This window comes from Candidatus Microbacterium phytovorans (assembly GCA_029202445.1).
In the GTDB taxonomy this organism is placed as follows: Bacteria; Actinomycetota; Actinomycetes; order Actinomycetales; family Microbacteriaceae; genus Microbacterium; species Microbacterium phytovorans.
Genome location: CP119321.1, coordinates 2,449,316 through 2,675,892, shown reverse-complemented (window position 1 = coordinate 2,675,892; position 226,577 = coordinate 2,449,316). Strand labels below are relative to the sequence as shown.

The following is a 226,577-nucleotide window of genomic DNA, read 5'->3' as shown; positions in this document are numbered from 1 at the left end:
GCCTCGCCCGGCTCGATGCGGATGTCGATGCCGTCGACGGCCACGACCCGACCGCGTCGCGACTCGTACGCGACGGCGAGGTCGCGGACGTCGAGGACCGCGCTCATCGTGCCGCCCCGATCGCCTGGCTGATGCGGTTCGTCGCGAGCACGACGAGAAGCAGCACGACACCCGGCAGGGCTGTCACCCACCACGCAGCGCCGAGGAGGTTGCGCCCCTGGGCGATGATCATGCCCCACTCGGGGTCGGGCGGCGTCACCCCGTACCCGAGGAACCCGAGAGTCGACAGGGCGAGGATCGCTCCTCCGAACTGCAGCGCCAGCAGCGCCAGCACCGGACGCAGCGAGTTGGGCAGGATGTGTCCGAACAGCACCGTGAGGAACGTGCCGCCACTGCCGTAGGCCGCCTCGACGTACTCGGTACCGCGCACCTGCACGACCTCCGACCTCGTCAGCCGCGCGAAGCCGGCGATCGACCCGACCCCGACGGCGAGCGCCGCGTTGGCGGTGCCCGTGCCCAGCAGCACGACGACCGTGAGGGCGAGCAGGAGACCCGGGATCGCGAGGAGCACGTCGACGACACGCATGACGACGGCATCCGCGGCCCCTCCGATGCTGGCGGCGACGGCGCCGAGCAGCACGCCGACGACGAGACCCACCGTGACGGCGAGCGCGGCGCCCAGCAGCGACTCCCGCGCACCGAAGACGACGCGGGAGAGCTGGTCGCGCCCGACCGCGTCGGTGCCGAACGGATGCGCGAGCGACGGTGCCTGCAGCGCCGCCGCCACCTGCGTGTACGGCGAGAACGGAGCGAACAGGGCCGGGGCCACCGCCCACGCGAGCACGACGGCGAGCACCGCCGCCGACACGACGAGCGTCGGCGAGAGGCGTCGGCGGCGCCGGATCGCGGCGCGCGGGGATGCCGCGGACGCCGGCGCGACCTCGTGGAGCACCGGCTCATCGAGGAGGGGCGGCGAGATGATCGCGGTCATGCGGCGGCTCCGATCGGCGAAGGGGCAGAGGGGGACTCGGCAGAGGACGATTCGGGCGGCGGCCCGGCCGGGGAGATGATCCACGACCGGCGGCGGCCCCCGGGACGGCGCAGGCGCGGATCGAGCACCGGGAAGAGGAGGTCGACGACGAGGTTGACGGTGACGAACACGAGGGCCGACAGCAGCACCACCGCCTGGATCACGGGGAGGTCCTGGCCCGCCACCGCCTCGTTCACGAGACGTCCGACGCCGTTGCGACCGAAGACGGTCTCGGTCACCACCGACCCGGCGATCAGCTCGCCGAAGACGAGCCCGCTGATCGTGAGCGTCGGCAGGAGCGCGTTCTTCGCCGTGTGCCGCAGGAGGATCCACGACCGGCTCGCGCCCTTCGCCGTCACCACCTGCACGAACGGACGCGCCGCGACCTCGTCGAGGCTCCGGCAGAACACCTGCGCGAGCGGCGCGGAGATCGGCACCGCCAGAGTGATCACCGGCAGGATCAGCGCCTCCACCGGCGACGCCCCGATCATCGGCACCCAGCCCAGCTGGAACGAGAACACCTGGATCAGCACGAGACCGAACCAGAACGCGGGGATCGAGATGAACAGCGACGGCACGGCATCCAGGGCCCGCCGCACCCACGTGAACGGCGCGAAGACGGATGCCGCGGCGATCGCCGCCGCGATCACCAGCGCGAGCACGAACGCCGCCGACGCGAGCTGCGCCGTCTGCGGCAGCGCCGCGGCGAGGCGGTCGGCCACGGGCACCGCGTTGCTGATCGAGTAGCCGAAGTCGCCCCGGACGGTGCCGAGGAGCGCGTGGACGTACTGCAGGAGCACCGGGTCGTCGACGCGGTAGTAGTCCCGGATGGCGGCGATCTGCTCGGCCGAGAGCCCCATCTCGGGGTTTTCGAACTTGATCATGATCCCGTCGCCCGGGAGCACCGAGAGCAGGAAGAAGGTCGCCGTGTACGCGGCCCACAGCACGAGTGCCGCCTGGCCGATACGTCCGATGAGGTAGCGCATGATGTCCTTTCCCTGCTCCCGGTGGTCCGCGACCTACTGCTGCAGCCAGGTGTCGTAGAGCACGACCCGGCCGACCGGCTCCCACGTGAGCCCGTGCGTCTTCGCCGACGTCGCATACGTCTGCGGCAGCTCGTACAGCGGGATCGTGTAGGCGTTGTCGATGAGGTACTCCTGCACCTCCGCCGCCTTCGCGTACCGCTCCTCGGTCGAGGAGAGCGTCGAGATCTCGTCGAGCAGCCCGTCGAGCACGTCGTCGTCCGACACCAGCGCGTTGCGGTTCGAGGCGCTGTGGAAGTTGCTCTTCAGCACATCCGGATCGACCCGGCCGACGTGGGTGATCGCCACCGGAAGCTGCAGCGGATCCTTCTGACCGGCCGTGGCGGTCGCGGCATCCGGGGTGTCGATGTTCAGCTTCACGCCCACCTTCTCCCACTGCTCCGCCACCAGCTCGTCGAGCTGCTGGTTGAGCGGGAACACCGCGGCCACCCAGGTCTCCAGCTCGAGTCGCTGGCCGTCCTTCTCGCGGATGCCGTCGGCGCCGGGCACCCAGCCCGCCTCGTCGAGCAGCGCCGCCGCCGCCTCGGGGTCGTAGCCGAGCTTGTCGGACAGGTCGACGTACCCCGTCGCGCCGCGGCTCAGCACCGACGTCGCCTGCGCGAACTTGCCCTGGTAGATCGTGTCGACGATCGCCGCCGTGTCGGTCGCCTTCTGCAGCGCCTGCCGCACGCGGAGGTCGGCCAGCAGCGGGTTCGTCCAGCGGAGCGCGAACTGGGGGTTCACGCCGTTCGTCGGCGCGTAGTGCACCGCATTGCCCGACGCCTCCAGCGCGTCGGCGTCGTACACCTGCACCGCGCGGATCGCGTCGGCCTGGCCGGCCGTCAGCGCGCCGGTGCGGACGTTGTCCTCCGGCGTGACGATGATCTCGATCGCATCGAGGTAGGCCCGGCCCTGATGCTCCGACACCTCGGGTGCCCAGTCGTAGTCCTCACGCACGGCGAGGGAGTACTGCTGCTCGGGCACCACGTCGCCCACGGTGAACGGGCCCGTCGCGACGAGGTTCTCCAGCTGGCACTGCTCCTCGTAGGGCAGCTCGGCCGTCGCCTTCGCGACGATCGCCGAGCCCACCACCGACGTGGCCTGCAGGAAGCCGGGGGTCGGGGCGGAGAAGGTGAACTTCACCGTGTGCTCGTCGACGACCTCGGAGGCCTCGTAGTTCGCGACGAACTCCTGGGCGGCGAGCCCCAGTTCCTCGTCGCCCAGACCGAAGTGGTCGAAGTTGAGAGCGACGGTCGCGGCATCCAACGGCGTGCCGTCGGAGAAGGTGACGTCGTCGCGCAGGTGAAAGACGTACTCGGTCGCGTCGGCGTTGATCTCCCAATCGGTCGCGAGCCACGGCGAGATCTCGCGGGTCTCGGGGTCCTGGTAGGTGAGCTTGTCGGCGACCTGGTTGAGGATCGTCGCGACCGGGTAGAACCCGCCGCCGCCGGCGTAGAAGCACGTCGGCGCCTGCGACTCGAGGAACGTGAGGGTGCCGCCGACGACCGGCTCGCCGGCGGCGACGGCATTCTGCGGGCTGCCGGACGGGCTGCTGCAGGCGGCGAGGGAGATCGCGGCGACGACGGCGACGAGGCCGAGGGTCGCGCGGCGGGCGGGCGAGGTCATGGATGCTGCTCCTTGGTGGGTGGAAGTCCCCCACGTTAGGAGCGGGCTGGCGCGGTGCCCGACGGCATCCGTTACGCGGCTTCATCCGCCGTCATCCGACGTCATCTGCGGCGGCGGGGCTTAGGTGGTTGCGTTTGCAGGGTCACGCGCTCGCCACCGCGGCCGTTCGCCCCGGCGTGGCCGGTCGACCATGTATCCGTGACGTCCACGAGGCCGCCGCAACCGCGTCACGTGTCGGCCGAGCCGGCCCGCGTACAGGCAGAACCGCGCCGCGCGGGCGGCCGGGGCGGCGCGGGGGTCGCTTCTGCCTGTAAGCGGGCGCCGAGAGCGTGACGCCAACAGGGTGAACTGCTCCGGGGAGGGCTCCTCGCCCCTGTATCCCTCGCGCCTACGCGCGGCCCCCGCCGCTGCGCGACGCTACGGGCGGCTGCTCCGGTTGTCGTCCGTGGCGCGCATCATGTCATGTGCGGCTCGAGCCGCTTCGACGACCGCCGGCCAGCGCGGGTCCGCGAGGTAGATGTCGTCGGCAACATCACCAAGCTCGTCGAGCATCGGCCCGAAAGCGTCGTCGAGTCGCCGGAAGGAGTCGACCTCGTCACTCGTCAGCAATGTCGGCACGCACGCCGCCGGGTCGGGAAGGACGACGCAGTCGTCGTACAGGGCGTGCACGGCGAGGTCGAGGTTCCCCACCCTGCGTCAGCCACGCCCCCGATGCTGACACCGCGCCAGCGCGCGTGCAAGGCCGCTGCGACAACGCCACCGCGGTCAGCGCTTCCCGGCGAGCTGGCGCCCGACGATCTCCCGCATGATCTCGTTCGTGCCGCCGTAGATGCGGTGCACGCGGGCGTCGAGGAACGCGCGCGCGATCGGGTACTCGGTGATGTAGCCGTAGCCGCCGTGCAGCTGCACGCACGTGTCGAGCACGTCCCACTCCCGCTCGGTGGCCCAGAACTTCACCTTCGCGGCCTCTTCCGCCGTGAGCTTGCCTTCGGCGTACGCCTTGAGGGCGCGGTCGATGTAGGCCCACAGGGCATCGACGGTCGTGGCGACGTCGGCCATCTGGAAGCGGCTGTTCTGGAAGTCGATGATCCGCTCACCGAACGCCTCGCGGTCCTTCGTGTACGCGAGCGTCCACTCCAGGGCAGCGGATGCCGCGGCCGCTCCGGCCACGCCGATCGACAGGCGCTCCAGCGGCAGGTTCATCATGAGCTGCACGAAGCCCTGGCCCTCGGTGCCGCTGATGAGGTTCTCCTCGGGAACGAACACGTCGCTGAACGAGAGCTCGGCGGTGTCGTGCCCCTGGAAGCCCATCTTGTGCAGCTTCTTGCCGTGGTCGAAGCCTTCCATGCCGTTCTCGATGATCAGCAGCGAGAACGCGTCGGGACGGTTGCCCTCGCCGGTCTTCACGAACGTCACGATCATGTCGGCGGTCTTGCCCGACGAGATGAACGTCTTCGCGCCGTTGACGAGGTAGCCGCCGTCGACCTTCTTCGCCGTCGTCTTGATGCCGCGGAGGTCGGAGCCGGCACCGGGTTCGGTCATCGCGAGGGCGCCGAGGATCTCGCCGGTCGCCATCCCGGGCAGCCACTTCTCCTTCTGTGCCTGCGTGCCCATGTGAACGAGGTACGGGATGGCGAGGTCGTCCTGGATGCCGAAGGCACCGGCGAGCGATCCGGCACCGGCGCGGATGACTTCTTCGTTTACGACCGCGCGGAAGCGGTAGTCCTGCAGCATCCCGGCGCCGCCGAACTCCTCCGGCACGCTGAGCCCGATGATCCCGGCGTCACCCGCGGCGCGCATCGTGGCCCGGTCGACTTCGCCGTCGGCATCCCACTTCTCGCGCGCCTCGTTGGTGACGTAGCGCTTGCAGAACTCCTTCACGACGTCGCGGAACGCCTCGTGGTCCTCGTCGTAGATGTCGCGCTCCATGGTGCGCCCGTCCTCTCATCCTCGAGTGTCGCAGGGGTGGGATCGCATCCCGGCATCCATGGTACTGGGTTTCAGGAGTCGTAGTCGGGCGCGGCGGGCAGCCCGAAGAAACCTTCCAGGGTGCGGTATCCCCCGTCGTGGTAGGCGACGGCGAGTTCCGGGCCGAGGTAGCGCAGGTGCCACGGCTCCCACGAGTATCCGGTGACGTCGGTCTGACCGTCTTCGTACCGCACCACGAACCCGTACCGCCACGCGTTGTCGACGAGCCATTGCGCGTGCGCGGTGCCCTTGAACCCGTCGTGCGAGCCGCAGCCGTTGTCGCACGCGACGACGTCGACGGCGAGCCCGGTCTGGTGCTCGCTGTGACCGGGGCGTGCGCTGCGCAGGTCGGCCGCGGCCTGTCCGCGGGAGGCGACGTAGCCGTTGTAGAGGTCGACCTGGAACGCGTACGGGCGGAACGCGCTGTCGACCCCGAGAGTGCCCACCCCGTCCGCGACGATCGCCGCCGCGAGCTCGTCCAGCGCGGCTGCCGCGTCGGCACGCAGCCACCCGCCGCCCGACACGACACGGATGCCGTCCGGCTGCGCCTGCGGCGTCGGCCAGTAGTCGATGGGGTCGAGCGCGTTGCGCTTGTTGACCACGACCCAGGTGCGCGTCGCGTCGGTCAGGTCGATGCAGGGGGCGGCGCCGGATGCCACGACCTCACGGAACGCGTCACCACCGCCGACGGCGGCGATGACGTCGGCATCCGATCCGTTGTCGAGGGCGTCGATGAGAGCGGGGTCGTCGCACACCGCCGGCTCTGCCGTGGGCGTCGGCGAGGGGGTCGCCGAGGGCTGCTCGGGCTCGGGGGTCGCCACGGGGCTGCTGGGTGCGGAGGGCGGATCTCCGGCGCCATCCGCCTCGGCAACGCCGGGCCGCGTGAGCAGGTACGCGGCAACCCCGACGACGACGAGCACCAGCACGATCGCGACGGCCCGACGGCGGGCCAGCCGCACCCGACGCGAGACGCGGTTCTCCCGACGCGAGGAGGAGTGAGCGGGGGGCACGACCCCATTCTCCCCCGGCTCGACGCCGACCCCCGGCATCCTCGTGTGTTCGACTGTCGCGATCCATGTCTTGACTCACTCTCGTAGATATGTTCCCCTGTATAGCCGGGGGTGACGACATGAGGTGGCAGGGGCAGGAGATCGGCGCCGTCGACGCGAACGCGCTCCCGGGGCTCGAATCGGTGGGCGGGCTCGTGCGCAGCGTGACCACGCCCGAGTTCGCCGGCATGACCTTCCACGAAGTGCTCGCCAAGTCCGCCCTCAACCACGTTCCGGGCCCGTCGGCGATGCCGTTCGACTGGACGGTGAACCCCTATCGCGGCTGCAGTCATGCCTGCGTCTACTGCTTCGCCCGCCGCACCCACGAGTACCTCGACTTCGATTCCGGGGCAGACTTCGACCGCGAGATCGTCGTGAAGACCAACGTCGTGGAGGTGCTGAGCCGCGAACTCGCGCGACCCGGGTGGGCCCGCGAGCACGTCGCCCTCGGCACCAACACCGACCCGTACCAGCGCGCCGAGGGCCGCTACCGACTGATGCCGGGCATCGTCGCCGCCCTCGCCGAGAGCGGCACGCCCTTCTCGGTGCTGACGAAGGGCACCCTCCTGCGCCGGGATCTCCCCGCCCTGGCCGAGGCGGCGACGGTCGTCGACGTGCACCTGTCGATGTCGATCGCGATCAGCCACGACGCGCTGCGCGAGTCGCTCGAGCCCGGGGCGCCGAGCTTCCGCGCCCGGGTCGAGACGGTGCGGGCGGCGAGCGACGCGGGCTTCCGGCCCACCGTGTTCCTCATGCCGCTGCTGCCGCATCTGACCGACGACGCCGCAACGATCGACGACGCGCTACGCCAGCTGAAGGATGCCGGTGCCCGTCGGGTCGTGTTCGGGGCGCTGCACCTCCGCCCCGGCGCGAAGGAGTGGTTCTGGGGGTGGCTGGAGCGGGAGCGCCCCGATCTGCTGCCGCGGTACCGGGGTCTCTACCCCGGCGCATCGGTGTCCGCCCCGGTCGGGTATCGGAAGCTGCTGTCGGCGCGGGTGCGGCCGCTTCTGCGGCGGCACGGGCTCACCGGAGGCGCGGAGGACGACGACACACCCCGACCATCACGGATGATGCCGGTGCGGGTGACGGCATCCGGATCGGGGGCTGCTCCGCCGGCGCCCGCGATGCTGTTCTGAACGCGGCGCCGTGTGCGCGGCCGTTCGCGCGGCTTAGCGGGCAGCCGCAGCAGGCGGCGTCGGAGGCAGGCCGCGTCAGGAGTTGGCGGCGCGGACGGCGTCGAGCGCCGATGCGGCGAACTCGCGACCGGTGTCGATCGTGAGCGTGCCCGTGACCGTGATCCACACGCGGCCCGTGAAGACGTAGACGACGCCGATCGTGCCGAACTCGCTCTCCTCCGAGTGCGTGAACGCCGTCGCGCCGTCGATGCGCGTCGCCCGGTACGACGACGAGCCGCGCAGCGACGCCAGCAGCGAGTCCCGCGACGCCGTCGAGAGTTCCGCCGCGACGACGCTGAACCCGCCGTCGGAGAACGGGATGCCCCACGAGCACACGACCGTCTGCCGCGCGCTCCGAGCCGCTTCGGCGGCCCGCGGTCCCGGCATCCGATCGGCGGCGGTGCCCCCGGCATCCAGCGGTTCGGCCGCGTCGCCGAAGAGGGCGTGCACGGTCGACAGGGGCAGCAGATTCGCGCAGGCGGGCAGCACCACGCGCGACGGCGTACCCGGATCGGTGGATGCCGTCGGCGTCGGCGTGGGAGTCGCGGGGGCGGTCGACGTCGCAGACGGGGATGCCGTCGGCATCGGCGACCCGGACGGCACCGAGCCCGTGGGCGACGCGGTTCCCGGTGACGAGGCGGTCGGCGCGGGGCTCGTCGGATCTGTCGTCGGAGGCTCCGGGACGCACGCCGTCAGCGCGAGCGCAAGAGAAGCCGCGAGCGCGGTGAGCGACACGAAGGACCGGGGGGCCATGCGCCGATCCTACGTCCGGTGCTGTCGAGTCAGCGGGAGGCGTTCCGCGCTCCGTCCGGAACGCTCGGTCAGCCCGCGGCGAGCGCCCCCGCCACCGCCTCCTCAGCGAACACCGAGAGCACGATCGGTGTCGCCGGCGCGATCAACACGATCCAAACATCGCCGACGAACGCGTACAACGTGTTCCGCGCGACCTCGCCGCGAGGCCCCGCGGCCGAGAACGCCGCGTCGGCACCTTCGATCTCGACGTCGGAGTAGCTCGCGGCACGTTCGAGGTCGCGAACGAGCGTCGCGCGCGTTCCGGCATCCAACTCGAAGGCGTACCCGAGCAGATAGTTCTCCGTCGCGCGTTCCGGCCACCACCGGCACGCCAACGCCTTGTCGGCCACGGCCGCGGCTTCCCGCGCGCTCGGTCCGGGGAGGGAGGAGGCCGCATCGACCGGTTGTGCGGAGTCGTACCAGGCCTCCCCCTCGGTCTCGCTTACGAATGCGACCGGCAGCAGCGCCTCGCAGGAAGCCGGCGTCGTCGCCGTGACCGGCGTGGGCGTGGGTGTCGGCGACATCGACGGCGACGGCGATGGCGACGACGACGGCGACGGGTCGACGACGGCCGGCGACGACGCCGTACTCGCGGGGGGTGCCGAACTCGCCGGATCGCTCACCGCGGTGCATCCCCCCAGAGCCGCAGTGGCCACGGCCAGCAGCGCGAGGCTGCGTGCGCGGAAGCCCATGCGCGCCAGCCTAGGGGGTCGCGGCGACTGCCGCACCCGCCGCCCACGCGGTTGCGACGCGCTCCCGCGCCCGGCGAGGTCGACCGGCTCAGGCGGCGACGCCTGCGATCGCTTCCTCCGCGAAGTTCACGAGCGTCTCCTCGAACAACGGACCGACCAGCGCGATCCAGACGTCCCCGACGAAGGCGTAGACCGTGCTGTGGCGCAGGTCGCCGCGCACCTCGGACGTGAAGAAGCCGGCGTCGGCGCCCACGATCGTGATCGCCTCGTACGTCGACGCGGACCCGAGAGCATCGATCAGGCCGTCCCGCGTCGAGTCGTCGAGCAGGAAGGCGTAACCGAGCAGATAGCCCTCGGTGGCCGACTCAGGCCACCAGCGGCAGGAGAGTGCCGTCGCCGCCTCCTCCGCCGCCGCGCGCGCCGAAGGGCCAGGGAGCTCCGTCGCGGGACCGACCGGCTCTCCGCTGTCGTACCACGTCTCGTCGAGAGCATCAGTGATCGATGCGGCGGGGAGGAATCCCTCACAAGTCTCTGGCACACCAGCCGCAGGAACGGCCGCGGACGGCGAAGGAGCCCCTGTCGAGGATGACGTAGGCATCGGTGCGGATTCCGCCGGAGCGGTCATCGTCGGCGGCGGCGGCGACGCACCGGGCTCCGGGGCAGAGCATCCGGCAAGGATGAGCGATAAAGCTCCGATCGATACCGGCACCCGTGCTCGACGACTAGCGACCATGACCCGAGTATAGGAATCGCGGTTGCGACGGACGGCAAAGGCCCCGGGGCGTGAGCTCCCGGGGCCTTCGCGTGCGCTGCGGATCAGGCGTCGACGTCGGCCAGCTGACGACCGGCCAGCTCCTCGAGCACGTCGTCGCCGGGGCGCACCTCGTCGAACGGCGCCTCGATCTCGGCGCGATCGAGCATTTCGGTCATCTTGCGACGACGCTGACGAGTGATGAGCGTCACGACCGTGCCGCTGCGGCCCGCGCGGCCGGTGCGGCCGGAGCGGTGCAGGTACGTCTTGTACTCGTCGGGCGCGTCGGCCTGCACGACCAGGTCGATGTCGTCGACGTGGATGCCGCGGGCGGCGACGTCGGTCGCGACGAGAACCTCGACGCGGCCAGAGGTCAGACGCTCCAGGTTGCGCGTGCGCTTGGCCTGGTTCAGGTCGCCGTGGAGGGCGACGGCACGGATGCCGGAGTCCTCGAACTGCTCGGCCAGCATCTCCGCGTAGGCGCGGGTGCGGGCGAAGACGAGCGTCTTGGCATCCCGGTCGACGAGCGACGTGAGGATCTCGGCCTTGTCGCGGTGGTCGATGACGAGCACGCGGTGATCGATCGTGCCCGAGTCCTGGTCCTCACCGGCGACCTCGTAGACCGCGGGGTTCACGAGGAACTCGTCGACGAGGGCTGCGACCTCGCGGTCGAGCGTCGCGGAGAAGAGGAGCTTCTGAGCACCCTCCTTCACGAGGCGGAGGATGCGCTGCATCGGCTCGAGGAAGCCGAGCTCGCTCATGTGGTCGGCCTCGTCGAGGACGACGACGCTGATCTCCGAGAGGTCGAGCTTGCCCTGCTCCTGCAGGTCCTCGATGCGGCCCGGGGTGCCGACGATGATGTCGACGCCCTTCTTGAGCGCGCCGACCTGACGCGCCTGGGGCACACCGCCGTAGATCTGCGTCGTGAAGAGGCCCACGCTGCGGGCGATCGGCTGGATCGTGCGGTCGATCTGGAGCGCCAGCTCGCGCGTCGGAGCGAGGACGAGCGCGCGCGGCTTGCGACCGAACTCGCGGCGTCCGCCTGCCTGGCTGCGGAGGATCGTCTCGACCAGCGGTGCGCCGAACGCGATGGTCTTTCCCGAGCCGGTGCGGCCGCGGGCGAGGACGTCGCGGCCCTCGAGGATCGGCGCGATGGTGGCCGCCTGGATCGGGAACGGTGTCGGGGCGCCGAGGTCGGCGAGAGCGCGGACGATGTTGTCGCCGAGGCCGAGGCTTCCGAAGGTCACATCGGCGACCTCTTCGGCCTGCACGGCCTCCGCCTGCAGCTTCTCGTGCACCACGTCGACGTGCTCCTCGAACGCCTTCGCCTTCTTGTCGGCATCCCAATCGGACCGGTTGGCCGCGAAGCCGCGGTCATCGCGACGCGGACGGTCGCCGAAGTCGCGACGCGGACGGTCGTCGAAAGAGCGGGCCGGACGGTCCGAGCGGTCGTAACTCCGGCGATCCGTGCGCTCACGGCCCGAATCGGCCCGATCCGACCGGTTCCGATCGAAATCTCCGGAGTTACGCGCGGGACGGTCACCGAAGTCGCGACGCGGACGGTCGTCGAACGAGCGCGCGGGGCGGTCGCCGAAGTCGCGACGGGGACGGTCGTCCCGGTACGACGGACGGGCGTCGCCGAAGGTGCGACGGTCGTCGCGGGGCTGACCCTCGCGGCGCGGACGGTCGTCGAACGAACGAGCCGGACGGTCGGAGCGGTCATAACTCCGGCGATCCGTGCGCTCGCGGCCCGAATCGGCCCGATCCGAGCGGTTCCGATCGAAATCTCCGGAGTTACGTGCGGGACGGTCGTCGAACGAACGCGCCGGACGGTCGCCGAAGTCGCGACGCGGACGGTCGTCGAACGAACGAGCCGGACGGTCGGACCGGTCATAACTCCGGCGATCCGTGCGCTCGCGGCCCGAATCGGCCCGATCCGAGCGGTTCCGATCGAAATCTCCGGAGTTACGTGCGGGACGGTCGTCGAACGAACGCGCCGGGCGGTCTGCGAAGTCGCGACGCGGACGGTCGTCGGAGTCGCGACGCGGACGGTCGTCGAACGAGCGGGTGGGACGGTCGCTGTGGTGCGTGCGGATGCCGCGGGCCTCGTCGCGGCCGGCGCGCTCCTGCGCGGTCCAGCGCTGCTTCTTGGCCGGAGCGTCTTCCTCGGCGGGACGGTAGCCGCGGTGGCCGACGATCTTGCTGCCGGGCTTGCCGGCGGACGACTGTCCGGGGCGACGCTTCGCGTCTTGGAACGAGGTCTTCTTGCCGTAGCGCGGCTCGAAGTTCTGGGCTCGGCCGCCGGCCGGCTTCTTGTTCTTGGGCATGGTGGTGTCCTTCTGGGTTGTCTCGCGCGAGAACAGCACTCCTCAGATGGCTTCCCGAGCGGGAAGGCGCAGCCGCACACGCGGCATGGAGTAACCCGGACATTCGTCGGCCGGGGGCCATTCACAGTGATGGTCGTCGGAGCGGATTCGCTCCCACCATCGGCCCCTTGGACTCACAAACCCATCCGCGCATCACGCGCGGTGTCCAGAGCCGACCGCTCTACTGTAGCGGACGACCCTGGGAGAGTGCCGACCCGGATGCCGCGACGGCTCTACGCTGTGGTGCATGACACCGGATGCCGGCTCCCGCTCGCCCGCCCACGCCACCGTCCGTACACCCGCACCACCGACCCTGCGGGCGGAGTCGGAGGCGCTTCTCGCCGCATTCATCGCGGGCGGTGCCGGCGCCGTCGTGGGTGTCATCCTTACCTTCGTGGCGCGCAGTCTCGCGCTGTGGTCGCCGTGGGGCCTCGGCTCGTGGGCGGCGATCTGCGGGGCGGTGGCGGCGGGGGTCAGCTCCGCGCTCGGGTTCTGGCGGTCGCGCACGACCGACGGGCAGGAGTGGCGGCAGGAGATCGCCGACTGGCGATACATCGTCTCGACGGTGTCGGTGATGATCGCGCACGTCGCGCTCACCGCGATCGGCATCCTGTCCTTGTTCGCACTGCTGGCGCGCGCCTTCATCGGGGTGGAGGCGAACGGCTTCTGGACGGTGACGCTGCTCGCCGTGCTGACGGGGCTGTCGGGGTATCTGTCGTACCTGTCGGCGTCGCGCATGACGACGCAGCGGTTGACGTCACTCCTCGTGTCGTTCATCGGGATCGGGTCGCTCGCGGCGATGGTGACGACGTCGGACGCGCAGTGGTGGGAGCTGCACTTCAGCCAGTTGGGCACGTTCGGCGACCTGTCGAGCTTCCTCTTCAACGGCACGCTCGTCGCGGGCGGCCTGCTCGTGACGACGTTCACCCTCTTCGTCGATCGCGACCTCCGGGCCGTGGGCGACGGCGGGTCGGTGCCGGCGCGACGGGTGGTGACCACGGCGCTCGTCGTGATGGGGGTCATGCTCGCGTGCGTGGGGATCTTCCCTGTCGACGTGAACCTGCTGCTCCACAACCTGTCCGCGTCGGGCATGGCGTTGATGTATCTCGTGCTGCTGGCGGGCGGCCCGTGGCTGCTGCGCGGGATGCCGCGCACGTACTTCCTCGCGTCGTGGGCGTTCCTGGCGGCGCTCGTGGCGTCGATCGTGCTGTTCGCGGTGGGCTACTTCGGGCTGACGGCGTTCGAGATCGTCGTGTTCGCGCTGATCTTCGGCTGGCTCGCGGTGTTCATCCGCTTCCTCAGCGCCGCACGCGTGGCCTAGCGCGCAGCGCCGCACGCGCGGCCCAGCGCGCCGGGCCGTGTCAGCCGCGGGAGCGCGCGCGCCGCGTCGTCGGGGCGGGGTCGGATGCCGGGGTGGCCGGCTCGGCTGCCCCGTCGCCGCGTCGCAGCGCCCGCCGCTCGCGCGCGCCCTCGACGAGGTTGTAGAGCGTCGGGAGCACGAGCAGTGTCAGCACCGTCGAGGAGACGAGCCCGCCGATCACGACGATCGCGAGCGGCTGCGAGATGAACCCGCCGTGGCCGGTGATGCCGAGCGCCATCGGGGTCAGCGCGAAGATCGTCGCGAGAGCCGTCATGAGGATCGGTCGCAGTCGTCGGGCCCCTCCGGCCACGGTCGCGTCGTGGGTCGTGAGTCCCTTTTCGCGGTACTGGTTCACGAGGTCGACGAGCACGATCGCGTTCGTCACGACGATGCCGATCAGCATGAGCACGCCGATGAGGGATGCCACACCCAGCGGCACGCCGGTCGCGATCTGCAGCAGGATCGCGCCCGTGGCCGCGAACGGCACCGACACGAGGAGCAGCAGCGGCTGACGGAGCGACTTGAACGTCGCCACCATCACGATGTAGACGATGAGGATCGCGGCGAGCATCGCGAGTCCGAGCTGCCCGAAGGCATCCTGCTGCTGGGACACGACACCGCCGACCTCGGCGTCGGCCGCCGCCGGCAGCTCCACGTCGAGGAGTGCGGTCCGCACGGTCGCCGACGCCGTGTTGAGGTCGTCGGTCGAGGGCGTGACCGTGACCGTCGCGGTGCGCTGACCGCGCTGGGTCGTGATCGACGTGGGGCCTTCGCTCTCCTTCACGGTGGCCACCTCGTCGAGCCGGACGAGGCCGGCGGCCGTCGCGATCTCGAGGCGCTTGAGCTGGGCGATCGTCTGCGGGATGTCCTCGGCCTGCAGGTACACCGTGAGGGCGGTGCCGTCGATCTCGACGCTGCCGATGCCGCGCGGCTGCATCGTGTTGGACACGAGGGCGCCGACGGCGACTTCGGACAGTCCGAGCGAGGCCGCTTCGTCGCGGTCGACGGCGACGGCGACGAACGGCAACGACGCGGAGAGGTTCGAGGTGACCTGGCCGATGCCGTCCTTGCCTTCGAGCGCGGCCACGACCGCGTCGGTCGCGTCGGACAGGGTGCCCGCGTCGGGCGCGGTGACGTCGACCTCGATGTCGCTCGAGCCGAACCCGCCCTGCCCGGCGGAGACCGTGACGGTGCCGACGTCGTCCAGGTCGGCGACGGCCGCCTGCACGTCTTCGCGCACCTTCACCTGGTCGGCGTCGGTGTCGGTGGTCACCGAGTAGGTGATGCCCGCGCTGCCCCCGGCGAACGCGTCGCGCACGGCGGAGCCGCTCGAGCCGATCGAGGTCTGTACGGTCTCGATGCCGTCGACACCGAGGATGGCCTTCTCGACGGTGGCGGCTGCGGCATCCTCGGCATCCAGGCTCGGAGCCTGCCCGAGCTCCTGCGTGACGGTGAACGTGTTCTGCCCCGAGTCGCCGAGGAAGTTGGTCTTCATGAGGGGCGCGGCGGCGGCGGTGCCGCCGAGCACGAGCACGGCCAGCAGCAGCGTGACCCACGAGTGCTTCAGCGTCCAGCGCAGCACGGGGAGGTAGGCCCGCTGCAGTCGCGACGGCGGCGCGGCGGGGTCCTCGGGGTCGATGACCTCGCCGTCGGCGCCTCGCAGCGCCTTACCCGGTCGCAGGAACCAGTAGGCGAGCACCGGGACGATCGTCAGGGCGACGAAGAGGGATGCCGTCATGGCGATCGTGACGGTCAGCGCGAACGGCCGGAACAGCTCGCCGGTCACGTCGCCCACGAAGGCGATCGGGAGGAAGACGGCGACGGTGGTGATGGTGGACGCGGTGATCGCGGCGGCCACCTCGCGCACCGCGAGCAGGATCGAGCGGAGCTTGTCGGCATCGCCGACGTAGTGCCGTTTGATGTTCTCGATCACGACGATGGAGTCGTCGACGACGCGGCCGATCGCGATCGTGAGGGCGCCGAGGGTGAGGATGTTGAGCGAGTAGCCGAACGCCTGGATGCCGACGAAGGTGATGAGCACGCTCGTCGGGATCGAGATCGCCGTGACGAGGGTGGAGCGCACCGACAGCAGGAAGATGAGGATCACGAGCACCGCGAAGACGAGACCGAGAAGACCTTCCTGCGCGAGCGCTTCGATCGACTGCTCGATGTAGGGCGCCTGGTCGAAGACGACGGTGAACTCGGCATCCGCGCCGATCGCGTCCTGCAGGTCGGGGATCACGGCCGCGACGCCGCGTGAGACGTCGACCGTGTTGGCGGCGGGGAGCTTCGTGATGGAGAGCGTGAGCGCGGGTTCGCCGTTGACGCGCGAGATGGAGGTCACCGGGTCGGTGTCGAGCGACACGTCGGCGACGTCGGCGATCGTGACGGCGCCCCCGGCGAGCTGTTCGGCGTCGCCGGGCACGAGCGGGAGGTCGGAGATCTCGTCGACGGATGCCAGTTTGGTGCCGGTCTGCACCGTGAGGGTCTGCTCGCCCTCGGTCACCGATCCGCCGGGGAAGAGCACGCCGTTCTGGTCGAGCGCGTCGGTGATGGCGGTCTGGGTGTAGCCGGCGGCGGCGAGCTTCGCCTGGTCGGGGACGATCGTGACCCGCTGGCCCTGCCCGCCGATGATGGCCACGGCGCTGACGCCGTCGACGTCTTCGAGGTCGGGGACGACACTCGCCTCCAGCTGCTCCTCGATGGTGCGCTCGTCGTCGAAGCCGGTGACGGCGAGGGCGATGACGGGCAGGTCGTCGATCGAGAAGGAGACGACGTTCGGCTCGACCGACTCGGGCAGGTCGCTCTTGATGCGGTTGATCGCCTGGAGGATCTTCTGCTCGGCGGTGGCCAGATCGGTGCCGTAGGTGAAGGATGCCTGGATGATCGACGCGTTCGTCGTGCTGGTCGCGGTCGTCGACTCCAGTCCCGGGACTCCCTGGATCGCGGTCTCGATGGGCGTCGACACGTCGTTGTTGACGACGTCGGGAGAGGCGCCCGGGTAGGTCGTCAGCACCGACAGCTGCGGGAACTCGATCGAGGGGATGAGCTCCTGCTTGAGGCTCGTCAGGGCGAGACCGCCGAAGACGGCGGCGACGATCGTGATGAGAGCGATGAGCGCACGGTTCTTGAGGCTCAGGACGGCGAGGTTCGACACGGGTGGCCTTTGCATGCAGGAGCGAGCCGATACAGAACTGTATCGATGTCATTCTCCCACGCGGCACCGCATCCGCCCTCCCCCCCAGGGAGGACGGCGGGCGGTACCGCGGTCGGATCTCACCCGGGGAGCAGGCCGTCGATCCAGCCGCCGATCAGCACGCCCAGCGCGGCGGCGACAACACTGAGGACGAGCGTGCCGAGCAGGTTGAGCCACGCCCAGTCGCGACGTCCGCGCTGCGCCAGGAGCACCGTCTCGACCGACACCGTGCTGAAGGTCGTGTACCCGCCGAGCACCCCCACGCCCGCGATCGCCAGCCACACCGGGCCCACCGCCCCCGCCAGTGCGGTGAGGAGCCCGAGGAGGAACGCGCCCGACACGTTCACGACCAGGATGCCGAGGGGGAACACGCCGCGGCGTCCCCGCATGACGACGCCGTCGACGAGGTAGCGCGCGCCCGCGCCGAGCCCGCCGCCGACGACCAGGGCGACGACATCGAGGGCGGTCATTCGGCATCCTCCGGGTCTTCCGACGCGTTCGGTGCCCCCGCGACCCGACGGCCCACGAGCAGCCCGGCCGTGGCACCCACGACGCCCACGATCACCGATACGGCGGCGAGCGCGAGCCCCACGACGGGCGCGTCGCGCGAGGTGGTGACCACTTGCACCGCGAACGCGCTGTAGGTCGTGAAGCCCCCCAGGGCGCCCGTGCCGAGGAACAGTCGGAGGAGCGGACGGCGGTCGTCGAGCGCCCCGACGACGGCGCCGAGCAGGAACGAGCCGAGGACGTTGACGGCGAGCGTCACGGCCGGGACGACGAGGGGATGGCCCCCTTCGAGCGGCAGCACGAGAGCCGCGCGCACGGCGACGCCGAGGGCGCCGCCGGCGATCACGAGTCCGAGGGCCGCCGGCGAGAACCAGTGCGAAGCCCGTGCAGAAGCCATGCCCTCACGGTAGGGCCGAGTCAGCCCAGGATGAGCGCACGGATCGCCGATTCGGGCGACACCGCAAGGTCGAGCACGCGTCCCTTCCCGTAGGCGGCGAAGACCCGCGGGTCGATGTACGAGCTGCGCGCGACAGCGGGGGTGTTGCCGAGCATCTCCGCCGTCGCGCGGACGGCGAGCACCTCGGCGCGCTTGCGTTCGGTCTTCGTGTCGACCAGGCCGATGCGCGCGAGGGCGTCGGCGGCGTGGATCGTGCCTCGCAGCGTGCGGAAGTCCTTTGCGGTGAACGCGCCGCCCGTCATCGCCCGCACGTACGCGTTCACCTCCTTCGGGGTGAGGGCCACCCTCCGCCTGCTGCGCTGATAGGCCAGCAGGGGGGATGCCGGGCGCCCGGCGGCCATGATCGCCACGACGAGGGCCAGGTCTTCGTCGTCGATCTGCAGGTTCTGCCGCTTGCCGCTCTTGCCGGGGAACCGGAGGCTCGTCACGGTGCCGTCGATGGCGGCATCCCGTCTCTTGAGCGTCGTGAGGCCGCGGCTGCCGTGGCGTTCGAGATAGCGTTCCGACCCGACGCGTGGCGCGGCCTGGTCGAGCAGCCGGAAGGCGGCGGCCAGCACGCGTTCCCGGTCGAGGTCGTCGCGGCGGAGCGAGGTCGTCACGCGAGCGCGGGCACGAGGCAGGGACTCCGCCAGCTGCAGGGCGCGCGCGAACTTCCCCTTGTCGCGCCCGGCGGTCCACTGCGGGTGGTACATGTACTGGAGCCGGCCGGCGTCGTCGATCCCGGTCGCCTGGATGTGACCGTGGGGCGACGCGCAGATCCACACCTCCTGCCACGCTGGCGGGATGACGAGGGCGGTCACCCGCTCGCGCTCCGCGGCGGGCAGGGCGGCACCGTCGGCGTCGACGTAGCGGAAGCCGCTCCCGGAGCGCAGGCGCCGGTAGCCGAGGTCTACTCCGGGGCGGACGCGGGCGAGTCTCGGCATGTCACCAATCTCTCACGCGCGCCGACACCACAGGGGTGCTCAATGCTCGCGCAGCAGCGAGATCAGCTCGCTCTTGCGCTTGCCCGAGTAGCCGGAGAGGCCGAGCTCCTTCGCGCGGGAGCGGAGGTCCGCCACCGTCCAGTCCTCGTAGTCGCCCGACGCCCCACCACGGCGACCCACGGCGGAGCGTCCGTCGCGGGCGGCGGCGTTGGAGATGCGCGCGGCCTTCTCCTTGGAGGCGCCGTCTTTGCGGAGCTCCTCGTAGAGCTCGGGGTCCTTCAGGCTGTTCGAGCCGCGTCCAGCGGGCATGGCATCCTCCTTCGACGACTCGACGCTAGGCCTCGCGCCTCGCTCGGGTGAGGGGCTTGACCGCGGCTCTTCGGCGGCGCTAGGCACCGTTCCGCGTGGCGCTGGGCACCGCGCCGCCGGTGCCCCTAGCACCGCCGCGCTCGCAGCGTCAAGGGTCTGTGGCGCGGCCGTCCTGTGGCCTACCGTCGAGGCGAACGCACCCCGCTCACCCGATCGGTCGCGGGCTGCAGAACGGAGCACAGTTATGAACATCGCACTTATCATCGTCATCGTCGTCGCCATCGTGCTGGCCATCGTGAGCGGGCTGAACGCCTCGCTGCAGTGGCTGCTGTGGGTCGCGCTGATCGTGGGCGTCATCGCCCTCATCGCCTTCCTGCTGCGGGTCGTGCGCGGCGGCAGCCGAACCTGACCTCTTGACCAGAAGGCCCCCGCGGATCACCGTGGGGGCCTTCTTCATGGGCTCCGACCGCCTCGCGGGTCAGAGCCGCGTGTGCGCGTAGTGGTGGAGCGCGTCACGCACGAACTCGGCGCCCGGCTCGCCGCCGTAGTTCTTCGCGAAGCGGGGGTCTGCCACATACATGTCGGCGAGTCCCGTCACGTACGCCTTCACATCGCCGCCGGGGTCGGCGGCGGGGGTGCCGGGGATGCCGGTGAGCCACGCGACGTGACGCTCCGCGAGCGCCTGCGCATCGTCGCCTGCGGGGTCGATCCCCCGGGAAGCGGCGTCTGCCCAGGCCTGCGCGAGCGCGCTCGTGCGTTCCTGCCACGAGCGCTTCTCCGCGGAGTCCATGCCGCGCCACCAGGCATCGCCCGCCGCGTAGGCGTCGGCGCCCCAGCGCTCTTCGACCTCGTCGCGATAGTGCGTGTGGTCGAACCCGTCGAACATCTTCTCTGCCATCAATCGTTCACCTCCTCTCATCGCGTGAATGGTCGATTCGACCGACGCGATCTGCCGTGTCAGACGGTCCTGCTCCTCGCGCAGCCACGCCAGGTGGCCCTCGAGGGCGCTCTCCTGGCTCGTGGGTCGCGCGAGGATCTCCCCGATCTGCGGGAGGCCGAGGCCGAGTTCCCGTAGGAGGAGGATGCGCTGCAGCCGCACGAGCGCCGCCTCGTCGTAGTACCGGTAGCCGTTGGCGCCGGTGCTCGACGGGAGGAGGAGCCCGAGCTCGCCGTAGTGCCGGAGGGTCCGGCTGGTGGTTCCGGCGAGCTTGGCGATCTGCTGGATCGACCATTCGTTCGTCATGTCTGCCACGGTAGAGGTTGACGCTGCGTCAAGGTCAAGCGCCGGCGCTGTCGCGGTGCTTCCTGAGCTGAACCATGTCCCGATTTTGGGTGGGGCATGTCCCACTTTGGGTGGGGCATGTCCCAGTTCCGGTGGGGCATGTCCCAGTTCCGGTGGGGCATGTCCCAGTTCCGGTCGAGTCCACCCGCCCAAAGCAACACAAAGTGGGACATGCGGCCAGCTGGCATCCGACCATGTCCCACTTTCGGTCGAATTCGCGCGCCCAAAGCGGCACAAGTTGGGACATGTAGCTGGCCCGGCATCCGACCATGTCCCACTTCCGGTCGAGTCCACCCGCCCAAAGCAACACAAAGTGGGACATGCAGCCAGGCGGCATCCGGCCATGTCCCACTTTCGGTCGAATCCGCCCGCCCAAAGCGGCACAAAGTGGGACATGCGGCCAGCTGGCATCCGACCATGTCCCACTTCCGGTCGAATTCGCGCGCCCAAAGCGGCACAAAGTGGGACATGCAGCCAGGCGGCATCCGACCATGTCCCACTTTCCGGTCGAATCCACCCGCCCCAAGCAGCACAAAGTGGGACATGCCCCGGCCCAGCCCCCAGCCCCAGCCCCGACCCAGCCCCCCGGCCATGCCCGCCCGCAACAGCCCCCAGCAGGAACCAACGAACCGGATGCCATTGACAAACTCGAGATATATCGTGTTACTCTCTCAACACGCGATATATCTCGATCCACGGAGGGTCGGTCGCGGACGGAGGACATCATGACCCTGGAGAAGTGGCTCATCCACCCGGGCGAGACCCGTGTCATCGACATCGAGGGCGTGCGCCGACTCAAGGTCGGCCTCGTCGGCGGGCAGGTCGACGTCGTCGCGCACGACGAACCCGGCATCCGCATCGAGGTGCACGGCGTCAGCGTGAAAGATCTGCGCATCGAGGCGACCGGCGACACGGTCGAGATCGACCACGCGCAGCTGCGCTGGGACAACTTCCTCGAAGTGTTCCGCAACTTCGGTAGCGGTGGACCGAAAGCCGAGATCAGCGTCGCCGTGCCCCGGGGCACCGACCTCAACCTCGGCGTCGTGAGCGCCAGCGCCCTCGTCTCGGGGCTCACGACCGACGCCCGCCTCAACACCGTCTCGGGCGACATCATCGTCGACGGTCACACCGGCGACGTCTCGGTCAACGCGGTCTCGGGCGACGTGCAGATCCGCGGTCTGGAGGGTGCGCTCAGCGCCAACTCCGTCTCGGGCGACGTCGCCGCCACCGGCCGGCTGCGGAAGGCATCCGTCGACACCGTCTCGGGAGACATGCTCATCGACACGACCGGCGAGATCCAGGCCGTGAACCTCAACACCGTGTCCGGTGATGCGAGCGTGCGGGTCGACGAGTCGCTCCCCGCCAACTACGTGCTCCGCAGCGTCAGCGGTCGGGTCACCGTCGACGGGATCAAGCGGTCGACCTCGTCGCCCACGAACTACACCGACTCCGTCGGCGAACTCAGCGGCACATTCGTCGACGTCCGCGCCAACTCGGTCTCCGGCGCCGTCACGGTGCTCCGCCGCAGCGTCGACCCCGTGGGCATCGACGAGGCCCCCACCCCCGAGGAGTGGTGAGCATGCCCCCCGTCTTCTCCCACGGCGACCTGCGCCTCTACCTGCTGCGTCTGCTCGACGAGGCCCCGCGTCACGGGTACGACCTCATGCAGGCACTGTCCGATCGCACGGGCGGCACCTACACCCCCAGCGCCGGCACCATCTATCCCCGCCTCGCGAAGCTCGAAGAGGAGGGCCTGGTCACCAAGACCGTCGACGGCCGCAAGACCGTCTACGAGATCACGGATGCCGGTCGCACCGAAGTCGCCGACCGCGCACATGACCTCGAGGGCATTGAGGCAGGTCTCGCCGACAGTGTGCGCCTCATCGCGGACGAGGTGCGCGGCAGTGTTCGCGAGGCGATGAAGAGCCTGCGCGCCGACCTCGCCGCAGCCGCACAGGCCGATCGAGCGGCACAGGCCGATCGACCCGCCACCGCCGGTGAGCGCAACGGTCCGCCGCGTCCCGCCGACGACGTGCGCACCGCGTCGCGGGAGCAGTTGCGTCGCGCGGATGCCGCCGTCACCGAGTTCCGCGCGACGGTGCGCGCCGACCTGCGCACCCACGTCGCTCGCGGCGGCGCGCTGCCGTCGACGGCCGTCGACGCGCTGGAGGAAGCGCTGACGCAGGCGCAACGCGCACTCACCGTCGCCCTGCGGGGCTGAGTCGGAGCGACGCGTTTCGTCTCGTCGCTGCGCTCCTCGCTCAACGACCGATGGGGGTCGCGGCCTCCCGGTCGTTGAGCGAGCGCAGCGAGACGAAACGCCCGCCCCTCGACCGAGCGGCAATCACCCCTCGGGCCAGAGCTCCTCGTCGTCGCGCGCGGGCTCCTCCAGCGGCACCACGAGGATCGGGCGGGCCTGACGGTGCGCGAGGCGCGCGGCGACCGATCCGGTGAAGAACTCGCGGACCGACTCGCCGAAGCCGCGTCGCCGCGTGCCCACGACGATCAGCCGCGCGTCGGACGTATCCGCCAAGTGCTTGAGGGCCAGCGCGGGATCGCCCACCAGCTGGCGGACGCTCCAGTCGACGTCGGTGCCCGTGAACACGGATGCCGCGGCATCCTTCACGACGGCCAGCTGCGTCTCACCCGCTGAGAGGTCGAGGTCGATCGGCGCGGAGTGCACGTACCCGTCGGGGTCTTCGTAGGTCACGAAGCGGGTGACGTCGACGTGCGCGACGATGAGCGGAGCCCCGAACAGCTTCGCGTAGCGGCCCGCCTCCTTGAGCACGCGGGTCGGCTGATCCGGGATGGCTCCGACGATGACCGCGCGATGCGGCACCGGGTCTTCTCGGCGTTCTCCACGGTGGGCGTCGGGAGCGACGCCGGCAGGATCTGGCTGGTCGGTCATGATTCAACCTCCGAACTCGTTGTCGAGCGTGTGTTCCCCTGCGAACCCGGAGCATCAGACGACGATGGCCTCAATGCACCGTGTTATCCTGAATGCTACTCTTACCGGCTCAACGCCGGACCATTCTGCGACGGGTATATTCACTCAAGCCCGTGACTCTGAAATGAGGGGGTCTCGCATGGGGCGTGGCCGTCAGAAGGCGAAGCACACCAAGATCGCTCGCGAACTCAAGTACGACACGTACAACGTGAACTACTCCGCTCTGGAAAAGGAGCTCGGGCACCACGAGGAAGACGCGTACGTCGACAAGTGGGCCGACCAGTACGCCGACGACGAGGACGAGCTCGAAAAAGCCTGACCCTGTCGTCCGTCACCACGGACGCGCGTTGCGCTGCTCCCACTCGTCCTCGACGGTGCCGGGCTTCGCCAGTCGCACCCCCGCCGGGATCGACGCGACGATGAACACCGCGAGCGCGACGAGCGGGATCGTCCACGCGCCCGTCAGATCGTGCACGACGCCGACGCCGAAAGGCAGCGCGGCGACGATCGCGTAGCCGATGCTCTGCACGAACCCGCTCAGCGCCACCGCCGTCTCGTGCGTGCGCGCGCGCAGCCCGATGAGCGCGAGCGCCAGCGGGAAGTAGAGCGGCGTGATGCCGAGCAGCACCACCCACAGCGCGGGCGCCGCCGTCGGCGCCCACAGCAGACCGCCGATCGACACGAGTCCCGCGACCACCGCGATCGCGAACAGCACAGGCAGGGCGCGGCGGCGCGAGGCGAGAGCGGGGACCGTGAGCGACGCGGGCAGTCCCATGAACGCGAACAGCGACAGCAGGGCGCCGGCTTCCGCCGGTGCGACCCCCGCCGTGTCGATGAGCAGCGGCGGGAGCCACGCGAAACTCGTGTAGGCGACGGCGCTCGACACGAGGAAGGTGACCGTGATCGCCCAGGCGAGCGGAAGTCGCCACAGGCGCCCGAACAACTGCGCGTTCGCCTCCTCGACGACGACGGCATCCCCGCCCCGCTCGCGGATGAGGAGCGCAGCCCACGGCAGGATCGCGAGCACGCTGAAGATCGCCCACATCGACAGCGACGCGCGCCAGTCCACCGCATCGGCCACGGGCACCGCGAACAGCGGAGGCAGGAACGTGGAGAACGCCATCGTCATCGAGTAGAGCGTCGTAACGAGACCGATCCGGTCGGGGAAGTACTTCTTCACGAGCGGCGGCAGGAGGACGTTGCCGACGCCGACACCCGCGAAGATGACGGCCGTCGAGACCGCCAGCATGACGGCATCCGTCGACAGTCCTCGCGCGATGAGCCCGGCGGACACGACGACGAGCGCCACCACCGTCAGCCGCTCGAGCCCCAGGCGCCGCACCAGCCGCGGGGTGAGCAGGCCGAAGAGGGCGAAGCAGACGGGCGGCGCCGTGCCGATCGCGCCGACGATCGCCGCGGGGACGTCGAAGTCGTCCTGGATGTGGTCGAGCACCGGCGACAGCGACGCCACCGCCGACCGCAGCGAGAACGCGAACAGGGCGATCCCCAGCAGCGCCAGCGTGCGTCCGCGCCACAGCGGGCGGGTGGGAGCGGACGTCACCGATCCAGCCTAGGGCGTCGGCGCGTGGCGGTGGCCGGGGCGGCCGAGGTCACGCGCTGACGTGCCGGCTCAGCTCTCCTGGTTGCCCTCGACCCAGGCCAGGTACTCCTCGGAGACCGTACCGGTGACGTAGCGGCCGTCGAAGCAGCTCATGTCGAGGTCCTCGACGTCGGGCGAGCCCTCCAGGATGGCCGCCTTGAGGTCCTCGACCTCCTGGTACACGAGGTAGTCGCAGCCGAGCTCCTCGGCGATCTCCGGGATCGTCCGGCCGTGCGCGACGAGCTCCTGACGCGAGGGCATGTTGATGCCGTAGACGTGCGGGAAACGCACCGGCGGCGCGGCCGACGCGAACGTCACCGACAGGGCACCGGCATCCCGAGCCATCTGGATGATCTCGCGGGACGTCGTGCCGCGGACGATCGAGTCGTCGATGAGCAGCACGTTCTTGCCCTTGAACTCGCTCGACATCGCGTTGAGCTTCTGACGCACGCTCTTCTTGCGCACCGCCTGCCCCGGCATGATGAACGTGCGGCCCACGTAGCGGTTCTTGTAGAAGCCCTCGCGGTACTCGAGCCCCAGCTTGCGTGCCACCTGCATGGCTGCCGGCCGCGACGAGTCGGGGATCGGCATGACCACGTCGATCGACCCGGACGGCGTGTACTTCGCGATCGTGTCGGCCAGCCGCTCGCCCATGCGCAGCCGCGCCTCGTACACCGAGATGCCGTTCATGATGCTGTCGGGACGAGCCAGGTACACGTACTCGAACGAGCACGGGACGAGTTGCGGGTCGGTCGCGCACTGGTGCGTGTGGAGGTGACCGTCGAGATCGATGAACACGGCCTCGCCGGGCTCGACGTCGCGCACGACCTCGAAACCCCCGTTCTCGAGCACGAGCGACTCGGATGCCACGGTCCACTCGTACTTGCCGTTCTCGGCCTTGCGGGTGCCGAGGATCAGCGGACGGATGCCGAACGGGTCGCGGAACGCGAGGAGCCCGTAGCCGGCGATGAGGGCGATGGCGGCGTAGGAGCCCTCGACCCGCTCGTGCACCCGGCCGACGGCCTGGAAGATCTGCGTCGGGTCGAGTTCGAGCCCCGAGATCGACTGCTGCAACTCGTTCGCGAGGACGTTGACGAGCAACTCGGTGTCCGACGACGTGTTGAGGTGCCGGCGGTCGTTGCGGAAGAGCTCCTCGGTGAGCTCACGCGTGTTCGTCAGGTTGCCGTTGTGGACGAGGACGATGCCGTACGGCGCGTTCACGTAGAACGGCTGCGCCTCCTCCTCGCTCGACGCGGTGCCCTTCGTCGCGTAGCGCACGTGACCCAGACCGATGTCGCCCAGGAGCGCCCGCATGTCGCGGGTGCGGAACGCCTCGCGCACCTGACCCTTCGCCTTGAAGATGTGGAAGACGCCGTTGGCTTCGGCGGTGGCGATTCCCGTGGAGTCCTGCCCGCGGTGCTGCAACAGCAGCAGCGAGTCGTAGACCTCCTGGTTGGCGGGCCCCTGACTGACGACCCCGACGATTCCGCACATCTGGTGTAGCTCAGTCCGTTTCTGCGTACGTGCCGACGAGCCGCACGGCGCCGCCGTCGACCCCCTTCGCACCCTGCTCGAAGTCTCCGGCCGGTCGCGTCCCGTCACCGACGACGCCGACCTGCCACGTGTGGATGCCCTCTGTCGCCAGCGCCGAGATCGCCGCGTCGGCCTGATCCGGCGCGACCACCGCGAGGAAGCCGATGCCGAGGTTCCACGTGCCCTCGGTGGCCGTCAGCTCGAGGTCGGCGAGGTCGGCGAGCACGCGGAACACCGGCGAGGGCGACCAGGTCGATCGGTCGACGTCGACCCAGGTGCCCTGCGGCAGCACGCGCGCCAGGTTCGCGGCGATGCCGCCGCCGGTGACATGGCTGAGCGAGTGGACGGCATCCGGGATCGTGTCGAGCAGGCGCAGGAGCGGCGACGTGTACAGACGCGTCGGCTCGAGGAGCGCTTCGCCCCACGTCGTGCCGAAGTCGGCCGCGTTGTCGCCGTAGCCGATACCGCGGCCGGCGACGATGTGGCGGACGAGGGAGTAGCCGTTGGAGTGGAGGCCGCTGGAAGCGAGGGCGAGCACCACGTCGCCCGCGCGGACGCGTTCGGCGCCGAGCACCTTCCCCGCCTCCACGACGCCCGTCGCCGCGCCGGCGACGTCGTAGTCGTTGATCCCGAGGAGGCCCGGGTGCTCGGCCGTCTCGCCGCCGACGAGGGCGGTGCCGGTCGCCGCACAGCCGTCGGCGATGCCGCGCACGATGTCGGCGATGCGCTCGGGGAAGACCTTGCCGCACGCGATGTAGTCGGTCATGAAGAGGGGCTTCGCGCCCACCACGACGATGTCGTCGACGACCATGCCGACGAGGTCCTGGCCGATGGTGTCGTGCTTGTCGATCGCCTGCGCGATCGCGACTTTCGTGCCGACTCCGTCGGTGGACGTCGCCAGCAGCGGCTTCTCGTAGGAGAGGAACGCCGATGCGTCGAAGAGGCCGGCGAAGCCGCCGACGCCGCCCCAGACCTCCGGCCCGTGGGTGCGCTTGACGGCCGACTTCATCAACTCGACGGCCAGGTCGCCTGCCGCGGTGTCGACGCCGGCTTGGGTATAGGGATTCGGTGGGGTCGAGGCCACCCCCACAGCCTACCGGCCCCCAGCCGGTGCCGGTGCCGCTGCCGGTCGGCCGGCGGGTGCCGGGCGCCGGGGCGGGACGGGGGTGGGCGCCGGGGCCGGGTGCGGGGGCCGGGGCGGGATCGGGGCAGGGTGGGGTGGCGGCTACCGGGCGCTCGCGTGCCGCATACAGGCAAAACCGGCGATCTGCGGCCCTCCAGCGCCCCGCGCGACCGATTCAGCCTGTACGCGGAACACCACGAGGGCGTCGGTCCCTAGGATGGCGGCATGAACGCCGCCGCCGGACCGGAGTGGGTCGTGCGCGAAGACGCCGGGATGCCGGTGCTCGTCGCGCTCTACCTGCGACAGGTGCTGGGACTGCGCTACCCCGAGGAACTGCCTCCGCTGCGCGGCGTGCCCGCGCCCGACGCGTCGGAGTTCGACCGCGACCCCGGACTCGAACGCCAGTGGCGCAGCTTCTGGGAGATGACGGTCGAGCCGCAGGCGCACCCGTCGCCGGTTCCGCTCGACCTCGTCGACGGGTTCGAGATGCTCATCGCCCTCCCCACCGAGGGGTTCGCCGAGTTGAGAGCGGCGATCGCACCGCACGGACCGGATGCCGTCGCTGTCGCGCGTCACGCCCACGAGCGCTATCGGGCGGCGCTCGGCAGCGGCTCCTCGTACCGGGCGTACGCGAGCGCGATCGCCCAGCACGAGCGACACGTGGGCCGGCGAGCGCACTCGTTCGAACTCAACGTGCAGGTGCTGCCGCTCACTCAGCGCGGCGTGTGGTGGATCGGGTCGCTCACGGTCGCCGTGACCGATGGTCTGCGCGGCGACGTCGCGGCGTTCGACTCGGCAATCGCGCCGGTCATCGCCGATCTCGCCTGAGCGTCAGGACGCGTCGGGACCCTCGACGACGGTCTCGCGGTCGATGCGCACTTCGCGGGTACGGCGGCCCACCACCCGGTCGAGGATCAGCGCGACCGCGCCGCCGAGGGCGACACCGATGGGCACGCAGATGAGCGCGACGAAGCCGAGCACCTGCGGCATCGAGTAGAGGACACCCGTGTTCTCGCTCTTGACCTGGGTGCCGTCGAAGGCGAGCGTGAGCACGAACGCCACGACGAGGCCGAGGACGCCGCCGGCCACCATGAGACGCCCGTAGCGGGGGCTGCGGCGCAGCTGCGCCGTCTCGATGTGGTGCTCGGCGTGGGACATGCCTCCATTGTCCCACTCCGGGCGCCTTCGCGGGCCCGCGTCGGTCAGGGGCGAACGGGCAGCACCGCAGTGAGGTCGGCGCGCGTGCCGGACGCGAGGATGCGGCCGGCGGCGACGGCATCCGCCCAGCTCTGGGTTCCCGTCGCGAGGGCGATCCAGGTGGTCGCGTCGGTCTCGACGACGTTCGGCGGGGTACCGCGGGTGTGCCGGGGACCCTCGATCACCTGGACGGCACCGAAGGGCGGCACCCGCACCTCGACGGAGTTGCCCGGGGCCTTCTCCGCGAGCAGCTGCAGCAGGTAGCGCACGGCGGTCGCGAGCTCCGCGCGCGCGGGGGCATCGACAGCCGCGACGGCGGCGAGCGCGGCGCGGCCCTCGTCGGTGCTGATCTTGCGCGGCATGTGGTCCAGGCTAGCCGTCGCTAACTCCTTCAATCCGGATGGGTACCACCCGGCCGCCCTCGGATTTCCGCGGCGCCGACGCGCGCACGCACACGGATTGCAGGAGTTACGAACACACGGGAGTCGAGAGCGGCCCCTCGGTAGGCTGGGCGGGTGCGCATCCTCGTCCTCGGTTCCGGTGCTCGTGAGCACGCCATCCTGCTCGCCCTGAAGGCCGAGGATGCCGGTCACGAACTCTTCGCGGCTCCCGGCAATGCGGGCATCGCCGCCGATGCGGCCCTGGTACCGGGGCTCGACGCGAACTCCCCCGCCGCCGTCACGGAGTACGCCAACACCGAGGCGATCGACCTCGTCATCATCGGGCCCGAAGCGCCTCTGGTGGCGGGCGTGGCCGACGCGCTGCGCGAGCGCGGCATCCCCGTGTTCGGTCCCGGCAAGGCGGCGGCGCAGCTGGAGGGCTCCAAGGCGTTCGCGAAGCGGGTGATGGATGCCGCGGGCGTTCCGACCGGTCGTGCCACGCGCGCGCATTCGCGCGACGAGGTGGCCGCCGCGATCGACGAGTACGGCGCCCCGTACGTCGTGAAGGCCGATGGGCTCGCGGCGGGCAAGGGCGTGATCGTGACGTCGGATCGCGACGCCGCGCTCGCCCACGCCGAGACGTATCTGCCGACCGGTCCGATCCTGGTCGAGGAGTTCCTGAGTGGGCCCGAGGTGTCGCTCTTCTTCGTGTCCGACGGCGACACCGTGCGGGCGCTCAGCCCGGCGCAGGACTTCAAGCGGGCTTACGACGGCGACGCCGGTCCGAACACCGGCGGCATGGGCGCGTACTCGCCGCTGCCGTGGCTGGCGGGGGCGTTCGGCGGCGAGGAGGAGTTCGTCGCCGAGGTCACCCGCACGGTCGCCGAACCCGTCGTCCGCCAGTTGGATGCCGAGGGCACCCCCTTCATCGGCCTGCTCTATGCCGGGCTCATCCTGACGGAGCAGGGCATCAAGGTCATCGAGTTCAACGCGCGCTTCGGCGACCCCGAGACCCAGGTGGTGCTCGCGCGTCTCGTGACTCCGCTGTCGAGCCTGCTGCTCGCGGCGGCGTCGGGCACGCTCGAGGACGAGCCGTCGCCGGCGTTCGCCGAGGCGGTCGCGGTGACGGTCGTGCTCGCGAGCGAGGGATACCCGGAGGCTCCCGTCACGGGGCGCGTTCTGACGGGACTGGATGCCGCGGCATCCGTCGACGGCGTGCACCTCGCGCATGCGGCCACGGCCGAGCGCGACGGCGGCCTCGTCGCGACCGGCGGCCGCGTGCTCAACGTCGTGGCGCTCGGCAACACGTTCTCGCAGGCGCGGGAGCGCGCCTATCGCGCGCTGGGCGAGATCTCGCTGGAGGGCTCGCACCACCGCACCGACATCGCCGCCCGCGTCGCCGACTGACGCGCCGCTCCCGCCCGCGCGTCAGCGGCGCGGGGCGGGCGCGGCGACGGATGCCGGTCGGCGCAGGAACAGTACGGCCACGACGCCGATGAGGATGACGCCCGCGGGAACGAGGATCGCCTCCGACATGGCCGCCGAGAAGCCGTCGACCACGAACGGGGGCAGGGCGCCCTCGCCGAAGCCGCTCGTGGCGTCGGAGGCACCGGGCAGGTGGGCGGAGAGCCGCGACTGCATGACGGCGGCGATCGCGGCCGATCCGATCACGGAGCCCACGGTGCGCGTGGTGTTGTAGATGCCCGCGCCGGCGCCGGCCTGGCGTGGCGGCAGGTCGCGCGTGGCGGTGGTGGCGAGCGGACCCCACATGCCCGCGTTGCCGATTCCCATGAGCGCCGACGGGAGCAGGAACATCCAGATCTCCGTGTCGACGTTCATGAGCGACGAGTACCAGAAGAGCGACGTCGCGACCAGCAGCAGTCCGGGCACGAGCAGGAGCCGCGGGTCGGACCGGTCGAGGAGCTTGCCCGCGAACGGCGCGAGCACCCCCGACAGCACCGCCATCGGGATGAGCAGCAGCGCCGACTCGGTGGGCGTGAGTCCCCGGGCGAGCTGCACGAAGAACATGAGCGGCAGCGACATGCTCGTGACGGTGAAGCCGACGGCCGCGATCGTGAGGTTCGAGATCGAGAAGTTGCGGTTCGCGAAGAGCTCGAGCGGCACGAGGGGCTCGCTGCGGGTGCGCGCCTGCGTCCAGATGAAGATGCCGAGCACGACGACGCCGGCTCCGATCATGAGCCAGATCCAGGTGGTCCAGGCGAACTTCTCGCCCTCCTGCAGCCCGAAGACGATGAGGAAGAGGGCCACGGCGCTGAGCACGACGCCCACGAAGTCGAAGCGGTGCGGGTGGGTCTCGAGCGACGGCACGAGGATCCACGCGAGCACGAAGCCGATGACGCCGACGGGGAGGTTGATGAAGAAGATCCACTGCCAGCCGAGCCCGTCGACGAGCAGGCCGCCAGCGAGCGGGCCGACGAGCGTCGCCATGCCGGCGGTCGCGCCCCACAGGCCCATCGCCGCGCCGCGGCGCGTCGCGGGGAAGGTGCGCGTGATGACGGCCATGGTCTGCGGGGTCATGAGGGCGGCGCCGAGGCCCTGCACGGCACGCGCCGCGATGAGCATCTCGAGCGTGCCGGAGAGTCCGCACCACAGCGACGCGAGCGTGAAGATCGCGAGCCCGATGAGGTAGATGTTCTTCGGGCCGAACCGGTCGCCGAGGCGCCCCGTGATCAGGAGCGGCACGGCGTAGGTCAGCAGGTAGGCCGACGTGACCCACACGACGTTGTCGAGGTTGTTCGTCGCGGGGTCGAGGGCCGCCTTGATGGCGGGGTTGGCGACCGAGACGATCGTCGTGTCGACGAGGATCATGAAGAACCCGATGACCAGCGCCCACAGGGCGGGCCAGGGGCTGCGGGCGGGCGTCTCCGGGGCGGGTGCCGCCTCCGGGCGGGGCGCCGAGTCGGGACGGGATGCCGTCGAAGGATCGGTCATGCGATCACACTCTCTCTGAAGGCCGCGAGTCGGGCCATGGTGGCGACGGGCACTTCGTGCACGCCCCAGGGGATGTCGGGGTCGGCCAGGCGGGTGAGGAACCCGTCGAGCCAGGCGAGGTCGGCCGCGAGGACGTGCTCTTCGCGATCGAGCTCGACGAGGAACTGCGCGGGCACCTGACGGCTCGCGGCGCCGGCGAGGCCCGCGCGGAGCTCGTCGCGATACGCGCTCAGCGCGGTGCGCCGTTCGGACAGGAGCGCCGCCACCTCGGCGCGCGGCAGGTCGTGCGCCTCACCGAGCGCGACGCGGAACTCGAGGATGCCGTCGATCCGCGGCAGCCGGGCGCGCACCCAGTCGTCGGCCGCGGCGCGACCGGCATCCGTCACGGCGTAGGTCGTGCGTTCGGGACGGTTTCCGTCGCGATCGACGCCGACCTCCTCGACCAGTCCGTGCCGTTCGAGCCGGGCGACGGTGTGGTACAGCGTGCCGCGCGAGCAGCCGACGAGCCGGTCGTCGCGGCGCTGCTGCATGAGCCGCAGCATCTGATACGGGTGCATGTCGCGCTCGCGGAGCAGACCCAGGACCACCACTCCCAGGGGCGTCAGGGTGAGGGTGCGCCGCGCCGAGGCGGTGCTCACGGCATCCGTCATGTCGCCTCCCCGAAGTGCTGTCGCGTCGTCCGCGCGCTTTTCTCCGGCGGAAGATCGTCCGTCGAATAGTCCACATGGACTATATACCGAAACTCCGACATCGGTATCAGCCGGCACCGACCGCGCTCCTCACTGTCGAGGCGATGGCCGCCTCCACTTCGCGAAACGGAGCCGCTCATGCGCACCGAACTGCACCGCGACCAGCCCGACGACCGCTCGACCACGTTCACGGTCACCGTCGATCGGGACGACCTCAGCCTCACGGAGACGCCGCTGGGCGTCGTCGTCCGACTGACGGACTTCGCCACCGGCGGAGCGCCCGGCCATCCCGCCCTGCCCGTCACGCGGGTGCGGATCGCCGCGCCCGACGGTCAGTGGCCGATCGGCCTGACGGTGGAGCGCGAGAAATGGACGCGCGCGACACGAGGGCTGACCTTCGTCGCTCCCGCGCAGCACGCCCGGCCCGCCGCCCGCATAACCCACGTGCACTGCGACGCCGACTGCAGCTGCCGCCGCGAAGACCGCGCACCCATCGACTCGGGTTTCCCGGCCCCGCCGATCGTGCCGCCCGACGTCGACGCCTACCTCGCCGCCGCCGAGGAGCCGCCGCCCGTCGTGCGATCGGCCGGGATCGAGACGGTCGGCGGCATCCGCATCGCCGTGATCGAGATCTCGCCCGTGCGGATGACCCGTAAAGCCGTGCTCGAGTTGTGCACCGCGGTCACCGTCACGGTGCAGTTCGGCCCCGAGCCCGCCATCGACGACCGGGAGGCGGCCGCCGCCGAGTTCCGCGAGCGGTTCGGCGACGCGTTCGACGAGCAGCGACTGCAGCTCCTGCCGGAGGCGCTCCCCGTGACCGAGACGGAGAGCGTGCGCTTACGCGACGTCGTCCGCGGTTCGGTGCTGAACCCTGAGGTCGTCGGGAAGATCGAGCTCGACTGGCCGCGGTTCGAGTTCCCCTCCGCGTACGTCATCGTCACCGACGACTACACGTGGAATCCGATGACGCTCACGCGCGGAGCGCCGCGACCCGGCGTCGTCGCGCAGTTCGAGCGGCTCGCTCAGGCCAAGCGCGCGCGGGGCATCACGGCCCGCGTGGTCACGATCACCGAGATCCTCGACGGGCGCTGGGGCGACTTCCGCACGGGCTCCCGCGACCTCGCCGAGGTCATCCGGAGGTTCCTCGTCGCGAAGCGGCAGGACTGGGGAATCTCGTGGCTGCTCGTGGGCGGCGACGTCTCGATCGTGCCCGCCCGGCAGGCTGCCGGCGGCATGCTCGGCACGGTTGCCGTCGGCACGAACGCGAAGCCCGACAACGGGCAGAGCTTCTGGACGGGCGCGCACCTCCGCATCCACGCGCAGGCGCTCGGCGACTGGTGGGGCAACAGCGTCGACAACCGGCTCACCCGCATCAGCGACGGCACCCTCATCCCGTACGACGCCGCCGGAACGTCGGGCAGCGCGTCGCCCGGCTGGTACTTCACCACCGGCGACGACTACGCGACCCGGAGCGCCACTCCCACCGAGTGGATCCGCGTCGAGGGACCGCAGAGCCTCGTCGCGACACCGCTGCAGTTCCTGTACGCGTGGAACACGATCCCCACCGACTTCTACTACGCGAGCCTGTCGAGCTTCCTCATCGGCACCAGGCGCATCGACATCGGGTTCTTCTCCTTCACGCTCCCCTGGGTGTACGTGCCGGAGCACGCGTGGGATGCCGCGGGCAACGGCCTCTACGGGCAGAACCACGCCGACGGCACCGACATCGACGGCGTCGTGCTGCGCACCGACCTGAGCGTCGGGCGTGCTCCCGTGGAGGATGCCGCCCAGGCGGCGGTGTTCGTCGACAAGACGCTCGCCTACGAACGAGCCGGGGGCGTGTGGGGGCTGCTGGCCGACCGCGACTGGCCGCGCCGTATGGTCCTCGTGTCGTCCGACTGGGGCGGACGCACCTTCCTGTGGCCGACCGCCGCCGCCACGCCCGGTGACAACCAGTTCGTCACCCAGGCGGGTCAGAACCGGGCGCTGTTGAAGCTCACCGCCGCGCCCGCGGACTACACGTGGGACCTCATCGCCCGGATCACCGAGACCGATCGGCGCGAACTGCCCTTCAAGACCGACCCGTCGGCATCCGTGCGCGGCTGGTATTACGCGATGTCGGCGACCGACGCGCGACCGAGCGCCATCCGCATCCCGCTGTTCTTCACGACGCTGACCTTCCCGGTGCCGAGCCCGTGGATCGTCGTGCACGGCGCCGCGGCCGAGCGGGCACCGCAGGCGTACGAGTTCAACCCGCAGGGGGCCGAAGGGTCGATGGCCGACCAGGAGCGGCTGCGGAAGCAGATCCGCAGCGAGGTGCCCGGCATCGACCGGTTCTCGCGGCACTACGAGGACGAGCGCGACCTGTCGTGGTTCGACCGCTGGTCGGCGCCCGTGCAGTACCTGACGGAGTCGGGCCTGCGCGGCGGGCTCGATGCCGCACCGCACCTCGTGTCGCTGTCGGGACACGGCAGCCAGTCGGGCGTCGCGCACCTCAGCACGGGCATGGCCGCCGCGCTCCGCAACGGCACCCCGGGCTTCATCGGCTACGCCGACTCGTGCCTCACGAACGGGTTCGACGCGAGTGACGCCATGGGAGAGGCGCTGCTGCTCAACGGCGCGGGCGGCGCCGTCGGCTACGTCGGCAACACGAGGTTCTCGTGGATCGGCGTGGGCGACGACTTCCAGCGGGCGTTCTTCCACCGCCTCGCCTCCACGCGGCACCTCGGACTCCTCAACGACAGCCGCGTGGGCGTCTTCGGGTCGACCGGCTACTGGTCGGGTTACGACCGGTGGCAGATCTTCAGCCTCAACCTGCTGGGAGACCCCGAACTGCGCGTCTACCGCGCCGCCTTCCCGCGGCTGGTCCTCGAGGCGGACCTGGGGCACGGACTCCTCCGGGTCACGATCGAGCGGGCCGAGCCGGTCCCCGGGCGGCCGGGAGACCCCGGACCGGTCGAAGGAGCGCTCGTCCACGTGCGAGCCGTCGACGGTCACGGCGAGGAGGTCGTGCTGGAGACGGATGCCGACGGCATCGCGAAGCTGCCGCGGAAACTGCGGGGACGCGCCGTGGAGGTCACGGCATCCCACGGCGACGCCGCCGTCTCGGTCCTGGAGCTGGCCGGACGGGACGGGTGACGCCATACTGACGGCATGACCTCGCCCGACGAGCTGTTCGACGCCCTCGCCGCCGCACACCTGCGACGCGAGGGCGTCGACATCGGTCCCATGTTCGGAAGCGAAGGACTCCGCATCCGCGGCAAGATCTTCGCCTTCCGCGTGAAGTCGGGGATCATCGCGAAGCTCCCCGAAGCGCGGGTCACCGAGCTGGATGCCACGGGCCGCGCCGAGCGCATGATCATGCGCGAGCGGGCGATGCGCGAGTGGGTGCTCGTGCCCGACGCCTCCGCCGACCTGTGGGAGGGCGTCGTCGACGAGGCCTTCGCGTTCGTCGACAGCATCACCCCGGGTCGTTGAGCGAGCGCACGGTCGTTAAGCGAGCGCAGCGAGACGAAACGCCGCTCCCCGTCCTCGCCCGCTCACCCTTCCGTTCGTTGAGCGAGCGCGACCCTCCGGTCGTTAAGCGAGCGCAGCGAGACGAAACGCCGCTCCCCGTCCTCGCCCGCGCAACCCCCCGGTCGTTGAGCGAGCGCGACCCTCCGGTCGTTGAGCGAGCGCAGCGAGACGAAACGCCGCTCCCCGTCCTCGCCCGCGCACCCCTGTGGATAACTCCCATCAACGCTCGAACATTTCTTCTAAATTCGACGCATGATCACCCCGCTCGATCGCATCGCCGAGGCGCTGGCCGCGCTCGCGGCAGCCGGTGGCGAGCGGGCGCCCGAGGCCCTGACCCCGGGCGAACTCGTGGCTGTCACGGCGGCGTTCGGCGCCCTCAAACGGCAGGTCGAGGCGGCGCTGGCCCCCGTCGCCGCCGAGGTGGCGCGGCAGTCGCGCACCGAGCTCGGCCGCGACTCGCTCGCCAAGCGCCAGGGGTTTCGCACACCCGTCGCGATGATCGCGACCGCTACCGGCACCACGGGCGGCGAGGCGGCGCGACTCGTTCAGGTGGGAGAGGCAACCGCGCCGCGGCGCTCGCTGACCGGCGAGGAGCTCCCGGCGGCGCACCCGCACGTCGGTGCGGCGGTGGCGTGCGGCGCACTGGGCACGTGGGCGGCCTCGCAGATCGTCGCCCTGCTCGACCGGGTATCGACGCGCTGCACTCCCCTCGCGCGGGATAATGCCGAGCGGCAACTGGTCGACCGCGCCCACGGGCTACGTCCCGACGAACTCCAACGGCTGCTCGCCCGCGCTGAGGCACATCTGGATCCCGACGGCGTCGAGCCGAGGGAGCAGGAGCGACGCGGCGAGCGCTCGCTCGTCATCCAGGAGCGCGAGGGAATGGTCGTGCTGACGGCGCGGCTCGACCCCGAGACGGCGGCACCGATCCGGGCGGCGATCGATGGGCTCGTCACCGACGCCCTGCGACGCAATGAGCACCTCGACGAAGCGGAGCGCGATCAGCGCAGCGTGAAGCAGCTGCAGGCCGACGCCCTTGCAGATCTCTGCCGCCACGGACTCGGGTGCGTCGCACTCCCCACCGGGCCGTCGGCGACGGTGATCGTCCGGGTCGACATCGACACCCTCCTCACGGGCCACGGCTCGGCCACCATCGACGGCACCGACGTACCCGTGAGCGCACAGGCCGCCCGCCGGCTGGCAGCTGACGCAGAACTCATCCCCTGCGTGCTCGGAGGCGAGTCCGAGATCCTCGATTGGGGTCGAGCGAAGCGGCTCTTCACCCGCGCGCAGAAGCTGGCGCTCGGTGAGCGCGACGGTGGCTGTGCAGGATGCGGCGCCCCGCTCACCTGGTGCCACGTGCATCACCTCCGATGGTGGGAGCGAGATCGCGGTCCGACAGATTTGTCGAACGGGGTGCTGCTCTGTTCGGGTTGCCACCATCGGGTGCACGACGATGGTTGGGACATCGATGTCGAAGGCGTCGGCACGTCCGCGACGGTGTGGCTCACGCCGCCCGCGTGGATAGACTCCGCACGCACCCGCCGTCGCGGCGGCCGCGCACGTTACGAACTGATCGCCTGACGGCGCAATCACGCGAAGAGCGAGCGCGATCACTGATGACCACACCCGACCGGGATAATGAACGGGTGACCGACGCGCGCGAACTCCCCAGCTGGACCCACGTGTACTCCGGGAAGGTGCGCGACCTGTACCGGCCCGCCTCCGAGAGCGGCACCGCCCCCGGCACGATGCTCGTCGTCGCGAGCGACCGCGTGAGCGCGTTCGACCACGTGCTGAGCCCCGGCATCCCGGACAAGGGCGCGCTGCTCACGAGCCTGAGCCTCTGGTGGTTCGATCAGCTCGCCGGCGCCGACGGCGGACGCCCCGTGCCGAACCACCTCGTCGCCGGCGCGACCCCGCCCGCCGAGGTCGCCGACCGGGCGATGGTCGTGCGCGCGCTCGACATGCAGCCGATCGAGTGCGTCGTGCGCGGCTACCTCACCGGCTCCGGGTGGGCCGAGTACCGGGCGAGCCAGACGGTGTGCGGCATCCCGCTCCCCGCCGGACTCGACAACGGCGACCGTCTGCCCGAGCCCCTCTTCACCCCCGCCTACAAGGCGCCGATGGGCGAGCACGACGAGAACATCACGTTCGCGCAGACCGTCGAGCTCGTCGGCGCCGACCGCGCCGCCGAACTCCGCGATGCCTCGCTCGAGATCTACACCCGCGCCGCCGCCATCGCCGAGGCGAAGGGGCTGATCCTCGCCGACACGAAGTTCGAGTTCGGGGTGGATGCCGACGGCATCCTCACCCTCGCCGACGAAGTCCTCACGAGCGACTCGTCGCGCTACTGGGATGCCGAGTCGTGGCGCACCGGCACGACACCGGCCGAACGGATGGCGAGCTTCGACAAGCAGATCGTCCGCGACTGGCTCGCCGCCCAGTGGGACCAGGAGGGCACGCCGCCCGAGCTTCCCACCGACATCGTCGCGCGCACGGCGGACAAGTACCGCGAGCTGCTGGGCCTGCTCACCGCCTGAGCGCGCGCGCCGTTCCGGCGCTCCCAGGGTTCTCCCAGATAACCTGACGTCGAGCATCACGCCCGACCTTCCCCCGAATCTGAGGAGCATCGCCATGCCCACCTGGAAACTCCACGGCGACGGCCGCCACGTCGAGCGCGGCGCCGTCGTGAAGCCCGACGAGCGTCTGAGCTGGGGCGGCACGATCGCCATCGGCGCGCAGCACGTCGTCGCGATGTTCGGCGCCACCTTCCTCGTGCCCGTCATCACCGGCTTCCCCGTCTCGACGACCCTGCTGTTCTCGGGCGTCGGCACGCTGCTCTTCCTGCTCCTCACCCGCAACCGCCTCCCCAGCTACCTCGGGTCGTCGTTCGCGTTCCTCGCGCCGATCCTCGCCCTCGGCCCCGGCGGCGGCAAGCCGCTGGAGACGCCGGAGCAGTACGGACAGGCACTTCTCGGCGTCTTCGTCGCGGGCCTCCTGCTCGCCGGCGTCGGCTTCCTCGTGCAGGCCACCGGCACCCGCTGGATCGAGAAGCTCATGCCGCCGGTCGTCTCCGGCGCCATCGTCGCCCTCATCGGCCTCAACCTCGCGCCGGTCGCGTGGCAGAACTTCCAGACCGACGCCCTGCTCGGCACGATCACCCTCGTCGCCTGCATCGTGTTCGCGGTGCTGTTCCGCGGGTTCCTCGGCCGCATCTCGATCTTCCTCGGCGTCGTCGTCGGGTACGTCGTGGCGATGATCCTCGGCCGCGTGGACTTCTCGGGCGTCGCCAGCGCCGCCTGGATCGGCCTGCCCGAGTTCCACTTCCCCGCCTTCGGCGACCCGGTCGCGTGGGGCGCCCTGCCGATGTTCCTCCCCGTCGTCCTCGTCCTGATCGCGGAGAACGTCGGCCACGTCCGCGGCGTCGCGACGATGACCGGTGACCCGTCGATCAACCGCCACACCGGCCGTGCGCTCGTCGCCGACGGCGTGGCGACGGTCGTCGCGGGCGGCCTCGGCGGCTCGGGCACCACCACGTACGGCGAGAACATCGGCGTCATGGCCGCCACCCGCGTCTACTCGACGGCCGCCTACTGGGTCGCCGGCATCGTGGCGATCCTCCTCGCCTTCTCCCCCAAGATCGGCGCGGTCATCTTCGCGATGCCGGGCGGCGTGCTCGGCGGTGTGACCACCGCGCTCTACGGCCTCATCGGCGTCATCGGCATCAAGATCTGGGTGGACAACCAGGTGGACTTCTCCCGCCCCGTCAACCAGTACACGGTCGCCGTCGCCTTCGTCATCGCGATCGCCGGCTTCACGATGAACCTCGGCACCCTGAGCTTCGGCGCGATCGTGCTCGGTACGCTGGCCGCGCTCGCGATCTACCACGGCGGCAACGCGATCGCCCGCTGGCGCAAGACCGGAGCCGACGACGGCGGACCCATCGTCCCGATCGGCCAGCTCGGCGGCGACCCGCAGTAGCGGGTCGTTCCGCAGGCCCGGGCGTTCACAACTCCGGACAGCTGCCTCGATCGCTCCCCCTGCGGCCCGCTTCGGGCCCGGGGGGAGCGTCGATTCCGGAGTTGTGAAACCTCAGACCGATGCAAGCCCCGACCACCGCGGGCTCGACCGGCTCGCGTCAGGCGGAGACGCGGACGATCAGGTCGGTCTCGAGGATCGTCACGTGCGGGGGCTTTCCGCCCGACAGGATCGACAGCAGGATGTCGGCCATGCGCTCGCCCTGCTGGAACGACGGCTGCCGCATGGTCGTCAGTTGCGGGCTCACCGTCTGCGCGACGGGCGAGTCGTCGAAGCCGATGATCGCGATGTCGTCGGGCACGCGGATGCCGACGCGCCCGAGCGAGGCGAGGGCACCGCGGGCCATGAGGTCGCTGGCGACGAACAGCGCGTCGAAGGCCACCTGGCGGTCGAGGATGCGCTGCATGGCGGCGGCGCCGCCGTCGGCGGTGAAGTTGCCGTCCTCCACCGCGACCTCTTCGAGTCCTGCGGCGGCGAGCGCTTCCCGGTACCCCGCGAGGCGGTCGACGCCGGCGGGCATCGTGAGCGGGCCGGTGATCGTCGCGATACGCCGCTTCCCGGTGCCGATGAGGTACTCGGTGGCGCGGCGGCCGCCGGCGACGTTGTCGACGTCGACGTAGTAGTCGCTGTCGCGTTCGCGCACGGGGCGCCCACCGAAGACGACGGGCACGGCGGCGGCGATGCGGTCGATGAAGGTGTCGCTCGTGTGGTGCGAGACGACGATCGCGCCGTCGACGGCGCCGCTGCGCAGGTAGGCGGTCGCCTTGTCCTGGGGGTCGTCGCTGGCGATGATCAGGTTCAGGACATAGTCGGAGCGGCTGAGGCGGGCGTTGATCCCCGACACGATCGCGGCGAAGAACGGGTCGCCGAAGAAGCGCGTGGTGTCTTCCGGCACCACGAGGGCGAGCGCCATCGTGGCGCGACTCGCGAGCGACCGCGCCGCGCGGTTGGGCACGTAGTTCAGCTCGGCGATCGCGTGGTGCACCGCTTCGAGGGCGGCGGGGCTCACGGCGGTGGAGCCGTTGACGACGCGTGAGACCGTCGAGCGCGACACACCGGCGACGGCAGCCACCTCTTCGATGGTCGCGGCGGAGCGCGTCGAATCGATGGTCACGGCGGGGCTACCTCTGCAGGAGCGGGTTCGGGATGTCGATCGCCCGAGAGGCGATGACCCGACGATACTCCAGCGCGCTGTCCTTCAACGCGCGCTCCTGCGTCTCGTAGTCGACGCGGACGATGCCGAACCGCTTCTCGTACCCCCACGCCCACTCGAAGTTGTCCAGCAGCGACCAGTAGAAGTAGCCGCGGACGTCGACTCCGGCGTCGGCGGCGTCGAGCACGGCACCGAGGTGCCCGCGCAGGAACTCGGTGCGGTCCGCGTCGTGCACCCGGGTCTCGCCGTCTTCGACCACGGCCACGTCGTCGTAGGCGGCGCCGTTCTCGGTCACGTAGAGGGCGGTACCGGCATCCTTCGCGTACTCCGTAGACACTCGCTCGAGCAGGGTCGTGAGCGCCTCGGGCTGCACTTCCCAGTGCATCGAGGTGCGCGGAAGACCGCGCTCGTGCCAGTGGATGCCGTCGTGCGACGGGAACGGCGAGGCCGTCTGCCGCGTGGTGGGCGCGTCGCCCGGGGTCGGCGGGTGAGGGTCGGGCTGGCCGCCCACGAACTCGCCGTGGTAGTAGTTCACGCCGAGCGCCTGGAGCGGGGTGGCGATGACCTCGAGGTCGCCGGGGTGCGTGGCGGCGTCGAGCGCGTCGATGGCGGCGGGGTCGACGGCACGGAAGTCCTCGACGATGTCGGCGGGGTAGCTGCCGCGGAAGATCGGGTCGAGGAACCAGCGGTTGAACTGGCCGTCGATGCGGCGCGCGGCGTCGAGGTCGGCGGCGTTGTCCGGGTCGGCGGGCTCGGCCACCGTGAGGTTCAGGGTGATCCCGAGGTCGAGTGACGCGTCGCGCGCCCGGAGCGCCTGCACCGTCTGCCCGTGGGCGAGCAGCAGGTGGTGCGCGGCGAGCACGCCCTCCGTGACGGAGAAGTGGCCGGGTGCGTGGATGCCGCCGGTGTAGCTCAGGAACGACGAGCACCACGGCTCGTTGAGGGTCGTCCAGTGCTGCACACGGTCGCCGAGGGCGTCGTGCACGGAGAGCGCGTATTCGGTGAACCGGTCGGCGCTCTCGCGGACGGTCCAGCCACCGCGGTCCTGCAGCGCCTGCGGCATGTCCCAGTGGTAGAGGGTGAGCCACGGGAGGATGTCGGCGTCGAGTAGCTCGTCGACGAGGCGCTTGTAGAAGTCGATGCCCTTCGGGTTGAGGGCACCGGCATCCGGGCGCACGCGCGACCACGAGACCGAGAAGCGGTACGTGTCCAGCCCGAGGCTCTTCATCAGCGCGACGTCGTCGCGGTAGCGGTGGTAGTGGTCGCACGCGACGTCGCCGTCGTCGCCGTTGATGACCGCTCCCGGCACGCGGCAGAAGGCGTCCCAGATGGATGCCGTCCGGCCGTCTTCGAAGGCCGCGCCCTCGATCTGGAAGGCGGCGGTAGCGGCTCCGAACAGGAAGCCGTCGGGGAAGGTGCGCGACATGGACGCAGTGTCCTCTCGGAAAGTGTGGCTCATGGAGGGTACCGCCGAATGGCGCTCGGGTCGTCGACGGGGCCGATTTCAGCCCTTGACCGCACCCGCCATGATGCCGCTCACGAGCTGCTTGCCGGCGAAGATGAACAGCAGCAGCAGGGGGATCGTGGCGAGGATGACCCCGGCGAGGACGATGGAGTAGTCGACGAAGTAGTTCGACTGCAGCAGCGACAGCGCCACGGGCAGGGTCGGGTTCTGCCGGTCGAGCACGATGAACGGCCAGAAGAAGTTGTTCCACGCCCCGACGAAGGTGAAGAGGAACAGCATGGCTGCGGCCGGTCGGGCGGCGGTGACGCCAACGGTCCAGAAGGTGCGGATCATCGACGCGCCGTCGACGCGGGCGGCCTCGATGAGTTCGTCGGGCACCGCCTGTCGAAGGTACTGGGTCATCCAGAAGACGCCGAACGCGCTCGTGAGGGCCGGGATGATGATCGCGCCGATCTGGCCCGTCCACCCGAGTTCGCTGAACAGGATGTACAGCGGCACGACTCCGAGCTGCTGCGGCACGGCCATCGTCGCGACGACGAAGACGAGCAGCGCCGGACCGCCGTGGAAGCGGAGCTTGGCGAACGCCCAGCCGGCGAGCGTCGAGGTGATGACGACGGCCGCGGCGATGAGGAAGGAGCTGTAGATCGAGTTCCACAACGCCGGCCAGAAGTTGACGGCGGGGTTGGTGATCACCGAGAGGGCGTTGTCGATGAAGTTTCCGCCGGGGACCCAGGGGAAGGGCTTGCGCAGCGTGGTCGAGTCGCCCGAACCGATGATGAACGACCAGTACAGCGGGAAGACCGCCGAGAGGAAGACGGTGCCGAGGATCGCGTAGGCCCAGAACCCGGGCCGACTGCCGCGGATGCGCGTGGTGCGTCCCGCCTTGCGACGCTCACGCGCCGTCGGGATGCCTTCTTCCACGGTCGCCAGGGATGCCGATGTTCCGACGCTCATCGCTGGTCCTCCTTCACGCTCTGCTTCGCCGTCTTGGCGAGCTTCCGCTCCTGCCGTCTGGTCAGTTCTCGGTGCAGACCTTCGTCTCTGACGAGCGATCTGGTGACGACCAGGTTCACGAGGCCGATCAACAGGATGATGATGAAGAGAATCCAGGCCATGGCGGCGGCACGGCCGAAGTTCCACTGACCCCAGCCGATGTCGTACAGGTAAAGGGTGATCGTCAGCCACTGCTGCGCGGCGCCGCCCCGTCCGAACTGGTCGAACACGCGCGGCTCGTCGAAGATCTGCAGGCCGCCGATGGTCGAGGTGATGATGACGAAGATGAGGGTGGGCTTCAGCGAGGGCATCGTGATCGCGAAGAACTGGCGCACCGGCCCCGCTCCGTCGACGGTGGCGGCTTCGTAGTAGTCGCGGTTCACGGCCTGCATGGCCGCGAGCAGGATGAGCGTGTTGTAGCCGGTCCAGCGGTAGTTGACCATCGTGGCGATGGCGACGTGGCTCCACAGCGGCTCGACGTGCCACGGCACGGCGGAGAGGCCGATCGCCTGCAGGATGCCGTTGATGAACCCGGACTGGTCGGCGAACATCGCGTTGAAGATGAGGCCGACGGCGATCGGCGCGACGACGTAGGGCACGAGCACGCTCATGCGCCAGAAGGTCTTCGCGCGGATGTGGCGGTCGAGCACGGCGGCGATGAAGATCGCGAGGATGAGCTGCGGGACGCTGGAGAGCAGGAAGATGCTGAAGGTGTTGCGCAGGGCCGTCCAGAAGTGGGGCTGCGACAGGATCCAGACGTACTGGTCGAACCCGACGAACTCCCCCGAGTTGCGGACGAGGTCCCAGTCCATGAAGGAGATGACCGCGGTGTAGCCGATGGGGAACAGCCCGACTACCGCGAACATCAGGAAGAACGGCGAGATGTACAGGTAGGGCGAGAACTTGATGTCCCACTTGCTGAGCTTCTGGGAGAACGAGATGACCCGGGGCGCCCGGGGGCCGTCGTCTGTGGTGCGCGGGCGCGTCGCCGGGCGCTGCTGTGTCGTGGTCACGGTCGTCCTTCGTCGTGGGGAGGGTATGCCCGGGGGGAGGTTTCAGAGATGACGGGGGCGCGGCGTTCGGGTCGCCGCGCCCCCGGTCATCCGAGTCCGGGTGGGATCAGAACGCGCTGACCTCGGTCACCCAGGTGTTCCAGCTCTTTTCCTTGTCCTCGAGGCCGTCGAAGACACGGGTCACGGCGTTCTGCAGCGCATCGTGGAACTGGAAGTACTTCTCGCCCTTGTAGGTGGCGACGGTGATCGCGTTGGCCCGGTTGATGCCGATCTCACCGGTCGGAGCGCCGTTGAAGTAGTCGTTCACGAAGCCGGTCAGGTCGGCGCTGGACTGCGCGTCGGGCTGGCTGGGGAACGTTCCCGCGTTGTTGAACGCCTTGATCTGCGTCTCGGGCGAGGTCAGCCAGTCGGCCAGCAGCTGCGATGCCTCGACGTTGGCGCCGTTGGCGGGCACGACGAGGTAGGAGCCGCCCCAGTTGCCGCCACCCTCGGGGAATGCGTCGGCGACGTCCCAGCCGGTCACGTCGGGAGCCTCACCGGCGATGATGCCGTGCATCCACGGCGGGCAGAGCATCGCGGCGAACTCGCCACCGGCCATCGAGGCGTACCAGTCGTCGCTCCACTGACCCGCGTACGAGGCGATCGGGATGGCCCGGTCCACGACCGTGTCGTAGGCAGCGCGGATGTCGGCGTTCTCGGTGGCGACGATGGTGCCGTCGGGCTGCTCGTAGGCGATCTCGAGCTGGTTGACGAGACCCTGGAGCACGGAGTTCGCGGAGTCGATGAAGGGCTTGCCCGTCTTGGCGACGTAGTCGTCGGCCACATCGAAGAACGCGTCCCAGGTCGGGAACAGCTTGGCCACCTCGGCGCGGTCGCTGGGAAGGCCGGCCGCTTCGAAGAGGTCACCGCGGTAGCAGATGGCCTGCGGGCCGATGTCGGTGCCGTACGCGACGAGGTTGCCGTTCGCGTCGGTGGCCGCCTGCTCCTTCCAGTCGAGCCAGCGACCCTTCAGGTCGTCGGGCACGGGGGCGACGAGGTCGGAGTACTTCATCATCTCGGTGAACCAGTCGACCTCGACGCCTTCGACGTCGGCGAGGCCGGACTTGCCGAGCTTCTGGAAGAAGTTGGCGCGCGCGTCGTTCGAGGTCGCGGCCTTGTTGTGCACGACCTTGATGCCGGTCTCCTCCGTGAACTCGGCGAGGAGCTCGTCGGTGTAGCCGAAGTCGTTGAACGTCGCGAGCGTCAGTTCGACGCCCTCGAAGTTCTTGTCTCCGTCACCGCTCGAGGTGGGGGTGGGCGTTCCGCCGCCGGTGCAGCCGGCAAGCACGATCGCGGTGGTGGTGGCGGCGCCGGCGATGAGCCCGATGCGGCGCAGTGCGCGTGATTTCACGTGTCACTCCTTTGTGGTGTGGGTCTAGCTGCGTGTTCGCTGTCGTCGGCGGTCCGTCTCACATCGGGTTCCGTGGGAGCGCTCTCACCAGACGAGTCGAACGTACGGGAGCGCTCCCACGAATGTCAAGGGAGCGCTCCCATGAGAAGGATCACGGTTCGGTCACGGCATCCGCCGGGTCGGCTTCGGGCTGCGGGGTCGGGGGATGGCGCGAGCGCGCCGCGGCATCCGCGACCGCTCCGTGGCATCCGCTGGGCTACCCGTAGACTGGGTGGACACCCTTCCCGCGACTTCCCGGAGCCTCCAGATGCCCACCATCGTCGTCGACGTCATGCCCAAGGCCGAGCTGCTGGACCCGCAGGGGAAGGCCGTCGCCGGCGCGCTGTCGCGCCTCGAGGTCGGCGGCATCTCGGGGGTGCGGATCGGGAAGCGGTTCGAGCTCACCGTCGACAGCGCCGACGAGGCGACGTTGGCCAGCGTGAAGAAGATCGCCGACGAGATCCTCTCCAACGCCGTCATCGAGGACGTCGTGGGCATCGAGGTCGTCGAGTGACCGCCCGCATCGGGGTCATCACCTTCCCCGGTTCGCTCGACGACGGCGACGCACAGCGCGCCGTGCGCCTCGCGGGTGCCGAGCCGGTCGCGCTGTGGCACGGCTCCCACGACCTCGAGGGCGTCGACGCCCTCGTGCTCCCGGGCGGCTTCAGCTACGGCGACTACCTCCGCGCGGGCGCGATCGCCGCGCTCTCGCCGATCATGGCGGAGGTGAAGGATGCCGCCGCCGCCGGCATGCCCATCCTCGGCATCTGCAACGGCTTCCAGATGCTCGTCGAGGCGCACCTGCTCCCCGGCGGCCTCATCCGCAACGCCCACCAGCAGTTCATCCGCCGCGACCAGCGGCTGCGCGTCGAGAACGCGTCGACCGCGTGGACGTCGCAGTTCGAGGCGGGCCAGGAGATCACGATCCCGCTGAAGAACGGCGACGGCGGCTACATCTGCTCCGCCGAGACCCTCGCGCGGATCGAGGGCGAAGGTCTCGTCGCGTTCCGCTACGTGGGCGTCAACCCCAACGGCTCGCTCGACGACATCGCGGGCCTCACGAACGAGCGCGGCAACGTCGTCGGCCTCATGCCGCACCCCGAGCACGCCGTCGAGCCGGGCTTCGGTCCCGACACCGCTGCCGCGATGCGGTCGGGCGTCGACGGTCTCTCGTTCTTCACGTCGGCCGTCGCCTCCCTGGCATCCGCCGCCGTCTGACGCTCGTCGGCCGCGCTGGCGGTGGCGCTGGGTCGGTGAGTGGGTGGGTGTGGTGGGCATGTCCCACATTCGGTCGGTTCCCGCCGCTGGGTGGGTGGGCATGTCCCACATTCGGTCGGTTCCCGCCGCTGGGTGGGTGGGCATGTCCCACATTCGGTCGGTTCTCACCCCTCAAACCGACACAAAGTGGGACACGGCCAGCACAAAGTGGGACATGGCCAGGACACAGAGTGGGACATGGCCGACTCTCGGCCGCATCTGTGACTCGTAGCGGCAGCCTGAGCGGGCATGTCCCACATTCGGTCGGTTCCCGCCGCTGGGTGGGTGGGCATGTCCCACATTCGGTCGGTTCTCACCCCTCAAACCGACACGAAGTGGGACATGGCCCGCACAAAGTGGGACATGGCCCGCACAAAGTGGGACATGGCCCGCACAAAGTGGGACATGGCCCGCACAAAGTGGGACATGCCTCGGATGCCGGTGCCCCACGGATGCCGGTGCCCTCGGATGCCGGTGCCCACGGCGTGCGCACCACCGGCCCTCACCCGGCGGGGTCAGACCGTGCCGGCGGGGGGCCAGACGCCGATGATGAGCGACATCACCACCACGAGCACGAGCTCGTGCGAGATGTTGAGCACCGTGAGCTGGGACGGCCGCCCGGCGAAGACGTCGTGGACGATGAAGCGTCCGGCCGTGAAGCCCGCCCACAGGGTGAGTCCCGTCACGAGCGCCGACGTGAGGTAGCCGCCCCCGTAGAAGTGCCACGCGATCGCGACCGAACCGGCGAGCACCCACGCGAGCAGGAACGACAGCGCGATCGACACGATGATCGGAAGCCACGCCTCGGTGGCCGTCTCGGGGTCGCGCACCTCGGCGAGGCGCTTCCAGCGGGCACCGAACACCTTCGGCACGTACCAGATCGACCCGACCACGATCGCGGCGACGGTGGCCACGAGCACGGCCCAATAGTTGATCTCGGGAATCATCGGTCCTCCTCGGTGAGGCCAGGTCGGGTCGGTGCGGCCTTCCCGGAACGTTACTCCCGGTAGCGTCGAAGAGTGAGCATCGTCGTCACCGTCCCCACCGCCCGCCTCGCCGAAGACCTCCGCGACGTGCCCGACGACGTCGAAGTGCTCCTCTGGGACATGTCCACCCCTGCACCGCGGCCACGCCTCGACATCGTCGTCCCGCCGTACATGACGCAGGGCAGCTTCCTCCCGAAGCTGGCCGAGATCGAGGTGGGGCTCGTGCAGGGGCAGTCGATCGGCTACGAGGGCGTGGAGAAGATCCTGCCTCCCGGCATCCGCTTCGCGAACGCCGCCACCGTGCACGAGACGTCCACCGCCGAGTTGGCCGTCGCCCTCACCCTCGCGGTGCAGCGTCACCTCGACCGGTTCGCGATCGACGGTCAGCACGGCCAGTGGAACGGCGTATTCGCCGAGAGCCTCGCCGACCGCCGTGTCATGCTGCTCGGCTACGGCGGCATCGGCAAGGCGGTCGCCGCCCGCCTGCGCCCCTTCGAGGTGGAGATCGTGCCGGTGGCCTCCCGCGCCCGCGAGGAGGACGGCATCCGGGTGCACGGCGTCGACGAACTGCACGACCTGCTGCCCACCGTCGACATCGTCGTGCTGTCGCTGCCCGGCGGCGACGCCACCCGCCACATCATCGGCGAGGCGGAACTGGCCGCGCTCCCCGACGGCGCGCTCGTCGTCAACGTCGGGCGCGGGCCCCTCATCGACACCGACGCGCTCGTGCGTCACGCGACGGCCGGTCGCATCCGCGCGGGGCTCGACGTGACCGACCCCGAACCCCTCCCGCAGGACCACCCGCTGTGGGGGGTGCCGGGCGTGCTGATCTCGCCGCACGTGGGCGGCGCGTCCACGGCGATGCAGCCTCGGATCGCCGCGCTCCTGCGCCGGCAGATCGCGCACCTGCGCAACGGCGAGACCCCCGAGAACATCGTCCTCGGGGGCTGAACGACTCCGGATGCCGTCAGGCCGCCGCCCTCGGCGAGCCCGTCAGCGTGCGCGGATGCTCAGCGTGCGCGGATGCCGCTGGCCGGCGGCTAGAGCCGGTCGGCGACCGTCGCGGCGACCGTGAGCCACGCGTCGCGCGACTCGGCCGACAGGGCGTCGAAGTCGATCGGTCCACCGTCGACGAGCGCCGGGTCGAAAGGCACGTGCACGACGGCCGAGGTGACCTGCGCGAAGTGGCGCTCCAGCCGCTCGGACAGTCGCTTGTCGGGGTGCGCCGACGGCGCCGCGAGGATCGTCACCGCCTGGTCGATCTTGTGGTCGAAGCCCTTCTCGCGCAGGCCGTCGAGCAGCCACGCCGCGCTGGCGGCGGTGTCCTCGCGGACGGTCGAGACGATCACGAGCTGGTCGGCGGCGGCGACGGCGGCGACCCAGTTCGATGCGCGCATGTTGTTGCCCGTGTCGATGATGAGCAGCCGGTAGTAGCGCGACAGCACGCTGTGCAGCCGGTCGAACGCGGCGGCGTCGATGGTCGAGGATGCCGCGGCATCCTCATCCGAGGCGAGCACGTCGAAGCGGGCGTCGACCTGCGTGCGGACGTACGTGTCGAGGCCGGCGAGGCTCGACTGGGTCGTCGAGGCGAACAGGTCGAGGTCGTCGAGGAGGTCGACGGCCGTGCGGTGGTGGGGGACGTTCTGCGCCCGCCAGCCCAGCGTGCCGCGGGTCTCGTTGTTGTCCCAGGCGAGCGTCGCCCCACCGCGCTGCGTGCCGAACGTGGCGGCGAGCAGGAGCGTGCTCGTGGTCTTGTGGGCGCCGCCCTTCGGGTTGAGCACGACGATCGTGCGGGGCGCGTCGAGACGGCGCTGCACCTTGCGCTGGCGCTCGATGCGCGAGCGCTCCGCCTTGCCGGGGCGCGGCGAGATGGCCCCGCCGGTGGCGCGACGGATGGCTCCCTGCCAGCCCTCGGTGGCGCGCGGGCGAGAACGGTCCAGACGCGAGTTCAGCAGGTCGTCGACCGTGGGCGCTGTGCGCGACGGCGACTGCGGGTCGCGGCGCTGCACGTCGGCGCGGAGGGGACCGGCGGCCGCGCGCGCCGGCTCGGCCGCGCGGGTCGGCTCGGGTGCGCGCACCGGCTCACGCGTCGGCTCGATCGGCGCGGACTCTGCCGCCGTCGCTGCCGCCACCGGGGCGACCGGGGCGGGCGCGAAGCTCGGGGCGGGCGCGAACGCGGGCGCCGCCGGCACCGTCTCGTGCACCGGCTCAGGAGCGGAGTCCGCCGGAACAGGGAGCTCCTCCGCGGGTGCCTCAGCGGGTGCGGCCGCCTCGGCATCCGGCTCCACCACCGGTTCCGACGCCGCCACCGGCTGCGGAACCGCGTCGAGCGGGGCGGCTCCCCCGTCGGAGGCCGACAGCGACGTCGCCTCCAGGAACGTGCCGTCGGGGTGGACGATCATCGGCCAGCGCGTGGCGCCGTCGACGACCATCGCGGTCACCGGCTCGCCGACGGATGCCGCGAGCTGACGGATCGCCTCGACGATCCGAGCGCGCAGGCCCTCCTCGGTCGACGCGAAGACCTCGTCGATCTCGCCGCCGACGTGGATCTGCGCCCCCGTGCTCGAGGTGATGTGCACGGTGGGTTCGTACGTGGTGGTGGCCACAGTGGTCCTTTCCTGAGGGCACATCGAGTATCCCACCCCGCGCGGTCCGCGCCGAGGGGGCGCTCGGCGCGCGTGCGGCGCACATCGTCACACAGTGGAAACACGAGCGGCCGTCACCGTACACACGGCGGCGCGATCATGGTGCCAACCTGCACCGCATCCATCCGCTCCACCTCCACACCCGAAGGACCTCGATGGCGATCCACAGCACCGCGCGCCCGCGCGCCCGCGTCCTCGTCACGGCAGCCGTTGCCGTGGCATCCGTTCTCGCACTCTCCGCGTGCGCCGGCGACACCTCGCCCGCGCCGGCCGGCTCCGGCGACGCCGCCGACTTCGGGGAGATCAGCGTCCAGTACTCCTGGATCAAGAACGAGGAGTTCGCGGGCGAGTTCTACGCCTACGAGAACGGCTACTACGAGGACGCCGGGTTCTCGAACGTCGTCGGCATCTCCGGCCCCGACACGGGCGTCGCGAAGCTGCTGTCCGGCACGGTCCAGGTGGCCCTGTCCGACGCCGCGTCGATCGGCGCCGCAATCGCCGAGCAGGACGCCCCGCTGAAGATCGTCGGCGCGACGTTCCAGAAGAACCCGTTCACGATCCTGTCGCTCGCCGACGGCGGCAACATCATGACGCCGCAGGACCTCGTCGGCAAGACCATCGGCGTGCAGGACTCCAACGCCTCGGTGTTCCAGGCGCTGCTGAACGCCAACGGGATCGACCCGGCCGACGTGACGGTCGTCCCGGTCGACTTCGACCCGACACCCCTCATGAACGGCGACGTCGACGGCTTCATGGCGTACCTGACGAACGAGGCCCTCACCGTCGAGCTCGCCGGCTACGACATCACGAACCTCGCGTACGCCGAGAACGGGGTGCCGTACGTCGCCGAGACGTTCTCGGTCACCGACCAGTACCTTGCCGAGAACAAGGACCTGCTGAAGGCGTTCCTCACCGCCGAGATCAAGGGCTGGACCGACGTCTTCCAGAACAGCACCGACGACACCGTCGCGCTCATCGAGAAGTACTACAACGCCGAGGCCGAGGAGTCCTCCGAGGGACTGGAAGCCGTCTTCGGGGCGCTCGACCCCACCAAGACCGGCATGGGCCTCGAGGCGGAGAAGCTCCTCATCTCCACCGAGGAGACCGAGGCCAACGGCCTGTTCACGATCTCCGACGAACTCAAGCAGCAGACGGTCGACTCGCTCGCCGCCGCCGGTTGGGACGTCACCGTCGACCAGCTCTTCGACACGACGATCATCGACGAGATCTACGCCGAGAACCCCGACCTCATCGACTACCTGCCCTGATCCGTTACCCGCGCTGATCCCATGACACAGAGCTCCACCACGACGGATGCCGGTGCCCCTCTCGCCGAGGGAGGCACCGGCATCCGGATCGACGGTCTCACCAAGACCTTCACGACGGGTCGCCGTAGCGTCACGGCGCTGCAGGACACCGACCTGCACACCGACCGGGGCTCGTTCCTGGCGCTCCTCGGCCCGTCGGGATGCGGCAAGTCGACGATCCTGCGGATCCTCGCCGACCTCGAGACCCCGACCACCGGCGAGGTGCGCGTCGACGGCAAGACACCGCACGAGCTGCGGGCGTCGGGAGAGCTGGGGATCGCGTTCCAGGACCACGCCCTCCTGCCGTGGCGGAGCGTGCGCAGCAACATCCGGCTGCCCTTCGAGGTGGCCGGTCGCCGCGTCGACGACGCCTACATCGACGAGCTCATCGCGCTCGTCGGGCTCCAGGGGTTCGAGAAGGCGCGGCCCGCGCAGCTGTCGGGGGGGATGCGGCAGCGCGTCTCCATCGCCCGCGCCCTCGCCCTGAAGCCCTCGGTCCTGCTCCTCGACGAGCCTTTCGGCGCTCTCGACGACATGACCCGCCAGAACCTGAACCTCGAACTGCTCCGCATCTGGAGCGAGAAGCCCGCGACCACCCTCCTCGTCACCCACGGCATCTCCGAGGCGATCTTCCTCTCCGACCGCGTCGCCGTCATGTCGCCGCGGCCCGGACGCGTGAAGGAGATCATCGAGGTCGACCTCCCGCGCCCGCGCACGCCGGAGATGCAGCGCACCCCCGAGTTCCACGCCCTCGTCGACCGCGCGTCCGAGCTGTTGTTCGGCGCCGACGGACGCGCCGCGGCCGAGTCGTGAGAGCGGCCTGACATGCGTGCGCGCACCCGGATGCCGGGATGGCTGGCGGCCGTCGTCGGCACCGTCGTCCTCATCGCGGCGTGGTGGCTGTTCTCCGCCACCGTCTTCACCCCCGCCGAGGGCACCGACTACACCCCGGTCCCCTCGCCGTGGGTCGTGCTGACGACGCTCGTGTCCGACGGTCCGGCGGCCTATTGGTCGGTGTTCGGCGTCACGGTGCGCGAAGCGGCGATCGGCTACGCGTGGGGCAACGGCATCGCGCTCCTCCTCGCGGCGAGCGTGCTGCTCCTGCCACGGCTGGAGCCGATCGTCATGCAGATCGCCGTGGTCAGCTACTGTCTGCCCGTCGTCGCGGTCGGCGGCATCGCCATCGTCACCCTGGGCGGCGCGAAGCAGCCCGGCGACGCGAGCTCGACCGCGATCTTCCTCGCCGCCCTCGCGGTCTTCTTCACCACCGTGGTCGGCGCCGTCCTGGGCTTCACGGCGGCCGACCGCGCCTCGCTCGACGTCGTCCGCGTCTACGGCGGCTCCCGCTTCACGCAGCTGCGGAAGGTGCGCCTCATCGCCGCCCTCCCCTCGATCCTCAACGCCCTGCAGATCGCCGTGCCCAGCGCCTTCCTCGGCGCGGTGCTCGGCGAGTACATGGGCGCGATCGACCGCGGCGTCGGGATCACCCTCATCCGCCTGCAGGGCAACCTGGACTCCACGCGGGTATGGGTGGTCTTCCTCCTGTGCGCCCTGATCGCCCTCGCCGGCTATGCCCTCGTCGGGCTCCTGTCGCGCCTCGTCGCACCCTGGGTGTCGGGACGCTCGACGGGAGGCCGGCGATGAACCGCGCGGTGTGGCGACCGGTCGGCCGCGCCGCCGCGAACGCGATCATCACCCTCGCGATCATCCTGCTGCTGTGGCAGGGGGTCGTGAGCCTCACCGGCATCTCCCCGTACGTGGCGAAGGGGCCCGCCGACGTGTGGGCCTTCCTCTTCCACGACGGCGACGAGCCCGGCAGCGCCGCCGCCAACCGGGAGGTGCTCGCACCGCTGCTCGCCCAGACGATGCAGGACGCCGCGCTCGGGTTCGCCGTCGGCATCCTCGCGGCCATCCTCCTCGCGATCCTGTTCTCGCTCTCGCGGGGGATCGAGGCGGGCGTCATGCCGCTCGCCCTGCTCCTGCGGAGCGTGCCGCTGGTCGCCCTCGCCCCCGTCATCATCCTCATCACGGGACGCGGATCGAGCGCGTCGGTGGCCGTCATCGGCAGCATCGTCGTGCTGTTCCCCGCCCTGGCATCCGTGCTGTTCGGACTGAGCCGGGCACACCCCGAGAGCCTCGACCTCGTCCACGTGTACGGCGGCACGCGGCTCACCGCGCTGCGCAAGGTCAACGTGCCGGGGGCGCTGCCGTCGCTGTTCGCCGCGGCGCGCGTGTCGGTGCCGGGCGCCGTGACGGGCGCGCTCCTGGCGGAGTGGCTCTCGACCGGCCAGGGGATCGGCGGGATGATCCAGAAGTTCAACGCCTCGGCGCGCTTCGAGGAGCTCTGGGCCTCCGTCGCGATCGTGACCCTCGTGACGCTGCTGCTCTACAACCTCGTGCAGATCGTCGAGACGGCGGTGCTCACCCGCATGGGGATGACCGGCACACTCACCTGAGGCACGACGGCGGGGCGGCGCCGGGGCGGGTGCCCGGCGGTGGCGCGTCAGACGGTGAAGACGCTGTGCACGGGACCGCACACGGCGCGACCGCCGAGGTCGGCGAGCTCCATCAGCACGGCGGTGCCTGCCACGGTGTACCCGAGCCGTTCGAGCAGGCGCTGGCCCGCGCGCAGGGTGCCGCCGGTCGCGAGCACGTCGTCGACGAGGAGCACCCGCGTCCCCGCGGGGAGATCGTCGGCCATCTCGATGGTCGCCTGGCCGTACTCGAGGTCGTACGACACCGCCGCCGCCGGACGCGGCAGCTTGCCGGCCTTGCGAATGGGGACCATCCCGACGCCCGCCGCCACCGCAGCAGCCCCCGCCAGCAGGAAGCCGCGCGCCTCGACGCCGGCGATCACGTCGTAGGCGCCATCGAACGGCGCGACGAGCGCCTCGACGACGGTGCGCATGGCCTCGGCATCCGCCAGGAGCGGCGAGATGTCGCGGAACAGGATGCCGGGCTCGGGGAAGTCGGGAATCCGGGCGATGAGGGATTCGGCGCGCGCGAGGTCTGCGGAGGTCACCGATCCAGGGTACGCGGGCGGCGGTGTCCGGCCCGCGCCGTCCGCAACTCCGGAAAAGTCTGCGGCGCTCGGCCCGCAACGATCGGATTCAGCTGCTTCCGCGCCGGATTGCAGGAGTTACGCACGCCCGCTCCCCCGCACTGCCCGGGCACCCCGCGCGGCGCCGCCGAGCTCTTGCCACCGCGCTCGACGTGCGCAAGCGCTTGCGCTACGGTGGATGCCATGACTTCGACGACGACTCCCGTCCTCGCGACCGCCACCGACGGCGCGCCCGCGGCCCCCGCCCCCGGATCCGAGTGGTGGCGCACCGCGGTGATCTACCAGATCTACCCCCGCTCGTTCGCCGACGCCTCGGGCGACGGCATCGGCGACCTGCCCGGCGTCACGGCGCGGCTCGACGACCTCGTCTCGCTCGGTGTCGACGCGGTGTGGCTCAGCCCGTTCTACCGCTCCCCGCAGAACGACGCCGGCTACGACGTCGCCGACTACTGCGACGTCGACCCCCTCTTCGGCACCCTCGCCGACTTCGACGAGATGCTCGCCCAGGCCCACGCCCGCGGCATCCGCGTGATCGTCGACCTCGTGCCGAACCACAGCTCCGACCGCCACGTCTGGTTCCAGGAGGCGCTGGCCGCCGCGCCCGGAAGCGCCGCGCGTGCGCGCTACATGTTCCGCGACGGCAAGGGCGAGAACGGCGAGCTGCCCCCGAACAACTGGGAGTCGGTCTTCGGCGGTCCGGCGTGGACGCGCGTCACGGAGCCCGACGGCACCGCAGGGCAGTGGTACCTCCACCTGTTCGACTCGACGCAGCCCGACTTCGACTGGTCGAACCCGGTCGTGCAGGAGGAGTTCCGTCGCATCCTGCGCTTCTGGCTCGACCGCGGGGTCGACGGCTTTCGCGTCGATGTGGCGCACGGTCTCGTGAAGTCCGACGGCCTGCCCGATCACCTGCCCGCCGTCGACGCGGACAGCATGGGCGGGGGCGACGACGACGTGCCCTACTGGGGTCAGGAGGGCGTGCACGAGATCTACCGCGACTGGAACCGCGTGCTCGCGGAGTACGACGGCGACCGCGCGCTGTGCGCCGAGGCGTGGCTGCCGACGGTCGACCAGACCGCGCTGTGGGTGCGTCCCGACGAGATGCACCAGGCGTTCAACTTCCCGTACCTCATGACCCAGTGGGATGCCGCGGCGATCCGCGAGGTCATCTCCGAGTCGCTGCGGGCGTTCCCCGCGGTGGGTGCCCCGGCGACGTGGGTGCTGTCGAACCACGACGTCGTCCGCCACGCGTCGCGCCTCGCGCTGACGGCGGAGAACCCGCAGGGCCACGGCATCGGACCGGACTCCCCCGGGCAGCCGATCCCCGAGGTGGGCCTGCGTCGCGCCCGCGCCGCGACGACGGTCATGCTGGGCCTGCCGGGTTCGGCGTACCTGTACCAGGGCGAGGAGCTGGGGCTCCCCGAGGTGATCGATCTGCCCGACGACGCCCGCCAGGACCCGACGTGGTTCCGCACGGATCACGAGCGGTACGGCCGTGACGGCTGCCGCGTGCCGATCCCGTGGGATGCCGAGGCGCCCGCGTACGGGTTCAGCCCGACCGGTGCGTCGTGGCTGCCCCAGCCGGCGGAGTGGGCGACGCTCGCCCGGTCGGTGCAGGAGCACGATGCGGGGTCGACGCTGTGGCTCTACCGGTCGCTGTTGGCGACGCGACGAAGCGAGGGACTCGGCGGGGGCTCGCTGGAGTGGCTCGACGGCTTCGGCGACGACGTGCTGGCGTACCGCGTGACGACGTCGAGCGGCGCCGTCACGGTGATCGCAAACGCCGGCACCGAACCGGTGGCGCTGCCGTCGGCGACGGTGCTCGTGGCCAGTGAGGCGTTCGAGGGCGGCGAGCTTCCGGCCGACACGGCCGTGTGGCTGACGACGGACTGACGTGACGAGCCTGGAGGAGGTCGCCCGTCTCGCCGAGGTGTCGACGGCGACCGCCTCGCGGGCCCTGAGCGGGCGGGGGCGGTTGGCGGATGCCACGCGGGTCCGTGTGCGCGAAGCGGCGGCCGCACTCGGCTACGTCGTGTCGGCGACGGCATCCGGGCTCGCGACGGGCCGGACGCGGTCGATCGGCGTGCTCGTGCCGTTGCTCGACCGCTGGTTCTTCGCGAACGTGCTCGACGGCATCGCGACGCGGCTGGCACCGCTCGGCTACGACATCACGCTCTACAACGTGACCGACGACGCGGGCCAGCGCTCGCACCTGTTCGAGACGTCGCTGCGGCGGGGCCGGGTGGATGCCGTCATCGCACTGTCGCTGGACTTCTCGGCGGCGGAGCTGGCGGTGCTCGACGGCCTCGGTCTGCCGCTCGTCGGGCTCGGCACCCCGAGCCGCCGGCTATCGACGCTGCGGGTCGACGACGAGGCGGTGGCCCGCGTCGCGACGACGCATCTCATCGAACTCGGCCACCGACGCATCGCCCACATCGGGCAGAGCCGCAGCGCCGCCGACGACCTGGACATCCCGACGCTGCGTCGTCGCGGGTTCGAGGGTGCGTTGCAGGATGCCGGGATCCGTCCGCACGGCTTCGTCGCGACCGACTTCACGATCGAAGACGGCCACCGCGCCGCCCGCGACCTGCTCGCCGGTGCGGACCGCCCGACCGCGATCTTCGCGGCATCCGACGAGCTCGCCTTCGGGGCGTTGTTCGCGGCCCGTGACGCCGGCCTCGACGTGCCCGGCGACGTCTCCATCGTCGGGGTCGACGGGCACGAGCTCAGCGGCTTCTTCGGGCTGACGACCGTCGAGCAGTTCCCGCACGCGCAGGGCGAGAGGGCCGCGGACGCCGCGCTCGCGGCGCTCGGCGAGGCCGTCGACGCCCCGGCGCCCGTGCTGCCGTTCGAGCTCGTGGCCCGCTCCAGCACCTCCGCCCCCGACGGGGGCGCCGCGTAGGCTGGAGGGCATGTCGATCGACCTCGAAGCCCTGTACATCGATCTCCACCGTCATCCGGAACTGTCCTTCCAGGAGACCCGCACCGCCGGCGTGATCACGCGCGAGCTGACGGCCCTCGGCCTCGAGTTCGTCGAGGGGCTCGGCAAGACGGGCGTCGCGACGTCGATCGTCAACGGCGACGGGCCCGTCGTGTGGCTCCGGGCCGATATGGACGGGCTTCCGGTCGCCGAGCTCACGGGACTCGACTACGCCTCGACCGCTCGCGGCACCGATCCCGCCGGCAACGACGTGCCCGTCATGCACGCGTGCGGTCACGACATGCACGTGACCGCGCTGCTCGGGGCCCTCGAGCGCCTCGTGGCGACGAAGGACGAGTGGTCGGGCACGGTCGTGGCCGTGTTCCAGCCGGCGGAGGAGTACGGCGCGGGCTCGCAGGCGATGATCGCCGACGGTGTACTCGACCGCTTCCCGAAACCCGACATCGTGCTCGGGCAGCACCTGACGCCCCTTCCGGCGGGCGTCATCGGCGTGCGCCCCGGCACCCAGATGGCCGCCAGCGACGGCCTCACCGTGAAGCTCCTCGGTCGCGGCGGCCACGGCTCCCGGCCGCACGCGACGATCGACCCCGTCGTCATGGCGGCCGCCACCGTCATGCGACTGCAGACCGTGGTCTCGCGCGAGATCGATCCGCGCGAGATGGCGGTCGTCACGGTGGGATCGATCCACGCAGGCTTGAAGAACAACATCATCCCGGCCGAGGCGACGCTCGAGCTGAGCCTCCGCTACCCCGACGACGACGCGCGCGCCGACGTCATGGCGCGCGTGGAGCGCATCGTCCGCGCGGAGGCCACGGCATCCGGCGCGGAGCAGCCGCCCGTGATCACGGTGGACCACTCCCTCCCGCCGACGATCAACGATGCGGCGGCGACGGCGCGCGTGACGGCCGCGTTCGACCGCGCGTTCGGCGAGGGCACGGTGATCGACCCGGGCATGTTCACCGGCAGCGAGGACGTCTCCTGGTTCGCGCGCGAAGCCGACGTCCCCCTCGTGTTCTGGTTCTGGGGCGGGCACGACCCGCAGGCGTGGGCCGAGGCATCCGCGCGCGGCAGCCTCAACGAAGACGTCCCCACCAACCACTCGCCGCACTTCGCACCGATCCTCCACCCGACGATCGAGCGGGGCGTCGACACGCTCGTCGTCGCCGCCCGTGAGTTCCTCGAGGGAGCGCAGCGATGACCGCACCCGGAACGTCCGAGCGACGCGATCGCACACCGTTCGTCCTCGGCATCGTCGCGGGCGTCCTCGCCGTCGCCGTCGTGATCGTGCTGGCGTTGTACTTCCTGCGGCCGAGCTCGACGGCATCCTCGGGCTCGTCGCCGACGCCCCCGGCGCCGGCCTCGACGCAGAGCGAGCCCGCGCCCGACGAGAGCGAGCCGTCGACGGCCGACGCGGGCGTCGAGGTCACCTCGACGGGGTTCACGATCACCGGCGACGGCGGCGAGACGTTCACTCACGCGTGGGCCGACGACCCGCAGCCGGCGATCGACGCGCTCACCGCGCTGTTCGGCACCGAGCCGACGGAGGACTTCCAGAACGGCGACGCCGAGAACTGGGCGTACAACGTCTACGCGTGGGAGGGCTTCCGCTTCTACGACGTCTTCCTCGACGGCAGCGACCGCGAGCGCTCCGAGGTGCCCGCGCCGACCTACGTGTCGTACGGCACGGGCGTGGCCGCCCAGGTGACCGACGACTTCGGCATCCGCATCGGCATGACCCTCGAGGAGCTCGACGCGCTGGGTCCCGACGACGCGATCGCCGACGGCGGCACCGCCGCGTACCTCTTCGGCAAGGACCGCGCGACGTTCTACAACGACGGCGCGCGCACGTTCGGGGCGATCGTCACGCAGGATGCCGAGTCGTTCTGGGTGACGTACACCTACGCCCCCAAGCTCTGACGGCGAGCGCCCGTTTCCCCGCCGAGAAGGTGGCGCAATCGGGTGCTTCCCGGGTGTGGAAGCCGCCGTTTGCGCCACCTTCGCTTCGCGCCTGCGGCTACCCGGCGCTTCCACGTTGCGCGTGAGGGCGCGCAGGCGTAGTGTCGCGCGTCGTGACTGACGACAGTCGCGATCCGTCCGACGAGACGACACCGATCGCGAAACGCATCCTCCTGGGTGATCCGCTGACGAGCGAGCAGCTCGACGACCAGGCCCTGCCGAAGAAGATGGCGCTGCCGATCTTCGCCTCCGACGCCCTCTCCTCGGTGGCCTACGCGCCGCAGGAGCTGGTCATGATCCTGCTCATCGGCGGCACCGCGTTCCTCGCGTTCACGCCGTGGGTGGCCGCCGCCGTCGTCGCGCTGCTGATCGTCGTCGTCCTCAGCTACCGCCAGCTCATCAAGGCGTATCCGTCGGGCGGCGGCGACTACGAGGTGGCGCGCACGAACATCGGCGAGAAGGCCGGTGTGGTCGTGGCATCCGCGCTGCTCGTGGACTACATCCTGACGGTGGCGGTCTCGATCGCCTCGGGCGTGGACAACATCATCTCCGCCGTGCCCGAGCTCGATCCGTGGCGCATCGAGCTGGCGGTCGGCTTCGTCATCCTCATCATCGTGGTGAATCTCCGGGGCGTGCGGGAGGCGTCGACGGCCTTCGCGATCCCGACGTACGTCTTCATCGGCTCGGTCACGATCATGATCGTGACGGGCCTCGTCCGCTGGGCTCTGGGGGATGCCCCCGTCGCGTCGTCGGCGGAGTTCGCCGTGCAGGCCGAAGACCTCAGCCAGGCCGCCGTGCTCCTGCTGATCCTCCGCGCGTTCTCCAGCGGATGCTCGGCGCTGACGGGCGTCGAGGCGGTCTCGAACGGTGTGCCCGCGTTCCGCAAGCCGAAGGTGCGCAACGCGCAGCTGACGCTCGTGACGATGGGCTCGATCGCGACCCTCCTGTTCGCGGGCCTCACCGCTCTCGCCCTCATCACGGGCGTCCGCTACGCCGAGAACCCCTGTCAGCTCATCGGCTTCGACTGCGCGGGCACCCCGCAGCCCTCGCTCATGGCGCAGGTCGCCGCCGCGACGTTCGGCGGCGGGTCGATCCCGTTCTACGTGATCCAAGCCGCCACAGCGTGCGTGCTGCTCCTCGCGGCCAACACCGCCTTCAACGGCTTCCCCCTTCTCGGTGCTGTGCTCGCCCGCGACGGCTACGCGCCGAAGTCGCTCAACACCCGCGGCGACCGTCTCGTCTTCTCCAACGGCATGCTGATCCTGGGGGCGGCGGCGATCGTCGTGCTGGTCGTGTTCCAGGCCCGGCTGACGACCCTGATCCAGCTGTACATCATCGGCGTCTTCGTCTCGTTCTCGCTCGGTCAGATCGGCATGGTCAAGCACTGGCGTCGCGAGCTCCGGCTCGTGCACCCGAAGCACGTCGCGGAACGTCGCGGCATCGTGACGGGCCTGATCATCAACTCGGTGGGCGCCGCCTTCACCGTGTTCGTGCTCGTGGTCGTGACGGTGACGAAGTTCACCCACGGCGCCTGGCTCGTGTTCCTCGCGATCCCGGTGCTGTCGGTGCTCATGGTGGGCGTGCACCGCTACTACCGTGACGTCGACCACGAGACGGCGATGGACGACGACGTGACGTTCGGCTCGTCGGGCGATGTCGCCATCGTGCTGGTCGGCAAGCTCCAGAAGCCGGTGGCGAAGGCGCTCGACTACGCGCTCGCGGCGCGGCACGACAAGACGATGGCCGTGCATGTGTCGGTGAGCCCCGAGGAGACCGCGGCTCTCCAGGCGGACTGGGAGGTGCACGGGATGCCGTTGCCGCTCGTCATCATCGAGTCGCCGTTCCGCCACTATGCGGCGCCGGTCGCGCAGTTCATCAAGGCCTACCGGGAGAAGCACGGTTCGACGATGGTGACCGTCTATCTCCCGCAGTACATCGTGGGGCACTGGTGGGAAGCGCTCCTGCACAACCGGCGTGCGCGGCGCATCGCGCAGCAGCTCATGCTCGTGCACGGGGTGTCGATCACGCTCGTGCCGTGGCTGCTCGACTCGTCGGAGCTCGTCTACGGGCGCCGGTCCCGGCCGCTCCCCGGCGACGACCGGGCGGGCCGCATCACGAGTTACGGCCTCGTGTCCCATACCGACGACCCCGGCGACTGACGGTCGCCGGCCGCGGGCTCAGACCGACGTGAGGATCGCCTCGCGCTTCGCGGCAACCGCCGCGTGCACGCCGGCGGCGTCGGCGGCGCGCTGGCCCAGGTACTGAGCGAGCTGTGCGAGCCGGTCGCCGAGGGCGAGCGCGCCGTCGCGCGCCTGGGAGATGCGCTCTCGCACCATCCAGTCGGCGAAGACGTTGTCGAACAGCACGTCGAACACCGCGAGCGTCTGCGAGATCTCCACGCCGCGAAGGGCGGGCGCGTCGATGTCGGCGAGTTCGACGGAGAGCCGCTCGAGCGCGCGGTTGACCTGCGTGAGGGATGCCGTCGCCTCGTCGATGCGGCTGTGCTTCATGAGGTCGGTGATCATCCCGCCCCCGAAGAACGTGTCGTACGTCGACCATCCGCCGGCACTGTCGAGCTTCTGGAGCGCGTCGGCGAGGGCCACCCGCGCCGCGTGGAGGGCCTGGGCGGCCTCGTCGATCTCGCGACTCTCGGCGGCGAGTTCGCCCAGCTGGCGTGACAGATGGGCCAGCTCGGCCGCCTGGGGAGCATCGGATGCCGTCAGCGCAGCTTCGTAACGGGCGAGGGCGGCGCGGTAGGCGACCTCTACATCGCCGAGTTCCTCGCGCTCGCGCCGCAAGCGGTCGGCGTCGTCGCGGGCGTGGGCCAGTCGCGCCTGTGCTGCGGCGAGCGCACGTGCCGCGGCGTCCGCTTCGGCCTGCTCGACCGCTCTCTGCTCCTCGGCGTTTCCGCGGAGCGTCGCCCACAGGCGGGTGGGGGAGATGCCGTCGAGGCGGCGCACGTCGGCGAGCTCCTTCCCCAGGTCGCGCTGCAGGTTCGCGGTCTCGGCCTCGCGCTCGGCGACCAGGCGCTCGGCGACGGCGAGCTGCGCGTCACGCTGTGCGTGCCGGGTGCGCGCGGTCACGGCGTCTTTGACGGCGTCGGCGAGGGCGGGGATCGATGACGGCTCGGACATGCCTTCCACACTGTCACACGCCCCGGAGCCGGGCGGGATGCCGGGGCGTAGCCTAGAGGGGTGAGTTCCGCGACCGATACGTCCCCGTCCGCGGCCCCGGCCTCCGCCGCCCCGGCCCTCGACGTCGCGCGGCTGCGCGCCGACTTCCCGATCCTCGGCGAACACGTGAACGGACGCCCGCTCGTCTACCTCGACTCGGCGGCGACGAGCCAGAAGCCCCGTCAGGTGCTGCAGGCCGAGTACGACTTCCTCACCCACGCGAACGCCGCCGTCCACCGCGGTGCCCACACGCTCGCGGCCCAGGCGACCGACCTGTTCGAAGACGCGCGCGAGGCGGTGGCATCCTTCGTCGGCGCCCGCGCCGAGGAGCTCGTGTGGACGAGCGGCGCGACCATGGGGCTCAACCTCTTGGCGTACGCGATCGGCAACGCCACGGCGGGGCGCGGTGCTCCTGCGTCGGCGCGCTTCGCGCTGCAGCCGGGCGACGAGATCGTGACGACCGCGATCGAGCATCACGCGAACCTCATCCCGTGGCAGGAGCTCGCCGCCCGCACCGGCGCGGTGCTGCGGCACATCCCCGCCCACGACGACGGCACGCTCGACCTGGAGGCCGCGGCATCCCTCATCGGCGCCCGCACGCGCGTCGTCGCTTTCACGCACGTGTCGAACGTGCTCGGCATTGTCAATCCGGTGGCCGAGCTCGTGGCGCTCGCGCGCGAGGTGGGCGCGCTCACCGTCCTGGATGCCTGCCAGTCCGCACCGCACCTGCCGCTCGACCTGCCCGGTCTCGGGGTGGACTTCGCCGTGTTCAGCGGCCACAAGATGCTCGGACCCTACGGCGTCGGCGGGCTGTACGGCCGCTCGGAGCTGCTCGACGCGCTCCCGCCGTTCCTCACCGGCGGCTCGATGATCACGACCGTCACCCTCGACCACGCGGAGTACCTGCCCGCGCCGCAACGGTTCGAAGCGGGCACGCAGCCCGTCGGCCCCGCGATCGGTCTCGCGGCGGCCGTGCGCTACCTCAACGAGGTGGGGCTCGACGCGATCCACGCGCACGAGAAGGTGCTCGCGGCGCGCATGCGCGACGGACTCGTCGGCATCCCCGGCATCCGCCTGCTCGGCGATGCCGAGGGCGTGGAGCGCGTGGGACTGTGGTCGTTCGACGTCGACGGCGTGCACGCGCACGACGCCGGCCAGTTCCTCGACGACCGCGGCATCGCCGTGCGCGTCGGTCACCACTGCGCGGCCCCGCTGCACCGCCGCTACGGCATGACCGCCTCGGTGCGCGCGTCGGCGTCGCTGTACAACACCGTCGACGAGGTCGACGCGTTCGTCGACGCGGTCCGCGGCATCCGCGGCTACTTCGGAGTGGAATCATGAGCGACCTCGACACCCTGTACCGCGAACTCATCCTCGATCACTCGAAGCACCCGCAGCACTTCGGCCTCGCGGAGGAAGACGGCGCGCACGCGACGTCGCACCAGAAGAACCCGGTGTGCGGCGACGAGATCACCCTCCGCGCGCGCGTCTCGACCGATGGCGAGACCATCCGCGACGTCACGTGGGAGGGCTCGGGCTGCTCGATCTCGCAGGCGTCGGCATCCATGCTGTCCGACCTGGTCGAAGGGATGCCGCGCGGCGAAGCCGCCCAGCTCATCGACGGCTTCCGCGAGGCGCTGCGCTCGCGGGGGCAGATCGAGCTCGATGAGGACGTCTACGGCGACGCCGCCGCGCTCACCGGGGTGTCGAAGTTCTCGGCGCGGGTGAAGTGCGCGATGCTCGCGTGGGTCGCCCTGGAAGACGCGCTCGCCCGCGCCTGATCCTCCATCCGTTTCGACTCGTCGCTGCGCTCCTCGCTCAACGACCGGAAGGTCGTACCCCCGGTCGTTGAGCGAGCGCAGCGACCGGAAGGTCGCACCCCCGGTCGTTGAGCGAGCGCAGCGAGACGAAACGGAAGCGCGCACCCCCGGTCGTTGAGCGAGCGCAGCGACCGGAAGGTCGTACCCCCGGTCGTTGAGCGAGCAACGACCGGAAGGTCGCACCCCCGGTCGTTGAGCGAGCGCAGCGACCGGAAGGTCGCACCCCCGGTCGTTGAGCGAGCGCAGCGACCGGAAGGTCGCACCCCCGGTCGTTGAGCGAGCGCAGCGACCGGAAGGTCGCACCCCCGGTCGTTGAGCGAGCGCAGCGAGACGAAACGGGAGAGCCTCAGCCGACGAGCGCCTCCTCGAGGCGGGCGTAGGAGGCTTCCATACCCTCGGTCATCCCGGTGGCCAGGATCATGTCCCGCGTCTCCTTGTCGGGGTACTCGATGAGAAGAGTGAGCAGCGTCGCGCCGTCCTCTTCGTAGAGCTGGAGGTCGTTGAGGGTCGACGGCCCCGGCATCCCGATCATCTTCTCGGTGGTCACGGCGCGCCACTGCGGCTGCGACAGCACGGTCTCCCCCTCGAATCCGAATCGCGTCGCCTCGTCGTCGCCCTGCTGCCAGACGTACCGGTAGGTGTCGCCGACCTCGCACTCGATCATCTGCCAGCCGTCGGGGCCGAGCAGCCACTTCCGCAGCAGCTCCGGCTCGTGGTGCGCGCGCCAGACGAGGTCGCGTGAGCCTTCGATGAGGCGGGTGATCCGCACGTGCTGGTCGTCCAGCAGCTCGGTCCGCGTGCCCTTGCCCTGCGCGTAGTCGCGAAGGTCCTGCAGCACGGCGTCGAGCTGGTCCATCGCGAGGCGCGAGCCCTCGACGGCGCCCATCGCGACGGTCTGCTCCAGCGCCTCCAGCGAGTCGAAGTACGTGACATTCGACAGCCGGGAACCGGCATCCGTGGGTTCGAAGGAGAACACCATGCGCATCGAGGGGAAACCGTCGAGCGGTGCGCCGTCGTCGCCGAGGAACGAGTCGAGGACCTCGAAGGATGCCGGGGCGTCGATCTTCAGGAACTCCCACCCGCCGCGCGAGGCCTCGCCGCGCGGGCTGGTCATGGCGTAGGAGGCCCGGCCGCCGACGGTGAAGTCGAAGGTCTCGAACGTCGCCGGCCACCCGGGCGGGCCCCAGAAGCGCTCGAGCTGACGGGGATCGGTGAACGCGCGCCACAGCCTGTCGACGGGGGCGGTGAACTCGGCCGTGAGGCTCATCGTGAGCTTCTCGGCATCGGTGGTGATGTCGGTGACGGGCATTCTTCAGTTCCTTCCGTGGGACGGCATGGGGGAAGTCAGTGCTCGGGTTCGGCGAGCAGGGCGTCGAGGCGGTCGATCCGCGAGCGCCAGAGGTCCTCGTAGCGCGATAGAAGCGCGCGGGCGCGGGCGATCATCGTCGGGTCGGCCCGGACGAGACGTTCGCGGCCTTCGGCGCGCTTGACGATGAGGTGGGCGGCCTCGAGCACGGCGACGTGCTTCTGCACGGCTGCGAACGACATGTCGTAGGCAGCGGCGAGCGCCGACACCGACTGCTCGGCCTCGATCGTGCGGCGCAGGATGTCGCGACGTGTCGCCGCCGCGAGGGCGTGGAACAGGCGGTCGGTCTCATCGTCGGTCAGCTCACCGGAGTCGTGGGGCATTCGTTGTACAACCATTTGGTTGTACGTTATGCCCACGGGGTCGTGGTGTCAAGGGGGTGTCGCGGGGTCGCCGTCGCTAACTCCTCTGAATCGGTGAGCCGACGAGCGCTCCACCGCGCGACGGCGGCATCTGCCGCAGGCGCGGCGCACCGTTCGAAGGAGTTGGCCACAGTCACCCGCGCGCACCACACGCGCCGCCACCTCCACCGGGTCACCGCCCCTCGCCGGCCCCTGCCCGACCGCTCAGCCGGCGGCCGCGGCGGCGCAGGCGACGCACATCGTCGCCATCGGACGGGCCTCGAGGCGCCCCGCCGGAATCGGCTCGCCGCAGCGCACGCATACGCCGTAGGTCCCGGCATCCCACCGCGCGAGCGCCGCGACCAGCTCGGCGCGGTCGGACTCCTGAGCGCGACGCAGCGCCTCGACGCGCTGCCACTCGCCCGACAGCGTGGAACCCTCGGGGTCGTGCTCGTCGTCGGCGGTCGCGTCGGCACGGTCGTGTCGCAGCGACGCGGCATCGGCATCCAGGCGCGCGAGCAGCGCATCGACCTCGGCCAGCCGGGCCTCCAGCACGTCGCGCTCCATCCGGCGAGGCTACCCCGCCGACCGCCTACCCCGCCGACCCCCTACGCCTGTCAACCCCCTACGCCTGTCAACCCCCGTCTCCTGTCAACCCCCTGGGCGCGGGGCCGCCTACGGCCGATGCTGTCCCCGAGGGAAGGAGCGATCATGAGCGATCCCCAGGAGAACCAGGCGACGAGCGACGAGTCCACCAGCGCCGAGTCCGCGTCCGCGACCGCCGAAGAGACGGCCGACGACGCCATCGACGACGCGCCCGCCGCCGACAGCGGAACGGATGCCGAGGTGCCGTCGACGACGGAGCTCGAGGAGCCGAGCACCGAGAAGCCCCCGGGCGAGGAGCCGAAGGCACCGTCGCGCGAGGAGCCCGAGCCCAGCCACCAGGCGGTGGGGATCGGCGTCATCGACGACGGCGAGTGACGCTCAGGCGCCGTACCCCCGCGCGGAGCCGGTCACGCGGACGCCCTCGGTGCCGATGATGCAGCTGATGAGGCGGTCGTCGTACTGCGTCCACCCGTCTTCGGTCGGCGAGAAGTAGAAGTACGACAGCTCGGACTCCTCGTAGGAGACGCCCACGAACTCTTCGAACGCGGGGTCGCAGTTCTCCGTGACCGCGTCCTCCATGTCGGTCTCGCTCGGGTAGTCGCCCTCGGGAAGCGTGAAGTCGTGGAAGACCTCGTACACGTGCTCCTCGTCACAGGGGATCGCATCGACCGACGAGGTGAGGCCGCCCTGGTTGAAGTCGTCGAAGCAGTCTCCGACGACCATCTCGTTGGCTCCGAGGTCGCCTCCTTCGCTGATCGACCCCTCTTCATCGCGGGACACTCCGCCGAACAGGCCGGTCAGCGACGCGCAGCCGCCGAGCAGGAGGGATGCCGCGGCGAGCGTGGCGGCGAGGGCAAGACGATGGCGCATGGCGACCTTTCGGATCCGGGGTTCGATCGCAGTATGGCATGCGGTCAGCGCGGCACCTCCGCGCGACGCAGCCCGCCGACGACGGTGACGGCGACGACGATGACGGCGACGATCACGTTGGCGGTCGAGGCTGTCAGCCACGGTGCTGCCAGGATGGTCAGTCCCACGAGCGCCGCTCCGACGAACAGGGATGCCGCGTCTCGCGGACGCTTGTTCGCCGCCACCTGCAGACCGCCGACGGTGGCGAGCGCGAGTGCCACGGGAAGCGACACGGCGACGACGGCATCCGTGCTGCTCGCCTCGCCGGCAAGGAGGTCGAGTTGGGCCTGCACCCCCGCGCCGACCGCCGCCAGGGCCGCATAGAGGAGGTAGTGGCCGTAGCCCCAGACGAACGCGGCGCGCCGATTCCTCGTCAGACCGTCGCGTCCCAGCGCGTCGAAGTAGATCCACCACAGCCCGAACGCGATCGCCAGCGCGGCGGCGACGATGACGACGACGGTCCCGAAGGGCGCATCGCCCTCGACGGCACCCTGGAGCCCGATGGTCACCGACAGCACGGTTTCACCCAGCACGATGAGCGCGAACAGACCGTACCGCTCCGCGATGTGGCCGGCATGGAACACCGGTCCGGGCGACCGGCGGACGGCGAGGATCGGCGTGCCGAGATCGACGGCGAGCGCGACGAGGAACACGAGGAACGTCAGCTGGCCGGGGACGATCGCGCCCAGGACCCACAGCGACTGGGCGACCGCCAGCCCCGCGGCATACGTGAGCGCGAAGGCGCGGTGCGCTCGGTCGGAGCTCGCGGCCCTCAGCCACTGGAGGATGAGCGGCACGCGCATACCGGTGTACGCGAGCGCCAGCGGAACCAGGTTGCCCTCGGCGGCCGTGTGGACGGTCGAGGCGACGGCCAGCACTCCGGCCATCTGCAACAGCGTGAGCACGCGATGGATCGCGTCGTCGGTGTCGAACGCGGTGGCGAACCAGGTGAACGACATCCACGCCCACCACACCGGGACGAAGAGGAAGGCGTAGGTCAGCGCGGCTTCCGCCGCGTGTCCGTCGGCGATGCCGTGGTGGAGGTCGCCGGCCAGGAGCGCGACGGCGACGACGAAGCACAGGTCGAAGAACAGTTCCAACGGTGTGGCGCTGCGTTCCTCCGCCGAATGGTCGCGCATCGACACGACGCGGACGGAGGGCAGCCGTCGCGCCATCATGCGACACCTGCGGTCGCTTCGGAGCCCCGAGGGTCTCGTCGCCGTCGATACGCGAGGGATGCCGTCAGCGTCGCGGTGATCGCCAGCGCCACCGCCACGGCGGCGAGAGCGGCGAGGGCGGGGAGGGCGAGCGCGATCGGGAGGATCGCGAGCGGCAGCGCCACGGCGGGAGTCGCCCAGACCACGACCGAGGACGGGTCGTCGCCGAGCCGCACCGCGATCAGCGCGTTCGTGAAGTGGTAGAGCGCGACACCGGCGCACAGCGAGACGGCCGAGACGCTGGGCAGGGGCTCTCCGGGATGATGGATCGCCACCGCGATGGCACCGGCGATCACGGTGACACCCGCCAGCAGGGGGTACGGGAGGAACCCGATGATGTCTCGGATCGCGCGCGAGTCCTCTCGTTCACGAAGGAGGTCGAGTCCGAATCGCAGCGCGTCGGCGCCGTAGAAGAAGAACGACCACGCGAGGAAGGACACGATCGCGAGAGCGAGCGCCGCGGCGGCGGCACTGTCGGGCGACCAGTGCGTGTTCACGGCGGCGACGGTCGTGAGCACCGACTCGCCCAGCACGATGATCACCAGGAGCCCGAAGCGTTCGGAGAGATGCTCGACGTCGATCCTCGCCATGGCGGCGCCGCCCCAGCTGCGGAACGTCCCCACCAGCATGACCACCTCCACGATCAGTGCCAGCGCCCACAGTGCGAAGCTCACCGGTGCGGGCAGCACCGCCGACACGATCCACAGCAGGGCGGTCAGGCCGTTGTAGATCAGGACACGCGAGCGTGCCGCTGCACCGTCGCCGCGAGTGCGTCGCAGCCAGAGGAAGAGGAGGAGGAGGCGCAGCGCGGCGTTGCCGGCCGCGAACAGCGGCGCCCGCTCCCCGATCGCTTCGGGTGCCGCCACCGCGATGGCGCCGACGGCGAACATCGCGATCATCATGACGACACCGAGACCGCGACGCGTGAGGTCGGGCGACGCATTCACCACGAACGTCAGGTTCACCCACGACCACCAGACCGAGGCGAACAGGGCAAGGAAGACGGCGAGCCCGACGACCGTCGGCTCTTCGTGCAGGCCGTGGGCGAGCTGACCGATGAGGGCGACGAAGATGAGGTCGAAGAACAACTCCATCCAGTGCACGCGCGACGGGTCACGATCGCGCAGCGCGGGCCCACCGGGTGCGGTGTCGAGTCGATTGCTCACTGAGGAAGTTCCCTTCACGCCGCCTGGGATGCCTCGGCACAGCCCCCGTTGCACGGTCGTCCCCTGAGAAGACAGACTTCGCGCGGTTTTCTGACGCGAACGCCGTCGGCCGCGCGAGCCGTGGCCGCGGCGCGGCGCAACTAGACTGGATGCCGATCCCCCGCCGGCATCCCGAGTCTTGGAGCCCAGCCGCGTGAGCACCCCTCTTGCAGACACCGTCGAGAACGCCGCCGCCACTCCGGAGCGCGAACAGCCCTACGCGGCGCTGGGGCTGAAGCCCGACGAGTACGACCGGATCCGCGAGATCCTCGGCCGCCGCCCCACCAGCGGTGAGCTGGCCATGTACTCGGTCATGTGGAGCGAGCACTGCTCCTACAAGTCGTCGAAGATCTACCTGCGCCGCTTCGGCCAGAAGGTGTCCGACGAGATGCGCGAACGTCTCATGGTCGGCATGGGGCAGAACGCGGGCGTCGTCGACGTGGGCGAGGGCTGGGCGGTCACCTTCAAGGTCGAATCGCACAACCACCCGAGCTACATCGAGCCGTTCCAGGGCGCCGCGACCGGTGTCGGCGGCATCGTCCGCGACATCATCTCGATGGGTGCCCGCCCGGTGGCGGTCATGGACCAGCTGCGCTTCGGAGCGATCGACAACCCCGACACGGCGCGTGTGGTCCACGGCGTCGTCAGCGGCATCTCGTTCTACGGCAACTGCCTGGGCCTCCCGAACATCGGCGGCGAGACGGTGTTCGACGCCGTCTACCAGGGAAACCCCCTCGTCAACGCGCTCGCGGTGGGCGTGCTCCGCCACGAAGACCTCAAGCTCGCCAATGCGAGCGGTGCCGGCAACAAGGTCGTGCTCTTCGGAGCGCGCACCGGCGGCGACGGCATCGGCGGCGCGTCGATCCTGGCATCCGACACGTTCGCCGACGGCGGTCCGACCAAGCGCCCCGCCGTGCAGGTGGGCGACCCGTTCGCCGAGAAGGTGCTCATCGAGTGCTGCCTGGAGCTGTACCAGGGCGAACTGGTCGAGGCGATCCAGGACCTCGGTGCCGCCGGCATCTCGTGCGCCACGAGCGAGCTCGCCGCCAACGGCGGCTCCGGCATGCGGGTCGACCTCGAGAACGTGCTGCTGCGCGACCCGTCGCTCACGCCCGAGGAAATCCTCATGAGCGAGAGCCAGGAGCGCATGATGGCGATCGTCGCGCCCGAGAAGCTCGACGCGTTCCTCGCCGTGGTGGACAAGTGGCAGGTCGAGACGAGCGTGCTCGGCGAGGTCACCGGTGACGGCCGGTTGCAGATCTTCTGGCACGGCGAGCAGATCGTCGACGTCGACCCCTCGACCGTCGCGGTCGACGGGCCCGTGTACGAGCGTCCGGTGGCGTACCCGACGTGGATCGACGCGCTCCGGGACGACTCGGCATCCGCCCTGCCCCGCACCGACGACCCGGAGACCCTGCGCAGCCAGTTCCTCCAGCTGCTGTCCAGCCCGAACCTCGCCGACACGTCGTGGATCACGAACCAGTACGACTACTACGTCATGGGCAACACGGCGCTGAGCTTCCCCGACGACGCCGGCATGATCCGCGTCGACGAGGAATCGGGGCTCGGCTTCGCGATCGCCACCGACTGCAACGGCCGTTTCTGCCAGCTCGACCCGTATGCGGGCGCGCAGCTCGCCCTCGCCGAGGCGTACCGCAACGTCGCCGTCTCGGGCGCCATCCCCACCGCCGTCACCGACTGCCTGAACTTCGGCAGCCCCGAGAACCCCGAGGTCATGTGGCAGTTCGGGCAGGCCGTCGACGGCCTCGCCGACGCGTGCCTCGAGCTGGGCGTGCCCGTCACGGGCGGCAACGTCAGCTTCTACAACCAGACGGGCGACCAGCCGATCTTCCCCACCCCGGTGGTCGGCGTGCTCGGCATCATCGACGACGTCGCCCGCCGCATCCCGTCGGGATGGCAGGATGCCGGCGAGAACATCTACCTCCTCGGTGTCACCGCGACCGAGCTCAGCGGATCGGCGTGGGCCGGGACGGTGCACGACCACCTCGGCGGTCGTCCGCCGGCCGTCGATCTCGCGCAGGAGAAGAAGCTCGCCGAGCTGATCCACGCGGCATCCCAGCAGGAGCTCGTCTCGTCGGCTCACGACCTCTCCGAGGGCGGGCTCGGCCAGGCCCTCGCGGAGAGCGTGATGCGCTTCGGCGTCGGTGCCCGCGTGTGGCTGCGGGAGATCATGGAGCGCGACGGCGTGGATGCCGCGACCGCCCTGTTCAGCGAGTCCACCGGTCGCGTGATCGTGTCGGTGCCCCGCGAGGAGGACGTGAAGTTCCGCGGACTGTGCGAGGGTCGCGGCTACCCGGTGCTGCGCATCGGCGTGACCGACCCGGCGGCGGAGGGCGAGGAGCCCGCGCTCGAAGTGCAGGACGTGTTCACGGTGCCGCTGTCGGAGCTGCGCGAGCAGTCGCGCGGCACGCTTCCCGCCGTCTTCGGCGACATCATCGAGGAGGTCGTCGCGTGACCCTGTCGAAGCCGACTCCCGAAGACGACGAGTACGCGGGCATGAACGCCGCGCGTGGACGTCGCACGCGCATCATCGCGTGGGTCGTGATCGTCTCCCTCATCCTCGTGGGCGGCGGCTCGACGGTGCTGGCGCTGCTCTTCGGCTGAGCCCGGCGGACCATGTCCCACTCTGTGCAGGGGCATGTCCCACCCTGTGCGGGGCATGTCCCACATTCGGTCGATCCCAAGGCCCTGAAACAGCCGAAAGTGGGACATGCAGCGGATGCCACGGTGATCGCGCCCGCCAGGGTCACATGTCCCACCTTGTGCGGGGCATGTCCCAGTTTGTGCAGGGCCATGTCCCACCTTGTGCAGGGGCATGTCCCACATTCGGTCCATCCCGCGGCCCTGAAGCAGCCGAAAGTGGGACATGGAACGGGATGCCCACAACGGATGCCTCAAGGGATGCCGCGGGCGGCGGACTCCCGGACGGGATTCAGGCATGCTGGCTAGCATGGCGTCATGGACCCGATCGGCTGGACGACGATCGCCGAGTTCTGGTGGATCGGACCGGCCGTGATCGGCGCCGGCGCGTTCGGATGGTTCGGTCTGCGGCACCAGCGCACCGAGCGCGCGCGTCGGCTGGCGTTCGACGCGGCCAAGCAGGAGCTGCGCGCCGCGCGACAGCGTTCGGCCACTGCGCGGGCCACGGCGAGGGTCGCCCGCGCCGAGCTGGCACGGGCGCAGGCGGAGCGCACGGCATCCCTGGCCACCTCGTCCGACGTGGCTGCCGCGCGCGCCGACGTACAGTCCGCGCAGCGGGAGACACGCGCCGCCGCTGCCACTCTTCGCGCCGCTCGCGCCCGCGTCACGGCCGCCCGGGCTGCGCTCCCGCGACCCGCGACGCCCGCCGACGAGTTCCCCCTGGCGCGCCTCACCGCACAGCACGACGCGGTGACCGCCCGCTGGATGGAGTACGAGACGGATGCCGCCCGCGTGCTCGCCTTTCCCGCGATGACCGATGCCCGCCATCCGCAGACCGCGGCGTTCCTCACGGCGCAGGCCGACGCTCAGCGGCTCCGCCCGACGGTCGCTCGCCGCACCCGTGCCCAGGTCACGGCGGCCGAGTTCACCGCGTATCGGGATGCCGTGCAGCGGCTCGAGCGCGCGTTCGACGCGGCCGAGCAGGAAGCTTGGCGGCTGGCCCGCGCCGCCGGCACCGCACCGGCGGGAGGTTCCGTCCCGCGGGGTCCCGCTCCGGAGTCGACCGGAGTGCCGCCGTGGTCGGCGATCGCACAGTCCGCCATGTCGCGTTCGGCGGAGGCGCTGACCCGGGCCGCGGAGGCTGCGGCATCCGCGCTCGACGGGCGTCTCGCCGGAGACTCGCGCCGTCCGAACCCGTCGCCGGGACCGACTCCGCAGCCGAATCCCGAACAGCTGAAGACGCCGAAACCGCACGGTCCCGACGAGGGCGTCTGGCCGGTTCCTTCACGCGGCGACCGACGGCCCGGCCCCGACGCGCGCTGAGTAGTCCGCTCCCGCGCGGTTAGCATGGCACGGTGGAGCCGTTCTTCGATTTCCTGCGCGGGTACTGGTGGCTCGTGTTCCCCCTCATCCCGGCGTTCGGTGCCGTGGCGAGCGGGTGGGAGCGCGCCTCGCGCCGCCGACACGAGCGGCGACTGGAGATCCTCAAGATCAAGGGCGAGCTGAAGGCGGCCGCGACGGCGGCGCGGGCCAAGCCGGTGGCCACGGCATCCGAGCCTCGGCCCATCACCCGCCCCTCGCCGCTTCCCGACCAGCTCGACCGACTGTTCGGGACGCACGACGCCGTCACGGCACGCTGGCTCGAGTACGAGCTCGACGTCGCGAAGCTCATCGACTATCCCGCGATGAGCGACGGCCGTCAGCCGCTCACGGCCGCCTTCTTGAAGTCGAAGAAGATCGCCGACGGGCTGCGGCCGGCATCCGCGTCGGCGAAGGTCACTCCGGAACAGGTGGCGGAGTATCGCGCCGCGGTGACCGACTACGAGGTCGCTTTCGAGCTGGCGGAACGCGACGCCCGGCGCCAGAGCACGAGCGGTCTGAGCGAGGCCGAGCGCAAGCGGCTCGCAACCGCGAAGCAGCTGCTGTCGGTCGCGACCGACGAGGCCGCGACGGCCGCCGAACGGCAGAGCGCCTACAAGCGGGCTCGGCGCGAACTCGACGGCCTCATCTCGCTGTCGGACGAGGCGATCGTCGTGCTCGAGACCAAGATCGCGGCGGAGCTTCCCGCCCCCGACGCACCGCGAGCCGACACGTAGCCACCGAGCCGACCCGATCCTCGCGTGAGAATCGTGTCGGCTCGCGCGGAACGTGCCGGCTCGGCGGAGACGGATGCCGGTCAGGCAGTGAGCGTGTCGACCCACTCCTGGTTCTCGGTCATCCACTGGCGGACGATCTCGGTGTAGTCGGTGACGTCCTCACCCGTGTTGTACATGACGTTCTCCAGCGAGAACAGCGCCTCGCTGTCCATGCGGAACTCCGACAGCCACTCGTTCACCTCGGGGTGATCGGTCTCGAAGCCGCTCCGCGCGAACGTGTGGATCGACTCCGCGGCACCGAGGGTACCCTCCGGGTCGGCGAGGTCCTTGATGTCGTACGCGTCGTACGCCCAGTGCGGACGCCACAGCGTCACCGCGACGTTCTCGCCGGCGTCGAGCTTGCTGTCGAGCTCCGCGAGCATCGCGGGAGTGGACGAGGTGATGAAGTCCATACCGTCGAGGCCGTAGGTGGGGATGACCTCGTTCTGTGTGGCGGCGGTGAGTCCGGCGCCCGGCTCGATGCCGATGAGGCGGTTGTCGAACTGGTCGGCGGCTCCCGCGAGCTCCTCGAGCGAGTCGATCGGCGCGTCGGCGTTCACCGCGACCGTGAGCTTCGCGTCGTCGTTCCACGAGCCCAGGTCGACGATGTCGTCGCCGAACTGCTCGAAGTACGCCGCGTGAGTGAGAGGCAGCCAGCCGTCGAGCGCGAAATCGTAGTCGCCGCCGGCGACGCCCTGGAACACGGGACCGGCATCCGCGTACTCGAGGTCGACCGTGTAGCCCTTGTCCTCGAGGATGAGCTTCCACAGGTACGACACGGCCTCGCCCTCGGGCCAGCCGTTGAAGACGCCGATGGTGACCTCCTTCGAGGCCGCCTCGCCGTCGCCGTCGGAGCCCGTTCCGGCGCAGCCGGCGAGAGCGAGTGCCGCCGCGGAGCCGAGCGCAAGGGTGCTCAGGAGGTGGCGCTTCTTCATGTTCTTCCTTTCTTCCCCTGTGCTGTGGCAGGACTGCCGTCACGGGGTGTGGGGATGCCCGAGGGATGCCACGGGCAGGCGGCGCGGATCGCGCACCGCCGGTCGGGGGGTCTGTCAGGCGTTCGCGGGAACGCGCGTGTCGGCACCGGCATCCCCAGGGGATGCCGCGGACGACGGCGTGGCCGAACGGCGACGCGGTCGCTGGCGTGTGCCGAGTGCGCCCGTGAGACGGTCGAGGATCATCGCGATCATCACGACGGCGAGGCCGGCCTCGAAGCCCAGCGGCACGTTGACGGAGCTCAGCGCCTGCACGATCGGACGGCCGAGACCCGGGGCGCCCACCATGGAGGCGATGACCGACATCGACAGCGACAGCATGATGATCTGGTTGATCCCCGCCATGATCGACGGGAGTGCGAGTGGGAGCTGGATCTGGCGGAGCACACGGCCCGGTGTCGCGCCGAACGCCTGCCCGGCCTCGACGACCTCCGGGTCGACGCCGCGGATGCCGAGCTCGGTGAGACGCACGCCGGGGGCGATCGCGAACATGATCGTCGCGACGATGCCCGGCACGACGCCGACGCTGAAGAGGAAGATCGCGGGCAGCAGGTAGACGAAGGCGGGCATCGTCTGCAGGAAGTCGAGGATCGGTCGCACGACGTTCGAGACGGTCTGCGAGCGCGCGGCCCAGATGCCCAGCGGGATCGCGATGGCGGTGGCGATGAGCACGGCCACGATCGTGAGGGCCAGGGTGAGCATCGCGTTCTCCCACTGGTCCACGGCGAGGATCACGACGAAGCCGAGCACCGTGCCGACCGCCAGCTTCCACCCCTTCACGAGCCAGGCGGCCGCGGCGAAGACGAAGATGACGGCCCAGAACGGCGGGGTCGTGAAGACCCAGGAGGCGACGTCGTAGATGGCGGAGAAGACCGTGGCGATGGCGTCGAAGAAGCCGCCGAGGTACTCCTTGAGGAAGTCGATGGCGTCGCGGACGGCCTGGCCGAGCGGGATCCGGATGAGCGATTCGAACTGCTCCATCAGCGGGCACCTCCGTCCAGCGCGGGCTCCGCCGGCACGGCGGGGGCGCTTCCGGCGGCGGCGTCGACGAGCGGGGTGAACTCGGCGACCAGGTCGATCGGGGTCTGGATGATCGGCATCTCGCGGGTCGTGGCGGGCACGTTCCCAAGGGCGGCGAGGAGCGTGACGCGGGGGATGACGCCGAGCAGGCGGCGTTCGGCATCCACGACGGCCAGGGGCACCGTCGCTTCGACGGCCGTCTCGACGATGTCGGTGAGGAGGTCGTCGGGACCGACGGTGGGCACCGAGGCGTCGACGATCTCGCGGAGGTCGGTCTGCCCGGCCTTGACCGCCCGAATGACGGCGCGGTCGGTGACGACGCCGACGAGCCGGCGGTTCTCGGTCGCGAACACCGCGCCCGCCTGCTGCGCGCGCAGCGTGCGCAGGGCGCCGCGGACGCCGGCGGTGAGGGGCGTCGTCAGGTGCGGGGGCTCCATGACCGAGCCGGCGGTGAGCACGCGGGCGCGATCGACGTCCTGCACGAACTGCGCGACGTAGTCGTTGGCAGGATCGGTGAGGATCTCCTCGGGGGTGCCGTTCTGCACGATGCGGCCGTCGCGCATGACGGCGATCCGGTCGCCGAGGAACATCGCCTCGTTGAGGTCGTGGGTGATGAACACGATCGTGCGGCCGAGTTCGCGCTGCAACTCGACGAGCTGCTCCTGCATCTCGCGTCGGATGAGCGGGTCGAGGGCCGAGAAGGCCTCGTCCATCAGGAGGATGTCGGTGCCGGCCGTGAGGGCGCGCGCGATGCCGACGCGCTGGCGCATGCCGCCCGAGAGTTCGTCGGGCATGGCATCCGCTCGGTCGCCGAGACCGACCCGGTCGAGGATCTCCTGGGCACGGCGGCGACGCTCGCTGCGTCCGACGCCCTGGATCTCGAGCGCGTAGGCGGCGTTGTCGAGCACGGTGAGGTGGGGCAGCAGCGCGAAGTGCTGGAACACCATCGACACCGACGAGCGACGGATGCCGCGGAGCTCGCCCGGCGCGGCGGTCGTGACGTTGCGGCCACCGATGAGCACCTGGCCGGCGGTCGGCTGCAGCAGTCCGTTGAGCATGCGGATGATGGTCGACTTGCCGGAGCCGGACAGGCCCATGATGACGAAGATCTCGCCGGGGTTCACCGTGAAGCTCGCGTCGATGACGGCGGCGGTGCCGACGTCGGCGATGTCGGCGCGGGTCTGGCCGGCTTCGAGCCGGCGGACGCCTTCGCGGGGATTGCGGCCGAAGACCTTGTACAGGCCCTGGGCTTCGAGGGCGGGAGCGCCTTCGGGGGACGGGGGAACGGTCACGTGCTTCACCTCGGCGGCCGCGCGCGCGGCAGCATCGGTTACGCCCGGGTGGCGGTCATCGGCGCAACCCGCCGCACGCGTCGATCCTCGGACGCGGGGGGACGTCACGCTCCGGCGACACACATCGGGTCTGTCGCCCAGACCGCCGACCATACGCCCGCTCGGATGGTGTCGGAGACACGACATCGAGCGGTCGCGGACTGGTCGTCGGGGGCCGATGAGCATGCTCGCGGCCCTCTTTCCAACGTAACGAGGTTCACCGAAGGCCGCAAACCGAGGCATCCCGCGCACACCGCTTGACATCGTCTCGTCTTCGTTGCATGGTTAGTTAGTCGAGTAACTAACCCAAGAGGTGACGGATGATCGAAGAAGGACGCGCGCTCTTCCTGCAGATCGCGGAGAGCGTGGAGGACTCGATCATCGACGGAGCCCTCGCCGAAGAGGCGCAGGCACCGTCGACGAACGAACTCGCGGCCTTCTATCGCATCAACCCGGCCACTGCGGCGAAGGGGATCGCGATGCTCACCGACAAGGGCGTGCTCTACAAGCGCCGCGGCATCGGCATGTTCGTCTCGCCGGGGGCCCGCGCGCTGCTCCTCGCCGAGCGCCGTGCCGCCTTCGTCGAGCGCTTCCTCGATCCCCTCCTGGCGGAAGCACGCACCCTGGGCCTCGCCGCCGACGACCTCGCCCGCCTCCTCGCGGAGCGGGCGCAGCAGCAGCCCACCGACACGACAGCAACGGAAGGAACCGCACGATGACCAGCGTGATCGAGGTGAAGCACCTCACCAAGCGTTACCGCGACACCGTCGCGGCCGACGACGTGAGCTTCACGATCGAGAAGGACACGATCTACGGCCTCCTCGGCCGGAACGGGGCCGGCAAGACCACGGTCATGTCGATCCTCACGGCGCAGAACTTCGCCACGAGCGGCGACGTGCGCGTCTTCGGCGAGCACCCGTACGAGAACGCCAAGGTGCTGCGCCGCATGTGCTTCGTCCGCGAGAGCCAGAAGTACCCCGACGACGCGAAGCCCGCCCACGCGTTCCAGATGGCGCGGCTCTTCTTCGAGAACTGGGACCAGGCCCTCGCCGATCGTCTCATCGCCGACTTCCAGCTGCCGATGACCAAGACGATCAAGAAGCTCTCGCGCGGCCAGCTCAGCGCCGTCGGCGTGATCATCGGCCTGGCATCCCGCGCGGAGATCACTTTCTTCGACGAGCCCTATCTCGGACTGGATGCCGTCGCCCGCCAGCTCTTCTACGACCGGCTGCTCGAGGACTACGCCGCGCACCCGCGCACGATCATCCTGTCCAGCCATCTGATCGACGAGGTGTCGAATCTCCTCGAGCGCGTGATCGTCATCGACGGCGGCCGGATCATCATGGACGAGGAGACGGATGCCGTGCGCGGTCGCGCCGCGACGATCGTCGGCGACGCCGCAGCGGTCGACGCGTTCGTCGCCGGCCGCGAGGTGATCCACCGCGAGAGCCTGGGCCGCGTCGCCTCGGTCACGGTCCTCGGCGAACTCACCGGGGCGGACCACGCCCGGCTCCGCGAGGAGGGACTGGACGTCGCTCCGGTCTCGCTCCAGCAGTTGATCGTCCGCACCACGCAGCACGCGGCCGGCGCGTCCGCCGACCGCGGCGTCAAGGAAGGGAGCCTGTCGTGAACCGCACCTGGAATGTCGTGCGCATGCAGCTGATCAACAAGCAGACCTACGTGTGGGTGCCGCTGATCGTGCTGGCCGGCTCGTTCCTGCTCACCCTGGTGATCTGGTCGATGGTGCCCGCCGAGGGTCAGAAGTACAGCGGCGGCGCACAGGCGGTGTACTGGTACTTCGGCGTCGTCGGCGTGCAGTCGCTGACGCTCACCTTCCCGTTCTCGCAGGCGATGAGCGTCACCCGTCGGGAGTACTTCTTCGGAACGACGCTCACGGCGGCGCTCTTCTCGGCGCTGCTGGCGACGCTCTACGTCGGCGGCGCGTTCCTCGAGCGGGCGACCGGAGGGTGGGGACTGCAGGGCTGGTACTTCTCGGTCGACTGGATCTGGGATGCCGGGCCGGCGGCGGCATGGCTGCTGTACTTCGCGGTCCCGATGGTGTTCTTCATGATCGGCTTCGGCTCGGCCACCATCTACAAGCGGTTCGGCAGCGTGTGGCTCACGGTGGTGCTCGTGAGCATCGGGCTCGCGCTCGTCGGGTCGGGCTGGCTCATCGGGCGCCTCGACGGCTGGCGCGCTGTCGGTGAGTGGATCGGAACGCAGGGCACCGCGGGCATCGCCGCCTGGACGCTCCTCGTCGCCCTCGTCATCGCGGCCTTCTCGTTCGCACCGCTCCGGCGGGCGACTCCCTGACCGCCGTCAGGGGTTGGACCGGGGCCGAACGCGTCAGTCGCGTTCGGCCTCGGCCGTGTGGTGGCGGATGACCTCGGCGACGACGAAGTTGAACCACTTCTCGGCGAACTCGGGGTCGAGGTCGGCTTCGGCCGACAGTCGGCGCAGGCGCGCGATCTGCTGCTCTTCACGGTTCGGGTCGGATGCCGGCATCCCGTGCTCGGCCTTCAGCACACCGACCTGCTTCGTGCAGCGGAAACGCTCGGCGAGCAGGAAGATGAGCGCCGCGTCGATGTTGTCGATGCTCGCCCGCAGACCGAGCAGCCTCGCGGTCGCGTCGGTCGTGGCGGTCGTGGCATCCGCTGTGTCGTCCGTCATGAGTCCTCCCCGACCCGAGCGTACCGTCTCACCCCGCGGCTCGACCGTCCCGGCGAGGTCACCGACGCCCCGACGCCCCTAGAGTGTGACGCATGACCGATGCCCCGTCCGAGCCCGGACCCTCCCCGCGCCGCTGGTCGCGCCGCCGTCCGAGCGCGTCGCCTGCGGCAGCGGCGGACGGTGCGCCCCCGACGGATGCGCTGCTCGTCCCGGAGCAGCCCGTGCGTTCGGTGGGCGCGCTCATCCAGCGGCCCTTCGTGCTCGGCTTCCTTGTCGTCCTCGGCGGTCTCCTGGCCGTCGGGCTGACGTCTGCCATCGCCGACCTCGCCACCATCTGGATCTACATCGCCTTCGCGCTGTTCGCCGCCCTGGGCCTCGATCCCCTCGTGCGCCGGCTGGAGCGTCGCGGTGTCGGCCGGGCATGGGGCATCGTCATCGTCTACTTCGTGTTCGCGATCGTCATGGTCGGCGTGCTGTGGCTGGTCATCCCGACGGTCGTGGGTCAGATCGCCCAGTTCATCCGCGATCTGCCCTCGACGATCGCCGGCTTCCAACAGACCGACTTCTACCTGTGGGCACGCGACCAGTTCGGCGACCAGGTGCCCGCGCTGCTGAACGAGATCCAGCGATTCCTCAGCGACCCCGCGAACCTCGCCGCGATCGGCGGCGGCGTGCTGCAGATCGGCGTCTCGATCGGCACGACGATCTCGGGGATCATCATCATCATCGTGCTGAGCCTGTACTTCCTCGCCTCCCTGCCGGAGGTCAAGCAGGCGTTCTACCGTCTCGTGCCGGCACGCAACCGTCCCCTCACGGCGGAGCTCACGGAGGAGATCACGGCCTCGGTCGGCGGCTACCTCGGGGGCATGATCATCCTCGCGTTCTTCAACTCCCTCGTGACCTTCCTCCTCTACTCCGTGCTCGGGTTGCCCTTCCCGCTGCTGCTGGCCGTCGTGTCGTTCTGCATCACGATCATCCCGCTGGTCGGAACGGTGCTGTTTTGGGGCATCGGCTCCGTGGTCGCCCTGTTCACGAATCCGCTGTCGGCCCTCGTCTTCGCGGCCGCGTATCTCGTGTACATGCAACTCGAGGCATACGTGCTCACCCCTCGCGTCATGAACAAGACGATCGCGGTACCCGGGTCGCTCGTGGTGATCGGTGCGCTCGTCGGAGGCACCCTCATGGGTCTGCTCGGCGCGCTCGTCGCGATCCCCGTGACCGCGTCGCTCCTGCTCGTGCTGAAGAAGGTGTGGATCCCCCGCCAGGACGCGAAGGTCTAACCCGCCGCGCCCGGCCGGTCGGCGAGCAGCTGGCTCGGCGACGGCGTGGACACGCGATGGCGCACACGCCCCGGGATACCGGTGCGCAGATCGAGCGCGAGGGATGCCACGTCGTCCGAGCGCTGTCCGGCCACCAGCAGCGTGTCGCGCGCGACGAGGTGGTGCCGTGGCCAGGTCACGCCGCTCTCGACGAGGGCGACGGGCTGCACGGTCGCGCCGGTGCCGCGCACGCGCAGCGTCGCGATCGTGTCGGTGCCCCGCAGCCCGACGTAGGCGAACTCGGCGTCGGCGGACAGCGAGATCTCGGCCGCGGCATCCGCACCGGGGAGCGCCCCGGGCGAGACGGGACCGGCGGCGACCAGCCGCCACCCGGCGCCGTCCGACGGAGGAGCGAGCACGAAGAGCTCGAGCGAGAACTCCGTCACGACGTAGAGGTGACCGCTGGGGTGCCACACGGTGTGCCGCGGCCCGGTGCCCTGCGGGAGCACCACCCGGTCGACTTCGCGAAGTCCGTCCGCAGACGGATGCCACGCACGCACCTGGTCGAGTCCGAGATCGGTCGTGACGACCGTCCGCGTCCCCACGAAGCGGGCGTGATGCGCGCGGGAAGGGCGATTCATGTCGAACGCGGCATACGGATCGTTCGCCGCCCCGGCGACGACGCCTGTCCCCACCCGGCCGTCCGCCGCCAGCGGGACCCGTACCACCCGGCCGTCGCCCCAGCACGACGCGACCAGCCAGCGACCGCCGGGCTCGACGGCGACGTGGCAGACGAGCTCCCCCACGGCAGCCGGCTCGCCCAGCACCGCGAACGAATCGGGACCGGTGCGACGGAACGCCTGCACCACTCCGCCGTGCTCGAGCGCCGCATAGAGCACGTCGAGAGTCGGATGCCAGGCCAGCCACGACGGCGACCCACCGGTGCGCACGGCATCCGCACCGGTCGAGAGCTGTCCACCCGCGAGCGGACCGTCCGGCTCGCCCGCGTGGACGACGCCGATCCCGGTGGCCGCGCCGTCACCGTCGGCGGTGTAGGCGCCGACGAAGAACCTCACGGGGGCTCAGTCGACGAGGTCGTGGCGCACGATCACCGCGTCGCGGGACGCGCCGACACCGATGACCGAGATGCGGGTGCCGCTCATGGCCTCGAGGGCCAGCACGTAGTCCTGCGCCTCGAGGGGAAGGTCGTCGAAGGTGCGGGCCTTCGAGATGTCGTCCTTCCACCCGGGGAAGTACTCGAGGATCGGCGTCGCGTGGTGGAAGTCGCTCTGGTTGACCGGCACTTCCTCGAAGCGTTCGCCGTCGACGTCGTAGGCGACGCACACCGGGATCTGGTCGAGGCCGGTGAGGATGTCGAGCTTCGTCAGCACCAGGTCGGTGATGCCGTTGACACGCGTCGCATAGCGCGTGATCGGGGCGTCGTACCAGCCCACGCGGCGCGGGCGTCCCGTCGTCGTGCCGAACTCGAAGCCGCGCGTGCGCAACCACTCACCCTGTTCGTCGAACAGCTCCGTCGGGAAGGGCCCCGAACCGACGCGCGTCGTGTACGCCTTCACGATGCCGACGATGCGGTCGAGGCGGTTCGGACCGACGCCCGAGCCGGTCGCCGCGCCGCCGGCCGTCGCCGACGACGACGTCACGAACGGGTACGTGCCGTGGTCGACGTCGAGCATCGTGGCCTGGCCACCCTCGAACACGACGACGTCACCGGCATCCAACGCGTCGTTGAGCAGCAGACCCGTGTCGCAGACCATCGGACGCAGGCGATCGGCGTAGGACAGCAGGTCGTCGACGATCTCGTCGACCGTGATCGCGCGGCGGTTGAAGACCTTCACCAGCAGGTGGTTCTTCTGGTCGAGGGCGCCCTCGACCTTCTGGCGCAGGATGTTCTCGTCGAAGAGGTCCTGGATGCGGATGCCGACGCGGTTGATCTTGTCGGCGTAGCTCGGACCGATGCCGCGGCCGGTGGTGCCGATCATGCGCTTGCCCAGGAAGCGCTCGGTGACCTTGTCGAGCGTGCGGTGGTACTGCGTGATGACGTGGGCGTTCGCGCTCACCTTCAACCGGGAGGTGTCGACCCCGCGGGCGGCGAGCGCGGACAGCTCGGCGAAGAGCACCTCGAGGTCGATGACGACGCCGTTGCCGATGACGGCGTTGACGCCGGGCGAGAGGATGCCGGACGGCAGCAGGTGCAGGGCGTACTTCTCGTCGCCGATGACGACCGTGTGACCGGCGTTGTTGCCGCCGTTGAACTTCACGACCCAGTCGGTGCGCTCACCGAGGAGATCGGTGGCCTTGCCCTTGCCCTCGTCCCCCCACTGGACTCCGACGATGACGATGCCTGGCATGGGTGCTCCCCCGTGGATGGACGGTGAGTCCCCATTCTATCGGGGCCGTCCGTGATTGCTTCCGCCGCCGAGATTGCACGAACTGTTGCGGATCCGGCCGCGCGACGACCGAATGCGCGCTCTCGACCGGTTCGCGTGGGGGGCGGTAGCCTGCGGGGATGCGCGTCGACACCTGGTCCGTTCTGCGGCTCGTGATGGGCGTGGTCATCATCGCGGCCGTCGTCACGCAGCTGGTGGCGTCGATCACCTCGACGATCGAGCTGGGTCGCGACCTCGGCACCGTGATCGCCAACTTCTTCAGCTTCTTCACGATCCTCTCCAACGTGCTCGCCGCGACGACGCTCCTGTGGGCGGGGATCGCCGGACTGCGCGCCGGACGGGATGCCGTCGAGAGCCCGGCCCTCGCGACGACGCTGGCCTGCGCCACCACGGCGATGGTGATCACGGGCATCGTCTATAACGCCCTCTTGCGGAACATCACCCTGCCGCAGGGGAGCGAGCCGGTGCCCTGGTCGAACGAGGTGCTCCACCTCATCGGCCCGCTGTTCCTGCTCCTCGATCTGCTCTTCGCGCCACGCCGGCGCGGACTGCCGTGGCGATCGATCGCGGTGGTGCTCGCGTTCCCGCTCGTCTGGAGCGCGTACACCCTCTTGCGCGGTCCCCTCGTGACCAATCCGGCCAACGGGGAGCCCTGGTGGTACCCGTATCCGTTCCTCAACCCGAACGGTCCGGGCGGCTGGCCCGCGGTGATCGTCTACATCGTGGTCATCTCGCTCGCCTTCGTCGCGGTGGGCGCATTCACGGTGTGGATCGGCCGGCGCCGCACGACGGCATCCGTCACGGCCTGACGCTCGACCCTCGACCCGCGCGGCCTTCGCCGACGCGCGGCCTTCGCCGGCGCCGTCTCGTGGGTGGCTGTCGATGCCACCCGCGGCTCGGCGCGGACGAACGCGGCCGCGACGCCGTTCGCGAACCCGCCCGACGCGGCGGGCCGTGTGTCCAGTAGGAACGACACAGGGCGTAACAGGGATTCGGTCGGCGCGGTGCCGGGCGGCGAGACTCGAAGCACGCGTCGACGAACCACCGGGCGCGACCCCCCGCAGAGAGGCCTGCCCGCGTGATTGCGCTCGAACACGTGTCCAAGCGATACGGCGACGTCCCCGCCGTCGACGACGTCTCGCTCACCATCCCCACGGGGGAGATCTTCGGCATCGTCGGGCAGAGCGGAGCCGGCAAGAGCACGCTCGCCCGCATCGTGAACCTCCTCGAACGACCGGATGCCGGATCCGTCACGGTCGACGGCACCGAACTCACTTCCCTCGGCGACGCCGATCTGCGGGCCGCGCGGCGCCGCATCGGCATGGTGTTCCAGCGGTTCAACCTGCTGGGGAGCCGCACGGTACGCGCCAACGTGGAACTGGCGCTCGAACTCGACGGCACGCCGCGGGAGCAGCGCCGGGCCCGCGCGCTCGAGATGCTCGATCTCGTCGGGCTCAGTCACCGCGCCGAGGCGTCGGTCCACGAGCTGTCGGGCGGCCAGCAGCAACGCGTCGGCATCGCCCGCGCGCTTGCGGCGCGACCGAGCGTGCTGCTGTCCGACGAGGCCACCAGCGCCCTCGACCCGGAGACGACGACCGCGATCCTCGACCTGTATCGCCGCATCAACGCGGAACTCGGGCTCACGGTGCTCCTCATCACCCACGAGATGGACGTCGTGAAGACCGTGTGCGATTCCGCCGCGCTCCTGGAGGCGGGCCGGGTGGTCGAGAGCGGCCGCCTGGTCGACATCATCCGCACGCCCGGCTCCCGCCTCACCGCCCAGCTGTTCCCGCTCGGCGCGATCCCGTCGACGGTGGCCCCGGATGCCACGGTGATCGACATCACGTTCGCCGGCGGCACCGCCGACCGGCCGGTGATCGCCCAGCTCGCCCGCGACCACGGCCTCGACGTGTCGATCCTCGGGGCGCTGATCGAGCGGATCGGCGGCACGCAGGCGGGGCGCACGCGCCTCGAAGTGCCGGATGCCGCGGCATCCGCCGTGATCGACGACCTCCGCGGCCAGGGGCTCCTCGTCGAGGTGCTCCGGACGGGAGTCGCCGCGTGAACGATCAGCTCTTCACGGTGCTCCTCGTCGCCACGGGGCAGACGCTGTACATGGTCGGATTCGCCCTCCTCGCGACGGTGATCGTCGGCCTGCCGCTGGGTGTCGTGCTCGTCGGCACGGAGGAGGGACGCTTCCTGGAGGCGCCGTTCGGATCGAGGCGCCTCGGCGTCGTCATCAACCGCACCCTCGACTTCATCGTCAACCTCGGCCGATCGGTGCCGTTCATCATCCTGATGGTCGCCCTCATCCCGTTCACGAGAGTGGTGGTCGGCACGTTCATCGGCCCGACGGCCGCGATCGTCCCGCTGTCGGTCGTCGCGATCCCGTTCTTCGCGCGCATGGTCGAGATCGCGATCAAGGAGGTCGACCCGGGGCTGCTGGAGGTCGCGTCGTCGCTCGGCGCGAGCCGATGGCAGCTGGTCACCAAGGTGCTCCTGCCCGAGGCCGCACCGCCGATGCTGCTCGGTCTCTCGACCACGGTGACCTCGATCATCAACTTCTCGGCGATGGTCGGCACGGTCGCCGGCGGCGGACTCGGCGACGTCGCCATCCGCTACGGCTACCAGCAGTACAGCTGGATCCACATCGTCTCGGTGATCGTCATCATCTTCGCGATCGTGATGGTCCTGCAGTCGCTCGCCTCGTGGGGCGCCCGCCGCCTCGCCCGCCGCTCCTCCCGCCCGCCGCGTCGCGCTCGCGGCGCGGCCCTCGCCCCGTCGCCCGCGACGTCCGGCGCCTCGCACCTTGCTCCCTGACCGGCATCCCGAAAGGACCACACCATGACTCGCAAGCTCCCCCTGTTCGCGGCGGCGACCGCTGCCGCCGCCCTCCTGCTCACCGGCTGCGCGGGCGGCACCGCGCCCGCCACCGACGCGTCGGGCGACAGCCTCGGCACGCTGAAGGTGGGCGCGCTGCAGACGCCCGCCGGCGACATCCTGAAGCACGTCGCCGAGAACGGCGCCGCCGAGCTCGGGCTCACGATCGAGTTCGTGCCGTTCACCGACTACAACACCCCGAACACGGCGCTGGCCGACGGGTCGATCGACGCGAACCTGTTCCAGAACTCGACGTTCCTCGAGACCTTCAACGCCAACACCGGCGAGGACCTCGTGAGCGTGGGCGAGGCGTACCTGCCGACGGCCGCGTTCTACTCGACCAAGATCTCGAGCCTCGACGAGCTCGCCGACGGCGCCTCGATCGCGATCCCCAACGACCCGACGAACGAGGGGCGCGCGCTGAAGATGCTCGCCGCCGAGGGACTCATCGAGGCGACCGACGACGTCGTCGACCTCTCGGGCGTGACGGCGAACCCGCGGGGCTTCGAGTTCAAGGAGATCGAGAACGCGACGCTGCCGCAGGCGCTTCCCGACGTCGACACGGCGTTCGTGACGATCAGCTTCGCGCTGCCGGCGGGGCTCACCGCCGACCAGGCGATCCTCATCGAGGGCGCCGACAGCCCGTACTACAACGTGCTGGCCACGCGTCCGGAGCTCAAGGACGACCCCCGCATCGTCGCGCTCTACGACCTCCTCACCTCGCAGGACGCCGCCGACTACGAGCAGGAGACCTGGGGCGGCCTCGTCGTCCCCGTGACCGACTGACACCGCATCGCCCCTTCGCCGGCGTCGAAGTGCGGGTGCATCTCCACGGCATCCGCGGTTCGGCGCCGGCGAACGCGTTCGCGCCGCGTCGCGTCACGTTCGAGCTACCGTCACGAGCGACCGTCACGAGGCCGGAGCGAACGCGGATGCCTCAGTAGACTTGATCCCATGTCGAAGGTCCTCCAGTCCCTGCCCGTCGGCGAGCGCGTCGGCATCGCCTTCTCGGGAGGCCTTGACACCTCCGTCGCCGTCGCGTGGATGCGCGACAAGGGCGCCGTCCCCTTCACCTACACGGGCGACCTCGGTCAGTACGACGAAGACGACATCGCCTCGATCCCCGGGCGCGCCCTGCAGTACGGCGCCGAGGCGTCGCGTCTCATCGACTGCAAGCCGCTCCTCGTCGAAGAGGGTCTCGTGGCGCTGGCGTGCGGCGCGTTCCACATCCGCTCCGGCGGGCGCACGTACTTCAACACGACGCCCATCGGCCGCGCCGTCACGGGCACGCTGCTCGTGCGCGCGATGAAGGAGGACGGCGTCGACATCTGGGGCGACGGCTCCACCTACAAGGGCAACGACATCGAGCGGTTCTACCGCTACGGCCTGCTCGCCAACCCGGCGCTGCGCATCTACAAGCCTTGGCTGGATGCCGACTTCGTGACGGAGCTCGGTGGTCGCAAGGAGATGAGCGAGTGGCTCGTCGCCCACGACTTCCCCTACCGCGACTCGGTCGAGAAGGCGTACTCGACCGACGCGAACATCTGGGGGGCCACGCACGAGGCGAAGACCCTCGAGCACCTCGACGTGTCGCTGGAGGTCGTCGAGCCCATCATGGGCGTGCGCTTCTGGGACCCGTCGGTCGAGATCGCCACCGAAGACGTGTCGGTCACTTTCGAGGCGGGACGCCCCGTCGCGATCAACGGCGTGGAATTCGCGGATGCCGTTGCCCTCGTCCAGGAGGCGAACGCGATCGGCGGTCGCCACGGCCTGGGCATGAGCGACCAGATCGAGAACCGCATCATCGAGGCGAAGAGCCGCGGCATTTACGAGGCCCCCGGAATGGCGCTGCTGTTCATCGCGTACGAGCGTCTGGTCAACGGCATCCTGAACGAGGACACCCTCGCGACCTACCACGAGCAGGGCCGCCGCCTCGGCCGGCTCATGTACGAGGGGCGGTGGCTCGAGCCGCAGTCGTTCATGCTGCGCGAGTCGATCCAGCGGTGGGTGGGGTCTGCCGTGACCGGCACCGTCACGCTGCGCCTGCGCCGCGGCGAGGACTACACGATCCTCGACACCACCAGCCCGAACCTGTCGTACTCGCCGGAGAAGCTGTCGATGGAGCGCGTCGGCGACGCGGCCTTCGGCCCGACCGACCGCATCGGGCAGCTGACGATGCGCAACCTCGACATCGCCGACTCCCGCGCCCGTCTCGAGCAGTACGCGGGCCTGGGTCTCATCGGTGGCGCGACGGCGGAGCTCGTGGGCGAGCTGGTGTCAGGCGAGTCGGCGGAGATCACCGGCCACGCGCGGCCGTACTACGCCGAGCGCGAGGAGCTCGCCGAGGCGCTCGACGAGGCATCCGAGTCGGCGTCGTTCGACTTCGGCGCCGACTGATCCCCGCCGGTCGTCGAGCGGGCGCGCCCCGGCCGGTCGTTGAGCGAGCGCAGCCCGGTCGTTGAGCGAGCGCAGCGAGACGAAACGCCGCACCCCACCCCCGCCACGCCCGGTCGTTGAGCGAGCGCAGCCCGGTCGTTGAGCGAGCGCAGCGAGACGAAACGCCGCACCTCGCCCCCGCCACGCCCGGTCGTTGAGCGAGCGCAGCGAGACGAAACGCCGCACCCCACCGCACCATCGTTTCGTCTCGGCCGCTCCGCTCCCTCGCTCAACGACCGACACCCCACCGCACCCCACCGCACCACCGTTTCGTCTCGGCCGCTGCGCGCCCTCGCTCAACGACCGACACCCCACCGCACCCCGGCCGGTCGTTGAGCGAGCGCAGCGAGACGAAACGCCGCACCACCCCACAGCTCAGTCCCCAGGGGAACGGCGGCGATGTGCGGCGCTCCAGCCGCGCACGGCATCCAGTCCACCCTCCGCAAAGGCGATGCGCTTGGCGTGACTCCATCCCTGCAGCCGCTTCTCCCACGCGAACGCCTCATCGATGCGCGCGCACTCGCTCGACCAGTACAGCTCGACCGGACGTCGACGTCGCGTGTACGCCGCGCCCTCTCCCGCCTGGTGCTGCGCGAGCCGCCGCGCGAGGTCATGCGTGCTCCCGACGTAGAGCGTCCCGTCGGAGCAGCGCAGCATATAGACGTACGGCATCGGATGAGCGTACGGATGCCGCGGGGCATCGGTTCCATTCATCCACACCCGTTTCGTCTCGGGCGCTGCGCGCCCTCACTCAACGACCGGTACCCGCCTCGCCCGGTCGTTGAGCGAGCGCAGCGAGACGAAACGCCGCACCCGGTACCCGCCTCGCCCGGTCGTTGAGCGAGCGCAGCGAGACGAAGCGCCGCACCCCGCCCCACCACCGTTTCGTCTCGGGCGCCGCACGCCCTCGCTCAACGACCGAAACGCGGCGCCGCACGCGCATCGCTGAGAGTTCGCCCAGATAACTTGCACACGCATGTGTAGTTTCGTACGCTGGAGCCATGAGCACGACCGCGCCGGCGCGTCGCCCGAGAAGGGATGCCGCGGCCAACCGCGCAGGAATCCTCTCGGCGGCAGCCACCACCCTCGCCCACGACCCGCACGCGTCGATCGACACGATCGCCCGGGCCGCCGGCCTGACGCGGCGCGCGCTCTACGGCCACTTCGACGACCGCGACGCACTCCTGCGCGAACTCATCGACGCCGGCGCTCCGCGCTTCAACGCGATCGCCGACGCCGTCGACGGAACCGACCCCGCACCGCTCGCACTGGCTCGCCTCACCGATCGACTGTGGACGGAGGCGGCCCACGTCCAGGTGGCCGCCGCCCTCGCCCTCGATGAGACGCACGTCGAGTGGACCGCCGCCGCCCTCGCTCCGCTGCGGCGCACGGTGGCCGAGCTCGTCCGGCGCGGGCAGGCCGACGGCATGCTTCGCACCGACGTCGCCGGCCCGACGGTCGCGCGACTCATCGAGGAGACGGCGCGCGTCGTCGTCACCCGCCTCGACGCCTCCTCCCCCGACGCCCGCCTCCTCGCCGTCCGTGCCGTGCTGTCGATCGCCGGCCTGTCGTGGCGCGAAGCGGATGCCGTCCTCCTCTCTCTCGATACGGAGCCCTGATGCTCGTCGAACTCGCCGACGTCTCGAAGGGTCGGCGCGGTCTCGCACTGCCCGACACCACGCTCAGCTACCGCAGCGGCCGCGCCGCGCTCGCCATCGCCGAGACCGAGCAGCGCCCCACGGTGCTCGGTCTCATCGCCACCGGACGCATGCGCCCCGACACGGGCCGCGTCACGATCGACGGTCGCGCCGTGCCGCGCGACCTCCGTCGTCGCACCGCCCTGGTGGATGCGCCCGACGTGAGCGAACCCGCGCCCGACGTGGCACTGGCCGGTGTGGTCGGCGAGGAGCTCATGTTCGCCGGCCTCCCGTCCGACCCGCTCGCGGCCCGACGGTGGCTCGACGAACACGGCCTCCGTCACCTCTCGCGAGTTCCGATCGCCGACGTCGCCCCCGTCGACCGACTGCGCGTGCTGCTGGAGCTGGCATCCCGCCGCCCCGGCATCGAGGGTCTCGTGCTCGTCTCTCCCGACCGCCACGGCGCCGAACCCGCGCAGTGGTGGCCGCTCGTGGAGGAGTTCGCCGATCGCGGCTTCGCGGTGCTCGTCATCGCGGGGCGCACGGCAGCGGCCGTCGTCGCGGAGACCACCGGCTCGGCGCGTCGCCGTCGGCCGCGTGCCAGCGGCGTGCGCCTGCGAGGCGTCCGCGGGCGGATCGCGGGAGGTGCGCGATGAAGATCCCCGCGCTCATCTCGGCGGAGTTCCGTCGCCTCACCGCGACCCGCATGTCAGTCATCGCGCTCATTGCGCTCACGCTCGTGCCGGTGCTCTACGGCGGCCTGTACCTGTGGGCGAATCAAGACCCGTACGGCAAGTTCGAGGACGTGCCGGTGGCTTTGGTCGACCTCGACGCGGGCGTGCCGGCATCCGCGAATCAGGATGCCGCTGACTACGGTGCGCAGGTGGCGGACCAGCTGCTCGACGGCGGCGCGTTCGACTGGCAGCTCCTCGGGGCCGACGCCGCCGCCGATGCCCTCCGCAACGGCGATGTCGACTTCACCGTGACACTCCCCGCCGACTTCTCCGCCGCGCTCACGAGCGCCGGCGGCGACGACCCCCACCAGGCAACGATCGTCCTGTCCACCAACGACGCCAACAACTACCTCGCGTCGTCGATCGGTTCGCAGGCGGTCGAGAAGATCCGACGCTCGGTCGCCGAACTCGTCGGTGAGGAAGTAGCCGGACGCCTGCTCGACGGCATCGCCGACATCCGCGCGCAGCTCGTGACGGCCACCGACGGCGCGACGAAGCTCACCGACGGTGCCGACGACGCGGTCGCCGGCGCGACCACGCTGGCCGACGGCGCGGGCGAACTCTCGAAGGGAGCAAAGACGGCGGCGACCGGGGCGAAGACCCTCGCCGACGGTGCCGACACGCTCGCGTCGGGTTCGGCGCGCGTCGCGTCGGGAGCGGCCCGAGTCGCCGACGGCGCCCAGCAGGTGGCCGACGGCACGGCGACCCTCGCCGGGTACGCCGACCGCGCCGGCGACGCCGTCGATCGCGCCGTCGGGCTCCTCCCCGACGCGCGGGCCGACATCGAGCGTGCGCTCACCGAGCACGGGCTCTCGGCATCCGAGGTCGCCGCGGTGCTCGCCGAACTCGACCCGCTCGGCGACGCGCTGGCGACCGGCGCCGACCGCGTCGACGCCGCCGTCGGCAAGGTCGACGCCCTCGCCTCCGGTGCCGCCCAGGTCTCCGACGGCGCCGATCAGGTCGCGTCGGGCTCGGCGCAGGTGTCCAACGGGGCCGAAGAGCTCGCGGACGGCGCGGGGCGACTGGCATCCGGCACGTCCGAGCTGTCCGACGGGGCGGCGCGACTCGACGCGGGGGCGGAGCGTCTGCGCGCGGGCCTCAGCACGCTCGCGAACGGCGCGGACGAGCTGCGGGCGGGACTCGCCGACGGAGTCGCGGCCCTCCCCGACGCGTCGGCCGACCTCCGCGCCGCGCAGGCCGAGACGATCGCCGACCCGGTCGCGGTCGACAGCAGCAGCACCGCGCACGCGTCGGACTACGGCGCCGGGCTCGCACCGTTCTTCGCCGCCCTGGCCGCGTGGATCGGCATCTACGCCCTGTTCCTCATCGTCAAGCCGGTCTCCCGTCGCGCCGTCACGGCGCTGCGCTCGCCCGTCCGGATCGCTCTCGCGGGCTGGCTCACCCCCGCCCTCCTCGGCGCGGTGGGCATGATCGTGCTGTTCGGGGTGCTCTCCCTCGCCCTGGGATTCGGGTTCGCCCACCCGCTCGGCACCCTCGGCATCCTGGTGCTCGCGTCGTTCACCTACGCGGCGATCATCCTGGCGCTGAACGTGTGGCTCGGCTCGGTCGGTCAGTTCGTCGGGCTCGTGCTCATGGTGCTGCAGTTGGTCACAGCCGGCGGCACCTTCCCGTGGCAGACCCTCCCCGGCCCGCTCGCCGCCCTCCATCACGTGCTCCCGATGGGCTACGTCGTGGATGCCATGCGCCAGCTGATGTACGGGGGTGCCCTCGACCGCGTCGCCGGCGACGTGGCGGTGCTCCTGCTGTGGCTCGGTGCCGCGCTCGGGGTGGCGATCGCGGGCGTCGCCCGCATGACGCACCGCCGCACCCTGCGCGATCTGCAGCCGAGCCTCATCGGCTGACGCGCGCCCGCAGACGCACGCGTCCACGTGCCCGCGGCCCGGCTGAGCGTGCTTAGCGCGACCTCGAATTCTTCGGTGGTCTCGGTCTCAGCGGCGGGACTTCCAACGTCGGCACTGCCCGGATGAGGAACTTGTCGAAGTGAGGGACGGTGAATGCGGCATATCCGTGCTCGGGCGTGTACAGCAGTCCCATGTTGATCAGTTCGGCCCGTGTAGGACCGAGATTCTGAGACGTCCGCCCCATGACGTCCGCAACCTCGGATGCCTTTTGGGGAGCGGGACCGAGTTCCGCCATCGCACGCAAGTAGGCGCGCTGCATCTCAGTGGCACGATCGAGGCGGACGCGGAAGAAGGACTCGTCGAGTTTGGCCTCGTAGCCGGGCACGGCCAGCACGACGTCGTCGACAGAGATTCTCGGTCCTTCGGCTACTGTCCAGACCGCGTATCCAAGCTCTTGGAGAAAGTACGGGTAGCCTCCCGTAATCTCTATGGCTTTTGTCAGTGCGCCGTTCTCGAAACTGACCCCCTCCTCTGCAGCCGGCTTGGTGAGGGCGGCCTTGGCGTCGTCTTCGCCAAGATTTCCGATGGAAGGGAACTTGAACAACCTCTCCGCGTAGGACTTCGCATCGCCCGCGAGCTCCGCGATCTGCGGTAGACCGGCGCCCACCATTGTCACCGGGAGCTTCCGCTGGACCATCTTGTGCAGCGCCTCGATGACGGCCTCGAGCTGAGGCTTGCTGAGGAACTGCACCTCGTCCAGGAGGAGCACGACTCCTCGCTCGCGTTCTTGCGCTGCTTCCCCTAGGGCTACGAAGACATCGGTGACGTCCAATGCAAGGTTCGAGTGGTCCGCATAACCCTCAGCAGCATCGACATCGAGGCCGGCGGACCAGGTGCCGGAGGCATCGACGCTGACGGTGAACGACCGCAGTACCTGCGCAGCGTGTGTGAACCGGTCCGTCCACCGCGCTTTCGGAGACAACTCGAACAGGGCGGTCCTGAGTTTTGTGGCGAGCGCATTGCGAAAGTGGTTCTCGTCGTTCTTGCTCACTTCGAGTTCAACGACCACCCAATCGCGCGCAAGCGCCTTTGCACGGAACTGGCCGAGGAGCACCGTCTTTCCTACCCCGCGCAGGCCCGTGATGATCATCGACTGTTCGGTGCGGCCTCGTTCGATGCGGGCGAGGAGCAGGTCGAACGAACCGAGCTGGTCATCGCGTCCTACCACCGCTTGTGGTTCGGCGCCGGCATTCGGGGTGTAGGGGTTGGTCAGAGCCTGCATGGAGTGAGTTTATCGACGTTAGTCCGTTTTAGTCGATTTCCCTAAAGTCAGCATACGTCGATAAAGACAGCGGCTCCGTCATGCGTTCCCGTAGCTTGAGGAGCAGGGGGTGTGATGTCCGAGACTGTTCCCATTCTGACGCGACCGCTGACGAGTGTGCGCCACGCGACGAACGCGTTCGTCCTGAACACCGTGGCTCTCGCGCTCGTCGTTTCGCTCCTTGTTGCCGCGGTCGTCGCCCTCGCCCGGTGGGACCCGACGCGGTTCATGAGACAACTGACGACGGTCACCGGCATGGCTGCGCCTTGGGTCGTCCCGGTTTACATCACGGCGCTCGTGGCCGCTCTCGCAGTATTGACATTGCCCGACTGGCAAGGGCGCGCCAACGACGATGTCGAGGCGGTGAAGGAGCGGGCGACAGTGCGGCGAGCGATCGGTTCGGCCGCCTACTTCGTGGGTCCGGCATACGCGGTGTGGGTCCTCCTTGCGGTCGTAGCCGCGCTGTGGCCGCGCGTCCCGGTCGGGGACAACGGCGGCGTGGCGCTGGCGTGGCCCATCGTGCTGATGCTGACGGTGCTGGTTTCGCGGGCGGCGGTGGGAACCCTCGAACAACGTCACGAGGACGCGGCGCAACTCGTCGACACGCTGACGATATGGCGGCGGCGGGTGAACGTTCGCGCCTATCCGAAGACCTCGCTCGGGCGGTCGCTGACGCTCGTCGCCCTTATCGTCGTTGCCCCGCTCACCGGGGTGGGTGTCGCCCTCCTCGCCGCGTACGGCTGGCGGGTGGGCATGGCTTCGGTGATCCTCCTCCTTTTGGTCCACACGGTCGCAGTCTCGATGTGGGCCGCCCGTTACCAGGTCGCTTCGCGACCGACCCGCCGGTTTCTCGCAACGGGGTCGTCTCTTTTTCTCGCGGCACCGACGGCCGCGATCGTCTCCTCGGGTGGGCTCCCGTACGCGCCCGTCTTCGCGGTCGGTGTCGCGTTGCCCGCGGCGGCGTACCTCGTCCCGTGGGGTGGCCGACAGCTACTCGCGGCGACAGCCCTCCAGCCCCTCGACAGGCGGCTCAGGAACGCGACGGAGTACCGGAACAGGTGCGCGGAACAGCTGGAGCGACTCCACGCGCGGCCACACCGGTGGTGGCAGCGGAACGCGCGCCCGACGTGAGCGCCCGCAGACGCATCCCGACTGACACCGAGTCTCACGGGGCCGGTTAGGATGCCAGGAAGGCCACGCTTCTGGGGCGCGCGGCCCGATCGCGACCCGAAGCGATGAAGCCGACGCCCCAGTGGAGCTCTCGACACCGATGTCCGACGCCTCGCACGCACGCCTGTCCATCGACGACCCCACCGGCCCCGACGGGGTCGGGACGGCCACAGACGGAAACCCCGCCGCACCGCGCCGCCGCCGATCGTTGGGCCGGACGATCGGCGCGTGGGCGTTCGGTGTCGTCGCGGGCGTCACCGTGCTCGCCCTGATCGCCGCCGGCATCCTGCTCTACACCGTGCAGCGGTCGTTCCCCCAGCTCGAGGGCACCGTCGCCCTGCCGGGCCTCGGGGCAGAGGTCAGCGTGATGCGCGACGAACTCGGCATCCCGACCATCGTCGCCGACTCGTCGGCCGACCTCTTCTACGCGCAGGGGTATGTGCACGCACAGGACCGGTTCTGGGAGATGGACTTCCGCCGCCACGTCACCGCCGGCCGGCTCTCGGAACTGTTCGGGGAGTCGCAGCTGGGCACCGACCGGTTCCTCCGCACGCTGGGCTGGCACGAGATCGCCGCACAGGAGGTCGAGGCGCTCGACGAGCGGGAGCGCGGCTACTACGAGGCGTATGCCGACGGCGTCAACGCGTATCTCGCCGACCACTCCGGCAGCGCCGCCTCGCTCGAGTACGCGGTGCTCGGACTCCAGAACCCGGGCTACGAGATCGAACGGTGGACGGCGGTCGACTCCGTCGCGTGGCTCAAGGCGATGGCCTGGGACCTCCGCAGCAACATCGAAGACGAGACGGCGCGCGCCCTCCTCGCCCAGACGCACACCCCCGAGCAGATCGCCGAGCTATACCCCGGGTACCCCTACGACACGAACCCCGTGATCGTCCCCGTCATCACTCCGCCCGCGGGCGACGCCGCCGACACCGACGCCGACACGGCATCCCTCCGGCTGGACTGGAAGGAGGTCGGCAGCGTCATCGAGGCGGCGAGCGCGCTCCTCGGCGGCGTCGGCGAGGGGGTCGGCTCGAACTCCTGGGTCGTCTCGGGTGCGCTGACGGAGAGCGGGCTGCCGCTCCTGTCGAACGACCCGCATCTGGGCGCGTCGATGCCGAGCGTCTGGTACCAGGTGGGTCTGCGGTGTAGGACGGTCTCCGAGGAGTGCCCGTTCGACGTCGCCGGGTTCAGCTTCTCCGGGATGCCGGGGGTGATCATCGGGCACAACGCGACGGTCGCGTGGGGGTTCACGAACCTCACGACCGACGTCACCGACCTGTATCTCGAGAAGGTCGAGGGCGACAGCTACTGGCGCGACGGCGAGCTCGTGCCGCTCGACGTGCGCACCGAGACGATCGAGGTCGCCGGCGGTGCATCGGAGGAGCTGGTGATCCGCTCGACGGTGCACGGCCCCATCGTGTCGGGCCTCACGGGCGACTTCACCGCCATCGCCGACGATCCGTACACGGGGGAGACGGATGCCGTCACGGCGCCCTCCGCGACGGGCGACGTTCCCGCGACCGGCGAGTACGCGGTGTCGCTCCAGTGGACGGCGCTGCAGCCGGGGACGACCGCCCGGGCGCTGTTCGCGCTCAACACGGCCGCGAGCATCGAGGACTTCCGCGCGGCGGCATCCCTCTTCGACGTTCCCGCGCAGAACCTCGTCTACGCCGACACGGCGGGCAACATCGGCTACCAGACGCCGGGCCGGTTGCCGATCCGCGGCGCGGGCGACGGGTCGATGCCACAGCCGGGGTGGGATTCCGCCTACGACTGGCAGGGCTTCATCCCGTTCGACGAGCTGCCGATGGCGTTCAACCCCGAGAGCGGGTACATCGTCACCGCCAACAACGCGATCGTCGACGAGGACTACGAGTACTTCCTCACGAACGACTGGGACTACGGCTGGCGCGCCGCGCGCATCGTGCACCTGATCGAACGGGCTGCGGCGGGCGGCAAGCTCACCGCCGACGACATGTCGGCGATCCAGGCCGACGACGAGTTCTGGATCGGCAAGCGGCTCGCCGCCGCGTTCGCCGATGTCGAGGTGGAGGGCGAGGGAGCCCGCGCGGGCGTCGCGCTGCTGGAGCAGTGGGATGCGCAGAGCACGGCCGACAGCGCCGCCGCGGCATACGCGAACGTGCTGTGGGACGAACTCGCGCAGAACCTGTTCTCGCGTCGGGAGGCCCCGGCATCCCTCGCGGGTCAGGGCCGACTGTTCCTCGTGGTCGACCGGCTGCTGGACGATCCTGCGTCGGACTGGTGGGTCAACGACGACGTGGGCGTGTCGGGGCGGGACGAGATGCTCGTGCGCAGCGCGGAAGACGCGTACGACCGGCTCGTGACGCTGCAGGGAGACAACCCTGCGCGGTGGAACTGGGGGTCGCTGCACACGCTGACCCTGACGAACGGGTCGTTCGGCGAGAGCGGCATCGCCCCGATCGAGATGCTGTTCAACCGTGGACCTTTCCCCGTCGGCGGTGGCGCGTCGGTCGTGGATGCCACGGGCTGGGCGCTCGGCGAGGACTTCTCGACCTCGACGGTGCCGTCGATGCGCATGACGATCGACCTGTCCGACCTCGATGCGTCGCGGTGGAACCATCTGACCGGCGCGAGCGGGCACGCGTTCCACCCCAACTACACCGACCAGTTCGCGGCATGGCAGGAGAAGCGGCAGACGCCGTGGGCGTTCACCCCGGACGCGGTGGCCGCCGCCACCACCCACACCCTCACCCTGACCCCCGCCGACTGAGCCGGGGACTGAGCCGGGCCGCCGAGGCTGCGCGAAGTGCTGCCGGAGACGGCATCCGGGAGCACTTCGCGCACTTTCGACCGGCGACGTCATCCGAGAGCCCGACGTAGACGCTCGGCGAGCGCGCGGATGCCGTCGGATGTCCCACTTCCGGTCGGTCATGTCCCACTTCCGGTCGCTTCAGAGGTGCCAGAACGACACAACTTGGGACATGGGCCCCCTCAGCCCCCATCGGCCCCTGCCTACAACGGGGGATGTCCCAACCTCGGTCGGTCATGTCCCAATCTCGGACGGTCATGTCCCACTTTCGGTCGGCATGTCCCACTCTCGGTCGGTCATGTCCCACTTCCGGTCGGTCATGTCCCACTTTCGGTCGCTTCAGGGATGCCAGAACGACACACTTTGGGACATGGGCCCCCTTTGCGCCCCATCGGCCCCCTGCCTACAGCTGAGGGATGTCCCAAATCCGGTCAGTCATGTCCCACTTCCGGTCGCTTCAGGGATGCCAGAACAACACACTTTGGGACACGGCTGACCCAAAGCGGGACATGCGCACCGCACACCGCACACCGCACACCGCACACCGCGGCCGTTCGCGCACTCTCGCCGCCCGCCCGGCCGCGCCGCCCGCGCCGCACCCGCCCGCGCCGCACCCGCCCGCGCCGCACCCGCCCGCGCCGCACCCGCCCGCGCCGCCGCCCGCCCGAGCCCGCCGCCGCCGCCCGCCCGCGCCGCCGCCCGCCCGAGCCCGCCGCCGCGCCCGCCCGCGCCGCCGCCCCCGGCCGCGCGGGTCAGCCGCCGGCGGCGGGGGGAGTGCGCTTGTCGTCGGCGAGCTCGTCGACCACGAGCGAACGCTCGTCGATCGTGCCGTTGCGATACGCCTGGCGGCCGACCATGTGCGCCGACAGGGGCGCCGTCGCGAGCTGGATGAGCATCACCGGCACGAGGAACGCCGTCACCGCCCAGCTCTCCAACGAGATCGCGATGGCGATGCAGATGAGGAGGAACCCGAGCACCTGCGGCTTCGTCGCGGCGTGCAGGCGCGTCGGCACGTCGCGGAAGCGCAGCAGACCGACCGCCGCCGTCAGGCACAGCAGAGCACCGATGATGACGAGCACCAGCACCACGACCTCACGCACCTCGTTCATCGCTCCGCTCCGTCGCGTCGGGCCACGAACCGGGCGATCGAGATCGAGCCGAACACGCCCACGGCCGCGACGATCAGCAGCAGCGGCAGCGTGCGGGTGTGATGGTTGATCGCCATCTCCGCACCGAGCGCGCACATGACGAGGGTCAACAGCACATCGGATGCCACGGCGCGGTCGAGGATCGAGGGGCCCACGACGATGCGCCACACGGTCAGCAGTGCCGACACGGCGAAGACGACGTAGATGACGCCCAGCAGCACGACGGTCATCCGGCGAACCTCCTGTCGGAGACGCGCGAATCGCCCGCGGCGCGAATGGCATCCCCCTGGGCGCGCGAGCCCACGGCCCGGACGATCCGCTCCTCCCAGTGCTGCACGGCCGTGCGCTGCGCGTCGACCTGCGCCTGGTCGCGCACGCCGATGACGTGGAGGTAGAGGATGCGGCGGTCGCGGTCGATGTCGACGATGAGCGACCCGGGAATGAGGGATGCCGTGACCGCGACGTGCGTCATGATGAGGTCGTCGTCGGTGACGAGCGGCACGGCGATGATGGCCGTACCCGGCTGCGACCGGAAGTCGAGCACCTGCCACGCCACCGTGATCGATCCGCGGACGAGGGCGAGTACGAACTCGAGCGAGAACACGAAGCCCCACCAGAGGTTGACCCGACCCGAGAGCTCGACCGCCGGCAGACGGAACACCCGCGTCACGAAGATCGCGACGGCGATCCCCGTGAGGAAGGACAGCACCGTGAACTGCCCCCACAGCAGCATCCACAGGGCGATCAGCCAGATGAAGAACGGCAGCTGACGCCACACGCTGACGAGAACGGTCTTGGAGTTCACGGCGTCTCACCCACCTGCACGAGCACCACGGGATCCTGCAGCGCCTCGCCGATGCTCGCGCACAGCTCGTACAGCGGACCGGCGAAGATCGTGAGCGCGACGGTCACGGCGACCATCCCCGCGGTGGCGGCGGTCATGATGCGCGGGATGACGCGGCGCTCGGTCTGGGTGGCGGCCGCCGGCGCCCCGCCGAGGTACGAGATGCGGTCGGTGGCTTCGCTCTCGTCGCCCTGCTCCTCGTCCTCGCGCCAGAACGAGAGGTTCCACGCCCGCATGAGCGCGTACAGGGTAAGGAGCGAGGTGACGATGCCGCCGACGATGAGCACGTACATGAGCGGGGTGCCCACCTGCGCCGCCGCGTCGAAGAGGGCGAACTTGCCGATGAAGCCCGAGAACGGCGGGAGGCCGCCGAGGTTGATCGCCGGGATGAAGTAGAGCACGGCGATCACGGGCGCGGCCCTCATGAGGCCCTTGACCTTGAGGATCGACGTGGAGCCCGCCCGGCGTTCCACGAGGCCGACGGCGAGGAACAGTGTCGTCTGCACCACGATGTGGTGGACCATGTAGTAGATCGTCGCGCCGAGCGCCGCCGGAGTCGCCACCGCCAGCCCGAACACCATGTACCCGATGTGGCTCACGAGGGTGAACGACAGGATGCGTTTGAGCTCCGCCTGCGCGACGGCTCCGAGCACTCCGACGATCATGGTGGCGAGCGCGACGATGAGCAGCAGGGTGTTGACGTCGTTGTCGCGGAAGATCTGCGTCTCGGTGCGGATCATCGCGTACACGCCGACCTTCGTCAGCAGTCCCGCGAACACCGCCGTGACCGGTGCGGGCGCCGTCGGGTAGGAGTCGGGGAGCCAGAACGACAGCGGGAAGACGGCCGCCTTGATGCTGAAGGCGAGGAGCAGCATGAGGTGCAGCACGAGCTGAACGTCTTGCGGCAGCTCCGACATCCGCTCCGCGAGCTGGGCCATGTTGACGGTGCCGAGCGCGCCGTAGATGGCGGCGATCGCTGCGAGGAACAGGATCGACGACACCAGCGAGACGACGATGTAGACGACGCCCGTGCGGATGCGCGACTCGGTCGAGCCGAGGGTGATGAGCACGTACGAGGCGACGAGCAAAATCTCGAACCCGACGTAGAGGTTGAAGAGGTCGCCGGCGATGAACGCGTTGAAGATGCCGCCCGCGAGGATGAGGTACGACGGGTGGAAGATCGTGACCGGTGTCTCGTCGTCGCCGTCGGCGGCGCCCTGGCCCACCGAGAAGAGCAGCACGGCGAGGAGCACGATGCTGGAGACCACCACGAGCAGCGCCGACAGGCGGTCGACGTAGAGGACGATGCCGAAGGGGATGGGCCAGCCGCCCACCGACACCGCGATCGCCTTGCCCGACGAGTCGACCGCGTACAGCAGCACGGCGGCGATCGCGAGCACCAGCGTGAGGGTGATCGTCGAGACGCCGACCTGCACCTTGCGCTGGCGGCCGAAGATGAGCGCGATCGCGGCGCCCAGCAGCGGGAGCGCGACGAGCAGGGGGACGAGGGCGTTCATCGGTCACCATCCCCTCGGGGCGGGGCGGGCGCGTCGGTCGGGGCGTCGTCGCGGATGGCATCGAGGTCGCGGTGGTGCAGCACGACGATCGGGGCCGTGTCGGTGCCGATGAAGTCGGTGGTCGCGTCGTCGTCTTCGTCGGTGATCTCGTCGCCCATCGTGTCTTCGTCCTGCGGTGCACGTGCGCGCAGCGCGAGGTCGGCCTCGTCGTCCTCCACGGTGTCGGCCTGACCGAGCTGCCACGAGCGGTAGATCAGCGCGAGGAGGAACGCCGAGACCGCGAACGTGATGACGATCGCCGTCAGCGTCAGCGCCTGCGGCAACGGGTCGCTCATCTCGTCGGTCGAGTCCGCCGCGCCGAAGAAGGGGGCGACGCCGGGCTGGCCCATCACCACGAGCAGGAACAGGTTCGCGGCGTTCCCCAGAAGCAGGAACCCGATGAGCACCCGGGTGAGGCTGCGCTCCAGCATCGAGTACACGCCGGCCGCGAACAGCGCGCCCATGATGATGATGAGCACCAGTGACGCACTCACGAGACGCTCACCCCCCGGTCGCGCAGCTCCTGCGCTTGGCGGTCGACCTCGCCGCCGAGCGAGCGCAGCACGTCGAGTACGAGTCCCACCACGACGAGGTACACACCGACGTCGAACAGCGTCGACGTCACGAACTCCCCCTTGCCGAGCACGGGGATGTCCCACTCCCAGTAGGTGCTCGTCAGCGGCGCCTGCCCGAACAGCAGCGGAACGAGGGCGCACGCGACGGCGAGCGTCATCCCCGCGCCGAGGAGCCGTCCGGCATCCGTCGGCGCGGCGGCGCCCAGCTCGTAGCGACCGCCCGCGACGTAGCGCATGACGAGCGCCATCCCCGCCACGAGTCCCCCGGCGAACCCGCCGCCGGGCAGGTTGTGACCGGCGAACAGCAGGTAGATCGACACGAGGATGATCGTGTGGAAGAGGATGCGGACGATCACCTCGAGCACGAGCGAACGGTTCTCCGGGCGCACCCGCTGGCCGCCGACGAGCCACGCCTGACGCGTGCTTCCGGGGGCGGACGCGCGCGGCTTCGGACCCTCGACCGTCTCGATGAGAGGGCGGCGAGTGCGGGTCGCACCGGTCGGCAGCGACGAGATGGTGCGTGAGAGCAGATCGGAGCGGTGCGTGACGAACACGAGGGATGCCACGCCCGTCGCCGCCAGGATGAGCACCGAGAGCTCGCCCATCGTGTCCCAGCCGCGGAGGTCGACGAGCGCGACGTTGACGACGTTCTTGCCGTGCCCGATCTCGTACGCGAGCTCCGGGAAGCGCTGGGAGATGGGCTCGGCGACGCGCGCACCGGTCGCGACGATCGCGATCAGTGACATGGTGGCGCCGACGGCGATGGCGAGCACGGCGCGCGCGACCGGCAGCACCGACGCGTTGTGCTCGCCCAGGCGCGCGGGGATGCGGCGGAGCACGAGGGCGAAGGCGACGAGGGTGACGGTCTCGATGAGGATCTGGGTGAGCGCGAGGTCGGGAGCGCCGCTCGTGGCGAACAGCAGCACCATGCCGAGTCCCGTCACCGACACCAGCACCACGCCCGTGTACCGCTTCCGGGCGCGCACCGCGACGATGCCGGCGAGGATCATGATCGGCGCGACGACCACCTGCATGGGGGTCTGCCAGGCATCCAGGCTCGTCTTCCACGACGGGCTCGCGAGGAGGGCCGTGCCCTCTGCCGCGACGAACACGACGAAGATCGTGCCGACGTAGACGGGCAGCGAACCGCGCTGCGTGAACGTGGTGGTCCACACCGACACCTTCGCGATGCCGCGGAGCACCGCGTTGTAGCCGTCGGCCGCCGTGAAGGGCAGCACGCGGGAATGCCACTTCGTGCGCTGCACCAGCCAGAACAGGGCCGCACCCACCGCGATCGACCCGAGCGACAGGAACAGCGCAGGCTCGAGCCCGTGCCACAGGGCCAGATGGTACGGGTAGGCGTCGGCGGCTCCGGGCATCGTGTCGGCGTAGCCGGCGAGCGCGACGTCCAGCAGCGGCGACGCGACACCGCCGATGACGCTGAGCCCGCTCAGGAGTACAGGGGCGGCGAGGAATCCGAGCGGCGGATCGGGCCACTCGGTGCGCGGGAGCGGTGCGCCCTCGGCATCCTTCTTCGTCCAGAACGCACCCCAGACGAAACGGATGCCGTATGCGGCGGTGAGCGCGGAACCCAGCACGATGCCGATGAGCGGCACGACGGCGCTCACGTCGGCGCCGCCCTCGAGGAGCGCCGTCAGCGTGGCCTCCTTCGCGACGAAGCCGACCGTCGGGGCGACGCCCACCATGGAGGCCACCGCGATGATCGAGAACACCGCGAGGGTGGGCGCCTGACGTCCGACACCGGAGAGCTCGTTGACGTCACGGGTGCTGAGCTGGCGGTCGATCACGCCGACGACGAGGAACAGGCACGACTTGAACAGGGCGTGCCCGATGAGGAGGGCGAGGCCGGCGAGCGCCGTGTTGCGCTCCCCGTAGCCGAGCACCACGGTCAGCATGCCGAGCTGGCTGACCGTGCCGAATGCGAGCACGCGCTTGAGGTCGGACTCGCGCAGCGCCTGGATGCCGCCCAGCAGCAGCGTGAACAGGCCGAGCGCGATGACGATGGGTCGCCACGGCTCGCTCTCGGCGAAGGCGGGGGCCAGGCGCGCGATCAGGTAGATGCCGGCTTTCACCATGGCGGCGGCGTGCAGGTACGCGCTCACCGGGGTGGGGGCGGCCATGGCGCCCGGCAGCCAGAAGTGGAACGGGAAGATGGCCGACTTGCTGAGGGCGCCCACGAGGAGGCAGACGACCGCGATGTTCAGCAGGAGGCCTTGATCGGCGCCGTGCGCGACACCGGTGGGCGGCCCCGTCGTGAGGATCTCCGTGACGCTCGTCGTGCCGTAGAGCACCACGACCATGACGGCGCCCACGAACATCACGAGACCGCCGAGCGTGGTCACGAGCAGGGCCTGCAGCGCCGCACGACGGCTCGCGCCACGCGTGTGGTAGAAGCCGATGAGCAGGTAGGAGAGGACGCTCGTGACCTCCCACAGCATGACCAGGACGATGAGGTCGTCGGTGAGCACGAGTCCGTACATCGCGCCGGCGAAAGCGAGCAGTACGGCCGAGAAGAGGCCGACGCCGTCTTTCTTGCCGTCGAAGTACCAGCGGCAGTAGATCATGACGAGCGCGCCGACGCCCGTGACGATGAGCGTCATGATCCACCCGAGGGTGTCCATCTTCATCGACAGGTCGATGCCGAGCGCGGGGATCCACGCGAACGTCTCGAACGGCGCCTCGCCGTCGAAGACGGCCGGTGCCTGCATCACGGCGTGCGCGAAGGCGGCGATAGGCACGAGAGCGGCGACGAAGAAGGCCCGCGACCCGATCCGCGCCACCAGCCACGGCAATGCCAGCGGCAGGACCGCGAACACAGCCAGGAGCAGGAGCAATCTGGCCTCCAGACGTGATCGCGGGGGGTCGGATGTCCAGTCTACCGGGGCGAAGGGGTGCCGGAGCCCGGGGCCGGTCCCGTCGTATTCCCCGCGCGGAAAACACTCGTGAAGGAGATCGACGCCGGCTGCTCGCCGAGGAGCATCGCGACGACGGCGGCGCCGGCCGCACGACCCTTGTCGACGGCCGGCTGCACCATCGTGGTCAGCTCGTACGGGGCGAGTCCGTCCACGCGGATGCCGTCGAAGCCCGCCACGCTGACGTCGCCCGGCACCGACAGGCCGGCCTCTTCCGCGGCGCGGATGACTCCCGCCGCGAGGAGGTCGCTCTGGGCGAGGACGGCGGTCGGACGCCCCGCGGCGAACACCTGGCGGCCGACGCGGAGCCCTTCGTCGATGGAGCTGCCCAGCGTCGCGTAAGTGGGGGCGTCGGGGAACACGTCGCGCGCGCCGCCCAGTCGGTCGTGGGTGACGTTGAGCCGGGGCGGGAGGAGCACGAGCGCGACGTCGGTGTGCCCGAGGCGGCGCACGTGGTCGGCGATGCAGCGCTGCGCGTCGTGGTTGTCGAGGCCGATACGCGGCACGCCCTCCCCGGCATCCCCCTCGATCACGACGACCGGGATGCCGCGGGCACGCACGGCCGCGACGTCGGCGGCCGCCTCGGGGATCGTCCCGAGGAGCACGGCCGCGTCGAGCGGCACCGTCGCGAGCGTCGCGGCGCCGGGGCGCGGCTCGCCGTCGTCGGGGGCGGGGCGCAGGAGGAGGAGGCTGGCGTCGATCGCAGCGACGGCATCCGCGAGGCCGTCCATGACCGACCGCTGGATCGGGTCGGTGAAGGCGATGCCGAGCGGTCCGCGCTGGAGCACGCCGACGATGCCGGTGCGCCCGCGTCGCAGCGATGCGGCGAGCGGGTCGGGCCCGGTGTAGCCGAGGTCGGCGGCGGCGGCGAGCACCCGCGCCCGGGTGGCGTCCGAGACGGGGGTCTTGCCGGAGAACACGACGGATGCCGTCGACGGCGACACGCCCGCTTCGCGGGCGACGTCGGCGATGGTGGCTCGGCGGCTGTTCATCGGTTCGATGCTACCCGCGGCAAAGTCGAGCGTCGAATCGATTCGGCATCTTCGATAGAGTTGCCGGGTGACCACCACCCTCACCCGTCCGCAGCTCGTCCACTGGCGGACGGCGATCTTCACCATCTTCTTCGTCACGGGTCTGGGATTCGCGTCGTGGGCGTCGCGGCTGCCGTCGGTCAAGGCCACGCTCGACATCGACGACTTCGGCGTCGGCGCGCTCCTCTTCGTCATGGGGGCGGCCTCCATCGTCGGCCTGTCGCTGGCGAACGTCGTCGTCGCCCGGTGGGGTGCGCGGCGAGGCATGGTGTTCACCGTGTCGGCGTTCGGCGCGGGTGTGCTGATCGCCGGGTTCGGCGTGCAGTTCGCCGAGTCGTACGGCGTGACCGCGGTCGGCCTCGCCTTCATGGGCCTGGGCATGGCGAGCACCGACGTCATGATGAACGTCGAAGCCGCGGCGGTCGAGCAGGCGTTCGAGCGCACCCTCATGCCGATGTTCCACGCCTTCTTCAGCCTCGGCACCGTTGCCGGTGCGGGCGTCGGGGTCGGCATGGCCGCGTGGGGCGTGGGGGTCGCATGGCACCTGTGGGCGGCGGGCGTGCTCGTGCTCGTCTCGGGACTCGTCGCGCTGATCTACGTTCCCGTGCACGAGGTCGCCGCCGGCGACGATGAGCCCACCCTCAGCCGCGGAGAGCGGTTCCGCGCGATGATGCAGGTCTGGCGCGACCCGCGCACGTACGCGATCGGCATCATCATGCTCGGCATGGCGTTCGCCGAGGGCAGCGCGACCGACTGGCTCACGATCGCCGTCGTCGACGGCCACAACGAGTCCGAGGCCACCGGCGCGGTCGCCCTCACCGTCTTCTCGGTGGCGATGACCGTCTTCCGCATGATCGGCGGACCGCTGGTCGACCGCATCGGTCGCGTCTGGGCGCTTCGAGCCCTCGCCGTCACTGCCGGGATCGGGCTCATCCTGTTCATCCTCGCCCCGTCGACGCCGATCGCGTTCGTCGGTGTCGCGCTGTGGGGCGCGGGGGCGTCGCTCGGATTCCCGCTGGGCATGTCTGCGGCGGCCGACGACCCGAAGAAGGCGGCCGCGTCGGTGTCGGCGGCCGCGACCATCGGCTATCTCGCATTCCTGTGCGGCCCGCCGGTGCTCGGCTGGATCAGTCACCAGATCGGCATCCTGTCGACCCTGTGGATCATCGTCGGCCTCATCGCCCTGTCGGGTCTGGCGTCGGGCGCGGCGAAGCCGATCGCCGGGTCGAAGGTGGGCGCCGGCCACCACTGAGCCGGAACCACCGCGGCGGCAGGCGTGGCGGGTAGGCTCGTCCGGTGCGCCTCGTCATCGCCCGCTGCTCCGTCGATTACACGGGTCGGCTCAATGCCCACCTGCCGCTCGCGACGCGTCTGCTCGTCCACAAGGGCGACGGGTCGCTGCTCGTGCATTCCGACGGCGGGTCGTACAAGCCGCTCAACTGGATGAGCCCGCCCTGCACCCTCACCGTGGAAGAGCCGGATGCCGAGTCCGCTTCGGCCGGCGTCATCGAGCATTGGCGTGTCACCCACGCCAAGACCGGGGATGCGCTGCTGGTGCGCATCTACGAGGTGATCCACGACTCGTCGCACGAGCTGGGCATCGACCCCGGGCTCCAGAAGGACGGCGTGGAAGCCGATCTGCAGCGGCTCCTCGCCGAGCAGGTCGACGTGATCGGCGACGGTCTGACGCTCGTGCGACGGGAGTTCCCGACGGCGATCGGCCCCGTCGACCTGCTGCTGCGCAACCCTGCGGGCGGCACGATCGCCGTCGAGGTGAAGCGTCGCGGCGACATCGACGGCGTCGAGCAGCTCACGCGCTACCTCGAGCTCCTCGGCCGCGATCCGCACCTCGCCCCCGTCACGGGCGTCTTCGCGGCGCAGGAGATCAAGCCGCAGGCGCGCGTGCTCGCGACCGACCGCGGCATCCGTTGCGTCACCCTCGACTACGACGGCATGAAGGGCACCGAGTCCGGCGCCCCTCGTCTGTTCTAGCCGCGCAGCCGGGCGGCGCGCGGGCGCTGGCTAGGCTGGCATGCATGACGATGAGATCTCCGTGGACGTGCATTCTCTGGGACGTCGACGGGACGGTGGTCGACGCCTCCGAGGGGATCCTCCGTCGGCTGACCATCGCGCTCACCCATTTCGGACAGCCCGCGCCGACGCGCGAGGAGCTCGTGCACTGGATCGGCCCGCCCATGTTCGAGTCGTTCCAGACGAACGTCGGGATGACGGCCGCTCGTGCTTCCGAGGCCGTGGCGTACTACCGGCAGATCGGCAAGGCCGACGGCTACACGACGGGCGCGCGCCTGTACCCGGGTGTCGGCGAACTCATCGCCGAGGTGGATGCCGCGGGCATCGCGCAGGCGACCGCCAGCTCGAAGCCGGAGAACCAGGTGCTGGCGCTCATGGATCACTTCGACCTCGCGCGGCACCTGAAGGTGATCGTCGGGGCGACCCCGGATGAGAAGACCCTCGCGACGAAGGCGGACATCGTCGCCGAGTCGCTGCGCCAGCTGGCCGAGAAGGGCGTGGACACGAGCCGGCCGGTGCTGATCGGCGACCGGCACCACGATGTCGAGGGCGGGGCGGCGCACGGCGTTCCGGTGATCTTCGTGAGCTGGGGCTTCAGCTGGCCGCACGAATCCGAGGGTGCGCAGGCCGTCGTCGACGATGCCGCGCAGCTGCGGAGCCTGCTCCTGATCGACGACGACGCCTGATCGACGCGACGATGAGCGACGGCTGGGTCGAGATCGCACGGTGGGGCATCCCCGCCGCCGTCGTGTTCGGTGCGACCGCGCTGGCCGTCGTCCTCGCGACCTGGCTGATCCGGCGTTCCCGCCGCAGTCCGCGGGCGCGCGCGGCCGCCGACGCGCAACGCGCGGACACGGGGGTGGCGCTCGTCGCGCTCGACGACGCGGTCGAAGAGCTCGATCTCGAGGTGGCGCTCAGCGGCGCCCTCTACGACGGTGGGGCACCGGCATCCCTGCGCCGTGCGCTGCTGCTCGCCCGGCACACGCGCGACGACGCGTTCGCGCTGCTGCGCGGTCTCGAACCCGACGCGCACCCCACAGAGATTGCCCGCGTCGCCCGGCTGCTCCGTGGACGGATCGACGCTGCCGCGGCGCAGATCGCGGCGGCGCGGAGCGAGCACTCCGCGTGGATGGGCGCGCACCGTTCCGCCGCCTCGCAGGTGGAGGATGCGCGCGCCCGGCTCGACGCCTTCCGCGCCGAGCTCGGCGACCCGGAGGCGTTGCTGTCCGACCTGGGCGGCCGCGTCGACGCGTCGGAGATCGACGCCGCCAAGCGGGCGGCCGCCGATGCGACGCGCCTCCTCGCGGAGGCCGAGAGCCGGCTGACGGATGCCGCGGAGCGCGCCGCAGATCCGACGAGGTCGGCGCTGCCCGTGCTGGCCGCGGCGGAGCGGTTGCTCCGGCAGGCACAGGAGTCGGCCCGCATCCTGGAGGAGCAGCATCGCCTCGTGACAGACGCGGAGCGCGCGGTCGACGACGAAGTGGAGGCGGCGCGAGAAGCGCTGCGTCAGGCGGAGCGGGTGCGAGCCGACCTCGAACCGGAGGAGGCCGATCGGCTCGGTACGGCTATCCGCGAGGTCACGGCCGCGATCGACGCGGTGGAGCCGGAGGCTCGGCGGCGGCCGACGCACGCCGTGACGATGATCGCCCGCGCACGCGATCGACTCGATCTGGCGCTGGGCGACGCGCGCACGGCTCAGCAGCGGCTCCGCGGTGCACGCACGGCGCTTCCCGGCACCCTCGCGGCGGCGCGGGCGGCGGTGGCGCGCGCGGAGACGGCGGCGTCACATGCCAACGCCGACGCGCGCGTACGGCTGTCCTCGGCACAGGCCGAGTTGGCCGCCGCGCGGTCGGCGCAGGATCCGGTCACCGCTTTGGACGGGGCGAGGCGCGCACTACGGCACGCCGAAGACGCCATCGCCCTCGCGGACTATGACCGTTCGACCGGACGGTAGGTCCGATCAGATGGGGCGGATGTTCTCCGCCTGCAGACCCTTGGGGCCCTGCGCGATCTCGAACTCGACGCGCTGGTTCTCCTCGAGCGAGCGGTAGCCGCTCGCTTCGATCGCCGTGTAGTGGGCGAAGACGTCAGCGCCACCCTCGTCGGGGGCGATGAAACCGAAGCCCTTCTCCGAGTTGAACCACTTGACGGTACCGCTGCTGCTCATGAACTGCCTTACTTACGCATGAAGCCGACGAAGATGTACGCCGACGAGTCCCACGGTAACGGGCACCACCCACACGGCCATACTCGCGTTCCAGATGGTGACACAAATGTTGCAACACAATCTGGTGAACGCCCGGAATCCGTGTTAACCATTCGACGCCCGGGCGTCACGATGATTCGCTCGCCCGGGCGTCGACGGATCCCCCCGGATAGGCCACGCGAAGCGTGCCGGGGCTCACTTTACTGTCATCGCCCGACGTTCGGCAGTGGTGCATTCATGGGAATCCGCCCTGAGATCGTGCGTCGCGCCTGCGCGGCGTACTCCGGTGACGCATAGGTGCGGGCCATACACTGATGCCGCCATGACTGAGCCGCTGCCACCCCTCGCGATCTCGAGCGGCGCGATCCTCAGCGACGAGGTCTACACGACCATCGGCGCCGCCATTCTCGAGGGTCGTCTGCGACCGGGCGAACGGCTCCGCGACGTGGATCTGGCGGCGCAGCTCGGCATCTCCCGCACCCCGGTGCGCGAGGCGTTGCAGCGGCTCGAACGGTTCGGTCTGGTCGAAGTGGCCGTCGGCCGCTACACGCGCGTGTCCGAACCCGACGATCGCCTGCGCGCCGACACGGCCGCCGTGACCGTCTCCTTCCTCGGCAGCGCGCTGCGGCTGTCGCTGGCCGTCTGCAGCGACGACGAGCTCGACGGCATCCTCGACGCCGCCGACCACGTGATCGCCGCGGCGCACGCCGGCGACCGGCTGCGGCTGTTCGACGCGTCGGTGACCATGTTCGAGGGCGTCACCCGGGCCACGGCCAACTCCGTCTTCATCGGGATCATGCGCGAGACGGCCCTCTCCATCCAGCGGAACCTCCGCGGCTGGGACCCCTTCCTCGACGCGCCGCTGTCGCATCCGGAGGAGTACACGACGCTGCGTGACCGCATCGCCGCACGCGACGGAGCCGGCGCCGAACTGACGCTCCGCCGCCTGCACCACATGGCCTGACGCCGCCGGTCGACGGCATCCCTCGTCCACGTCGGGGATTTCCGCCGTTGCGCGTCATAAAGCGGGGTGTCGCGCGTCTCCTCTCCGGAGATAGGAGGATGCCGTGCACGTTGCGCGATCTCAAGCGCCCGACCGCCGCTGCCCCGCATGCTGAACGGGCGGGTCGTCATCGACTTCTTCGCGGGGATCACTGCGTGGGTGATGTGGGCGGGTGTGGTCGTCGGCATCCTGGCGGCGGTCGCTGCGGGTATCGCGCTCGTCATGCGCGTCTCGTCGTTCGCCCCGTTCGCGGCGTGGGCCGGCGGGATGCTCGCGGCGAGCACGGGCATCGCCCTCGGCACGTGGGCGCCGATGCTCGTGGTGGCGTCAGTCGGTGGCGTCGCCTACGCCGTGGGCACCCGGTGGTCGGAACTCGAGGAGCGCTGGCGCCGGTCGTCAGAGCGCACTGCCGACGTCGCGTAGGGAGCCTCGGCTCGACTCATCTCGCGGCTGCCGACTCCGTGCTGCGTCCGTGAAGTCCGCGCCAGGCGAGCGCAGTGAGCGAAAGCGCGAGGGTCGCGGTGCCGATGTCGGCCATCGACACGGACGAGCTGCCCGCGAGCGGCCACGCCCAGGGCTGCACGACACCGTCGATGCGTCCGACGAGCGCGCACAGCATCACGTACACGGCAGGCGCCAGCCCCTGGTAGGGCGCGCTGACCAGCACCCCGGCGGCGACTTGAAGGGCGAGCAGCCAGGTGAGCATCCCGACGTACGCGAGCATCTGCGGTGCCCCGAGGGTTGCGGCGATGGTGGTGACGACGACGCCCGGCGCGATCTGGCTGAGCACGACGACCGCCGCGACGGCTCCGGCCCCGCGGACGGTGTTGGTCCGGTTCGTCGGCCATGCGCGCACGAGCGGCGGCGCGACGACCAGCGATCCGGCGAGCGCGATGAGGAGACTCAGCGGCGCATCGCCGGCCGGACCGGGGAGCGCGATGAGAGTGGTGCCGACGAGTGCCGCAAGCAGGGCCAGAGCCGTCTCGACGAGCGCGACCGGCACGACACGATGGGTCTTGAGCGCGAGCTTCACGGCGTGACCGGCGGAGCGACGGAGCAGTCGCGGAGTGACTCGATGGTGGTGTTGATCCACGCCACCTGATCGGCGCGCGGCTGATCGAGCACGCGCCTCAGCGTCATGGCGACCGGCTCATCGACACCCTCTTGCGCATCCCGGGACGGAGCAGCGCCGAGCATGGCGGCCTGGAGCCACAGCACCGCGGCCGAGCGGTCGGTGTCGCGTCGCGCTGCGGTCGTCACGGCATCCCGCAGACACCGGGGTTCAGGAAGATCGGTAGCCATGGATAGGGCGATCTGCGCCTCGCTCATGTCCGATTGCAGCGTGAGGCGAACGCGGTCGGGGTCGTAGGTGGAGGAGTCCGAGGCGGCGACGAGAGCCGGGAGGTCCACCCCGTCCGACCGCACTCGGGCGAGCATGTCGGCGACCAGAGAGCGGATGCCGGCATCCGCCTGCTCGGGGAAGAGGCACACCGTCACATCGTCGGTGGTGCAGACGAGAGCGTGCGGGTCGCGGGGCTCTGCGGCCGACGGCGGTAGCCCGGTGGCGACGAGCAGCCCTGTCCCGAGCCCGCTCGCGATGAGTGCAGCACCGGCCGCCCCCGCGAGAACGGTGCGGCCACGGGCGATGCGCAACGCGGTGCAGGCGAGGACCAGCAGACCGACTCCCGCGAGGACGGAGAAGAGAGTCGCTGCAAGAAGGGATGCGGCGATGGGCTGCTGATCGTAGGTGCAGCAGGTCTCGATCACGAGTCCGGCGAGATGTCGGAGCTCGAAGGTGGGCATCGTGCCCGTGAAGCCGAGCCATGCGTAGCTCCCGGCGAGTGCCACGGGGATGCCGAAGACCGGGCGAAGCAGGCTTCCCAGCGCGAACCCGAAGCACGTATGGAAGAACAGCATCGCGGCGATCGTCCCGAGGATCGGCCAGGGCACGTCACCGTCGGTACCTCCGCCCGTCAGGGCGACGATCGCGACGGCCAGCAGCTGCATCGCGACTGCGCAGAGAAGGGGCGGCCAGAGGGCGACGGCGAGGACCGCGGGCGCACCGCGGGTGACGAGCGGGTTCTCGAGCCGGCGCGCGCGGAGGCGCGATGCTTCGAGCGCTGCGCCCGTTGCTCCGACGGCGGCCGGTATGAGGATGAGGAGGACCGAGCGGCTGACGGTCCACGTCCACCACTGCGGGGGTGCCATCAGGAGCGGAGACAGCTGCGCCACGATGACGAGCAGCGGCACGGCGGGAAGCAGGAGCCACCAGACGGAGCGTCGGCGGAGCGGAATCGGCGACCGCACGCTCACTCCTCCGGGACGAGGGCGGCGTAGGCATGTCGCACACGGTCCGCCGGAGCGGCACCCGGATGGCCGGCGACGAACGCGGCGTACGATCCCGAGAACCTCGTGATCCCGCCCGTGAGCACGTGGATGCCGGTGTCGGGTTCGATGAGCGCGTCGGTGTCGTGCGTCGATACGAGTACCGCCCGCTCTTCTTCGATGCGGCGAAGGATGCCGACGAGCCGCTCCCGTTCGCGAGGATCGAGTCCCGCCGTGGGCTCGTCGAGCAGCAGGTAGGTCGGGTCGTGAACGAGCACGCCGGCGATACCCAGCCGGCGGGTCTGCCCGCCCGAGAGCGTGCTCGCGAGGTCGCCGGCCCGGGCGCCCAGGCCTACGGTGTCGAGTGCGCGGCGCGCCTCCGGCACCGCCTGGCTCATCGGCATCCCTTTCAACCAACCGACGTAAGCGACGTGCTCTCGCGCGCTCAGTCCGGGGAAAGCGGCCACATCTTGCGGCAGCCATCCCACGAGTCGGCGGAAAGCGGCGGATCGGCGCCGGCCGGTCGGAACCGAGTTCCCGTCCACGGCGAGCGCACCCTCAAACCCGACGACTCCTGCCAGGGCTTTCAAAAGCGTGCTCTTGCCTGCGCCGTTCGGTCCGAGCAGCACCGTCCGGCCGCGATCGAGGGACACGGTGACGTCGTAAAGGCGCGCCTCACCCCGTCGGTAGGCGAACCTGGCAACGTGCGCGTCGAGCACCACAGCAGGTTCAGTACTCGGTGCGGACGCTCGGCACCGTCACGATCACCGCGGCGACCTTGCGTTTGAACGTCGGGAACATCGGCATCCGTTTCTCCTCATCGCCTCGCGTTCCTCACAAAAGCAGGCAGCTTTCATGAGTAGGCATACGAGCGAGTATGCCTTGCCCGTCGGAAGAATGTCGGTGCTTCCGGCGCCTCGCGCGACGTTCAGCGCCCCGGCGCGGGACATTCACTCAAGAAGTTGCCGGTCGCTCTGCCTGCCGCACTGGCCTCCGTCAGATCGCACTGCCGACGTCGCGTAGGGAACCCGCCGGCGTCCACTCCCATCGGATGCCAAGGGGGTCGGTGAATCGCACGGCGGTGATCGTGAACTTCTTGGCACGCAGCAACGGCGCATAGCGGCTCAGGTCGGCGGCCGGTTCGATGAAGCTCCACGGGCGCGCGCCGGAGTCGCCCGCCTGGCGACCCATGCTCCGCACGATGTAGTCACCGGGCGGCAGCCGCTCGGACGTGATGAGCCCCGGAGCATGACTCGCATCGGCGAGCGCGTTTCCTCGCGTCTCCACCTCCACGTCGTAGAACACGGTGGCCGCCTCACCGCCGTTGCGGATGAGCACTCCGTAGCAGGAGCCCGTGGCATCCTCATTCGGCCACGTCACCCACCACGCCTGCAGCTGTCGAGCGACCGCCGCGCGCTGCCGCTCGACATCGCGCGCGACTGCCTTGTTGGCGATGTGGTTCGCCTCGCGCGCGCTATTGAGGGCGATCATGCTGAACCCGATCGCGACGAGCGACGCGACCGCCCCCGCCCACTCAGCCCACGTTCCTGGTTCCATGCCAACGCCCTCCCTCGCCAGGGCTGGATCACCCGGCCCGCTACTGGAGACGTATCTGTCCGCGCGATCTCGCGCTGGTGGTGGAGGTCAGTCGTCTTCCGGATGCCGAGGCGCGTCCGCCCCGCGGTGGAGCCGTTCACTCACCCGCTCGCGAAGTTCGTGCCGAACGGCCTCGATTGCCGCTTCGTCGCCGTCGTAGTAGGCCTCCCAGAATCCGGGAGCGAGCCAGGCTGCCGGACCGAGCAGGAGCATGCCGGCATCGATCACGGCCACCCAACTCTTCGGGATAGAGCTGTCAACAGTCCTAAAGTCACGGATCGAGAACCAACCGAGGGTACGGCGGTCGTCTGTAAGCAGTTGAATGCTGACCCCGCCGTTCGGGTGAATGTCAACGGACATCACCGGGTAATCCCTACCGACCGTCACCCACGGGCTCGATTCTTGCGCTTCCCCGGTCGCGGAAAGCGGAACACGTACATTCGAAACGATCATCCCGCTCCCGTGAAGACGGTAGGAAGCTCATGTCGATGACGAGCCTGGCGCCGCCCGGCACCTCATCCTCACCGAGGCTGATCAGCGTCGCAATCTGCTCTCGAACTTCTGAAGACTATTCAACGCGAACGCGGCGCACTTCCGGCCAACTCGACGGCGGATCGTCCGTATACCATGCCTGCTCAAGCCCGATGAGCCGTCCCGCTCGCACCCAAACGAGCACCTCGCCTACGAGATCCTCGCCGTCGTAGACCATTGCCCTTACGGGCAGCGGGCCATCTGCAAGGTCTATTGGAGTGAGTCCGTCGGGGACCGAGAGGTCGATCATCATAGGGGTTTGGCTCATCACCGACGCGGAAGTGGCCTGCGCCATCACTGCAGCCGACACGGCGCTAATCGGCGCGGCGACATGTTCGACGAGTTTTATGAGGTCTTCTGCCAGCTTCATGACCCTAGCCTTCCTTATGGCGTGAAAGCGGTGCCGATGCGCGGAATACCGTCAACGACTGCACCTCGAATGATGACCGTCTGATCACCGATCTGCCTTGTGATCTCGAACTTTCCCGACGTCGGGAGTGACCCATCCATGCTGCGGACGATCTGCTCCAGCGCGGCTTCCTTGCTTCCATACTTTTCGATTAATGGACCGAAGTTGTGCTTTGGATGGAACACGTGATCGAGTTTGTCCGGGCGTAAGGCATCTTCGAGCGTGAGTCTTTGGGTGCCCGATAGAGATTCGGCCGCTTCGGCGCCCCTCCGCGCTCCGAATAGTTTGTCCCAGTACTTCCCGATCTTGCTGAACCCCGCTGCGATTCCCGCGAGGGGTGCGGCTGCGCCTGCGCTGACTCCTGCGCCTACGAGGTCACCCTCGGCCAAACTTAGGGCACCGTCTGCTATGTCCCCGGCCTCGTGAAAGAGACCGACGACCGACAGCACCAGATGTGCGACCGTGACCGTCTGAGCGGCGGTCGCCTTCGACGCACACACCGGCACACGACCGCGGCTACATGTTCTCTCCGAATCCGAGGGCGTGCGAGGGTTGCCGACTCCAGCTCTGCTCGACGTCTTGTCTTTCGCGACATACCGGTGGTCCCCACCGTCGGCCACCGGACCCGTCCACGCCAGCCCCGACGGGTCAGACCAGGTCACCGGGTTGTTCCCCGCATACACATACGCGTTGAACTGCGCCGGGTTCCCCGGATCGAGCAACGGATCGACCGACACGAACACCCCCGCCGCCGGATCGAAGTACCGCGCACCCAACAACACCAACGCGTTACTGTCGTGCACCGCCCCCAAGAACCCACGCCCCGCAGACGTCACCGACGTCGACGACCGCGCACCCCCGAACGGGTCCGGACGCTTCCACACCACCCCCGACGCCCAATCCGTGTTGTGCACCGTCCCCACCACACTGCCCTGCGGATCGGTCACCACACTCGACACACCCGACAGGCCATTCCCGGTGCGATGGGCAACTAGCTTCCCCGCGAACGAATACCACCGCGTCGCCGACACCGCCGTATCCGACGACGACGACGTGACCTGCGTCCGTCAGGAATCGACGCCTCGCTCGTCTACTTCTTAGGGGCGTTTTCGCGTCCCACGATGGAGGGAACCGCACGCATGGACTGCTCACTGGCCGACACAGGAGCCGCGCTGCCGATCACGACGATCGTCGTGGCGGTTGTTCTCGTGCTCGTCGGAACGACGTTGTGGATGCTGCGCACGCCCGAGCGCCGCCGCAGAGGGATGCCGGTGCTCGTGCTTACCCCCGTGCTCCTCGCGGCTGCACTCACCTTCCACGCCGCACCGAGCGCGTCTGCGGCCGCCGACTGCCTGCCCGGTTCAGGGGTCGACTCCGAGTTCTCCAACCAGACCCCGACGCCCTCGCCGACGGAGACACCCGACGCAGGCCCGACCGCCACGCCTCAGCCGTCGGCAAGTCCCACGGTGGCACCGGTCCCGACGCCGACGCCGACTCCCACGCCGACGCCCGAGCCGACTCCTACGCCCGAGCCCACACTCGAACCCGTTTACTGCGGCATGAACGAGGCCGAGACCGACGGCGTCTGCGTATGCGAGGAGGGCTTCGTCTGGAACGAATCGCGCGTGTGCGTCGTCCCCGATGCTTTCGCGCGGAACGAAGATCCTGCCGAGGCCGAGGTGAGCGAGGCACCCGCTGCCCCCTAGGATGAGCGCAATCACCCCGAAAGGCACGGATGCCGACCGCCGCTGTTCTCCTCCGCGTCTCCGCGGCTCTCGCCGCTCTCGCCCTCGCGGCGGCGCTCACGCCGTCGCCCCCGGCGGCCGCGGCCCCGGACTATGACGACGTCGACGGCGTCTACTTCACGACGCTCGACGACCGGCCGACGCGCCTCGCCCTCTCGTCCGACGGATCCCGACTCTATGGCGGCTCGAACCAGATCGATGGGCCTGGCGTCCTGACGGTCATGGACGCGGCATCGGGCGCCCTCATCGCTCAGAAGACATTCTCGAGCGGCGTCGGTGACGTCGAAGTGTCGCCCGACGGCCGCCGCGTGTACTTCACCCATGGGGGGTCGGAGTTCCTGGGCGACTGCTACGTCACCGAGGTGGACGCGAAGACGCTGAAGGTTGTCCGCGACCTCCACCTCGGTCAACGGTGCAGGTATCTCACCATCTCGCGAACGGGGAAGACGCTGTTCGTATCGGACCACGAGGACGTCCTCTTCGTCGACGTCGCAACGGGCACCGTCCGCAACACGGTCTACGTTCCCGGGTATCCCGAAGACCTCGCCCTCACCGCCGACGGATCCAAGCTGTACGTCGCTGACCCGCAGGCGAGCATGGTCAACCTCATCAGCGTCACGTCGAAGACCCACTGGGGAGGCACTCTCCTGCCCACCGTGAGTTCCGACCCCGACTGGCTCGACACATTGCACGTCTCGCCCGACGGGGAGATGCTCTACGCCGTGAGCGACCGGGCGATCTATACGGTGCCGCTAGCCGGACCGGTTGATGTCGAGCGTTTTCCGGCTGCAAACCACCACAGCACGGCACTCTCTCGTGACGGCAAGAGGCTCTACCTGTCCGGCACCAATCTGAAGGTGTTCGACACGGAGTCGCACACATTCTCCGTCCAACCTACGGATTGGGGCGGCTCGGCATCCGCCCTCATCGAGTCTGTGGACGGGCGCCGCCTTCACCTCTCTGCCCTCGGATACATCATCACGCTCGGTGCCACGCGCAGCCTTGTCTACCCCGACAGCTCGATGAACGTTGTCGCCGGCAAGAGCTTCCGATCGACCACTCCCACGTACCGATACGGGTCCGATGACGCGCACTACCGCGTCTCGCCCGCACTGCCGTCAGGTCTTCGCCTCAACTCGTCGACCGGCGTCATCAGCGGAACGCCCCCCCGTGCGCAAGCCACGCAGCGCTACACGGTCTACACCGACTACCTCCTGAGCAACACCGACGAGCGCAAGCGCGTGAAGGCGAGCGTGACGATCCGCGTCGTGACCCAGGCTCCGACCGCCAAGATCGCGCTCACGAAGACGTCACAGAAGTACGCGACGACAAAGCCCGCCAAACTCGCTGCGGTCGTCTCGCCCGAGATCCCCGGAACGTTCCGCGTCTACGATGGCTCGACGAAGATCGCGAGCGTATCGACCAAAACCGGACGCATCCTCTGGACTCTTCCTCGCACGCTTAAGGTCGGAACGCACACAGTCAAGGTCGTCTTCGTGCCCGCCAACCGCGACATGTATCGCCTCGCCACCTCCTCGACCCGCACGCTCACTGTCACTCGCTGACCCCCGTCGAGCGAAGGCGCGACCGCCCTCGCGGTCTCGCACGATGGCTGGTGGACTCTGCCGACCTGTGAGGACTTCGGCGTCGAGATGGGGTTGGGCGAGCAGCTCGGCGATGGCTACGTCACGGGTTTCTGGGAGGGGACGGAATCCCCGAAACAGATCATGCTACGCGAGGGCGGGATCGCACTGTCGTGCCAGTGGTCGACAGGCGACGTCTCCACGACGCCGGACGGGGAGTTCCGCACACCGTCCCTCGACATCGCTAACGGTGCTCACTGGCAGTGGGCCGACCTTGCCGCACTCGACGGCGCCGAAGAGGTGACGGTCGAGGGAGCCGAGAGCGCAGTGCTGGTGCCCGACCCGGAACGCCCGTCGGTCCAACGGCTCTTCGCCACCGATGGGACTAACGTGATTCAGGCCAATGTCGCCGACGCGGACTTCCTTGTGCTGATCGCAGAGAGGGCGTTCGCGGCGCTCGGCTGATTCGTCGAAGGAGATCCATGAAGTACCGCACGCTCGGACCGTTCACCGTCTCGGCCATCGGCCTCGGCGCCATGCCCGTGTCGATGAACAGCGACAACCGCTTCCCGTCGCACGAGGATGCCGTGGCCACCGTCCGCGCCGCGCTGGATGCCGGTGTGACGCTCATCGATACCGCCGACATCTATGCGCCCAGCTGGGACCAGATGGGGCACAACGAGCGGATCGTCGCCGACGCTCTCGCCGGCTGGGGCGGCGACCGTTCCTCGATCGTCGTCGCGACGAAGGGCGGCATCACCCGCAGCGAAGAGAAGGACTTCGGCCGCGACGGCTCGCTCACCTACCTGCGCAGTGCGGTGGAGAAGTCGCTGCGGAACCTCCGGGTCGACGTCATCGACCTGTACCAGTACCACCGGCCGGACCGGTGGATGGTCTACGGCGAGATCATGCAGAACCTCAAGACCCTTCAAGACGAGGGCAAGGTGCGCACCATCGGGATCTCCAACGCGAGCGTCGAGGAGATCGCGATCGCCCAGGAGGTGCTGGGCGAGGGGAACCTGACGAGCGTGCAGAACGAGTTCTCCCCTCGGCATCCGGGAAGCTACGACGAACTGACGTACTGCGCCGACCGCGGGATCGCGTTCCTGCCGTGGAGTCCGCTCGGCGGCACCGGCGGCGGCGGACGTTCCGTCGGCGAACGGTTCGCGGCGTTCGCCGAGATCGGCGAGTCCCACGGCGTCAGCCCGCAGCAGGTCGTGCTCGCGTGGGAGCTCTCACTCGGAGACACCGTCATCCCGATCCCCGGCGCACGCCGAGCCGAGTCGATCACCGACTCCGCGAAGGCCGCCGACCTCGAGCTGTCGGCCGACGAGCTGGCCCGCTGCTCCGCCGCCGTCGGCATCGAAGTCTGACGGCGGCCGCTCAGGCCACGCGGTTCAACTGTGCGGCGACTTACAGCGGCGCCGAGTCGTACTCGAAGAAGGCGGCACGAGGGAGGATCTGCATCCCCCGAAGCCGCTTCTTGTCGGCCGCACTCAACCGTGCGACGTCGGCGGCGGCATCCCAGTTCTCGTCGATCGACGACGTGAGTCGATCAATGATCTCTCGACCCTCCTTCGCACGGACGCCATAGGTCTCCGACTCTGCCAACAGCGCCGCGAAGTTCGACACTTTCGCCCCGCGGTCGCCGCGCCCGTACGCCATCGCCTGCGTGAACGTGTCGCCCGACCGCTGGCCGGGCGAGAGGTCATAGGCCGGCGTCAACTCGAGGTGCATGCCGTCCCAGAACGCAGCATGATTGCGGGCGTGGTCGTCGTTGTTGCTGATCGCGATGTTGAAGGCGATACGCCGGAACAGTTCAGGACCGGGATACCGCGGGTCCTTTCCGTGGCGTCTCAGCACGTCGAGGATCTGCGGATAGGAGACGTACCGCGCGACCATCTCGTCCGTCATCGCCATCGTGAGGCCGGACACGACGTGGCGCCGACTGCCGTCCGGACCGCGGTCGAATCGCCTCACCAGCAGAACGTCCTTGCCGAGGGACGAGGTGATCTTGGAGTCGGGGACGTTCATGCCCGCTCGTCGCGCCAACTCCAACATGGCCGCTTCCGCGTTGACCGCCGAGAAGAGTCGGTCGTCGGAGGAGGAGAATTTCGCCAGCCATTGCGTGCCGTCCTCGTCGGTGAGGGATGCCTTCGGCCGCGCGCCCCCCAAGCTCGTGCCGTGCAGGAGTGCGGCGTCCAGATCGGGGGTCAGAGCGCGCCCCTCCTCCAGGATCCGCGCCGCGCGGTGGAGGTCATCGAGGGTGGCGGCGTCGTCGCGGGGCTCGTAATGCTCTCGGCTGCGCTGGAAATCGAGTGCCCCGAACCGCTGGGAACTCGACTCGAGCATGTAGTCGATCTCGGAAAGGGAGTTGGGGGGAACACCCCGTCGACGCTCGATGACGCCGCGGCCCCATCTATCTGGACTGCCGTCTCGGAGGACTCCCGCAATGGCGAGCCCTTCGGCGGGCTCTCGCACACCGGGTCGCAGGGGAAGCTCCGGACCGTACAGGCTGATGGCGTCGGAAAGGGCGCGGTAGCGCAGACCGTAGACGAACGTGTAGCGCGAACCCACACGGTCGACGCGGCCCGCGACCACCGGCTCGGTCTGGCCCGGGAGCCAGGTCCAGACGTACGCCTCATCAGAAGTCATCGTCTACGCTCTCGACCTTTGGCCGTCGTACTCGGCGGGGCAGGAGGGCGAGCATCTCCTCGCCGCGTTGGCGTCGGATGGCGAGCTCCGATTCGTCTTCGATTCCGAAGATCGGCACCCCGACCAGATCGGCCAAGTCGATCATGGTCCCCACAGCCGTGCCACGGCGGCCGGCTTCCGCAGACAGCACCGTGCGCTCGGATACGTCGGCGCGCGCGGCAAGGTCACCCACCGTCCATCCCCGATCAATGCGCCCCTGCCGAATGAGTTGACCCCAAACGGTCAATCCATCCTGGACGTGCGGCCGCAACGGCACGGTCCTCTTCGTCATGGCACCTCCATATATTGCATGCTAACAGTCTTAAGGCGTGTTTTATTGGGTTCGAATGCGGCAAGGAGCGGCGACCTCTCCTCAATGAGCACGTCGGCACATCCCGCCGGAGTGGATATGTTTGCAGCAGATACCAACCCGAAGGATGTGCCGTGCCCCGTTTCGACCTCCCGTTGCCCGAGCTGAAGGACTACCGGCCCGAGGTGCGTGAGCCCGCCGACTTCGACGCCTTCTGGACGTCGACGCTCGACGAGTCCCGCGCGGTGGCGCAGCCGCCGCAGCTCGGGAAGGTCGATACCCCGTTCGCCACGCTCGACGTGTACGACGTCACGTTCTCGGGCTATGCCGGGGATGCCGTCAAGGGTTGGCTGACCGTTCCCCGCTCGGCCGACGGGCCGCTGCCCGCCGTGGTCGAGTTCAACGGCTACAACGGCGGCCGCGGCATCCCTGTCGAGCGCATCGGATGGGCATCGGCGGGGTACGCGCACTTCCTGATGGACACCCGCGGCCAGGGGTCGACCTGGGGTTCCGGCGGCGCCACGCCCGATCCGCACCCCACGGGCCCCTCCGTTCCCGGTTTCATGACGCGCGGCATCGAAGACCCGGAGAGCTACTACTACCGCCGGGTCTACACGGATGCCGCACTCGCGATCGACGCCGTCCGCACGATGAGTCAGGTGGATGCCGAAAAGGTGAGCGTCGTCGGCGGCAGTCAGGGCGGCGGCATCGCCATCGCCGCCGCCGGGCTCTCCTCGGGCCTGGTCGCCGCCATGCCCGACGTGCCGTTCCTCTGCCACTTCGAGCGGGCCGTCGGACTGACCGACACCGATCCGTACCAGGAGATCGTGCGCTACCTGTCGGTGTATCGCGGCGCCGAGGAGCGCGTCTTCGACACCCTCTCGTACTTCGACGGCGTGAACCACGCGGCCCGCGCCACCGCGCCCGGCCTGTTCTCGGTCGGCCTGCTCGACCCGATCTGCCCGCCGTCGACCGTCTACGCCGCCTTCAACCGGTACGGCGCGTCAGACAAGGCGATCGAGGTATATGCCCACAACCAGCACGAGGGCGGGCAGTCGTACCAATGGGTGGCGCAGACCGCGTTCCTCGCGTCGAGGCTCTAGGAGACTCTTCCCGGGAGACGCTCGCCGGTGCCCCGCTCGATGATCCACGTGGGCAGGGTCTCCTGGCGGATGAAGCCGGTCGGGTCGGCCATGCGCGCCAGCGCGAGCTTCGCCGCGCGACGGCCGAGCTCCTCCGGTTCGTAGGAGATGACGCTGACGCCCATCACATCGGCGGTGTCGAAGTCGTCGAATCCGACGAGCGCCACCTCGTCGGCGTGAGGCGTGCCGGAGAGAGCCCTGAGGACGCCGATGGTCATGCGGTTGTTCCCCGCGATGATCGCGGTGGGCGGGTCTTCGCGGCCCATCAGCTCGCGGATCAGATCGGCGGGGACGAGATCGAGGTCGTCGCGGCGCACCTCCCACGGCTCGGTATCGGCGATGCCGGCCGCGTGCATCGCTTCGCGGTAGCCCGCCAGGCGCTCGAGCTGCGTGTAGACCGACGCCGGATTGCACGCGTAGGCGATCCTCGTGTGGCCGCGGGCGAGCAGTCGCGCGGTCGCTTCCCGAACTGCGGTGCGGTTGTCGAGCACGACGGCATCGGCGGCGAGGTTTCGAGCCGGGCGGTCGATGGTGATGACGGGCGTACCCAGCTGCCGCTCGCCCTCCAGGTAGGACTGGTCGTCGCCGACGGGGATGAGCAGGAGAGCGCCGATCCGCTGCGACAGGAGCGTGTCGGCGACCCGTTCCTCCCCCTCGGCGGTGTCGTCGGTCGTGGCGACGACGAGGCTGTAGCCGTGGGCGGCGAGCTCCTTCTCGATGCCGGACGCCACCTTGTAGTAGAACGGGTTGCTCAGCTCGCCCATGATGAAGCCGACGACGTTCGTGCCGCCGCCCCGACGCAGGCCCCGCGCGAGCGTGTTCGGCCGGAATCGGAGCCGCTTCGCCGCGGCGAGCACCCGGTCGACCGTGTCGGGCGCCACCAGCTCGCGCTGTGCGAAGACCCGTGACACGGTCTTCGCACTGACGCCGGCCAGCCGCGCGACGTCTTCCACCGTGGCCCTCGATTGAACGGTCATCGATGCTCCATTCCCTAATGACCGACGATAGACATTGAAGAGACATCTGGCAAGACATTGTCGCGGCGGAGGGTTGATAATGTCCTGGTCAACCGCTGTTTAATTTTGCCTGTCTACAATCGGACAGAGAAAGACATCGTTGACATTTTCGCTTGCCAAGGCTTGATTCACGCCCTACCGTGAGGCATGCAATCCACCCCGCGACGCGGCGGCGACCGTTCAAGGGCGAACACACAGAGAGAAGAACCCGATGTCCAAAAAGGCAGTTACCGGGATCGCGATGCTCGCGATCGCCGGCGTTGCACTCGCCGGATGCTCCGGCGGGACGACCCCCACTCCCAGCGGCGATTCGGATGCCGTCTCCGGAGAAGTCACGTTCGTCACCTGGCGCACCGACCTCATCCAGGACGGCACCTTCGATGAGTACGCGAAGGAGTTCACCGCCAAGTACCCCGACGCGAGCGTGAAGTTCGAGGGGATCACCGACTACGAAGGCGAACTGACCACGCGCCTGAGCACGCAGAACTACGGCGACGTGCTCGGCATCCCCAACAGCGTGCTGCCCGACCAGCTGGGCGACTACTTCGAGCCCCTCGGCAAGACCGCCGACTTCGAAGCCGACTACCGCTTCCTCGCTCCCAAGAGCTTCGACGGCACCCAGTACGGCCTGGCGCTCGGCGGCAATGCGAACGGCATCGTCTACAACACGCAGGTGTTCGAGGCGGCGGGCATCACGACGCTCCCGACCACGGAGAGCGAGTGGATCACCGCGCTCACCGCGATCAAGGACAAGACCGACGCGATCCCGATGTACACGAACTACAAGGACGGCTGGCCGCTCAGCCAGTGGTCGGGCAACCTCGGTGCCGTCACCGGAGACGCGGATGCCGTCAACAAGATGGCCGAGAACACGTCGCCGTGGACCGAGGGCAACGACATCTACGCGATCGACTCGCTCATCTACGAGACCGTCGCCGCCGGGCTCACCGAGACCGACCCGCTGACGACGAACTGGGAGCAGTCGAAGGTCGACTTCGCCACCGGCAAGATCGCCACCATGGCGCTCGGATCGTGGGCCATCTCGCAGCTCCAGGCCGCCGCCGGCGACAACGGCGTCGACCCGTCGACCGTGGGCTACATGGCGTTCCCCGCCAAGGCATCCGACGGCACGCAGTACGCCGTGGTCGGCGGTGACTACAACCTCGGAATCAACGTGAACTCCAAGGTCAAGGCCGCCGCTCGTGCGTGGATCGACTTCCTGATCGAGGACTCGGGCTTCACCGACACGCAGGGCATGGTCTCGGCCCTGCTGAGCAAGGACCTCCCGGACAACCTCGCGGGCCTCAGCGACAACGGCGTGAAGCTCCTCGAGCTCAACGCGGCCCCCGCCGGCAAGGAAGCGCTCTTCAACACGATCGCCGAGAAGTCGCAGATCGACATCTGGGCGAACATCTACCGGCAGAAGCTCATCGACATCGCTCGTGGCGCCGCCGACGGCGACAAGCAGTCGTACTTCGACGACCTCAACAAGCGCTGGGCCGACACCGCGGCACAGGTCGGCTGACCGCACCCCGCATCTTCCGGGCCGGGGCACCCGCCCCGGCCCGGAAGAACCTCAGGAGCATGACATGACCACCCCCACCACGGGCGCCCCGATCGCCCAGGCCTCCGCGGAGGTCCACGCGACGCTCGGCCGCCGCCGACCGCGACGTCGTGCGCCGCGAGCCGGCTCCGGCGCCCCCGGCAGCCGCGGTTTCCTCCGCAAGCTGACGCCCTACCTCTTCCTCCTGGCGGCGGTGGGTCTGCTGCTGCTGCTCACCTACCTGCCCGCCGCCAACATGATCTGGTACAGCTTCCACGAGTGGCGCGGCATCGGACCGATGGACGACTTCGTCGGAGCCGACAACTACGTGCAGGTCTTCACCAACCCGCAGATCTTCGGCGTCTTCTTCGTCAGCATCTACTACTTCATCGGCGCCTTCGTGCAGATGGCGATCGCCCTCTACTTCGCCGCGCTGCTGTCCACGCGCACGTGGTTCTCCAACTTCTTCCGCGGCGTCCTCTTCTTCCCGTACCTCATCAACGGCGTCGCGATCGGGTTCGTCTTCCTCTACCTCTTCCAGCCCGGCGGCACCCTCGACACCGTCCTCGGCTGGTTCGGTGTCGCCGAGACGCCGCTCTGGCTCGGTGACCCGGACATCGCCAACTACTCGCTCGCCGCGACGAGCGTCTGGCGCTACACCGGCCTCAACTTCGTGCTGTTCCTCGGCGCGATCCAGTCGATCCCGAGCGAGCTGTACGAAGCGGCCGACATCGACGGCGCCAGCAAGTGGCAGCAGTTCTGGGCCCTCACCTTCCCCGGCATCCGTCGCATCATCGGGCTCAGCTTCATCCTCGCGATCTCGGGCAGCCTCTCGGTGTTCGAGATCCCCTTCATCATGACCGGCGGCGCCAACGGCACCTCCACCTTCGTCATCCAGACCCTGCAGACCGCGTTCACCTTCCGACAGGTGGGACTGGCATCCGCCATGGCCGTCGTGCTGCTGGTGATCGTGCTGGTGGTCACCTGGGTGCAGCGCAAAGTGTTCCCCGACGAGAAGGTCGACCTGACATGACCACCGCAGAACGGGTCGCCAAGAGCGACGCCCGCATCCGCTTCGGCCGCGCCGCCGCGGGCACCACGAAGTACGGCTCGCTGCTGCTGGGCGTGGTGGTCGCCGTCATCCCGCTGAGCGTGCTGTTCATCGCGAGCTTCAAGTCGTCGGTGGAGTTCGGGCAGTCCGGCCCCTTCGACCTGCCCGCGAACTGGCTCAACCTCGACAACTACATCGAGGCGTTCGAGAAGGGCGGGATGGTCGAGGGCTTCCTCAACACGACGGTCATCCTCGTGATCTCGCTCGCCGGAACCATCCTCATCGGCACGATGGCCGCGTACGCCATCGACCGGTTCCAGTTCCGCGGTCGCACCCTCGTCGTGGGACTGTTCCTGGTCGCCACCCTCGTGCCCGGAGTCACGACCCAGGTCGCGACGTTCCAGATCATCAACGGCCTCGGGCTCTACAACTCGATGGCGGCGCTGATCCTGCTGTTCCTCGGCACCGACATCATCTCGATCTACATCTTCATCCAGTTCATGCAGTCGATCCCGACGTCGCTGGACGAGGCCGCCATGATCGACGGGGCCAACCGCTGGACGATCTACTGGCGCATCATCCTCCCTCTCCTGCGACCGGCCATCGCCACCGTCGTCATCATCAAGGGGATCGCGATCTACAACGAGTTCTACCTCCCGTTCCTCTACTGGCCGTCGGAAGGGACGATCTCCACCTCGCTGTTCCGCTTCAAGGGGCCCTTCGGCGCCCACTGGGAGATCATCGCCGCCGGCACGATCCTCGTCATCATCCCCACCCTCATCGCATTCGTCTTCTTGCAGCGGTTCATCTACCGCGGCATGACCTCTGGAGCCGTCAAGTGATCACCCTCCCCCTCCACGACGGCTGGACCTTCCACGCCGCCGCGGGACCCGTGCCCGCCGGCCTGGCCGACACCGTCGTCCACGCCACCGTGCCCGGCACGGTCCACGTCGACCTGCTGCGCGAGGGGCTCATCCCCGATCCGTACCGCGGGGAGAACGAGGCACTCGTGGCCTGGATCGGCAAGGTCGACTGGACCTACCAGGTGCGCTTCGCCTGGGCGCCCGACGGCGAGGAGCGTCACGACCTCGTCTTCGACGGGATCGACACGGTCGCCGAGATCGTGCTCAACGGGGTGACGCTCGGCACCGTCGCGAACCAGCACCGCTCCTACCGCTACGACGTGGCGGCGCATCTGGTCGACGGCGAGAACGCCCTCGAGGTGCGCTTCCGCGCGCCCGTCCCGTACGCGAACGCGCAGAGCCTCTCGCTCGGCGTCCGGCCCCGGCCCTACCCCCTCCCTTACGAAGCGATTCGCAAGTCCGCGTGCAACTTCGGGTGGGACTGGGGTGTCGCGACGTTCACGTCGGGCCTGTGGAAGGGCGTGCGCCTGGAGTCGTGGTCGACGGCGCGCCTGCACGAGGTGCGGGTCGTCGCGACGCCGGACGGCGAGGGCGGCCACGTGCACCTCGACGCGCAGATCGAGCGCGCCCCGGGAGCGACCGACACAGAACTGCTCGTCCATCTCTCGGTGGACGGCCTCGAGACGGGCGTCGGCGCGGTGCCTGAGATCGTCGCCGCGATCGACGGTGACCGCGTCGACGCCCACCTGACCCTCGACCACGTCGACCGCTGGTGGCCCGTCGGCTACGGTGCCCAGCCCCGCTACGACGTGGCGGTGACCCTGACGGGCGGTGAGGCGACGCTCGACAGCGACGCCCGCCGCGTCGGCTTTCGCGACGTGCGGTGGGACACCGACCCCGACGATGCCGGCACGCCGTTCACCCTCGTCGTCAACGACCAGCCCGTCTACGTGAAGGGCGTCAACTGGATCCCCGACGACGCGCTCCCCGTGCGCGTCGACCGCGACCGGCTCTCCCGCCGGCTGCACCAGGCCCTCGACGCGAACCTCAACCTCATCCGCGTCTGGGGCGGCGGGCTGTACGAGTCCGACGACTTCTACGACCTGTGCGACGAGCTCGGGCTCCTCGTGTGGCAGGACTTCCTCTTCGCCTGTGCGGCCTACCCGGAGGAGGAGCCGCTGCGATCGGAGATCGAGGCCGAGGCACGCGAGAACGTCGTGCGGATCGCGTCGCATCCCTCGCTTGTGCTCCTCACGGGCAACAACGAGAACCTGTGGGGCTTCGAGGACTGGGCGTGGAAGGAGCGACTCGACGGCAAGACCTGGGGCGCCTACTACTACTACGAACTGTTCCCCGCGCTCGTCCGCGAGCTGGCACCTCACGTGCCGTATGCGCCCGGCAGCCCGTTCTCGCCCGGCGGCGGTTGGGAAGGCCCCTACGCCACCGGCCCCGACGGCGGCCGGCAGACGGGACACCATCCCAACGCCGAAGCGCACGGGACCATGCATCTGTGGGAGCAGTGGAACCGCCAGGACTACCTGACCTACCGCGACCACCGGCCGCGCTTCGTGGCCGAGTTCGGCTGGCAGGCTCCCCCCACCTGGACCACTCTCACGCAGTGGCTCGACGATGACCCCCTCACCCCCGAGTCGCCGGGCATGGTCGTGCACCAGAAAGCGATGGAGGGCAACGTCAAGCTCACGACGGGGCTCGTTCCGCACTTCCGCGTTCCGGAGGACATGGAGACCTGGCACTGGGCGATGCAGCTCAACCAGGCGCACGCCGTCCGCTGCGCGCTGGAGTGGTTCCGCGCGCTGGCTCCGCACAACAGCGGCGCCATCGTGTGGCAGCTCAACGACTGCTGGCCGGTGACGTCGTGGGCGGCGATCGACGGCGAGGAACGGGTCAAGCCGCTCTTCCACGCGCTGGCCGCCGCCTTCGCCGACCGCGTGGCGACGGTGCAGCCCCTCGGGGCCGACGGCGCGCTCCTCGCGGTGCTCGGCAACGACGCGGCGACCCCGTGGGAAGGCGCCGTGCGTGCGCGGCGCGTGCGCTTCGACGGCGCGGTGATCGAAGAGCAGGAGATCCCCTTCGTCGTTCCCGCACGAGGCACCGTCCGGGTGGAGTTGGGCACGGCGTTGACCACTCCCGACGAGGCGGGCGCCGAGGCGCTCATCGTGGATGCCGGTACGGCGCGCGGCTCCTGGTACTTCGCCGAACCGCGCGACAGCACCCTGCCCTCCCCCGCGCTGGAGGTGGAGACGGCCGCCGACCCCGACGGCACCCTCGTCACTGTCACGGCGCGGACCTTCGCCCGTGACGTGACGCTCCTGGTCGACAAGGTCTCCCCCGACGCGCAGGCGGACAGCGCGCTCCACACGCTCCTGCCCGGGGAGAGCGTCGCCATCCGCGTGCGCCACGCCGGCGGCCCTCTCGACGCGACCGCGCTGAGCGACGCGCGCGTGCTGCGCACCGCGAACGAGCTGGTGAAGGCATGACCGGCCTGGAGAGCCCCGTCTGCGGCATGACCTGGGGCTGGGTCGGCGTCCGCGGCACGTGGAACACGCCGGCGGCTGCCCGCTCGATGCAGGCGATGGCCGACCACGCCGTCACCTGGACGGCCATCGCGTACGCCGCCGAGCAGGAGCACACCTTCTCGACGACCATCTCCCGCGACCTGCAGCCGACGGTCACCGACGACGAGATCGTCTGGGCCATCCGTGAGGCCCACTCGCTCGGGATGAAGGTGTGCCTGAAGCCCGTCGTCAATGTGCACGACGGCACCTGGCGCGCCCACATCGGCTTCTTCGACTGGGACGTGCCGGGCGAACCCACCTGGACCGACTGGTTCGGTTCGTACACGGCGTTCATCCTGGATGCCGCCCGGCTCGCGGAAGCGGAGGGCTGCGCCATGCTCTGCATCGGCTGCGAGATGGTGCGCGCCGACGGTCAGGAGGCGCACTGGCGGCGCCTGATCGCCGCCGTCCGCGAGGTGTACTCGGGGCTCGTGACCTACAACTGCGACAAGTACCAGGAGGACCACGTGACGTGGTGGGATGCCGTCGACGTGATCTCGTCGAGCGGCTACTACCCCATCGATCAGTGGGAGGCGCAGCTGGACCGCATCGAACCGGTCGTCGCCGCCGCCGGCAAGCCGTTCTTCTTCATGGAGGCCGGCTGCCCGTCGAGGACCGGCTCCTCCCGTCTCCCCAACGATTGGGCGCTCCCCGGGGAACCCTCCGGGCAGGAGCAGCTCGACTACTACCGCGCGATGTTCGCCGCCGGGGAGAGTCGGCCGTGGGTCGGCGGGTACATGCTGTGGGACTGGCCCGCCGAGCTCTACGACGAACGCGACGCCGCCACGAACGACGACTACTGCCCGTTCGGCAAGCCCGCCGGTTCCTGGCTGCGTGAGCGTTACCTCACGATGGCGGGGCAGGTGAACGCATGAGCGGGGTCCTGGCACTGGATGCCGGCCAGACGAGCATGAAGGTCCGCGTGAGCGAGGGGACGACCGTCTTCGAGGAGGACCTTCCCGGCATCCGCACGAGTGAGCCGCTGCTTCCGCAGGTGGCGGACGTGGCGCGCACGGCACTGGCGCTCTCCGGCATCCACGCCGACGTGCTCAGCGCGGGCGTGTCGGGGTTGACGGAGCGCGAAGCCGACGCGGATGCCTTGGCGCAGCTGCTCGGCGACACCTCCATCCGCCGGGTGCTGCTCGCCCACGACTCCACGACCGCGTTCCTCGGCGCCCTCGGCGACCGGCGCGGGGCGGTCGTGGCTGCGGGGACGGGCGTCGTCACCCTCGCCGTCGGCCACACCGATGTCGCGCGCGTGGACGGATGGGGTCACACGATGGGTGACGCGGGGAGCGGATTCTGGATCGGGCGCGAAGTGCTCGCCGCCGTCATGCGGGCCTACGACGGCCGGGGTGCAGAGACGTCGTTGACGGATGCCGTCACCGCCGTGTGGCCGAGCCTCCCCGACGCGTACATCACCCTCCAGGCGGAGCGCGACTGGGTTCGACGCGTCGCGTCGTTCGCCCGCGCCGCCGGCGAGCACGCCGAGGCCGGCGACGCGGTGGCGGGGTCGATCATCGAACGCGCCGCGCGCGAGCTCGCGACCAGCGTGACGACGGGGCTCCGCCGCGTCGGCGCGGACGACGACCCGGCCGCGCGCGTGTGCACCGTCGGCGGGGTGTTCCGCTCCCCGCTGCTGCGTGCCGCCTTCGCCGCAGAGCTGACGGCATCCGGTGTCGCGGCATCCCTCGAGCCTTCGCACGGCGACGGGGTCGACGGCGCCTCCACCCTCGCGCTGCTGAGTCCGGCACACCCGTTTGCGAGACAGATCGCCACCAGTGGCTGACGCCCCGCTCGGGCAGGGCGATCCGGAGACGCAGCTGACGGTGAGCGTGCGGCGAGCGCAGCCGTTGCGTTCGCTGTTCCGGCTGCTGCGGCCCCACCGCGCGAGCATGATCGGCGCGGTGTTCGCCTTCGTCGTCAAGGACAGCCCGGTGTGGGTCCTGCCGCCGGTGACCGCGGCGATCATCGACATCGTCGTGCTCGGCGGACCTCTGGAGCGGGTCTGGATCTGGGGCGGATTGGCTGCCGCGCTCGTCGCGCTCAACTACCCGTTCCAGATGATCGTCGTGCGCCTCACGAGTACGGCGACGCGCACGTTGGCGTACACCGTGCGCACGGGGCTGGCGGCGCGACTTCAGCGCCTGTCGATCGGGTTCCACAACCGGCAGAGCGCATCGCTGGTGCAGACGAAGATCGTGCGAGACGTCGAGAACGTCGAGTTGATGCTGGCGCAGCTGTTCCCCACGATCGTCTCGGCGTGCGCGACCCTGGCCGGTGCCTTCGTCATCACGGCTTTGAACGTGCCGGCGTTCGTCGGAGTGTTCGCCGCGACGATCCCCGTCGCCGCGGCCCTCATCGTCTACATCCGTCGTCGCGCGTCGTCGCGGAACGAGGCGTTCCGGCGCGAGGTGGAGCGCCTGTCCGCACAGGTGTCGGAGATGGCGGCGCTCCTGCCCATCACCCGCGGGCACGGCCTCGAAGACGTCGCGATCGCGCGCGTGTCCGAGCGCGCCGACTCGGTGCGACGCGCGGGCCGCGATCTCGACGTGCTGAACGGTCGGTTCGGCGCGCTGTCGTGGATCTCGTACCAGGCGCTCGGCCTGATGTGCCTCGTCGGCTCGGCGTCGCTCGCGATCAGCGGCGTGCTGCCGATCACGCCCGGGCAGGTGGTGCTGCTCAGCACCTACTTCGGCATGCTGACCAACTCGATCGTGATGCTGATGAACGCCGCGCCCATCCTCACCCGCGGGCTCGACGCGCTGCGATCGATCGCGGATGTCGCCGAGGAGCTCGACGTCGAAGACAGCAGGGGCAAGCGGGTCGTCGACGCCGTGCGCGGCGACGTGACGCTGGAGGGCGTCGTCGTGAGCTACGGCGACGGCCCCCGCGCGCTCGACGGCATCCATCTCGAGATCCAGGCGGGACAGACGGTCGCGTTCGTGGGCAGGTCGGGCTCGGGGAAGTCGACGATCCTCAACACGATCCTCGGCTTCATCCGCCCGGCCGAGGGGCGGGTGCTGATCGACGGGGTCGACATCGCCGAGCTCGACCTGCGCTCGCTGCGGCGCTTCGTGTCGATCGTGCCGCAGGAGACGGTGCTCCTCGCGGGGTCCATCCGGGAGAACGTCGCCTACGGCGCGGCGGGTGTGACCGACGTGGATGTGATCGCGGCGCTCGCGGAGGCGCACGCGCTCGACCTCCTGCAGCCGCCCGACGACGGCCTCGACGCCCGGGTGGGCGAGCGCGGCACCGGCCTGTCGGGGGGTCAGCGACAGCGACTCGCGATCGCGCGCGCCCTCCTCCGCGACCCTCGCATCCTCGTGCTCGACGAGGCGACCAGCGCGCTGGACGTCGAGTCGGAGACGCGCGTCACCGACGCTCTCGACCGCGCCCGCCGAGGACGGACGACGCTGATCGTCGCCCACCGCCTCTCGACGGTGCGGCGCGCCGACCTCATCGTGGTGCTCGACGAGGGGCGCATCCTCGAGTCGGGTTCGCACGACGAGCTACTGGCACGCGGCGGCGCGTACTCGCGTCTCGTGTTCACGCAGACCTGACAGCCGCGCGGAGCCAGCGCGGCCGGGTGCCCTGCAGGCTCGTTGCCCTGCGCGCTCGGTGCCCTGCACCCTCGAAACAACACGTCTTCTGCGAGACCACATCACTCGTGCGCGGAAATCGTGTCGATTCGCGGGAAGCATGTTGTCTCGGCAGCCTCCGACGTGGCTAATCGAGACGGGTGGTACCGAGCCGCGACCGAAAACGACGAAGCCGGTCGGAGATCTCTCTCCGACCGGCTTCGTTCTGTGTTGTGCGCGAGGGGGGACTTGAACCCCCACGCCCTTGCGGGCACTGGCACCTGAAGCCAGCGCGTCTACCTATTCCGCCACTCGCGCGAATCCACGTCGCCGCAGACTCAACCTCCCGAGGATATCACGGGCCGGACTGCCTCAGAATCAGCCGGTGCGGGGCGGGAAACGGCGTGCGTACAGACTCTGCAACTACCATGTGAGCACCGGTCCGCCTGCCAGAGGAGCCCCGTGGGACTACTTGACAGCTTCGAGAAGGGGCTGGAACGCGCCGTCAACGGTGCGTTCGCGAAGACCTTCCGCAGCGGTGTCCAGCCTGTCGAGATCGCATCCGCCCTGCGGAGCGAACTCGACAAGAAGGCCGCCGTCGTCAGCCGCGACCGCATCCTCGCGCCCAATACGTTCGTCGTGCGCCTCGCCCCGACCGACGCCGAGCGCCTCGGCGCGCTCGGCTCCACCCTCGACACCGAACTGCTGCGTCTCGTCGAAGAGCACGCGAAAGCGCAGGGCTACAGCTTCGCCGGTCCCGTCTCGATCCGGCTGAACACCGACGAGCAGTTGTCGACGGGCACCCTCCGCGTCGACTCCCGCAGCGCCGCCGGCGACGTCTCGTGGCGCGGTGTCGTCGAAGTCGAGGGCCGACGGCATCCGCTCGTCAAGAGCCGCACCGTGATCGGACGCGGCAGCGACGCCGACATCACCATCGCGGATGCCGGCACCAGCCGCCGCCACGTGGAGATCCTGTGGGACGGGCAGCGCGCGATGGTCCGCGACATGAATTCCACCAACGGTACGAAGCTCAACGGCATGAAGGTCACGGAGGCCGCGCTCGCGGCGGGCTCGGTCGTGACCATCGGCCGCACCGACATCGTGTTCTCGGTGGTGCCGCAGGCGGCGCCGGCGCGACCGACGATGTCGGCCGACGACGCGACGCGCGCGTTCGACCTCGGAGGCGCCTCATGAACTCCCTGACTCTGCTGCTGCTGCAGATCGGTTTCCTCGTCCTGCTCTGGTTCTTCGTGTTCGCGGTGGTGTACTCGCTGCGCGCCGACCTGTTCGGCGTGAAGGCGCGGAAGCTCCCCGAGCCCACCGCCGCAGCCGCCGCTCCGGCCGCCAGCGCCTCGCCGGCCGCCGTGACCGCCCCCGTGGCTCCGGCGCCCGTCGCGCGTCCGAGCGCGGGCGGCATCGAGAAGGCGACCCGGGATGCCGTCACCCGCATCGTCATCACGAGCGGTCCGAAGGCGGGTCTCGAGGTGCCGATCGGCAGCGAGCCGGTGACGATCGGGCGCTCGAGCGAGTCGGGCCTCGTCATCCGCGACGACTACACGTCGTCCCACCACGCGCGCCTGCTCCTGTGGGGCGAGCAGTGGATGATCCAGGACCTCGACTCGACCAACGGCACGTGGCACGACGGCGAGCGCGTGACGACGCCGGTGCCCGTCATCATGGGCGCGACGATCAAGGTCGGCGCGACGACGTTCGAGCTGCGGAAGTAGCGGGCGCCGATCCATGGTCTTCGAGGGCTCGAGTGTCGCCATCTCCCATACGGGGAAGGTGCGATCGAACAACCAGGATTCGGGCTACTCCGGATCCAATCTGTTCGCGGTCGCCGACGGCATGGGCGGTCACGCCGGCGGTGACGTCGCGTCGAGCCTCGCGATCCACCGCCTGAAAGACCTCGACCAGGCGTTCGCCTCGACGGCGGATGCCGAGCGGGCCCTCCGCGACGCGATCGCCGACACGGCGACGGAGCTCATCGACACCGTCGTGGTGCGCCCGGAGCTCGCGGGGATGGGCACGACGGTGAGTGCCGTCGTGATGGTCGACGACCACGCCGTCATCGCCCACATCGGCGACTCCCGCGTGTACCTGTACCGCGACGACGCGCTCACGCAGATCACGACCGATCACACGTTCGTGCAGCGGCTGGTCGATTCGGGGCGCATCACGCCGGAGGAGGCGCGCTACCACCCGCGTCGCTCCGTGCTCATGCGGGTGCTCGGCGACATGGACCCCGATCCCGAGATCGACGCGTTCATCATGCAGACCCAGCCGGGCGACCGGTGGCTCATCTGCTCCGACGGACTCTCGGGCGTCGTCGACGACGCGCACACCGCCAAGGTGCTGGGCCAGGGCCTCGCCCCCGGCCGCACCGCCGACCTTCTCCTCAAGCAGGCACTGGATGCCGGGGCCCCCGACAACGTGACGATCGTGCTCGTCGACGTCGGCGGCGCGCACCCGGTCGTCAGCGGCACGGCCACGATCGTCGGCTCCGCGTCGACGCCGCAGGGTATCGAGGTTCCCGCCGCACGCCCGGGGCGCACGAGCTGGCTGCACCCGGGACGGCAGGCCGCCAACGAGCCGACGCACTTCGAGCCGGCCGCCGCGTTCCTCGAGGAGGTCATCGAGGAGGACCGCCGCCGCGCACGCCGTCGCCGCATCTGGTGGCTCGTGGGCCTCGTCGTCGTCCTCGTAGCCATCGCGGCGTCGCTGTTCGGCGCCTACCAGTGGACCCAGACCCGGTACTACATCGGTCCCGACGACGACTCGGTCGTCATCTATCGCGGCATCCCCCAGGAACTCGGCCCGATCTCGCTGTCGTCGGTCTACGAGGACACCGGCATCCTTCTCGCCGACCTCCGCGCCTACCAGCGCATCTCGGTGGAGCAGACGATCGTCGTGCGTTCGCTCGCCGACGCCCGCGCCCGCGTCGACAACCTGCGGCCCGAACCGGAGCCCGACTCCGAGGAGGTGAGCCCGTGACCGCCGAGCCCATCCAGGCCGACACCCAGGTGATGAAGGCGCTGCGCCGCATCCGGATGCCGCAGACGCACCGCAACCGCGAGCTGTGGCTGCTGCTGTTCGCATTCCTCGTCAACGGCACCGCGACCGCGCTCGTGCAGCTGGGGGTGCTCGGCGAGATCGAGTGGACCTTCCTGTACTACTGCGGCGGCATCACGGTGCTGGCGTTGATCCTCCACGTCGTGCTGCGCCTGCGCGCCCCGGCCGCCGATCCGTTCGTCGTGCCGATCGCGACGCTGCTGACGGGCCTGGGGATCGCGATGATCTACCGGATCGATCTCGGCAAGGGCTGGGAGGGCTGGGACGCGTTCTCGTTGCGTCAGCTCGCGTGGTCGGCGATCGCCATCGCCGCCGCCATCGCGATCGTCATCGCGCTGCGCAACTACCGCGTGCTCTTCCGCTACACGTACGTCTTCGGTTTCGCGGGCATCGCGCTGCTCCTCCTCCCGTTCGTCCCGGGCCTCGGCGTCGAGGCGGGCGCCGACGTGTGGGTGTCGGTGGCGGGGATCTTCTCGTTCCAGCCGGGCGAACTCGCCAAGATCGCCCTCGCGATCTTCTTCGCCGGCTACCTGGTGCGCACGCGCGAAGCGCTCACGTCCGTCGGCACGCGGTTCCTCGGCGTCACCTGGCCGCGCGCCCGCGAGCTCGGCCCGGTGCTCGTCGTGTGGTTCGTGTCGCTCGGCATCATCGTGCTCCAGCGCGACCTCGGCACGGGCCTCCTCATCTTCGGCATGTTCATCGCGATGACGTACGTCGCCACCGGCAAGACCAGCTGGGTGCTCATCGGCGTCACGCTCGCCGTCGCCGGCGCCCTCGCCGCCGCGCAGGTGCTGCCCTACGTGCACGCGCGCTTCACGAACTGGCTCGACGCGTTCAACCCCGACACGATCGACGGCTCGAGCCTCCAGCTCGCGAGCGGCATCTTCGGCCTCGCGCAGGGGGGACTGTTCGGTACGGGGCTCGGCCAAGGCCGCCCCGGACTCACCCCGCTCGCGTGGAGCGACTACATCATCCCGAGCCTCGGCGAGGAGCTCGGGCTCGTGGGCCTGTTCGCCATCCTCGCGCTCTACATGGTGTTCGTGAGCCGCGGCATCCGCGTGGGCATCGCCGGTCAGGACGACTTCGGCAAGCTGCTCGCGACGGGCCTCTCGTTCACGATCGCGCTGCAGGTGTTCATCATGGTCGGCGGCGTGACCCGGCTCATCCCGCTGACGGGCCTCACGACGCCGTTCCTCGCCGCCGGCGGGTCGTCGCTCATCGCGAACTGGATGATCGTGGCGATCCTGCTGCGCATCTCGGATGCCGTCCGCTCCCGCCCGCGTGTGGTGATCGGATGAGGAAGGAACGGCGTTTCGTCTCGCTCCGCTCGCTCAACGACCGTGGGCGCCTCCCCGTCGTTGAGCGGGCGGGCCTCCCGGTCGTTGAGCGAGGAGCGCAGCGAGACGACCGTGGGTACCTCCCGGTCGTTGAGCGGGCGGGCCTCCCGGTCGTTGAGCGAGGAGCGCAGCGACGAGACGAAACGGGGGTGATCGGATGACGAAGGAACTGCGACGCCTCAGCATCGTGATGCTGGTGATGTTCATGGGCCTCCTCGGCGCCGCCAGCTGGATCCAGGTGGCCGCCGTCTCGGAGCTGCAGGCGAACCCGCACAACAAGCGCGCGACGTATGACTCGTACGAGGTGCAGCGCGGGTCGATCTTCGCCGGCAGCGAGGTGATCGCCTCGTCCGTGCGCAGCGACGACGTGTACAGCTGGCAGCGGGAATACCCGGATGCCGACATGTGGGCGCCCGTGACGGGCTACATGAACCCGGTGCTCAACGCCCGCACGGGCCTCGAGCAGGCCATGAACGCGCAGCTCTCCGGCACCGGGAGCTCGCAGTTCCTCGCCCGCATCGAGCGGATCGTGAGCGGCCAGCCGCCGCGCGGCTCCAACGTGCTGACGACGCTCGACCCCGAGCTGCAGCGCATCGCCTTCGACGCGCTCGACGGCTACCAGGGCGCCGTGATCGCCATGGAACCCGACACCGGCCGCATCCTCGCGATGGCCACGAGTCCCAGCTACGACACCAACACGCTCGCCTCCCACGACTCCGACGCGGTCAACGCGCAGCACGACGAGCTCGTCGCCGACCCGACCAAGCCGCTCTACAACCGTGCGATCGGCGGCGACCTCGACCCGCCCGGCTCGACGTTCAAGCTCGTCGTCGCCTCCGCCGCCCTCGCGTCGGGCCAGTTCACCCCGGAGTCGACGTTCGACAACCCCGCGACCTGGACGCTGCCGGGCACGAACACCGACATCCACAACTTCGACCGCGGCACGTGCGGGCCCGGCAAGAAGGTCACCCTCGCCGACGCCCTGCGCCTCAGCTGCAACATCCCGATGGCTCAGCTCGCCGTCGCGCTCGGCGACGACGCGATCCGCGCGGAAGCCGAGAAGTACGGGTTCAACGCGAGCTTCGACCTGCCGCTGACCTCCACGGCATCCGTCTACCCGATGGCGCTCAACGAGCCGCAGACCGCGCTGAGCGGCTTCGGGCAGAGCGACGTACGCGCGACACCGCTCCAGATGGCGATGGTGTCGGCCGGGATCGCGAACGACGGCGTCGTGATGAACCCGCGCATGGTCGACTCGGTCGTCGCGGCGGATCTCACCGAGCAGGAGAGCTTCGACAGCACCGAGTTCGGCCAGGCGCTGACGCCCGAACAGGCCGAGACGATGACCACCATGATGATCGCCAATGTCCGTGAGGGCGCGGCGAGCGGTGCAAGAATAGACGGCGTAGACGTGGCCGGGAAGACCGGCACGGCGGAGCACGGCCCCGGCGATCCGTACACCCTCTGGTTCACCGGGTTCGCGCCCGCGGAAGACCCCGAGGTGGTCGTCGCCGTGATGGTGCAGGACGGTGGTGGGCTCGGCCAGAACGGCACGAGTAACGGGATCGCGGCCCCCATCGCGAAGAAGATCATGGAGGCGGTGCTGAGCAGATGAGGCCGACACAGGGTGTGAGCTTCGGCGGACGCTACGAACTGGAGTCGCGGATCGCCATCGGCGGTATGGGCGAGGTCTGGGAAGCGACCGACCACGTCATCGGTCGCACGGTCGCCATCAAGATCCTCAAAGACGAGTACATGGGCGACCCGGGCTTCCTGGAGCGCTTCCGCGCCGAAGCCCGCCACGCCGCACTCGTCAACCACGAGGGCATCGCGAGCGTCTTCGACTACGGCGAGGAGAACGGCTCCGCCTTCCTCGTCATGGAGCTGGTCCCCGGCGAAGCGCTGTCGACCATCCTCGAGCGCGAGGGATCGCTCTCCAGCGACAAGACCCTCGACTTCGTCGCCCAGACGGCATCCGCGCTGCAGGCCGCCCACGCGGCAGGCCTCGTCCACCGCGACATCAAGCCCGGCAATCTGCTGATCACCCCCGACGGGCGCGTCAAGATCACCGACTTCGGCATCGCCCGCATCGCCGACCAGGTGCCGCTGACGGCCACCGGCCAGGTCATGGGCACGGTGCAGTACCTCTCGCCCGAGCAGGCCTCGGGGCACGCCGCCTCGCCGGCCACCGACATCTACTCGCTCGGCATCGTCGCGTACGAGAGCCTGGCGGGAAAGCGCCCGTTCACGGGCGAGTCGCAGGTCGCGATCGCGATGGCGCAGATCAACGACGCGCCGCCGCCGTTGCCCGCCACGGTCGCCACCCCCGTGCAGAACCTCGTGATGAGCATGATCGCGAAGAAGCCGGACGATCGTCCTGCCACGGCATCCGCTGTCGCGCGCGCCGCCACGGCGCTGCGCCGCGGCGACCTCGCCGGCGCCGCCGCGATCGTCCCGGCGATCGCCAGCGCCGCGGCCGTCGACGACGTCACCCAGCTCCTCACGGGTGGGCTCGGCACCGACCAGGCGACGCGCCTGCTGCCGTCGACGACGCCCATCGACCAACCCGCGCCGGTCGACGAGCCTGCCGAGCAGAAGCGCAAGCGGAGCCCGTGGACCTGGCCGCTCATCGCGCTGATCGCCCTGCTCGCGATCGTCCTCGGCGGCACGCTCTTCGCACTCCTCACGAGCGGCAACGGCGAACCCGATCCGACGTCGCCCGCACCCTCCTCGCCATCGTCGGCGGCGCCGCCGAGCACCCCGGTCGATTCCCCCGACCCCGAGCCGACGAGCATGAACGTCGCCGACCTCGAGCTCGAGGGCGAGACCTGTGAAGCAGCCCGCACGATCGCCGAGGACAACGGCTACACCGGCGGAGTGCAGTGCAACACCGGAGACCCGGCACCGACGCCCGACGAGGAGGGGCTCGTCTATCGCGTGCAGCCCGAGGGCGATGTGCCGTTCACGACGGCGCTGAACCTCACGGTCTACGACTCCCAGACGCCGATCGCCACGCCCACCACGCCCTCGATCGAGGGCGGACTGAACGCGAGCTCGGTCGAGGCCGGTTCGACGGTGCAGGTCGTCTGGCCGGGCTTCACGTGCCCCGCCGGCACGCAGACGGTGCAGTTCTACAACTTCGTCGTCGAAGGCGGCGTGTTCGAGACGGGCGACACGACGGCCTCGTTCACGAGCGCCGACCCGCGCACCCAGAACATCGTCGTCGGCGACTCGGGCACCCTGTCGGTCGCCTACGCCGTGAGCTGCACGAACGGCGAGCGCGACCGCGACTCGCCCACCTCCGAGGCCGCGACGGCGACCATCGTGCCCGCCGCCGACGGCGGCGACGGCGGCGCCGACGGCTGACCCTTCGCGCACGCCGCTCCCGCCGTTGTCTCAGACTCGGTCGGATAGGCTGGCGGGGTTCAGCACAGGGAGTGAAGTGGCAGCAGAGGCGCGCGTGCTTTCCGGCCGCTATCGGGTCGACGAGCTCATCGGTCGCGGCGGTATGGCGACCGTCTACCGGGGTCACGACCTGACCCTCGGTCGCGCTGTCGCGATCAAGCTCCTCAAGCGTGAGCTCGCCGTCGACAACGCGTTCCGCACCCGGTTCCGCCTGGAGGCCCAGGCCGCCTCCCGCATGTCGCACCCCGCCATCGTGCGCGTCTACGATGCCGGCGAAGACGTCGAGACCGATCCCGACGGCACGCAGCACCCCGTGCCGTTCATCGTGATGGAGCTCGTCCAGGGCCGTCTGCTGAAGGACATCATCTCCGCGGGCCCCGTGTCGGTGTCGGATGCCGTGCGCTACACCGACGGCATCCTCGAGGCCCTCGAGTACTCGCACCGCGCCGGTGTCGTCCATAGGGACATCAAGCCCGGCAATGTGATGGTCAACGGTCAGGGCCAGGTCAAGGTGATGGACTTCGGCATCGCCCGCGCCGTCTCCGACTCCTCCTCCACCGTCGCCGAGACGACCGCCATCATCGGCACCGCCTCGTACTTCTCGCCGGAACAGGCCAAGGGCGAGCCCGTCGACGCGCGCGCCGACCTCTACTCGGCGGGCGTCGTGCTCTACGAGCTGCTCACCGGACGCACGCCGTTCCGCGGCGACACCCCCGTGGCCGTCGCCTACCAGCACGTCAGCGAAGCACCCGTCCCTCCGTCCGAACTCGTCGGCACCGTCCCGCGGTCGCTCGACGCGGCCGTGCTGCGCGCGCTCGCGAAGGACCCGTTCCAGCGATTCCCGGATGCCGCGGCGTTCCGCGAGGCGCTCGACGCCACGGTCGACGGCAAGACGCCGTCGAAGCGTCAGGTCGGCGCCCTGCACAGCGAGCTGTACGGCGCGAATCCCCGGCAGGCCGCCGAGACCGCGCGGTCGCTACGCCAGCTCAGCACCGACACCACGATGCGACGCACTCAGACCGGACCGCCCGTCGCGTGGATCTGGACCGGCGTCGTCGTGCTCGCCGCGCTGCTGATCTCCGTCTTCATCTGGGTGCTCATGATCCGCCCGACCACGGAGATCCCGAACAGCTCCCGTGAAGTACCCGACCTCGTCGACATGTCGTGGGATAGGGCGAGCGAAGAGCTCGGCCGCAACGACCTGGAGGGTCGGCGGTTCGAGGAGAGCAACGAGACCATCGCGGCCGGCAATGTCATCCGTACCGACCCCGCGGCCGGTACCACCGTGATCCCCGGCCAGGAGATCAAGGTGTACGTCTCCACCGGACAGGAGCTCGCCACGGTGCCCGTGCTGGAGAGTCTCACGCGCGGGGAGGCCGCCGACGCGCTCGAGGAGGCCGGGCTGCGCCTCGGCACCGTCACGACGCGCAACGATCCGAACCTCGCCGCGACGACCGTGATCTCGGCGAGCCTGGCCGAGGGACAGGAAGTGGCCATCGGCACCGCCGTCGACCTCATCGTCGCCAGCGGCAAGGTGACGGTCGTGAACATGGCCGGGTATCGCCTCGACGCCGCGCAGCGCGAACTGGAATCGGACGAGATGGACCTCACGGCGAGCGTCGTGGAGGACCCCAACTGCGCCGGCGATCCGAACAACCAGATCGTCAAGTCGCAGTCGGCGATCGGCGATGTGCCGATCCACTCGACGATCGAACTCGTCGTCTGCACCGGAAGCTGAGCTCCCGGCGAGCGCCGCGCAGGCGCCGCGGACGGTTCAGCGCACGTCGTCGACGTGACGGTGCGGCGTGAGACCCGCACCGCGGCGCGCCGCACCGGGGATGCCGACGATCTCCAGCCAGTTGCCGAGCAGGCGGTAGCCGCCCTCCGACAGCACGCTCTCCGGGTGGAACTGCACGCCCCACAGCGGCAGGCTCCGATGCGCGAGGCCCATGACGACACCCGAATCGGTCGACGCCGTGACCTCGAGCTCGCGGGGAACTGTTTCGGGCATCACCGCCAGCGAGTGGTAGCGGGTGGCCTGGAACGGGTCGGGAAGACCGGCGAAGAGCGCACTACCGTCGTGGTGCACGGCAGAGGTGATCCCGTGGAGGAGTTCCGGCGCGTGATCGACCGTCGCCCCGAAGGCTTCCGCCAACGCCTGATGACCGAGGCACACCCCCAGCATCGGCACGCTGCGCGCCGCCGTCGCACGTACGACGTCGAGCGACGCCCCGGCATCCGCGGGCGCACCAGGTCCGGGTGAGATCAGCACCCCCGCATACCCGTCGATCGCCGCGGTCGCGTCGTCGATGGCATCCGCTTCGATCATCGACGTCTCCGCGCCGAGCTCGTGCAGATAGCCCACGAGGGTGTGGACGAAGCTGTCGTGGTTGTCCACGACGAGCACGCGCGGCGTGCTAGCCACCGATCGTCGACTCCTGCGGGGTGATGAACTGCGCCACCCACGGGAACGCGTACCAGAACAGGCCGTAGAGCACGGCGGCGAGGAGCGCGAGCAGAAGGATCACCCGCAGCCACGCGGGCCCGGGGAGAATGCGCCAGAGTGCGCCGTACATCAGGCGTTCGTTCCTTGCGTGAGGGATGCCGGCGGGCCGTCGGCGCGGGGCGTGAAGTCCTCGAAGAGGGCGTAGGCGATGATGCGCTCGAGCATATTGAGCTTGGGGGCGCAGCTCGTGAGCGTGAGGTAGCGCCCGTCGGCGGCGACACCGACCTGCTGCGGCACCGGCAGAAGCACCTCGACCTGCGTGTCCTGGACGTACTCGAGGTTGCGGAAGCGGTAGGTGTACCAGCCGTCCTTCGTCTCGATGACGATCGCGTCGCCGACGACGAGCTTGTCGATCGGGTCGAAGGGTGCGCCCGAGGTCCACCGGTGCGCGGCGTAGACGGTGTTGCCGACGTCGCCGGGCATGGCCGTGTCGGGGTAGTGCCCGATCTCGCCCTGGTCGAGGATGTCGGGGCGTGTGACGCCGCCGGCGACGGTGAACTTCCAGTCCTTGCCGAACCGCGGGATCTGCATCACCCCGAACTGGTCGCCGTGACCGGCATCCTTCAGCACCGGCACGACGGCTTCGGCCGTGGGGGAAGGCGTCGGCGCGGGCGTGGCGGCCGGGGTGGTGGCGGCGTACTCCTGGGCCCACGACTGCGTGAGGTCGGCGGCCTCGGCCTGCTTCTGCGAACCGATGATCCAGTCGCCGATCCACAGCTGCCACGCGACGAAGAGGAGCGCGATGACGCCGGCCGTGACGAAGAGCTCGCCAATGACGCTGACGACGGTCGCACCGCCGCGACGGGCGCGGCGCGTGCGTCGACCGCGCGGCTCGTCCGCGTCCGGGCGCACCTGCGCGTCGATATTCGTGTCCCCCACGTCCGAGATTCTCCCACACGCCCGCTGAGAGGACTTCGAGTATCCGGGGTGCCTGACGGTAGGATCGTGGGCATGGCACGTTCAGGCAGTGACGACCCGATCGTCGAGCAGCACGAGGGTGAGCCGGCCCCGAATCCGGTCTGGTTCAAGCCGATCATGCTCGGCCTCATGATCATCGGCCTCGTGTGGGTGATCGTCTTCTACTTGAGCGGTTCGCGCTTCCCGATCCCCGACATCGGCGCCTGGAACCTCGTCATCGGGTTCGGCATCGCGTTCGTGGGCTTCCTCATGACCACGCGCTGGCGCTGACCCCTTCGACTTCGACGCCGCTCCGGTACTACCGGGGCGGCGTTCGTCGTCTCCCGCCGGGTTCTCCTACCCGCGCCGCCGGAAAGTTATCCCCATAGTTATCCACAGACTGGGGAGAATTACACCGGTGTCATTCACACCTGTGGAGGGCGCTGTGGGCGACGGCCGGGAGTTGTCGATCCGCGAAGAACTGCCGGGACGGGATGCCGCGGCATCCGCTCAGGTGTAGAGCACCGCCGGGATGACGAGCAGGGCCAGGAGCCCCACACCGGTCGCGGCGAGCAGGAGCTTCTGCGTGCGCTGCTGACGGACCCCGCGCGTGCGGGCGAAGATGAATCCCACGAGCGCTCCGACGAGACCGCCGCCGATGTGACCCTGCCAGGAGATGTTCGACCCGGGCAGGAACGTGATGACGAGGTTGAGGCCGAGGAGCACGGCGATCGCCGTCACGTTCGCGCCGCGGTGCCGACCGATGACGAACATCGCTCCCAGCAGACCCCACACCGCCCCGGATGCTCCGACTACCCACGTGCCGGGAGCCAGCAGGGCCACCAGCACCGATCCGCCGATCGCGCTCAGCACGTAGAGCGTCGCGAAGCGCCATCGCCCGAGCAGCGGCTCGAGACTGCGACCGAGCGCCCACAGGGCCAGCATGTTCAACGCGACGTGCCAGATGCTCGCGTGCACGAGGGTGACGGTGAGCAGTCGCCACGGCTGGAAGAACGGCCCCGGAATCAGGAACCCGCTGTTGAACGCCAGCGCAAACCAGATCTGGTCGCCGATGCCGGGGATCAGGGTGACCAGATAGAAGAACAGAGTGACGATGACCAGACCGTACGTGACGAGCGGACGCGAGTCCGACGCACGCACGGCCCGGATCATGCGCGTTCCGCGCGACGGTCGGCTCGCCCTCACCGCCTGCTGCTGATCGCGCAGGCACTCCGGGCAGATGACGCCCACCGGCATCTGCGTCTGGCATTCCGGGCAGATGGTGCGCGTGCACCGCTGACACAGCACGAAGCTCTGTCGATCGGGATGCCGATAGCAGAAGTTGTCCGGGTTGGCCCGGTAGCCGGGGGTCGTCACGCGTCGGTATCGATCAGCGGGCGCGGTCGATCAGACCGCGACGACGTCGATCGAGGAGATCACGACGGGCTCGACGGGGCGGTCGCCCGCGCCCGTGCGCACGGCGCCGATCTCGTCGACGACGGCGCGCGATGCGTCATCGGCGACCTCGCCGAAGATCGTGTGCTTGCCGTTGAGCCACGGCGTCGGGTCGGTCGTGATGAAGAACTGCGAGCCGTTGGTGCCCTCGGCCTGACCGGTGATCGCGTTGCGGCGAAGACCCGCGTTGGCCATCGCGAGCAGGTAGGGAACGACGAACGTGAGCTCGGGGTGGATCTCGTCGTTGAAGGAGTATCCGGGACCGCCGACGCCCTGACCGAGCGGGTCGCCGCCCTGGATCATGAAGTTCGGGATGATGCGGTGGAAGATGACGTCCTTGTACAGGGGACCCTCGCCGGGCTTGCCCGTGGCGGGGTGGGTCCACTCCTGCGAACCGTCCGCGAGGCCGGTGAAGTTCTGCACCGTGCGGGGGGCGTGGTCTCCGAAGAGGTTGACGACGATGTCGCCGTGGTTGGTGTGGATCGTCGCGACTGCGGTGTGGATCGGCATGCTCACCATTCTCACATCTGTCAACCCCTGGCGTGCCCTGCGGCGTCTGGCAAGATGGGAGAAAGTCACCCAGATGAGGGAGGGCACTCGTGGGCCTCAGCCGCAAGCGCAAGAAGGAGCTCCGCAAGCTCCAGAAGAATGCCACCACCCTGTGGGAATCGCAGCAGGTACTGCTCGGCCAGGCGGGTGATGTCGCTCGCGAAGCGGGTCGTCAGCTGGGCCACTACAACCGGGAGCACGTCGTGCCGACCGTGCAGCACGGGTACGAGAAGTACGCCGCTCCGTACGTCGACCAGGGGCTGCGCTCCTCGGCCAAGGTCTACAACGAGAAGCTCGCCCCCGCCGCCGGAGCCGTCATCGGCTCGGCGCTGTCGGTGTGGGATGCCGCGAACGAGAAGCGCGATGCGCTGGCTCACGGTCGCGGTTTCGGCTCGATCGACGTTGCCAAGCTGCAGAAGAACGCCGAGAAGTACGGCAAGAAGGCGGCGAAGAAACTCACGGTGCCGGCACCGGCATCCCAGAAGAGCATCGGCGCGGGCGGAGTCATCGCGATCATCCTCGGCATCGCGGCCGCCGCGGGCGTGCTCTACGCCGCCTGGCAGACGCTCCGCGCCGACGACGAGCTGTGGGTGGCCGACGACCCGCTGCGCGCTCCCGACGCGTGACCCCAGAGTCGCACCGTTGAGCGAGCCCGAGGCCCGGTCGTCGAGCGAGTCCGAAGCCCGGTCGTTGAGCGAGCCCGAGGCCCGGTCGTCGAGCGAGTCCGAAGCCCGGTCGTCGAGCGAGCCCGAAGCCCGGTCGTCGAGCGAGCTCGAGGCCCGGTCGTTGAGCGAGCGCAGCGAGACGAAACGCACGCCCACGGCGCGTGTCGAAGACGCGGCGCGTGAGCGAGGGCTCGCGATCGAGATCCGCGAACGTCCCGCGGCGCGCAGCCTCGAGGAGGCGGCCGCTCTGCTCGGGTTGCAGCCCGCGGACATCGTGAAGACGCTCGTCGTCAAGCGAGCCGACGACACGTACCTGTTCGCGCTCATCCCGGGAGACAAGGCCATCTCGTGGCCGAAGCTGCGGGCGGTGGTCGGCGTCAACAAGCTGCAGCTCCCCGATCCGGAGCGTGCTCTGGCGGCGACCGGCTACGAGCGCGGCACGATCGTGCCCATCGGCAGCACGACCGACTGGCCTATCTTCGCCGACGAATCGATCGTCGGAACGCGCATCGCGATGGGTGCGGGCACCCACGGGTACAGCCTGTTCGTGGATGCCGATGCGCTCATCGCCGCGTACGGTGCGACCGTCGCCGACATCTCTCAGCCGGCCGGCGGCTGACGGCATCCGTTCAGTCGGTCAGCCCGGCGAGCCGGAGCGCGACGTCGACGAGCTTGACGCGGTGAAGGCCGGCGACATCGGCGAGGGCGAACCACTCGGCGCGGTCGGTGGATCCGTCGACCTCGTTGCGGAGCTTTCCGCCGACCACACGCGCCCGGTAGATGATGCGGAGGGCGTGCAGCGGCTGATCGTGACCGCTGCGCACGCGCTGTCGCGCCGGGATCACGCGGGAGTCGATGCCGAGCAGGCCGTCGAGCACGACGCGGTACCCGGTCTCCTCGAGCACTTCGCGGCGCGCGGCGGTCTCCGGGTGCTCACCGGCCTCGAGTCCGCCGCCGGGGAGCGTCCAGGATGATCGCCGTCCCTCGTGCCAGTGGGCGAGCAGCACCCGACCGTCGTCGTCGTTAATGACGGCGTAGGCCGCGACGCGCAGGTCCATGCCGTCACCCTACTGGGACCGCGACGCTGAGAACGTGGCGCAACCGGCCGCTTCGCTCACGAAATGGCGACGATTCGCGCCACCTTCTCGGGCCGGGGCTAGCGTGAGCGCATGACGCGGATCTCTGCTCTCACGGCCGCCGACCGAGCGCACTGGCAGCCGATGTGGGATGCCTACCTCACCTTCTACCGGGAGGACCTGCCCGCCGAGGTGACCGAGTCGACCTTCGCGCGACTGACGGATGCCGGGGGCGACATCCACGGGGCAGTGGCGTGGGACGACGCCGGCGGTGCGGTGGGGTTCGTGCACTGGCTGGAGCATCCGAGCACGTGGAGCACGTCGGGCTACTGCTACCTGGAGGACCTGTTCGTCGCCCCCGACGGCCGACGCGGCGGCGTGGGGAAGGCGCTCATCGACCACGTGGTCGGGTGGGCGGCGGACCGGGGACGGGAGAAGGTCTACTGGCTCACGGCGGAGGACAACGCCACCGCGCGGTCGCTCTACGACCGGGTGGCCCACCGCACGGGTTTCGTCCACTACGAGGTGGCCACGGCATCCGAGTGACGCGACCGCGGCGCAAGAGCGCGCAAGAAGGTGGCGCACCTCGCGGCATCCGCCACGTTGAAGCGGCAGAATTCGCCACTTTCGCAAAATCGCGCGGGCGCTAGACTGCGCGCATGAATCCCCGCGTCCCCCCCGCGGGCGAATCGGCGATCGCTCCTCCACCGTCGACGCCCCTGTTTCCCCGCCGCAGCTTCCTCGGCGGCGTGGCAGCCGCGTCCGCTGTCGCCGTCGCGGCGCCGCTGCTCGACGCTCCCGCCGCGCACGCGGCCGACAGTTACGACCCGGTCGCGTACCCCGCGACACCGGTAGCGACCGAAGAGGAACTGCACGTGATCCGGCGCTGGACGTACGGCTTCCAGCCCGCGGCGCTGGCCGCGGTGCGCGAGGCCGGCGGACCGCGAGCGTGGTTCGAGGCGCAGCTCACGCCGCAGAACGTCACCGAATCGCCGGCCGCCGCCGGACTCGACACCTGGTGGCGGTGCATCACCGCGGATCCGCTCGACATCGTCGACCGCGACCGCAGCGGCGCGGAGCCCGCATGGCGTGCGATGGCGGCCTACGCCGGGTACGCGATGGTACGGCGCCAGGAGTCGACGCGACAGGTGCTCGAGCTGATGACGGAGTTCTGGGAGGACCACTTCTACATCCCGATCCACGACGACGGGGTCTTCCCCTTCCGCATCGCGTTCGGTCATCTCCTGCGCGAGCTCGCGCTGACGAGCTTCGAGGAGCTGCTGCAGGCGGCGACCGTGCACCCCGCGATGGGATGCTCGCTCGACAACGCCCGCTCGTCGAAGCGGTCGGTCAACGAGAACCTCGGCCGAGAGCTCCTCGAGCTGCACACCGTCGGCAAGAGCGCGGGGTACGACGAAGACGACGTGAAGGCATCCGCTCGCCTCCTCACGGGCTTCCGCGTCGACACGTGGTCGTCGTGGCAGGTGACGTACGACCCGTCCTGGCACGACACCAGCCCGGTCACCGTGATGGACTTCTCCCACCCCAACACGGATGCCGATGGCCGCGCCGCCGTGCGGGCGTACCTGTCGTATCTCGCTCGGCATCCGTCGACCGCGGAGCGCATCGCACGGAAGCTCGCGCGACGCTTCGTGAGCGACAGCCCCTCGTCGGAGCTCGTCGACCACCTCGCCGCGGTGTACCTGACCAACGACACCCGGATCACGCCGGTGCTCCGCGCGCTCGTCGACCACGCCGAGTTCTGGGCGTCGTCGGGCGCGAAAGTGAAGACACCGACCGACGAACTGGTCTCGGTGAACCGGGCGCTCGGTGTGTCGTTCGCGAAGCCGACGGCGCAGGACACCGGCGCCATCCAGGCGCACTACATGGCGGGTGGCATCGGCGCGAGCGCCTGGTCGCACCCCCGCCCCGACGGACCGCCGCAACTGAACGACGCGTGGAACTCACCGTCGCGCTTCCTGGCATCCTGGGATGCGCACTGGACCCTCTCGGGCGGGTGGTGGCCCACGAAGGACACGACGCACGTGCCCGCCGCGAAGCGGTTGCCCCAGCCCGAACTCACCCTCGCGGAGTTCGTCGACCACCTCTCGCGCCACCTGACGGGCCAGGCCTCCACCGCCGGCTTGCTGCAAGCCGTGTGCACCGCCACGAAGGTGCGGCCGTCGGCCCTCGTGAATGCTCAGCACTCCATCGTGCGCTGGCAGATGCCGTGGGTGCTCTCGCTCGTGCTCAATCAACCGCTCTTCTACCTGCGATAGGACCGGCGACGTGATCGAATCCTCCCCGCCCGCGCTCGCTGGTGCCGACTCCTTCGCCGCAGGCTGCGATGACTTCGCCACGAGCGTGTCGCGCCGCACCGCGATCCGCTCCGCGCTCGGCATCGGACTCGGCCTCGTGGCCGCCTCGGTGTTCGGCGACGCGTTCGTCGAGACCGCCTACGCGTCCGGTGGACGGAAGGCGGACCGCGTGCTCGTCGTGCTCTCGCTCCGCGGCGCGGCCGACGGGCTCTCGCTCGTCGTGCCGCACGCCGATCCCATCTACTACGCTGCCCGCCCCAACATCGCCGTGCCGAAGGACAAGCTGTTGGCCGGCGACTCGCAGTTCGGCCTGCATCCGGCGTTCGCGCCGATCCTTCCGCTCTGGAAGGCGGGACGCGTCGCCGCGATCCACGCCACCGGCCAGGCGGTCACGACCCGATCGCACTTCGCCGCGATGGAAGAGGTCGAGGATGCCGATCCCGGCTCGCAGGCCCGGGTCGGCTGGCTGAACCGGCTCGTCTCGGTGAGGGCCGGCGGCGCCAGCGACACGACCGCGCTGCAACTCGGCGAGACGGTGCTCGCGACCCAGTTGGCGGGACCCGCGCCGGCGGTATCGACGGCGGCCCTCGCGAAACTGAAGCTCGTCGGTCCGGGCGGCAGCGACGCCGCGGGATGGGAGGCGGCGCTCACCGGACTGTGGGCCGACGCACCGGATGCCGTCGCCAGCGGCGGCGGAAGAGCACTGGCGGTCGCGAAGTCCTATGCCACCGCGCGTGACGCGACCGCGAGCACGGTCGAGTATCCGAAGGGGAGTCTGGGCGAGGCGCTGCAGGGCGCCGCGAAGGTCATCAAAGCCGACGTCGGCGCGGAGGTCATCACGATCGACCAGGGGTCGTGGGATCACCACCAGTGGGTCGGCAACCTGTCCAGCGGCAACCTGAAGAACATGGCCGACCCGCTGGGCAAGGGCCTCGCCGCCTTCTTCTCCGACCTCGGCGCCCTCGACAAGAAGGTCACCCTCGTGACGATCTCCGAGTTCGGTCGGCGCGTGAAGGAGAACGGCAACGGCGGCCTCGACCACGGGCACGGCAACGTCATGTTCGTGCTCGGCGCCGGCGTCAAGGGCGGGTACTACGGCCGCTGGCCGGGGCTGGAGAACACGCAGAACGCCGACCTCGCCGTGACGACCGACTATCGCGACGTGTTGAGCGAGGTGGTGGGGTCGCTGTACCCCGAGCGCAGCCTCGCGACGATCTTCCCCCAGTTCCAGCATCGACGGCTCGGGTTCATGGTGCCCGTCGTCACCGGCGGCGACACCGGACCGAGCACCCCGACGCTCAAGACGATGCCGTCGAGCTTCTTCGCGTCGTACGGGAAGCGGGCCGGGTCGAGTCGCGTCGGGTCGAAGGTCACCGCTCCGGCGCCCACCCTCACCTCGGCCGGCAAGAAGGCCAAGGTCAAGACGACCTATCGGTGGGAGACGGTCAAGAGCGGCACGGTGAAGAAGCGCGGCACCCTCCGCTCGTTCCGGATTCCGACGTCTTACCGTGGCTACTCGCTCCGCGTGCGAGTGACGTACACCGCGAAGGGCTACAAGCCGAAGACGAAAGTATTCACCTGGGGCACGGTGAAGAGCAAGAAGTAGTCACGCTCGGTCGATCAACGACCGGTGATCACACGGTGTTCAAAGATGTGGAGCCTAGGAGATTCGAACTCCTGACATCCTGCTTGCAAAGCAGGCGCTCTACCAACTGAGCTAAGGCCCCGAGGGGTGTTTACGGTGGGGCTACCAGGACTTGAACCTGGGACCTCTTCATTATCAGTGAAGCGCTCTAACCGCCTGAGCTATAGCCCCGTCTGGAGACCGGCGCCAGCGCCGTCAACCTCCAAGACTTTACCCGAATCGTGCGGTAATCCGAAATCCGGGGGATGCCGTGAACGTCAGTTCGAGGTGAAGCCGACGAGCAGGCCGCCGGTGACCTTCACCATCAGGTTGTAGATGCCGGCCACGACCGCGCCGAGCACTGTCACGACGATGAGGTTCAGGATCGCGACGATCGCGGCGAACGCCATCACCTGCGGGAGGTTGACGACCTCGGTCAGCACGAAGGCGCCATCGGTGAACGCGCTCAGCAACTCGTCGAGCTGCGTCAGCAGGCTCGTCGTCTGCAGCACGAGGAAGATGAGGAACACGGAGACGAGCGTCACGATCGCGAGAGCGACCGCGGCGAGGAAGGACAGCTTCACCGCCGACCAGAAGTCGACGTACACCAGGCGCAGGCGCACCTGCTTGGCGCTGGTCTTGCTGGACGATTTCTTCGCTAGCTTGTCGGCTACCGTGCTCATGCTTCAGTACTTTCCTCGGGGGTCTCGGGGGCTGCACCCTCCGGTGCGGCGGACCCCTCGGCGGCCTCTTCGGCCGGCGCGGAGTCTGCGGCTTCGGTCAGTCCCCGCTCGCCGTTGCGGGCGATCGCGAGGATCCGGTCGTCGTCGTCGGGGCGGGCGAACACGACTCCCATGGTGTCGCGTCCCTTCGCCGGGACCTCGGCCACGGCAGAGCGTACCACCTTGCCGCTGGCAAGAACCACCAAGACCTCGTCGTCCTCGCCGACGATCAGACCGCCCGCGAGATCGCCGCGATCCTCGTTCAACTTGGCCACCTTGATGCCCAGGCCGCCTCGGCCCTGGAGGCGATACTGGTCGACCGACGTGCGCTTGGCGTAGCCGCCCTGCGTCACGACGAACACGAAACCTGCGTCACCCGCGACGGATGCCGACAGCAGACTGTCGCCCTCGCGGAAGGTCATCGCCTTCACACCCTCCGTCGAGCGACCCATCGGCCGCAGCGAGTCGTCGGTGGCGGTGAAGCGCAGCGACATGCCCTGACGCGAGATCAGGAGGATGTCGTCGGTCTCGTCGACGAGCAGCGCGCTGACGACCTCGTCGCCCTCTTCCTCGTCCTGTCCACGCAGGCGGATCGCGATGATCCCGCCCTGGCGGTTGGTGTCGTAGTCGGAGAGGAAGGTCTTCTTGATCTTGCCGTCACGCGTCGCGAGCACGAGATAGGTCGCGACGGTGTAGTCGCGGATGTCGAGGATCTGCGCGATCTCCTCGCCCGGCTGCAGCGCGAGAAGGTTCGCGACGTGCTGACCCTTGGCATCCCGGCCCGCCTCCGGCACCTCGTACGCCTTGGTGCGGTAGACCCGGCCCTTCGTCGTGAAGAAGAGGAGCCAGTGGTGGGTCGTCGTGACGAAGAAGTGCTCGACGACGTCGTCCGCGCGCAGCTGCGCACCCTTGACGCCCTTGCCGCCGCGGTGCTGCGAACGATAGTTGTCGCTGCGGGTGCGCTTGATGTAACCGTCGCGCGTGACGGTGATGACCATCTCCTCTTCGGGGATGAGGTCTTCCATCGACATGTCGCCGTCGAACCCGTGGAGGATGTGCGTGCGGCGCTCGTCACCGAACTTGTCGACGATGCCGGTGAGCTCGTCGCGGATGATCTCGCGCTGACGCGACGGGGTCGCGAGGATGTCGTTGTAGTCCGCGATCTGCAGCTCCAGCTCGGCCGCCTCGTCGACGATCTTCTGTCGCTCGAGCGCGGCGAGTCGGCGCAACTGCATCGACAGGATCGCGTCGGCCTGCGCGTCGTCGATGTCGAGGAGCGTCTTCAGCCCTTCGCGCGCCTCGTCGACCGTGGGCGACCGGCGGATGAGCGCGATGACCTCGTCGAGCGCATCGAGTGCCTTGAGGTAGCCGCGGAGGATGTGCATCCGCTCCTCGGCCTTGCGCAGCCGGAAGGTGGTGCGGCGGACGATGACCTCGACCTGGTGCTCGATCCAGTACGAGATGAATCCGTCGAGCGCGAGCGTGCGGGGCACGCCGTCGACGATCGCGAGCATGTTCGCGCCGAAGTTCTCCTGCAGCTGCGTGTGCTTGTACAGGTTGTTCAGGACGACCTTCGCGACGGCGTCGCGCTTGAGCACGATGACGAGGCGCTGACCGGTGCGGTCACTGGTCTCGTCGCGGATGTCGGCGATGCCCGTGATCTTGCCGTCGCGCGCCAGGTCGCGGATCTTGATCGCGACGTTGTCGGGGTTCACCTGGTACGGCAGTTCGGTGATGACCAGGCACGTGCGGCCGTGGATCTCCTCGACGGAAACGACGGCGCGCATCGTGATCGAACCGCGGCCGGTGCGCTGCGCCTCACGGATGCCCTTGGTGCCGAGGATCTGCGCGCCGGTGGGGAAGTCGGGGCCATGGATGCGCGACATGAGCGCTTCCAGCAGCTCCTCGCGCGGCGCCTCGGGGTTCTCCAGTGCCCAGAGGGCGCCGTCGGCGACTTCGCGGAGGTTGTGCGGCGGGATGTTGGTCGCCATGCCGACGGCGATGCCGACCGAACCGTTGACGAGCAGGTTGGGGAAGCGCGCCGGGAGCACGGTCGGCTCCTGCGTCTTGCCGTCGTAGTTGTCCTCGAAGTCGACGGTGTCCTCGTCGATGTCGCGGACCATCTCCATGGCGAGCTGCGCCATCTTGGTCTCGGTGTACCGCGGGGCGGCGGCGCCCTGGTTGCCGGGGGACCCGAAGTTGCCCTGACCGTCGGCCAGCGGGTACCGCAGCGACCACGGCTGCACGAGACGGACGAGAGCGTCGTAGATCGCGCTGTCACCGTGCGGGTGGTACTGACCCATCACCTCGCCGACCACGCGCGCGCACTTGTTGAAGCTCTTGTCCGGACGGTAACCGCCGTCGTACATGCCGTAGATCACCCGGCGGTGCACCGGCTTCAGACCGTCCCGCACATCGGGCAGCGCACGCCCGACGATGACGCTCATCGCATAGTCGAGGTAGCTGCGCTGCATCTCGACCTGGAGGTCGACCTGGTCGATGTTGCCGTGGTTGTGCGCCGGCGTCAGATCGGGGCGTTCTTCGTCAGTCATGTCTTCTCGTCTTCGTCTTCATCATGCGGGGGCGGGCTCCGGGATGTGGGTACGCCGTCTCGACTCGTCGCGCAGCTCCTCGCTCAACGACCGGCGAGCCTGACCGGTCGTTGAGCGAGCGCAGCGAGACGAAACGCATCAGATGTCCAGGAAGCGGACATCCTTCGCGTTGCGCTGGATGAAGCTGCGACGCGACTCGACGTCCTCTCCCATGAGCACGGAGAAGATCTCGTCGGCCGCGGCCGCGTCGTCGATCGTCACCTGCCTCAGGGTGCGGGTGTTGTGGTCCATCGTCGTCTCCCACAGCTCCTTCGGGTTCATCTCGCCGAGACCCTTGTAACGCTGGATGCCGGAGTCCTTCGGCATCCGCTTGCCGTTCGCGAGACCGTCGGCCAGCAGCGCGTCGCGCTCGCGATCGCTGAACACGTACTCGTGCTCCGAGTTCGACCACTTGAGCCGGTACAGCGGCGGCATCGCGAGGTACACGAAGCCGGCCTCGATGAGACCGCGCATGTAGCGGAAGAGGAGCGTGAGGAGCAGTGTCGTGATGTGCTGGCCGTCGACGTCGGCATCCGCCATCAGGACGATCTTGTGATACCGGGCCTTGTCGACGTTGAAGTCCTCGCCGATGCCGGTGCCGAAGGCGGAGATGATCGCCTGGATCTCGTTGTTGCCGAGCGCACGATCCAGGCGCGCCTTCTCGACGTTGAGCACCTTGCCGCGCAGCGACAGGATCGCCTGCGTCTCGGGGTCGCGGCCGCGGACGGCCGAACCACCGGCGGAGTCACCCTCGACCAGGAAGATCTCGCTGATCGACGGGTCCTTGCTGGTGCAGTCCTTGAGCTTGTCCGGCATGGACGCCGACTCGAAGACGCTCTTGCGGCGCGCAGTCTCACGGGCCTTGCGGGCTGCGAGGCGTGCGGTGGCCGCGTCGAGAGCCTTCGTGATGACGCGCTTGGCCTGCGCGGGGTTGCGGTCGAGCCAGTCGGTGAGCTGGTCGCCGACGATCTTCTGCACGAACGCCTTGGCCTCGGTGTTGCCCAGCTTCGTCTTCGTCTGACCCTCGAACTGGGGCTCCGACAGCTTCACCGAGATGACGGCGGTGAGACCCTCGCGGATGTCGTCGCCGGTGAGGTTGTCGTCCTTCTCCTTGAGGATGCCCTTCTCCCGCGCGTAGCTGTTGACCTTCGTCGTCAGCGCCGCGCGGAAGCCCTCTTCGTGCGTGCCGCCCTCATGCGTGTTGATCGTGTTCGCGAAGGTGAAGACGTTCTCGGTGTAGCTCGTCGTCCACTGCATCGCGAGCTCGAGGGAGATGTGGCGGACGGTGTCCTCCGACTCGATCTCGATGATCTCGTCGTTGACCACCTCGGCCTTGCGCACCTTGTTGAGGTACTCGACGTAGTCGACGAGACCGCGCTCGTAGAGGAAGTCGTCGTGCGGCTGCTTCGAGATGGCCGTACCGTCGTCGCCGTCGACGATGTACGCCGAGTCGGGGCGCTCGTCGCTCAGCGTGATGCGGAGTCCCTTGTTGAGGAACGCCGTCTGCTGGAAGCGGGTGCGCAGCGTGTCGTAGTCGAAGTGCACGGTCTCGAAGATCGTGTCGTCGGGCCAGAAGGTGACGATCGTGCCCGTGTCGTCGGTGGCCTCGCCCTGCGCGAGCGGCGCGTCGGGCTTGCCGCCGTCGGCGAACGACTGACGCCACACGTGACCCTGGCGCCGGATCTCGACCTCGAACCGCGTCGACAGCGCGTTGACGACCGACGAACCGACGCCGTGGAGACCGCCCGAGACGGCGTATCCGCCGCCGCCGAACTTTCCGCCGGCGTGGAGCACCGTCAGCACGACCTCGACGGTCGACTTCGTGGGGTCGGACGAGTGCGGATCGACGGGGATGCCGCGGCCGTTGTCGACGACGCGCAGTGCGCCGTCTTCGAGGATCGTCACGTGGATGGTGTCGCAGTATCCCGCGAGAGCCTCATCGACCGCGTTGTCGACGATCTCGTAGACGAGGTGATGCAGACCGCGCTCACCCGTGGATCCGATGTACATACCGGGGCGTTTGCGGACCGCTTCGAGGCCCTCGAGCACCTGGATGGCATCCGCCCCGTACTCGTTCGGAACCTTTCCCGTCGATTTCTGAGGGTCTTCCTCGGGAACGATGTCGGGGTTTTCAGACGTCATAGGTTTCGAACACTCCAGATCGGATTCACGCTCGTTCCAGTCTAGTCGGCCCGAGGTGCTTTTCGGCGTCCAAACGGCGCTGTGCCGCCCTGAAATCGTTCGGGATGCTCCCGGACGTGGCTTATCCGTAGGTATCGCGTGGACCGCGGCCTGGAACGGCTCTGGGGCCCCATTTCCAGGAGGGGACGTCCGGACCGATGAAGCGGACGTTGTCGACACCGGCATCCGGGAAACGACTCATCAGTTCCGTGACGATCGCGCCGCGCATGAGCTGGAGGTTCTTGGCCCACGCCGTCGAGTCGCACTGCACCGTCAGGAGACCGTCGGCAAGGGCCACCGGCGATGCGTGGCGCGCGGTCTCCTCGCCGGCGACCTCCGACCACTGGAGCACGAGGTCTTCCCGCGCCAGCTGGGAGTTCCAGCCGGCCTGCCGCGTGAGGTCGGCGAGGGCGTCGCCTATCCCCTTCGGATCCCTTCCCGGCGTGAACGGCTGGTTCTCGTCGTCGTCATCGCGACGGCGGCGGCGGCGCTTTCCGCGGGGAGATGGCTCGAGACCCCGGAGGCGCAGATAGGTGGCCATCGTCTCGGGGACGGATGCCGGATCTTCGTCAACCATCGACGCCCCCGCGGATCGTGTCGCTCTCCCGGGTGGCCCCGGCTGCGCGGATCGTGCCTGCCTCGACGTAGACCGTCCGCGCGCGCAGCGCCTCGGGCACATCGGCCTCGACCGCGGCGGTGACGATGACCTGTTCGAAGTCGGCGACGACTCCCGCCAACCGGGCGCGGCGATCGGCGTCGAGTTCGGCGAAGACGTCATCGAGGATGAGCACCGGATCGCCGAGGAGCGACTGCTCCCGCAGAAGCTTCGCCGACGCGAGGCGCAGCGACAGGGCCACCGACCACGACTCGCCGTGCGACGCGTAGCCCTTCACGGGAAGGCCGCGCACCCGCAGGAGCAGATCGTCGCGGTGCGGCCCGACGAGGGTGACCCCCCGCTCCAGCTCCGCGGCGCGCTTGGACCGGAGCACGGCGCGGAACGCGTCTTCGACCTCGGCCGTCGTGCGCGTCGCCCGCGCCGGGCCGGTCGCCGCCGCGCTGTCGGGCGTGACGGCATCCGTGTCGTCGTCGTCGGAACGAGCCCCGTCGATGGTCAGGGACCACTCCGCCTCGGGTCGGTGGTCGGCGCCGGCGATCGTCGTATAGGCCTCAGCGAGCGGCTCGGCGAGGTCGGCCGCGAGGGCGAGCCGGGCGCGGATCACCTGCCCGCCGAGCTGCACGAGCTTGTCGTCCCACACGTCGAGGGTGGACAGTTCTTCGCCCCGGATGCCACGGGCTCGCGCCGACTTGAGAAGTGCCGTGCGCTGCTTGAGCACTCGGTCGTAGTCGGCGAGCACGGCCGACATGCGCGGCGCGCGCTGGATGAGGAGCTGATCGGCGAACCGCCGACGCGACGACGGGTCGCCCCGCACGATCTGCAGGTCTTCCGGCGCGAACAGCACGACGGCCGCGTAGCGGGGAAGTTCCGCCGACTTCACAGCCGACCCGTTGACCCGCGCTTTGTTGGAGCCCGAACGGTTGAGCTGCGCTTCGAGGATGACCGTGCGCTCACCGTGCGCGAGCCGGGTGCGGACGATCGCGGCATCCGCGCCGTCGCGCACCATCGGCGCATCGTGGGAGACGCGGTGGGAGCCGAGCGTCGCGAAGTAGCCGATCGCTTCGGCGAGGTTCGTCTTACCCTGCCCGTTGCGACCGACGAAGACGTTCGTGCCGGGGAACAGGGTCACGTCGGCGGCCGCGTAATTGCGGAAATCCACCAGACTGAGCTGCTCGACGATCACCCCGCCAGCCTAGTTCGGGCGTGCGACGCGAGACGCAGATTGTGCCGCGCCCCACCCGGTCGTTGAGCGAGCGGAGCGAGCCGAAACGCAGGCTCGAAACGCAGAAGCGAAACGCAGAGCCGAAACGCAGAGCCTCAGCGGAGCAGGAGGTTCGGCTGCAGGAGGTACTTGAAGCTCTCCGGCGTGCCCGAGGTCTGCGGCGTGATCAGGACCGGGCTCAGCTTGTTCGCGTTCTCGCTCGACGTGAAGGTCACCCGGGCGAACTCGCTCTTGACGGCGCCGAGCGCTTCGAGCAGGTACTGCGGGTTCAGGCCCAGAGTGACCTCTTCGCCCGTCAGCGTCGCATCGACGGACTCGCTGGCTCGCGCCTGCTCGGTGCCCGACGCGTCCATCGAGACGCCCTCGTCGGTGAAGGTGAAGCGCAGCGGGGCGGAGCGGTCGAGCACCAGCGCCACGCGACGCACCGCCTCGACGAGATCGGCGGTGTTGACGACCGCGTAGTGGTCGGTCTGCTCGGGGAACAGTCGGCGGACCGGCGGGAAGTTCCCCTTGATGAGGAGCGAGGTGACGGTCTTGTTGCCGGCGGTGAACGCGATGATCTCGCGATCGCCGGAACCCGAGAACGCGACCTGGATGTCACCGGAGTGGGCGAACGTCTTGCCGACCTCGGTGAGAGTGCGCGCGGGAACCAGTGCGGTCGTGGATTCGTCGGCGGACGAGGTGGTCGTGCCGGCATCCCACGGGATCTGGCGAAGTGCGACACGGTAGCGGTCGGTCGCGACGAGGCTCAGCTCGTTGCCGGCGACCTCGAGCTGGACGCCGGTGAGGACGGGGGTGACGTCGTCGCGTGACGCGGCGAACGCGACCTGTGCGATCGCGGTGGCGAAGTCTTCGGCCGGGACGAGGCCCGCGTCGCCCGAAACCTCCGGAATGGCGGGGTACTCCTGCACCGGCATCGACGCGAGCGTGAAGCGCGCGGAGCCACAGGTGAGGACGATGCCGTTCTCTTCGTCCTGCTCGATCTGGATGGGTGCATTCGGGAGACGGCTGGCGATCTCCGAGAGCAGACGGCCGTGGACCAGGATCGTGCCGGGCTCGTCGACCGTGGCCTCGATCGTCGTGCGCGCCGACGCCTCGTAGTCGAAGGCGGCCAACGACAACCCAGCTTCGGATGCCTCGATGAGGACACCGGCGAGGATCGGCTGCGGGTTTCGCTGCGGAAGGAGCTTCACGACGAACGAGACGGCCTCGCTGAACACGTCGCGATTCACGTGGAACTTCACTGGGGCTCCCTTGGGGTCGTTGAAGGCTCTCCCATGCTAGTGCCCCGTGCGCGACGTTCCGGAAGGAGTGTGCGCGGACGAGCCGGTCGGGCTCCGCTCACACCTTTCCCGCTCGAGGTGATCGAACGGGCTTCATAGAGAGAGATATCTGTCATGGTGTTAACCGCTGTGGAAAGTGTGGATAACTCGGCGGATCCCTCTCGGAGAGCGGGAACCACACGCGTGTAAGTTGTGGGCGAGCTGCGGAAGGCCCGTGGGGAGCGGGATCCCGGCATCCGTGCTCGACCCTGCTTCATCCACAGGAGAGCCGGATCCACTCACATTCACTCGACATTGATGTGTAGTTATCCACAGGCTGTCCACACTGTGCAGAACGCGCATGATGGCCCGAGCGAGCCTCGCGTGTCAAGCGCGGGTCGAGGAATATGGGTGCGTCGGCGCATGCCGGACGCGTCACCGGCCGACGCGACCGAGCTGCGTCGTGATCTCGGAGACCTGGTTGTAGATCGAGCGACGTTCCTTCATGAGCTCGCTGATCTTCTTGTACGCGTACATCACGGTGGTGTGATCGCGATTGCCGAACAGCTGGCCGATCTTCGGCAGCGACAGGTTCGTGCGCTCGCGACACAGATACATGGCGATCTGCCGTGCTGTTGCCACCGACTGCGAACGGCTGGAGCCGTAGAGGTCGTCGACGGAGAGGCGGAAGTACTGCGCGGTGGCGGTGATGATGTCGGTCGGCTGGATGACGTTGGCGTCGTCCTGGTCGACGATGTCGCGCAGGACCGTCTGGGCCAGCGAGATGTCGAGCGTCGAGCGGTTGAGGTTGGCGAACGCCGACACTCGGATGAGAGCGCCCTCGAGTTCGCGGATGTTCGAGGAGACCTTCGTGGCGATGTACTCGAGCACCTCGTCGGGAACGAGCAGTCGCTCCGACTGCGCCTTCTTGCGGAGGATCGCGATACGTGTCTCGAGGTCGGGCGCCTGCACGTCGGTGATGAGGCCCCACTCGAACCGGCTGCGCATGCGATCTTCGAAACCGGTGAGGTGGCGAGGCGGCACGTCGCTCGTGATGACGACCTGCTTGTCGTGATCGTGCAGCGTGTTGAACGTGTGGAAGAAGGCTTCCTGGGTCTCGGCGCGTCCCTGCAGGAACTGGATGTCGTCGATCAAGAGGATGTCGACGTCGCGGTACCTGGCCTGGAAGGCGGAGCCGCGGTTGTTGGCGATCGAGTTGATGAAGTCGTTGGTGAACTCCTCGCTCGACACATACCGCACACGGATGCCCGTGTAGAGGCTCAGGGCGTAGTCGCCGATCGCGTGGAGGAGGTGGGTCTTGCCCAGACCGGAGTCGCCGTAGATGAAGAGCGGGTTGTAGGCCTTCGCGGGGGCTTCGGCGACGGCGACTGCAGCGGCGTGGGCGAAGCGGTTGGACTGCCCGATGACGAAGTTGTCGAAGGTGTACTTCGGGTTGAGGCGCGTGTCGTTGCGAGAAGGAAGAGAGATGGGCTCGCTGTAGTCCTCGATGGGCGGCCGGCCGACCGGGGATGCCGGTGCGGTCGCGGCCTGTACCGGCACGGGCGCGGTGAGGTGCGAGTCGGCGATCTCCGGATTGACGACGACGCGGAAGGTGGACGCTCCCGGTTCCGCATCGACGTGGGCCAGCGCTTCCATGATGGGAGTGCGCAGACGCTTGTTGAGCTGTGCCGCGGTGAGGTCGTTGGGCACATCGAGATACAGGGTGCCGCCCATGACGCCCTGCGCGACTGCGAGATTGAGGAAGCCCTGGAGCTGCGGTGTGACCCGCTCGTCGACGCGGAGGACGTCGAGGACAGCCGACCAGACGGGGACGTCGGGAGCTTCTTGGTGTGTCATGACTCCCCGTGTTGAAGCAGTGCGGGTGCTGGCCCGCAGATGGCGGCTGGCGGAAAACGGCCGACGCCCGTGGATAACCTCGGGACGAGCCTGTGGATAACTGGCCCGTGCCACGCTAGTCATGCGGCCCCGAACCGGCCAAATCCACTGTAGTTCCGGCCCGCGTGTCCTCGCCAGGCCACCTGTGAGGTCGGTGGATAATGCTTCCTTCACATGTTGCCGGTTTGAGTTCGTGCGGGACTCGACGTACCCTAGGTCAGTTGACTTATGCCCTTTCGGGCAGTCCCCTGTACCCGTGTCTCCGGCTCCAGCTTTCCGGTGACCGCCGATCCGGAGTGATCCTCATGACCAAGCGCACGTTCCAGCCCAACAACCGCCGCCGCGCCAAGAAGCACGGTTTCCGCGCCCGCATGCGCACGCGTGCCGGCCGTGGCATCCTCTCCGCTCGCCGCGCCAAGGGGCGCACCGAGCTCTCGGCCTGACCTGACATACCGGTGCTGGCGCGCGGGAACCGCATCACCCGCGGAGCGGAGTACAAGGCCGTCGTCCGCGGGGGTGCCCGGTGCGCCGGTGCGCTGACGGTGACCTACGTCGTGAGTTCCGGTGAGGACCGCCCGGCGCGATTCGGCTTCATCGTCAGCAAGCAGGTCGGCTCGGCCGTGACCCGCAATACCGTTCGTCGTCGACTCAAGGCGGTCTGCGCTGAGGCGCTTCCGTCGGTTCGTGACGGCGCAGACATCGTCATCCGTGCCCTCCCGGGCTCGGCGACCGCGACCTTTCCGTCCCTGAGGGACGAAGTGGTGCGGTGCCTGAGCAGGAAGGCACTCGCGTGAGCACGTCGACGCTGCCGTCCTATGCGCTGGGCGAGGGCCGGCTGACGGCATCCGATCCGCTCGGATTCGTGACGCTGTTGCCCCGGAACATCGTGCTCGCCGCGCTGCACGCCTACCGCGCGACGATCTCGCACACGTACGGCGACGTCTGCAAGTACTACCCCTCGTGCTCTGCGTACGCGGTCGGTGCGGTCCAGCAACACGGCGCTCTCAAGGGCGCCGCGCTCACCGCCGCGCGACTCGCCCGCTGCCACCCCTGGGCTCAGGGCGGGATCGACGACGTTCCCGCGCATGCGCACTTCCGACACCGCCTCACTCCGCACGGCTTCGTCGTGCACCCGAGAAAGGACTGATCCTTGCTGGATCTCTTCGCCGCGACCCCGACGCCGGCCGTGCCGACCCCGACCACCGCTCCGCCGGCGGACGGTCTCGACTTCTTCAGCGCCATCATGTGGCCGTTCAAGTGGATCGTCGAGACGATCCTCGTGTTCTGGCACTGGGTGTTCACGACCCTGGGCATGGAAGCCGACGCCGGGCTCACGTGGGTGCTGTCGATCATCGGTCTCGTCATCGTGGTGCGCTCCGCGCTCATCCCGCTCTTCGTGCGACAGATCAAGAGTCAGCGCAAGATGATGGAAATTGCTCCTGAACTGCGAAAAGTTCAGGAGAAGTACCGCGGCAAGAAGGATCAGCTCTCTCGTGAGGCGATGAGCCGCGAGACCATGGCGCTGTACAAGAAGCACGGTACGACGCCCGTATCGAGCTGTCTGCCGCTGTTGGTCCAGATGCCGATCCTCCTCGGCATGTTCTACACGCTGAGTGACGTCAAGCGGCACGCCGAGTGGGGCGTCGGCGGTGTCGGCCTGTTGAACGCCGACCTGACGAAGCAGTTCTACGACGCGCAGCTCTTCGGGGTGGCGCCGCTTCACACCAACATGATGGAGGCCATCGGCCTCGGTCAGACGGCGACCGTTGTGATCCTCGTGATCCTCGTCGTGCTGATGATCGCGTCGCAGTTCTTCACGCAGCTTCAGATCATCTCGAAGAACCTCTCCCCCGAGGCCAAGACCGGCCAGGCGTACCAGATGCAGCGCATCATGCTCTACGTCCTCCCGCTTGCCTTCATCTTCTCCGGCGTCTTCTTCCCCCTCGGTGTCGTCCTGTACTGGTTCACGAGCAACATCTGGACGATGGTGCAGCAGTTCCTCGTGATCCGTAACCTCCCGACGCCCGGATCCGAGGCCGCCAAGGCCCGCGAGGAGCGCCTCGCCCGCAAGGGCAAAGCCCTCGATGCGCAGGGCAAGATCATCCCGCTCGAGAAGTACCAGGCCGAGCAGCAGCGCCTCTATGAAGAGGCTCAGCGTGCCAAGGAGCAAGCTCCGAAGCGTCAGCAGCCCATGGGTAAGCAGCGCGCGAAGAAGCAGTCGCAGCAGAAGAAGCCCGACGAGTCGCCGAAGCCTTCGAAGCCCGAGTCGTCGAAGCCCGGCGATCCCGAAGACCCGTCCACGCCGAAGAACCCGGCCTGATTGAGCCACTGAGGAACACCATGACCAGCGCCACCGAGTCCACCGCCACCGTTGCGCAGCTCGAGGAGGAAGGCGACATCGCCGCTGACTACCTCGAGGCGCTGCTCGACATCGCCGACATCGACGGAGACCTTGCTCTCGACGTGCGGGCCGGTCGCGCGTACGTGACGGTGGAGAACGACGACGAAGCGTCGCTTCGGCTGCTCTCCTCCCCCGACACCGTGCAGGCGCTCCAGGAGCTCGTCCGCATCGCGGTGCAGGCGAAGACGGGCCGCTTCTCGCGCCTCATCCTCGACATCGGCGGCTCGCGCGACGCGCGGCAGCAGCAGCTCGAGAAGCTGGTCGACCGCGCCATCGAGCGTATCGAGGACGGTGCCTCGCAGGCATCACTGCCGGCGATGTCGAGCTACGAGCGAAAGCTCGTGCACGATGTCGTCGCCGAGCGTGGATTCGTTTCCGAGTCGTACGGCGAAGGTGCCGACCGCCACACGGTCATCCGCCGTGGCTGATGTTTCACGTGAAACATCGATGATCGAGATCGAGCCGGAGCCGGCATCCGCGGCGCTCGTCTTCGGTGATCGCCTTGACGTGGCGCGGGCTTTCACCGCGGCACTCGGTGAGCACGGCGAAGAGCGCGGCTTGATCGGACCCCTGGAGCCGCCGCGGCTCTGGACGCGTCACATCCTGAACAGCGCGGTCGCGGCTCCGCTCTTCGCGCCCGGAGCCCGCGTCGGTGACATTGGGTCCGGTGCAGGTCTTCCCGGCCTCGTGTTGGCGATCGCGCGACCCGACGTGGAATGGGTGCTCATCGAGCCGATGGAACGTCGTGTGGCGTGGCTGGACGAACAGGTCGCGGCATTGGGTCTGTCCAACGTCGAGGTCGTACGAGCGCGGGCTGAGGACTGGAAGCGCGGCCCGGTGCTGGATGCCGTCACCGCACGCGCGGTGAGCGCCCTGCGCACCCTCGTTCCGCTGGTGGCACCCCTGGTACGTGACGGCGGAGAGCTGGTGCTTCTCAAGGGTGCCAACGCCGCGAATGAGATCGACGCGGCCGAGAAGGTCATTCGTAGGTACCGCTTGACCAATGTCCGCGTGGAACCCATTGGTGAGGGCGTTATCGAGGAACCGACGCGCGTCATCCGCGCGACCGTGCGCTGAACCGCCCTCCTCACTGCCCTCCTCGATGTTTCACGTGAAACATCACACGAGGCCCGTTGGCCGCCTCTTGCTGTAGGTCTTTCTGGGGACTCGGAAGCCGTGAGCCCTCGGTCCCAGAAGAGTCGCACCGATCTGGGCTGCTTCATTTGCAGGAGGACGAGCGCGTCGGAGCCCTCACGCATGGGACATCGCAAAGAGTGCCGAGTGCGCGATGTGCGCGCCCAGCGCTGGGTCGGCGACGTAGTGCCAACGCAGGAGCGCGAAGTGTGCTCGCCGGATGTTTCACGTGAAACATCGCTACGGGAACTCACCTTCGAGCGGAGGAGTGTGAACCGGATTCCGGTCAGGGACTGAGTACCTGGAACCAGAGTTTTACGTGGAACAGTGTTCCCTGCCCGAGCCTGTCTGCGCCCGCGCGGGCTCGCGACACATGGCGCGCATCCGAACGCGCGGAGGACTGCGGGCTGTCAGGGGGGTGACGGGTGCGGGAACGCTTCCCCTGGGCACCGCTGCGCGGGTCGACAGACAAGTCCCAATCTCCGGCTGGTGAGCGGCATGGCTCGATGTTTCACGTGAAACATCGCTCACCACGCTCCGTTCGAGCCGCGCTCACGCCACGGCGGCGATGGCAGAGGCCGAACATGGGTGAATGACCGCACACCGCCTCTTCCACACGTACAGCCAGGATCCGATGTTTCACGTGAAACGGCGCACGGCATCCGGTGGGGGTGGGCTCGACTACAGTGGGATGGTCCCCGAACGACAGGAGATGCAGGTGCCGGATCTGGAGAACTCGACGTCCTCCGCACCCTTCTCCTTCGATGACAGTCCGATCGCGCGCGAGCTCGCCGATCTGACGTCTCGCCGAAAGGCGCTGGAGGGCGTGGAGGTCGACTTCACCGGTCCCGCCCGGATCATCACGGTCTCGAACCAGAAGGGCGGCGTGGGGAAGACGACCACAACCGTCAACATCGCATCGGCCCTGGCATCCCTGGGCGCGCGTGTGCTGGTGGTGGACCTCGACCCGCAGGGCAACGCCTCGACGGCGCTCGGTGTGCCGCACACGGCCGACATCCCCAGCGTGTACGACGTGCTGATCGATGAGTTCCCGCTCGCCGACATCGTGCAGACGAGTCCGGAGTCCGACCTCCTGCTCTGCGCTCCGTCGACCATCCACCTCGCGGGCGCGGAGATCGAGCTCGTCTCGCAGGTGGCGCGTGAGCACCGCCTACGCACGGCGCTGGAGGACTACCTCGCGACGGCCGAACAGCCTCCGCAGTTCGTCATCGTGGACTGCCCGCCGTCGCTCGGCCTGCTGACGATCAACGCTTTCACCGCCGCCGACGAGCTCATGATCCCCATTCAGTGCGAGTACTACGCCCTCGAGGGCCTCAGCCAGCTTCTCGGCAGCGTGCGGATGATCCAGAAGCACCTCAACCCGCGCCTGCACCTGTCGACGATCCTTCTGACCATGTACGACGGCCGGACACGGCTGGCCCAGCAGGTCGCCGACGAGGTGCGTTCGCACTTCCCGCGAGAGGTGCTCGCGACCGTCATCCCGCGTTCCGTGCGTGTCTCGGAGGCTCCGAGCTTCGGGCAGACCGTCATCGCCTACGATGGGGCGTCAGCCGGCGCCGTGGCCTATCGCGAAGCAGCCGTGGAGATCGCCCGGCGCGGACATCAGCACAACGACGAGGAGACCACCTGATGGCGAAGCGAACTGGTCTCGGCCGCGGCATCGGCGCGCTGATCCCCACGGCGGAGAGTTCCGAGGCGCGTCCGGTCGACGTGTTCTTCCCGGGTGCACCCTCGGCTGTCGTCGAGGAGGAGACCGCGGAGCTGCTGGCCATCCCGGGCACGCGCCTCATCGAGATCGATCCTCACGACATCGTTCCGAACCCCCGTCAGCCGCGCACGCACTTCGACGCGGACGATCTGGCCGAGCTCGTCCACAGCGTCCGTGAGTTCGGCGTGCTGCAGCCCGTCGTCGTGCGTACCAACGAAGACGGCAAGTACGAGCTCATCATGGGTGAGCGACGGACGAGGGCGTCCCGCGAAGCGGGGCTCACGTCCATCCCGGCGATCGTCCGCGACACGTCGGACGAGAACCTCTTGCGCGACGCGCTCCTCGAGAACCTCCACCGCTCACAGCTCAATCCGCTCGAAGAGGCGTCCGCTTATCAGCAGCTGCTCGACGACTTCGGCATCACGCAGGAGGAACTCGCCACCCGCATCGGTCGCTCGCGTCCGCAGATCAGTAACACGATCCGCCTCCTGCGCCTGCCGGTACCCGTGCAGCAGCGGGTCGCGGCCGGTGTCCTCAGCGCCGGTCACGCTCGTGCGATCCTGTCGCTCGACGACGCGGAGGCCATGCAGCGCCTCGCCGACAAGATCGTCAACGAAGACCTCTCGGTGCGCGCGGCGGAGGCCGCCTCGAAGGCTCCGGATGCCGGTCCGCGTCGCGTCGCTCCGAAGGCCGGCGCCCGTCGCGCCCACCTGGATGACGTCGCCCAGCGGCTCGGCGACCGACTCAACACGACGGTGAAGATCTCTTTGAACGCGAAAAAAGGCCAGATCAACATCGATTTCGCCACCATTCAGGATCTCAACCGCATTCTCGCGGAACTCGGCGAGACCGAGTACGGATCCTTCTGAGAAATCCTCGGGACGCGCCGGCGCCGTCCATGGGTCGTACCCTGGATAGGTGACCGACGACCCCCGCGTTCCACGCCGCGCCAGCCTGGAGCTGTTGCGCGCCGAGGCGGGCGACGAGCTCTCGGTGCTCATCGAGGAGCGGCTGCGCGATGGGCAGGACCCGTGGGAGTTCATGGAAGATCTCCCCTCGGTCGACGAACTCGTCGTCCTCACGCTCCGCGCCGAGAACATCGCCTCGGACGGCGGAGTGCGTCCCACGGCCGCCCGCAACTATCGCGTGCTGCGCCAGATCGCCATGGAGTACCCGCCGCTCACGCGCGCTGTCTGGCGGCTGCTCGGGAGCGAGCCGCACCGCGCGTGGGACGCGTCGGTGCGCGAAGCCTCCTGACCCTCACTGCCCGCAACAGAAAGCCCCGGTCAGATCAGAGATCCAACCGGGGCTTCCGTACGTCTGGGTTCAGCCGATGTAGGCGGCGAGGTCCTGCTCGAGGGCGAACTTCGGCTTCGCGCCGATGATCGTCTTCTCGACCTCACCCTTGTTGAACACCTTCATCGCCGGGATCGAGGTGATCTGGTACTTCATGGCGAGGTTCGGGTTCTCGTCGACGTTGAGCTTGAGGACCGTGATCTTGTCGCCGTTCTCGGACTGGATCTCGTCGAGGATCGGTCCGACCATGCGACACGGACCACACCACTCGGCCCAGAAGTCCACGAGGATGGGGCCCTCTGCGTCGATGACATCCTGCTGCCAGGTGCTCTCGTTGGTGGCCTTTGCGGTCATGTCAGTGTCTCCTTAGGAAGCTGTCTATCGGTGAAACGCGCGACGTCGCTCGTTTGTTCCTCGGGCGGGGTTCAGGCGACGGCGGCCTCGGGGAGACCGTCGATCGGCGACGCGTCGACGGCGGGGGCCCCGGCGTCGGCGAGGGATGCCAGGTAGTGCTCCACGTCGAGGGCCGCGACGGTTCCGCTGCCGGCGGCAGTGACCGCCTGGCGGTACGTCGGGTCGATGACGTCGCCCGCGGCGAACACGCCGGGCACCGACGTGCGCGACGAGCGGCCGTCGACCCAGATCGTGCCGTGCTCGGTGAGGTCGAGCGTGCCGTGGACGAGGTGCGTGCGCGGGTCGTTGCCGATCGCGACGAACAGGCCGTCGAGCGCCAGTTCACGACGCGAGCCGTCGGTGGTGTCTTCGAGGACGACGCCGGTGACGGCATCCTCACCGAGGACGTCGACCACGGCGCTGTTCCACACGAACTCGATCTTCTCGTTCGCGAAGGCGCGCTCCTGCATGATCTTCGACGCACGCAGCTCTTCGCGACGGTGGATGACGTAGACCTTCGACGCGAACTTCGTGAGGAAGGTGGCCTCCTCCATCGCGGAGTCGCCGCCGCCGACGACGGCGATGACGCGCTCGCGGAAGAAGAATCCGTCACACGTGGCGCAGTACGAGACGCCGTGACCGGAGAGCCGCGCCTCGCCCTCGATGCCGATCTTGCGCGGTGCGGACCCGGTCGCATAGACGATGGCATCCGCTTCGTGCGTGGCACCCGAGCCCAGCGTGATCTTCTTGACGCGGCCGGAGAAGTCGACCTCGGTGACGTCGTCGTAGACGACCTCGGTGCCGAAGCGCTCGGCCTGCTCCTGCATCTTCGTCATGAGGTCGGGGCCCATGATGCCCTCGGGGAACCCGGGGAAGTTCTCGACCTCGGTCGTGTTCATGAGCTCGCCGCCGGCCTCGACCGAGCTGGCGATGAGCAGCGGTTCGAGGTTGGCGCGGGCGGCGTAGATCGCCGCGGTGTATCCCGCCGGACCCGATCCGATGATGATGACCTGCCGCACGTCTGTGTCCCTTCCTCAGCGGGGCGAATGGCCCCGGCACATTCAACCCATGGTAGCCGCGGGACATTCCCGCAGCCTGGGCGTCGGCGGCGCGTTCGCGGGGCGGATGCGGGTCAGCGCCCGGGGAGGAAGCGGCGCACCGCCCGCAGGGCCGTCTGCAGCTCTGGAGCGCGCAGGATCGCGAGGAACACGACGTACACGAGGAGGGTGACGGCGCCGATGATCGCGGCCGCGAGGAACCCCGCGAACCGATCGGATGCCGGCCAGCCGGCGACGCCGCCCAGCAGCTCGAACGTCAGCCACCCGGCGCCTGCGGCGGGGATCGCGGCCAGGAGGAATCGCACCACGGAGCGGACGGCCCCGCCGAGCCCCAGCGGGCGGCCGAGCTTGCGGCGGAGGAGAACGATCGCGAGGGCGAACTGGACGATGTTGGCCGAGGACTGACCCAGCGCGATGCCGACCGCGAGCCACTGCACGGGAAGGGTCGCGGAGGCGATGAGAGCCGTCGCGACGACGAGGATCGCCTGGACCAGCGTGTAGAAGAACGGGGTGCGCGTGTCGCGCAGGGCGTAGAAGGTGCGCTGGAGGCCGAACTGGAACGACAGCGGCAGCAGGGCGACGAGGTACGCGGCCAGCACCCACGCGAGCGACACGGCGCCCTCGGGGTCGTCGGTGAAGATGCGGGCGAGGGGCACGGCGGCGACGATCATCGCCACGAGGATGCCGACCATGAACACGCCGATCGTGCGCGTCAGCGCGGCGAGGTCGGCGGTGACGGCATCCGTTCGTCCCTCCGCGACGTGCTCGCTGAGCTGCGTGTAGTACGGGGTGCCGAGGGAGACGACGATCACCGAGAACGGCAGCATGAACAGCAGCCACGCGGTCTGCATCGACGCGACGGCCGCGGCCGCCTCGGACGCGGCGCCCACCGACCGCACCTGCACGAGCGCGGCGAGCTGCCCCACGATGACCATGAGGAAGGTCCACCCGGCGAGGCGGCCGATGTGGCGCAGGCCGATCCCGCGCCAGCGGAAGTCGGGGCGCACCTGCAGGCCCGCGCGTCGCCAGAACAGCAGAAGGATGCCGGCCTGCAGCACGATGCCGAGGGTGGCGGTGCCGCCGAGCAGCGCGACCATCTCGGGGGTCCAGCCGATCGCGGAGCGCTGCGGTCCGAAGATCCAGATGAACGCCCCGAACCCGATGATCGAGACGATGTTGTTCACGATCGGCGACCACGCGTACGGACCGAAGATGCGGCGCGCGTTGAGCACTTCGCCCACGAGGGCATACAGGCCGTAGAAGAAGAGCTGCGGCAGGCACCAGTAGGCCAGGGCGAGCGTCAGCGCCTGGGTCGCGGGCGGGAGCGCCGCGCCGTACAGCTGCACGAGCAGCGGCGCAGCGATGACCGCCACCACGGCGACGGCGCCGAGGGCGATCACGCCGAGGGTGAGGAGCTTCGACACGAACGCGCTGCCGCGGTCGTCGTGGGTGCGCACGGCGGACACGATCTGCGGCACGACGACGCCGGCGAGCAATCCCGACGAGATCAGCGCGTAGATGCTGTTGGGGAGCTGGTTGGCGATAGCGAACGCGTCGCCCGCGCCGGCCATGACGACACCGACGGCGGCGGCGAGCACGATGTTGCGGACGAGTCCCGTGATGCGCGACACGAGCGTGCCGGCGCCGACGAGGGCGCTCGCCCGGCCGAGGCTAGCCATCGGCTCTCCCGTCGCTGCGGGGAGCGGCCCTACGGCGCAGGCGCAGGACGGTGCGCACGATCCCGAGTACGAGGAAGGTTCCCACGAGCACGGCCATGACGGCGATGCCGACGCTCTCCCACTCCGCCTGCACCGAGACGACGACGGTCGTCGTCGTGCCGATCGGCACCATCGTGGGGCTGCGCAGCTCGAGGTCGAGGCTGGACTCGCCGCTTCCCACCCGGGCCTGGACGGGCACGTCGACGCGCGTGGTCTGCGCGGCGCCCGCGGCGACCTCGATCCGATTCTGTACGACGAGGCGCGGGTCGTTCGGCTCGGCGAGGAGCACGAGGGTCGCCGGCCACGGCAGGTCGTTGCGGACGGAGAAGGTGAGGGGGGCGCTGGAACCGAGGAGGTTGATGTCGGGCGAGGGCACGATCGCCACGGCATCGAGCGTCGCGGCCGTCTCGTCGAGGTGGTCCTCGACCGCGACGCGCCACGCGTCGGGATGCCCCACCCACCCGTTGCCGAGCAGCTGCAGCACGGCGGCCCGCTCCGTCGCTGTCAGCACCGTCGGGTCGGCGAGGATCGTGGCGAACTCCGCCAGGTCCTTCTCATCGTCGAGGAACCGCTCCACCGCCGCGACGCGGTCCGCGTCCGGTGCGCCGCGCCCGACCGTCACGGCCTCCGCGGTGCCGGTGTGCACCGCGGTGAGGCTGACGGCATCCCGGTCGTCGAGGCGCACGGCCGCGCGCACGGCAGCGCGGAGGGAGGGGAGCGTCCGGTCGTCGGAGCGCCCGACGGTGACGAGCAGGTCGGCGTCGGCGTCGGCGAACGACGCGTAGGCGGATGCCGTGGCCAGCGCCGCCGTCCGGTCGATGCGCCGGGGGGCCGAGGTAGCCGTCCGCAGCGCGGCGGACACGTCGGCGTCGTACACGAGAAGATCGCTCTCGCCGGCGCGGGCGCGGGCTCCGGCCTCGCCGCCGACGTCGGCCGACGACACGATCGTGACCGCCTCGGGCGAGAGGGATCCGAGGGACGCGACGAGGTCGGCGTCGACGGTCCCCTCGGCGGGCCAGAACACGTCGCCGCGTGCGTCGCCGATGTCGGTGAGCGCGGCCATGTCGGCGGTCACCGGGCTCTCCGACCCGGGGGTGGGCGTCGGGGTGGGGGTCGGCGTGGGGCTCGGGGTGGAGGTGTCGACGCCCGCGGCGACGATGGCGGGTGCGAGTGTCGGCACGGTGAGCGGTTCGGTCACCCCCGCGGCGTACTGGGCGGCCAGGTCGGCGTCGCCGAACTGCAGCGCGAACCGTGTGTTCGGCAGTGCGAGGAGGTCGTCGAGCCACTCGGTCGCCGTCGGCGGGGCGGTCGTGCCGAGCACGCGGATCGCGGCGACGACGGCGGGGTCGACGGCGAGGATCGCGGCCGTGCCGGTGACGGCATCCACCTGTGCGCGCAGGCCGCCGCCGGGGGCGGTCAGCTCGGCGAGCTCGTCGGAGGACAGCAGCCCGTTCTCGAGGGGGCCCGCCGTGATCGGCACCAGTACGGCGATGTCACCGTCGACGTCGTCGCCGACGACGAACACGCCGCGCGAGACGAGCGTGCCTCGTGGCGACGGAGAGGTCGCGCGCAGCGCGTACACGCCGGGATCCAGGTCGTCGCCGACCTCGACGACCGTCGTCGCGGTGACGGCGGACAGCGACGACACCGCGCCGAGCGTCGCGGTGCCCACGTCGCGCAGACGCGTCGTCCTTGTGCCCTCGAGCCAGGCGGAGACGGCCGAGCGGGATGCCAGCGGCGCGCGGCCGACGGAGATGTCGGCCGTGCCTGCCGGAACGGTCGTGGCGGTCTGATTCACCATCGACAGGGCCACCCGCAGGCTGCCGTCGTCGCCGACCACACCGTCGCCCTCCGCAGCGACGAGGAGCTCCAGCCCCGATGAGGTCTCGACGTCGGCGGCCACCGCGGACGGCGGCGCGCCGAACGCTCCCGCGGACACCGAAACTCCGAGGAGCACCGCGGCCGCCGCCGCGACGATGCGCGACGTCGAGGCGAGCCGGTGCGTGCGCGCGCCCGGGCGCCGCGCGTCGGGCGCCACGGAGGCAGGAGGAGTCATGGTCATGGCAGCGGGGTGTGCGATCCATGACCGCACGACTGGTGGCATTCTACGGTCGCGCCGCTGTGCGCCCCCTCGACGGCGCCGCGAAACGCGGGCTGCCGGTGGGGTTGAATGGATGCCGTGACCGACCCGCAGCCCGATCCGACCCGCTGCGCCGCGCTCGGCGCCGACCTCCGCGCCGCCGGCTACACGGCCGACGCGGTGCGCGCGGCGTGGGGTCCGCTGGCGGACGAGGCGGTGGGACACGGGCTGACCGCCCCGGCGCTCGCGGCGCTCGCCGCCCGACCCGCAGATCCCGCCGCCGACCCGCTGGCGGTGCTGGCGCGACTGCTGTTCCTCGGCATCCCGACCGCGCTCGATCTGGTCGACGCGGCCCTTCCCGCCTGCCGCGGGGCGGGTCTGGTCGCCCTGGGGCTCGCCACGATCGACGAGGGCCTCGTCGTGCCCGCCGCTCTCGTCCGCCCGCAGGACGTCGCCGACGAGGCGGGCGCGGGGCACTGGTGGATCGCGAGCGATCTCGACGAGGCGGCGCTCACGGCGCAGGCGCACCGCGGTGTGCTCCCGACCGGTCACGTGCTCGGGGTCGGCGGAGCGTCGCTCACGCTCGCCGGGCTCCAGCTGCCGGCCCCCGTGGGGCGAGTGCTCGACATCGGCACCGGCTGCGGCATCCAGGCGCTGCGTGCGCGGCACCACGCCGACGAGGTCGTCGCGACCGACGTGTCGGAGCGGGCGCTGCGCTTCACCGAGCTCAACGCGCTCCTCAACGGCGTGACCGGCATCCAGACCCGGCACGGCAGCCTGTTCGAGCCGGTCGCGGGCGAGGAGTTCGAGCGGGTCGTCTCCAACCCGCCGTTCGTCATCACCCCGCGCGTCGCCGGGGTGCCCGAGTACGAGTACCGCGACGCCGGCTTCTCGGGCGACGCGCTCGTCGCCGCGTTCGTGTCGCAGGTGGGCACCGTGCTCGCCCCCGGTGGGGTGGCGCAGCTCCTCGGCAACTGGGAGTACCGCGACGACGAGGACGGCCTCGACCGTGTCCGCGGCTGGGTCGCCGCCTCGCCGGTCGCCCTCGACGCGTGGGTCGTCGAGCGGGAGCGGCTCGACCCGCTCGCGTATGCCGAGCTGTGGGTGCGCGACGGCGGAACCGTCGCGGGCACCCCCGAGTACGAGTCCCTCGTGCAGGCGTGGCTCGACGACTTCGCCGCCCGGGGCGTCACGGCCGTCGGCTTCGGCTACCTGCTGCTGCACCGGCCGCCGTCGGGCACGCCCACCCTCGCCCGCTACGAGCGGATCGCTCAGCCCGTCGCCGGCGCCCTCGGCCCCCACCTCCTCGCCGCGACGTCCGCGTGGCACCGGCTGAGCCGGCTCGACGACGACGCGCTCGCGGCATCCGAGCTGGTCGTCGCCGGCGACGTCACAGAAGCGCGCCATCACCTGCCCGGCGCGGCCGACCCGAGCGTCATCGAGCTGCGTCAGGGCGGCGGGTTCGCCCGCACGATCGAGGTGGATCCGGCGCTCGCGGCCCTCGTCGGTGCGTGCGACGGCGACCTCGCCGTCGGGCCGCTCGTCGCCGCGATCGCCGACCTCCTGGAAGTGGATGCCGCGGCCCTCCGCGATGACCTCCTGCCCCGGGTGAGAGAGCTCGTCTTCACGGGCTTCCTGACGTTCGCGTGACGCCGCGCGGATAGGCTCGACGCATGCTCAACATGGCCGAGGGCCTCGCCCGCATCGGCGCGCTCGCCGACTCGCCGGTGACCTCCGCGCTCGGTGCCGCGTTCGCCGCGGCAGGCTTCGAACTGGCTCTCGTCGGCGGCCCCGTGCGCGACGCGCTGCTCGGCCGCGAGACCCACGACCTCGACTACACGACGAACGCGCGGCCCGACGACATCCTCCGGATCGTCGCGCCCCTCGCGACGGCGACGTGGGACGTCGGACGTGACTTCGGCACCATCGGGGCCAAGATCCGCGACCCCGAGACCGGGCGGGCCGAACAGGTCGAGATCACCACCTACCGCGCCGACAGCTACGACGGCGTGACCCGCAAGCCGACCGTCGAGTTCGGCGACACCCTCGAACAGGACCTCGTGCGCCGTGACTTCACCGTCAACGCGATGGCGCTGCGAGTGCCGGGCCCGACGCTCGTCGACCCCACCAGCGGTGTCGAAGACCTCCTCGCGGGCGTGCTGCGCACTCCCACCGATCCGTCGGTGAGCTTCGGCGACGACCCGCTGCGCATGCTCCGCGCCGCCCGCTTCTCCTCGCAGCTCGGCTTCACGGTGGCTTCCGAGACGGTGGATGCCATGGCCCGCCTCCGCGAGACGCTCCGCATCGTCAGCGCCGAGCGGGTGCAGGGGGAGCTCGTGAAGCTGCTCCAGACGGACGATCCGGTACGCGGCATCCGGCTGCTGGTCGACACCGGCCTCGCGGGCGAGTTCCTGCCCGAAGTTCCCGCACTGCAGCTGGAAGTCGACGAGCACCACCACCACAAGGACGTCTACGAGCATTCGCTCACCGTGCTGCGACAGGCGATCGAGTTGGAGCGCACCCGGCATCCCGACGCGGCGCCGGACGTCACCCTGCGGCTCGCGGCCCTCCTCCACGACATCGGCAAGCCCGCGACGCGGCGCCTCGAACCCGGCGGGGGCGTCAGCTTCCACCATCACGACGTGAAGGGTGCGCGGCTGGCCAGGAAGCGCCTCAACGCCCTGCGCTTCGACGCCGCGACGATCACGTCGGTCACCCAGCTCGTCGAGCAGCACCTGCGGTTCTTCGGCTACGCGGAAGGGGTGTGGACCGACTCGGCCGTGCGTCGCTACGTGCGCGATGCGGGACCCGAGCTCGAACGCCTCCACATCCTCACCCGCGCCGACGTCACCACCCGCAACAAGCGCAAGGCGGCGACGCTGCGCGCCGCGTACGACGACATCGAGCGCCGCATCGCCGAACTGGCCGCGCAGGAGCAGCTCGACGCGATGCGCCCCGCCCTCGACGGCAACCGCATCCAGGAGGTGCTCGGCATCCGTCCCGGTCCGGAGGTCGGTCAGGCCTACCGGTTCCTCCTCGACCTGCGCCTCGACGAGGGCATCCTCGAGCCGGCGGATGCCGAAGAGCGCCTGCGTGCGTGGTGGGCCGCCCGGACGTCGCACCAGGACTGACCGCGCGACGGGACTGACCGCAGAGGCGAGGGGCGACCTACACTGGGGGGCACTCGTCCTCACCCGCCCTCGCACCCGGGGGACTCCTTCACCGCGGAAGGGAGCGCCGTGCCCTCGTCGTGGTCGTCGCGCCGCGAGGTCTCGCCCGAGAACTCGCGTCTGCTGATCGAGCGCGCGCACGAGGAGCTCGTGGGCGGCAACCCCGGCGACGCGCGGCTCGGCGACGTCCGACCGCTCGTCCGCGAATCGTGGCGTCGCTCCCTCGCCCTCCTGGTCGGCGCCGAAGGAGCACCGGCGCTCGACCTCAGCGCAGACGAGCTCGAGGCCTACCGCAGCGCCCACCCCCTCGCCGGGGCGATGGAGATGGTGCGCGCCCTCCTCGCGCCCGACGCCGACTCGGGAGTGATCGTCGCCGTCGGGGATGCCGCGGGCCGGCTGCTGTGGGTCGAGGGCGACCGCCACGTGCGCGCGCTCACCGGCGACATGGGTTTCGTCGCGGGAGCGGACTGGTCGGAGCGCTCCGTCGGCACATCGGCTCCGGGCACCGCGCTCGCCCTCGACCGCTCGGTGCAGATCCATGGCGCGGAGCACTTCAACCGGCTCGTCCAGCCCTGGTCGTGCACGGCCGCGCCCCTGCACGACCCCGAGACCCGGCGTCTCGTGGGCGTCATCGACGTGACCGGGGGGGCCGACGCCGCGACCCCGCAGGCGCAGCTGCTCGTCGACGCGACGGCGCGAGCGATCGAAGGCGAGCTGCTCGTCGCGCGACTGCGTGCACGCGCCGCCGCTCCCGCCGCCGCGCCCCCCGTGCGTCGCGCACCGGTGCGCGCCCCCGAACGCAGCGTCCTGCGGGTGCTGGGACGCGACCGCGCCCTGTTGGAAGTGGCCGGCGACACCGGCGAATCGGTGACCGAGCTCTCGGCCCGCCACGCCGAGATCCTCCTCATGCTCGCCGTCCACCGGCAGGGGCTGTCGTCGGAGCGGCTGTCCGAACTCGTCTACGGCGAAGAGGCCGAGGGCACGCTCCGACCCGAGATGGTGCGGCTGCGCAAGGCGCTCGAACGCACGGCCCCCCACCTCGTGCCCACGTCGCGGCCCTACCGGTTGCCGGTCGACCTGGAGACCGACGCGCACCAGGTGGTCTCGCTGCTCGACCGTGGCGCCCACCGCGTCGCGCTCGCCGCCTACCGCGGCCGGGTGCTCCCCGAGTCGGTCGCACCGGGTGTGGAGGAGTTCCGCGAGTCGGTTCGGGGTGCGCTCCGCGAGGCGCTGCTGGCCGAGGCATCCGCGGACGTGCTGCTGGCCTACGCCGACACCGACGACGGGGCCGACGACGCGGAGGCCCTGCGGCTCGCACTGAGCATGCTGCCCGCCCGGTCGCCCAAGCGCGCCGGGGTGGTCGCCCGCCTGGAGCGCCTCGACGCGTGACCGGCTGCACCCCGTTCCGTGCGCCGCGGGTGGCAGGATGGCCGTGACGGAGGGAGCCGACATGACCGACGACCACGCGGCACTGCTCGCGCTCGCAGAGGCGCACGGCATCGCGACGGAGTACTGGTCGTTCTTCGGCGACCGCGTGTCCGTGCCCGCCGACACCCTCCGCACGGTGCTGCGGGCGATGGGCGTCGATCCTGCAACGGATGCCTCGGTGTCCGCCGCCCTGACGGATGCCGACGAAGCGCCGTGGCGTCGCCTGCTCCCGCCCTCCCACGTCACCCGCCCCGGCGCGCGGGTGCTGCCCGTCCACGTCGCCGACGGCCACGACGTGACCGTCTCGGTGGCCCTCGAAGACGGGTCGTGGCGCGAGCTGCACATCCCCGAGCAGCGCCCCGCGGCGCGACTCGTCGGCGGTGTGCTCGTGTGGCGCGTCGACGTGCCCCTGCCCGCGGACCTTCCGCTCGGGTGGCACACCCTGCACGCGGCCCAGCGCGCGTTCGGCCACGACGACGCCGACCGCACGGCATCCTGCCCCCTCGTCATCACGCCGGAGCGCCTGCCCGACCCGCCCGCGCGCCCGGGTCGGTCGCGCGGCTGGGGTCTCATGGCGCAGATCTACTCGGTGCGCTCGCGGGCCTCGTGGGGCATGGGCGACTTCGCCGACCTGGGCGACCTCGCCGCGATCGCCGGCGCACGCGGCGCCGACTTCCTGCTCGTGAATCCGCTGCACGCGGCGGAAGTCACGAGCCCCATCGAGCCCTCGCCGTACCTTCCCGCCACCCGTCGCTTCCTCGCCCCGCTGTACGTGCGGCCCGAAGACGTCCGCGAGGCCGCGTACCTGACGGCATCCGACCGGGCCGTCGTCGACGCCGCGCGCGTCGCCGTCGCCGCCGACGACACCGACGCCGCACGCATCGACCGCGACGCCGTGTGGGCGGCGAAACGGCGCGCGCTCGAGGTGATCCACGCGGCACCGCGCTCCGCCGGACGCGCCGCCGACCTCGCCGCATTCACCGAACGCGAGGGTCAGCCGCTCCAGGACTTCGCCCTGTGGTGCGCCCTCGAAGAGCACTACGAGGGCGAGGAGCGACCGGCCGAGGCCTGGGACATCCGCTCCCCCCTCGTCGCGCGGCTGCGCACCGAGCTGTCGGCGCGCGTCGACTTCCACGTGTGGCTGCAGTGGATCGCCGACGGTCAGGCACGTGACGCGCAGGCCGCGGCCCTGGCATCCGGAATGGCGATCGGCGTCATGCACGACCTCGCCGTCGGCGTGCACACGAAGGGCTCGGATGCCTGGTCGCTCCACGACATGTACGCGCCCGGCATCACGGTGGGCGCCCCGCCGGACATGTACAACCAGCAGGGTCAGAACTGGAACCAGCCGCCGTGGCTGCCGGCGGCCCTGGCCGAGGCGGGCTACGCGCCGCTGCGCGACATGATCCGCACCCTGCTCCGTCACGCCGGCGCGCTGCGGATCGACCACGTCATCGGACTGTGCCGGCTGTGGTGGATTCCGGAGGGGTTCGGTGCGGGCGCCGGCACGTACGTCCGCTACGACCACGAGGCCATGATCGGCGTCCTCGCTCTGGAAGCCCACCGGGCCGGTGCCGTGCTCATCGGCGAAGACCTCGGCAACGTCGAACCGTGGGTGCGCGACTACCTCGCCGCCCGCGGCATCCTCGGCACGAGCGTGCTGTGGTTCGAGCGCGAGGGTGACGGCTTCCGCCCGCCCGAGCACTACCGGCGGGCACTCCTCGCGACCGTCAACACCCACGACCTGCCGCCCACCGCGGGATACCTCGCCGACGAGCACGTCGCGCTGCGCGCGCGGTTGCACCTCCTCACCCGCCCCGTCGAGGACGAGCTCGCGGATGCCGAGAAGGAACGTTCGGCGATGCTCTTGCTCCTCCGCGAGCGCGGTCTCATCGACCAGGCGCCCAGCGAGCAGCAGGTGATCGAGGCGCTGAACCTGCTGATCACCGCATCGCCGTCGGTGCTGCTCGGGGTCGCCCTCGTCGACGCCGTCGGTGAGCGGCGCACGCAGAACCAGCCGGGCACCGACAAGGAGTACCCCAACTGGCAGGTGCCACTCGCCGACTCCGCCGGTCGCGCGGTGCTCCTCGACGACCTCGCCGCGAACGCGCGGTTCGCGTCGCTGCTCGCGGCGGTCGACCGGGCGATCTAGCGGCGTCGGCGTTTCGTCTCGGTCGCTGCGCTCCCTCGCTCAACGACCGGGTGTCGTCGCGGCGCTGTCACTCGGCGGTCGCGTAGCCAACTCCTTCGATTCGGTGCCGGTGTGGGCCGAAACCGCCGGATCCGGCCCTTCGGCGCCCGAAATGGAGGAGTTGGCCACACGGGACCGGGTGTCGCCGCCGTCCTCCTCTCCCGGACGTTGAGCGAGGCGCAGCCGAGACGAAACGCACCGCAACGGGATGCAACGTGGCGCGACCTAGCCTCGACGACATCCGAACGCGGCACAGTTGCCGCGACTCATGTCGTCGAAGGAGACACCATGACCATCGTCGAAGAAGGCGTCTCGAGCGTCTACGCCGCCCCGGGCCAGCGGGGGTCGGTCGCCGAGTACCGCGCCCGCTACGGCCACTACATCGGCGGCGAGTTCGTCGAGCCGATCAAGGGCCAGTACTTCGAGAACATCACCCCCGTCACCGGCAAGCCGTTCACCGAGGTCGGCCGGGGCACCGTAGAGGACATCGACCGTGCCGTCGACGTCGCCTGGAAGGCGTTCGAGTCGTGGAAGCGCACGACGCCCGCCGACCGTGCGGTGATCCTCAACAAGATCGCCGACCGCATCGAGCAGAACCTCGAGCGGATCGCCGTGGCCGAAACGTGGGAGAACGGCAAGCCCGTCCGCGAGACGCTCGCCGCCGACATTCCGCTCGCCGTCGACCACTTCCGCTACTTCGCGGGTGTGCTGCGCGCTCAGGAGGGTTCGCTCAGCCAGATCGACGAAGACACCGTCGCCTACCACTTCCACGAGCCGCTGGGCGTCGTCGGCCAGATCATCCCGTGGAACTTCCCCATCCTCATGGCCACGTGGAAGCTGGCTCCCGCGCTCGCCGCGGGCAACTGCGTCGTGTTGAAGCCGGCCGAGCAGACGCCGGCATCCATTCTGTTCCTGTTCGAGATCATCGGCGACCTGTTGCCGGCCGGCGTCGTGAACATCGTCAACGGCTTCGGCATCGAGGCCGGCGCGCCGCTCGCCCAGCACAAGCGCATCCGCAAGGTCGCGTTCACGGGTGAGACGACGACGGGCCGCCTCATCATGCAGTACGCGTCGCAGAACCTCATCCCGGTGACGCTCGAGCTCGGCGGCAAGAGTGCGAACGTCTTCTTCGAGGACGTCGCTCGCGACAAGGATGCCTACTACGACAAGGCGTTGGAGGGTTTCACGTTCTTCGCCCTCAACCAGGGCGAGGTGTGCACCTGCCCGTCGCGTGCGCTCATCCAGCGGTCGATCTACGACGGCTTCCTCGCCGACGGGCTCGACCGGGTCTCCAAGATCGTGCAGGGCAACCCGCTCGACCCGGCCACGATGATCGGTGCGCAGGCGTCGAACGACCAGCTCGAGAAGATCCTCAGCTACATCGACATCGGTAAGCAGGGCGGTGCGAAGCTGCTCGCCGGTGGGGAAAGAGTCGACCTCGGGGGCGAGCTCAGCGGCGGGTACTACGTGGCGCCGACGGTGTTCGAGGGCACGAACGACATGCGGATCTTCCAGGAAGAGATCTTCGGTCCGGTCGTGTCGGTTACGAGCTTCGACGACTTCGACGACGCGCTCTCGATCGCGAACGACACCCTCTACGGCCTGGGCGCCGGGGTGTGGAGTCGCTCGGCCGACACGATGTACCGCGCCGGCCGCGGCATCGAAGCCGGTCGCGTGTGGACCAACACCTACCACCAGTACCCGGCCCACGCCGCGTTCGGCGGGTACAAGCAGTCGGGCATCGGCCGCGAGAACCACCTGAAGATGCTCGACCACTACCAGCAGACGAAGAACCTGCTCGTCTCGTACGCCGAAGGGGCCATGGGCTTCTTCTGAGCTCAGCCGCGCTTCGTCTCGTCTGCGCTTCGTCTCGTCGCTGCGCTCCTCTGCGTTTCGTCTCGTCGCTGTGCTCCTCTGCGTTTCGTCTCGTCGCTGCGTTCCTCGCTCAACGACCCGGGGGCGTCCCCCACCCCCGGTCGTTGAGCGAGCGTCTCCACCCGGTCGTTGAGCGAGCGCAGCGAGACGAAACGCAGAGACGAAACGCAGAGACGAAACGCAGACACGAAACGCAGAGACGAAACGCAGACACGAAACGCAGACACGAAACGCACACCGACCCCAGGGAGGATGCCATGACCGCCGCCGAACCCTTCACCCGCGTCGAAGTGACGGATGCCGCGGCCGCGCTGCTGCGCGACCTCACCGTGCAGCACGGTCCGCTGATGTTCCACCAGTCCGGGGGGTGCTGTGATGGCAGCGCCCCCATGTGCTACCCCGTCGGGATGTTCCTCACCGGTCCGAGCGATGTGCATCTAGGCGGGCTCGACGTCGGGCTCGGCGATCCGGTCGACGTCTTCATCTCGGAGTCGCAGTTCGAGTACTGGAAGTACACACATCTGACGATCGACGTCGTGCCCGGCCGTGGGGCCGGATTCAGCGTGGAGGGCCCGACGGGCATGCGGTTCCTCATCCGCTCGCGCATGCTGACCGGTGCCGAGCTGGCGCACTTCGGGCTCACCCCGGCGTAGGAGGTGGCTCCGCCAGCGCCGCGTGGGTCCCTTCCCCGCCCCGCGCGTGCGGAGGAGATCTGCACAACGGAGGGCGCTCCCGCCGCCAGGGCCCTCCGAACGGCGGATCTCCTCCGAACGGCAGGTCTGCCCGGCATCCCACCGCCCGAACACTCCACCGGCAGCCCACCGCCCGACTGCACGCGCCCGCCGGCCCGACCGGCCAGCGTCAGCGCGTCGTCAGCGCACGATCCCGCTGAGGAACGCGCCCAGTACGCCCGACTGCATGAGCAGCCACATCCCGACGAAGATCGCCACGACGATGATCGCGCCCCACGGAACGCCGCGCTTCAGGCGGCGGCCCTGCGGCGCCACTCCCGGCGGCGGACGCAGGAGCGCCGTCGGGGCGGCGAACGGCAGCGGGGTGGCGCTCGCCGGCGAAGCGATGTCGGGCGTGGCGATGTCCAGGGGCGCGCCGGTCGGAGCGGGAAGCCCGGCGGGCCCGGGTGCGGTGCCGCCGGCGAGCCGGTCGTCGCGCCATCGTTCCCACTGGGCGAACTTGTCGAGGAACGCCCCCACCACCGAGAACAGCCAGCCCCACGTCGCCGGGTCGAGGGTGACGAACTGCCGCTTCGCGTACAGGAACATCCAGTCGTCGACGATCTCGACGTCGAGCGCGGCGGCGTTGTCGACGAAGCGCGCCATGATGTCGGGCGTGAACAGGTACAGCGCGTCGGCCTCGTACCCCTGGGGGCAGTAGAGGGCGAAGTGCTTGTCGAAGTCGCCCTCCAGGCTCAGCCGCTGGTCGCGGTCGAAGGATGCCGGCAGGTTCGACCCGAACAGGGCGTTGTTGCTCGTGGCATCCAGGACGATGTGCGGCAGCGGTGTCGAGAGCTTCACCGCGACGTAGCCCCAGTGATGGGTCGTACGGTTCTTCCCCGAGCCGGTCGTGTACTCGTAGTTGCCGAACTCGACGAAGCGGGGCCGGGCGCCGCGCACGACGTCGGTCGACTTCCGCGCGCTCCCGTGGCCGAAGATCATGCCGGGCAGGGGCGGGTTCGCCGACACCGGATACCACGTCATCCCGTTCGCCTGGGCGAAACGGTCGAGGCGGTACCAGCGCGCGGCGCCGCTGCCGTTGACCGCGCGCCAGATGCCGATCCCGACGACCGTCAGCACGATCACGAGGAAGATCACCGGCACCACGGCGAACAGTCCCGCACCTCCGCCCGACCCGACGGCGGACGCCATCGTGAAGAAGGCGCTCAGGATGCCGATGAACACGCTGCCGAAGAGGAAGACGAACACGACCGCGACGACGACGCCGATGACGATCCCGGCGGCGCCCATGCCGGCGGGCGCGCGTCCGGTGCGGCGCAGTTCCTGCGCGTAGGCGCGCGCGGTGGCCCTGTCGACGGACTCCACCAGGGCGCGGGCGTCGAACGGCACGGGGGCGCTCATCGGTTGACCTCGTCGGCGTCGAAGGTGAGGTCGGCGTCGGCGGGGATCTCCCACGCTTCCAGCCGCGGATCGGCGACGAGCGCGGCGATCGGCTCGCGCGCGCCGCCGACGATCGTGGAGTCGTAGTCGACCTCGGTGACCGAGACCCAGGCGCGGTCGGCGGGCCACACGATGCTCGGCGTCTGCGCGGACGGCGGGAAGCCGTGCGCCTCGGCGACGCGATCGCGCCACGGCACGGAGAGCACCCAGTCCGGGTCGCCGAGTTCCGACACGCCCCCGCGGAACAGCACGTGTCCCCGGCCGGGGAGTTCGAGGCGCGGACCCTCCGAGATCTCCCGAGAGAGGATGCCGTCCTGCCACGTCGCCGTGCGGAACACGTTGTTGAAGGGGTCGGGCACCGAGCGGCCCAGCATCGCGTTGTGGTGATCGAGCTCCGGGCTCGCGTCCCCGATCTGGAAGAAGGTGCGCGACGGCGAGGTGCCGAGGTGCCCCACCAGTCCCCCGACGCCCTCCCAGAGCGCCACATACCCGTCGTCGGGCGTCGTGGTGTGGGCGGCGAGGATGCCCGCGAGCGTGGAGAGCACGTCGGCCGGCATCCCGCCCTCTTCCGGGTCGTGATAGCGCCAGCCTTCGGCATCCCGCGGGTCGTTCTCCCGGTCCGCCCAGCGGTCGATGCCGACCAGGTTCCCCCACTGGGCGAGCGGGTGCATCGTCTTGCCGAGGGCGGCGGCCACGGTGGCCCAGTCGACGCGCTCATCGATGACGTCGAGGTCGGGGTGGGCGCGCTGGAAGGCGTCCCACGCGCGGTGGTCGGAGTACGGCTGCGGCGGCCACTCTGCGCCGACCGGCCGATCGCGCGTCGCGGGGTGGAACACGCGGGCGTATGCCGCGAAGCCTCGAGGCACGACGCCGTGCATGCTGCGTCCCCAGTTCTCGCTGTCGTCGAGCCGGTCCCGCAGCCAGTCGCCCGCCGTCACGTCCGCCGTCCACTCCATGCGGCCACGCTACCGGCGACCTGGACGATTGGGCCGCTGACCGGGCTTCGGCTAGACTGTTGAGGTTGTCCGGCTGCACCCCTGTGTGCGGAAGTCCGTGACACGTGCATCAACCCTCCTGATGCCGGGAACCGCCCGGCATCCGTTCTAGTCCGAAGGAGGTGGGTTAGTGACGCACACGCACCAGTACGAACTCATGGTCATCCTTGACCCCGAGGTCGACGAGCGCCAGGTCGCTCCCAAGCTCGACGGGTTCCTGAAGGTCATCACCGCAGATGGTGGCTCGATCGACAACGTCGACGTGTGGGGCAAGCGCCGTCTCGCGTACGAGATCCAGAAGAAGAACGAGGGCATCTACGCCGTCGTCAACTTCACCGCCACCAGCGCCGCCACGCAGGAGCTCGACCGTCAGCTGAAGCTGAACGAGCAGATCATGCGTACCAAGGTCCTCCGTGCCGAGGAGGCGATCGCTCAGGTCGCCGCCGAGAAGGAGCGCGCCGAGGCCAAGGCCGCCCGTAAGGCAGCGAAGGCGTAACGACGATGGCCGGCGAAACCGTCATCACCGTCGTGGGCAACCTCACGGCAGACCCCGAGCTGCGCTACACGCAGAACGGGCTGCCCGTCGCGAACTTCACGATCGCGTCGACTCCGCGCAACTTCGACCGTCAGGCCAACGAGTGGAAGGACGGCGAAGCGCTGTTCCTCCGCGCGTCGGTGTGGCGCGAGTTCGCCGAGCACGTGGCAGGTTCGCTCACCAAGGGCATGCGGGTCATCGCGACCGGCCGTCTGAAGCAGCGCTCCTACCAGGACCGCGAGGGCAACAACCGCACGGCGATCGAGCTGGAGGTCGACGAGATCGGCCCCTCGCTCCGCTACGCGACCGCCCAGGTCACCCGCGCCGCCTCCGGTGGCGGCGGTGGTGGCCAGTCGCGTCCCCAGGTCCAGCAGGAAGAGCCGTGGGCGACCCCCGGCTCGGCTGCTCCGGATGCCTGGAGCGCTCCCGGCGCCGGCTACGGCGACGACACCCCGTTTTGAGTCGGGTCGGGTCACTGTCGCGACGCGACATTGACGCGAGATCGACTCAAGGTTGAGCGAGGCCCGCAGGGCCGAGTCGAAACCCGAGATTCCCGGATGCGCGGGTCACCGGCATCCACTACTACTAAGGAAGACACATGGCTGGAAAGGCTACCGGCGATCGCCGCAAGCCGCGGAAGGGCGCGAAGAACGCCGCTCCCGCGAAGGCGATCCGCGTCGGCGTCATCGATTACAAGGACGTCGCGACGCTTCGTAAGTTCATCTCGGAGCGCGGCAAGATCCGCGCCCGTCGTATCACCGGTGTTTCGGTGCAGGAGCAGCGTCTGATCGCCAAGGCGATCAAGAACGCGCGCGAAATGGCGCTCCTGCCTTACGCCGGCGCTGGCCGCTGAGGGGTACCGACATGGCAAAGCTGATTCTCACGAACGAGGTCGCCGGGCTCGGAAGCGCCGGCGACGTCATCGAGGTCAAGAACGGGTACGCCCGTAACTACCTCATCCCCCAGGGCTTCGCTGTGGCCTGGACCCGCGGTGGCGAGAAGCAGGTGGCGTCGATTCGCGCCGCCCGCGAGTCCCGCGCGATCCACGACCACGAAGAGGCCGTGGCGCTCAAGGACGCCCTCGAGGGCACCAAGGTCAAGCTGGCCGTCAAGGCCGGCGCCGAGGGCCGCCTGTTCGGTTCGGTGAAGACGGCCGACGTGGCCGACGCCGTCAAGGCAGCCGGTCTGGGCGACCTCGACAAGCGCAAGATCCACATCACCTCGCCCATCAAGGCGGTCGGTGAGCACGAGGCGACGGTTCGTCTGCGCGACGACCTCACCGCCGTGATCACCCTCCAGGTGGTCGCCGCGAAGTAATTCGCTGCACGACAGAAGGGCCGCGGGGCACATGCTCCCGCGGCCCTTCCGTTTTGTCCGGGTACCCCGGTTCCCGGACGGCCGAGACCGCGCGAACGGTCGCCACGGGACCGAATCCGCAGCAGTTCGCGCAATCTCGACGGGGGTTCGGGGATGACGGACCAGGCAGTGCCGGCATCCCCGCGATCTGTCAGGCTGAGCGGCGCGCCATGCGCATCACCCCGCCTGCGAGCATGAGGAGCCCTCCGAAGAGGACCAGCGGCACGAGCGATCCCCCACCGGTCTCGGCGAGGGCGCGGACGGCTGTCGACTCGCCGGCGACGGCGCCCACGACGTCGCCAGCGCTCATGGAGCCGTCGCTTCCGGGCTCGGTCGTTCCCGGGTCTGTGGTTCCCGGATCGGTCGGATCCGTCGGATCGGTGGGATCCGTCGGGTCGGTCGGCGTCGTCGGTGGCTCGGTCGTGGTGGTGCTGTCGCCGATCACGGAGACGGCGTTGCCGCCGACGCCGAGTGGAACCTCCACGGGAAGGATCACCTGCGTCCCCGAGCCGATCCCGTCGCTGCCGTTGGTGGTCCCTCCGGTTCCCTCGGTCGAGCCGTCGGTTCCGCCCGTCGAGTCGCCCTCGGTCGATCCAGACGCACCGGTGGTGGATTCGCTGTCGCCGAGCACGGAGATGGCGTTGCCCGCGACCTCGACGGGGATGCCGACGGGCGCGATCACCTGGGTGCCCCCGAGGATGCCGTCGGTGCCGTCGGTGGTGCCGTCGGATCCCCCGGTCGTGGCACCGGTCCCGTCCGTCGAGTCGCCCCCGGTCGATCCAGATCCGCCGGTGGTGGCGGACTCGCTGTCGCCGAGGACGGAGACGGCGTTCCCGCCGAGCGTCACGGGCACAGAGACCGGCACGATCGCCTGCGTTCCCGATGCGGTGCCGTCTTCACCCGAGGTGGATGCCTCGGAGGTCGACGGTTCCGACGGGGAGGTGTCGGCCGGTTCGGTGGCAGCGGCATCCGTCTCCGACGAACTGTCGCCCACGACCGAGACGGCCGTGTCCTCCACCGCGACGGGCACGCTCACCGAGATGAGCGCCTGCGTTCCCGAGGCGGTGCCGTCCGCCCCGCTGGTGGATGCCGAGGTCTCCTCGGCAGGAGCGGTGGGGGTGGCATCCGTGTCCGACGTGGACGACGAGTCGCCCAGGATCGAGATGCTGTTGCCCTCGACGGTGACGGGGACCGCCACGTCGATGAGGGCTTGTGTGCCGGAGAGGAGTCCGTCCTCTCCGTCCGTCTCGGCCGCCATGGCGACCGAGGTGCCGACGAGCGTGAGCCCGCCCGCCAGCAGCGTGCCCCAGAGGGCGCGCGTGATGAACTTGCGCATGATGTCTCTCCTTGAGTGAACTGAGTGGTCGGCGCACGGGCGTGCGTCGATGGTGTGCCGCCGAACCGCGAGAGCGGGGACGGTGCACCTGACTCAGTCGGGAGAGACAGCTGGTCGGACGGGCGGTCCAGGCGGTGCCTCGCGGTCGTCGTGGCCGGCGGTGCGCGACCAGGCAGAGCGCGCGTGCGTCGGCGTCGACGGCGGGACGGTTCCGGCCGCGGCGGAGGCTCCGGCGGAGCCCGAGGACAGGGAAGAAGTGACGGGGGCCGCAGACAGCGGCGTGAGCGCACCCGGGCCGCCGGTATCGACGCCCCTCCCGGTGGCCGAGGAGAGGTGGGCGGCGGCCGACGCGCGCGAAGACGCGTCGGCCGCGCGCCGCAGCGCCGACACCGAGGAACGATCCGAGACCGTGGAGACGCCGGCGGCGGGGGGAGCCCCCGGCGTGGTCGCGGAACTGTCGGCGGCACCCGCCGTGGGGGCGGCGGGGTCAGTGGGATCCGTCGGTATTTCAGGGGAGGCCGTCTCGGACGGCGGAAGCTTCACAATGGTGTCGATGACGGCATCCACGGTCTGATCGACGGCATCCACCGTCTGATCGACGACAACCACGGCATCGCTCACGGTTTCGCGCACCGCGTGGGTCACCTTCGTGACGGACGCCTTCACGACCGTTTCGGCGGTGTTCTTCACGCCGGTCGCGGCCTTCTTCGTCGTCTTCTCGGAGGTGTGGGTTACGGCTTCGACGACCGTGTCGACCGGCTCCTCGACCGCGTCGGGAAGAAGGTCGGTGACCGAATCGACCGTGCGGACGACACCGCCGAGCAGCCCGTCGGATTCGTCATCGGACGCGTGTGACGCGGGGGCACCCCAGCCGAACGCGGCGGACAGCGCGAACCAGCCGACGGCCACGCCGACGGCGCACAGGACGAGCCTGACCCAGGGGGTCTGCTCTGTCGTTCGCACCGCGTCCACGTTCACCTCCGTCGCATGGGACGTACTCACGGCCTCGGGGGGCGAGACCGCGTTGGGGTGCCTGGTGCGCACGAAAGTAGACCCACCGTGCGCGCGTTGTCCAGGGGGGTTGCGCGCTCGGGAGCTTCGTGGCATCCGCGGGTGCGCGCCCGCGCGAGCGGACGGGGTGTCAGAGCGTGACGATCACCTTGCCCCGCACGTGACCGGCTCGCTGGAGCGCGATCGCGTGGTCGATCTGCGAGACGGGGAAGCGTGCCGCGATCGGGAGCGTAACGGTGCCGTCAGCGAGCAGCGCAGCGATCTCGTCGAGGGCATCGGGGTGCGCATCCCGCCCACCGGTCGGCTTCGCGCCGTGCGGCGGGTTGGAGGCGGCGATCGTGGCGATCCGCTCGCCGGGCACGCCGAGCTCGGCTGCGGCTTCGACGGTGGCGATGCCGTGCAGGTCGATCGCGGCGTCGACGCCTTGGGGCGCGAGGGCGCGCACGCGATCTGCGAGGCCATCGCCGTAGAGGGTCGGCGTCGCGCCCAGACTGCGGAGGTAGTCGTGGTTGGACTCGGATGCCGTCGCGATCACGGTCGCGCCGAGCCGCACCGCCAGCTGCACCACGAGCACGCCGACGCCGCCCGCTGCCCCGCCGATCAGGATCGTGTCTCCGGATGCCGCGCCCACCGTGCGCAGGGCGGCGTCGGCCGTGCGGCCGGCGACCTGGAGCGCGCCGGCCACGTCGTCGCTGAGGCCGTCGGGGGTGTGACGGATGTCGTCGGCGCCGACCGTGAGGATGACGTGCTCCGCGACGGCGCGGCCCCGTGCGCTCGCGAACACGCGGTCGCCCACCGCGAACTCCGTCACGCCGTCGCCGACCTCGTCGATCTCACCGGCGACGTCGTTCCCGAAGCCCGTCGGCGCGGAAATACCGAACGCGGTCGCCGCCTGCGGCGAGGAGGCGATCTTCCAGTCGACGGGGTTGAGCCCTGCGACGCGAGCGCGGAGCCTCACCTGGCCGGGTCCGGCGTGCGGCTCCTCACGGTCGACGATGCGAAGGACGAAAGGGTCGCTGATCTCGGACTGTTCGACGAAAAGGCTCATACGGTGTTCGACGCTCGGATGCCGTGCGGCATTCCCGCATGCCTCAGGGGGCTCCGAACGGCGTAAAGAAATGTGTGTCGACGCGGCGTTTCCGCACTTGACAAACGCCGTCTTGCTCCCCACGGTTTTCCCCAACCCTCCACGGAAGGCTCAACCTTCAAGCAGCACTTCACCCACGTTCCCCCTCCACAGGGCGTGGAAAATAAAAGTCCAGGTCAAGTGGTAGATGAGAATCGTCGCTCGATGTTATCCCGGGCGTTTTCCACAGGTTCTGTACACAGCCTCTGCGGCGTTTCCCGCAATCTCTCCACAGAGTTATCCACAGGGCGGTTTGCGGCTGTCGGAGGCCGTGCCTAGCGTGTCCGATGGTCCGGTGAGTGGGGGCCGTGGAAGGAGTGCGTATGTCGATCGCCGATATCTCCGAGGAGCGCCTCGGCGGGCGTCGCGAACCCGACCGCACCCCGCCGCACGACCTGCTCGCCGAGCAGAGCACGCTCGGGGGAATGCTCCTCTCCGGCGATGCGGTGGCCGACGTCATCGAGGCGCTGCGCAGCACCGACTTCTACGTGCCGAAGCACGAGCTGATCTTCGAGGCGATCCTCTCCCTCTATTCGCACGGCGAGCCGACCGACGTCATCGCGGTCACCGACGAGCTCATCAAGACGGGCGATCTGCAGCGCTCCGGCGGTGCCGATTATCTGCACTCGCTCACCTCCATCGTCCCCACCGCGGCCAACGCGGCCTACTACGCGTCGATCGTGCGCGAGCGTGCGCTGCTGCGCCGTCTCGTCGAGGCCGGCACCCGCATCGTGCAGATGGGCTACAACGGGCAGGGCGACGCGCTCGACCTCGTGAACAACGCGCAGGCCGAGATCTACTCGGTCACCGGCGCCGAACAGGCCGAAGACTACGTGCCCCTGCAGATCGCCGTCGACGCGGCCGTCGAGGAGATCGAGGCCGCTCGCGGCCGTGACGGTCAGATGACCGGCATCCCCACTGGCTTCGCCGGGCTCGACCAGCTCACCAACGGTCTTCACGGCGGTCAGATGATCGTCGTGGCTGCGCGTCCCGCCATGGGTAAGTCCACGCTGGCGCTCGACTTCGCCCGCGCCGCGGCCATCAAGAACAACCAGCCGACGATCTTCTTCTCGCTCGAAATGGGCAAGAGCGAGATCGCGATGCGCCTCATGAGCGCGGAGGGCGCCGTGCCCCTCCAGAGCATGCGCAAGGGAAACCTCGACAGTCGCGACTGGACCACGATCGCCTCCACGCGTGGCCGCATCAACGACGCGCCCCTCTACATCGACGACAGCCCCAACATGACCCTCGTCGAGATCCGCGCCAAGTGCCGCAAGCTGAAGCAGCGCGTGGGGCTGAAGATGGTCGTCATCGACTACCTGCAGCTCATGACGAGCGGCAAGCGCGTCGAGTCGCGTCAGCAGGAGGTCTCCGAGTTCTCCCGCGCCCTCAAGCTGCTCGCGAAGGAGCTGCAGGTGCCCGTGATCGCGCTGTCGCAGCTGAACCGTGGCGCCGAACAGCGGGCCGACAAGAAGCCCGCCATCAGCGACCTGCGTGAGTCGGGCTCGATCGAGCAAGACGCCGACATCGTCATCCTGCTGCACCGCGAAGCCGCCTACGAGAAGGACAGCCCCCGCGCCGGCGAGGCCGACCTGATCGTCGCGAAGCACCGAAACGGCCCCACCGACACCGTCACCGTCGCCTTCCAGGGCCACTTCTCCCGCTTCGCCGACATGGCCAACGACTTCCAATAGCGAGCAGGTGATTGCGCCTGCAGGCCATCTTTGAAGTTGCCCATCTCGCAGGCACCTCAGCTATCCGACGGATTGGCGAGATCGTCGGTCAGGGAGCGATCGGCGCTCTTCCGAGTCGTGCCGCTGCGGCCCGTTGATCTCAACATGAGTGCTCCACCCACAATGAGAAGGACGAGCGCAACGATGCCCGACACCACGAGAACAGAACGCGGCCCCCATGTAGCTACGGCAGCCGCGGCCGCGATCAGAGTACCGATACGCAGTGCGTTGTCGACGCTCACGTCGAGGCCCTCGACGCGGCCGAGATACTCATCAGCGATGGAGGTCTGGAAGAGCGTCGTCACCGCGACGTTGTAGGGAGCGTTGATGAGCGCGCTGAGGGCAACGCCAATGATGAGGATGAACAGGTTGGGCGCCAAGCCGATGATGATCTGTGCCACCGCAAACAGTCCAAGGCAGGCCAGGTACAGCGTCTGCATCCCGGAGGCTCGGACAATGAAGCCGACGATGAGTGCGGCTACCACGGCGACGACTCCGTTCCAGGACAGCACAAGACCGAACGCTTCCGCTGGCAGCTGCAAGTCGACCGCGATAAGGAAGATCAAGCTGAACGAGTTCGCCGCGGCCGTGATGGTAACCCCGTAGGACGCGAGGAGCAGCCCAAGGGCGTACCGATGCGACGCGAGGTATGCAGCGGCCGGACCGACCCCCTGAAGCAGCTCACCGAACTCCCGAGCCAACTGGCGGACGCCACCTCGGGCGCGCCGCTGGTCGGTCACCTCTTTGACAGGCTTCACGAGTACGTACTTGAAGAGGAGGGCGGAGAGCAGGAAGGATGCGCCGTCAATGAGGAAGGAAGGGGCCGGCCCCCAGGCGGCGAACGCGAGTGCCCCTGCGGCCGGCCCAACCGCCGCGAGCGCCCACGTCATCGATTCCAGGATGCCGTTCGCGCGAGGGAGAAGATTCTGCTTGACGAGTCTCGGCACGAACACGAAGGCCGAGGACGTGAAGAAGACGCTCGCAACCGCGGACGCGACAACAAGGACGATGGCGGTCTCCCCGACTCCGAGGCTGTGTGCGACGGCCGCGAGACCGAGACTGATGATGCCCCGCAGTGCGGTCGTCGCGATGAACGTGCGTCGCAGGTCGAAACGGTCTGCGACAGCCCCCGCGAGTGGCGCCACCAGAAGGGCAGGGATGACTGATGCGAGAAGGAGCGTGAGGCGCGCGCCCTCTTTGTCCGTACTCGATTCGTAGAACCACAGATCGAGCGCAAGCAACCGAAAGGAGTCTCCGAGGTCTGAGACGGCCACTGCCATCAGGAAACCGAAGAAGGTCAATGGCAGCGCGAAGATCGTTCGGTGTTGCGGTGTCATGGCGTCCTTTTCGATCTCGATGGTCGGGTGGTGCTCGGGGCCGAACGCGTCAAGCGGCCGGGCAACTCCGAGAGTGTAGGTGACTGCCAGGCTGCGGAATCAGTTCGATTCGAGGCTGTGGACAACTTGGTACGGATTTCGGGCTCAGCCCACCCCCACCCCTGTTCCCCGCACGCGTCGTGTGGAACACTCGGCGGGATGCGACCCACCGCTGTGCAGCCCCTTCGGTACGCGATCAACGTCACCCTCGACGGGTGCTGTCATCACGAGGCAGGACTGCCGCCGGATGCCGAGTCGATGGCGTTCTGGACAGACGAGCTCCGCCGGTCCGACACGCTGCTCTACGGTCGCGTGACCTACGAGATGATGCAGTCCGCGTGGCGCCGACCTGCGTCGGGGGTGTGGCCCGACTGGATGGATGCCGCCGACATCGCCTTCGCGGAGGTGATCGATGCGATTCCCAAGAGCGTCGTCTCAACCAGGCTCGAGGTCGTGGACTGGAACGCGGAGCGGACGAGCGGTGACCTTCGCGCCGCCGTGGAGGCTCTGAAGGCGCGCCCGGGACGGGGCATCTCGCTCGGCGGCGTCGCGCTGCCGGCCGCGCTCGCCGCGCTCGGGCTGATCGATGAGTACACGTTCGTCGTGCATCCGGTCATCGCGGGTCGGGGGCCGCGGCTGCTCGACGGTCTCCCCGACCAGCTGGCGCTGGAGCTGGTCGAGCGACGCGAGTTCGCCTCCGGCGCTGTGGCGCAACGGTACCGACCGACCGCGGTGCCGACCGGCGTGAACGACGCGTGAGAGGCTGACCGCATGGGTTCGGTTCTCGCGGTCGACGGACTCGCCAACGTACGAGATCTCGACGGCATCCCGCGCAACGACGGTTCGCTCACGCCGGCGGGCGTGTTCATCCGCGCGGAGAAGCCCGACCGGATCACCCCGTCTGGCTGGGCCGCCCTGCGCGACCACCGCGTGCACACCGTCGTCGACCTACGTCGGCCGGAGGAGCAGGTCGGGCCGGTGCCTGACGGCATCCATCGCGTGCGCGTCGACCTCGACGGTGACGAACGCGACTTCTGGGACCCGATCGAGGCCGACGGCCGCTGGGGCACCCCGCTCTACTACGCGGCGCATCTGCACGAACTCCCGCACCGTCTCGTCCGCGTGCTGACGACGATCGCGTCGGCCCCCGACGGAGCGGTGCTGTTCCATTGCGCCGCCGGGTGGGATCGGACGGGACTCGTCGCCGCCGTCCTTCTGAAGGCGGTCGATGCGACAGAGGATGCCGCGGCCGCCGACTACGTCACGTCGTACGCCAACGCCGACGCCCTGGCGGCCCTTCACGGCCGCTCGTCCGACGTCGAGCTGCGGCTCGGCGTGCTCGCCCGGTTCGGTCACACCCCGGAGTCGGCGTTCCGCGAGATGTACCGGCACCTCGACGTCGACGCCTGGTTCCAGCATGCGGGGGTAGACGAGCACACGGCTCGCGCGATCAGGACCTGGCGCGGGCACATCGACGCACTCTGAGGGGCGACCGACAGGAACGCCGGTCACCCGCCAGGTGGGATCAGGCATCCCGGACAGCGGCACGTGGCCATGCCCAGGCGGTGCGCAGGATGTAGGCGAGGAGCAGCACCTCCAGCCCGATGCTGATCGTGTAGAAGCCCGCCCATTCCCACGTCGACCCTGCGGCGTTGAAGAGGGTGTACGGGATGAACAGCGCCGCGACGACGAGGTTGGTGATGCGGTTGAGGCGGGCGGGAAGCGCCGTCGACAGCACGATCATCAGCGCGGGGATTGACATCGAGACGAGGAAGACGCTCAGCAGTCCCGCGCTGACGTCGAACCTCCAGATCTGGCCCTCCAGGATGCCGTCGACCACGCCCGGCTTATAGAAGTTCAGGATGTCGACGTAGATGTACAGGAACATCGCGCTCGCCCATGCGGCGGCGATCTTGAGCTGCGCGGGAATCGCCGATGTGATCAGGGCTCGGGAGGCCTGAGTGGCAGTGGTCATGTGTTCTCTCCTCGTGTGATGACTAGTGTTCGTACGCTGTACGCGTACACCGTACTATGTGTCGTACGTTGTACGGTTGTCAAGCGTCGACAACTGAGGAGTCACCGTGTCCGCGAGCGAAACACCCGATGCGGGGCCCGATGCGGCGCTCAGCAAACGGAGAGTGGTAGCCGAGGCCGTCCGACTCGCCGACCGCGAGGGCGTGAGCGGCCTGAGCATGCGTCGGCTGGCCGCAGCCCTCGGGGCGGGCGCGATGTCGCTGTACCACTACGTCGCTCACAAGGACGAGCTCGTGGATGCCATGATCGACGCCGTCTTCGAGGAGATCGCCCCGCCCGGCGCCGACCTCGACTGGCGATCCGCCATGCGAGAGCGGGCGATCTCCGTGCGCGAGGCCCTCGCGCGCCACCCCTGGGCGATCGGCCTCATGGAGCGTTCGACACCCGGGCCCGCGAATCTCCGTCACCGCGAAGCCGTGACGGCCTGCTTGCGGAAGGCCGGCTTCACCGTGCTGGCGGCGACGCACGCCAACTGGCTGATCGACAGCTACGTCTACGGTTTCGCGCTCCAATCGACCGCGCTGCCGTTCACCGATGCAGACGAGTTCGCCGATCGAGCAGAGGGTCTGTATCTGCCGCAGCTCCCTCCCGAGGAGTTCCCGTATCTCAGGGAGTCGGCCACGGGTCTCGTCGCGGCGGGTTACGACCCCGCGGCGGAGTTCACCGTCGGACTCGACCTCATCCTCGACGCGCTCGAGTCGCTGCTGCCCGCCTCGTAGACCCGCTTGACGGTCGTCCGCCCGGGCACGCGTCGAACGTCTTCTCTCACCGACCGTCAGGATCGCCGCGCGGGCGCGTCTCCATAGGTGGCGGATGCCGTCGGCATCCGATCCCGACCCCCTTTCTCGACCGGAGAAGACCCATGACGACGTTCCTCGTGCTGTACCGTTCCGCAACCTCCGCCGCCGAGCGCATGGCGACGACCGACCCCGACGCCGGCGCCGCCTCGATCGAGGCGTGGATGCGGTGGGCGACGGCCGCAGGCGAGGCGCTCGTCGATCTGGGCGCGCCCACGCAGAGCCTGACCGGTGCCGACGGCCGTTCGCAGTCGCACATCAGCGGTTACTCGCTCATGCAGGCCGAAGACCTTCCCACGCTCGAGCGCCTGCTGGCGGAGCACCCTCACCGGGCCGATGGCGGCACGATCGAGGTGCTCGAGGTCCTCGCCGTCCCCGGCATGTGATCGGGTCGCGGGGTCGCTGATCCGCCCGTCGGCTACGATCCCAGCATGACGAACAAGCCGCCGATCGATGACGTCTCGATCGGCGGCGACGGCATCCGGTTGGGTCAGTTCCTGAAGTTCGCGGGACTCCTCGACTCCGGCGGTGACGTCAAGGAGGCGATCATCGACGGGTACGTGACCGTCAACGGCGAGGTCGATCGCCGACGCGGTGCGCAGCTGAAACTCGGCGACGTCGTCGAGTACGACGGTCGTCGCGTGCGCGTCTGCGAGTGACGCGGCGATGACCTTCACGACCCGCGACGCGGTGCCGGGCGACGCCAGCGCGCTCGCCGACCTCCACGTCGAGACCTGGCGCGAGGCGTACGCGCACCTACTCCCCGACGGCTTCTTCTCCGCGGACTACGTCGCGGCGCGGCATCGCACGTGGCATCACGTGCTCACGAATCCCCGACCCTCGATGACGATCCGGGTCGCCGAGGCCGACGGGGCGATCATCGGGTTCTCCTGGGCGGGCGAGCCCGAGCCGGATGCCACGGCCCCGCGCGACCGGCAGCTCTTCGCGATCTATGTGCTCGCCGCGCACTACGGCACCGGCGCGGGCCAGACGCTGCTCACGGAGGCGATCGGCGACGAGCCGGCCTTCCTGTGGGTCGCGAAGGAGAATCCGCGGGCGGTCGCGTTCTACGAGCGCAACGGCTTCCGGTTCGACGGCGCGGAGCAGGCAGGCGCCCACGGCTCCGCGATGACGGCCGCCCGCATGGTGCGCTGAACTCTCGCTCGCCGTCCGGTCGCTCTCGGCGCGGGCCACGCGACGCCGCTCGACCGTCACACTGGTCAGTCATGACTGTATAGTCAGTACATGCTGACCATTTCCCCACCGGAAGCGACCCTCGTCTCCGTGGGGAAGGCGCTGTCCGACCCGACGAGGGCGAGAATCCTGCTGAGGCTGCTCGACGCGCCTGGTTACCCGGCGGAGTTGGCACACGGCCTCGGGCTCACGCGCACCAACGTGTCGAACCATCTGGCATGCCTCCGGGGGTGCGGGCTGATCGCGACCACCCCGGAAGGCCGGCGCACCCGGTACGACATCGCCGACCCGCACCTCACTCAGGGCATTCGACAGCTGATCCAGGCGATGGTCGCGGTCGACGAAGGGTGCACGATCGACGGATGCGCGTGCTGCGCATGACCGCGCGCGCCCAGGCGTTCACGGCTACCGATGCCGATCGCCGTCAGACGCTCCATCGCCGCATCCGCACGATCGTCGCTGTTACGATCGGCTACAACGTCATCGAGGCGGTCATCGCCCTGTCGGCGGGCACCGCGGCATCCTCGGTGGCGCTCATCGCATTCGGACTCGACTCCACCATCGAGGTGCTGTCGGCTGCCGCGGTGGCCTGGCAGTTCACGCGGAGGAATCCCGAGCGCTGGGAGCGAGGCACGCTACGGGTGATCGCCGTCGCCTTCTTCGCGCTCGCCGCCTACGTCCTCGTAACGTCGGCGTTTGCTCTGCTCACGCGCGTGGAGGTTCAGCACTCGCCCGTCGGCCTCGTCATCACCGGCCTCAGTGTCGTGATGATGCCGTTCTTGTCGTGGGCGGAGCGCCGGGCCGGCCGCGAACTCGGCTCGGCCACTGCCGTCGCCGACTCGAAGCAGACCCTGCTGTGCACCTACTTGTCGGCGGCAGTACTCATAGGTCTGCTCGCGAACAGCCTGCTCGGATGGTGGTGGGTGGATGCCGTCGCCGGCGTCGTCATCGCGGTGTTCGCGGTGAGGGAGGGTGTCGAGGCGTGGCGCGGAGACGCGTGCGCGACGTCCGTCGGCATGTTCCTGGAAGACGGCGAGGATCATCCGCACGATCACGACCACACGCACTGATCGCTACTCGACGGGCGCGCACGCCGAGCACTGCTGGCTGACCCAAACATGTCCCCACGCGCTAGCGGTGCTCGCGCCGTACTAGATAGCCGGCGATTTCAAGAGGCAACTTCCGCGGGTCGTCAAGCCGTAAACCCGAGGCAAGCCGCCCGAGATTCAGGCGGGTGATGCCGATCGTCTTTCTCCTCCTCGCCCGAAGTTCGCAGCCGTAGCAGCGAACGCTTATGCGCAACTGCTTAAGTGCATGCGCGCGTGTGATGTCTATCCACGTGCTTCGAGGATGAGGAGTTGCCCGTGGGCTTTCGACTGACCGCACTCGTGATGCTGAGCGTCGCGGGGGTCGTTGCCGTCTACCTGACCGACGCGAGTGCACTGGGGTCTGATGAGCGACCGGCTCGGGCCGCGGAAGCTGCTGCTGCGGCCAGCGCCGATCACCCCGGGACCGGGCCGATCGACGCGGCACTGCAGCTGACCACGACTGCGAACGGCTTCGAGGCCGTAACCCGCGGTGGTCAGTCACAATCGGCACAAAGCCACATCCCCGAGTCGGCCTCGCAGCGCCCGGGCGAAGCAGCGTGACGCTGTCCGGCGCCCTACCAGGGACATCCGTCGAGGGCGGCCGTCATCAGGTTTGGTCGGCGGGGAGTTGGTCGGCCTTACCGCTCGCTCACCGAGACGGCTCCGTTCAGATCCTCACTGTTCTAGACAATGAGGAAGCACCCGCAACGTACAGGTACACGATGCGATCCACCTCGGCTCTCAGGGTCGAGGTGAGCGACGATGGCGGAGCGGTCGTCATCGGCGCAGACGGGGAATTCGTCGCCGGGGCTGTGAAGCCATGGGCTTATGACGCAGTCGGTTCGGCCGTGCCGACGCGATTTGAAGCTCGCGGGTCGGAACTCGTCCAGATCATTGACCACAGGGGCGGTGGGTTCACATACCCCATCACTGCCGACCCGTGGCTTGGAATCAATCTCTTCGACTACGGGACAGTCTCGACAAGTAACGGCCAGGCAAAGGTGAATCTTCTCCCCTCCGCATGGGGAATGTCTATGTGGGCGAGCGTCTCAGGACACCTCATCATGAACACAGCAGGATGGGACGAGGCGCGCGCTCGATGGTCGAAGGTCCGGGCAGCGCTCGACAGCAAGCGGACGATGCGGCAACAGTACGAATGCCACGTCGCAGGCGCCCCGCTCACGGGCGGCTGGTGGAATCTTGAAAAGTGGCGCCCCACGCGGACCGTGCATTCGTCATACGGGATGCTCATTCATGAGTGCAATTGGACGACGGCAACGAGGTACTGACGATGAACAGGCGAGGCGAACGGACGATGCTCGCGAGCATCGGGCTTGCGGTGCTTCTCTCAACGAGCGGGTGCGCACCGCAGGCGCACGTCACCCTGTCGGACATCCTGTCGAACTCCGAACTTGAGCATTTCACCGCGCCAATCGAGCGCACCGCCGATCTTTGCGGACAGATCCAGGGATGCGTCGAGGCGTGGTCCACTCAAGAGGCGACGTTCCGGCGCTTCGACGATGTAGCTGCGGCGTCAAGATACTCTGCGGAGGTCGGGGCAGACGCGTTCCAGTCGCGCTACATCACCATCGACTTCCGTGGCTCAGCGGTCTCCGAAGCGGAGCGTCGCAGCATCGAAGAGGTCATCGAGGGTGCGCATCAGTCGGACTGAATCCCACGAGAATCATCCCGAGAATCGCGGCCGCTGACCGGCTCCGCGATGACGGCCGCGCGCATGGTGCGCTGACGGGGCGTGGACGCCGTCACATTTCTGGCGTGCGCACGTCTTCCTCTGTGAGACGCTCAGGTGGAGCGGGAACGAGAGGGTATGGCATGGCGGCACGGCGCGGGGGAATGATCGTCGGCGTGATGGTAGCGGGAGCGATCCTGATGTCGGGATGCTCGGCATTCGAGGGCGTGTTCGCGCCGCAGGCGGTGCGCGACCCCGACACGGCGGAAGTCACCGAGGGTGGCCAGGCGGATGTTTTCACGCTCGTGATCGGCGACTGCTTCAACGAGGTGGATGCCGATGAAGTCACCGACCTCCCCGTCGTCCCGTGCGACACCTCGCACGATTACGAGTACTTCCATGTCGTGCAATTGCCCGACGGTGACCTCCCCGACGAAGATGCCCTCGACGAAGCGACGCAGCGCGAGTGCATCCCGGCATTCGAGGACTACGTGGGGCTCCCCTACGAAGATTCGAAGCTCGGGGTGAGCACGCTCTATCCGACGCAGGGCTCGTGGGATGACGGCGATCGTGAACTGCAGTGCATCCTGTACGACCCGGAGGGGTCGATGACGAGTTCCGCGAAGGGGTCGAAGGAGTGACAGGGTGCGCATCAGCCGGACTGAATCCCACGACGATCATCCGCACGGTCACCGCTACTCGACGTCGGCCGTCATCCGCTGGGTGCCGATGACGGCGAGAAGTTTGAGCCGGTCGTAGCTCTCGGTGCCGGGCTGCGCCGTGATGACGAGCAGCGACTGGCCGGTGTCCGGATCGACCAGCACCTGGCACTGCGCCTCGATGACACCGGTCTCCGGATGCTGCAGCCTCTTGTCGAGGGTGTGGTGGTCACGGAGTTCGTGCTGCTCCCACAGCTCCGCGAACTCCGGGCTGCGGGCGAGGAGTTCGGCCACGAGGGCGCCCGCGCGGGAGGTCGCGCCGTGCTGGGCGTACACGGCCCGGATGTCGGCGGTGAACGCGCGCGAGTGGCGGGGATGATCGGCTTCGGGGTACACGTCACGCGTCGGCGGGTGCAGGAACCAGCGGTAGCCGATGCTGCGCCACGGACCGTCGAAGCGTGTTTCGTCGCCGAACAGGACGCGTGCGGGTGGCGTCTGCGCGAGCGTTTCTCCGAGCGCTGACATGATCTGCGCGGGGGTGTCGGCGAGGCGATCGAGCACGCGCATCAGGCCGGGCGAGACATGGTCGGACTGTCCGCGTCGCTCCGGAGCGGTGTGTCCGGCGAGCCGGAAGAGGTGATCGCGTTCGGCGAGGGTGAGCCTCAAGCCACGGGCGAGCGCGGCGAGCATCTGCTCCGAGGGTTGCGGGCCGCGCTGCTGCTCGAGCCTGCTGTAGTAATCGACCGACATGTCCGACAATGCGGCGACTTCCTCCCGGCGGAGCCCGGCGGTGCGGCGGCGCCGACCACGCGTGAGGCCGACGTCTTCGGGCTGCAGCGCCTCCCGCCGCTTCCGCAGGAAGTCGGCGAGCTGCGGTCTGTCCATCACCCGAGTCTTCCCTCGCGCCGAGGGCCGTGCAAGGGATCGCTGATCCCCCTTTGCGGGTCGTCCTTGCGGTGGGGTCTCGCTACAGCCCGATCGGCATCCCGAGAAGGCGTTCCGTCACCTCCCATGCCCGCCGAGCGTCGTCGACACCCGTGAGCCGGGAGTACATCTTCTGCTCGGCGGGCGCCCCGCCGAGATGACGGAAGCCCCGCGGTCCGTAGAGGCGACCGCCCTCCGCCGAGGGACTCGTCGCGGCCAGCACGGCGGGCAGCGCTGCGGAGGCGGGGGTGCCGACCAGGATGCCGCGGCGCGACAGCGCCCGGATGACACGCACGGCCCGCGTGTCGTCCGCGCGTCCCATGCCGGGCTGGGCCGCGAGGAGGTTGGTCGGCGTGATGCCGGGGTGGGACAGCATGCTCCGCATCCCCCACCCGGCCGCGCGGCTCCGTCGGTCGAGTTCTGCGGCGACGAGGCCCAGCAGGATCTTCGACGAGCTGTACGCGCTCATGGCGTGATAACTCCGCTCGGAGTTGGGGTCGTCCCACTGCACGGCTCGCTCATCCGCCGCGATGCTGACCTGGCTCACGACCCGAGCATCGCCCGCTCGCAGGAGCGGCAGGAGCCCCGCGACCAGGGCGACGTGTCCCAGGTGGTTCGTCGCGAGCTGGAGCTCGAAGCCGTCGGGTGAGACGACGCGCTCCGGCGGCGTCATGACACCCGCGTTGTTGATGAGGATGCCGATCGGCCTGCCGTCCTCGTTCAACCGTGCGGCGAGGTCGGCCACCGACGCGAGAGAGGACAGCTCGACCGGCAGCAGCTCGACGGCGGCCGACGGAGTGCGTTCGCGGAGCCGGGCCACGGCATCCTCGCCTTTCGCCGGGTTGCGCACGGGCAGCACCAGCTCCGCGCCGGCACGCGCGAGACGCGCGGCGATCTCGAAGCCGACACCGTCGCTGGCGCCGGTGACGACGGCGCGCGTTCCGTGGAGGTCGGGCACGGGAATGTCGATGGGGGTGGGCACGATGCTCCTCGGGGTCGCGACGGCCGATCGGACGTCACGAGCCATGCTGTCCGCGGATGCCGTCCGCGTTCAGGGCAGAATCATCCGCGGATCGCCGGTCCCCCTTTCCGGTCAGGAGGACTCGTTTCCGGTCAGGAGGACTCGGCGACCGCCTTCAGCTTGGCCAGACCCCGATCGAAATCCTTCTCGATCGACTTCTGGATGCGCAGCAGCGGCGCCAGCACCACCATGAGCCCTCGGTTCTCGCCCTGCATCGTCCAGCTGATGCGGGTGCCCTCCCCGACCGGCGTGAACTCGAAGCGCGTCGGGCACAGGGCCTTGAACGGCTTGATGAACTCCAGACGGATGCCGATGGCCTCGGGCGTGGACGACTCGATCGTCATCTCGCCCTGGCCCACCTTGCCATCGCCGGTCCACGAGTAGTGCGCCCCGACACCCGAATCGGCGCCGCTGTAGGCACGACGCATCGACGGGTCGAGGTCTTCCCAGGGCGACCACGCGGCCCAGTGGCGGAAGTCATCGACGAAAGCGTGAACGCGGGAGGGCGATGCGGAGGTCTCGATCGATCGGGTGACGATGTACGTGCTCATGTGCACACGGTAACGCCGAAGAAAATTCTGCGAAATCCCGTCATGTTTCGGGGTGTGCTCCGTCTTCTTCTGCGAGTGCCGTTTCTGGGCCTGCTCGCCTCTTCCCGTGGAGGTGGGCGCCTACTCCGGGGGGAGTGGCGGCACTCGCCGGACGATCCCCGGGTGTGGGTGGTCAGCCGGTGGGCGGTCGGGAGCTTTCCCAGGGTTGCCGACCGCCCCTTCCCCTCCGCTCCAGCGTCCCGTCGGGAAGCTCAGGTTTCCCCAAAGAAAGCCGTCGAAAACCTCGAAGTGCGCCGTCGGCACCTGCGGCCCGGGGTACCGTGAAACCAATGCGTTAAGCGCTTCGGTTCTCTGGGGGGAGAGCGGAAGAAGCGCCCGACACATTGACTTGGGCTCTGGCCCACAGCAACGAAGAAGAGCCTCGGCTCGCGGTCCCGGGGGAGGGAATGCGCGCCGGGGTTCTTCTGTTTTCCGGGGCCAGGAACCTCGCGGGGGCGAACGTTCGGCCCCGCCCTACTGCGCGGCGCGCGTCTCGATCGCCGACGTCAGCGCCGTGCCGTTGAGGTCGAGATACGCGCGACGCTCCGTCACCGACAGGGTCATCTCGTTGCGACGTTCCACGAGAGCCGCCGCGGCCTCGACGAAGCCGGGCTCGAAGCTGTGCAGCAGCACCTGATCGGCGCGATGGATGCGCTTCCCCGCCCACAGCGCGGCGACCTTGTCCGGGTCGCGGTGGGTGTAGACGGCCGTGCGCTCGGCCGCGCTGCTGCCGCGGTGGAGGCGCGCGGCGTCTGGGGCACCGACTTCGATCCACGCGAGCAGGCGGCCCGTGAGATCGCGCACCGATACGGCCGGCTCGTCGGTCGCGGCGATCCCGTCGCTGAACGCGATGCCCTCCTCGTACTCGAGGCAATAGGCGAGCACGCGCGTCATCATGAATGCGTCGGTCTCGGACGGATGCCGCGCCACGCGCAGCGGCAACTCCTCGTACACGCCGCGATCGACATCGGCGAGCTGGACGGTGAAGGTGTGCAGAGTCGCGCCGATGGCCATGACGAACGAGCCTACGCGCGCGGGCGGCGCGCGGCGGTCACTCCGCGACCCACGCCGGCACGGCCACGGTGGCGAGGGTCCCACCGCCCAGCGGCACGGTGTGCCATGCGGCGGTGATCTCGCCGTTCCCGCCGCGGCGCACGATCAGGCGGTGCGGTGACGTGGCGACCACGACGTGGACGAGGATGCCGTCGGCATCCGCTTCGCCGCGCGCCTCGACCACGACGACGGCTCCCGCCTCGGCCGGGCGGACGGTGACGACCGGCGGTGCCGTATCGGCCGGGGCCGGGAGGTCGAGGACGGTGCGGGTCCATCCCGCGGCCCCGACGGCGAACGTCTGCGCGGCCCCGCCGGTGACGGTGGGCGGGAGGGTGAGGCTCCAACCGGCGCGGGTGTCGTCGAGGAGCGCCCCCGTGGCATCCATGGTCCCGTCCGGCGCCGGTGCGAGGGAGGAGCGGGAGTCCCACGCGTCGGACGCGCCCACGCTGCCCGGTTCCGCACGCGCTGCGGTGTCGGCCCCCGCCGCCGCATCGGCCACCTCGACCGCCTCGGCGAAGCGCCAGAACGCGCGCATCGTGCGCTGCGTATCGAGCGTCGCGCCCTGGTAGGCGATCACGAGGCCGCGCTCGGGGAGCACGACGGCGAACTGCCCGTAGGCGCCGTCGACCCGGAAGCCCTCGCGACCGCGCCAGACCTGATACCCGTACCCGTAGGTCCAGTCGTTGTCGGGATCGTCCGGTTGCGCGGGGTCTCGCGTATCCGACCACGCCCGCGACAGTTCGTCGATGTACGAGGCCGGCACGACCTGCACGCCCGCGAAGCGCCCGCCGTCACCGAGCATGATGCCGAGACGCGCGAGGTCCTCGGTGGTGAGGTGGAAGCCCGATGCGCCGAGATCGACACCGCGCACCGGCGTCATCCAGCGCCGGCCGATACCGAGCGGATCGAGCAGTCGCGGACGGAGGTAGTCGGTCAGCTGCTCACCCGTGAGAGCCGTGACGATGCACGACAGCGCGTACGTGGCATCCGAGTTGTACGCGAACGCCGTGCCCGGGGTCGCCGCGGGCGGGGTGGACAGGAGCGCCGCCACGTCGAAGCCGAAGGCCTCGATCTGCGATGTGTTGTGGCCCGTGTTCATCGTCAGCAGGTGACGCACGGTGATGCCGTGCGGGTTCGGCAGTCCGAGGAGGTCGCCCGCCGACGCGTCGAGCGTGAGCCGCCCCTCGGCCTCGAGCAGTCCGATGGCGAGCGAGGTGAAGGTCTTGGATGCCGAGTACGACAGCGCCGGCCGGTCGATCGCCCACGGCGTCCACGCGTGCGAGGCGACGACCTCGCCGTGACGCGCGACGACGAGGGCGTGCGGGTCGAGCCCTTCGGACGACAGGCTCTCGGTGAGAGCGAGGACGGCGGCCGGGGGCACGGGGGAAGTCATACTCCCAGTCTGCCCCGGACCGAGCCGCCCGGGCTCAATGCGCGGAGTTCGGGGCCTCGCCGCCCTCGGAGAACGACGGGCGACGGCCGAACAGCCTCGCGACGCCGAGCACGACCCCGACGATCACGAGTCCCGCCGCCAGCCCCGCGACGGCCGACACGGCCGTGTCGCCCAGCCAGACGATGAATCCGCCGAGCGGCTCGAGCGCGTGCTCGACGCCGTGCAGCACGTCGACGGGGAAGTGCCAGCCGACCTCGCCGAGGTTGACGAGGAGGAGATGACCGCCGACCCAGAGCATCGCGACCGTGCCGACGATGCTGATGACGCGGAAGACGACCGGCATCGACCGGACGATGCGCGTCCCGGTGTGGCGCACCCGACGCGACGGGTTCTTGGCCATCCGCAGTCCGATGTCGTCGATCTTCACGAGGAGGGCGACAGCGCCGTAGACGAGGCCGGTCATCAGCAGGGCGATCAGGGCGAGCACGGCGAGCCGCATCCACACGCTCAGGTCGGGGTCGATGTTGGACAGCGAGATCAGCATGATCTCGGTGGAGAGGATGAGGTCGGTGCGGATCGCGCCGGCCACGAGCCGCTTCTCGTCGCGACCGCCCTCGTCTTCGTGGCCGTGGTGGAACCCGAACCACTCGAGCACCTTCTCGGCGCCCTCGAAGCAGAGGTACGCACCGCCGACGATGAGCAGCCACGGCAGCACCCACGGAGCGAAGGCCGTCAGCAGCATCGCCGCGGGGATGATGAGCAGGAACTTGTTCGCGAGCGACCCGAGGGCGATCTTGCCGACGACCGGGAGTTCGCGGGCGGGGGTGATGCCCTGCACGTACTGCGGAGTGACGGCGGCGTCGTCGATCACGACACCCGCCGACTTCGCCGACGCCTTGAGCGCAGCACTGAGGATGTCGTCGACGACGGCGAGCAGACCAACGGACACAGTGACCCCCGAGTGTTTTCCGGCGGAGCCAACTTACGGCACGCGCGGCCCCGCCGCGTATCCTCGTGGCGTGCCCGCTTCCGCCACCGTCCTCGCCGCGTTCGCCGACGCGTCTTCCGGCGAGGTGGTCGAGGTGGTCGAACCCGCACTCTGGCGCGAGCGGGAACGTCTGCACGCGGAGCGCGCCGACCTGCTGACCGCCGGGCGCCGCGAGCGCGCCGCCCGCGGCCTCACGCATCCCGTCGACGACTTCCTGTACACCTACTACAGCTACAAGCCGTCGGTGCTGCGCCGCTGGCATCCGGGCGGGGGAGTGCGACTCGGGGATGCCGCGGCCACCGCCCGCGCGCACTGGCGGGGGTACCGCGTCGACGGTGACGACGTCGTCGTCGATGTCGCGGGGTTCGCGGGGGAGAAGGAGCTCATGCTGCGCGGCATCGCCGGCATCCTCCGGGCGACGGAGAGCCGACGCGCGCAGTTCGGGTGCTTCGGGCTGCACGAGTGGGCGATGGTCTACCGGCAGGGAACGCATCGGCATCCCGTGCCGCTCCGGCTCGGACAGGACGAGACGGATGCCGTCGTCGATGCGCACGCGCTCGGGTGCACCCATTTCGACGCGTTCCGCTTCTTCACCCCCGACGCCGTGCCGCGCAACCGTGCGCCGTTGTCGCGGGAGACGCAGGCGGCGAACGAGCAGCCGGGGTGTCTCCACGCGAACATGGACCTCTACAAATGGGCCGTCAAGCTCGGTCCGCTCGTGCCCGGCGACGTGCTGCTCGACGCGTTCGAGCTCGCGCGCGACATCCGCACGCTCGACATGCGCGCCTCTCCCTACGACCTCGCCGACTGGGGATACGCGCCGGTGGCGATCGAGACCGCGGAGGGGAAGGCCGAGTACGTCGCGCAGCAGCGAGGCTTCGCCGAACGCGCCGCGCCGTTGCGGGCGACGTTGCGGGCGATCGTCAGTACCGCGTTGAGCGCAGCGCGGTAGGGCGTCGGGGGGACTCATCGAGGCCGTTCCCCTTCCCCGCGCCCGAATCGATTCGATAGACTGTTCGGGTCGCGTTCGCGACGGCATCCCCTTCTTCCCTTCTCGTCCTGGAAGCATCCGCATGGCCCGCACTCTCACCACCGGAAGCCCCTGGCGCGTCATCCTCGCGTTCTCGGTGCCCCTACTGATCGGCAACGTCGTCCAGCAGCTCTACCAGGTCGCCGATGCGATCGTGGTGGGCCGCTGGCTCGGCGTCGACGCGCTCGCCGCGGTCGGGGCGACGGGCAGTCTGCTGTTCCTGCTGCTGGGGTTCGCGTGGGGACTCACGTCGGGCTTCGCGATCCCGACCGCCCGAGCCTTCGGCGCGCAGGATCACGCGGCCGTGCGTCGGTCGGTCGCCTCCGGCGCGGTGCTCACGGGCATCACGAGCGTCGTGCTCACGCTCTTCGCCCCCATGCTGGCCCGCCCCGGCCTCGAACTGCTCCAGACGCCGACGGAACTCATGGAGGATGCCGTCGTCTTCGCGCAGATCAGCTTCCTCGGCGCGAGCACGATGATGTTCTTCAACTTCCTCTCGGCGATCATCCGCGCCATCGGCGACTCCCGCACGCCCCTCGTCTTCCTGACGCTCGCGTGCGTGCTGAACGTCGGACTCGTCGTGCTCATGGTGGGTCCGTGGGGCTGGGGTGTCGCCGGGGCGGCGCTGGCGACGGTCCTGTCGCAGGCGGTCTCCGTGCTCCTGTGCCTCGAGTACGTGCGCCGCCGTGTGCCGGTGCTCCACGTGCGCCGCCACGACTGGCGCGTGACGCGCGCCGATCTGGCCGAGCACCTGCGCCTCGGCCTGCCGATGGGGTTCCAGGCTTCGATCATCGCGATCGGAACCCTCGCGGTGCAGGTCGCGCTCAACGAGCAGGGTGCGGCCTCCGTCGCGGCGTACACGACGGCATCCCGGGTCGACGGCCTCGCGGTCGCGCTGCTCATGTCGCTCGGCCTCGCCACGTCGATGTTCGTCGCGCAGAACCACGGCGGCGGACGCCCCGACCGCATCCGCCGCGGCGTCGTGCAGGCCACATGGCTGGCGCTCGGGGCGGCGGTCGTGCTCGGCGCGCTGCTCATCCTCTTCGGCGCCGGCATCGTGCGCCTGTTCGTCGGCGACGGCTCCGACGAGGTCGTCGACCTCGCGGCGCTCATGCTCATCATCAACGGCGCCACGTACTCCGCGCTCGCCGTGCTGTTCATCCTGCGGGGCGCGCTGCAGGGACTCGGCCACACGATGATCCCCACCGTCACCGGTGTCGTCGAGCTGTTCGCACGCACGGGAGCCGCGGTCGTGCTGGGAGCCTGGTTCGGGTTCGTCGGCGTCGCCTGGAGCAACCCCCTGGCCTGGTTCGGCGCGGTCGTCATCCTCATCCCGGCGTACGTGCGCGCGCACCGGAGCCTGGCACGGATGCCGGTGACGCCCGCCGTGCCGACACCCACCGCCGCCATCCCCGTCATCGGTCCGAGCGACGGCTCGATGGTCGTCGACGCGATCGTCACGCAGCCGATCGCGCTCCCGCAGCAGCCGGCCGCGGCCGCCACGGCGACCCGCGCCCACCTGGTCCGGGTGTTCACCCGCCGCGGAGTCCGCCGGGAGGGCAGTCGGCGGCGCTGAGCTCGCGGGGGCGCGGGCGGGTTGCGGGCGGGTGCAGAATCGGGGGTGTGAATCTCCCCCAGCTGACCGAGATGCCCGACCCGCAGTACATCATGGTCGGCGAGGGCCATCGCATCGCCACCTACTCGTGGGGTGACGAGGATCAGCCGACGGTCGTCATGGTGCACGGGTTCGCCTCGAGCACGAAGGACAACTGGGTCAGCACCGGGTGGGTGCGCGACCTGCAGCGCGCGGGCTATCGGGTGCTCGCGCTCGACCAGCGCGGCCACGGTGCCAGCGACAAGCCCCACGACGCCCGTGACTACCGCCTGCGGCAGCTGGCCGGAGACGTCGAAGCGCTGCTCGACACCTACCTCGTCGACGAGGCGCGCTACGTCGGCTACTCGCTCGGTGCCCGCGTCGGGTGGGAGGTGCTGCAGGACATCGCCCCCCGCATCCCCCGCGCCGTGCTGGGCGGGGTGCCCGACGGCATCCCCCTCGCCCGTCTCGACCTCGACCAGGTGCGCGCGCTCGCCGACCACGGCACCCCCGTGACGGATGCCGTGACCCAGAACTACATCCGCCTCACCGAGCGCGTGCCGGGGAACGACTTACGGGCCCTTCTGGCGATCGCCACCGGGCTGCGCGAGTCGAAGCAGGCCGACCCCGACCCAGCCCACGCGCCGCACCAGCCGGTGCTGTTCGCGACGGGCACCCTCGACGCGATCATCGAGGGCTCGCGCGCTCTCGCGGCCGCGTGCCCAGGGGGGCAGTTCCTCGAGATCCCCGACCGGCACCACTTCAACGCGCCGGGATCACGTGTGTTCCGCGCCGCCGCGCTGGAGTTCCTCGCCGGCTGAGCGGGCGTGGGGGGTGGGGCGCAGGATTGGGGCGCAGGATCGCGGATTGCCGGCCGGCAGTTGCCGGTTGCCACCCGTTCCTTGCCCTCTGGGTCGGCCGCGGTTAGCTTCGCAGCGCGAGCGGACGACGGGCGGCTGACCATGGCGGAGCAACGGGTGACCGTGATCTTCCGACGCCGAGCCGTCGGCGCGGTGGCCGCCGTGGCGGTCTTGCAGATCGTGGCTGCGGTGGCCACCACGGTCGTCTGGGTCTCCCGCACGTTGTTCGCGGGAAACGCGTGCTCTCCGGACTGCGATCTGGCCGGCGCGGATCGTGCGGGCATGGTGTACGTGGCGCTCGTCGTCGCGAGCCTTGTCCTCACCGCGGGGGCGATGTTCGTCGCATGGCGGACGCGCCGCGATCTGACGTGGGTCCCGATCCTCGGCATCGCGGTCATCATCGGGGGACTGGTGCTAGCCCTCGGGATGTTCGACCGCGCTATGAGCTGAGCGGGTGGCTCGGCCCGCGTGCAGCGCGCAGCGCGGCGCGCAGGGGCGTGCCAGATCGCGGAGATGAACCACATTTCGGATCGAAGTGCCTCGTGGCATCCGAAATCGTGCACATCTCCGCGATTCTGCACGCGCCGCGTCATGCGCCGCCCCGCTACGCCCCCACGGAGGTCAGACCGTGACGACGATCTTTCCGCGCGTGTGGCCCTCCTCCAGCTGCGCATAGGCGGCAGCACCCTCGTCGAGCGGGAAGGTCGAGGCGATCTCGACTCGCAGCGTGCCGTCGGCGACGAGAGCCGCGAGCTCGCCGAGCTGCGCCGCGTCGGGACGCACCCACACGTAGTCGCCGCCGAACTCGGTGCGGGCCCGAGGATCGGCGATGGAGACGACGTGGCCGCCGTCCTTCAGGAGCGCCGACGTGGAGTCGAGGGAAGACCCGCCCGCGAAGTCGATGATGACGTCGAACCCTTCGGGGGCGAGCTGCTTCGCGGCATCCACGAGTCCGTCGCCGTACGCGACCGGTTCGGCCCCGAGATCACGCAGGTAGTCGTGGTTGCGGGGCGACGCGGTACCGATCACGCGGGCACCGCGCAGCTTGGCGAGCTGCACACCGAACGAGCCGACGCCGCCGGCCGCGCCGTGGATGAGCACGGTGGAACCTTCACCTAGACCCGAGCGCTCGATCGACTGCAGCGCGGTCAACCCGGTGAGGGGGAGCGCGGCGGCCTGCTCGAAGCTGATGCCCTCGGGCTTGAGGGTGGCCGTACGCACCGGCACCGGCATGAGTTCGGCGAGCGAGCCGTGCTGCACGACGTCGGCGCGCGCGTAGGCGAGCACCGCGTCGCCGACCGCGAACTCGGGCGTGTCCAGGCCCGTCTGCTCGACGACACCCGCGACGTCCCACCCGGGAACGGCGGGGAGGGCCGTGTCGATGAGGCCGCGGAGGTAGCCCTCGCGCACCTTGTAGTCGACGGGGTTGAGTCCCGCCGCGACGACCCGCACGACGAGCGTGTCGGGGCCGATGTGGGGAGCGGGGAGGTCGGTGATCTCGAAGCGGTCGGAGCCGCCGAAGTCGCGATAGACGAGTGCCTTCATGCCGGATGCCAACGACAGCGGCCCCGCGCGCATTCCTCCCCCGGGCGCACACGCCTAACGTGGATGCCGTGATCAGACTCGCGACCATCGGCACCAGCACCATCACCGAGCGCTTCATCGAGGCGGTGTCGCGCGTGGACGGGATCGCCGTCGAGATCGCGTATTCGCGTGACCTCGACCGGGGTCGTGCGTTCGCGGAGCGCACCGGCATCCCGGATGCCGTCGACGATCTCGCCGCGCTCGCCGGACGGGTCGACGCGGTCTACGTCGGCTCGCCGAACGGTGCGCACGCGACGCAGGCGCGCGCCGCGATCGACCTCGGCCTGCACGTGTTCCTCGAGAAGCCGGCGACCCCGACGTCCGAGGAGTTCGCCGAGCTGGTCAGCTACGCCGCCGAGCGGGGCGTGGTGGTCTTCGAGGGCATGCGCAACGCGTACGACCCGGGCCTGCGGGCGGTGCGCGACCTGCTGCCGAAGGTCGGCGTCGTGCGGCGCGTCTCGTTCGCGCTGTGCCAGCGGTCGGCCCGCTACGACCTGGTCCTGAACGGGGAGACGCCGAACATCTTCGACCCCGCACTGTCGGGAGGGGCGCTGTTCGACCTCGGCGTCTACCCGTTGAGTGCTGCGATCGCGCTGTTCGGCGCTCCGGATGCCGTCACCGGCGTGACCGTGACGATCGCGACGGGCGCCGACGGGGCGGGCACCGCGCTGCTCACTTATCCCGGCTTCGTCGCCGACATCGGCTTCTCGAAGATCACCGCCTCGACTCGGCCCAGCGAAATCCAGGGGGAGCTCGGCACGCTCACGATCGACCGGATCACCGACCCCCGTGTCGTCGTGTTCACGCCGCTCGGGGGTGAGCCGGAGGAGCACCGCATCGACGGCGACGAAAACAACATGAGTTACGAGGTGGAGCGCTTCGCGGCGCTGGTGCGCGGCGACGACGACCCGACCGTCGATCAGCAGCGCACTCTCGCGGTGCTGCGCGCCGTGGAGGACATCCGCCGCACCGCAGGCTGACGGCATCCCGGGCGGACGGCATCCGCGACGCCCGTCGTTCACTCGCGGTTCCCCGGCCGGTCACCGCGCACGGGCACCCTGACGGGTGCGTGCGGCGACCGACCCGCGCGCGGAGGGAGCCGACGTGGCCGAGCCCGTGAGCGATCGACCGGCCAAGACCGATCGATCCGGCGCCGCGATCACGGTCGCGATCATCCCCGCCCGCGGCGGATCGCAGGGGGTTCCCCGGAAGAACGTGCTCCCCGTGGGCGGCGTTCCGCTCGTGGCTCGCGCGGTCGCCGCCGCCCGCGCCGCACAGCGCGTCGACCGGGTGGTCGTTTCCACCGACGACGCGGAGATCGCCCGGGTCGCCGCCGATGCGGGCGCCGATGTCGTCGAGCGCCCCGCCGAGATCGCCGGCTCGACGGCATCCTCGGAGAGCGCACTCCTCCACACCCTCGACGAGCTGGCACGGGCGGGTCACGAGGTCGGCACCGTCGTCTTCCTGCAGGCGACGTCGCCGTTCATCTCCTCCTCCGGCATCGACGAAGCCGTGGCGATGGTCGACGGCGGCGGATACGACTCGGCCTTCTCCGCATTCGAAACGTACGGTTTCCTCTGGGCGAGAGACGCGGATGCCACCGCCACCGCCCTCAACCATGACGCCGCACGCCGTCCCCGACGGCAGGACCGCGACCCTCACTACTGGGAGACGGGCGCGTTCTACGCGTTCGGGGCGGAGGGGTTCCGCCGATCCGGGCACCGGTTCTTCGGCCGCGTCGGCATCGTGGCCGTGCCGGAGTTGTCGGCGGTCGAGATCGACGATCACGCACAGCTCGCGCTCGCCCGCGCGATCGCTCCGCTCGTCGACGACACGTCCGAACCGATCGACGTGGATGCCGTCGTCACCGACTTCGACGGCGTCCACACCGACGACACCGCCCTCATCGACGCGCACGGTGACGAGCGGGTGCGGGTGAGCCGATCCGACGGCATGGGGGTGGCGCGGCTGCGACGTGCCGGCATCCCCGTCCTCATCCTGTCCACCGAGACCCACCCGGTCGTCGGCGCGCGGGCGGCGAAGCTGCAGGTCGAGGTGCTCCAGTCGATCGACGACAAGGCCGCGGCGATCGAGCGCTGGGCGGCGGCCCGAGGCATCCCGCTGTCGCGCATCGCGTATCTCGGCAACGACGTGAACGACGTGCCCGCCATGGAACGGGTGGGCTGGCCGATCGCGGTGGCCGACGCGCGTCCCGAGGCGCGGGCGATCGCCCGACGGGTGCTCAGCCGCCGCGGCGGCGACGGCGCGGTGCGCGAACTCGCCGAACTCGTCCTCGGCGCCTGACGCTCCCTCTTTTCTCCCTTTCTCCCTCTCTCTCTCTCTCTCGCTCTCCCTCTCCCTCTCTCCCTCTCCCTCCCTCTTCCCGCGAGAAAGTGGCGCAATGTGCGGCCATACCGCGCGGGATGCCGCAACCTGCGCCACTTTCTCGCCGCGGGTCGCGAGGGATGCCGCAGACTGCGCCACCTTCTCGCACCGGCGCCGCAGACTGCGCCACCTTCTCGCCGCCCCGCCCCGCACCGCAGACGAATCGACACCGCGGCGCGAGGCTCGCGTCATCTGCGCGTGGCCGTCCGTTCACCTCGCGAGCGGACACTGGCCGCACGGCGTCGCTGAGCGAGCGGCGTCACGAGAGGACCACCACCATGACTGTCAGCATCGGAACGCGCACCGTCGGCCCGGGCCACCCGGCCTACGTCATCGCCGAGATCGGTCTGAACCACAACGGTGACGTCGAGATCGCGAAGCAGCTCATCGATGTCGCCAAGCGCGCCGGCGCCGACGCCGTGAAGTTCCAGAAGCGCACCCCCGAGATCGCGACGCCCGCCCACATGCGCGACGTGCCCCGCGAGACCCCCTGGGGAACGATGTCGTACCTCGAGTACCGCTACCGCGTGGAGTTCGGTCACGAGGAGTACGTCGAGATCGGCGACTACGCCACGATGTCCGGGCTGGACTGGTTCGCGTCGCCGTGGGACGTGCCGTCGGTGCACTTCCTCGAAGACCACAATGTGGTCGCGCACAAGGTGGCATCCGCGTCTCTCACCGACCGCGAGATGCTCGAGGCGCTCCGCGCGACGGGCAAGCCGATCATCCTGTCGACGGGCATGTCGACGCTGGAGCAGATCGACGCCGCCGTCGAGGTGCTCGGCCGCGAGAACCTCATCCTCATGCACGCGACCTCCACGTACCCGATGGAGCCCGCCGAGGCGAACCTCCGTGTGATCCCCGCGCTCCAGGCGCGCTTCCCCGGCGTGCCGGTGGGCTACTCCGGGCACGAGCGCGGGCTGCAGATCTCGCTCGCCGCCGTCGCGCTGGGCGCCGTCGCGGTGGAGCGTCACATCACGCTCGACCGCACGATGTGGGGTTCGGACCACTCGGCATCCCTCGAGCCTGCCGGCCTCGAGCACCTGGTTCGCGACATCCGCGTCATCGAGGAGGCTCTCGGCGATGGTGTGAAGCGCGTCTTCCCCGGCGAGCTCGCGCCGATGGCGAAGCTCCGTCGCGTCCCGGCATGACCACGGGCCGCCTGCGGGTCGTCGCGGTCGCCGACGCCGACTCCTTCGTCAAATGGGCAGCCGCCCTGCTCGACTCCGTCCCGCAGGCGGACAGCCGCATCGTTCTGGTCCGCACGCCCCTGACGGTCAGTGCCGCGCAGGAGGAGAGCGCGCTCGACGGCACGCCCTTCGGCGTGGACGACGTCACGCGGCTGCCGCACGGCGCGCTCGCCGGCTGGCTCACGCGGGAACGCCCCGACGTCGTCGTGATCGCCGGACGCGGACCCTTCGCGCGGCTCGTCATGCGCGAGATCGATCGCGTGCACCCGCGACCGGTCGTGGTCACCGGGCTCCCCGGCATCTCGATCCCCGCGCAGCGCGGCGCCGTGACCTACCGCCGCGAGAGCGACCTCTTCCTCGTGCACTCGCACCGTGAGGAGCGTGCGTTCCGCGATCTGGCGCGTCGACTGGATGCCGACCTCCGCATCGGACTGGCGAGCCTCCCGTTCGCCGCCCCGCGGCCGCGTCCCGCCGGCGGCACTGATCTCGTGTTCGCCGCGCAAGCTCTCGTGCCGCTGACCAGTGCCGACCGTCGGGAGGTGGCGACCGTGCTGCGCGATGCCGCGCTCGCGCACCCCGACCGCCGCGTCGTGGTGAAGCTGCGGTCGCGAGCGGGCGAGAACGAGACGCACGTCGACCGCGAGAGCTACGAGGGGCTGCTGGCCGACCGGCCGGCGAACCTCGTCTTCTCGTACCAGCCGATGCGGGCCGCCCTCGCCTCGGCGGAGGGTCTCGTCACCGTGAGCTCCACAGCCGCCGTCGAGGCCATCGCGCTCGGCGTCCCTGTCATCGCGCTCGACACGTTCGGGGTGAGCAAGGAGAACCTGAACACCGTGTTCCGCGGTTCGGGTCTGTTCGGCGACGCGGCGGCCGTGATCGCGCGGCGGTTCCGGCATCCCGCTCCGGGCTGGCTCACGCAGAACTACTTCCACGACCCGGCCGACGCGACCTGGTGGGAAGACGTGGAAGACCTCGTGGTGCAGCGCCGGCTCGGGCTCCTGCCCGCTCGGGAGCAGCCGGTGCGGCGGGGTGGCGCGCTGCGCGTGGCGTGGGAGCGACGCATCGTGTTGGGCGGCGAGGACCGTTCCCTCTCGGGCCTCGTGGCACTCGCGGTCGGGATGCCGTTGCGTGCCGCGATCCTCGTGCGCCGCCGGCTGCGCGGCAACCGCGGTGCGCACTCGTGGGCCGATGCGGCCAGCGACATCACCGTGACGCCGGCGCTCCGCCAGGAGCCGCTCCTGCGCCGCCGCCCCGTCGGCGTCGACGGCTGAGTGCCGGTGCCGGCCCGCCGGCCGCGGGAAGCCCCCGTGGGATGATCGGACCGTGGCCACCGGGCAGGATCTCGACACGCTCGTCGCGCTCCGACGGGTGCGTGACCGGATGGACCGCGAGTACGCGCGTCCGCTCGATGTCGAGTCGCTCGCGCGCGGAGTGCACATGTCGGCCGGCCATCTGAGTCGGCAGTTCCGCCTCGCGTACGGGGAGTCGCCTTACGCGTACCTCATGACGCGCCGCATCGAGCGGGCGATGACCCTCCTCCGACGCGGCGATCTCACCGTCACCGAGGTGTGCTTCGAGGTGGGATGCCAGTCGCTCGGCACATTCAGCACGCGCTTCACCGAACTGGTCGGGGTGTCGCCGAGCGTGTACCGCGCGCAGGGAGCGCCGTTCCGTCCGGGCATGCTGCCGTGCATCGCCAAGCAGGTGACCAGACCGGTCAGGAATCGAGAAGCGGCTGGCGGCAGCCGGTCGTAACGTGGTGCCCATGGACATCACGATCCACTCGAGCTTCCTGCCGCACACGGATGCCGAGGCATCCCTCGCCTTCTACCGCGACGTCCTCGGGTTCGAGGTGCGCCTCGATGTCGGGTACGAAGACATGCGATGGATCACGGTCGGCCCGCCGGGTCAGCCGTCGACGGCGATCGTGCTGCACCCGCCCGCCGTGGGCTACGACGTGACCGAGGAGGAGCGCACGCTGCTGCTCGAACTCATCGCGAAGGGCAGCTACTTCGGCGTCAACCTCGCGACCGACGACCTCGACGGGACGTTCGCGCGCATCGAGGCGGTCGGGGCCGACATCGTGCAGGAACCGATCGAGCAGGACTACGGCGTGAGGGATGCCGCGTTCCGCGACCCGGCGGGCAACCTCATCCGCATTCAGCAGACCCCGCAGAAGGAGAACGGCCATGAGTGAGAAGCGCGACACGAAGAGCGGCTTCAGCGACAGCGAACGCGAGGCGATGCAGCAGCGCGCGGCCGAGCTGAAGGAGATGAAGGGCGTCAAGGGCGCGGTGAAGAAGGCGAAGGAGCTGGAGGCGTGCCTGGCCGCGATCGAGGGGCTGTCCGGCGCCGACCGGGTGATCGCCGAGCGGTTGCACGTCATGGTGTCGGAGGAGGCTCCCGGCCTCGATCCCAAGACCTGGTACGGGTTCCCGACCTACGCGAAGGACGGCAAGAACATCCTGTTCTACCAGCCGGCATCCAAGTTCGACACGCGGTACGGCACCGTCAACTTCGCCGAGGATGCGGCGATCGACGACGGCGAGATGTGGGCGGTGTCGTTCGCCCTCCTGGAGATGACCCCGGCAGCGGAGAAGAAGCTGCGCGCGCTCATCGCGACGGCGGTCGCCTGACGTGGCGCCCGCGCACGACGACGACGCTGCGCTGTCGCGTCACACCGACTACGGCGTGGAGCGCCTCGAGGAGCGGGATCTGTCGAGCGACCCGGTCGCGCAGTTCCGCCGGTGGCTCGGGGAGGCGGCCGATCGCGGCGTGTACGAGCCCAACGCGATGGTCCTCGGGACGATCGGGGCCGACGGCGACCCGCAGAGCCGCACCGTGCTGCTGCGCGGCGTCGACGAGCGCGGCTTCGTGTTCTTCACCGACCGCTCCTCGCGGAAGGGTCAGGCACTGGCCGCGCACCCGGCCGCGACGCTGCTCTTCCCCTGGTACGTGCTGCACCGGCAGGTGATCGTCACGGGAGACATCGCGTTCGTCTCGGATGCCGAGTCCGACGCGTATTGGGAGAGTCGCCCCCATGGCTCGCGCGTGGCGGCGACCGCGAGTGCGCAGTCGCAGCCGGTCGCCGGGCGGGGGGAGTTCGAGGCGCAGGTGCGCGCCGTCGAGGAGAGGTACCCCGAGGGCACCGCCGTTCCGCGACCGCCGCGCTGGGGAGGATACCGGCTCGCACCGCGCCGCGTGGAGTTCTGGCAGGGGCGCACGTCGCGCCTGCACGACCGGCTGGTCTTCACCCGCGCGGGCGAGAGCTGGGGCATCGAGCGCCTGCAGCCCTGACCCCTGGGATCCCTGACCCCTGGCATCCGACGCGCGATGTGCCGAGAAAGTGGCGCACTCTGCGGCATCCTTCGTCGGGATGCCGCGTGTTGCGCCACTTTCGGGTGGCTTTCCGACACGGCGCAGGGGTCAGTCGGCGGTGACGGATGCCGGGTCGACCCGCAGGATGCGGTCGTCGCCGCTGCGGGGGTCGCCGCGGCCGTCGGTGTTGTTCGTCAGGATCCACAGGGCGCCGTCGGGACCCACGGCGACGTCGCGGAGCCGCCCGTACTCGCCGGCGTAGTACTCGCGCTGCGTGCCGGGGTCGCTCGTGGAGACGGCGCGCAGCACTTCGCCGCGCAGGTTCGCGATGACGATCGTGCCGTCGACGAGCGCGATGCCGCTGGGGCTCGCCGAGGACGTCCGCCACGTGGCGATCGGGTCGATGAAGCCGCGCCCTTCCCCGCCGGTGCCTTCGACGATCGGCCAGCCGTAGTTGCCGCCCGGTTCGATGACGTTGAGCTCGTCCCACGCGTTCTGGCCGAATTCGCTCGCGTACAGGGTGCCGTCGTCGTCCCACACGAGTCCCTGCACGTTGCGGTGGCCCATGCTGTAGACGGGCGATCCCTTCGTGGGGTTGTCGGACGGCACCGACCCGTCGGGCTCGACGCGCAGGATCTTGCCGCGCCGCACGTCGGGGTCCTGTGCCGCCGAGGGGTTGCGCGCGTCGCCGATCGGCACGTACAGCATGCCGTCGGGTCCGAAGGCGATGCGTCCGGCGTTGTGCACCGGCGAGAACGGCAGCTCTTCGAGGAGGGTGTCGCGGTCACCGAGGCGGTACCGGCCGGCCGTGCCGAGGAGGTCGTAGCGGACGACCCGGTTGCCGTCGGATGCCGTGAAGTACACGAAAAGGTCGCCCTCGTGCACGGCGAGGCCGAGCAGTCCCCCTTCCGTGCCATGACGGATGCCGGCGACCGTGCCGACCTCGCGCGCCTCTCCCTCGTCGTCGAACTCGAGGATGCGGCCGGTGTCCCGTTCGCTCACGAGTGGGATGCCGTCGGCGGTCCAGGCGATCGACCACGGTGCGTCGAGGCCCTCGGCGAACGTCTCCGGCTCGTCGGGGAGCGGCTCGGCATCCGGAGTCGGCGTGGGCGTCGGAGTGGGAGTCGGTGTGGGCGTGGGGGTCGCCGTTGCGCTCGTCGCGGCGGGGGAGGTCGGTGCCGCCTGGGGCGCACCGCACCCCGTGAGGAGCAGGGCGCCCGCCAGCACCGCCGTGAGGGAGGCGCCGGCGGTGCGTCGGACATCGGTCGAGGGGGAGGGCCGCATCAATCCACGGTAGTCGGGGCCATCCTGCCTGTCACCCACCGCATCCTGCCAAAGCGTCCGCCGCAGGCTTCCTCGCGGCCTCGGTTCTGGCACTGTCGCCCTATGACTCGAACCTCTGCTCTGCATGACGCCGTCGACGCGTACTTCCGCGGCCTGTACCACTGCGACGTCGACCTGCTCGATACGGTGTTCCACCCCGCGAGCAGCCTCTTCGACGTCGACGAGGGCGTCGTCACCGTCGACCCCTACCCCGTGTGGCGTGAAGTGGTCCGCACGCGCACGTCGCCCGCCTCGGTCGGCCAGGAGCGCGAGGAGGAGATCGTCGTCGTCGACGAGCTCTCGGACACCGCCGCCTCGGTGCGGGTGCGCCTGCGCGTGCTGGACAGCATCTTCGTCGACCACCTCTCCTTCGTCGACGGCCCCGACGGCTGGCAGATCGTCGCGAAGGTGTGGCACCTGGAGCGGACGGTCGCGTAACCGCCCCCGTCCGGAGGGGGAGGCGGGCGACGATCGGATGCTCGCACCCCGGACGACCTAGACTGGACGGGTACCGCGTCCGTCCCGATCGATGAGTTCCGCCGTGTCCGCTGCCCCCGTCCGCACCTTCCAGGTGCGCAACGTGCAGGTCGCCCGCGCCCTCTTCGCGGCGCTGGCGGCGGCGATGGTCACCTTCTCGCCCGACCACTCCGCCGGTGTCGGACTCGCTGTCTTCAGCGGCTGGGCGATCGCCACGGCGCTGGTCCTCCTCTTCGGCGCGTGGCTCGCCTACGGTGCGGGCGCGCGCGCGACCCCCGTGCTGCTGGGCGTGTTGACGCTCGTCACCGGCATGATCGCCGGTCTCCCCGGCATCCGTTCGACCACGCTCTTCTTCGTGCTCGTGATCGCGTGGGCGCTCGCGACCGGCCTCGTCGAGCTGATCTCCGGCATCCGTCGCCGCGCCGTCGACGAGCACGCGCGCGATGCGATCCTGATCGGCGCCGTCACGCTGGCCCTCGGGGTGGGGCTGCTGCTCGTGAACCCGGCGTACAGCCTGGAGTACTTCATCCGCGAAGCGGGTCAGACGGGCGTCCTGACCGGCATCACGATCGGCGTCGGCCTCTTCGGCGGCTACGCGGCCGTCGTCGCGGTGTTCCTGGGGATCGCCGGATTCTCGCCGCGCCGTTCGGGCGACGACCATGCCACGTCCGAGGTCGGCCCCGCTGTGGGCCAGAACGCGGAGGAGCGCGCATGACCGATCCGCATCCCACCCGCCGGGAGCTGATGAAGCCCGCGCAGCTGCTGGGTCTCGCGTTCATCGCCGCCGTGTTCGGCGGGGCGATCACGCTCATGTCGATGGGCATCTTCCAGGAGCCTCGTCCCGTGGCGCCCGGCGAGATGCACCCTCACCTGAAGGCGTGGGTCGTCGCGGGCGTCGTCGCGGGCATCGTCTTCATCGTCACCCTCGTGACGATCGCGCTGCTGCTCCTCGCCGTCGACCCGGCGCAGCTCCAGAAGCAGATCGACCGT

The 226,577-nt window shown here is 69.8% G+C and carries 221 protein-coding genes and 3 tRNA genes (2 of these 224 running past the window's edge); 123 read left to right on the top strand and 101 right to left on the bottom strand.

Annotation, left to right across the window (positions count from 1 at the left end):
* From P0Y48_12800 to P0Y48_12770, 7 genes are all read right to left on the bottom strand, one after another.
* Window positions 1-107 carry the start of an ABC transporter ATP-binding protein gene (locus tag P0Y48_12800; GenBank protein ID WEK13322.1) on the bottom strand. Its footprint begins 1,603 nt before the window's first position, so the window shows 107 of its 1,710 coding nt (coding positions 1-107); the start codon lies at window positions 105-107; its stop codon lies beyond the left edge, outside the window.
* Complete coding sequence (locus P0Y48_12795) at window positions 104-991, bottom strand: ABC transporter permease (protein WEK13321.1); 888 nt, start codon at window positions 989-991, stop codon at window positions 104-106. The genes P0Y48_12800 and P0Y48_12795 overlap by 4 nt, the downstream gene beginning before the upstream one ends.
* A complete protein-coding gene (locus tag P0Y48_12790) occupies window positions 988-2,016 on the bottom strand; it encodes an ABC transporter permease (protein WEK13320.1) in 1,029 nt (342 codons plus the stop codon). Before P0Y48_12790 ends, P0Y48_12795 begins: the two co-directional genes overlap by 4 nt.
* A gap of 33 nt (window positions 2,017-2,049) precedes the next feature.
* Window positions 2,050-3,678, bottom strand: a complete 1,629-nt coding sequence (locus P0Y48_12785; protein WEK13319.1) for a TIGR04028 family ABC transporter substrate-binding protein — start codon at window positions 3,676-3,678, stop codon at window positions 2,050-2,052.
* A 417-nt stretch (window positions 3,679-4,095) separates the two neighbouring features.
* Window positions 4,096-4,368: a hypothetical protein gene (locus tag P0Y48_12780; GenBank protein WEK13318.1), complete on the bottom strand. Its 273-nt coding sequence runs from the start codon at window positions 4,366-4,368 to the stop codon at window positions 4,096-4,098.
* A gap of 75 nt (window positions 4,369-4,443) precedes the next feature.
* On the bottom strand, window positions 4,444-5,607 hold the full coding sequence (locus tag P0Y48_12775) for an acyl-CoA dehydrogenase family protein (GenBank protein WEK13317.1): 1,164 nt from the start codon (window positions 5,605-5,607) through the stop codon (window positions 4,444-4,446).
* 71 nt (window positions 5,608-5,678) lie between these two features.
* The gene (locus tag P0Y48_12770; protein ID WEK13316.1) at window positions 5,679-6,656 is read right to left on the bottom strand and encodes a D-alanyl-D-alanine carboxypeptidase family protein; all 978 of its coding nucleotides are present in this window, start codon (window positions 6,654-6,656) and stop codon (window positions 5,679-5,681) included.
* Between the two features lie 119 nt (window positions 6,657-6,775).
* Between P0Y48_12770 and P0Y48_12765 the strand changes: the two genes are divergently transcribed.
* A complete protein-coding gene (locus P0Y48_12765; GenBank protein WEK13315.1) occupies window positions 6,776-7,831 on the top strand; it encodes an Rv2578c family radical SAM protein in 1,056 nt (351 codons plus the stop codon).
* Between the two features lie 75 nt (window positions 7,832-7,906).
* Here P0Y48_12765 and P0Y48_12760 read toward each other — a convergent pair whose 3' ends face one another.
* The 4 genes from P0Y48_12760 to P0Y48_12745 all read right to left on the bottom strand — a co-directional run bounded on the left by P0Y48_12760 (window position 7,907) and on the right by P0Y48_12745 (window position 12,432).
* Entirely contained in the window at window positions 7,907-8,623 is a 717-nt protein-coding gene (locus P0Y48_12760; GenBank protein ID WEK13314.1) for a hypothetical protein, read from the bottom strand.
* A 68-nt stretch (window positions 8,624-8,691) separates the two neighbouring features.
* Complete coding sequence (locus P0Y48_12755) at window positions 8,692-9,354, bottom strand: hypothetical protein (protein WEK13313.1); 663 nt, start codon at window positions 9,352-9,354, stop codon at window positions 8,692-8,694.
* A gap of 88 nt (window positions 9,355-9,442) precedes the next feature.
* Window positions 9,443-9,892, bottom strand: a complete 450-nt coding sequence (locus P0Y48_12750; GenBank protein ID WEK13312.1) for a hypothetical protein — start codon at window positions 9,890-9,892, stop codon at window positions 9,443-9,445.
* Window positions 9,893-10,170: 278 nt separating this feature from the next.
* Window positions 10,171-12,432: a DEAD/DEAH box helicase gene (locus P0Y48_12745; protein ID WEK13311.1), complete on the bottom strand. Its 2,262-nt coding sequence runs from the start codon at window positions 12,430-12,432 to the stop codon at window positions 10,171-10,173.
* A gap of 286 nt (window positions 12,433-12,718) precedes the next feature.
* On the opposite strand from P0Y48_12745, the gene P0Y48_12740 reads away from it, so the two are divergent.
* Window positions 12,719-13,792 (top strand): hypothetical protein, encoded by a 1,074-nt coding sequence (locus tag P0Y48_12740; GenBank protein ID WEK13310.1) that lies wholly within the window; start codon window positions 12,719-12,721, stop codon window positions 13,790-13,792.
* A gap of 40 nt (window positions 13,793-13,832) precedes the next feature.
* Here P0Y48_12740 and P0Y48_12735 read toward each other — a convergent pair whose 3' ends face one another.
* The 5 genes from P0Y48_12735 to P0Y48_12715 all read right to left on the bottom strand — a co-directional run bounded on the left by P0Y48_12735 (window position 13,833) and on the right by P0Y48_12715 (window position 19,223).
* Complete coding sequence (locus P0Y48_12735; protein ID WEK13309.1) at window positions 13,833-16,988, bottom strand: efflux RND transporter permease subunit; 3,156 nt, start codon at window positions 16,986-16,988, stop codon at window positions 13,833-13,835.
* Between the two features lie 119 nt (window positions 16,989-17,107).
* On the bottom strand, window positions 17,108-17,497 hold the full coding sequence (crcB, locus tag P0Y48_12730; GenBank protein WEK13308.1) for a fluoride efflux transporter CrcB: 390 nt from the start codon (window positions 17,495-17,497) through the stop codon (window positions 17,108-17,110).
* Window positions 17,494-17,931: a CrcB family protein gene (locus P0Y48_12725; protein ID WEK13307.1), complete on the bottom strand. Its 438-nt coding sequence runs from the start codon at window positions 17,929-17,931 to the stop codon at window positions 17,494-17,496. The genes crcB and P0Y48_12725 overlap by 4 nt, the downstream gene beginning before the upstream one ends.
* Before the next feature lie 20 nt (window positions 17,932-17,951).
* A complete protein-coding gene (locus P0Y48_12720; GenBank protein WEK13306.1) occupies window positions 17,952-18,914 on the bottom strand; it encodes a DNA topoisomerase IB in 963 nt (320 codons plus the stop codon).
* Between the two features lie 39 nt (window positions 18,915-18,953).
* The gene (locus tag P0Y48_12715; GenBank protein WEK13305.1) at window positions 18,954-19,223 is read right to left on the bottom strand and encodes a Rho termination factor N-terminal domain-containing protein; all 270 of its coding nucleotides are present in this window, start codon (window positions 19,221-19,223) and stop codon (window positions 18,954-18,956) included.
* Between the two features lie 244 nt (window positions 19,224-19,467).
* Here P0Y48_12715 and P0Y48_12710 point away from each other — a divergent pair, with 244 nt between their 5' ends.
* Window positions 19,468-19,632: a hypothetical protein gene (locus tag P0Y48_12710; protein ID WEK13304.1), complete on the top strand. Its 165-nt coding sequence runs from the start codon at window positions 19,468-19,470 to the stop codon at window positions 19,630-19,632.
* A 69-nt stretch (window positions 19,633-19,701) separates the two neighbouring features.
* On the opposite strand, the gene P0Y48_12705 is transcribed toward P0Y48_12710, so the two are convergent.
* Window positions 19,702-20,466: a MerR family transcriptional regulator gene (locus P0Y48_12705; protein WEK13303.1), complete on the bottom strand. Its 765-nt coding sequence runs from the start codon at window positions 20,464-20,466 to the stop codon at window positions 19,702-19,704.
* Window positions 20,467-21,230: 764 nt separating this feature from the next.
* Between P0Y48_12705 and P0Y48_12700 the strand changes: the two genes are divergently transcribed.
* Together P0Y48_12700 and P0Y48_12695 are read left to right on the top strand one after the other, a co-directional pair.
* Window positions 21,231-22,082: a DUF4097 family beta strand repeat-containing protein gene (locus tag P0Y48_12700; GenBank protein ID WEK13302.1), complete on the top strand. Its 852-nt coding sequence runs from the start codon at window positions 21,231-21,233 to the stop codon at window positions 22,080-22,082.
* Window positions 22,083-22,084: 2 nt separating this feature from the next.
* Window positions 22,085-22,726 (top strand): PadR family transcriptional regulator, encoded by a 642-nt coding sequence (locus P0Y48_12695; protein WEK13301.1) that lies wholly within the window; start codon window positions 22,085-22,087, stop codon window positions 22,724-22,726.
* A gap of 123 nt (window positions 22,727-22,849) precedes the next feature.
* Here the strand turns inward: P0Y48_12695 and P0Y48_12690 are convergent, their stop codons facing one another.
* Window positions 22,850-23,413, bottom strand: coding sequence for a universal stress protein (locus P0Y48_12690; GenBank protein ID WEK13300.1), 564 nt, complete (start codon window positions 23,411-23,413; stop codon window positions 22,850-22,852).
* A 178-nt stretch (window positions 23,414-23,591) separates the two neighbouring features.
* On the opposite strand from P0Y48_12690, the gene P0Y48_12685 reads away from it, so the two are divergent.
* Entirely contained in the window at window positions 23,592-23,771 is a 180-nt protein-coding gene (locus P0Y48_12685; protein WEK13299.1) for a DUF3073 family protein, read from the top strand.
* A gap of 12 nt (window positions 23,772-23,783) precedes the next feature.
* On the opposite strand, the gene P0Y48_12680 is transcribed toward P0Y48_12685, so the two are convergent.
* From P0Y48_12680 to purM, 3 genes are all read right to left on the bottom strand, one after another.
* Window positions 23,784-25,013, bottom strand: a complete 1,230-nt coding sequence (locus P0Y48_12680; protein ID WEK13298.1) for an MFS transporter — start codon at window positions 25,011-25,013, stop codon at window positions 23,784-23,786.
* 69 nt (window positions 25,014-25,082) lie between these two features.
* Entirely contained in the window at window positions 25,083-26,546 is a 1,464-nt protein-coding gene (gene purF, locus P0Y48_12675; GenBank protein WEK13297.1) for an amidophosphoribosyltransferase, read from the bottom strand.
* A gap of 10 nt (window positions 26,547-26,556) precedes the next feature.
* Complete coding sequence (gene purM / locus P0Y48_12670) at window positions 26,557-27,669, bottom strand: phosphoribosylformylglycinamidine cyclo-ligase (GenBank protein WEK13296.1); 1,113 nt, start codon at window positions 27,667-27,669, stop codon at window positions 26,557-26,559.
* 264 nt (window positions 27,670-27,933) lie between these two features.
* Between purM and P0Y48_12665 the strand changes: the two genes are divergently transcribed.
* On the top strand, window positions 27,934-28,536 hold the full coding sequence (locus P0Y48_12665; GenBank protein WEK13295.1) for a zinc-binding alcohol dehydrogenase: 603 nt from the start codon (window positions 27,934-27,936) through the stop codon (window positions 28,534-28,536).
* 3 nt (window positions 28,537-28,539) lie between these two features.
* On the opposite strand, the gene P0Y48_12660 is transcribed toward P0Y48_12665, so the two are convergent.
* Together P0Y48_12660 and P0Y48_12655 are read right to left on the bottom strand one after the other, a co-directional pair.
* Window positions 28,540-28,866, bottom strand: coding sequence for a potassium transporter Trk (locus tag P0Y48_12660; protein ID WEK13294.1), 327 nt, complete (start codon window positions 28,864-28,866; stop codon window positions 28,540-28,542).
* Window positions 28,867-28,910: 44 nt separating this feature from the next.
* Window positions 28,911-29,267: a sterol carrier family protein gene (locus tag P0Y48_12655; protein WEK13293.1), complete on the bottom strand. Its 357-nt coding sequence runs from the start codon at window positions 29,265-29,267 to the stop codon at window positions 28,911-28,913.
* Between the two features lie 153 nt (window positions 29,268-29,420).
* Here P0Y48_12655 and purD point away from each other — a divergent pair, with 153 nt between their 5' ends.
* A complete protein-coding gene (purD, locus tag P0Y48_12650) occupies window positions 29,421-30,692 on the top strand; it encodes a phosphoribosylamine--glycine ligase (protein ID WEK13292.1) in 1,272 nt (423 codons plus the stop codon).
* A gap of 21 nt (window positions 30,693-30,713) precedes the next feature.
* Here purD and P0Y48_12645 read toward each other — a convergent pair whose 3' ends face one another.
* Together P0Y48_12645 and P0Y48_12640 are read right to left on the bottom strand one after the other, a co-directional pair.
* The gene (locus P0Y48_12645) at window positions 30,714-32,114 is read right to left on the bottom strand and encodes a DHA2 family efflux MFS transporter permease subunit (protein ID WEK15081.1); all 1,401 of its coding nucleotides are present in this window, start codon (window positions 32,112-32,114) and stop codon (window positions 30,714-30,716) included.
* 119 nt (window positions 32,115-32,233) lie between these two features.
* Complete coding sequence (locus P0Y48_12640) at window positions 32,234-32,887, bottom strand: PadR family transcriptional regulator (protein ID WEK13291.1); 654 nt, start codon at window positions 32,885-32,887, stop codon at window positions 32,234-32,236.
* Window positions 32,888-33,064: 177 nt separating this feature from the next.
* Here P0Y48_12640 and P0Y48_12635 point away from each other — a divergent pair, with 177 nt between their 5' ends.
* The 5 genes from P0Y48_12635 (at window position 33,065) to P0Y48_12615 (ending at window position 40,426) form a co-directional block, all read left to right on the top strand.
* Window positions 33,065-36,064 (top strand): C25 family cysteine peptidase, encoded by a 3,000-nt coding sequence (locus P0Y48_12635; GenBank protein WEK13290.1) that lies wholly within the window; start codon window positions 33,065-33,067, stop codon window positions 36,062-36,064.
* A gap of 15 nt (window positions 36,065-36,079) precedes the next feature.
* On the top strand, window positions 36,080-36,403 hold the full coding sequence (locus tag P0Y48_12630) for a hypothetical protein (protein WEK13289.1): 324 nt from the start codon (window positions 36,080-36,082) through the stop codon (window positions 36,401-36,403).
* A 291-nt stretch (window positions 36,404-36,694) separates the two neighbouring features.
* Window positions 36,695-38,026: a DUF222 domain-containing protein gene (locus tag P0Y48_12625; protein WEK13288.1), complete on the top strand. Its 1,332-nt coding sequence runs from the start codon at window positions 36,695-36,697 to the stop codon at window positions 38,024-38,026.
* A 35-nt stretch (window positions 38,027-38,061) separates the two neighbouring features.
* Entirely contained in the window at window positions 38,062-38,985 is a 924-nt protein-coding gene (locus P0Y48_12620; GenBank protein WEK13287.1) for a phosphoribosylaminoimidazolesuccinocarboxamide synthase, read from the top strand.
* 94 nt (window positions 38,986-39,079) lie between these two features.
* Window positions 39,080-40,426, top strand: coding sequence for a solute carrier family 23 protein (locus P0Y48_12615; GenBank protein WEK13286.1), 1,347 nt, complete (start codon window positions 39,080-39,082; stop codon window positions 40,424-40,426).
* 157 nt (window positions 40,427-40,583) lie between these two features.
* On the opposite strand, the gene P0Y48_12610 is transcribed toward P0Y48_12615, so the two are convergent.
* From P0Y48_12610 to P0Y48_12590, 5 genes are all read right to left on the bottom strand, one after another.
* On the bottom strand, window positions 40,584-41,597 hold the full coding sequence (locus P0Y48_12610; GenBank protein ID WEK13285.1) for a LacI family DNA-binding transcriptional regulator: 1,014 nt from the start codon (window positions 41,595-41,597) through the stop codon (window positions 40,584-40,586).
* Window positions 41,598-41,604: 7 nt separating this feature from the next.
* Window positions 41,605-43,062 carry a GH1 family beta-glucosidase gene (locus P0Y48_12605; GenBank protein WEK13284.1) on the bottom strand — a complete coding sequence of 486 codons (1,458 nt, stop codon included), beginning with the start codon at window positions 43,060-43,062 and terminating at the stop codon, window positions 41,605-41,607.
* 78 nt (window positions 43,063-43,140) lie between these two features.
* A complete protein-coding gene (locus tag P0Y48_12600; GenBank protein WEK13283.1) occupies window positions 43,141-44,055 on the bottom strand; it encodes a carbohydrate ABC transporter permease in 915 nt (304 codons plus the stop codon).
* Entirely contained in the window at window positions 44,052-45,035 is a 984-nt protein-coding gene (locus tag P0Y48_12595) for a sugar ABC transporter permease (protein WEK15080.1), read from the bottom strand. Before P0Y48_12595 ends, P0Y48_12600 begins: the two co-directional genes overlap by 4 nt.
* Before the next feature lie 178 nt (window positions 45,036-45,213).
* On the bottom strand, window positions 45,214-46,497 hold the full coding sequence (locus tag P0Y48_12590) for an ABC transporter substrate-binding protein (protein ID WEK13282.1): 1,284 nt from the start codon (window positions 46,495-46,497) through the stop codon (window positions 45,214-45,216).
* A gap of 307 nt (window positions 46,498-46,804) precedes the next feature.
* Between P0Y48_12590 and purS the strand changes: the two genes are divergently transcribed.
* Entirely contained in the window at window positions 46,805-47,050 is a 246-nt protein-coding gene (gene purS, locus P0Y48_12585; GenBank protein ID WEK13281.1) for a phosphoribosylformylglycinamidine synthase subunit PurS, read from the top strand.
* Complete coding sequence (gene purQ / locus P0Y48_12580) at window positions 47,047-47,754, top strand: phosphoribosylformylglycinamidine synthase subunit PurQ (protein WEK13280.1); 708 nt, start codon at window positions 47,047-47,049, stop codon at window positions 47,752-47,754. Before purS ends, purQ begins: the two co-directional genes overlap by 4 nt.
* A 554-nt stretch (window positions 47,755-48,308) precedes the next feature.
* Here purQ and P0Y48_12575 read toward each other — a convergent pair.
* Entirely contained in the window at window positions 48,309-48,740 is a 432-nt protein-coding gene (locus P0Y48_12575) for a DUF1761 domain-containing protein (GenBank protein ID WEK13279.1), read from the bottom strand.
* Window positions 48,741-48,812: 72 nt separating this feature from the next.
* Here P0Y48_12575 and P0Y48_12570 point away from each other — a divergent pair, with 72 nt between their 5' ends.
* Window positions 48,813-49,730 (top strand): 2-hydroxyacid dehydrogenase, encoded by a 918-nt coding sequence (locus P0Y48_12570; GenBank protein ID WEK13278.1) that lies wholly within the window; start codon window positions 48,813-48,815, stop codon window positions 49,728-49,730.
* Window positions 49,731-49,819: 89 nt separating this feature from the next.
* Here P0Y48_12570 and P0Y48_12565 read toward each other — a convergent pair whose 3' ends face one another.
* Window positions 49,820-51,385, bottom strand: coding sequence for a chromosome partitioning protein (locus P0Y48_12565; GenBank protein ID WEK13277.1), 1,566 nt, complete (start codon window positions 51,383-51,385; stop codon window positions 49,820-49,822).
* A gap of 194 nt (window positions 51,386-51,579) precedes the next feature.
* On the opposite strand from P0Y48_12565, the gene P0Y48_12560 reads away from it, so the two are divergent.
* From P0Y48_12560 to P0Y48_12545, 4 genes are read left to right on the top strand one after another with little or no spacing between them, the layout of a single operon-like run.
* Window positions 51,580-52,692 (top strand): ABC transporter substrate-binding protein, encoded by a 1,113-nt coding sequence (locus tag P0Y48_12560; protein WEK13276.1) that lies wholly within the window; start codon window positions 51,580-51,582, stop codon window positions 52,690-52,692.
* 21 nt (window positions 52,693-52,713) lie between these two features.
* Window positions 52,714-53,544 carry an ABC transporter ATP-binding protein gene (locus tag P0Y48_12555; GenBank protein WEK13275.1) on the top strand — a complete coding sequence of 277 codons (831 nt, stop codon included), beginning with the start codon at window positions 52,714-52,716 and terminating at the stop codon, window positions 53,542-53,544.
* Between the two features lie 12 nt (window positions 53,545-53,556).
* Window positions 53,557-54,375: an ABC transporter permease subunit gene (locus P0Y48_12550; GenBank protein WEK13274.1), complete on the top strand. Its 819-nt coding sequence runs from the start codon at window positions 53,557-53,559 to the stop codon at window positions 54,373-54,375.
* The gene (locus tag P0Y48_12545) at window positions 54,372-55,187 is read left to right on the top strand and encodes an ABC transporter permease subunit (GenBank protein ID WEK13273.1); all 816 of its coding nucleotides are present in this window, start codon (window positions 54,372-54,374) and stop codon (window positions 55,185-55,187) included. The genes P0Y48_12550 and P0Y48_12545 overlap by 4 nt, the downstream gene beginning before the upstream one ends.
* 47 nt (window positions 55,188-55,234) lie before the next feature.
* Here P0Y48_12545 and P0Y48_12540 read toward each other — a convergent pair whose 3' ends face one another.
* Window positions 55,235-55,753 (bottom strand): adenine phosphoribosyltransferase, encoded by a 519-nt coding sequence (locus tag P0Y48_12540; GenBank protein WEK13272.1) that lies wholly within the window; start codon window positions 55,751-55,753, stop codon window positions 55,235-55,237.
* A gap of 222 nt (window positions 55,754-55,975) precedes the next feature.
* On the opposite strand from P0Y48_12540, the gene P0Y48_12535 reads away from it, so the two are divergent.
* From P0Y48_12535 to P0Y48_12515, 5 genes are all read left to right on the top strand, one after another.
* Window positions 55,976-57,685 (top strand): glycoside hydrolase family 13 protein, encoded by a 1,710-nt coding sequence (locus tag P0Y48_12535; GenBank protein WEK13271.1) that lies wholly within the window; start codon window positions 55,976-55,978, stop codon window positions 57,683-57,685.
* 1 nt (window position 57,686) lies between these two features.
* A complete protein-coding gene (locus P0Y48_12530) occupies window positions 57,687-58,694 on the top strand; it encodes a LacI family DNA-binding transcriptional regulator (protein ID WEK13270.1) in 1,008 nt (335 codons plus the stop codon).
* A 10-nt stretch (window positions 58,695-58,704) separates the two neighbouring features.
* Complete coding sequence (locus P0Y48_12525; GenBank protein WEK13269.1) at window positions 58,705-59,931, top strand: amidohydrolase; 1,227 nt, start codon at window positions 58,705-58,707, stop codon at window positions 59,929-59,931.
* Window positions 59,928-60,650 (top strand): hypothetical protein, encoded by a 723-nt coding sequence (locus P0Y48_12520; protein ID WEK13268.1) that lies wholly within the window; start codon window positions 59,928-59,930, stop codon window positions 60,648-60,650. Before P0Y48_12525 ends, P0Y48_12520 begins: the two co-directional genes overlap by 4 nt.
* A 140-nt stretch (window positions 60,651-60,790) precedes the next feature.
* Window positions 60,791-62,848, top strand: coding sequence for an APC family permease (locus P0Y48_12515; protein WEK13267.1), 2,058 nt, complete (start codon window positions 60,791-60,793; stop codon window positions 62,846-62,848).
* Window positions 62,849-62,866: 18 nt separating this feature from the next.
* On the opposite strand, the gene P0Y48_12510 is transcribed toward P0Y48_12515, so the two are convergent.
* Window positions 62,867-63,823, bottom strand: coding sequence for a hypothetical protein (locus P0Y48_12510; GenBank protein WEK13266.1), 957 nt, complete (start codon window positions 63,821-63,823; stop codon window positions 62,867-62,869).
* A 60-nt stretch (window positions 63,824-63,883) separates the two neighbouring features.
* Between P0Y48_12510 and P0Y48_12505 the strand changes: the two genes are divergently transcribed.
* Both P0Y48_12505 and P0Y48_12500 read left to right on the top strand, forming a co-directional pair.
* A complete protein-coding gene (locus P0Y48_12505) occupies window positions 63,884-65,203 on the top strand; it encodes a SufS family cysteine desulfurase (protein WEK13265.1) in 1,320 nt (439 codons plus the stop codon).
* Window positions 65,200-65,643 (top strand): SUF system NifU family Fe-S cluster assembly protein, encoded by a 444-nt coding sequence (locus tag P0Y48_12500; GenBank protein WEK13264.1) that lies wholly within the window; start codon window positions 65,200-65,202, stop codon window positions 65,641-65,643. The genes P0Y48_12505 and P0Y48_12500 overlap by 4 nt, the downstream gene beginning before the upstream one ends.
* A 385-nt stretch (window positions 65,644-66,028) precedes the next feature.
* On the opposite strand, the gene P0Y48_12495 is transcribed toward P0Y48_12500, so the two are convergent.
* The 3 genes from P0Y48_12495 to P0Y48_12485 all read right to left on the bottom strand — a co-directional run bounded on the left by P0Y48_12495 (window position 66,029) and on the right by P0Y48_12485 (window position 67,956).
* On the bottom strand, window positions 66,029-66,991 hold the full coding sequence (locus tag P0Y48_12495) for an SRPBCC family protein (GenBank protein ID WEK13263.1): 963 nt from the start codon (window positions 66,989-66,991) through the stop codon (window positions 66,029-66,031).
* Window positions 66,992-67,026: 35 nt separating this feature from the next.
* Window positions 67,027-67,371, bottom strand: coding sequence for a helix-turn-helix domain-containing protein (locus P0Y48_12490; GenBank protein ID WEK13262.1), 345 nt, complete (start codon window positions 67,369-67,371; stop codon window positions 67,027-67,029).
* 243 nt (window positions 67,372-67,614) lie between these two features.
* A complete protein-coding gene (locus P0Y48_12485) occupies window positions 67,615-67,956 on the bottom strand; it encodes a TraR/DksA C4-type zinc finger protein (protein WEK13261.1) in 342 nt (113 codons plus the stop codon).
* 144 nt (window positions 67,957-68,100) lie between these two features.
* Between P0Y48_12485 and P0Y48_12480 the strand changes: the two genes are divergently transcribed.
* On the top strand, window positions 68,101-68,370 hold the full coding sequence (locus P0Y48_12480) for a hypothetical protein (GenBank protein ID WEK13260.1): 270 nt from the start codon (window positions 68,101-68,103) through the stop codon (window positions 68,368-68,370).
* Between the two features lie 3 nt (window positions 68,371-68,373).
* On the opposite strand, the gene P0Y48_12475 is transcribed toward P0Y48_12480, so the two are convergent.
* Genes P0Y48_12475 through P0Y48_12465 form a run of 3 tightly spaced genes read right to left on the bottom strand, consistent with a single transcriptional unit; the run spans window position 68,374 to window position 71,287 of the window.
* The gene (locus tag P0Y48_12475) at window positions 68,374-68,865 is read right to left on the bottom strand and encodes a septum formation family protein (protein WEK13259.1); all 492 of its coding nucleotides are present in this window, start codon (window positions 68,863-68,865) and stop codon (window positions 68,374-68,376) included.
* A 44-nt stretch (window positions 68,866-68,909) separates the two neighbouring features.
* Window positions 68,910-70,082 (bottom strand): low temperature requirement protein A, encoded by a 1,173-nt coding sequence (locus P0Y48_12470; protein WEK13258.1) that lies wholly within the window; start codon window positions 70,080-70,082, stop codon window positions 68,910-68,912.
* On the bottom strand, window positions 70,079-71,287 hold the full coding sequence (locus P0Y48_12465; GenBank protein ID WEK13257.1) for a low temperature requirement protein A: 1,209 nt from the start codon (window positions 71,285-71,287) through the stop codon (window positions 70,079-70,081). Before P0Y48_12465 ends, P0Y48_12470 begins: the two co-directional genes overlap by 4 nt.
* A 193-nt stretch (window positions 71,288-71,480) precedes the next feature.
* Between P0Y48_12465 and purL the strand changes: the two genes are divergently transcribed.
* From purL to P0Y48_12445, 4 genes are all read left to right on the top strand, one after another.
* On the top strand, window positions 71,481-73,802 hold the full coding sequence (purL, locus tag P0Y48_12460; GenBank protein ID WEK13256.1) for a phosphoribosylformylglycinamidine synthase subunit PurL: 2,322 nt from the start codon (window positions 71,481-71,483) through the stop codon (window positions 73,800-73,802).
* Entirely contained in the window at window positions 73,799-73,951 is a 153-nt protein-coding gene (locus P0Y48_12455; protein ID WEK15097.1) for a hypothetical protein, read from the top strand. Before purL ends, P0Y48_12455 begins: the two co-directional genes overlap by 4 nt.
* A 354-nt stretch (window positions 73,952-74,305) precedes the next feature.
* Complete coding sequence (locus tag P0Y48_12450) at window positions 74,306-75,310, top strand: hypothetical protein (protein WEK13255.1); 1,005 nt, start codon at window positions 74,306-74,308, stop codon at window positions 75,308-75,310.
* 32 nt (window positions 75,311-75,342) lie between these two features.
* Window positions 75,343-76,083 (top strand): hypothetical protein, encoded by a 741-nt coding sequence (locus P0Y48_12445; GenBank protein WEK13254.1) that lies wholly within the window; start codon window positions 75,343-75,345, stop codon window positions 76,081-76,083.
* An 80-nt stretch (window positions 76,084-76,163) separates the two neighbouring features.
* Here the strand turns inward: P0Y48_12445 and P0Y48_12440 are convergent, their stop codons facing one another.
* The 3 genes from P0Y48_12440 to P0Y48_12430 form a co-directional block, all read right to left on the bottom strand.
* Complete coding sequence (locus P0Y48_12440; protein WEK13253.1) at window positions 76,164-77,057, bottom strand: glycine betaine ABC transporter substrate-binding protein; 894 nt, start codon at window positions 77,055-77,057, stop codon at window positions 76,164-76,166.
* A 114-nt stretch (window positions 77,058-77,171) separates the two neighbouring features.
* A complete protein-coding gene (locus tag P0Y48_12435) occupies window positions 77,172-78,095 on the bottom strand; it encodes a proline/glycine betaine ABC transporter permease (GenBank protein ID WEK13252.1) in 924 nt (307 codons plus the stop codon).
* The gene (locus tag P0Y48_12430) at window positions 78,095-79,426 is read right to left on the bottom strand and encodes a glycine betaine/L-proline ABC transporter ATP-binding protein (GenBank protein ID WEK13251.1); all 1,332 of its coding nucleotides are present in this window, start codon (window positions 79,424-79,426) and stop codon (window positions 78,095-78,097) included. The genes P0Y48_12435 and P0Y48_12430 overlap by 1 nt, the downstream gene beginning before the upstream one ends.
* 359 nt (window positions 79,427-79,785) lie before the next feature.
* Here P0Y48_12430 and P0Y48_12425 point away from each other — a divergent pair, with 359 nt between their 5' ends.
* From P0Y48_12425 to P0Y48_12415, 3 genes are read left to right on the top strand one after another with little or no spacing between them, the layout of a single operon-like run.
* A complete protein-coding gene (locus P0Y48_12425) occupies window positions 79,786-80,184 on the top strand; it encodes a GntR family transcriptional regulator (GenBank protein WEK13250.1) in 399 nt (132 codons plus the stop codon).
* The gene (locus P0Y48_12420; GenBank protein ID WEK13249.1) at window positions 80,181-81,095 is read left to right on the top strand and encodes an ABC transporter ATP-binding protein; all 915 of its coding nucleotides are present in this window, start codon (window positions 80,181-80,183) and stop codon (window positions 81,093-81,095) included. Before P0Y48_12425 ends, P0Y48_12420 begins: the two co-directional genes overlap by 4 nt.
* Complete coding sequence (locus tag P0Y48_12415) at window positions 81,092-81,778, top strand: hypothetical protein (GenBank protein ID WEK13248.1); 687 nt, start codon at window positions 81,092-81,094, stop codon at window positions 81,776-81,778. The genes P0Y48_12420 and P0Y48_12415 overlap by 4 nt, the downstream gene beginning before the upstream one ends.
* Before the next feature lie 33 nt (window positions 81,779-81,811).
* Here P0Y48_12415 and P0Y48_12410 read toward each other — a convergent pair whose 3' ends face one another.
* Window positions 81,812-82,135, bottom strand: a complete 324-nt coding sequence (locus P0Y48_12410; protein ID WEK13247.1) for a chorismate mutase — start codon at window positions 82,133-82,135, stop codon at window positions 81,812-81,814.
* A 92-nt stretch (window positions 82,136-82,227) separates the two neighbouring features.
* Between P0Y48_12410 and P0Y48_12405 the strand changes: the two genes are divergently transcribed.
* Window positions 82,228-83,415 (top strand): AI-2E family transporter, encoded by a 1,188-nt coding sequence (locus P0Y48_12405; protein ID WEK13246.1) that lies wholly within the window; start codon window positions 82,228-82,230, stop codon window positions 83,413-83,415.
* Here the strand turns inward: P0Y48_12405 and P0Y48_12400 are convergent.
* Together P0Y48_12400 and P0Y48_12395 are read right to left on the bottom strand one after the other, a co-directional pair.
* The gene (locus P0Y48_12400) at window positions 83,412-84,470 is read right to left on the bottom strand and encodes a beta-propeller fold lactonase family protein (protein ID WEK13245.1); all 1,059 of its coding nucleotides are present in this window, start codon (window positions 84,468-84,470) and stop codon (window positions 83,412-83,414) included. The two genes, P0Y48_12405 and P0Y48_12400, sit on opposite strands and share 4 nt — an antisense overlap.
* A 6-nt stretch (window positions 84,471-84,476) precedes the next feature.
* Window positions 84,477-85,763, bottom strand: coding sequence for an adenylosuccinate synthase (locus tag P0Y48_12395; GenBank protein WEK13244.1), 1,287 nt, complete (start codon window positions 85,761-85,763; stop codon window positions 84,477-84,479).
* A gap of 158 nt (window positions 85,764-85,921) precedes the next feature.
* On the opposite strand from P0Y48_12395, the gene P0Y48_12390 reads away from it, so the two are divergent.
* From P0Y48_12390 to argG, 5 genes are all read left to right on the top strand, one after another.
* Window positions 85,922-86,611 carry a Pr6Pr family membrane protein gene (locus tag P0Y48_12390; protein WEK13243.1) on the top strand — a complete coding sequence of 230 codons (690 nt, stop codon included), beginning with the start codon at window positions 85,922-85,924 and terminating at the stop codon, window positions 86,609-86,611.
* A gap of 269 nt (window positions 86,612-86,880) precedes the next feature.
* A complete protein-coding gene (locus P0Y48_12385; GenBank protein WEK13242.1) occupies window positions 86,881-87,867 on the top strand; it encodes an ATP-binding cassette domain-containing protein in 987 nt (328 codons plus the stop codon).
* Complete coding sequence (locus P0Y48_12380; protein ID WEK13241.1) at window positions 87,864-88,622, top strand: ABC transporter permease; 759 nt, start codon at window positions 87,864-87,866, stop codon at window positions 88,620-88,622. The genes P0Y48_12385 and P0Y48_12380 overlap by 4 nt, the downstream gene beginning before the upstream one ends.
* A gap of 24 nt (window positions 88,623-88,646) precedes the next feature.
* Window positions 88,647-89,468: a MetQ/NlpA family ABC transporter substrate-binding protein gene (locus tag P0Y48_12375; GenBank protein ID WEK13240.1), complete on the top strand. Its 822-nt coding sequence runs from the start codon at window positions 88,647-88,649 to the stop codon at window positions 89,466-89,468.
* Between the two features lie 168 nt (window positions 89,469-89,636).
* Complete coding sequence (gene argG, locus P0Y48_12370; protein ID WEK13239.1) at window positions 89,637-91,079, top strand: argininosuccinate synthase; 1,443 nt, start codon at window positions 89,637-89,639, stop codon at window positions 91,077-91,079.
* Between the two features lie 414 nt (window positions 91,080-91,493).
* Here argG and P0Y48_12365 read toward each other — a convergent pair whose 3' ends face one another.
* Window positions 91,494-91,790: a GIY-YIG nuclease family protein gene (locus P0Y48_12365; protein ID WEK13238.1), complete on the bottom strand. Its 297-nt coding sequence runs from the start codon at window positions 91,788-91,790 to the stop codon at window positions 91,494-91,496.
* Window positions 91,791-92,119: 329 nt separating this feature from the next.
* On the opposite strand from P0Y48_12365, the gene P0Y48_12360 reads away from it, so the two are divergent.
* Genes P0Y48_12360 through P0Y48_12350 form a run of 3 tightly spaced genes read left to right on the top strand, consistent with a single transcriptional unit; the run spans window position 92,120 to window position 95,351 of the window.
* Window positions 92,120-92,737 carry a helix-turn-helix domain containing protein gene (locus P0Y48_12360; protein WEK13237.1) on the top strand — a complete coding sequence of 206 codons (618 nt, stop codon included), beginning with the start codon at window positions 92,120-92,122 and terminating at the stop codon, window positions 92,735-92,737.
* The gene (locus P0Y48_12355) at window positions 92,737-93,411 is read left to right on the top strand and encodes a hypothetical protein (protein ID WEK13236.1); all 675 of its coding nucleotides are present in this window, start codon (window positions 92,737-92,739) and stop codon (window positions 93,409-93,411) included. Before P0Y48_12360 ends, P0Y48_12355 begins: the two co-directional genes overlap by 1 nt.
* Entirely contained in the window at window positions 93,408-95,351 is a 1,944-nt protein-coding gene (locus P0Y48_12350) for a YhgE/Pip domain-containing protein (GenBank protein ID WEK13235.1), read from the top strand. Before P0Y48_12355 ends, P0Y48_12350 begins: the two co-directional genes overlap by 4 nt.
* 52 nt (window positions 95,352-95,403) lie before the next feature.
* On the opposite strand, the gene P0Y48_12345 is transcribed toward P0Y48_12350, so the two are convergent.
* Window positions 95,404-96,633, bottom strand: a complete 1,230-nt coding sequence (locus tag P0Y48_12345; GenBank protein WEK13234.1) for an ATP-binding protein — start codon at window positions 96,631-96,633, stop codon at window positions 95,404-95,406.
* Window positions 96,634-96,789: 156 nt separating this feature from the next.
* Here P0Y48_12345 and P0Y48_12340 point away from each other — a divergent pair, with 156 nt between their 5' ends.
* Window positions 96,790-97,803: a hypothetical protein gene (locus P0Y48_12340; GenBank protein ID WEK13233.1), complete on the top strand. Its 1,014-nt coding sequence runs from the start codon at window positions 96,790-96,792 to the stop codon at window positions 97,801-97,803.
* A 121-nt stretch (window positions 97,804-97,924) separates the two neighbouring features.
* Complete coding sequence (locus P0Y48_12335; GenBank protein ID WEK13232.1) at window positions 97,925-100,597, top strand: penicillin acylase family protein; 2,673 nt, start codon at window positions 97,925-97,927, stop codon at window positions 100,595-100,597.
* Window positions 100,598-101,388: 791 nt separating this feature from the next.
* Here the strand turns inward: P0Y48_12335 and mnhG are convergent.
* The 7 genes from mnhG to P0Y48_12300 are packed head-to-tail and all read right to left on the bottom strand — an operon-like array spanning window position 101,389 to window position 108,684.
* A complete protein-coding gene (gene mnhG, locus P0Y48_12330; protein ID WEK13231.1) occupies window positions 101,389-101,745 on the bottom strand; it encodes a monovalent cation/H(+) antiporter subunit G in 357 nt (118 codons plus the stop codon).
* The gene (locus P0Y48_12325; GenBank protein ID WEK13230.1) at window positions 101,742-102,014 is read right to left on the bottom strand and encodes a monovalent cation/H+ antiporter complex subunit F; all 273 of its coding nucleotides are present in this window, start codon (window positions 102,012-102,014) and stop codon (window positions 101,742-101,744) included. Before P0Y48_12325 ends, mnhG begins: the two co-directional genes overlap by 4 nt.
* On the bottom strand, window positions 102,011-102,589 hold the full coding sequence (locus tag P0Y48_12320) for a Na+/H+ antiporter subunit E (protein WEK13229.1): 579 nt from the start codon (window positions 102,587-102,589) through the stop codon (window positions 102,011-102,013). Before P0Y48_12320 ends, P0Y48_12325 begins: the two co-directional genes overlap by 4 nt.
* Window positions 102,586-104,145, bottom strand: a complete 1,560-nt coding sequence (locus P0Y48_12315; protein ID WEK13228.1) for a Na+/H+ antiporter subunit D — start codon at window positions 104,143-104,145, stop codon at window positions 102,586-102,588. The genes P0Y48_12320 and P0Y48_12315 overlap by 4 nt, the downstream gene beginning before the upstream one ends.
* The gene (locus tag P0Y48_12310) at window positions 104,142-104,678 is read right to left on the bottom strand and encodes a Na(+)/H(+) antiporter subunit C (GenBank protein ID WEK13227.1); all 537 of its coding nucleotides are present in this window, start codon (window positions 104,676-104,678) and stop codon (window positions 104,142-104,144) included. The genes P0Y48_12315 and P0Y48_12310 overlap by 4 nt, the downstream gene beginning before the upstream one ends.
* The gene (locus P0Y48_12305) at window positions 104,675-107,614 is read right to left on the bottom strand and encodes a Na+/H+ antiporter subunit A (GenBank protein ID WEK13226.1); all 2,940 of its coding nucleotides are present in this window, start codon (window positions 107,612-107,614) and stop codon (window positions 104,675-104,677) included. The genes P0Y48_12310 and P0Y48_12305 overlap by 4 nt, the downstream gene beginning before the upstream one ends.
* A gap of 41 nt (window positions 107,615-107,655) precedes the next feature.
* Window positions 107,656-108,684, bottom strand: coding sequence for a LacI family DNA-binding transcriptional regulator (locus tag P0Y48_12300; GenBank protein WEK13225.1), 1,029 nt, complete (start codon window positions 108,682-108,684; stop codon window positions 107,656-107,658).
* Window positions 108,685-108,751: 67 nt separating this feature from the next.
* Between P0Y48_12300 and P0Y48_12295 the strand changes: the two genes are divergently transcribed.
* From P0Y48_12295 to P0Y48_12280, 4 genes are read left to right on the top strand one after another with little or no spacing between them, the layout of a single operon-like run.
* Entirely contained in the window at window positions 108,752-109,975 is a 1,224-nt protein-coding gene (locus tag P0Y48_12295; GenBank protein WEK13224.1) for an MFS transporter, read from the top strand.
* 44 nt (window positions 109,976-110,019) lie between these two features.
* Entirely contained in the window at window positions 110,020-110,715 is a 696-nt protein-coding gene (nucS, locus tag P0Y48_12290; protein ID WEK13223.1) for an endonuclease NucS, read from the top strand.
* 44 nt (window positions 110,716-110,759) lie between these two features.
* The gene (locus tag P0Y48_12285; GenBank protein ID WEK13222.1) at window positions 110,760-111,440 is read left to right on the top strand and encodes an HAD hydrolase-like protein; all 681 of its coding nucleotides are present in this window, start codon (window positions 110,760-110,762) and stop codon (window positions 111,438-111,440) included.
* 11 nt (window positions 111,441-111,451) lie between these two features.
* Complete coding sequence (locus tag P0Y48_12280; GenBank protein WEK13221.1) at window positions 111,452-112,708, top strand: hypothetical protein; 1,257 nt, start codon at window positions 111,452-111,454, stop codon at window positions 112,706-112,708.
* Between the two features lie 6 nt (window positions 112,709-112,714).
* On the opposite strand, the gene P0Y48_12275 is transcribed toward P0Y48_12280, so the two are convergent.
* Complete coding sequence (locus P0Y48_12275) at window positions 112,715-112,921, bottom strand: cold-shock protein (protein ID WEK13220.1); 207 nt, start codon at window positions 112,919-112,921, stop codon at window positions 112,715-112,717.
* Between the two features lie 361 nt (window positions 112,922-113,282).
* On the opposite strand from P0Y48_12275, the gene P0Y48_12270 reads away from it, so the two are divergent.
* Both P0Y48_12270 and P0Y48_12265 read left to right on the top strand, forming a co-directional pair.
* The gene (locus tag P0Y48_12270) at window positions 113,283-113,924 is read left to right on the top strand and encodes a GntR family transcriptional regulator (GenBank protein WEK13219.1); all 642 of its coding nucleotides are present in this window, start codon (window positions 113,283-113,285) and stop codon (window positions 113,922-113,924) included.
* A 147-nt stretch (window positions 113,925-114,071) separates the two neighbouring features.
* A complete protein-coding gene (locus tag P0Y48_12265) occupies window positions 114,072-114,386 on the top strand; it encodes a hypothetical protein (GenBank protein ID WEK13218.1) in 315 nt (104 codons plus the stop codon).
* 16 nt (window positions 114,387-114,402) lie between these two features.
* Here the strand turns inward: P0Y48_12265 and P0Y48_12260 are convergent, their stop codons facing one another.
* The 7 genes from P0Y48_12260 to P0Y48_12230 all read right to left on the bottom strand — a co-directional run bounded on the left by P0Y48_12260 (window position 114,403) and on the right by P0Y48_12230 (window position 119,855).
* Window positions 114,403-114,996, bottom strand: a complete 594-nt coding sequence (locus P0Y48_12260) for a hypothetical protein (protein ID WEK13217.1) — start codon at window positions 114,994-114,996, stop codon at window positions 114,403-114,405.
* A complete protein-coding gene (locus P0Y48_12255) occupies window positions 114,993-116,270 on the bottom strand; it encodes a hypothetical protein (protein WEK13216.1) in 1,278 nt (425 codons plus the stop codon). Before P0Y48_12255 ends, P0Y48_12260 begins: the two co-directional genes overlap by 4 nt.
* A gap of 2 nt (window positions 116,271-116,272) precedes the next feature.
* Window positions 116,273-117,007, bottom strand: coding sequence for an ATP-binding cassette domain-containing protein (locus P0Y48_12250; protein ID WEK13215.1), 735 nt, complete (start codon window positions 117,005-117,007; stop codon window positions 116,273-116,275).
* Window positions 117,008-117,284: 277 nt separating this feature from the next.
* Window positions 117,285-117,845 (bottom strand): hypothetical protein, encoded by a 561-nt coding sequence (locus P0Y48_12245; GenBank protein ID WEK13214.1) that lies wholly within the window; start codon window positions 117,843-117,845, stop codon window positions 117,285-117,287.
* An 87-nt stretch (window positions 117,846-117,932) separates the two neighbouring features.
* Window positions 117,933-118,118 carry a hypothetical protein gene (locus P0Y48_12240; protein ID WEK13213.1) on the bottom strand — a complete coding sequence of 62 codons (186 nt, stop codon included), beginning with the start codon at window positions 118,116-118,118 and terminating at the stop codon, window positions 117,933-117,935.
* Window positions 118,119-118,452: 334 nt separating this feature from the next.
* Window positions 118,453-118,785: a hypothetical protein gene (locus tag P0Y48_12235; GenBank protein WEK13212.1), complete on the bottom strand. Its 333-nt coding sequence runs from the start codon at window positions 118,783-118,785 to the stop codon at window positions 118,453-118,455.
* A gap of 14 nt (window positions 118,786-118,799) precedes the next feature.
* The gene (locus tag P0Y48_12230; GenBank protein WEK13211.1) at window positions 118,800-119,855 is read right to left on the bottom strand and encodes an RHS repeat-associated core domain-containing protein; all 1,056 of its coding nucleotides are present in this window, start codon (window positions 119,853-119,855) and stop codon (window positions 118,800-118,802) included.
* A 90-nt stretch (window positions 119,856-119,945) separates the two neighbouring features.
* Between P0Y48_12230 and P0Y48_12225 the strand changes: the two genes are divergently transcribed.
* From P0Y48_12225 to P0Y48_12210, 4 genes are all read left to right on the top strand, one after another.
* Window positions 119,946-120,530: a hypothetical protein gene (locus tag P0Y48_12225; protein ID WEK13210.1), complete on the top strand. Its 585-nt coding sequence runs from the start codon at window positions 119,946-119,948 to the stop codon at window positions 120,528-120,530.
* A gap of 29 nt (window positions 120,531-120,559) precedes the next feature.
* Window positions 120,560-122,134 carry a putative Ig domain-containing protein gene (locus P0Y48_12220; GenBank protein ID WEK13209.1) on the top strand — a complete coding sequence of 525 codons (1,575 nt, stop codon included), beginning with the start codon at window positions 120,560-120,562 and terminating at the stop codon, window positions 122,132-122,134.
* A gap of 93 nt (window positions 122,135-122,227) precedes the next feature.
* The gene (locus P0Y48_12215; GenBank protein ID WEK13208.1) at window positions 122,228-122,617 is read left to right on the top strand and encodes a hypothetical protein; all 390 of its coding nucleotides are present in this window, start codon (window positions 122,228-122,230) and stop codon (window positions 122,615-122,617) included.
* Window positions 122,618-122,634: 17 nt separating this feature from the next.
* Window positions 122,635-123,525 carry an aldo/keto reductase gene (locus P0Y48_12210; protein ID WEK13207.1) on the top strand — a complete coding sequence of 297 codons (891 nt, stop codon included), beginning with the start codon at window positions 122,635-122,637 and terminating at the stop codon, window positions 123,523-123,525.
* Between the two features lie 40 nt (window positions 123,526-123,565).
* Here the strand turns inward: P0Y48_12210 and P0Y48_12205 are convergent, their stop codons facing one another.
* Window positions 123,566-124,807 (bottom strand): HipA domain-containing protein, encoded by a 1,242-nt coding sequence (locus P0Y48_12205; protein WEK13206.1) that lies wholly within the window; start codon window positions 124,805-124,807, stop codon window positions 123,566-123,568.
* A complete protein-coding gene (locus tag P0Y48_12200) occupies window positions 124,797-125,138 on the bottom strand; it encodes a helix-turn-helix domain-containing protein (protein WEK13205.1) in 342 nt (113 codons plus the stop codon). The genes P0Y48_12205 and P0Y48_12200 overlap by 11 nt, the downstream gene beginning before the upstream one ends.
* A 152-nt stretch (window positions 125,139-125,290) precedes the next feature.
* Here P0Y48_12200 and P0Y48_12195 point away from each other — a divergent pair, with 152 nt between their 5' ends.
* Window positions 125,291-126,259, top strand: coding sequence for an acetylxylan esterase (locus P0Y48_12195; protein WEK13204.1), 969 nt, complete (start codon window positions 125,291-125,293; stop codon window positions 126,257-126,259).
* On the opposite strand, the gene P0Y48_12190 is transcribed toward P0Y48_12195, so the two are convergent.
* Window positions 126,256-127,275, bottom strand: coding sequence for a LacI family DNA-binding transcriptional regulator (locus tag P0Y48_12190; protein ID WEK13203.1), 1,020 nt, complete (start codon window positions 127,273-127,275; stop codon window positions 126,256-126,258). The genes P0Y48_12195 and P0Y48_12190 overlap by 4 nt on opposite strands.
* Window positions 127,276-127,525: 250 nt before the next feature.
* On the opposite strand from P0Y48_12190, the gene P0Y48_12185 reads away from it, so the two are divergent.
* The 7 genes from P0Y48_12185 to P0Y48_12155 all read left to right on the top strand — a co-directional run bounded on the left by P0Y48_12185 (window position 127,526) and on the right by P0Y48_12155 (window position 136,910).
* Entirely contained in the window at window positions 127,526-128,839 is a 1,314-nt protein-coding gene (locus P0Y48_12185) for an ABC transporter substrate-binding protein (GenBank protein ID WEK13202.1), read from the top strand.
* A 64-nt stretch (window positions 128,840-128,903) separates the two neighbouring features.
* The gene (locus tag P0Y48_12180; protein ID WEK13201.1) at window positions 128,904-129,890 is read left to right on the top strand and encodes a sugar ABC transporter permease; all 987 of its coding nucleotides are present in this window, start codon (window positions 128,904-128,906) and stop codon (window positions 129,888-129,890) included.
* Entirely contained in the window at window positions 129,887-130,750 is an 864-nt protein-coding gene (locus tag P0Y48_12175; protein WEK13200.1) for a carbohydrate ABC transporter permease, read from the top strand. Before P0Y48_12180 ends, P0Y48_12175 begins: the two co-directional genes overlap by 4 nt.
* The gene (locus P0Y48_12170) at window positions 130,747-133,269 is read left to right on the top strand and encodes a glycoside hydrolase family 2 protein (GenBank protein WEK13199.1); all 2,523 of its coding nucleotides are present in this window, start codon (window positions 130,747-130,749) and stop codon (window positions 133,267-133,269) included. The genes P0Y48_12175 and P0Y48_12170 overlap by 4 nt, the downstream gene beginning before the upstream one ends.
* Window positions 133,266-134,222, top strand: coding sequence for a 1,4-beta-xylanase (locus P0Y48_12165; GenBank protein ID WEK13198.1), 957 nt, complete (start codon window positions 133,266-133,268; stop codon window positions 134,220-134,222). The genes P0Y48_12170 and P0Y48_12165 overlap by 4 nt, the downstream gene beginning before the upstream one ends.
* Window positions 134,219-135,136 carry a BadF/BadG/BcrA/BcrD ATPase family protein gene (locus P0Y48_12160; protein WEK13197.1) on the top strand — a complete coding sequence of 306 codons (918 nt, stop codon included), beginning with the start codon at window positions 134,219-134,221 and terminating at the stop codon, window positions 135,134-135,136. The genes P0Y48_12165 and P0Y48_12160 overlap by 4 nt, the downstream gene beginning before the upstream one ends.
* Complete coding sequence (locus P0Y48_12155; GenBank protein ID WEK13196.1) at window positions 135,129-136,910, top strand: ABC transporter ATP-binding protein; 1,782 nt, start codon at window positions 135,129-135,131, stop codon at window positions 136,908-136,910. Before P0Y48_12160 ends, P0Y48_12155 begins: the two co-directional genes overlap by 8 nt.
* A 252-nt stretch (window positions 136,911-137,162) precedes the next feature.
* Here the strand turns inward: P0Y48_12155 and P0Y48_12150 are convergent.
* Window positions 137,163-137,246 (bottom strand) — tRNA-Leu (locus tag P0Y48_12150).
* 144 nt (window positions 137,247-137,390) lie between these two features.
* Here P0Y48_12150 and P0Y48_12145 point away from each other — a divergent pair.
* From P0Y48_12145 to pknB, 7 genes are all read left to right on the top strand, one after another.
* Window positions 137,391-138,122, top strand: coding sequence for a DUF3662 and FHA domain-containing protein (locus P0Y48_12145; GenBank protein ID WEK13195.1), 732 nt, complete (start codon window positions 137,391-137,393; stop codon window positions 138,120-138,122).
* Window positions 138,119-138,655, top strand: coding sequence for an FHA domain-containing protein (locus P0Y48_12140; GenBank protein WEK13194.1), 537 nt, complete (start codon window positions 138,119-138,121; stop codon window positions 138,653-138,655). Before P0Y48_12145 ends, P0Y48_12140 begins: the two co-directional genes overlap by 4 nt.
* A gap of 13 nt (window positions 138,656-138,668) precedes the next feature.
* A complete protein-coding gene (locus P0Y48_12135; protein ID WEK13193.1) occupies window positions 138,669-139,922 on the top strand; it encodes a protein phosphatase 2C domain-containing protein in 1,254 nt (417 codons plus the stop codon).
* Window positions 139,923-139,954: 32 nt separating this feature from the next.
* Window positions 139,955-141,298, top strand: coding sequence for an FtsW/RodA/SpoVE family cell cycle protein (locus P0Y48_12130; protein ID WEK15079.1), 1,344 nt, complete (start codon window positions 139,955-139,957; stop codon window positions 141,296-141,298).
* Between the two features lie 196 nt (window positions 141,299-141,494).
* Entirely contained in the window at window positions 141,495-142,952 is a 1,458-nt protein-coding gene (locus P0Y48_12125) for a penicillin-binding protein 2 (GenBank protein ID WEK13192.1), read from the top strand.
* On the top strand, window positions 142,949-144,703 hold the full coding sequence (locus P0Y48_12120) for a serine/threonine-protein kinase (protein ID WEK13191.1): 1,755 nt from the start codon (window positions 142,949-142,951) through the stop codon (window positions 144,701-144,703). Before P0Y48_12125 ends, P0Y48_12120 begins: the two co-directional genes overlap by 4 nt.
* A 142-nt stretch (window positions 144,704-144,845) precedes the next feature.
* Window positions 144,846-146,480 (top strand): Stk1 family PASTA domain-containing Ser/Thr kinase, encoded by a 1,635-nt coding sequence (pknB, locus tag P0Y48_12115; GenBank protein ID WEK15078.1) that lies wholly within the window; start codon window positions 144,846-144,848, stop codon window positions 146,478-146,480.
* Window positions 146,481-146,516: 36 nt separating this feature from the next.
* On the opposite strand, the gene P0Y48_12110 is transcribed toward pknB, so the two are convergent.
* Genes P0Y48_12110 through P0Y48_12100 form a run of 3 tightly spaced genes read right to left on the bottom strand, consistent with a single transcriptional unit; the run spans window position 146,517 to window position 148,127 of the window.
* Window positions 146,517-147,167, bottom strand: coding sequence for a gamma-glutamyl-gamma-aminobutyrate hydrolase family protein (locus tag P0Y48_12110; protein WEK13190.1), 651 nt, complete (start codon window positions 147,165-147,167; stop codon window positions 146,517-146,519).
* Entirely contained in the window at window positions 147,160-147,318 is a 159-nt protein-coding gene (locus P0Y48_12105; GenBank protein ID WEK13189.1) for a hypothetical protein, read from the bottom strand. The genes P0Y48_12110 and P0Y48_12105 overlap by 8 nt, the downstream gene beginning before the upstream one ends.
* The gene (locus P0Y48_12100; GenBank protein ID WEK13188.1) at window positions 147,318-148,127 is read right to left on the bottom strand and encodes a class E sortase; all 810 of its coding nucleotides are present in this window, start codon (window positions 148,125-148,127) and stop codon (window positions 147,318-147,320) included. The genes P0Y48_12105 and P0Y48_12100 overlap by 1 nt, the downstream gene beginning before the upstream one ends.
* 72 nt (window positions 148,128-148,199) lie before the next feature.
* On the opposite strand from P0Y48_12100, the gene P0Y48_12095 reads away from it, so the two are divergent.
* A complete protein-coding gene (locus tag P0Y48_12095; protein ID WEK13187.1) occupies window positions 148,200-148,436 on the top strand; it encodes a cell division protein CrgA in 237 nt (78 codons plus the stop codon).
* Window positions 148,437-148,655: 219 nt separating this feature from the next.
* Here P0Y48_12095 and P0Y48_12090 read toward each other — a convergent pair whose 3' ends face one another.
* A complete protein-coding gene (locus P0Y48_12090; GenBank protein WEK13186.1) occupies window positions 148,656-149,522 on the bottom strand; it encodes a rhomboid family intramembrane serine protease in 867 nt (288 codons plus the stop codon).
* A gap of 30 nt (window positions 149,523-149,552) precedes the next feature.
* Window positions 149,553-150,110 carry a peptidylprolyl isomerase gene (locus P0Y48_12085; protein WEK13185.1) on the bottom strand — a complete coding sequence of 186 codons (558 nt, stop codon included), beginning with the start codon at window positions 150,108-150,110 and terminating at the stop codon, window positions 149,553-149,555.
* An 89-nt stretch (window positions 150,111-150,199) separates the two neighbouring features.
* Between P0Y48_12085 and P0Y48_12080 the strand changes: the two genes are divergently transcribed.
* The gene (locus P0Y48_12080) at window positions 150,200-150,775 is read left to right on the top strand and encodes a DNA helicase (protein ID WEK13184.1); all 576 of its coding nucleotides are present in this window, start codon (window positions 150,200-150,202) and stop codon (window positions 150,773-150,775) included.
* 235 nt (window positions 150,776-151,010) lie between these two features.
* Window positions 151,011-151,433 carry a YbaK/EbsC family protein gene (locus P0Y48_12075; protein ID WEK15077.1) on the top strand — a complete coding sequence of 141 codons (423 nt, stop codon included), beginning with the start codon at window positions 151,011-151,013 and terminating at the stop codon, window positions 151,431-151,433.
* 10 nt (window positions 151,434-151,443) lie between these two features.
* On the opposite strand, the gene P0Y48_12070 is transcribed toward P0Y48_12075, so the two are convergent.
* Window positions 151,444-151,872 carry an NUDIX hydrolase gene (locus P0Y48_12070; protein ID WEK13183.1) on the bottom strand — a complete coding sequence of 143 codons (429 nt, stop codon included), beginning with the start codon at window positions 151,870-151,872 and terminating at the stop codon, window positions 151,444-151,446.
* A 111-nt stretch (window positions 151,873-151,983) separates the two neighbouring features.
* Between P0Y48_12070 and P0Y48_12065 the strand changes: the two genes are divergently transcribed.
* From P0Y48_12065 to P0Y48_12055, 3 genes are all read left to right on the top strand, one after another.
* Window positions 151,984-152,436, top strand: coding sequence for a GNAT family N-acetyltransferase (locus tag P0Y48_12065; GenBank protein ID WEK13182.1), 453 nt, complete (start codon window positions 151,984-151,986; stop codon window positions 152,434-152,436).
* A 113-nt stretch (window positions 152,437-152,549) separates the two neighbouring features.
* Window positions 152,550-154,169 (top strand): DUF1800 domain-containing protein, encoded by a 1,620-nt coding sequence (locus tag P0Y48_12060; protein WEK13181.1) that lies wholly within the window; start codon window positions 152,550-152,552, stop codon window positions 154,167-154,169.
* A 10-nt stretch (window positions 154,170-154,179) separates the two neighbouring features.
* Window positions 154,180-155,814 (top strand): DUF1501 domain-containing protein, encoded by a 1,635-nt coding sequence (locus P0Y48_12055; protein WEK13180.1) that lies wholly within the window; start codon window positions 154,180-154,182, stop codon window positions 155,812-155,814.
* A 48-nt stretch (window positions 155,815-155,862) separates the two neighbouring features.
* Here the strand turns inward: P0Y48_12055 and P0Y48_12050 are convergent.
* The 9 genes from P0Y48_12050 to dnaA form a co-directional block, all read right to left on the bottom strand.
* Window positions 155,863-155,935: transfer RNA gene (locus P0Y48_12050), tRNA-Ala, on the bottom strand.
* A 15-nt stretch (window positions 155,936-155,950) separates the two neighbouring features.
* Window positions 155,951-156,024 (bottom strand) — tRNA-Ile (locus tag P0Y48_12045).
* Window positions 156,025-156,110: 86 nt separating this feature from the next.
* Window positions 156,111-156,515, bottom strand: coding sequence for a DUF3566 domain-containing protein (locus P0Y48_12040; protein WEK13179.1), 405 nt, complete (start codon window positions 156,513-156,515; stop codon window positions 156,111-156,113).
* Window positions 156,512-159,106 carry a DNA gyrase subunit A gene (gene gyrA, locus P0Y48_12035; GenBank protein WEK13178.1) on the bottom strand — a complete coding sequence of 865 codons (2,595 nt, stop codon included), beginning with the start codon at window positions 159,104-159,106 and terminating at the stop codon, window positions 156,512-156,514. Before gyrA ends, P0Y48_12040 begins: the two co-directional genes overlap by 4 nt.
* A 138-nt stretch (window positions 159,107-159,244) precedes the next feature.
* The gene (gene gyrB / locus P0Y48_12030) at window positions 159,245-161,287 is read right to left on the bottom strand and encodes a DNA topoisomerase (ATP-hydrolyzing) subunit B (protein ID WEK13177.1); all 2,043 of its coding nucleotides are present in this window, start codon (window positions 161,285-161,287) and stop codon (window positions 159,245-159,247) included.
* 121 nt (window positions 161,288-161,408) lie between these two features.
* Window positions 161,409-161,903 carry a DciA family protein gene (locus P0Y48_12025; protein ID WEK13176.1) on the bottom strand — a complete coding sequence of 165 codons (495 nt, stop codon included), beginning with the start codon at window positions 161,901-161,903 and terminating at the stop codon, window positions 161,409-161,411.
* Window positions 161,896-163,125: a DNA replication/repair protein RecF gene (gene recF / locus P0Y48_12020; GenBank protein WEK13175.1), complete on the bottom strand. Its 1,230-nt coding sequence runs from the start codon at window positions 163,123-163,125 to the stop codon at window positions 161,896-161,898. The genes P0Y48_12025 and recF overlap by 8 nt, the downstream gene beginning before the upstream one ends.
* Before the next feature lie 134 nt (window positions 163,126-163,259).
* The gene (gene dnaN, locus P0Y48_12015) at window positions 163,260-164,408 is read right to left on the bottom strand and encodes a DNA polymerase III subunit beta (protein WEK13174.1); all 1,149 of its coding nucleotides are present in this window, start codon (window positions 164,406-164,408) and stop codon (window positions 163,260-163,262) included.
* Window positions 164,409-164,861: 453 nt separating this feature from the next.
* Complete coding sequence (gene dnaA, locus P0Y48_12010; protein WEK13173.1) at window positions 164,862-166,283, bottom strand: chromosomal replication initiator protein DnaA; 1,422 nt, start codon at window positions 166,281-166,283, stop codon at window positions 164,862-164,864.
* Between the two features lie 344 nt (window positions 166,284-166,627).
* Here dnaA and rpmH point away from each other — a divergent pair, with 344 nt between their 5' ends.
* From rpmH to P0Y48_11965, 9 genes are all read left to right on the top strand, one after another.
* A complete protein-coding gene (gene rpmH / locus P0Y48_12005; GenBank protein WEK13172.1) occupies window positions 166,628-166,765 on the top strand; it encodes a 50S ribosomal protein L34 in 138 nt (45 codons plus the stop codon).
* A 12-nt stretch (window positions 166,766-166,777) separates the two neighbouring features.
* On the top strand, window positions 166,778-167,116 hold the full coding sequence (gene rnpA, locus P0Y48_12000) for a ribonuclease P protein component (protein ID WEK13171.1): 339 nt from the start codon (window positions 166,778-166,780) through the stop codon (window positions 167,114-167,116).
* An 11-nt stretch (window positions 167,117-167,127) separates the two neighbouring features.
* Complete coding sequence (yidD, locus tag P0Y48_11995; GenBank protein WEK15076.1) at window positions 167,128-167,469, top strand: membrane protein insertion efficiency factor YidD; 342 nt, start codon at window positions 167,128-167,130, stop codon at window positions 167,467-167,469.
* A 6-nt stretch (window positions 167,470-167,475) separates the two neighbouring features.
* Complete coding sequence (gene yidC / locus P0Y48_11990; protein ID WEK15075.1) at window positions 167,476-168,642, top strand: membrane protein insertase YidC; 1,167 nt, start codon at window positions 167,476-167,478, stop codon at window positions 168,640-168,642.
* Window positions 168,643-168,662: 20 nt separating this feature from the next.
* The gene (locus P0Y48_11985) at window positions 168,663-169,151 is read left to right on the top strand and encodes a DNA-binding protein (protein WEK13170.1); all 489 of its coding nucleotides are present in this window, start codon (window positions 168,663-168,665) and stop codon (window positions 169,149-169,151) included.
* 19 nt (window positions 169,152-169,170) lie between these two features.
* The gene (rsmG, locus tag P0Y48_11980) at window positions 169,171-169,800 is read left to right on the top strand and encodes a 16S rRNA (guanine(527)-N(7))-methyltransferase RsmG (GenBank protein WEK15074.1); all 630 of its coding nucleotides are present in this window, start codon (window positions 169,171-169,173) and stop codon (window positions 169,798-169,800) included.
* A 769-nt stretch (window positions 169,801-170,569) separates the two neighbouring features.
* Window positions 170,570-171,508 (top strand): ParA family protein, encoded by a 939-nt coding sequence (locus P0Y48_11975; protein ID WEK15073.1) that lies wholly within the window; start codon window positions 170,570-170,572, stop codon window positions 171,506-171,508.
* Window positions 171,508-172,455 carry a ParB/RepB/Spo0J family partition protein gene (locus tag P0Y48_11970; GenBank protein ID WEK13169.1) on the top strand — a complete coding sequence of 316 codons (948 nt, stop codon included), beginning with the start codon at window positions 171,508-171,510 and terminating at the stop codon, window positions 172,453-172,455. The genes P0Y48_11975 and P0Y48_11970 overlap by 1 nt, the downstream gene beginning before the upstream one ends.
* A 49-nt stretch (window positions 172,456-172,504) precedes the next feature.
* A complete protein-coding gene (locus P0Y48_11965) occupies window positions 172,505-172,843 on the top strand; it encodes a tryptophan synthase subunit alpha (protein WEK13168.1) in 339 nt (112 codons plus the stop codon).
* Window positions 172,844-172,912: 69 nt separating this feature from the next.
* Here the strand turns inward: P0Y48_11965 and trxA are convergent, their stop codons facing one another.
* The 4 genes from trxA to P0Y48_11945 all read right to left on the bottom strand — a co-directional run bounded on the left by trxA (window position 172,913) and on the right by P0Y48_11945 (window position 178,113).
* The gene (gene trxA / locus P0Y48_11960; protein WEK13167.1) at window positions 172,913-173,236 is read right to left on the bottom strand and encodes a thioredoxin; all 324 of its coding nucleotides are present in this window, start codon (window positions 173,234-173,236) and stop codon (window positions 172,913-172,915) included.
* A 71-nt stretch (window positions 173,237-173,307) separates the two neighbouring features.
* Window positions 173,308-174,294, bottom strand: coding sequence for a thioredoxin-disulfide reductase (trxB, locus tag P0Y48_11955; GenBank protein ID WEK13166.1), 987 nt, complete (start codon window positions 174,292-174,294; stop codon window positions 173,308-173,310).
* Between the two features lie 113 nt (window positions 174,295-174,407).
* Entirely contained in the window at window positions 174,408-176,012 is a 1,605-nt protein-coding gene (murJ, locus tag P0Y48_11950) for a murein biosynthesis integral membrane protein MurJ (GenBank protein ID WEK13165.1), read from the bottom strand.
* Window positions 176,005-178,113: a DUF6049 family protein gene (locus P0Y48_11945; GenBank protein WEK13164.1), complete on the bottom strand. Its 2,109-nt coding sequence runs from the start codon at window positions 178,111-178,113 to the stop codon at window positions 176,005-176,007. The genes murJ and P0Y48_11945 overlap by 8 nt, the downstream gene beginning before the upstream one ends.
* A 108-nt stretch (window positions 178,114-178,221) precedes the next feature.
* Here P0Y48_11945 and P0Y48_11940 point away from each other — a divergent pair, with 108 nt between their 5' ends.
* From P0Y48_11940 to P0Y48_11915, 6 genes are all read left to right on the top strand, one after another.
* Window positions 178,222-179,781, top strand: a complete 1,560-nt coding sequence (locus tag P0Y48_11940; GenBank protein WEK13163.1) for a methyltransferase — start codon at window positions 178,222-178,224, stop codon at window positions 179,779-179,781.
* A gap of 23 nt (window positions 179,782-179,804) precedes the next feature.
* A complete protein-coding gene (locus P0Y48_11935) occupies window positions 179,805-181,262 on the top strand; it encodes a CCA tRNA nucleotidyltransferase (GenBank protein ID WEK13162.1) in 1,458 nt (485 codons plus the stop codon).
* Window positions 181,263-181,370: 108 nt separating this feature from the next.
* The gene (locus tag P0Y48_11930) at window positions 181,371-182,690 is read left to right on the top strand and encodes a GAF domain-containing protein (protein WEK13161.1); all 1,320 of its coding nucleotides are present in this window, start codon (window positions 181,371-181,373) and stop codon (window positions 182,688-182,690) included.
* Between the two features lie 61 nt (window positions 182,691-182,751).
* Window positions 182,752-184,881 (top strand): 4-alpha-glucanotransferase, encoded by a 2,130-nt coding sequence (malQ, locus tag P0Y48_11925; protein WEK13160.1) that lies wholly within the window; start codon window positions 182,752-182,754, stop codon window positions 184,879-184,881.
* A 327-nt stretch (window positions 184,882-185,208) separates the two neighbouring features.
* Window positions 185,209-186,756 (top strand): aldehyde dehydrogenase, encoded by a 1,548-nt coding sequence (locus P0Y48_11920; GenBank protein ID WEK13159.1) that lies wholly within the window; start codon window positions 185,209-185,211, stop codon window positions 186,754-186,756.
* Window positions 186,757-187,052: 296 nt separating this feature from the next.
* Window positions 187,053-187,448 (top strand): DUF779 domain-containing protein, encoded by a 396-nt coding sequence (locus P0Y48_11915; GenBank protein WEK13158.1) that lies wholly within the window; start codon window positions 187,053-187,055, stop codon window positions 187,446-187,448.
* Window positions 187,449-187,667: 219 nt separating this feature from the next.
* Here the strand turns inward: P0Y48_11915 and P0Y48_11910 are convergent, their stop codons facing one another.
* Together P0Y48_11910 and P0Y48_11905 are read right to left on the bottom strand one after the other, a co-directional pair.
* Window positions 187,668-188,888: a hypothetical protein gene (locus P0Y48_11910; GenBank protein ID WEK13157.1), complete on the bottom strand. Its 1,221-nt coding sequence runs from the start codon at window positions 188,886-188,888 to the stop codon at window positions 187,668-187,670.
* Window positions 188,885-189,883, bottom strand: a complete 999-nt coding sequence (locus P0Y48_11905) for a hypothetical protein (GenBank protein WEK13156.1) — start codon at window positions 189,881-189,883, stop codon at window positions 188,885-188,887. Before P0Y48_11905 ends, P0Y48_11910 begins: the two co-directional genes overlap by 4 nt.
* Before the next feature lie 196 nt (window positions 189,884-190,079).
* Between P0Y48_11905 and rpsF the strand changes: the two genes are divergently transcribed.
* The 4 genes from rpsF (at window position 190,080) to rplI (ending at window position 191,774) form a co-directional block, all read left to right on the top strand.
* Window positions 190,080-190,418 (top strand): 30S ribosomal protein S6, encoded by a 339-nt coding sequence (gene rpsF, locus P0Y48_11900; protein WEK15072.1) that lies wholly within the window; start codon window positions 190,080-190,082, stop codon window positions 190,416-190,418.
* 5 nt (window positions 190,419-190,423) lie between these two features.
* The gene (locus tag P0Y48_11895) at window positions 190,424-190,918 is read left to right on the top strand and encodes a single-stranded DNA-binding protein (protein WEK13155.1); all 495 of its coding nucleotides are present in this window, start codon (window positions 190,424-190,426) and stop codon (window positions 190,916-190,918) included.
* Between the two features lie 137 nt (window positions 190,919-191,055).
* Entirely contained in the window at window positions 191,056-191,310 is a 255-nt protein-coding gene (gene rpsR / locus P0Y48_11890) for a 30S ribosomal protein S18 (GenBank protein ID WEK13154.1), read from the top strand.
* A gap of 11 nt (window positions 191,311-191,321) precedes the next feature.
* Complete coding sequence (gene rplI / locus P0Y48_11885; GenBank protein ID WEK13153.1) at window positions 191,322-191,774, top strand: 50S ribosomal protein L9; 453 nt, start codon at window positions 191,322-191,324, stop codon at window positions 191,772-191,774.
* A gap of 190 nt (window positions 191,775-191,964) precedes the next feature.
* On the opposite strand, the gene P0Y48_11880 is transcribed toward rplI, so the two are convergent.
* The 3 genes from P0Y48_11880 to P0Y48_11870 form a co-directional block, all read right to left on the bottom strand.
* Window positions 191,965-193,149 (bottom strand): chaplin family protein, encoded by a 1,185-nt coding sequence (locus tag P0Y48_11880; protein ID WEK13152.1) that lies wholly within the window; start codon window positions 193,147-193,149, stop codon window positions 191,965-191,967.
* Between the two features lie 93 nt (window positions 193,150-193,242).
* Entirely contained in the window at window positions 193,243-194,121 is an 879-nt protein-coding gene (locus tag P0Y48_11875; GenBank protein ID WEK13151.1) for a hypothetical protein, read from the bottom strand.
* A gap of 169 nt (window positions 194,122-194,290) precedes the next feature.
* The gene (locus P0Y48_11870; protein WEK13150.1) at window positions 194,291-195,208 is read right to left on the bottom strand and encodes an NADP-dependent oxidoreductase; all 918 of its coding nucleotides are present in this window, start codon (window positions 195,206-195,208) and stop codon (window positions 194,291-194,293) included.
* 401 nt (window positions 195,209-195,609) lie between these two features.
* Here P0Y48_11870 and dnaB point away from each other — a divergent pair, with 401 nt between their 5' ends.
* Window positions 195,610-196,980, top strand: coding sequence for a replicative DNA helicase (gene dnaB / locus P0Y48_11865; GenBank protein WEK13149.1), 1,371 nt, complete (start codon window positions 195,610-195,612; stop codon window positions 196,978-196,980).
* A gap of 56 nt (window positions 196,981-197,036) precedes the next feature.
* Here the strand turns inward: dnaB and P0Y48_11860 are convergent, their stop codons facing one another.
* Window positions 197,037-198,356 carry an MFS transporter gene (locus P0Y48_11860; protein WEK13148.1) on the bottom strand — a complete coding sequence of 440 codons (1,320 nt, stop codon included), beginning with the start codon at window positions 198,354-198,356 and terminating at the stop codon, window positions 197,037-197,039.
* A 213-nt stretch (window positions 198,357-198,569) separates the two neighbouring features.
* On the opposite strand from P0Y48_11860, the gene P0Y48_11855 reads away from it, so the two are divergent.
* Both P0Y48_11855 and P0Y48_11850 read left to right on the top strand, forming a co-directional pair.
* On the top strand, window positions 198,570-199,154 hold the full coding sequence (locus P0Y48_11855; GenBank protein WEK15071.1) for a dihydrofolate reductase family protein: 585 nt from the start codon (window positions 198,570-198,572) through the stop codon (window positions 199,152-199,154).
* Window positions 199,155-199,166: 12 nt separating this feature from the next.
* A complete protein-coding gene (locus tag P0Y48_11850) occupies window positions 199,167-199,880 on the top strand; it encodes a tyrosine-protein phosphatase (protein ID WEK13147.1) in 714 nt (237 codons plus the stop codon).
* A 40-nt stretch (window positions 199,881-199,920) separates the two neighbouring features.
* Here the strand turns inward: P0Y48_11850 and P0Y48_11845 are convergent, their stop codons facing one another.
* A complete protein-coding gene (locus P0Y48_11845; GenBank protein ID WEK13146.1) occupies window positions 199,921-200,370 on the bottom strand; it encodes a DUF6326 family protein in 450 nt (149 codons plus the stop codon).
* A gap of 106 nt (window positions 200,371-200,476) precedes the next feature.
* Here P0Y48_11845 and P0Y48_11840 point away from each other — a divergent pair, with 106 nt between their 5' ends.
* The 9 genes from P0Y48_11840 (at window position 200,477) to P0Y48_11800 (ending at window position 205,839) form a co-directional block, all read left to right on the top strand.
* Window positions 200,477-201,148 (top strand): TetR/AcrR family transcriptional regulator C-terminal domain-containing protein, encoded by a 672-nt coding sequence (locus P0Y48_11840; protein WEK13145.1) that lies wholly within the window; start codon window positions 200,477-200,479, stop codon window positions 201,146-201,148.
* Between the two features lie 143 nt (window positions 201,149-201,291).
* Entirely contained in the window at window positions 201,292-201,612 is a 321-nt protein-coding gene (locus P0Y48_11835) for a hypothetical protein (GenBank protein ID WEK13144.1), read from the top strand.
* Window positions 201,613-201,657: 45 nt separating this feature from the next.
* A complete protein-coding gene (locus P0Y48_11830) occupies window positions 201,658-201,885 on the top strand; it encodes an RNA-binding S4 domain-containing protein (GenBank protein ID WEK13143.1) in 228 nt (75 codons plus the stop codon).
* A gap of 7 nt (window positions 201,886-201,892) precedes the next feature.
* On the top strand, window positions 201,893-202,381 hold the full coding sequence (locus tag P0Y48_11825; protein ID WEK13142.1) for a GNAT family N-acetyltransferase: 489 nt from the start codon (window positions 201,893-201,895) through the stop codon (window positions 202,379-202,381).
* Window positions 202,382-202,471: 90 nt separating this feature from the next.
* Entirely contained in the window at window positions 202,472-202,801 is a 330-nt protein-coding gene (locus P0Y48_11820; protein ID WEK13141.1) for a metalloregulator ArsR/SmtB family transcription factor, read from the top strand.
* Entirely contained in the window at window positions 202,783-203,490 is a 708-nt protein-coding gene (locus tag P0Y48_11815) for a cation transporter (GenBank protein ID WEK13140.1), read from the top strand. The genes P0Y48_11820 and P0Y48_11815 overlap by 19 nt, the downstream gene beginning before the upstream one ends.
* A gap of 294 nt (window positions 203,491-203,784) precedes the next feature.
* Window positions 203,785-204,069 (top strand): hypothetical protein, encoded by a 285-nt coding sequence (locus P0Y48_11810; GenBank protein WEK13139.1) that lies wholly within the window; start codon window positions 203,785-203,787, stop codon window positions 204,067-204,069.
* Between the two features lie 754 nt (window positions 204,070-204,823).
* Window positions 204,824-205,180, top strand: coding sequence for a hypothetical protein (locus P0Y48_11805; GenBank protein WEK13138.1), 357 nt, complete (start codon window positions 204,824-204,826; stop codon window positions 205,178-205,180).
* A gap of 161 nt (window positions 205,181-205,341) precedes the next feature.
* A complete protein-coding gene (locus P0Y48_11800) occupies window positions 205,342-205,839 on the top strand; it encodes a septum formation family protein (GenBank protein WEK13137.1) in 498 nt (165 codons plus the stop codon).
* Between the two features lie 54 nt (window positions 205,840-205,893).
* Here the strand turns inward: P0Y48_11800 and P0Y48_11795 are convergent, their stop codons facing one another.
* The 6 genes from P0Y48_11795 to P0Y48_11770 all read right to left on the bottom strand — a co-directional run bounded on the left by P0Y48_11795 (window position 205,894) and on the right by P0Y48_11770 (window position 211,787).
* Window positions 205,894-206,742, bottom strand: coding sequence for a helix-turn-helix transcriptional regulator (locus P0Y48_11795; GenBank protein WEK13136.1), 849 nt, complete (start codon window positions 206,740-206,742; stop codon window positions 205,894-205,896).
* Between the two features lie 82 nt (window positions 206,743-206,824).
* A complete protein-coding gene (locus P0Y48_11790; protein ID WEK15070.1) occupies window positions 206,825-207,766 on the bottom strand; it encodes an SDR family oxidoreductase in 942 nt (313 codons plus the stop codon).
* Window positions 207,767-207,894: 128 nt separating this feature from the next.
* Window positions 207,895-208,353, bottom strand: coding sequence for an SRPBCC family protein (locus P0Y48_11785; protein WEK13135.1), 459 nt, complete (start codon window positions 208,351-208,353; stop codon window positions 207,895-207,897).
* Window positions 208,354-208,866: 513 nt separating this feature from the next.
* Entirely contained in the window at window positions 208,867-209,406 is a 540-nt protein-coding gene (locus P0Y48_11780; GenBank protein ID WEK13134.1) for a YaeQ family protein, read from the bottom strand.
* A gap of 37 nt (window positions 209,407-209,443) precedes the next feature.
* The gene (locus P0Y48_11775; GenBank protein ID WEK13133.1) at window positions 209,444-210,838 is read right to left on the bottom strand and encodes a serine hydrolase; all 1,395 of its coding nucleotides are present in this window, start codon (window positions 210,836-210,838) and stop codon (window positions 209,444-209,446) included.
* A 34-nt stretch (window positions 210,839-210,872) separates the two neighbouring features.
* Window positions 210,873-211,787 (bottom strand): DUF808 domain-containing protein, encoded by a 915-nt coding sequence (locus P0Y48_11770; protein WEK13132.1) that lies wholly within the window; start codon window positions 211,785-211,787, stop codon window positions 210,873-210,875.
* 124 nt (window positions 211,788-211,911) lie between these two features.
* Here P0Y48_11770 and P0Y48_11765 point away from each other — a divergent pair, with 124 nt between their 5' ends.
* The 4 genes from P0Y48_11765 (at window position 211,912) to P0Y48_11750 (ending at window position 215,760) form a co-directional block, all read left to right on the top strand.
* On the top strand, window positions 211,912-212,778 hold the full coding sequence (locus tag P0Y48_11765) for a 3-methyladenine DNA glycosylase (protein WEK15069.1): 867 nt from the start codon (window positions 211,912-211,914) through the stop codon (window positions 212,776-212,778).
* A 121-nt stretch (window positions 212,779-212,899) separates the two neighbouring features.
* Window positions 212,900-214,432: an MATE family efflux transporter gene (locus P0Y48_11760; GenBank protein WEK13131.1), complete on the top strand. Its 1,533-nt coding sequence runs from the start codon at window positions 212,900-212,902 to the stop codon at window positions 214,430-214,432.
* Window positions 214,433-214,503: 71 nt separating this feature from the next.
* A complete protein-coding gene (locus P0Y48_11755) occupies window positions 214,504-215,271 on the top strand; it encodes an alpha/beta hydrolase (protein ID WEK15068.1) in 768 nt (255 codons plus the stop codon).
* Between the two features lie 156 nt (window positions 215,272-215,427).
* A complete protein-coding gene (locus P0Y48_11750; protein ID WEK13130.1) occupies window positions 215,428-215,760 on the top strand; it encodes a hypothetical protein in 333 nt (110 codons plus the stop codon).
* A 171-nt stretch (window positions 215,761-215,931) separates the two neighbouring features.
* Here the strand turns inward: P0Y48_11750 and P0Y48_11745 are convergent, their stop codons facing one another.
* Entirely contained in the window at window positions 215,932-216,855 is a 924-nt protein-coding gene (locus P0Y48_11745; GenBank protein WEK13129.1) for an NADP-dependent oxidoreductase, read from the bottom strand.
* 68 nt (window positions 216,856-216,923) lie between these two features.
* Between P0Y48_11745 and P0Y48_11740 the strand changes: the two genes are divergently transcribed.
* The 8 genes from P0Y48_11740 to pdxH all read left to right on the top strand — a co-directional run bounded on the left by P0Y48_11740 (window position 216,924) and on the right by pdxH (window position 223,766).
* Window positions 216,924-217,874: a Gfo/Idh/MocA family oxidoreductase gene (locus P0Y48_11740; protein WEK13128.1), complete on the top strand. Its 951-nt coding sequence runs from the start codon at window positions 216,924-216,926 to the stop codon at window positions 217,872-217,874.
* 124 nt (window positions 217,875-217,998) lie between these two features.
* Window positions 217,999-219,198: an acylneuraminate cytidylyltransferase gene (locus P0Y48_11735; GenBank protein WEK13127.1), complete on the top strand. Its 1,200-nt coding sequence runs from the start codon at window positions 217,999-218,001 to the stop codon at window positions 219,196-219,198.
* A 359-nt stretch (window positions 219,199-219,557) separates the two neighbouring features.
* Window positions 219,558-220,430, top strand: a complete 873-nt coding sequence (locus P0Y48_11730) for an N-acetylneuraminate synthase family protein (GenBank protein WEK13126.1) — start codon at window positions 219,558-219,560, stop codon at window positions 220,428-220,430.
* Window positions 220,427-221,740, top strand: a complete 1,314-nt coding sequence (locus P0Y48_11725; protein ID WEK13125.1) for a hypothetical protein — start codon at window positions 220,427-220,429, stop codon at window positions 221,738-221,740. Before P0Y48_11730 ends, P0Y48_11725 begins: the two co-directional genes overlap by 4 nt.
* A gap of 109 nt (window positions 221,741-221,849) precedes the next feature.
* Window positions 221,850-222,224 carry a helix-turn-helix transcriptional regulator gene (locus P0Y48_11720; protein WEK15067.1) on the top strand — a complete coding sequence of 125 codons (375 nt, stop codon included), beginning with the start codon at window positions 221,850-221,852 and terminating at the stop codon, window positions 222,222-222,224.
* 10 nt (window positions 222,225-222,234) lie between these two features.
* On the top strand, window positions 222,235-222,666 hold the full coding sequence (locus P0Y48_11715) for a VOC family protein (GenBank protein ID WEK13124.1): 432 nt from the start codon (window positions 222,235-222,237) through the stop codon (window positions 222,664-222,666).
* Window positions 222,659-223,105, top strand: a complete 447-nt coding sequence (locus tag P0Y48_11710) for a hypothetical protein (GenBank protein ID WEK13123.1) — start codon at window positions 222,659-222,661, stop codon at window positions 223,103-223,105. The genes P0Y48_11715 and P0Y48_11710 overlap by 8 nt, the downstream gene beginning before the upstream one ends.
* 1 nt (window position 223,106) lies before the next feature.
* On the top strand, window positions 223,107-223,766 hold the full coding sequence (gene pdxH / locus P0Y48_11705; GenBank protein WEK13122.1) for a pyridoxamine 5'-phosphate oxidase: 660 nt from the start codon (window positions 223,107-223,109) through the stop codon (window positions 223,764-223,766).
* A 129-nt stretch (window positions 223,767-223,895) separates the two neighbouring features.
* Here the strand turns inward: pdxH and P0Y48_11700 are convergent, their stop codons facing one another.
* Window positions 223,896-225,071, bottom strand: a complete 1,176-nt coding sequence (locus P0Y48_11700) for a PQQ-dependent sugar dehydrogenase (protein WEK13121.1) — start codon at window positions 225,069-225,071, stop codon at window positions 223,896-223,898.
* 102 nt (window positions 225,072-225,173) lie between these two features.
* Here P0Y48_11700 and P0Y48_11695 point away from each other — a divergent pair, with 102 nt between their 5' ends.
* The 3 genes from P0Y48_11695 to P0Y48_11685 all read left to right on the top strand — a co-directional run.
* Window positions 225,174-225,548, top strand: a complete 375-nt coding sequence (locus tag P0Y48_11695; GenBank protein ID WEK13120.1) for a nuclear transport factor 2 family protein — start codon at window positions 225,174-225,176, stop codon at window positions 225,546-225,548.
* Between the two features lie 103 nt (window positions 225,549-225,651).
* Window positions 225,652-226,302, top strand: a complete 651-nt coding sequence (locus P0Y48_11690) for an acyl-CoA synthetase (protein ID WEK13119.1) — start codon at window positions 225,652-225,654, stop codon at window positions 226,300-226,302.
* Window positions 226,299-226,577: the 5' portion of a hypothetical protein gene (locus P0Y48_11685; protein WEK13118.1), read on the top strand. Its footprint extends 96 nt past the window's final position; only the first 279 of its 375 coding nucleotides appear in the window; it begins with the start codon at window positions 226,299-226,301; its stop codon lies off the right edge, out of view. The genes P0Y48_11690 and P0Y48_11685 overlap by 4 nt, the downstream gene beginning before the upstream one ends.

Excerpts from the sequence above, each read along its gene's own strand:
- P0Y48_12795 (WEK13321.1), bottom strand. The coding sequence starts at position 991 with ATGACCGCGATCATCTCGCCGCCCCTCCTCGATGAGCCGGTGCTCCAC.
- P0Y48_12790 (WEK13320.1), bottom strand. The coding sequence starts at position 2,016 with ATGCGCTACCTCATCGGACGTATCGGCCAGGCGGCACTCGTGCTGTGG.
- P0Y48_12785 (WEK13319.1), bottom strand. The coding sequence starts at position 3,678 with ATGACCTCGCCCGCCCGCCGCGCGACCCTCGGCCTCGTCGCCGTCGTC.
- P0Y48_12775 (WEK13317.1), bottom strand. The coding sequence starts at position 5,607 with ATGGAGCGCGACATCTACGACGAGGACCACGAGGCGTTCCGCGACGTC.
- P0Y48_12765 (WEK13315.1), top strand. The coding sequence starts at position 6,776 with ATGAGGTGGCAGGGGCAGGAGATCGGCGCCGTCGACGCGAACGCGCTC.
- P0Y48_12760 (WEK13314.1), bottom strand. The coding sequence starts at position 8,623 with ATGGCCCCCCGGTCCTTCGTGTCGCTCACCGCGCTCGCGGCTTCTCTT.
- P0Y48_12755 (WEK13313.1), bottom strand. The coding sequence starts at position 9,354 with ATGGGCTTCCGCGCACGCAGCCTCGCGCTGCTGGCCGTGGCCACTGCG.
- P0Y48_12745 (WEK13311.1), bottom strand. The coding sequence starts at position 12,432 with ATGCCCAAGAACAAGAAGCCGGCCGGCGGCCGAGCCCAGAACTTCGAG.
- P0Y48_12740 (WEK13310.1), top strand. The coding sequence starts at position 12,719 with ATGACACCGGATGCCGGCTCCCGCTCGCCCGCCCACGCCACCGTCCGT.
- crcB (WEK13308.1), bottom strand. The coding sequence starts at position 17,497 with ATGACCGCCCTCGATGTCGTCGCCCTGGTCGTCGGCGGCGGGCTCGGC.
- P0Y48_12725 (WEK13307.1), bottom strand. The coding sequence starts at position 17,931 with ATGGCTTCTGCACGGGCTTCGCACTGGTTCTCGCCGGCGGCCCTCGGA.
- P0Y48_12720 (WEK13306.1), bottom strand. The coding sequence starts at position 18,914 with ATGCCGAGACTCGCCCGCGTCCGCCCCGGAGTAGACCTCGGCTACCGG.
- P0Y48_12715 (WEK13305.1), bottom strand. The coding sequence starts at position 19,223 with ATGCCCGCTGGACGCGGCTCGAACAGCCTGAAGGACCCCGAGCTCTAC.
- P0Y48_12710 (WEK13304.1), top strand. The coding sequence starts at position 19,468 with ATGAACATCGCACTTATCATCGTCATCGTCGTCGCCATCGTGCTGGCC.
- P0Y48_12705 (WEK13303.1), bottom strand. The coding sequence starts at position 20,466 with ATGACGAACGAATGGTCGATCCAGCAGATCGCCAAGCTCGCCGGAACC.
- P0Y48_12700 (WEK13302.1), top strand. The coding sequence starts at position 21,231 with ATGACCCTGGAGAAGTGGCTCATCCACCCGGGCGAGACCCGTGTCATC.
- P0Y48_12695 (WEK13301.1), top strand. The coding sequence starts at position 22,085 with ATGCCCCCCGTCTTCTCCCACGGCGACCTGCGCCTCTACCTGCTGCGT.
- P0Y48_12690 (WEK13300.1), bottom strand. The coding sequence starts at position 23,413 with ATGACCGACCAGCCAGATCCTGCCGGCGTCGCTCCCGACGCCCACCGT.
- P0Y48_12685 (WEK13299.1), top strand. The coding sequence starts at position 23,592 with ATGGGGCGTGGCCGTCAGAAGGCGAAGCACACCAAGATCGCTCGCGAA.
- purF (WEK13297.1), bottom strand. The coding sequence starts at position 26,546 with ATGTGCGGAATCGTCGGGGTCGTCAGTCAGGGGCCCGCCAACCAGGAG.
- P0Y48_12665 (WEK13295.1), top strand. The coding sequence starts at position 27,934 with ATGAACGCCGCCGCCGGACCGGAGTGGGTCGTGCGCGAAGACGCCGGG.
- P0Y48_12660 (WEK13294.1), bottom strand. The coding sequence starts at position 28,866 with ATGTCCCACGCCGAGCACCACATCGAGACGGCGCAGCTGCGCCGCAGC.
- P0Y48_12655 (WEK13293.1), bottom strand. The coding sequence starts at position 29,267 with ATGCCGCGCAAGATCAGCACCGACGAGGGCCGCGCCGCGCTCGCCGCC.
- P0Y48_12645 (WEK15081.1), bottom strand. The coding sequence starts at position 32,114 with ATGATCCTCGTCGACACGACGATCGTCTCGGTCGCCAACCCCGCCATC.
- P0Y48_12640 (WEK13291.1), bottom strand. The coding sequence starts at position 32,887 with ATGACGGATGCCGTGAGCACCGCCTCGGCGCGGCGCACCCTCACCCTG.
- P0Y48_12635 (WEK13290.1), top strand. The coding sequence starts at position 33,065 with ATGCGCACCGAACTGCACCGCGACCAGCCCGACGACCGCTCGACCACG.
- P0Y48_12630 (WEK13289.1), top strand. The coding sequence starts at position 36,080 with ATGACCTCGCCCGACGAGCTGTTCGACGCCCTCGCCGCCGCACACCTG.
- P0Y48_12625 (WEK13288.1), top strand. The coding sequence starts at position 36,695 with ATGATCACCCCGCTCGATCGCATCGCCGAGGCGCTGGCCGCGCTCGCG.
- P0Y48_12620 (WEK13287.1), top strand. The coding sequence starts at position 38,062 with ATGACCACACCCGACCGGGATAATGAACGGGTGACCGACGCGCGCGAA.
- P0Y48_12615 (WEK13286.1), top strand. The coding sequence starts at position 39,080 with ATGCCCACCTGGAAACTCCACGGCGACGGCCGCCACGTCGAGCGCGGC.
- P0Y48_12605 (WEK13284.1), bottom strand. The coding sequence starts at position 43,062 with ATGTCGCGCACCTTCCCCGACGGCTTCCTGTTCGGAGCCGCTACCGCC.
- P0Y48_12600 (WEK13283.1), bottom strand. The coding sequence starts at position 44,055 with ATGAGCGTCGGAACATCGGCATCCCTGGCGACCGTGGAAGAAGGCATC.
- purS (WEK13281.1), top strand. The coding sequence starts at position 46,805 with ATGCCCACCATCGTCGTCGACGTCATGCCCAAGGCCGAGCTGCTGGAC.
- P0Y48_12575 (WEK13279.1), bottom strand. The coding sequence starts at position 48,740 with ATGATTCCCGAGATCAACTATTGGGCCGTGCTCGTGGCCACCGTCGCC.
- P0Y48_12560 (WEK13276.1), top strand. The coding sequence starts at position 51,580 with ATGGCGATCCACAGCACCGCGCGCCCGCGCGCCCGCGTCCTCGTCACG.
- P0Y48_12555 (WEK13275.1), top strand. The coding sequence starts at position 52,714 with ATGACACAGAGCTCCACCACGACGGATGCCGGTGCCCCTCTCGCCGAG.
- P0Y48_12550 (WEK13274.1), top strand. The coding sequence starts at position 53,557 with ATGCGTGCGCGCACCCGGATGCCGGGATGGCTGGCGGCCGTCGTCGGC.
- P0Y48_12545 (WEK13273.1), top strand. The coding sequence starts at position 54,372 with ATGAACCGCGCGGTGTGGCGACCGGTCGGCCGCGCCGCCGCGAACGCG.
- P0Y48_12535 (WEK13271.1), top strand. The coding sequence starts at position 55,976 with ATGACTTCGACGACGACTCCCGTCCTCGCGACCGCCACCGACGGCGCG.
- P0Y48_12525 (WEK13269.1), top strand. The coding sequence starts at position 58,705 with ATGTCGATCGACCTCGAAGCCCTGTACATCGATCTCCACCGTCATCCG.
- P0Y48_12520 (WEK13268.1), top strand. The coding sequence starts at position 59,928 with ATGACCGCACCCGGAACGTCCGAGCGACGCGATCGCACACCGTTCGTC.
- P0Y48_12510 (WEK13266.1), bottom strand. The coding sequence starts at position 63,823 with ATGTCCGAGCCGTCATCGATCCCCGCCCTCGCCGACGCCGTCAAAGAC.
- P0Y48_12500 (WEK13264.1), top strand. The coding sequence starts at position 65,200 with ATGAGCGACCTCGACACCCTGTACCGCGAACTCATCCTCGATCACTCG.
- P0Y48_12495 (WEK13263.1), bottom strand. The coding sequence starts at position 66,991 with ATGCCCGTCACCGACATCACCACCGATGCCGAGAAGCTCACGATGAGC.
- P0Y48_12490 (WEK13262.1), bottom strand. The coding sequence starts at position 67,371 with ATGCCCCACGACTCCGGTGAGCTGACCGACGATGAGACCGACCGCCTG.
- P0Y48_12485 (WEK13261.1), bottom strand. The coding sequence starts at position 67,956 with ATGGAGCGCGACGTGCTGGAGGCCCGGCTGGCCGAGGTCGATGCGCTG.
- P0Y48_12480 (WEK13260.1), top strand. The coding sequence starts at position 68,101 with ATGAGCGATCCCCAGGAGAACCAGGCGACGAGCGACGAGTCCACCAGC.
- P0Y48_12475 (WEK13259.1), bottom strand. The coding sequence starts at position 68,865 with ATGCGCCATCGTCTTGCCCTCGCCGCCACGCTCGCCGCGGCATCCCTC.
- P0Y48_12470 (WEK13258.1), bottom strand. The coding sequence starts at position 70,082 with ATGATGGCGCGACGGCTGCCCTCCGTCCGCGTCGTGTCGATGCGCGAC.
- P0Y48_12450 (WEK13255.1), top strand. The coding sequence starts at position 74,306 with ATGGACCCGATCGGCTGGACGACGATCGCCGAGTTCTGGTGGATCGGA.
- P0Y48_12440 (WEK13253.1), bottom strand. The coding sequence starts at position 77,057 with ATGAAGAAGCGCCACCTCCTGAGCACCCTTGCGCTCGGCTCCGCGGCG.
- P0Y48_12435 (WEK13252.1), bottom strand. The coding sequence starts at position 78,095 with ATGGAGCAGTTCGAATCGCTCATCCGGATCCCGCTCGGCCAGGCCGTC.
- P0Y48_12425 (WEK13250.1), top strand. The coding sequence starts at position 79,786 with ATGATCGAAGAAGGACGCGCGCTCTTCCTGCAGATCGCGGAGAGCGTG.
- P0Y48_12420 (WEK13249.1), top strand. The coding sequence starts at position 80,181 with ATGACCAGCGTGATCGAGGTGAAGCACCTCACCAAGCGTTACCGCGAC.
- P0Y48_12410 (WEK13247.1), bottom strand. The coding sequence starts at position 82,135 with ATGACGGACGACACAGCGGATGCCACGACCGCCACGACCGACGCGACC.
- P0Y48_12405 (WEK13246.1), top strand. The coding sequence starts at position 82,228 with ATGACCGATGCCCCGTCCGAGCCCGGACCCTCCCCGCGCCGCTGGTCG.
- P0Y48_12395 (WEK13244.1), bottom strand. The coding sequence starts at position 85,763 with ATGCCAGGCATCGTCATCGTCGGAGTCCAGTGGGGGGACGAGGGCAAG.
- P0Y48_12390 (WEK13243.1), top strand. The coding sequence starts at position 85,922 with ATGCGCGTCGACACCTGGTCCGTTCTGCGGCTCGTGATGGGCGTGGTC.
- P0Y48_12375 (WEK13240.1), top strand. The coding sequence starts at position 88,647 with ATGACTCGCAAGCTCCCCCTGTTCGCGGCGGCGACCGCTGCCGCCGCC.
- argG (WEK13239.1), top strand. The coding sequence starts at position 89,637 with ATGTCGAAGGTCCTCCAGTCCCTGCCCGTCGGCGAGCGCGTCGGCATC.
- P0Y48_12365 (WEK13238.1), bottom strand. The coding sequence starts at position 91,790 with ATGCCGTACGTCTATATGCTGCGCTGCTCCGACGGGACGCTCTACGTC.
- P0Y48_12360 (WEK13237.1), top strand. The coding sequence starts at position 92,120 with ATGAGCACGACCGCGCCGGCGCGTCGCCCGAGAAGGGATGCCGCGGCC.
- P0Y48_12355 (WEK13236.1), top strand. The coding sequence starts at position 92,737 with ATGCTCGTCGAACTCGCCGACGTCTCGAAGGGTCGGCGCGGTCTCGCA.
- P0Y48_12350 (WEK13235.1), top strand. The coding sequence starts at position 93,408 with ATGAAGATCCCCGCGCTCATCTCGGCGGAGTTCCGTCGCCTCACCGCG.
- P0Y48_12345 (WEK13234.1), bottom strand. The coding sequence starts at position 96,633 with ATGCAGGCTCTGACCAACCCCTACACCCCGAATGCCGGCGCCGAACCA.
- mnhG (WEK13231.1), bottom strand. The coding sequence starts at position 101,745 with ATGAACGAGGTGCGTGAGGTCGTGGTGCTGGTGCTCGTCATCATCGGT.
- P0Y48_12325 (WEK13230.1), bottom strand. The coding sequence starts at position 102,014 with ATGACCGTCGTGCTGCTGGGCGTCATCTACGTCGTCTTCGCCGTGTCG.
- P0Y48_12315 (WEK13228.1), bottom strand. The coding sequence starts at position 104,145 with ATGAACGCCCTCGTCCCCCTGCTCGTCGCGCTCCCGCTGCTGGGCGCC.
- P0Y48_12300 (WEK13225.1), bottom strand. The coding sequence starts at position 108,684 with ATGAACAGCCGCCGAGCCACCATCGCCGACGTCGCCCGCGAAGCGGGC.
- P0Y48_12285 (WEK13222.1), top strand. The coding sequence starts at position 110,760 with ATGACGATGAGATCTCCGTGGACGTGCATTCTCTGGGACGTCGACGGG.
- P0Y48_12280 (WEK13221.1), top strand. The coding sequence starts at position 111,452 with ATGAGCGACGGCTGGGTCGAGATCGCACGGTGGGGCATCCCCGCCGCC.
- P0Y48_12275 (WEK13220.1), bottom strand. The coding sequence starts at position 112,921 with ATGAGCAGCAGCGGTACCGTCAAGTGGTTCAACTCGGAGAAGGGCTTC.
- P0Y48_12270 (WEK13219.1), top strand. The coding sequence starts at position 113,283 with ATGACTGAGCCGCTGCCACCCCTCGCGATCTCGAGCGGCGCGATCCTC.
- P0Y48_12265 (WEK13218.1), top strand. The coding sequence starts at position 114,072 with ATGCTGAACGGGCGGGTCGTCATCGACTTCTTCGCGGGGATCACTGCG.
- P0Y48_12245 (WEK13214.1), bottom strand. The coding sequence starts at position 117,845 with ATGGAACCAGGAACGTGGGCTGAGTGGGCGGGGGCGGTCGCGTCGCTC.
- P0Y48_12235 (WEK13212.1), bottom strand. The coding sequence starts at position 118,785 with ATGAAGCTGGCAGAAGACCTCATAAAACTCGTCGAACATGTCGCCGCG.
- P0Y48_12225 (WEK13210.1), top strand. The coding sequence starts at position 119,946 with ATGGAGGGAACCGCACGCATGGACTGCTCACTGGCCGACACAGGAGCC.
- P0Y48_12220 (WEK13209.1), top strand. The coding sequence starts at position 120,560 with ATGCCGACCGCCGCTGTTCTCCTCCGCGTCTCCGCGGCTCTCGCCGCT.
- P0Y48_12210 (WEK13207.1), top strand. The coding sequence starts at position 122,635 with ATGAAGTACCGCACGCTCGGACCGTTCACCGTCTCGGCCATCGGCCTC.
- P0Y48_12205 (WEK13206.1), bottom strand. The coding sequence starts at position 124,807 with ATGACTTCTGATGAGGCGTACGTCTGGACCTGGCTCCCGGGCCAGACC.
- P0Y48_12200 (WEK13205.1), bottom strand. The coding sequence starts at position 125,138 with ATGACGAAGAGGACCGTGCCGTTGCGGCCGCACGTCCAGGATGGATTG.
- P0Y48_12190 (WEK13203.1), bottom strand. The coding sequence starts at position 127,275 with ATGACCGTTCAATCGAGGGCCACGGTGGAAGACGTCGCGCGGCTGGCC.
- P0Y48_12185 (WEK13202.1), top strand. The coding sequence starts at position 127,526 with ATGTCCAAAAAGGCAGTTACCGGGATCGCGATGCTCGCGATCGCCGGC.
- P0Y48_12180 (WEK13201.1), top strand. The coding sequence starts at position 128,904 with ATGACCACCCCCACCACGGGCGCCCCGATCGCCCAGGCCTCCGCGGAG.
- P0Y48_12175 (WEK13200.1), top strand. The coding sequence starts at position 129,887 with ATGACCACCGCAGAACGGGTCGCCAAGAGCGACGCCCGCATCCGCTTC.
- P0Y48_12165 (WEK13198.1), top strand. The coding sequence starts at position 133,266 with ATGACCGGCCTGGAGAGCCCCGTCTGCGGCATGACCTGGGGCTGGGTC.
- P0Y48_12160 (WEK13197.1), top strand. The coding sequence starts at position 134,219 with ATGAGCGGGGTCCTGGCACTGGATGCCGGCCAGACGAGCATGAAGGTC.
- P0Y48_12140 (WEK13194.1), top strand. The coding sequence starts at position 138,119 with ATGAACTCCCTGACTCTGCTGCTGCTGCAGATCGGTTTCCTCGTCCTG.
- P0Y48_12135 (WEK13193.1), top strand. The coding sequence starts at position 138,669 with ATGGTCTTCGAGGGCTCGAGTGTCGCCATCTCCCATACGGGGAAGGTG.
- P0Y48_12130 (WEK15079.1), top strand. The coding sequence starts at position 139,955 with ATGAAGGCGCTGCGCCGCATCCGGATGCCGCAGACGCACCGCAACCGC.
- P0Y48_12125 (WEK13192.1), top strand. The coding sequence starts at position 141,495 with ATGACGAAGGAACTGCGACGCCTCAGCATCGTGATGCTGGTGATGTTC.
- P0Y48_12120 (WEK13191.1), top strand. The coding sequence starts at position 142,949 with ATGAGGCCGACACAGGGTGTGAGCTTCGGCGGACGCTACGAACTGGAG.
- pknB (WEK15078.1), top strand. The coding sequence starts at position 144,846 with ATGGCGACCGTCTACCGGGGTCACGACCTGACCCTCGGTCGCGCTGTC.
- P0Y48_12105 (WEK13189.1), bottom strand. The coding sequence starts at position 147,318 with ATGTACGGCGCACTCTGGCGCATTCTCCCCGGGCCCGCGTGGCTGCGG.
- P0Y48_12095 (WEK13187.1), top strand. The coding sequence starts at position 148,200 with ATGGCACGTTCAGGCAGTGACGACCCGATCGTCGAGCAGCACGAGGGT.
- P0Y48_12085 (WEK13185.1), bottom strand. The coding sequence starts at position 150,110 with ATGCCGATCCACACCGCAGTCGCGACGATCCACACCAACCACGGCGAC.
- P0Y48_12070 (WEK13183.1), bottom strand. The coding sequence starts at position 151,872 with ATGGACCTGCGCGTCGCGGCCTACGCCGTCATTAACGACGACGACGGT.
- P0Y48_12065 (WEK13182.1), top strand. The coding sequence starts at position 151,984 with ATGACGCGGATCTCTGCTCTCACGGCCGCCGACCGAGCGCACTGGCAG.
- P0Y48_12060 (WEK13181.1), top strand. The coding sequence starts at position 152,550 with ATGAATCCCCGCGTCCCCCCCGCGGGCGAATCGGCGATCGCTCCTCCA.
- P0Y48_12040 (WEK13179.1), bottom strand. The coding sequence starts at position 156,515 with ATGAGCACGGTAGCCGACAAGCTAGCGAAGAAATCGTCCAGCAAGACC.
- gyrA (WEK13178.1), bottom strand. The coding sequence starts at position 159,106 with ATGACTGACGAAGAACGCCCCGATCTGACGCCGGCGCACAACCACGGC.
- gyrB (WEK13177.1), bottom strand. The coding sequence starts at position 161,287 with ATGACGTCTGAAAACCCCGACATCGTTCCCGAGGAAGACCCTCAGAAA.
- P0Y48_12025 (WEK13176.1), bottom strand. The coding sequence starts at position 161,903 with ATGGTTGACGAAGATCCGGCATCCGTCCCCGAGACGATGGCCACCTAT.
- dnaA (WEK13173.1), bottom strand. The coding sequence starts at position 166,283 with ATGACACACCAAGAAGCTCCCGACGTCCCCGTCTGGTCGGCTGTCCTC.
- rpmH (WEK13172.1), top strand. The coding sequence starts at position 166,628 with ATGACCAAGCGCACGTTCCAGCCCAACAACCGCCGCCGCGCCAAGAAG.
- P0Y48_11985 (WEK13170.1), top strand. The coding sequence starts at position 168,663 with ATGACCAGCGCCACCGAGTCCACCGCCACCGTTGCGCAGCTCGAGGAG.
- rsmG (WEK15074.1), top strand. The coding sequence starts at position 169,171 with ATGATCGAGATCGAGCCGGAGCCGGCATCCGCGGCGCTCGTCTTCGGT.
- P0Y48_11975 (WEK15073.1), top strand. The coding sequence starts at position 170,570 with ATGCAGGTGCCGGATCTGGAGAACTCGACGTCCTCCGCACCCTTCTCC.
- P0Y48_11970 (WEK13169.1), top strand. The coding sequence starts at position 171,508 with ATGGCGAAGCGAACTGGTCTCGGCCGCGGCATCGGCGCGCTGATCCCC.
- trxA (WEK13167.1), bottom strand. The coding sequence starts at position 173,236 with ATGACCGCAAAGGCCACCAACGAGAGCACCTGGCAGCAGGATGTCATC.
- murJ (WEK13165.1), bottom strand. The coding sequence starts at position 176,012 with ATGGCTAGCCTCGGCCGGGCGAGCGCCCTCGTCGGCGCCGGCACGCTC.
- P0Y48_11945 (WEK13164.1), bottom strand. The coding sequence starts at position 178,113 with ATGACCATGACTCCTCCTGCCTCCGTGGCGCCCGACGCGCGGCGCCCG.
- P0Y48_11940 (WEK13163.1), top strand. The coding sequence starts at position 178,222 with ATGGATGCCGTGACCGACCCGCAGCCCGATCCGACCCGCTGCGCCGCG.
- P0Y48_11935 (WEK13162.1), top strand. The coding sequence starts at position 179,805 with ATGCTCAACATGGCCGAGGGCCTCGCCCGCATCGGCGCGCTCGCCGAC.
- malQ (WEK13160.1), top strand. The coding sequence starts at position 182,752 with ATGACCGACGACCACGCGGCACTGCTCGCGCTCGCAGAGGCGCACGGC.
- P0Y48_11920 (WEK13159.1), top strand. The coding sequence starts at position 185,209 with ATGACCATCGTCGAAGAAGGCGTCTCGAGCGTCTACGCCGCCCCGGGC.
- P0Y48_11915 (WEK13158.1), top strand. The coding sequence starts at position 187,053 with ATGACCGCCGCCGAACCCTTCACCCGCGTCGAAGTGACGGATGCCGCG.
- P0Y48_11910 (WEK13157.1), bottom strand. The coding sequence starts at position 188,888 with ATGAGCGCCCCCGTGCCGTTCGACGCCCGCGCCCTGGTGGAGTCCGTC.
- P0Y48_11905 (WEK13156.1), bottom strand. The coding sequence starts at position 189,883 with ATGGAGTGGACGGCGGACGTGACGGCGGGCGACTGGCTGCGGGACCGG.
- rpsF (WEK15072.1), top strand. The coding sequence starts at position 190,080 with ATGGTCATCCTTGACCCCGAGGTCGACGAGCGCCAGGTCGCTCCCAAG.
- P0Y48_11895 (WEK13155.1), top strand. The coding sequence starts at position 190,424 with ATGGCCGGCGAAACCGTCATCACCGTCGTGGGCAACCTCACGGCAGAC.
- rpsR (WEK13154.1), top strand. The coding sequence starts at position 191,056 with ATGGCTGGAAAGGCTACCGGCGATCGCCGCAAGCCGCGGAAGGGCGCG.
- rplI (WEK13153.1), top strand. The coding sequence starts at position 191,322 with ATGGCAAAGCTGATTCTCACGAACGAGGTCGCCGGGCTCGGAAGCGCC.
- P0Y48_11880 (WEK13152.1), bottom strand. The coding sequence starts at position 193,149 with ATGCGCAAGTTCATCACGCGCGCCCTCTGGGGCACGCTGCTGGCGGGC.
- P0Y48_11870 (WEK13150.1), bottom strand. The coding sequence starts at position 195,208 with ATGAGCCTTTTCGTCGAACAGTCCGAGATCAGCGACCCTTTCGTCCTT.
- dnaB (WEK13149.1), top strand. The coding sequence starts at position 195,610 with ATGTCGATCGCCGATATCTCCGAGGAGCGCCTCGGCGGGCGTCGCGAA.
- P0Y48_11860 (WEK13148.1), bottom strand. The coding sequence starts at position 198,356 with ATGACACCGCAACACCGAACGATCTTCGCGCTGCCATTGACCTTCTTC.
- P0Y48_11850 (WEK13147.1), top strand. The coding sequence starts at position 199,167 with ATGGGTTCGGTTCTCGCGGTCGACGGACTCGCCAACGTACGAGATCTC.
- P0Y48_11845 (WEK13146.1), bottom strand. The coding sequence starts at position 200,370 with ATGACCACTGCCACTCAGGCCTCCCGAGCCCTGATCACATCGGCGATT.
- P0Y48_11835 (WEK13144.1), top strand. The coding sequence starts at position 201,292 with ATGACGACGTTCCTCGTGCTGTACCGTTCCGCAACCTCCGCCGCCGAG.
- P0Y48_11830 (WEK13143.1), top strand. The coding sequence starts at position 201,658 with ATGACGAACAAGCCGCCGATCGATGACGTCTCGATCGGCGGCGACGGC.
- P0Y48_11825 (WEK13142.1), top strand. The coding sequence starts at position 201,893 with ATGACCTTCACGACCCGCGACGCGGTGCCGGGCGACGCCAGCGCGCTC.
- P0Y48_11820 (WEK13141.1), top strand. The coding sequence starts at position 202,472 with ATGCTGACCATTTCCCCACCGGAAGCGACCCTCGTCTCCGTGGGGAAG.
- P0Y48_11815 (WEK13140.1), top strand. The coding sequence starts at position 202,783 with ATGCGCGTGCTGCGCATGACCGCGCGCGCCCAGGCGTTCACGGCTACC.
- P0Y48_11805 (WEK13138.1), top strand. The coding sequence starts at position 204,824 with ATGCTCGCGAGCATCGGGCTTGCGGTGCTTCTCTCAACGAGCGGGTGC.
- P0Y48_11800 (WEK13137.1), top strand. The coding sequence starts at position 205,342 with ATGGCGGCACGGCGCGGGGGAATGATCGTCGGCGTGATGGTAGCGGGA.
- P0Y48_11795 (WEK13136.1), bottom strand. The coding sequence starts at position 206,742 with ATGGACAGACCGCAGCTCGCCGACTTCCTGCGGAAGCGGCGGGAGGCG.
- P0Y48_11785 (WEK13135.1), bottom strand. The coding sequence starts at position 208,353 with ATGAGCACGTACATCGTCACCCGATCGATCGAGACCTCCGCATCGCCC.
- P0Y48_11780 (WEK13134.1), bottom strand. The coding sequence starts at position 209,406 with ATGGCCATCGGCGCGACTCTGCACACCTTCACCGTCCAGCTCGCCGAT.
- P0Y48_11775 (WEK13133.1), bottom strand. The coding sequence starts at position 210,838 with ATGACTTCCCCCGTGCCCCCGGCCGCCGTCCTCGCTCTCACCGAGAGC.
- P0Y48_11760 (WEK13131.1), top strand. The coding sequence starts at position 212,900 with ATGGCCCGCACTCTCACCACCGGAAGCCCCTGGCGCGTCATCCTCGCG.
- P0Y48_11755 (WEK15068.1), top strand. The coding sequence starts at position 214,504 with ATGCCCGACCCGCAGTACATCATGGTCGGCGAGGGCCATCGCATCGCC.
- P0Y48_11745 (WEK13129.1), bottom strand. The coding sequence starts at position 216,855 with ATGAAGGCACTCGTCTATCGCGACTTCGGCGGCTCCGACCGCTTCGAG.
- P0Y48_11730 (WEK13126.1), top strand. The coding sequence starts at position 219,558 with ATGACTGTCAGCATCGGAACGCGCACCGTCGGCCCGGGCCACCCGGCC.
- P0Y48_11725 (WEK13125.1), top strand. The coding sequence starts at position 220,427 with ATGACCACGGGCCGCCTGCGGGTCGTCGCGGTCGCCGACGCCGACTCC.
- P0Y48_11720 (WEK15067.1), top strand. The coding sequence starts at position 221,850 with ATGGACCGCGAGTACGCGCGTCCGCTCGATGTCGAGTCGCTCGCGCGC.
- P0Y48_11715 (WEK13124.1), top strand. The coding sequence starts at position 222,235 with ATGGACATCACGATCCACTCGAGCTTCCTGCCGCACACGGATGCCGAG.
- P0Y48_11710 (WEK13123.1), top strand. The coding sequence starts at position 222,659 with ATGAGTGAGAAGCGCGACACGAAGAGCGGCTTCAGCGACAGCGAACGC.
- P0Y48_11700 (WEK13121.1), bottom strand. The coding sequence starts at position 225,071 with ATGCGGCCCTCCCCCTCGACCGATGTCCGACGCACCGCCGGCGCCTCC.
- P0Y48_11695 (WEK13120.1), top strand. The coding sequence starts at position 225,174 with ATGACTCGAACCTCTGCTCTGCATGACGCCGTCGACGCGTACTTCCGC.